This is a genomic window from Actinomadura miaoliensis (genome assembly GCF_039536785.1).
Lineage (GTDB): Bacteria > Actinomycetota > Actinomycetes > Streptosporangiales > Streptosporangiaceae > Spirillospora > Spirillospora miaoliensis.
Genome location: NZ_BAAAZG010000001.1, coordinates 1 through 229,143, shown reverse-complemented (window position 1 = coordinate 229,143; position 229,143 = coordinate 1). Strand labels below are relative to the sequence as shown.

At 69.2% G+C, this 229,143-nt stretch carries 211 protein-coding genes and 15 pseudogenes (1 of these 226 only partly in view); 123 read left to right on the top strand and 103 right to left on the bottom strand.

Annotated features, from left to right (window positions below; translation table 11 throughout):
- Window positions 1-119: the beginning of a hypothetical protein gene (locus ABD811_RS01080; protein WP_344941041.1), read on the bottom strand. Its footprint begins 223 nt before the window's first position; only the first 119 of its 342 coding nucleotides appear in the window; its start codon is at window positions 117-119; its stop codon lies beyond the left edge, outside the window.
- 215 nt (window positions 120-334) lie between these two features.
- Here ABD811_RS01080 and ABD811_RS01075 point away from each other — a divergent pair, with 215 nt between their 5' ends.
- From ABD811_RS01075 to ABD811_RS01065, 3 genes are all read left to right on the top strand, one after another.
- Window positions 335-1,561, top strand: coding sequence for an NAD(P)/FAD-dependent oxidoreductase (locus ABD811_RS01075; protein ID WP_344939426.1), 1,227 nt, complete (start codon window positions 335-337; stop codon window positions 1,559-1,561).
- Between the two features lie 11 nt (window positions 1,562-1,572).
- Entirely contained in the window at window positions 1,573-2,526 is a 954-nt protein-coding gene (locus tag ABD811_RS01070; RefSeq protein ID WP_344939424.1) for a sigma-70 family RNA polymerase sigma factor, read from the top strand.
- 165 nt (window positions 2,527-2,691) lie between these two features.
- Window positions 2,692-2,868 carry a zinc finger domain-containing protein gene (locus ABD811_RS01065; protein ID WP_425549345.1) on the top strand — a complete coding sequence of 59 codons (177 nt, stop codon included), beginning with the start codon at window positions 2,692-2,694 and terminating at the stop codon, window positions 2,866-2,868.
- Window positions 2,869-2,912: 44 nt separating this feature from the next.
- Here ABD811_RS01065 and ABD811_RS01060 read toward each other — a convergent pair whose 3' ends face one another.
- From ABD811_RS01060 to ABD811_RS01035, 6 genes are all read right to left on the bottom strand, one after another.
- Window positions 2,913-4,331 (bottom strand): xanthine dehydrogenase family protein molybdopterin-binding subunit, encoded by a 1,419-nt coding sequence (locus tag ABD811_RS01060; RefSeq protein WP_344939420.1) that lies wholly within the window; start codon window positions 4,329-4,331, stop codon window positions 2,913-2,915.
- Window positions 4,332-4,461: 130 nt separating this feature from the next.
- Window positions 4,462-5,229 (bottom strand): SDR family NAD(P)-dependent oxidoreductase, encoded by a 768-nt coding sequence (locus ABD811_RS01055; RefSeq protein ID WP_344939418.1) that lies wholly within the window; start codon window positions 5,227-5,229, stop codon window positions 4,462-4,464.
- A gap of 41 nt (window positions 5,230-5,270) precedes the next feature.
- Entirely contained in the window at window positions 5,271-6,038 is a 768-nt protein-coding gene (locus ABD811_RS01050; protein WP_344939417.1) for an SDR family oxidoreductase, read from the bottom strand.
- A gap of 127 nt (window positions 6,039-6,165) precedes the next feature.
- Window positions 6,166-6,519: a cyclophilin-like fold protein gene (locus ABD811_RS01045; RefSeq protein ID WP_344939415.1), complete on the bottom strand. Its 354-nt coding sequence runs from the start codon at window positions 6,517-6,519 to the stop codon at window positions 6,166-6,168.
- Between the two features lie 176 nt (window positions 6,520-6,695).
- A complete protein-coding gene (locus ABD811_RS01040) occupies window positions 6,696-7,361 on the bottom strand; it encodes an SDR family NAD(P)-dependent oxidoreductase (RefSeq protein ID WP_344939413.1) in 666 nt (221 codons plus the stop codon).
- Window positions 7,362-7,443: 82 nt separating this feature from the next.
- Complete coding sequence (locus tag ABD811_RS01035; protein ID WP_344939411.1) at window positions 7,444-8,460, bottom strand: zinc-dependent alcohol dehydrogenase family protein; 1,017 nt, start codon at window positions 8,458-8,460, stop codon at window positions 7,444-7,446.
- Window positions 8,461-8,684: 224 nt separating this feature from the next.
- Here ABD811_RS01035 and ABD811_RS01030 point away from each other — a divergent pair, with 224 nt between their 5' ends.
- From ABD811_RS01030 to ABD811_RS01020, 3 genes are all read left to right on the top strand, one after another.
- The gene (locus tag ABD811_RS01030) at window positions 8,685-9,566 is read left to right on the top strand and encodes a helix-turn-helix transcriptional regulator (RefSeq protein ID WP_344939409.1); all 882 of its coding nucleotides are present in this window, start codon (window positions 8,685-8,687) and stop codon (window positions 9,564-9,566) included.
- A 274-nt stretch (window positions 9,567-9,840) separates the two neighbouring features.
- The gene (locus tag ABD811_RS01025; RefSeq protein WP_344939407.1) at window positions 9,841-10,395 is read left to right on the top strand and encodes a dihydrofolate reductase family protein; all 555 of its coding nucleotides are present in this window, start codon (window positions 9,841-9,843) and stop codon (window positions 10,393-10,395) included.
- 707 nt (window positions 10,396-11,102) lie between these two features.
- The gene (locus ABD811_RS01020; RefSeq protein WP_344939405.1) at window positions 11,103-11,636 is read left to right on the top strand and encodes a GNAT family N-acetyltransferase; all 534 of its coding nucleotides are present in this window, start codon (window positions 11,103-11,105) and stop codon (window positions 11,634-11,636) included.
- A 230-nt stretch (window positions 11,637-11,866) separates the two neighbouring features.
- On the opposite strand, the pseudogene ABD811_RS01015 reads toward ABD811_RS01020, so the two are convergent.
- Window positions 11,867-12,575: pseudogene (locus ABD811_RS01015) on the bottom strand (IS5 family transposase); the annotation flags it as partial.
- Window positions 12,576-13,378: 803 nt separating this feature from the next.
- On the opposite strand from ABD811_RS01015, the gene ABD811_RS01010 reads away from it, so the two are divergent.
- Window positions 13,379-14,527 (top strand): UDP-N-acetylglucosamine--N-acetylmuramyl-(pentapeptide) pyrophosphoryl-undecaprenol N-acetylglucosamine transferase, encoded by a 1,149-nt coding sequence (locus tag ABD811_RS01010; RefSeq protein ID WP_344939404.1) that lies wholly within the window; start codon window positions 13,379-13,381, stop codon window positions 14,525-14,527.
- 330 nt (window positions 14,528-14,857) lie between these two features.
- Here ABD811_RS01010 and ABD811_RS01005 read toward each other — a convergent pair whose 3' ends face one another.
- Window positions 14,858-15,040 (bottom strand): hypothetical protein, encoded by a 183-nt coding sequence (locus tag ABD811_RS01005; protein WP_344939402.1) that lies wholly within the window; start codon window positions 15,038-15,040, stop codon window positions 14,858-14,860.
- 881 nt (window positions 15,041-15,921) lie between these two features.
- On the opposite strand from ABD811_RS01005, the gene abc-f reads away from it, so the two are divergent.
- The 11 genes and pseudogenes from abc-f to ABD811_RS00950 all read left to right on the top strand — a co-directional run bounded on the left by abc-f (window position 15,922) and on the right by ABD811_RS00950 (window position 28,430).
- Window positions 15,922-17,556, top strand: coding sequence for a ribosomal protection-like ABC-F family protein (abc-f, locus tag ABD811_RS01000; protein ID WP_344939400.1), 1,635 nt, complete (start codon window positions 15,922-15,924; stop codon window positions 17,554-17,556).
- A 78-nt stretch (window positions 17,557-17,634) separates the two neighbouring features.
- Window positions 17,635-17,829, top strand: a pseudogene (locus ABD811_RS00995) (ATP-binding cassette domain-containing protein); the annotation flags it as partial.
- A 298-nt stretch (window positions 17,830-18,127) separates the two neighbouring features.
- The gene (locus ABD811_RS00990; RefSeq protein WP_344939398.1) at window positions 18,128-19,288 is read left to right on the top strand and encodes an ATP-binding cassette domain-containing protein; all 1,161 of its coding nucleotides are present in this window, start codon (window positions 18,128-18,130) and stop codon (window positions 19,286-19,288) included.
- A gap of 506 nt (window positions 19,289-19,794) precedes the next feature.
- Window positions 19,795-21,507, top strand: a complete 1,713-nt coding sequence (locus tag ABD811_RS00985; protein WP_344939397.1) for a fatty acyl-AMP ligase — start codon at window positions 19,795-19,797, stop codon at window positions 21,505-21,507.
- 48 nt (window positions 21,508-21,555) lie between these two features.
- On the top strand, window positions 21,556-21,819 hold the full coding sequence (locus tag ABD811_RS00980) for a LysM peptidoglycan-binding domain-containing protein (RefSeq protein ID WP_344939395.1): 264 nt from the start codon (window positions 21,556-21,558) through the stop codon (window positions 21,817-21,819).
- Between the two features lie 45 nt (window positions 21,820-21,864).
- Entirely contained in the window at window positions 21,865-22,131 is a 267-nt protein-coding gene (locus ABD811_RS00975) for an acyl carrier protein (RefSeq protein WP_344939393.1), read from the top strand.
- A gap of 3 nt (window positions 22,132-22,134) precedes the next feature.
- Window positions 22,135-23,496: a B12-binding domain-containing radical SAM protein gene (locus tag ABD811_RS00970; protein ID WP_344939391.1), complete on the top strand. Its 1,362-nt coding sequence runs from the start codon at window positions 22,135-22,137 to the stop codon at window positions 23,494-23,496.
- Window positions 23,493-24,263 (top strand): SDR family NAD(P)-dependent oxidoreductase, encoded by a 771-nt coding sequence (locus ABD811_RS00965; protein WP_344939389.1) that lies wholly within the window; start codon window positions 23,493-23,495, stop codon window positions 24,261-24,263. The genes ABD811_RS00970 and ABD811_RS00965 overlap by 4 nt, the downstream gene beginning before the upstream one ends.
- Window positions 24,256-26,574, top strand: a complete 2,319-nt coding sequence (locus ABD811_RS00960) for a molybdopterin oxidoreductase family protein (protein WP_344939387.1) — start codon at window positions 24,256-24,258, stop codon at window positions 26,572-26,574. The genes ABD811_RS00965 and ABD811_RS00960 overlap by 8 nt, the downstream gene beginning before the upstream one ends.
- A 10-nt stretch (window positions 26,575-26,584) precedes the next feature.
- Complete coding sequence (locus tag ABD811_RS00955; protein WP_344939385.1) at window positions 26,585-27,511, top strand: alpha/beta hydrolase family protein; 927 nt, start codon at window positions 26,585-26,587, stop codon at window positions 27,509-27,511.
- The gene (locus ABD811_RS00950) at window positions 27,498-28,430 is read left to right on the top strand and encodes a hypothetical protein (RefSeq protein WP_344939383.1); all 933 of its coding nucleotides are present in this window, start codon (window positions 27,498-27,500) and stop codon (window positions 28,428-28,430) included. The genes ABD811_RS00955 and ABD811_RS00950 overlap by 14 nt, the downstream gene beginning before the upstream one ends.
- A 114-nt stretch (window positions 28,431-28,544) precedes the next feature.
- Here ABD811_RS00950 and ABD811_RS00945 read toward each other — a convergent pair whose 3' ends face one another.
- The 7 genes from ABD811_RS00945 to ABD811_RS00915 all read right to left on the bottom strand — a co-directional run bounded on the left by ABD811_RS00945 (window position 28,545) and on the right by ABD811_RS00915 (window position 37,340).
- A complete protein-coding gene (locus ABD811_RS00945; RefSeq protein ID WP_344939380.1) occupies window positions 28,545-29,609 on the bottom strand; it encodes a sensor histidine kinase in 1,065 nt (354 codons plus the stop codon).
- 82 nt (window positions 29,610-29,691) lie between these two features.
- Window positions 29,692-30,387, bottom strand: a complete 696-nt coding sequence (locus ABD811_RS00940; protein WP_344939378.1) for a response regulator transcription factor — start codon at window positions 30,385-30,387, stop codon at window positions 29,692-29,694.
- A 139-nt stretch (window positions 30,388-30,526) separates the two neighbouring features.
- On the bottom strand, window positions 30,527-31,501 hold the full coding sequence (locus tag ABD811_RS00935; RefSeq protein ID WP_344939376.1) for a D-alanine--D-alanine ligase family protein: 975 nt from the start codon (window positions 31,499-31,501) through the stop codon (window positions 30,527-30,529).
- Complete coding sequence (gene alr, locus ABD811_RS00930; RefSeq protein WP_344939374.1) at window positions 31,498-32,550, bottom strand: alanine racemase; 1,053 nt, start codon at window positions 32,548-32,550, stop codon at window positions 31,498-31,500. Before alr ends, ABD811_RS00935 begins: the two co-directional genes overlap by 4 nt.
- Window positions 32,551-32,624: 74 nt before the next feature.
- Complete coding sequence (locus ABD811_RS00925) at window positions 32,625-33,218, bottom strand: M15 family metallopeptidase (RefSeq protein ID WP_344939372.1); 594 nt, start codon at window positions 33,216-33,218, stop codon at window positions 32,625-32,627.
- Window positions 33,219-33,729: 511 nt separating this feature from the next.
- Window positions 33,730-34,803 carry a TY-Chap domain-containing protein gene (locus ABD811_RS00920; protein WP_344939370.1) on the bottom strand — a complete coding sequence of 358 codons (1,074 nt, stop codon included), beginning with the start codon at window positions 34,801-34,803 and terminating at the stop codon, window positions 33,730-33,732.
- Window positions 34,804-35,216: 413 nt separating this feature from the next.
- Window positions 35,217-37,340: a hypothetical protein gene (locus tag ABD811_RS00915; protein ID WP_344939368.1), complete on the bottom strand. Its 2,124-nt coding sequence runs from the start codon at window positions 37,338-37,340 to the stop codon at window positions 35,217-35,219.
- A gap of 110 nt (window positions 37,341-37,450) precedes the next feature.
- Here ABD811_RS00915 and ABD811_RS43815 point away from each other — a divergent pair, with 110 nt between their 5' ends.
- The 3 genes and pseudogenes from ABD811_RS43815 to dnaK all read left to right on the top strand — a co-directional run.
- Window positions 37,451-38,281: a TadE family protein gene (locus tag ABD811_RS43815; RefSeq protein ID WP_425549344.1), complete on the top strand. Its 831-nt coding sequence runs from the start codon at window positions 37,451-37,453 to the stop codon at window positions 38,279-38,281.
- 276 nt (window positions 38,282-38,557) lie between these two features.
- A pseudogene (locus ABD811_RS00910) lies at window positions 38,558-39,316 on the top strand (serine/threonine-protein kinase); the annotation flags it as partial.
- Between the two features lie 126 nt (window positions 39,317-39,442).
- Window positions 39,443-41,191: pseudogene (gene dnaK / locus ABD811_RS00905) on the top strand (molecular chaperone DnaK); the annotation flags it as partial.
- 1,115 nt (window positions 41,192-42,306) lie between these two features.
- Here dnaK and ABD811_RS00900 read toward each other — a convergent pair.
- The 8 genes from ABD811_RS00900 to ABD811_RS00860 all read right to left on the bottom strand — a co-directional run bounded on the left by ABD811_RS00900 (window position 42,307) and on the right by ABD811_RS00860 (window position 51,577).
- Window positions 42,307-43,926: a glycoside hydrolase family 27 protein gene (locus tag ABD811_RS00900; protein WP_344939366.1), complete on the bottom strand. Its 1,620-nt coding sequence runs from the start codon at window positions 43,924-43,926 to the stop codon at window positions 42,307-42,309.
- 214 nt (window positions 43,927-44,140) lie between these two features.
- Entirely contained in the window at window positions 44,141-45,586 is a 1,446-nt protein-coding gene (locus ABD811_RS00895; protein ID WP_344939364.1) for a non-reducing end alpha-L-arabinofuranosidase family hydrolase, read from the bottom strand.
- A gap of 513 nt (window positions 45,587-46,099) precedes the next feature.
- On the bottom strand, window positions 46,100-46,363 hold the full coding sequence (locus tag ABD811_RS00890; RefSeq protein WP_344939362.1) for a hypothetical protein: 264 nt from the start codon (window positions 46,361-46,363) through the stop codon (window positions 46,100-46,102).
- A gap of 493 nt (window positions 46,364-46,856) precedes the next feature.
- Window positions 46,857-47,165 carry a hypothetical protein gene (locus tag ABD811_RS00880; RefSeq protein WP_344939360.1) on the bottom strand — a complete coding sequence of 103 codons (309 nt, stop codon included), beginning with the start codon at window positions 47,163-47,165 and terminating at the stop codon, window positions 46,857-46,859.
- A 184-nt stretch (window positions 47,166-47,349) separates the two neighbouring features.
- Window positions 47,350-47,550, bottom strand: a complete 201-nt coding sequence (locus ABD811_RS00875; protein WP_344939358.1) for a hypothetical protein — start codon at window positions 47,548-47,550, stop codon at window positions 47,350-47,352.
- 517 nt (window positions 47,551-48,067) lie between these two features.
- Complete coding sequence (locus tag ABD811_RS00870; protein ID WP_344939356.1) at window positions 48,068-49,162, bottom strand: serine hydrolase domain-containing protein; 1,095 nt, start codon at window positions 49,160-49,162, stop codon at window positions 48,068-48,070.
- Between the two features lie 178 nt (window positions 49,163-49,340).
- Complete coding sequence (locus ABD811_RS00865; protein ID WP_344939355.1) at window positions 49,341-49,862, bottom strand: carboxymuconolactone decarboxylase family protein; 522 nt, start codon at window positions 49,860-49,862, stop codon at window positions 49,341-49,343.
- Between the two features lie 251 nt (window positions 49,863-50,113).
- The gene (locus ABD811_RS00860; protein WP_344939353.1) at window positions 50,114-51,577 is read right to left on the bottom strand and encodes an MFS transporter; all 1,464 of its coding nucleotides are present in this window, start codon (window positions 51,575-51,577) and stop codon (window positions 50,114-50,116) included.
- Window positions 51,578-52,484: 907 nt separating this feature from the next.
- On the opposite strand from ABD811_RS00860, the gene ABD811_RS00855 reads away from it, so the two are divergent.
- From ABD811_RS00855 to ABD811_RS00840, 4 genes are all read left to right on the top strand, one after another.
- Window positions 52,485-53,441: an NAD-dependent epimerase/dehydratase family protein gene (locus tag ABD811_RS00855; protein WP_344939351.1), complete on the top strand. Its 957-nt coding sequence runs from the start codon at window positions 52,485-52,487 to the stop codon at window positions 53,439-53,441.
- A gap of 71 nt (window positions 53,442-53,512) precedes the next feature.
- Window positions 53,513-54,397 (top strand): RNA polymerase sigma-70 factor, encoded by an 885-nt coding sequence (locus ABD811_RS00850; protein WP_344939349.1) that lies wholly within the window; start codon window positions 53,513-53,515, stop codon window positions 54,395-54,397.
- Between the two features lie 132 nt (window positions 54,398-54,529).
- The gene (locus ABD811_RS00845; RefSeq protein ID WP_344941039.1) at window positions 54,530-54,889 is read left to right on the top strand and encodes a hypothetical protein; all 360 of its coding nucleotides are present in this window, start codon (window positions 54,530-54,532) and stop codon (window positions 54,887-54,889) included.
- Window positions 54,820-55,026 (top strand): imine reductase family protein, encoded by a 207-nt coding sequence (locus ABD811_RS00840; protein WP_344941036.1) that lies wholly within the window; start codon window positions 54,820-54,822, stop codon window positions 55,024-55,026. The genes ABD811_RS00845 and ABD811_RS00840 overlap by 70 nt, the downstream gene beginning before the upstream one ends.
- Before the next feature lie 304 nt (window positions 55,027-55,330).
- On the opposite strand, the gene ABD811_RS00835 is transcribed toward ABD811_RS00840, so the two are convergent.
- Together ABD811_RS00835 and ABD811_RS43810 are read right to left on the bottom strand one after the other, a co-directional pair.
- Complete coding sequence (locus tag ABD811_RS00835; protein WP_344939348.1) at window positions 55,331-56,638, bottom strand: cation:proton antiporter; 1,308 nt, start codon at window positions 56,636-56,638, stop codon at window positions 55,331-55,333.
- Between the two features lie 122 nt (window positions 56,639-56,760).
- The gene (locus ABD811_RS43810; RefSeq protein ID WP_425549343.1) at window positions 56,761-57,036 is read right to left on the bottom strand and encodes a DUF3040 domain-containing protein; all 276 of its coding nucleotides are present in this window, start codon (window positions 57,034-57,036) and stop codon (window positions 56,761-56,763) included.
- A gap of 278 nt (window positions 57,037-57,314) precedes the next feature.
- Between ABD811_RS43810 and ABD811_RS00830 the strand changes: the two genes are divergently transcribed.
- From ABD811_RS00830 to ABD811_RS00805, 6 genes are all read left to right on the top strand, one after another.
- Window positions 57,315-58,265: a HAMP domain-containing sensor histidine kinase gene (locus tag ABD811_RS00830; protein WP_344941034.1), complete on the top strand. Its 951-nt coding sequence runs from the start codon at window positions 57,315-57,317 to the stop codon at window positions 58,263-58,265.
- Window positions 58,266-58,267: 2 nt separating this feature from the next.
- Entirely contained in the window at window positions 58,268-58,927 is a 660-nt protein-coding gene (locus ABD811_RS00825; protein ID WP_344939346.1) for a response regulator, read from the top strand.
- Window positions 58,928-60,018: 1,091 nt separating this feature from the next.
- On the top strand, window positions 60,019-60,555 hold the full coding sequence (locus ABD811_RS00820) for a hypothetical protein (protein WP_344939344.1): 537 nt from the start codon (window positions 60,019-60,021) through the stop codon (window positions 60,553-60,555).
- Window positions 60,556-60,640: 85 nt separating this feature from the next.
- Window positions 60,641-60,931 (top strand): MFS transporter, encoded by a 291-nt coding sequence (locus tag ABD811_RS00815; RefSeq protein ID WP_344939342.1) that lies wholly within the window; start codon window positions 60,641-60,643, stop codon window positions 60,929-60,931.
- Between the two features lie 77 nt (window positions 60,932-61,008).
- Window positions 61,009-61,218, top strand: coding sequence for a hypothetical protein (locus ABD811_RS00810; protein ID WP_344939340.1), 210 nt, complete (start codon window positions 61,009-61,011; stop codon window positions 61,216-61,218).
- A gap of 558 nt (window positions 61,219-61,776) precedes the next feature.
- The gene (locus ABD811_RS00805; protein WP_344939338.1) at window positions 61,777-62,667 is read left to right on the top strand and encodes a phosphotransferase enzyme family protein; all 891 of its coding nucleotides are present in this window, start codon (window positions 61,777-61,779) and stop codon (window positions 62,665-62,667) included.
- A 246-nt stretch (window positions 62,668-62,913) separates the two neighbouring features.
- On the opposite strand, the gene ABD811_RS00800 is transcribed toward ABD811_RS00805, so the two are convergent.
- Window positions 62,914-63,066, bottom strand: a complete 153-nt coding sequence (locus ABD811_RS00800) for a hypothetical protein (RefSeq protein ID WP_344939336.1) — start codon at window positions 63,064-63,066, stop codon at window positions 62,914-62,916.
- Between the two features lie 5 nt (window positions 63,067-63,071).
- Window positions 63,072-63,248 (bottom strand): hypothetical protein, encoded by a 177-nt coding sequence (locus ABD811_RS00795; protein WP_344939334.1) that lies wholly within the window; start codon window positions 63,246-63,248, stop codon window positions 63,072-63,074.
- Between the two features lie 423 nt (window positions 63,249-63,671).
- Between ABD811_RS00795 and ABD811_RS00790 the strand changes: the two genes are divergently transcribed.
- Both ABD811_RS00790 and ABD811_RS00785 read left to right on the top strand, forming a co-directional pair.
- Entirely contained in the window at window positions 63,672-64,241 is a 570-nt protein-coding gene (locus ABD811_RS00790) for a suppressor of fused domain protein (RefSeq protein ID WP_344939332.1), read from the top strand.
- Window positions 64,242-64,975: 734 nt separating this feature from the next.
- Window positions 64,976-65,611 (top strand): TetR/AcrR family transcriptional regulator, encoded by a 636-nt coding sequence (locus ABD811_RS00785; RefSeq protein WP_344941031.1) that lies wholly within the window; start codon window positions 64,976-64,978, stop codon window positions 65,609-65,611.
- 106 nt (window positions 65,612-65,717) lie between these two features.
- Here ABD811_RS00785 and ABD811_RS00780 read toward each other — a convergent pair whose 3' ends face one another.
- Genes ABD811_RS00780 through ABD811_RS00760 form a run of 5 tightly spaced genes read right to left on the bottom strand, consistent with a single transcriptional unit; the run spans window position 65,718 to window position 70,136 of the window.
- Window positions 65,718-66,644 carry an ABC transporter permease gene (locus tag ABD811_RS00780; protein WP_344939330.1) on the bottom strand — a complete coding sequence of 309 codons (927 nt, stop codon included), beginning with the start codon at window positions 66,642-66,644 and terminating at the stop codon, window positions 65,718-65,720.
- Complete coding sequence (locus tag ABD811_RS00775; RefSeq protein ID WP_344939328.1) at window positions 66,641-67,813, bottom strand: ABC transporter substrate-binding protein; 1,173 nt, start codon at window positions 67,811-67,813, stop codon at window positions 66,641-66,643. The genes ABD811_RS00780 and ABD811_RS00775 overlap by 4 nt, the downstream gene beginning before the upstream one ends.
- The gene (locus ABD811_RS00770; RefSeq protein ID WP_344939326.1) at window positions 67,810-68,550 is read right to left on the bottom strand and encodes an ABC transporter ATP-binding protein; all 741 of its coding nucleotides are present in this window, start codon (window positions 68,548-68,550) and stop codon (window positions 67,810-67,812) included. Before ABD811_RS00770 ends, ABD811_RS00775 begins: the two co-directional genes overlap by 4 nt.
- Window positions 68,532-69,593 carry an acyl-CoA dehydrogenase family protein gene (locus ABD811_RS00765; RefSeq protein ID WP_344939323.1) on the bottom strand — a complete coding sequence of 354 codons (1,062 nt, stop codon included), beginning with the start codon at window positions 69,591-69,593 and terminating at the stop codon, window positions 68,532-68,534. The genes ABD811_RS00770 and ABD811_RS00765 overlap by 19 nt, the downstream gene beginning before the upstream one ends.
- A 15-nt stretch (window positions 69,594-69,608) precedes the next feature.
- Entirely contained in the window at window positions 69,609-70,136 is a 528-nt protein-coding gene (locus tag ABD811_RS00760; protein WP_344939320.1) for a DUF4242 domain-containing protein, read from the bottom strand.
- 113 nt (window positions 70,137-70,249) lie between these two features.
- Between ABD811_RS00760 and ABD811_RS00755 the strand changes: the two genes are divergently transcribed.
- Both ABD811_RS00755 and ABD811_RS00750 read left to right on the top strand, forming a co-directional pair.
- Window positions 70,250-70,639 (top strand): ArsR/SmtB family transcription factor, encoded by a 390-nt coding sequence (locus ABD811_RS00755; protein WP_344939317.1) that lies wholly within the window; start codon window positions 70,250-70,252, stop codon window positions 70,637-70,639.
- A gap of 404 nt (window positions 70,640-71,043) precedes the next feature.
- The gene (locus ABD811_RS00750) at window positions 71,044-71,778 is read left to right on the top strand and encodes a dienelactone hydrolase family protein (RefSeq protein ID WP_344939314.1); all 735 of its coding nucleotides are present in this window, start codon (window positions 71,044-71,046) and stop codon (window positions 71,776-71,778) included.
- 1,392 nt (window positions 71,779-73,170) lie between these two features.
- On the opposite strand, the gene ABD811_RS00745 is transcribed toward ABD811_RS00750, so the two are convergent.
- Entirely contained in the window at window positions 73,171-73,887 is a 717-nt protein-coding gene (locus ABD811_RS00745) for a hypothetical protein (protein ID WP_344939311.1), read from the bottom strand.
- Between the two features lie 812 nt (window positions 73,888-74,699).
- Here ABD811_RS00745 and ABD811_RS00740 point away from each other — a divergent pair.
- Genes ABD811_RS00740 through ABD811_RS00725 form a run of 4 tightly spaced genes read left to right on the top strand, consistent with a single transcriptional unit; the run spans window position 74,700 to window position 79,121 of the window.
- Entirely contained in the window at window positions 74,700-75,929 is a 1,230-nt protein-coding gene (locus ABD811_RS00740; RefSeq protein WP_344939308.1) for a four-carbon acid sugar kinase family protein, read from the top strand.
- On the top strand, window positions 75,926-76,972 hold the full coding sequence (gene pdxA, locus ABD811_RS00735) for a 4-hydroxythreonine-4-phosphate dehydrogenase PdxA (protein WP_344939305.1): 1,047 nt from the start codon (window positions 75,926-75,928) through the stop codon (window positions 76,970-76,972). Before ABD811_RS00740 ends, pdxA begins: the two co-directional genes overlap by 4 nt.
- A 36-nt stretch (window positions 76,973-77,008) precedes the next feature.
- A complete protein-coding gene (locus tag ABD811_RS00730; RefSeq protein ID WP_344939302.1) occupies window positions 77,009-78,298 on the top strand; it encodes an MFS transporter in 1,290 nt (429 codons plus the stop codon).
- 10 nt (window positions 78,299-78,308) lie between these two features.
- Complete coding sequence (locus ABD811_RS00725) at window positions 78,309-79,121, top strand: DeoR/GlpR family DNA-binding transcription regulator (RefSeq protein ID WP_344939299.1); 813 nt, start codon at window positions 78,309-78,311, stop codon at window positions 79,119-79,121.
- A 551-nt stretch (window positions 79,122-79,672) separates the two neighbouring features.
- Here ABD811_RS00725 and ABD811_RS00720 read toward each other — a convergent pair.
- Entirely contained in the window at window positions 79,673-79,816 is a 144-nt protein-coding gene (locus ABD811_RS00720) for a hypothetical protein (protein ID WP_344939296.1), read from the bottom strand.
- 565 nt (window positions 79,817-80,381) lie between these two features.
- Between ABD811_RS00720 and ABD811_RS00715 the strand changes: the two genes are divergently transcribed.
- Both ABD811_RS00715 and ABD811_RS00710 read left to right on the top strand, forming a co-directional pair.
- On the top strand, window positions 80,382-81,230 hold the full coding sequence (locus ABD811_RS00715; RefSeq protein WP_344939293.1) for an alpha/beta fold hydrolase: 849 nt from the start codon (window positions 80,382-80,384) through the stop codon (window positions 81,228-81,230).
- A gap of 21 nt (window positions 81,231-81,251) precedes the next feature.
- Window positions 81,252-81,488: pseudogene (locus ABD811_RS00710) on the top strand (hypothetical protein); the annotation flags it as partial.
- 108 nt (window positions 81,489-81,596) lie between these two features.
- Here the strand turns inward: ABD811_RS00710 and ABD811_RS00705 are convergent.
- Window positions 81,597-84,389 (bottom strand): ATP-binding protein, encoded by a 2,793-nt coding sequence (locus tag ABD811_RS00705; RefSeq protein ID WP_344939290.1) that lies wholly within the window; start codon window positions 84,387-84,389, stop codon window positions 81,597-81,599.
- A 184-nt stretch (window positions 84,390-84,573) separates the two neighbouring features.
- On the opposite strand from ABD811_RS00705, the gene ABD811_RS00700 reads away from it, so the two are divergent.
- The 9 genes and pseudogenes from ABD811_RS00700 to ABD811_RS00670 all read left to right on the top strand — a co-directional run bounded on the left by ABD811_RS00700 (window position 84,574) and on the right by ABD811_RS00670 (window position 89,652).
- Entirely contained in the window at window positions 84,574-84,930 is a 357-nt protein-coding gene (locus ABD811_RS00700; RefSeq protein WP_344939288.1) for a VOC family protein, read from the top strand.
- A gap of 95 nt (window positions 84,931-85,025) precedes the next feature.
- A complete protein-coding gene (locus ABD811_RS00695) occupies window positions 85,026-85,637 on the top strand; it encodes a glyoxalase (RefSeq protein ID WP_344939285.1) in 612 nt (203 codons plus the stop codon).
- 374 nt (window positions 85,638-86,011) lie between these two features.
- Complete coding sequence (locus tag ABD811_RS00690) at window positions 86,012-87,184, top strand: NAD(P)/FAD-dependent oxidoreductase (protein ID WP_344939282.1); 1,173 nt, start codon at window positions 86,012-86,014, stop codon at window positions 87,182-87,184.
- A 77-nt stretch (window positions 87,185-87,261) separates the two neighbouring features.
- Window positions 87,262-88,071: a sigma factor-like helix-turn-helix DNA-binding protein gene (locus ABD811_RS00685; RefSeq protein WP_344939279.1), complete on the top strand. Its 810-nt coding sequence runs from the start codon at window positions 87,262-87,264 to the stop codon at window positions 88,069-88,071.
- Between the two features lie 14 nt (window positions 88,072-88,085).
- The gene (locus ABD811_RS00680) at window positions 88,086-88,334 is read left to right on the top strand and encodes an FAD-dependent monooxygenase (RefSeq protein ID WP_344939276.1); all 249 of its coding nucleotides are present in this window, start codon (window positions 88,086-88,088) and stop codon (window positions 88,332-88,334) included.
- Window positions 88,222-88,537 (top strand): annotated as a pseudogene (locus tag ABD811_RS43805) (FAD-dependent monooxygenase); the annotation flags it as partial. The gene ABD811_RS00680 and the pseudogene ABD811_RS43805, both read left to right, overlap by 113 nt.
- The gene (locus tag ABD811_RS43800; protein WP_425549358.1) at window positions 88,511-88,882 is read left to right on the top strand and encodes a transposase; all 372 of its coding nucleotides are present in this window, start codon (window positions 88,511-88,513) and stop codon (window positions 88,880-88,882) included. The pseudogene ABD811_RS43805 and the gene ABD811_RS43800, both read left to right, overlap by 27 nt.
- The gene (locus ABD811_RS00675) at window positions 88,819-89,514 is read left to right on the top strand and encodes a hypothetical protein (protein WP_344939273.1); all 696 of its coding nucleotides are present in this window, start codon (window positions 88,819-88,821) and stop codon (window positions 89,512-89,514) included. The genes ABD811_RS43800 and ABD811_RS00675 overlap by 64 nt, the downstream gene beginning before the upstream one ends.
- Window positions 89,515-89,517: 3 nt before the next feature.
- Complete coding sequence (locus ABD811_RS00670; protein WP_344939270.1) at window positions 89,518-89,652, top strand: hypothetical protein; 135 nt, start codon at window positions 89,518-89,520, stop codon at window positions 89,650-89,652.
- 288 nt (window positions 89,653-89,940) lie between these two features.
- Here the strand turns inward: ABD811_RS00670 and ABD811_RS00665 are convergent, their stop codons facing one another.
- The 4 genes from ABD811_RS00665 to ABD811_RS00650 form a co-directional block, all read right to left on the bottom strand.
- Entirely contained in the window at window positions 89,941-90,375 is a 435-nt protein-coding gene (locus tag ABD811_RS00665; RefSeq protein ID WP_344939267.1) for a DUF6196 family protein, read from the bottom strand.
- Window positions 90,376-90,545: 170 nt separating this feature from the next.
- Window positions 90,546-91,004, bottom strand: a complete 459-nt coding sequence (locus ABD811_RS00660) for a YybH family protein (protein ID WP_344939264.1) — start codon at window positions 91,002-91,004, stop codon at window positions 90,546-90,548.
- A gap of 203 nt (window positions 91,005-91,207) precedes the next feature.
- Window positions 91,208-92,089 carry a tyrosine-type recombinase/integrase gene (locus tag ABD811_RS00655; protein ID WP_344939261.1) on the bottom strand — a complete coding sequence of 294 codons (882 nt, stop codon included), beginning with the start codon at window positions 92,087-92,089 and terminating at the stop codon, window positions 91,208-91,210.
- Window positions 92,090-92,282: 193 nt separating this feature from the next.
- A complete protein-coding gene (locus ABD811_RS00650) occupies window positions 92,283-92,675 on the bottom strand; it encodes a cupin domain-containing protein (protein ID WP_344939258.1) in 393 nt (130 codons plus the stop codon).
- Window positions 92,676-92,751: 76 nt separating this feature from the next.
- Between ABD811_RS00650 and ABD811_RS00645 the strand changes: the two genes are divergently transcribed.
- The 9 genes and pseudogenes from ABD811_RS00645 to ABD811_RS00610 all read left to right on the top strand — a co-directional run bounded on the left by ABD811_RS00645 (window position 92,752) and on the right by ABD811_RS00610 (window position 100,505).
- On the top strand, window positions 92,752-93,708 hold the full coding sequence (locus ABD811_RS00645; protein ID WP_344941029.1) for a helix-turn-helix domain-containing protein: 957 nt from the start codon (window positions 92,752-92,754) through the stop codon (window positions 93,706-93,708).
- 294 nt (window positions 93,709-94,002) lie between these two features.
- The gene (locus tag ABD811_RS00640; protein ID WP_344939255.1) at window positions 94,003-94,992 is read left to right on the top strand and encodes a DMT family transporter; all 990 of its coding nucleotides are present in this window, start codon (window positions 94,003-94,005) and stop codon (window positions 94,990-94,992) included.
- A 71-nt stretch (window positions 94,993-95,063) separates the two neighbouring features.
- Window positions 95,064-96,008, top strand: a complete 945-nt coding sequence (locus tag ABD811_RS00635) for a LysR family transcriptional regulator (protein ID WP_344939252.1) — start codon at window positions 95,064-95,066, stop codon at window positions 96,006-96,008.
- 248 nt (window positions 96,009-96,256) lie between these two features.
- Complete coding sequence (locus tag ABD811_RS00630; protein ID WP_344939249.1) at window positions 96,257-96,733, top strand: MarR family winged helix-turn-helix transcriptional regulator; 477 nt, start codon at window positions 96,257-96,259, stop codon at window positions 96,731-96,733.
- 52 nt (window positions 96,734-96,785) lie between these two features.
- Window positions 96,786-97,763, top strand: coding sequence for a zinc-binding dehydrogenase (locus ABD811_RS00625; RefSeq protein ID WP_344941026.1), 978 nt, complete (start codon window positions 96,786-96,788; stop codon window positions 97,761-97,763).
- A 90-nt stretch (window positions 97,764-97,853) separates the two neighbouring features.
- The gene (locus ABD811_RS00620; RefSeq protein ID WP_344939246.1) at window positions 97,854-98,762 is read left to right on the top strand and encodes an NmrA family NAD(P)-binding protein; all 909 of its coding nucleotides are present in this window, start codon (window positions 97,854-97,856) and stop codon (window positions 98,760-98,762) included.
- 1,157 nt (window positions 98,763-99,919) lie between these two features.
- Window positions 99,920-100,048: a hypothetical protein gene (locus ABD811_RS00615; RefSeq protein ID WP_344939242.1), complete on the top strand. Its 129-nt coding sequence runs from the start codon at window positions 99,920-99,922 to the stop codon at window positions 100,046-100,048.
- A gap of 99 nt (window positions 100,049-100,147) precedes the next feature.
- Window positions 100,148-100,345 (top strand): annotated as a pseudogene (locus ABD811_RS43795) (phytanoyl-CoA dioxygenase family protein); the annotation flags it as partial.
- A 25-nt stretch (window positions 100,346-100,370) separates the two neighbouring features.
- Window positions 100,371-100,505 carry a hypothetical protein gene (locus ABD811_RS00610; protein ID WP_344939239.1) on the top strand — a complete coding sequence of 45 codons (135 nt, stop codon included), beginning with the start codon at window positions 100,371-100,373 and terminating at the stop codon, window positions 100,503-100,505.
- Window positions 100,506-100,554: 49 nt separating this feature from the next.
- Here ABD811_RS00610 and ABD811_RS00605 read toward each other — a convergent pair whose 3' ends face one another.
- Both ABD811_RS00605 and ABD811_RS00600 read right to left on the bottom strand, forming a co-directional pair.
- Window positions 100,555-102,102, bottom strand: coding sequence for a PucR family transcriptional regulator (locus ABD811_RS00605; protein WP_344939235.1), 1,548 nt, complete (start codon window positions 102,100-102,102; stop codon window positions 100,555-100,557).
- On the bottom strand, window positions 102,093-103,178 hold the full coding sequence (locus ABD811_RS00600) for an S-methyl thiohydantoin desulfurase family protein (protein ID WP_344939232.1): 1,086 nt from the start codon (window positions 103,176-103,178) through the stop codon (window positions 102,093-102,095). The genes ABD811_RS00605 and ABD811_RS00600 overlap by 10 nt, the downstream gene beginning before the upstream one ends.
- Before the next feature lie 132 nt (window positions 103,179-103,310).
- On the opposite strand from ABD811_RS00600, the gene ABD811_RS00595 reads away from it, so the two are divergent.
- From ABD811_RS00595 to ABD811_RS00575, 5 genes are all read left to right on the top strand, one after another.
- Window positions 103,311-104,645, top strand: coding sequence for a purine-cytosine permease family protein (locus tag ABD811_RS00595; protein ID WP_344939229.1), 1,335 nt, complete (start codon window positions 103,311-103,313; stop codon window positions 104,643-104,645).
- A 2-nt stretch (window positions 104,646-104,647) separates the two neighbouring features.
- Window positions 104,648-106,192 carry a hydantoinase/oxoprolinase N-terminal domain-containing protein gene (locus ABD811_RS00590; RefSeq protein WP_344939226.1) on the top strand — a complete coding sequence of 515 codons (1,545 nt, stop codon included), beginning with the start codon at window positions 104,648-104,650 and terminating at the stop codon, window positions 106,190-106,192.
- A gap of 43 nt (window positions 106,193-106,235) precedes the next feature.
- Window positions 106,236-107,330: an S-methyl thiohydantoin desulfurase family protein gene (locus ABD811_RS00585; RefSeq protein WP_344939223.1), complete on the top strand. Its 1,095-nt coding sequence runs from the start codon at window positions 106,236-106,238 to the stop codon at window positions 107,328-107,330.
- A 43-nt stretch (window positions 107,331-107,373) separates the two neighbouring features.
- Complete coding sequence (locus tag ABD811_RS00580; protein WP_344939219.1) at window positions 107,374-108,096, top strand: SDR family oxidoreductase; 723 nt, start codon at window positions 107,374-107,376, stop codon at window positions 108,094-108,096.
- 74 nt (window positions 108,097-108,170) lie between these two features.
- Window positions 108,171-108,329 (top strand): hypothetical protein, encoded by a 159-nt coding sequence (locus ABD811_RS00575; protein ID WP_344939216.1) that lies wholly within the window; start codon window positions 108,171-108,173, stop codon window positions 108,327-108,329.
- 63 nt (window positions 108,330-108,392) lie between these two features.
- On the opposite strand, the gene ABD811_RS43790 is transcribed toward ABD811_RS00575, so the two are convergent.
- Complete coding sequence (locus ABD811_RS43790) at window positions 108,393-108,800, bottom strand: LysR substrate-binding domain-containing protein (protein ID WP_425549357.1); 408 nt, start codon at window positions 108,798-108,800, stop codon at window positions 108,393-108,395.
- Between the two features lie 684 nt (window positions 108,801-109,484).
- Here ABD811_RS43790 and ABD811_RS00570 point away from each other — a divergent pair.
- On the top strand, window positions 109,485-111,932 hold the full coding sequence (locus tag ABD811_RS00570) for a hypothetical protein (protein ID WP_344939213.1): 2,448 nt from the start codon (window positions 109,485-109,487) through the stop codon (window positions 111,930-111,932).
- A 262-nt stretch (window positions 111,933-112,194) separates the two neighbouring features.
- Here ABD811_RS00570 and ABD811_RS00565 read toward each other — a convergent pair whose 3' ends face one another.
- Together ABD811_RS00565 and ABD811_RS00560 are read right to left on the bottom strand one after the other, a co-directional pair.
- On the bottom strand, window positions 112,195-112,974 hold the full coding sequence (locus tag ABD811_RS00565) for an SDR family NAD(P)-dependent oxidoreductase (RefSeq protein WP_344939210.1): 780 nt from the start codon (window positions 112,972-112,974) through the stop codon (window positions 112,195-112,197).
- Entirely contained in the window at window positions 112,974-113,855 is an 882-nt protein-coding gene (locus ABD811_RS00560) for an NAD(P)-dependent oxidoreductase (protein ID WP_344939207.1), read from the bottom strand. Before ABD811_RS00560 ends, ABD811_RS00565 begins: the two co-directional genes overlap by 1 nt.
- 99 nt (window positions 113,856-113,954) lie before the next feature.
- Between ABD811_RS00560 and ABD811_RS00555 the strand changes: the two genes are divergently transcribed.
- On the top strand, window positions 113,955-114,926 hold the full coding sequence (locus ABD811_RS00555) for a helix-turn-helix transcriptional regulator (RefSeq protein ID WP_344939204.1): 972 nt from the start codon (window positions 113,955-113,957) through the stop codon (window positions 114,924-114,926).
- Window positions 114,927-115,399: 473 nt separating this feature from the next.
- Here the strand turns inward: ABD811_RS00555 and ABD811_RS00550 are convergent, their stop codons facing one another.
- Complete coding sequence (locus tag ABD811_RS00550; protein WP_344939200.1) at window positions 115,400-115,783, bottom strand: winged helix-turn-helix transcriptional regulator; 384 nt, start codon at window positions 115,781-115,783, stop codon at window positions 115,400-115,402.
- A 101-nt stretch (window positions 115,784-115,884) separates the two neighbouring features.
- On the opposite strand from ABD811_RS00550, the gene ABD811_RS00545 reads away from it, so the two are divergent.
- Complete coding sequence (locus ABD811_RS00545; protein ID WP_344939198.1) at window positions 115,885-116,286, top strand: RidA family protein; 402 nt, start codon at window positions 115,885-115,887, stop codon at window positions 116,284-116,286.
- 839 nt (window positions 116,287-117,125) lie between these two features.
- Here ABD811_RS00545 and ABD811_RS00540 read toward each other — a convergent pair.
- Complete coding sequence (locus tag ABD811_RS00540) at window positions 117,126-117,452, bottom strand: rhodanese-like domain-containing protein (RefSeq protein ID WP_344939195.1); 327 nt, start codon at window positions 117,450-117,452, stop codon at window positions 117,126-117,128.
- 76 nt (window positions 117,453-117,528) lie between these two features.
- On the opposite strand from ABD811_RS00540, the gene ABD811_RS00535 reads away from it, so the two are divergent.
- Window positions 117,529-118,107: a TetR/AcrR family transcriptional regulator gene (locus ABD811_RS00535; RefSeq protein WP_344939192.1), complete on the top strand. Its 579-nt coding sequence runs from the start codon at window positions 117,529-117,531 to the stop codon at window positions 118,105-118,107.
- A gap of 301 nt (window positions 118,108-118,408) precedes the next feature.
- Here ABD811_RS00535 and ABD811_RS00530 read toward each other — a convergent pair whose 3' ends face one another.
- From ABD811_RS00530 to ABD811_RS00520, 3 genes are all read right to left on the bottom strand, one after another.
- A complete protein-coding gene (locus tag ABD811_RS00530) occupies window positions 118,409-119,323 on the bottom strand; it encodes an LLM class flavin-dependent oxidoreductase (protein ID WP_344939189.1) in 915 nt (304 codons plus the stop codon).
- A 300-nt stretch (window positions 119,324-119,623) separates the two neighbouring features.
- On the bottom strand, window positions 119,624-120,715 hold the full coding sequence (locus tag ABD811_RS00525) for an NAD(P)/FAD-dependent oxidoreductase (protein ID WP_344939186.1): 1,092 nt from the start codon (window positions 120,713-120,715) through the stop codon (window positions 119,624-119,626).
- A 97-nt stretch (window positions 120,716-120,812) separates the two neighbouring features.
- Window positions 120,813-121,298: a MarR family winged helix-turn-helix transcriptional regulator gene (locus ABD811_RS00520; RefSeq protein WP_344939184.1), complete on the bottom strand. Its 486-nt coding sequence runs from the start codon at window positions 121,296-121,298 to the stop codon at window positions 120,813-120,815.
- Window positions 121,299-122,022: 724 nt separating this feature from the next.
- Between ABD811_RS00520 and ABD811_RS00515 the strand changes: the two genes are divergently transcribed.
- Entirely contained in the window at window positions 122,023-122,859 is an 837-nt protein-coding gene (locus tag ABD811_RS00515) for a MerR family transcriptional regulator (protein WP_344939181.1), read from the top strand.
- Between the two features lie 263 nt (window positions 122,860-123,122).
- Window positions 123,123-123,353, top strand: a complete 231-nt coding sequence (locus ABD811_RS00510) for a hypothetical protein (protein ID WP_344939178.1) — start codon at window positions 123,123-123,125, stop codon at window positions 123,351-123,353.
- 166 nt (window positions 123,354-123,519) lie between these two features.
- Here ABD811_RS00510 and ABD811_RS00505 read toward each other — a convergent pair whose 3' ends face one another.
- The 4 genes from ABD811_RS00505 to ABD811_RS00490 all read right to left on the bottom strand — a co-directional run bounded on the left by ABD811_RS00505 (window position 123,520) and on the right by ABD811_RS00490 (window position 127,188).
- On the bottom strand, window positions 123,520-124,077 hold the full coding sequence (locus ABD811_RS00505; RefSeq protein ID WP_344939174.1) for an SCP2 sterol-binding domain-containing protein: 558 nt from the start codon (window positions 124,075-124,077) through the stop codon (window positions 123,520-123,522).
- 177 nt (window positions 124,078-124,254) lie between these two features.
- Window positions 124,255-125,055, bottom strand: a complete 801-nt coding sequence (locus ABD811_RS00500; protein WP_344939171.1) for a TetR/AcrR family transcriptional regulator — start codon at window positions 125,053-125,055, stop codon at window positions 124,255-124,257.
- Window positions 125,052-126,212, bottom strand: a complete 1,161-nt coding sequence (locus ABD811_RS00495; RefSeq protein ID WP_344939168.1) for a helix-turn-helix domain-containing protein — start codon at window positions 126,210-126,212, stop codon at window positions 125,052-125,054. The genes ABD811_RS00500 and ABD811_RS00495 overlap by 4 nt, the downstream gene beginning before the upstream one ends.
- A 301-nt stretch (window positions 126,213-126,513) precedes the next feature.
- Window positions 126,514-127,188, bottom strand: coding sequence for a hypothetical protein (locus ABD811_RS00490; RefSeq protein ID WP_344939165.1), 675 nt, complete (start codon window positions 127,186-127,188; stop codon window positions 126,514-126,516).
- A 10-nt stretch (window positions 127,189-127,198) separates the two neighbouring features.
- Here ABD811_RS00490 and ABD811_RS00485 point away from each other — a divergent pair, with 10 nt between their 5' ends.
- On the top strand, window positions 127,199-127,516 hold the full coding sequence (locus ABD811_RS00485) for a hypothetical protein (RefSeq protein WP_344939162.1): 318 nt from the start codon (window positions 127,199-127,201) through the stop codon (window positions 127,514-127,516).
- Window positions 127,517-127,767: 251 nt separating this feature from the next.
- On the opposite strand, the gene ABD811_RS00480 is transcribed toward ABD811_RS00485, so the two are convergent.
- Complete coding sequence (locus tag ABD811_RS00480) at window positions 127,768-128,964, bottom strand: PucR-like N-terminal domain-containing protein (protein ID WP_344939159.1); 1,197 nt, start codon at window positions 128,962-128,964, stop codon at window positions 127,768-127,770.
- A 524-nt stretch (window positions 128,965-129,488) separates the two neighbouring features.
- On the opposite strand from ABD811_RS00480, the gene ABD811_RS00475 reads away from it, so the two are divergent.
- The 20 genes from ABD811_RS00475 (at window position 129,489) to ABD811_RS00380 (ending at window position 151,121) form a co-directional block, all read left to right on the top strand.
- Window positions 129,489-130,448 carry an alpha/beta hydrolase gene (locus ABD811_RS00475; protein WP_344939156.1) on the top strand — a complete coding sequence of 320 codons (960 nt, stop codon included), beginning with the start codon at window positions 129,489-129,491 and terminating at the stop codon, window positions 130,446-130,448.
- Window positions 130,449-130,505: 57 nt separating this feature from the next.
- Window positions 130,506-132,341, top strand: a complete 1,836-nt coding sequence (locus tag ABD811_RS00470) for a DUF6801 domain-containing protein (RefSeq protein ID WP_344939153.1) — start codon at window positions 130,506-130,508, stop codon at window positions 132,339-132,341.
- Window positions 132,342-132,401: 60 nt separating this feature from the next.
- Window positions 132,402-132,845, top strand: coding sequence for a hypothetical protein (locus ABD811_RS00465; protein WP_344939149.1), 444 nt, complete (start codon window positions 132,402-132,404; stop codon window positions 132,843-132,845).
- A gap of 343 nt (window positions 132,846-133,188) precedes the next feature.
- Window positions 133,189-134,403, top strand: coding sequence for a DUF6801 domain-containing protein (locus ABD811_RS00460; RefSeq protein ID WP_344939146.1), 1,215 nt, complete (start codon window positions 133,189-133,191; stop codon window positions 134,401-134,403).
- A gap of 96 nt (window positions 134,404-134,499) precedes the next feature.
- The gene (locus ABD811_RS00455; RefSeq protein WP_344939143.1) at window positions 134,500-136,563 is read left to right on the top strand and encodes a DUF6801 domain-containing protein; all 2,064 of its coding nucleotides are present in this window, start codon (window positions 134,500-134,502) and stop codon (window positions 136,561-136,563) included.
- A gap of 119 nt (window positions 136,564-136,682) precedes the next feature.
- On the top strand, window positions 136,683-137,213 hold the full coding sequence (locus ABD811_RS00450) for a hypothetical protein (RefSeq protein WP_344939140.1): 531 nt from the start codon (window positions 136,683-136,685) through the stop codon (window positions 137,211-137,213).
- Window positions 137,214-137,416: 203 nt separating this feature from the next.
- Entirely contained in the window at window positions 137,417-138,208 is a 792-nt protein-coding gene (locus ABD811_RS00445) for an MlaE family ABC transporter permease (protein WP_425549342.1), read from the top strand.
- A gap of 3 nt (window positions 138,209-138,211) precedes the next feature.
- On the top strand, window positions 138,212-139,057 hold the full coding sequence (locus ABD811_RS00440) for an MlaE family ABC transporter permease (RefSeq protein ID WP_344939138.1): 846 nt from the start codon (window positions 138,212-138,214) through the stop codon (window positions 139,055-139,057).
- Window positions 139,054-140,310: an MCE family protein gene (locus ABD811_RS00435; RefSeq protein WP_344939135.1), complete on the top strand. Its 1,257-nt coding sequence runs from the start codon at window positions 139,054-139,056 to the stop codon at window positions 140,308-140,310. The genes ABD811_RS00440 and ABD811_RS00435 overlap by 4 nt, the downstream gene beginning before the upstream one ends.
- Window positions 140,307-141,350, top strand: coding sequence for an MCE family protein (locus tag ABD811_RS00430; RefSeq protein ID WP_344939132.1), 1,044 nt, complete (start codon window positions 140,307-140,309; stop codon window positions 141,348-141,350). Before ABD811_RS00435 ends, ABD811_RS00430 begins: the two co-directional genes overlap by 4 nt.
- The gene (locus tag ABD811_RS00425) at window positions 141,347-142,420 is read left to right on the top strand and encodes an MCE family protein (RefSeq protein WP_344939129.1); all 1,074 of its coding nucleotides are present in this window, start codon (window positions 141,347-141,349) and stop codon (window positions 142,418-142,420) included. Before ABD811_RS00430 ends, ABD811_RS00425 begins: the two co-directional genes overlap by 4 nt.
- Window positions 142,420-143,472, top strand: a complete 1,053-nt coding sequence (locus ABD811_RS00420; protein ID WP_344939125.1) for an MCE family protein — start codon at window positions 142,420-142,422, stop codon at window positions 143,470-143,472. The genes ABD811_RS00425 and ABD811_RS00420 overlap by 1 nt, the downstream gene beginning before the upstream one ends.
- Window positions 143,469-144,590 (top strand): MCE family protein, encoded by a 1,122-nt coding sequence (locus ABD811_RS00415; RefSeq protein WP_344939122.1) that lies wholly within the window; start codon window positions 143,469-143,471, stop codon window positions 144,588-144,590. Before ABD811_RS00420 ends, ABD811_RS00415 begins: the two co-directional genes overlap by 4 nt.
- Window positions 144,590-145,846: an MCE family protein gene (locus ABD811_RS00410; RefSeq protein WP_344939119.1), complete on the top strand. Its 1,257-nt coding sequence runs from the start codon at window positions 144,590-144,592 to the stop codon at window positions 145,844-145,846. Before ABD811_RS00415 ends, ABD811_RS00410 begins: the two co-directional genes overlap by 1 nt.
- Window positions 145,846-146,346 carry a hypothetical protein gene (locus tag ABD811_RS00405; RefSeq protein ID WP_344939116.1) on the top strand — a complete coding sequence of 167 codons (501 nt, stop codon included), beginning with the start codon at window positions 145,846-145,848 and terminating at the stop codon, window positions 146,344-146,346. Before ABD811_RS00410 ends, ABD811_RS00405 begins: the two co-directional genes overlap by 1 nt.
- Window positions 146,347-146,362: 16 nt before the next feature.
- The gene (locus tag ABD811_RS00400) at window positions 146,363-146,923 is read left to right on the top strand and encodes a hypothetical protein (RefSeq protein ID WP_344939114.1); all 561 of its coding nucleotides are present in this window, start codon (window positions 146,363-146,365) and stop codon (window positions 146,921-146,923) included.
- A 31-nt stretch (window positions 146,924-146,954) separates the two neighbouring features.
- Window positions 146,955-147,752, top strand: a complete 798-nt coding sequence (locus ABD811_RS00395) for a hypothetical protein (protein WP_344939110.1) — start codon at window positions 146,955-146,957, stop codon at window positions 147,750-147,752.
- A 14-nt stretch (window positions 147,753-147,766) separates the two neighbouring features.
- Window positions 147,767-148,276: a hypothetical protein gene (locus tag ABD811_RS00390; protein WP_344939107.1), complete on the top strand. Its 510-nt coding sequence runs from the start codon at window positions 147,767-147,769 to the stop codon at window positions 148,274-148,276.
- Between the two features lie 973 nt (window positions 148,277-149,249).
- A complete protein-coding gene (fxlM, locus tag ABD811_RS00385) occupies window positions 149,250-150,473 on the top strand; it encodes a methyltransferase, FxLD system (RefSeq protein ID WP_344939104.1) in 1,224 nt (407 codons plus the stop codon).
- Between the two features lie 453 nt (window positions 150,474-150,926).
- The gene (locus ABD811_RS00380; protein ID WP_344939101.1) at window positions 150,927-151,121 is read left to right on the top strand and encodes a hypothetical protein; all 195 of its coding nucleotides are present in this window, start codon (window positions 150,927-150,929) and stop codon (window positions 151,119-151,121) included.
- Window positions 151,122-151,311: 190 nt separating this feature from the next.
- On the opposite strand, the gene ABD811_RS00375 is transcribed toward ABD811_RS00380, so the two are convergent.
- Window positions 151,312-152,175 carry an NAD(P)H-binding protein gene (locus ABD811_RS00375; protein WP_344939098.1) on the bottom strand — a complete coding sequence of 288 codons (864 nt, stop codon included), beginning with the start codon at window positions 152,173-152,175 and terminating at the stop codon, window positions 151,312-151,314.
- 108 nt (window positions 152,176-152,283) lie between these two features.
- Between ABD811_RS00375 and ABD811_RS00370 the strand changes: the two genes are divergently transcribed.
- Entirely contained in the window at window positions 152,284-153,213 is a 930-nt protein-coding gene (locus tag ABD811_RS00370) for an Lrp/AsnC family transcriptional regulator (RefSeq protein ID WP_344939095.1), read from the top strand.
- A 1,036-nt stretch (window positions 153,214-154,249) separates the two neighbouring features.
- Here ABD811_RS00370 and ABD811_RS00365 read toward each other — a convergent pair.
- From ABD811_RS00365 to ABD811_RS00355, 3 genes are all read right to left on the bottom strand, one after another.
- On the bottom strand, window positions 154,250-154,474 hold the full coding sequence (locus tag ABD811_RS00365; protein ID WP_344939092.1) for an AAA family ATPase: 225 nt from the start codon (window positions 154,472-154,474) through the stop codon (window positions 154,250-154,252).
- A gap of 227 nt (window positions 154,475-154,701) precedes the next feature.
- Entirely contained in the window at window positions 154,702-155,070 is a 369-nt protein-coding gene (locus tag ABD811_RS00360) for an MmcQ/YjbR family DNA-binding protein (protein ID WP_344939089.1), read from the bottom strand.
- Complete coding sequence (locus ABD811_RS00355) at window positions 155,067-155,462, bottom strand: MmcQ/YjbR family DNA-binding protein (RefSeq protein WP_344939086.1); 396 nt, start codon at window positions 155,460-155,462, stop codon at window positions 155,067-155,069. Before ABD811_RS00355 ends, ABD811_RS00360 begins: the two co-directional genes overlap by 4 nt.
- Window positions 155,463-155,681: 219 nt before the next feature.
- On the opposite strand from ABD811_RS00355, the gene ABD811_RS00350 reads away from it, so the two are divergent.
- Window positions 155,682-156,554: a helix-turn-helix domain-containing protein gene (locus ABD811_RS00350; RefSeq protein WP_344939083.1), complete on the top strand. Its 873-nt coding sequence runs from the start codon at window positions 155,682-155,684 to the stop codon at window positions 156,552-156,554.
- Between the two features lie 288 nt (window positions 156,555-156,842).
- Here ABD811_RS00350 and ABD811_RS00345 read toward each other — a convergent pair whose 3' ends face one another.
- The 3 genes from ABD811_RS00345 to ABD811_RS00335 form a co-directional block, all read right to left on the bottom strand.
- On the bottom strand, window positions 156,843-157,862 hold the full coding sequence (locus tag ABD811_RS00345) for a zinc-binding dehydrogenase (RefSeq protein ID WP_344939080.1): 1,020 nt from the start codon (window positions 157,860-157,862) through the stop codon (window positions 156,843-156,845).
- Between the two features lie 105 nt (window positions 157,863-157,967).
- Window positions 157,968-159,404, bottom strand: coding sequence for a carboxylesterase family protein (locus tag ABD811_RS00340; RefSeq protein WP_344939078.1), 1,437 nt, complete (start codon window positions 159,402-159,404; stop codon window positions 157,968-157,970).
- Between the two features lie 955 nt (window positions 159,405-160,359).
- A complete protein-coding gene (locus tag ABD811_RS00335; RefSeq protein ID WP_344939076.1) occupies window positions 160,360-161,298 on the bottom strand; it encodes a DMT family transporter in 939 nt (312 codons plus the stop codon).
- Between the two features lie 157 nt (window positions 161,299-161,455).
- Here ABD811_RS00335 and ABD811_RS00330 point away from each other — a divergent pair, with 157 nt between their 5' ends.
- Window positions 161,456-161,908, top strand: coding sequence for an Lrp/AsnC family transcriptional regulator (locus ABD811_RS00330; protein WP_344939074.1), 453 nt, complete (start codon window positions 161,456-161,458; stop codon window positions 161,906-161,908).
- 22 nt (window positions 161,909-161,930) lie between these two features.
- Complete coding sequence (locus ABD811_RS00325; protein ID WP_344939070.1) at window positions 161,931-162,398, top strand: 4a-hydroxytetrahydrobiopterin dehydratase; 468 nt, start codon at window positions 161,931-161,933, stop codon at window positions 162,396-162,398.
- A 116-nt stretch (window positions 162,399-162,514) separates the two neighbouring features.
- Here the strand turns inward: ABD811_RS00325 and ABD811_RS00320 are convergent, their stop codons facing one another.
- The 4 genes and pseudogenes from ABD811_RS00320 to ABD811_RS00310 all read right to left on the bottom strand — a co-directional run bounded on the left by ABD811_RS00320 (window position 162,515) and on the right by ABD811_RS00310 (window position 163,614).
- Complete coding sequence (locus tag ABD811_RS00320; protein ID WP_344939067.1) at window positions 162,515-162,805, bottom strand: hypothetical protein; 291 nt, start codon at window positions 162,803-162,805, stop codon at window positions 162,515-162,517.
- 45 nt (window positions 162,806-162,850) lie between these two features.
- On the bottom strand, window positions 162,851-163,096 hold the full coding sequence (locus ABD811_RS00315; RefSeq protein WP_344939065.1) for a hypothetical protein: 246 nt from the start codon (window positions 163,094-163,096) through the stop codon (window positions 162,851-162,853).
- An 8-nt stretch (window positions 163,097-163,104) separates the two neighbouring features.
- Window positions 163,105-163,266 (bottom strand): annotated as a pseudogene (locus ABD811_RS43785) (methyltransferase domain-containing protein); the annotation flags it as partial.
- A 39-nt stretch (window positions 163,267-163,305) separates the two neighbouring features.
- Window positions 163,306-163,614: a methyltransferase domain-containing protein gene (locus ABD811_RS00310; protein WP_344939062.1), complete on the bottom strand. Its 309-nt coding sequence runs from the start codon at window positions 163,612-163,614 to the stop codon at window positions 163,306-163,308.
- A gap of 327 nt (window positions 163,615-163,941) precedes the next feature.
- Between ABD811_RS00310 and ABD811_RS43780 the strand changes: the two genes are divergently transcribed.
- On the top strand, window positions 163,942-164,664 hold the full coding sequence (locus tag ABD811_RS43780) for an nSTAND1 domain-containing NTPase (protein ID WP_425549341.1): 723 nt from the start codon (window positions 163,942-163,944) through the stop codon (window positions 164,662-164,664).
- 40 nt (window positions 164,665-164,704) lie between these two features.
- Here ABD811_RS43780 and ABD811_RS00295 read toward each other — a convergent pair whose 3' ends face one another.
- Genes ABD811_RS00295 through ABD811_RS00285 form a run of 3 tightly spaced genes read right to left on the bottom strand, consistent with a single transcriptional unit; the run spans window position 164,705 to window position 166,811 of the window.
- Window positions 164,705-166,027, bottom strand: a complete 1,323-nt coding sequence (locus ABD811_RS00295) for a cyclic nucleotide-binding domain-containing protein (protein WP_344939059.1) — start codon at window positions 166,025-166,027, stop codon at window positions 164,705-164,707.
- On the bottom strand, window positions 166,024-166,602 hold the full coding sequence (locus ABD811_RS00290; protein ID WP_344939056.1) for an RNA polymerase sigma factor: 579 nt from the start codon (window positions 166,600-166,602) through the stop codon (window positions 166,024-166,026). Before ABD811_RS00290 ends, ABD811_RS00295 begins: the two co-directional genes overlap by 4 nt.
- Entirely contained in the window at window positions 166,599-166,811 is a 213-nt protein-coding gene (locus ABD811_RS00285; protein ID WP_344939053.1) for a hypothetical protein, read from the bottom strand. The genes ABD811_RS00290 and ABD811_RS00285 overlap by 4 nt, the downstream gene beginning before the upstream one ends.
- Before the next feature lie 254 nt (window positions 166,812-167,065).
- Between ABD811_RS00285 and ABD811_RS00280 the strand changes: the two genes are divergently transcribed.
- The 3 genes from ABD811_RS00280 to ABD811_RS00270 all read left to right on the top strand — a co-directional run bounded on the left by ABD811_RS00280 (window position 167,066) and on the right by ABD811_RS00270 (window position 169,312).
- A complete protein-coding gene (locus tag ABD811_RS00280) occupies window positions 167,066-167,386 on the top strand; it encodes a hypothetical protein (RefSeq protein ID WP_344939051.1) in 321 nt (106 codons plus the stop codon).
- Window positions 167,373-168,143 (top strand): transposase, encoded by a 771-nt coding sequence (locus tag ABD811_RS00275; RefSeq protein WP_344939048.1) that lies wholly within the window; start codon window positions 167,373-167,375, stop codon window positions 168,141-168,143. Before ABD811_RS00280 ends, ABD811_RS00275 begins: the two co-directional genes overlap by 14 nt.
- A 191-nt stretch (window positions 168,144-168,334) precedes the next feature.
- Window positions 168,335-169,312, top strand: coding sequence for an L-threonylcarbamoyladenylate synthase (locus ABD811_RS00270; RefSeq protein WP_344939045.1), 978 nt, complete (start codon window positions 168,335-168,337; stop codon window positions 169,310-169,312).
- Window positions 169,313-169,629: 317 nt separating this feature from the next.
- On the opposite strand, the gene ABD811_RS00265 is transcribed toward ABD811_RS00270, so the two are convergent.
- From ABD811_RS00265 to ABD811_RS00250, 4 genes and pseudogenes are all read right to left on the bottom strand, one after another.
- A complete protein-coding gene (locus ABD811_RS00265) occupies window positions 169,630-170,271 on the bottom strand; it encodes a carbonic anhydrase (RefSeq protein ID WP_344939042.1) in 642 nt (213 codons plus the stop codon).
- 122 nt (window positions 170,272-170,393) lie between these two features.
- A pseudogene (locus tag ABD811_RS43775) lies at window positions 170,394-171,000 on the bottom strand (IS982 family transposase); the annotation flags it as partial.
- Between the two features lie 119 nt (window positions 171,001-171,119).
- A pseudogene (locus ABD811_RS00255) lies at window positions 171,120-171,800 on the bottom strand (serine/threonine-protein kinase); the annotation flags it as partial.
- A gap of 333 nt (window positions 171,801-172,133) precedes the next feature.
- The gene (locus tag ABD811_RS00250; RefSeq protein WP_344939034.1) at window positions 172,134-172,946 is read right to left on the bottom strand and encodes an NAD(P)-binding protein; all 813 of its coding nucleotides are present in this window, start codon (window positions 172,944-172,946) and stop codon (window positions 172,134-172,136) included.
- Window positions 172,947-173,027: 81 nt separating this feature from the next.
- On the opposite strand from ABD811_RS00250, the gene ABD811_RS00245 reads away from it, so the two are divergent.
- The 3 genes from ABD811_RS00245 to ABD811_RS00235 all read left to right on the top strand — a co-directional run bounded on the left by ABD811_RS00245 (window position 173,028) and on the right by ABD811_RS00235 (window position 174,667).
- Complete coding sequence (locus tag ABD811_RS00245; protein WP_344939031.1) at window positions 173,028-173,519, top strand: RNA polymerase sigma factor; 492 nt, start codon at window positions 173,028-173,030, stop codon at window positions 173,517-173,519.
- Window positions 173,516-173,995, top strand: a complete 480-nt coding sequence (locus ABD811_RS00240; RefSeq protein WP_344939028.1) for an SRPBCC family protein — start codon at window positions 173,516-173,518, stop codon at window positions 173,993-173,995. Before ABD811_RS00245 ends, ABD811_RS00240 begins: the two co-directional genes overlap by 4 nt.
- Window positions 173,996-174,244: 249 nt before the next feature.
- A complete protein-coding gene (locus ABD811_RS00235; protein WP_344939025.1) occupies window positions 174,245-174,667 on the top strand; it encodes a hypothetical protein in 423 nt (140 codons plus the stop codon).
- Between the two features lie 323 nt (window positions 174,668-174,990).
- On the opposite strand, the gene ABD811_RS00230 is transcribed toward ABD811_RS00235, so the two are convergent.
- From ABD811_RS00230 to ABD811_RS00200, 7 genes are all read right to left on the bottom strand, one after another.
- Window positions 174,991-175,428: a hypothetical protein gene (locus tag ABD811_RS00230; RefSeq protein ID WP_344939022.1), complete on the bottom strand. Its 438-nt coding sequence runs from the start codon at window positions 175,426-175,428 to the stop codon at window positions 174,991-174,993.
- 260 nt (window positions 175,429-175,688) lie between these two features.
- Window positions 175,689-176,285, bottom strand: coding sequence for a methyltransferase domain-containing protein (locus ABD811_RS00225; protein WP_344939019.1), 597 nt, complete (start codon window positions 176,283-176,285; stop codon window positions 175,689-175,691).
- 30 nt (window positions 176,286-176,315) lie between these two features.
- A complete protein-coding gene (locus ABD811_RS00220) occupies window positions 176,316-177,728 on the bottom strand; it encodes a pyridoxal phosphate-dependent decarboxylase family protein (protein ID WP_344939016.1) in 1,413 nt (470 codons plus the stop codon).
- 17 nt (window positions 177,729-177,745) lie between these two features.
- Window positions 177,746-178,609, bottom strand: a complete 864-nt coding sequence (locus ABD811_RS00215) for an AraC family transcriptional regulator (protein WP_344939013.1) — start codon at window positions 178,607-178,609, stop codon at window positions 177,746-177,748.
- Window positions 178,606-179,262, bottom strand: a complete 657-nt coding sequence (locus ABD811_RS00210; protein WP_344939009.1) for an amidase family protein — start codon at window positions 179,260-179,262, stop codon at window positions 178,606-178,608. Before ABD811_RS00210 ends, ABD811_RS00215 begins: the two co-directional genes overlap by 4 nt.
- A gap of 190 nt (window positions 179,263-179,452) precedes the next feature.
- On the bottom strand, window positions 179,453-180,154 hold the full coding sequence (locus ABD811_RS00205; RefSeq protein ID WP_344939006.1) for an IclR family transcriptional regulator: 702 nt from the start codon (window positions 180,152-180,154) through the stop codon (window positions 179,453-179,455).
- A gap of 155 nt (window positions 180,155-180,309) precedes the next feature.
- The gene (locus ABD811_RS00200) at window positions 180,310-180,459 is read right to left on the bottom strand and encodes a hypothetical protein (protein WP_344939003.1); all 150 of its coding nucleotides are present in this window, start codon (window positions 180,457-180,459) and stop codon (window positions 180,310-180,312) included.
- A 27-nt stretch (window positions 180,460-180,486) separates the two neighbouring features.
- Here ABD811_RS00200 and ABD811_RS43770 point away from each other — a divergent pair.
- From ABD811_RS43770 to ABD811_RS00190, 3 genes and pseudogenes are all read left to right on the top strand, one after another.
- Window positions 180,487-180,717, top strand: a pseudogene (locus tag ABD811_RS43770) (cyclase family protein); the annotation flags it as partial.
- A 50-nt stretch (window positions 180,718-180,767) separates the two neighbouring features.
- Entirely contained in the window at window positions 180,768-181,229 is a 462-nt protein-coding gene (locus tag ABD811_RS00195; protein WP_344939000.1) for a hypothetical protein, read from the top strand.
- 251 nt (window positions 181,230-181,480) lie between these two features.
- Window positions 181,481-182,101: a GrpB family protein gene (locus ABD811_RS00190; protein ID WP_344938997.1), complete on the top strand. Its 621-nt coding sequence runs from the start codon at window positions 181,481-181,483 to the stop codon at window positions 182,099-182,101.
- A 100-nt stretch (window positions 182,102-182,201) separates the two neighbouring features.
- On the opposite strand, the gene ABD811_RS00185 is transcribed toward ABD811_RS00190, so the two are convergent.
- A complete protein-coding gene (locus ABD811_RS00185; protein ID WP_344938994.1) occupies window positions 182,202-182,981 on the bottom strand; it encodes a prolyl oligopeptidase family serine peptidase in 780 nt (259 codons plus the stop codon).
- Between the two features lie 229 nt (window positions 182,982-183,210).
- Between ABD811_RS00185 and ABD811_RS00180 the strand changes: the two genes are divergently transcribed.
- On the top strand, window positions 183,211-184,332 hold the full coding sequence (locus ABD811_RS00180; RefSeq protein ID WP_344938992.1) for an epoxide hydrolase family protein: 1,122 nt from the start codon (window positions 183,211-183,213) through the stop codon (window positions 184,330-184,332).
- A gap of 173 nt (window positions 184,333-184,505) precedes the next feature.
- Here ABD811_RS00180 and ABD811_RS00175 read toward each other — a convergent pair whose 3' ends face one another.
- Both ABD811_RS00175 and ABD811_RS00170 read right to left on the bottom strand, forming a co-directional pair.
- Window positions 184,506-184,949 (bottom strand): recombinase family protein, encoded by a 444-nt coding sequence (locus ABD811_RS00175; protein WP_344938989.1) that lies wholly within the window; start codon window positions 184,947-184,949, stop codon window positions 184,506-184,508.
- Between the two features lie 26 nt (window positions 184,950-184,975).
- The gene (locus ABD811_RS00170) at window positions 184,976-185,584 is read right to left on the bottom strand and encodes a TetR family transcriptional regulator (RefSeq protein WP_344938986.1); all 609 of its coding nucleotides are present in this window, start codon (window positions 185,582-185,584) and stop codon (window positions 184,976-184,978) included.
- 91 nt (window positions 185,585-185,675) lie between these two features.
- On the opposite strand from ABD811_RS00170, the gene ABD811_RS00165 reads away from it, so the two are divergent.
- Window positions 185,676-186,482: an SDR family NAD(P)-dependent oxidoreductase gene (locus ABD811_RS00165; protein ID WP_344938984.1), complete on the top strand. Its 807-nt coding sequence runs from the start codon at window positions 185,676-185,678 to the stop codon at window positions 186,480-186,482.
- A gap of 351 nt (window positions 186,483-186,833) precedes the next feature.
- Here the strand turns inward: ABD811_RS00165 and ABD811_RS00160 are convergent, their stop codons facing one another.
- From ABD811_RS00160 to ABD811_RS00145, 5 genes are all read right to left on the bottom strand, one after another.
- Window positions 186,834-187,061: a hypothetical protein gene (locus ABD811_RS00160; RefSeq protein ID WP_344938981.1), complete on the bottom strand. Its 228-nt coding sequence runs from the start codon at window positions 187,059-187,061 to the stop codon at window positions 186,834-186,836.
- A 27-nt stretch (window positions 187,062-187,088) separates the two neighbouring features.
- Complete coding sequence (locus ABD811_RS00155; RefSeq protein WP_344938977.1) at window positions 187,089-187,574, bottom strand: hypothetical protein; 486 nt, start codon at window positions 187,572-187,574, stop codon at window positions 187,089-187,091.
- A gap of 67 nt (window positions 187,575-187,641) precedes the next feature.
- Window positions 187,642-187,731 (bottom strand): hypothetical protein, encoded by a 90-nt coding sequence (locus ABD811_RS43765; RefSeq protein ID WP_425549340.1) that lies wholly within the window; start codon window positions 187,729-187,731, stop codon window positions 187,642-187,644.
- A 652-nt stretch (window positions 187,732-188,383) separates the two neighbouring features.
- Window positions 188,384-188,518, bottom strand: a complete 135-nt coding sequence (locus tag ABD811_RS00150) for a hypothetical protein (protein WP_256863446.1) — start codon at window positions 188,516-188,518, stop codon at window positions 188,384-188,386.
- A 54-nt stretch (window positions 188,519-188,572) separates the two neighbouring features.
- Entirely contained in the window at window positions 188,573-189,280 is a 708-nt protein-coding gene (locus tag ABD811_RS00145) for an SDR family oxidoreductase (protein ID WP_344938969.1), read from the bottom strand.
- Window positions 189,281-189,342: 62 nt separating this feature from the next.
- Here ABD811_RS00145 and ABD811_RS00140 point away from each other — a divergent pair, with 62 nt between their 5' ends.
- Together ABD811_RS00140 and ABD811_RS00135 are read left to right on the top strand one after the other, a co-directional pair.
- Entirely contained in the window at window positions 189,343-189,753 is a 411-nt protein-coding gene (locus tag ABD811_RS00140) for a MerR family transcriptional regulator (RefSeq protein ID WP_344938966.1), read from the top strand.
- Window positions 189,754-190,644: 891 nt separating this feature from the next.
- Window positions 190,645-190,797 (top strand): hypothetical protein, encoded by a 153-nt coding sequence (locus ABD811_RS00135; protein WP_344938963.1) that lies wholly within the window; start codon window positions 190,645-190,647, stop codon window positions 190,795-190,797.
- A gap of 37 nt (window positions 190,798-190,834) precedes the next feature.
- On the opposite strand, the gene ABD811_RS00130 is transcribed toward ABD811_RS00135, so the two are convergent.
- The gene (locus ABD811_RS00130) at window positions 190,835-191,365 is read right to left on the bottom strand and encodes a helix-turn-helix domain-containing protein (RefSeq protein ID WP_344938960.1); all 531 of its coding nucleotides are present in this window, start codon (window positions 191,363-191,365) and stop codon (window positions 190,835-190,837) included.
- 37 nt (window positions 191,366-191,402) lie between these two features.
- Here ABD811_RS00130 and ABD811_RS00125 point away from each other — a divergent pair, with 37 nt between their 5' ends.
- Window positions 191,403-192,323 carry an alpha/beta hydrolase family protein gene (locus tag ABD811_RS00125; protein WP_344938957.1) on the top strand — a complete coding sequence of 307 codons (921 nt, stop codon included), beginning with the start codon at window positions 191,403-191,405 and terminating at the stop codon, window positions 192,321-192,323.
- Window positions 192,324-192,497: 174 nt separating this feature from the next.
- Entirely contained in the window at window positions 192,498-192,647 is a 150-nt protein-coding gene (locus ABD811_RS00120) for a hypothetical protein (protein ID WP_344938954.1), read from the top strand.
- Between the two features lie 24 nt (window positions 192,648-192,671).
- Here the strand turns inward: ABD811_RS00120 and ABD811_RS00115 are convergent, their stop codons facing one another.
- Window positions 192,672-193,247 carry a GNAT family N-acetyltransferase gene (locus ABD811_RS00115; protein ID WP_344938951.1) on the bottom strand — a complete coding sequence of 192 codons (576 nt, stop codon included), beginning with the start codon at window positions 193,245-193,247 and terminating at the stop codon, window positions 192,672-192,674.
- A gap of 29 nt (window positions 193,248-193,276) precedes the next feature.
- Here ABD811_RS00115 and ABD811_RS00110 point away from each other — a divergent pair.
- Window positions 193,277-193,786, top strand: a pseudogene (locus tag ABD811_RS00110) (SulP family inorganic anion transporter); the annotation flags it as partial.
- Window positions 193,787-193,870: 84 nt separating this feature from the next.
- On the opposite strand, the pseudogene ABD811_RS43760 reads toward ABD811_RS00110, so the two are convergent.
- Window positions 193,871-194,047, bottom strand: a pseudogene (locus tag ABD811_RS43760) (transposase); the annotation flags it as partial.
- A gap of 558 nt (window positions 194,048-194,605) precedes the next feature.
- On the opposite strand from ABD811_RS43760, the gene ABD811_RS00105 reads away from it, so the two are divergent.
- From ABD811_RS00105 to ABD811_RS43755, 4 genes and pseudogenes are all read left to right on the top strand, one after another.
- Window positions 194,606-195,421: a hypothetical protein gene (locus ABD811_RS00105; RefSeq protein WP_344938944.1), complete on the top strand. Its 816-nt coding sequence runs from the start codon at window positions 194,606-194,608 to the stop codon at window positions 195,419-195,421.
- 18 nt (window positions 195,422-195,439) lie between these two features.
- Window positions 195,440-195,619: a LuxR C-terminal-related transcriptional regulator gene (locus ABD811_RS00100; RefSeq protein WP_344941021.1), complete on the top strand. Its 180-nt coding sequence runs from the start codon at window positions 195,440-195,442 to the stop codon at window positions 195,617-195,619.
- A gap of 25 nt (window positions 195,620-195,644) precedes the next feature.
- Window positions 195,645-196,898: a S9 family peptidase gene (locus tag ABD811_RS00095; RefSeq protein ID WP_344938941.1), complete on the top strand. Its 1,254-nt coding sequence runs from the start codon at window positions 195,645-195,647 to the stop codon at window positions 196,896-196,898.
- Window positions 196,899-197,589: 691 nt separating this feature from the next.
- Window positions 197,590-198,123, top strand: a pseudogene (locus ABD811_RS43755) (hypothetical protein); the annotation flags it as partial.
- Between the two features lie 2 nt (window positions 198,124-198,125).
- On the opposite strand, the gene ABD811_RS00090 reads toward ABD811_RS43755, so the two are convergent.
- Window positions 198,126-199,430 (bottom strand): FkbM family methyltransferase, encoded by a 1,305-nt coding sequence (locus ABD811_RS00090; RefSeq protein ID WP_344938938.1) that lies wholly within the window; start codon window positions 199,428-199,430, stop codon window positions 198,126-198,128.
- A 49-nt stretch (window positions 199,431-199,479) separates the two neighbouring features.
- On the bottom strand, window positions 199,480-200,955 hold the full coding sequence (locus tag ABD811_RS00085; RefSeq protein WP_344938935.1) for a hypothetical protein: 1,476 nt from the start codon (window positions 200,953-200,955) through the stop codon (window positions 199,480-199,482).
- A gap of 558 nt (window positions 200,956-201,513) precedes the next feature.
- Here ABD811_RS00085 and ABD811_RS00080 point away from each other — a divergent pair.
- Both ABD811_RS00080 and ABD811_RS00075 read left to right on the top strand, forming a co-directional pair.
- Window positions 201,514-208,590 (top strand): RHS repeat-associated core domain-containing protein, encoded by a 7,077-nt coding sequence (locus ABD811_RS00080; RefSeq protein WP_344938932.1) that lies wholly within the window; start codon window positions 201,514-201,516, stop codon window positions 208,588-208,590.
- Between the two features lie 15 nt (window positions 208,591-208,605).
- A complete protein-coding gene (locus ABD811_RS00075; protein ID WP_344938928.1) occupies window positions 208,606-209,070 on the top strand; it encodes an SMI1/KNR4 family protein in 465 nt (154 codons plus the stop codon).
- Between the two features lie 385 nt (window positions 209,071-209,455).
- Here ABD811_RS00075 and ABD811_RS00070 read toward each other — a convergent pair whose 3' ends face one another.
- The gene (locus tag ABD811_RS00070; protein ID WP_344938925.1) at window positions 209,456-213,118 is read right to left on the bottom strand and encodes an AAA family ATPase; all 3,663 of its coding nucleotides are present in this window, start codon (window positions 213,116-213,118) and stop codon (window positions 209,456-209,458) included.
- A gap of 323 nt (window positions 213,119-213,441) precedes the next feature.
- On the opposite strand from ABD811_RS00070, the pseudogene ABD811_RS00065 reads away from it, so the two are divergent.
- The 3 genes and pseudogenes from ABD811_RS00065 (at window position 213,442) to ABD811_RS00055 (ending at window position 215,419) form a co-directional block, all read left to right on the top strand.
- Window positions 213,442-214,256 (top strand): annotated as a pseudogene (locus ABD811_RS00065) (IS5 family transposase).
- A gap of 54 nt (window positions 214,257-214,310) precedes the next feature.
- On the top strand, window positions 214,311-214,847 hold the full coding sequence (locus ABD811_RS00060; protein WP_344938922.1) for a winged helix-turn-helix domain-containing protein: 537 nt from the start codon (window positions 214,311-214,313) through the stop codon (window positions 214,845-214,847).
- Window positions 214,820-215,419 (top strand): transposase, encoded by a 600-nt coding sequence (locus ABD811_RS00055; RefSeq protein WP_344938919.1) that lies wholly within the window; start codon window positions 214,820-214,822, stop codon window positions 215,417-215,419. The genes ABD811_RS00060 and ABD811_RS00055 overlap by 28 nt, the downstream gene beginning before the upstream one ends.
- An 8-nt stretch (window positions 215,420-215,427) precedes the next feature.
- On the opposite strand, the gene ABD811_RS43750 is transcribed toward ABD811_RS00055, so the two are convergent.
- From ABD811_RS43750 to ABD811_RS44120, 9 genes are all read right to left on the bottom strand, one after another.
- A complete protein-coding gene (locus tag ABD811_RS43750; RefSeq protein ID WP_425549356.1) occupies window positions 215,428-215,925 on the bottom strand; it encodes an SbtR family transcriptional regulator in 498 nt (165 codons plus the stop codon).
- Between the two features lie 368 nt (window positions 215,926-216,293).
- Window positions 216,294-217,661, bottom strand: coding sequence for a Wadjet anti-phage system protein JetD domain-containing protein (locus ABD811_RS00045; protein WP_344938913.1), 1,368 nt, complete (start codon window positions 217,659-217,661; stop codon window positions 216,294-216,296).
- 25 nt (window positions 217,662-217,686) lie between these two features.
- Window positions 217,687-220,752 (bottom strand): coiled-coil domain-containing protein, encoded by a 3,066-nt coding sequence (locus ABD811_RS00040; protein WP_344938909.1) that lies wholly within the window; start codon window positions 220,750-220,752, stop codon window positions 217,687-217,689.
- On the bottom strand, window positions 220,743-221,279 hold the full coding sequence (locus tag ABD811_RS00035; protein ID WP_344938906.1) for a hypothetical protein: 537 nt from the start codon (window positions 221,277-221,279) through the stop codon (window positions 220,743-220,745). The genes ABD811_RS00040 and ABD811_RS00035 overlap by 10 nt, the downstream gene beginning before the upstream one ends.
- Window positions 221,280-221,380: 101 nt before the next feature.
- The gene (locus ABD811_RS00030) at window positions 221,381-221,944 is read right to left on the bottom strand and encodes a hypothetical protein (RefSeq protein ID WP_344938903.1); all 564 of its coding nucleotides are present in this window, start codon (window positions 221,942-221,944) and stop codon (window positions 221,381-221,383) included.
- Window positions 221,928-223,226 (bottom strand): hypothetical protein, encoded by a 1,299-nt coding sequence (locus ABD811_RS00025; RefSeq protein WP_344938899.1) that lies wholly within the window; start codon window positions 223,224-223,226, stop codon window positions 221,928-221,930. The genes ABD811_RS00030 and ABD811_RS00025 overlap by 17 nt, the downstream gene beginning before the upstream one ends.
- A gap of 131 nt (window positions 223,227-223,357) precedes the next feature.
- Entirely contained in the window at window positions 223,358-223,684 is a 327-nt protein-coding gene (locus ABD811_RS00020) for a hypothetical protein (protein WP_344938897.1), read from the bottom strand.
- A gap of 693 nt (window positions 223,685-224,377) precedes the next feature.
- Window positions 224,378-227,092 carry an ATP-dependent DNA helicase gene (locus tag ABD811_RS00015; RefSeq protein WP_344938894.1) on the bottom strand — a complete coding sequence of 905 codons (2,715 nt, stop codon included), beginning with the start codon at window positions 227,090-227,092 and terminating at the stop codon, window positions 224,378-224,380.
- 6 nt (window positions 227,093-227,098) lie between these two features.
- Window positions 227,099-227,227 (bottom strand): hypothetical protein, encoded by a 129-nt coding sequence (locus ABD811_RS44120; RefSeq protein ID WP_486303618.1) that lies wholly within the window; start codon window positions 227,225-227,227, stop codon window positions 227,099-227,101.
- Here ABD811_RS44120 and ABD811_RS00010 point away from each other — a divergent pair.
- On the top strand, window positions 227,222-227,464 hold the full coding sequence (locus ABD811_RS00010; protein WP_344938890.1) for a hypothetical protein: 243 nt from the start codon (window positions 227,222-227,224) through the stop codon (window positions 227,462-227,464). The two genes, ABD811_RS44120 and ABD811_RS00010, sit on opposite strands and share 6 nt — an antisense overlap.
- A gap of 561 nt (window positions 227,465-228,025) precedes the next feature.
- Window positions 228,026-229,081, top strand: a complete 1,056-nt coding sequence (locus tag ABD811_RS00005) for an IS630 family transposase (protein ID WP_344941019.1) — start codon at window positions 228,026-228,028, stop codon at window positions 229,079-229,081.
- Window positions 229,082-229,143: the final 62 nt, after the last annotated feature.

Genomic DNA, 229,143 nt, shown 5'->3' with positions numbered 1-229,143 from the left:
CCGTCGATTGAGCGCCCCGGCGTAGTGGTGGTGCGGCGGCTCTGGCGTGGCCATTCTTCGGCACGGGCCAGGTTGGCGGGTGTGATGCCGACGCGTTCGGCGAGTTCCTCCACGGACATCTTCCGCTTGGCGAGCATGACGTCGGTGTAGTCAGTGATCGGCATCAGCTCACCTCGTTCAGCTCGGCGTGCATCTGCGCTGCCTCGACGTCGCGAGCATCGTTGGACGACGTTCCAGCCGCTATGTGATTCAAGCCACATGCGGTTCCTGTCAGCAATCGGGGCGCTGTTCCGCTCAAGTCACCGAGGAGCAAGCGAACCGACAGGAGCATCACATGAAGCACCGCATCGTCGTCCTCGGCGCCGGGTATGCCGGGGCCTACGTGGCCGGGACCCTGGCCCGTCGGCTGGCCCCGGCGGACACCGAGATCACCGTGGTCAACGCCGTGCCGGACTTCGTCCAGCGGATGCGGCTGCACCAGCTCGCGTCCGGCCAGGACATCGAGGCTCCGAAGCTCGCCGACGTCTTCGCGGGCACGGGGATACGGCTGCGCCTGGCCCGCGTCACCGCCGTCGACCCCGAGCGCCAGGTCGTCGCCGTGGCCGATACCGACGGCGGCGGTGAACTCGGCTACGACACGCTTGTCTACGCGCTCGGCAGCCACGGCGCCGGCCGCGCCGTCCCCGGCGCGGCCGAGCACGCCTTCGACATCGCCGCCAGGCCCTCGGCGCTGCGCCTGCGCGAGCGCCTGGACAGCTTGGACAGGCGGGACGAAGGCGGGCGTGTGCTGGTCGTCGGCGACGGGTTGACCGGCATCGAGACCGCCACCGAGATCGCCGAATCCCGGCCCGGCCTGTCGGTGACGCTGGTCGCCTGCGGCGAGCTGGGTGCCCGCCTCTCCGCCGGAGCCCGGAGCCACCTGCGCCAGGCCTGCGACCGGCTGGGCGTCACCGTCCTGGAGCACACCAGAGTCGAAGCCGTCGAAGCGACGCGGGTGCTGTGCGCCGACGGAACCGCCCTGGAGTCCGACGCAACCGTGTGGACAGCCGGGTTCGCGGTCGACCCCATCGCCGCCGCTGGCGGGCTGGAGGTCACCGAGAACGGTCAGATCGTCGTCGATCGCACCATGCGGTCGGTCTCGCACCCGAACGTCTACGCCGCCGGCGACAGCGCCTACGCCATCGGCGACAACGGCCGGCCGCTGCCGATGTCTTGTGCTTCGGCCGGCTACACCGGCCGGCAGGCCACAGAGGCGATCGTGGGACTCCTGACCGGCCGCAAGATCGCACACACCAAGCTGGCCTACCCAGGCAACCACATCAGCCTCGGGCGGCGGGACGGGATCCTGCAGATGGTCGACGACGAAGCGCGAGCGAAGCCGAAGTATGTGGGCGGCTGGAAGGCCGCGCGGGTCAAGGCGGGCATCCTCAAGATGTCGCTGTGGGCCACCTCGCACCCGACCTTCGGCGTGCCCAAGCGCAAGCACCGCCTGGTCGCTGCGCCGGACGCGACCGCCGGGAAGGTGGTCGCCCGCCGAGAAGGCGGTCGCGTGGCCGCCTAGGGTGGGTTCGCGTGGACAGCACCGCCACGGATCGCTTCGACACCAGCCGGTTCGAGGCCAGCCGGAACCGGCTGGCCTCACTGGCCTACCGGCTGCTGGGCTCCGCCGCCGACGCCGAGGACGCCGTGCAGGATGCGTTCCTGCACTGGCAGGCCGCCGACCGGCAGCGGATCAAGGTGCCGGAAGCATGGCTGACCAAGGTCGTCACCAACCTGTGCCTGGACCGGCTCCGCTCGGCACAAGCCCGCCGCGAACGCACCGCCGGCGCCTGGCTGCCCGAACCGCTTCTCGACGGCGACCCGATGCTCGGCCCGGCCGATTCGTTCGAGCAGCGCGAATCGGTCTCCCTGGCCGTGCTGACGCTCATGGAGCGCCTGTCGCCTCTCGAGCGGGCCGTCTACGTCCTGCGCGAGGCGTTCTCCTACAGCCACGCCGAGATCGCCGAGATCCTCGACATCACCGAGTCCGCCAGCCAGCAGCACCTGCACCGGGCCCGGCGCCGCATCACCGCCGCGCGCCGCCGCGGCGGTGATGTCGACCCGGCGTCCGCCCGCAGGATCGTCGAGGAATTCCTCGCCGCTGCCTCCTCGGGCCGCACCGAACGGCTGGTGGCGCTGCTCACCGACGACGCGACCGCGATCTCCGACGGCGCCGGCCTGGCCGGGAAGCTGCTGCGGTACGACACTCCGCAGCGCATCGCCGCCGTCGTACGGGCCGGCCTCAAACCCACACCCGCGAAGCGGCGATTCGCGGGCGGCACGCCCGCCATCCACTACGCGCTCGTCAATGGCGACCCCGCCATCCTCTTTGTGCTCGGCGACCAGGTCATCGGCGCCGTGGCGTTCGACATCACGGGCGGCAGGATCGCAACCGTGCGGGGTATCGCGGCCCCCGCACGCCTCGTCCGCCTCACCGAAGCCTGGCGGCAGCACGAACCGGACACGCCGCTCATCAGCCAGTGGTGACCCGACGCCGACCGCGGCCAGACGCAGCGCCCGCGTTTCAGAGGTGGTCACCGATGAAACACGCCGTCCAGAACGTTCGCTGTTTTATAGGTCGGTGCAAGCGACTGGAGCTGCGAAACGCACTTATAAGACACTCGGCTGGGGAGTGACGACGACTTCCGGCGCGTGGAAGCCCACGACTGCCCCATGCCGAGCGGTGCCGCCCCGGCCGGCTCGCCATGCCGCACCGGCAAGGGCCGGGTGGCCGCCCAGCACCACACCGCCCGGTTCCGACTCGTCCACGCGCTGGCCAAGGCCCTCAACATCCCGACCCCACGGGCGTGCCAGCTTGGGTCCATCTAGGGCGAGTTGCCCCGCCCTCATTCCCGTCATCTGTGGTTCGGGTGTCATAGCAGGGCTTCGATGGTGATGGGGAGGGTGCGGACGCGGCGTCCGGTGGCGTGGAAGACGGCGTTGGTGATGGCGGGTGCCACGCCGACGATGACGACCTCGCCCAGGCCCTTGACGCCGATGGGGTCGGCGGTGTGATCGTCGCCGTTCAGATAGATCGCACTGACGTCGGGGACGTCGGCGTTGACGGGGACGAGGTAGTCGGCCATGTCCGCGTTGACGACGCGGCCGTCGCGGTGGTCGGTGACGGTGTGTTCCAGCAGGGCCATGCCGATCCCGCCGACCATGCCGCCGATCGCCTGGCTTTCGGCGAGCTTGGGGTTGATGATCCGTCCCGCGTCGTAGACGCCGTGCACCCGCCGCACTCGTACCAGGCCGAGGTGTTCGTCGACGGCGACCTGGGCGAACACCGCGCCGTAGGCGTGCGTGGAGAATCGCTCCACTTCGTCGCCAGGGCTGTAGCCGCCGCGTGCCTCCAGGTGGGAGCGGTTGTTGCGGGCCAGCAGTTGCCGGTACGTCTCGCCGCGGGCCGTCTCGTCGCGTAGGTGCAGGCGGCCATCGTGGACGACGACGTCGGCGGCGGAGGCGTCGTGAAGAGGCGATCGAGGGTCCGCGATGGCGAGGGCGATGGCCTGCGAGCGGAGTTTGTCGCAGGTGTCCTGGACGGCGGAGCCGACGCTGGCCATGGTCATGGATCCGCCGTGCGGCAGGGCCGGCGGCATGGTGGAGTCGCCGAGCCGGAACCGCACCCTGGGCACCCGGAGGCCGAGGGCGTCGGCGGCGACCTGGGTCATGGACGTGTAGGTGCCCGGCCCCATGTCGAAGGTCGCGCACTGGACGATCGCGGTGCCGTCGGCGTGCAGTCTGGCCACCGCCTGGGCCGGGGCACGCTGGGTGTGGTAGGCGGCGACGGCGACGCCCGTGCCGATCAGCCAGTTCCCGTCGCGGTTCGAGCGCGGCCGGGGGGCGCGTTCGTCCCAGGCGACGGCGCGGGAGCCGATGCGGAAGCACTCGCGCAACCGGCGGGTGGAGAACGGTACTCCGGTGCCGGGATCGCGGTCGGGCTCGTTGTGCAGGCGCAGTTCGATCGGGTCGACGCCGAGCTCGTAGGCGAGTTCGTCCATCGCGCATTCGATGGCGAACGCGGCGGTGGCCGAGCCGGGGCCGCGCATGTAGGTGGGGGTGTTGATGTCCAGCGGGATCGACCGGTAGGTCTGGCGGACGTGGGGCGTGGCGTACAGCATCTGCCCCAGCCCGGTGAGCGCCTCCCGGTAGTCCTCGTAGGTGGAGGTCTCGGCGCGGATGTCGTGCACGGCCGCGGTGACCCGTCCGCGGGGGTCGGCGCCGAGGGTGAGGTTGTATTCGGTGACGGGGCGAAAGCCCGTCCCGGTGTACATCTGCTTGCGGGTCAGCACCTGAGGGGAGATTTTTCTCCCCGGATGCCTTTCTCCCAGGGAACGAAATGTCCCTTCGACAAGCCGTTTCGGCGTGCGGCCATAACGGCTTTCACGAGGCCCGTGGTGCGTGACCTGCGGGGCGCCGGTGTCAGCGGGCGACGTATCCTCCGTCGACGGGCAGGGCGACTCCGACCACGAAGCTCGCTCCGGGGCTGCACAGCCACAGGACCGCGTGAGCGATTTCGTCGGCGGTTCCGAGCCGGTTGATGGGCTGGTTGGCCACGGCCTCCGCGCGGTCGAGCTCCCCCTTGGCGATCATGTCACTGACCATGGGGGTGTCGATGGTGCCGGGGCAGACGGCGTTGATGCGGATGTTCCGCGGGGCGTATTCGAGGGCGGCGCTGCTGGTCAGGCCGATCACCCCGTGCTTGGTGGCGTGGTAGGAGGCGCGGCCGGGGATCCCCACGAGGCCGCCGAGCGAGGAGCAGTTGACGATCGCCCCGCCGCCCTGGGCGCGCATGTGACGCAGTTCGTGCTTCATGGACGCCCAGACGCCGCGGAGGTTGATGGCGGTGACGCGGTCGAAGGCCTCGGAGGGTTCGTCGGCGGCGTCGCTGGGCGGAATCTGAACACCGGCGCCGTTGAAGGCCATGTCGAGGCGTCCGAAGGTCTCGACGGTCCGGTCGACCATGGCGGCGACCTGGTTCTCGTCGCTGACGTCGCAGGCCACGCCCAGGACACGGCGGCTGGCGTCGGCGAGTTCTCGCGTCGCGTTCCGCACGGCGCCTTCGTTGACGTCGGCCAGGGTGACGGCGGCACCGGACTCGGCGAACGCGCGGGCCGTCGCCAGTCCGATGCCCGAGCCGGCGCCGGTGACGAGGGCGACCTGGCCGGTGAAGTCGTAGACGGGGTTCATGCGCTGTTCTCCTTTCGAGAGGTCTGTTGAGTGAGACCGGTTCAGACCGTCTGACCGCCGTCGACGACCAGGGCGTGGCCGGTGACGAAGGAGGCCGCGTCCGAGCACAGCCACAACACCGCCGCAGCGATCTCTTCGGGCTCGCCGAGGCGTCCGATCGGCTCATCCGAGACCATCGCCGCGCGCCCTTCGGCCGTGCCGCCGGTAAAGCGGTGGATCATCTCGGTGTCGATGACACCAGGGCACACCGCGTTGATCCGGATATTCGACGAGGCATAGTCCAGTGCGACGGAACGGGTCAGGCCGACCACTGCGTGTTTGGCGGCCGCGTATGCCGCCTGGCCCTTGAAGCCCTTGACGCCCGCGCCCGACGAGGTGTTGACGATCGCGCCGCCTCCCTGCCGCAGCATCAACGGAATCTGGTGCTTCATGCAGAGGAACACGCCGGTGAGATTGACGCCGATGAGGCGCTCCCACTCGTCCTCGGAAATGTCGACCGCGGGCTTGACCGGCTGCTCGACACCGGCGTTGTTGAAGGCGGCGTCGAGGCGCCCGTAAGTCTGGACGGTGTCGTCCAGGGCGGATTTCACGTCGTCTTCGTTGGTGACGTCACACGTCAAAGCCAGAGCCTGCCCTCCTGTTTCCTTGATGAGCCGTGCGGTCTCCCGCAGGCCGTCGGCCGACAGGTCGGCGATCGCCAGATGAGCGCCCGCGCGCGCGAAGTCAATGGCGGCGGCGCGGCCGATGCCGGAGGCGGCTCCGGTGACGAACGCCACCCTGCCGGCGAAGCTCCCGTTGACGGCGTTCACGGTGGTTCCTTTCACTGCTGACTTTGCAGGTCAGAGCCTGTGGTGGGGACGTGCCCGGGCCGGGCCTCGGTGATGCGGTGGGGCCGGCGCGGTGTCTGCGAGCGTTGTCATGGAACGCTCGCCGAGGTCACGACGCGGATTCGATCGTCACCCTGACCTCGTCGGCGGTGGCAAGCCGCTCGGTGCCACCGCCGGCCATGCGGCCGAGGATGACCAGTCCAGTGGCGTAGGGGGCGTCACGGTAGAAGACGGCGAGGTTTCCCCAGGGCGCGTAGAAGGCGAGGTCGCCGGCGCGGGGGGCGGCTCCCTCAGGGGCGTCGGAGGTGGACAGGCGGCGAGGCAGATCGGCGATCTTCTCGGTCCGGTGGAAGTCGGTCAGCGTCAGGGTGAGCGGGAGTTGGGCGGCGAAGTCCCGCGCGGCGGCGCTGTCGTTCAAAGTGGCGTCGACAGGGGTCCCGTTGATGGTCAGCCGAAGGTTCACGGAAGCGGCCCTTTCAGACGTCGCGGGGTGCGTGGAAGGCGCCGTGCTCGGCTCCGATGAGGTGCGAGTGGACGGCGGGTTGTGCGCACAGGAGGTCACGGTCAGCAGCAGGGCGGCTGCCGGGACCGCACGGGCGAGGCCGGGAACATTCGAGATCACGGGCACCTCCGGGAACATCAGTCGGGAAGAGGCTCGGCGTAGTGGCGGAAGCCATCGCGCGACCGGTGGATGTCGAACAGGCGCCGGGCCAGGACGTCCGGGTCGCTGTGCTCGGCGCCGGGCCGGATGGCCCCGGGGATGATCAGCTGTGCCACGTGGACGTTCTCGGGGGCGAGCGCGTCGTGCAGCATGCGCGCGTAGGCGCCTTCGGCGGCGAAGGCGACCGAGGTGCCGGCACGTTCGGGATTGGGGAGTACGGCCGTGCCGCCGTTGACGAACAGGAGGGTGCCACGGCCGAGGTCGCGCATACCGGGCAGGACGGCGTTCACGCAGGCGACGGGGCCCTTCACGGAGAAGGCCAGAGGTGCGTCGAGGTCGTCGGCACTCGTGTCGAGGACCGGCTTCATGAAGTCGGCGTGGGGGACGGGGCTGTACTGGAGGATCTCGATGGGGCCCAGGGCGTCGGCGGCCCTGTGCAGTGCGGTGGTCAGCGACGCGGGGGAGAGGGCGTCGGCGGCGAAGCCGCGGGCCTGGATGTCGTCGCGGGCCAACTCGACGGTCAGGTGGTCCAGGTGCCGGGTGCTGCGGGAGATGAGGGCGACGGCGTGGCCTGCGGCTCCGAAGCGGCGAGCGGTGGCCAGGCCCAAGCCGGGGCCGGCGCCGACGAGGGCGAACGTGGTCATGATGTGTCCTTGTGCGAGATGGGTGGGGGCGGCTGGCGGATGCCAGGGGCCGCACACCGTCGGCGTCCTGGCCGGTTCCCGGTCAGGGCGTCAGGAGGGCCTTGATGGCGCGGCGCTCGTCCATCGCCCTGTAGCCCTCGGCGACCTGCTCCAGGGGCAGGGTCAGGTCGAAGACCCTGCCCGGATTGATCCTGCCGGTGAGGACGCGGTCGATCAGATTGGGCAGGAAGCGGCGCACGGGGGCCGGGCCGCCGCGCAGGCCGACGTGCGAGAAGAACAGTTCCTCGCCGTCGATCCGCACGTCGTGGGGGACGCCGACGAAGCCGACGTTGCCGCCCGGACGGGTCGAGCGCAGGGCCTGCCGCATCGCCTCCTGGGTGCCGACGCACTCCAACACCGAGTCGGCCCCGATGCCGCCGGTCAGCTCCTTGACGCGGGCGACGCCTTCCTCACCGCGCTCGGTGACGATGTCGGTGGCGCCGAACTCGAGGGCGAGCTTCTGGCGGGGTTCGTGGCGGCTCACGGCGATGATCCGCTCGGCGCCCAGTTCCCTGGCGGCGATGACGCCGCACAGGCCCACCGCGCCGTCACCGACGACCACTGCGGTGGATCCGGGCCTCACCTCGGCCGCGACGGCGGCGTACCAGCCGGTGCCCATCACGTCGGACACGGCCAGCAGGCTCGGGACGAACTCGCCGGCCGGCCGGTCGGGGGTGGCGACCAAGGTGCCCTGGGCCTGCGGAATGCGGACGTACTCGGCCTGGCAGGTGGTCATGAACTCCCGACGCAGGCAGGAGGACTGGTAACCGGCCCGGCAGTTGGGGCAGGTGTTGTCCGAGGTGGCGAACGAGCCGACGACGAACTGTCCCGGCGTGACCGAGGTGACCTCAGCGCCGACCTCCTCGACGATGCCCACGTACTCGTGACCCATCGGGTGGGGCTCGTCGACGGCCTCGATCCCGCGGTAGGGCCACAGGTCCGAGCCGCACACGCAGGTGGCGACGGTACGGATGACCGCGTCGGTGGGCTCGATGATCTTCGGGTCGTCGCGCTCTTCGAAACGGACGTCGCCGGGGGCGTGGATGACTGCTCCGCGCATGGTGATCGCTTCTTTCAGATCGGGATGTTCGTGTGGCACAGCCGGGGCACGGGCGAAGCTCGCCGACGGCGCCGACCCGACGGCGTGGCTGCCGCCGGCTGTCGCGGGTTGCTCGGGTTCGAGCCTCCTGCTCGTCCGAAGCCGTCACAAGCGGAGGATTCGATCCTGGGAGGCCACCATCCTGGGAGGAATTTCTCCCCCCGTGACCAGGCACGATCGGTGCCATGCTGGAGAGCATGACCGGCAACGCCGCCCTGAACGAGCTGGGCGAGTTCCTCAAGAAGCGCCGCTCGGAGCTGAGCCCCCGCACCGTCGGCCTACCCGAGACCGGTGGTCATCGACGGGTCAGCGGGCTGCGCCGTGAAGAGGTCGCCCAGCTCGCCGCGATCAGCACCGACTACTACACCCGTCTCGAACAGGGACGCATCCAGGCGTCGGCGCCCGTCCTGGACACCCTTGCCCGCGTTCTCCACCTGGACGACGATCAGCGGGCCTATCTCTTTCAGCTCGCGGGCAAGACCACCACCCGCGCCCGGCGCCGGGGCAGGCAGAAAGTGCAGCCGCAGCTGCAACGTCTTCTCGACGACCTCACCGCCACTCCGGCCCTGGTCCAGGGGCGGCGCGGCGACATCCTGGCCTGGAACTCGCTGGCCGCCGCCCTGGTCACCGACTTCTCCCGGCTTCCGGAAAAGCACCGCAACTATCCCTGGATCCAGTTCACCGACCCCGCGATGCGCACCCTGTACGCAGACTGGGAGACCTCCGCCCGCATCTCCGTCGCCCAGCTCCGCATGGAAGCCGCGAAATACCCTGACGACCCCCGCCTGATCGCGCTGGTCGGGGAACTGTCGATGCGCGACAAGCACTTCGCCCAGTGGTGGGGCGAGCACCAGGTCGCCTCCCGCACCGTCGGGACCAAGACGCTCAACCATCCGGTCGCGGGAGAACTCGTCCTGGACTGGGACACCCTCACCGCCAACACCGATCCCGACCAGCACCTGACCGTCTGGACCGCCAAGCCCGGCTCTCCCACCCACGACCGGCTGCGCATCCTCGCCTCCTGGGCCGCCGACCAGAACGTCCCCGCCTCCGACACCGTCACCTGACCTCACCCGGGCCGCCCCCGCCACAGCCGCCGATAACGAGCATGACCAGAGTCGTCCACCGATACGACGAGACGCCTCACCGTCCTCGCCCACGCGGGCTTCACCGGCCACGACTCCGACGTCCTGGAATCGGTACTGAGCGGCCTGGCCGTCCGGCACCCCAACGGCCCCGGCCCATCCGGAAAAGCACCGTTTGGCCAGCCTGCCTGCGATGAGTTCCGGCCCTCCATCAGGTCTCCACTCTGGACGACCGCTACGACCAAGGAGGAGTTTCATGGGCAAGGTCATCTACTGGATGAACACCTCGATCGACGGCTACATCGAGGGTCCCGGCGGCGGCATGAACTTCCTGGACCCGGCCGAGGACTACCACCAGGCGGCGAACGACCATGTTCGCCGGATCGCGGCGTTCCTGTTCGGGCGGCGGCTGTATGAGGCGATGGAAAAGCCCTGGACGCAGGACCTCGGCAAGGAAGGCGCCCCGGCCGTCGAGCGGGAGTTCGCCCGGCTCTACAAGGAGACGCCGCGGTACGTCTTCTCCGACACCCTCCAGACCGTCCCCGAAGGGGTCACGATCGTCCGTCGCAAGGACGCCGTGTCCGTGGTGACGCGCCTCAAACAGGAGATCGACGGCACCCTCCAGCTCGGCGGCCCCGAGCTGGCCGCCTCCCTGCTGGACCTGATCGACGAGTTCTGGGTGTACACGTTCCCCCTGATCGTCGGGGGCGGCAAGCCGTACCTGCCCGTGGGGAAGGAACTGCGGCTGCGCCTGGTCGAGCACCGTTCCTTCGCCTCAGGAATCATGTTCCAGCGCTACGTACGCCCCTGACCGAGCGGACCCCGGGCGTACCCACGAGGGGCCAGTGGCCGTACGCCCGTGCGCGATCCTGGACGAAGTGGCGCCCGGGTCACTGAACCATGACCTTTCGGCACTCACCTTGCACAGGTTCGCGCGAACATGTGCTTTCACCGAAGCACTCGTTGGAGGCGATCGCCAGGCTGTTCTTCCCCTCGCGTTCGGTCAGGACTGGAACAACAGTTCAGCGCCGCGCCGGTCCAGCTCCATGTATCCCAGTTCGTCGATGCAAAGCACGTCCACCCGCCCGTGGGCGGAAGATCGTCTTGGACAGCTGCTCATCGTCGGCAACCTCGACCAGCTCGTTGACCAGCTTGGCCGCGCGTACCGGCGGACGCCCGCAGCCTGAGGAGCGGGTTCTTGCCACCCCGCCCACGAAGTAGGGCCCGGCGTCGTACCACGACAAGACGCCGGGCCCAGCCATACCTCAGATAGATCAGAGGTACTGAACCCCACCCCGGAGATGGAGGGTCTCCGTGTTGCGGCCCGCCCGGTGTCCTTCTACCTCTACAGCCCTCCGATCCGCAGGCCCACCTGACGCAGGAGTGGTTCGCGTTCCCCGCCGGGGACCACGCGGTCCGCGCGGCGCCAAGGCCTGTTCCAGCAACGGAGGTCGGTAGTTGCAAGCACTCCAGAAAAGCCTTTGAGGCGCGTACGCGGCTGGTGCGACCATCTGGCCCGTGACCAAAGATGGCTCCAAGCAGATTTTCAGGCTGGTCGAGATACCCCCGCAGGCCATGTCTGCGCTCGCGGTCGATGACATCCCTGCGGCTTCTGCGGAGGTGGGAGTCTCTCTCACCGAGCACTTCGTGGGCGATGACTTGCGGGGCCTGTGGCGCTACCGGGCCGAACTCCGCCAGACTGCTCCCGACCAGCCCCAGGGCCGCGTGTGGGCGGTGGTGTCCGAACCCGATGGAAGAGTGGTCGGCCACGGCGGTTTTCATGCCCCGCCCAGCGACCAGGGGACCATCGAGATCAGCTATTCGGTGGACCCGGCCGCTCGCCGGCAAGGCTGGGGCAAGGCCATCGCGACCGAACTACTCCATCGAGCCACAGACGAGGGTGCCAGGACCATTCGAGCCTCGGTGTCCCCGGACAACGCCGCGTCCCTGGCGATCATCACCGCCATCGGCTTCCAGCAAACGGGCGAGCGATGGGATGAGGAGGACGGCCGCGAACTCGTCTTCGAACGGCCCGTCCCAGACAGACCGTAGTGGTCAGAGCCATCCGTTGATGCACGCGACGTGGGCGGGTTGCTTCGTAGCGGACGGCCTGGTCGCGATGGCCCGGTTGCGCTTGAGCCGGTTGGCGAACCCCACGGCATGCCGGTCGTGACAGCCAACCTCGCCGAGCTTGGGCGACCATCCACCTCACGATCCACGCTTGACCGGTGGGCAGCCTGGTCTCGCTTCTCCGAAATGCTGCACTTAGAGGTTCTAGAGAATCAGCGGACGAGGCGTCGCCAGCAGATGATCGCTGCGGCGAGGGTCATGAACGCCTTGTGGATGTCGTCGCGGATCTCCCAGCGGATGCGCAGGCGGCGGAACCAGTGCAGCAGGCCGATCGTGCGTTCCACGACGTAGCGCTGCACGCCCAGGCACCCGATCCGTGCGAGGTACCACGGCGGGCGATGACCGGTTTGATGCCCTTGGCCCATACCAGCCGCCGGTATTTGTCGTGGTCGTAGCCGCGGTTGGGCCTGGGCCGGCGGCGGGGCCGTCCGACCCGGCCTCGGACGGGCGGCACCGTCTCCAGCAGCGGCATCAGCCGGGTGACGTCGTTGCGGTTGCCGCCGGTCAACGCCAAGGCCAGGGGAATGCCGTGGCCGTCGGTCAGCACGTGGTGTTTCGAGCCCGGCCGGCCGCGGTCGACCGGGCTCGGCCCGGTTTTGGGCCGCCCTTGAGCGCCCGCACGTGCGAGCTGTCGATCATCGCCCTGGACCAGTCCAGACGCCCGGCGGCGTGCAGTTCTTCCAGCAGCAGCCGGTGCAGCCGGTCCCACACGCCGGCCTCATGCCATTCGGCCAGGCGACGTCAGCACGTCATCCCAGAGCCGAACCCCAGCTCCTGCGGCAGGTACTCCCGCCGGATCCCGGTATGCAGGACGAACAGGATCCCGCACAGCACCTTGCGATCGTCCAGCCGCTTGCGGCCGTCTTCCTCGGCTGCGCGGAGTAGGAAGTAGTCGGCTTCACCGATGAGGTCTTGCAGTTCTCCAGCCAGAAGTCGACGTCATCGGCGGCCTGGTCGGCGCGATTCGCCCACCGCAGCAGCGCGCGGCGTTCCTGCGTGGTTCGTGCCGGTGGCCCTTGGGGGGCAGGATGTCGGCAAGGATCTCTCGGCCTGCGCGACTGTCTGGTCGATGGTCAAGCTGTCCACGATGAGTCGTGGTGCGTCCGCCTCCTTCACCTCTGCGGCGATGTCCTGCCCGAGCGCCTTCATGCTTATCAGCACGTCGAGGTGACGGTCATCAACCCCGCAGGGCAAAGGTCACCAAAAACGCCCATGGCGAGGCGTGTCGATGGCTACCGGTGGCGTGCTGCTCGCCGCTGGACCAGCCCGTGCAACAGCATTGGGCTTTGATCGTCCGGGTTCTTCCCGACGGCGACGGGTGCGACAGAGTGGTACCCGTACGGCTGGTTCGACGTGCTCGGCCTCGGGAGACCGCAGATCGTCGTTCGGTTCTCGGGCATTTCGGACGACACCGAGGTGGCGCGGCACAGCATGTCGGTCGGCGGGAAGCCGTACATCGGGTGGGGCCTGGCGACGACCGGTCCCTGTGCTGACGGTTCACTCGTGGCGGCGTAGGTCCGAACGGCTTCGCGGCCGTGCCGGGGCCGGTTACTGTGGCTGCCTGATCACTGCATGCCGCTCCACTGTTACGCCGAGTGCCGGGAGCCTGCTTGAACGCCGCCACCAGTCCTGCCTCTCCTCAGGTTTCGCGCCGAGCACTCCGTATGGTCGTCACCGGTGGCGGCACAGGCGGCCACACTTATCCGGCGCTGACCACGGTGAGGACTCTGCAGGCTCGGCTGGCCGCCACCGGTGGGATGCTGGACGTCCTGTGGGTTGGCGCAGCCGACAGCCTGGAGTCGCGTGTGGCTGCGAGCGAGGGCATCGCGTTCGAGACTGTGGCGACGGGGAAGATCCGGCGGGCCGCGAACCCGCTGAAACTGGCGTCGCCGGCGAACGTGAGGGACATGGGGCGGGTGCCGCTGGGCGTCGCGCAGGCCCGCTCGATCATCGCCGGCTATGGCCCGGACGTGGTGCTGGCCACCGGCGGGTACGTCGCGGTCCCCGTGGGGCTTGCGGCCCGGATGTGTCGCCGTCCTCTGGTGGTCCACGAGCAGACCGTCCGGCTGGGATTGGCCAACAAGACCCTGGCCAGGGTCGCGGCCCGGGTCGCGGTGTCGTCGCAGTCCACGCTGGAGCTGTTGCCACCCGGCTTGCGGGCGGCCGCCGTGGTGACGGGCAACCCGGTGCGCCCGGAGGTTCTGACCGGCGACTCCCACAGGGCCGTCGAGATGCTGGACCTGCGCGGGTTCGACCCGCGTCGGCCGACGGTGTACGTCACCGGCGGCGCGCAGGGCTCCCAGCAGATCAACACCCTCGTCGCGGAGATCCTGCCGTGGCTGCTGCAACAGGCCAACGTGATCCACCAGTGCGGACCCGGCAACGTCGACACCCTGCGGCGTCGGACGGCGCAACTGTCGGCGGAGGCGGCGGGTCGGTACTTCCTGGCCGGGTTCATGGGACCGGAGTTGCCGGACGTCCTGGCGTTGGCGGACGTGGTGATCTCTCGTTCCGGGGCCGGAACGATCGCCGAGCTCACCGTGCTGGGCAAGGCCGCGGTGCTGATTCCGCTCGCGTCCTCGGCCGGGAACGAGCAGGCTCACAACGCCCAGCACCTGGCGGCTACGGGCGCCGCGGTGGCGTTGATGGGAGAGGTGTCGGCGGCGGACCTGCAGGCGGCTGTGGCGCCGCTGCTGACCGATCCCGGCCGCCGAGCGGCGATGGCCGCCCGGGCGCGTGACCACGGCCGTCCGGACGCGGCCGAGCGATTGGCGGACATCGTGCTCACGGCCGCCCGCACCGCCTTGGACTGACGGCCACGTTCGGCCGCCGCGTCCCGGTCTGTCGTGGGCGTGAATCAGGAGCGGGCTGGCTGGTGAGGGTCTGCGCCAGCAACTCGGCGACACGCAGCGCCGAGCCCGGCGAGCGAGGATCGTCTGGACGCGACCGGGCTGGTGCTCCGTCCGGCACGACGGGCGGACCAGGCGACGGGGCGCCGATGGCTGCAGTGGCTTGTGTCCGAACTGACCCCGGCCGGCCACCGACGCTGGGAGGAATTCGCTCACGAACTCGAGTCCAGTGCGACAGGTGGTTGTGCAGGTGACACGGGATCAGTCAGCCGGTCCTCACCGTGCCGGAAGGGTCTACCAGGTCCGGCTCGTGCACCACCGTCGAAGAACAGCCTTGCGCTGGGCGCGTTCGTCGTCGTGGGCGCGCTGCTCGGTGGCCTCGACCTCGGCCCGGGCCTGGACGACGATCTCGACGAGGTCGACGCACAGCTCCTCGATCACGGTGGTGAGCTGGTCGGCCAGCGGTCCGAGCACCACCTTTGCCTGCTCCAGGCGCGCCCGCCCGGACGCCCGCGCGACGGCCGCCTCCCGCTCCTCGCGGATGCGGTTGTACAGCTCACGGTGTTGGTCACTGCAGTACTTGGCAGTGGAACGGCGCCCACGCTGCAGCGCATCGCCGCAGTACTGGGCACGGGCGCCCCGGCCTCGATGGTCCGCCGCATGAGCTCGGCGGCGACCTCGGGAACAGCTGCCGGACGTTGACGCCGACCGCCGCCAGCCCTTCCGCAGGGGTGGTCTGGTCGAGGTCCGAGGGCCCGGTGAGCACGGTGACGATGCGTTCTTGGCGCTGGTTGCGTTCGCGGCTCACCGGCCGAGGCGGCGGATCTGGGTCCGCCGCGGCCGAGGCGGTGGCGGAGCATCATTCCTGGCGGTCTTGCGAACCTGGACGTCGACTGCTTCTCCTGCTCGGTCTCCGTCGTCGCGAAGAACGTGAACAGCAGCTTCCCTGATTCGGTCGGGTGGTGGCGGCCGGGCAGCGGCTCGTCGAGCATCTCCGGGACCAGGCCGCGCGGTGGGGTGGTCGACAAGATCGAACACATCCGAGCAGGTCCAGCGCGACCTGATCATTCCGACCGGCAATCTGCGCGGGTGGTCTGGCGAGGTCCTGACCGGGTGACCTCGTTGTGCCCGCGGTCCCGCGCGCCTGCTGTTACTCTGGTGGGGACGTTGATCGTTCGTAGGGGAGCCCAGACATGGTGGTGGACGACGACATCTCCGGGTGATACCCGGACCCGACAGGCCACCGGCCCGGTGCGTGGGAGCGCCGCCGACGTGGCCTTGCTGTCGTCCCCTCTTTCTCTTTGTCTGCTGCCGGGGCACGTGTGTCTTCCGTGCCCCCTTCCCACGAGGTCACCTCCATGTCCGACGCCTTCATCGTCTGCTCGAACCTGTCCTTCACCTGGCCCGACGACACTCCCGTCTTCCAGGACCTGTCCTTCACCGTCGGCTCCGGCCGCACCGGCCTCGTCGCGCCGAACGGCACCGGCAAGAGCACGCTGCTCAAGCTCATCGCCGGTGAACTGCGGCCCGGCACCGGGTCGGTCTCCGTGGCCGGCGCCCTCGGCTACCTCCCGCAGAACCTTCCCCTGGCCGGCGACCTCACGGTCGCCGAGGTGCTGGGCATCGCTGAGATCATCCAGGCCATCGACGCCGTGGAGTCCGGGGACGTCGACGAGGAGCACTTCACCACCATCGGCGATGACTGGGACATCGAGGAACGCACCCGCGCCCAGCTCGACCGCCTCGGCCTGGCCGACCTCACCCTGGATCGCAGCCTGAGCACCCTCAGTGGCGGCCAGGTCATCTCTCTCGGCCTTGCCGCCCAGTTGCTGAAGCGGCCCGACGTGCTGCTGCTCGACGAGCCCACCAACAACCTCGACCTCGACGCCCGGCGCAAGCTTTACGACGTGCTGGAGGACTTCAAAGGCTGCCTGCTCCTGGTCAGCCACGACCGCGCCCTGCTCGACCGCATGGAACGCATCGCCGAACTCGAGCGCGGCGAACTGCGCTTCTACGGCGGCAACTTCACCGAGTACGAGGAGGCGGTGCGGGCCGAGCAGGAAGTCGCCGAGAAGAACGTCCGCCACGCCGAGCAGGAGCTGAAGCGGGAGAAGCGGGAGATGCAGCAGGCCCGCGAGCGCGCCGAACGCCGGCAGAGCAACGCCGCCCGCAACCTGAAGAGTGCCGGACTGCCCCGTATCTTCGCCGGCAACATGAAGCGGGGCGCGCAGGAGTCCGCGGGCCGGGCGGGCCAGATGCACGCCAACCGGGTCAGCGAGGCGAAGGCCCGGCTGGACGAGGCCGGGCGTGCGCTGCGCGAGGAGCAACGCATCACGCTGGACCTGCCGGACACCAACGTGCCCGCCGGACGCAACCTGTTCCTCGGTCGGCACCTCAACGTCCGCCTCGGCGACAGGGAGGTGTTCGCCGGTGAGGGCGTCGACCTGACCGTCCGAGGCCCGGAACGCATCGCGCTGACCGGTCCCAACGGTGCCGGCAAGAGCACACTGCTGCGTCTGCTCAACGGCGACCTGACACCACAGAGCGGCGAGATCAAGCGGGCCGACGGCCGCATCGCCTACCTCTCGCAGCGCCTCGACCTGCTGGACGTCGACCGGACGGTCGCCGAGAACTTCGCCGACTACGCCCCGGAGCGGCCGGAGGCCGAGCGGATGAACCTGCTCGCCCGCTTCCTCTTCCGGGGGCCTCGCGCCCATCTGCCCGTCGGGGTGCTCTCCGGAGGCGAACGGCTGCGCGCCACCCTGGCCTGTGTCCTGTGCGCGGAACCGGCTCCGCACCTGCTGCTCCTGGACGAGCCGACGAACAACCTCGACCTGGTCAGCGCAGGCCAGCTGAAGAGCGCCCTCAACTCCTACCAGGGGGCCTTCGTGGTGGTCAGCCACGACGAGCCGTTCCTGCGCGAGATCGGCGTGAACCGGTGGCTGCGGCTGGCCGACGGCGAGCTGAAGGAGACGGGGGCGCCTGAGGTGTGAGCCGCCGGCGTGTCGACCTGGCCCGTGTCCGAGGCATGCCGCCCCACGGACCGAGCACCGATCACGTTGGACGGACCCATGCCTCAGCCCGCTCTGCTCGCCCACGACCTCGTCCACACCCTCGGCAACCGACGGCTGTTCGACGGTCTCTCCCTGACCGCCTCGCCCGGGCACCGCATCGGGCTGATCGGGGAGAACGGCGTCGGGAAGTCGACCCTGCTGCGCCTGCTGGCCGGGACGGACGAGCCCGACGCCGGCAGCGTCACGCGCCCGCCCGACCTGGGCTTTCTTCACCAGGAGATGCCGTATGACGCCGACGCGACGATCGCCGACGTGCTCGACGACGCCCTGCGCGAAGCCAGGGAGGACCTCGCCGAGCTGGAATGGCTCACCGAGCAGCTCGCGCGGACCGCGCAGGACGCGCCCGAGTACGCGGGCCTGCTCGAGACCTACGGCAGCCGGCTGGAACGGGCCGAGGAACGAGAGGCCTGGGACGCCGACCGACGTGCCGCGCTCGTGCTCGACGGCCTCGGCCTTGAGGCCCTCGGACACGACCGGACGCTCGGGTTCGTTGTCCGGCGGGCAGCGCGGTCGGCTCGCGCTGGCCGCGCTGCTGGTCCGGCGGCCCTCCGCGCTGCTGCTGGACGAGCCGACCAACCACCTCGACGACGGTGCCGCCGCCTTCGTCGAGGACCAGGTCCGCACCCTGCCCGGGGTCGTCGTGGTGGCCAGCCACGACCGGGCCTTCCTGGACGCCGTGTGCACGGACCTGATCGACCTCGACCCCGCGATGGACGGCCCCGTCCGCTACGGCGGCAACTACAGCGCCTACCTGGCCGAAAAACGCGCCGAGCGGGACCGCTGGGAGCGACGCTGGGCCGAAGAACAGGAGGAAATGGTCGCGCTGCGGGTCTCCGCCGGTGTCACCGCGCACCGCGTCGCACCGGACCGGGGACCGCGCGACAACGAGAAGATGGGCTACGGCCACCGCGCCGGCCGGGTGCAGAGCCAGATCTCCCGGCGAGTGCGCGACGCCACCCGCCGTCTGGAGGATCTGGAGCGCTCGCAGGTCGGCGAGCCCCCGAAGCCGCTGCGGTTCGCGAGCACACCGCTCGCCGCACCGGCGGCGGAGGGCGACGAGCCGCTGGTGTCCCTGGATGACGTACGGGTGCCGGGCCGGCTCGCACCGGTGAGCGTAAAGGTGTCGGCGACCGATCGTCTGCTGGTCACCGGTGGGAACGGGACCGGGAAGTCGACTCTGCTGGCCGTTCTCGCCGGACGGCTCGTACCCGAGGGCGAGGTGCGGCGGCGGCGCGGACTGACCGTGGGACTGCTCGCCCAGGACACCGTTTTCGACCGGCCGGACCGGTCCGTCCGGGACACCTATGAGCTGACGCTGGGCGCCGAGCGGGCCGAGGCGGTGCCGCTGGGCTCGCTCGGTCTGCTGCACGAGGCGGACCTGGACAAGCCGGTCGGCCGACTCTCGGTCGGACAGCGCCGGCGGCTCGCGCTGGCGCTCCTCGTGGCGCGCCCGCCGCAGTTGCTGCTGCTCGACGAACCCACCAACCACCTGTCGCCGCGCCTGTGCGACGAGTTGGAGGCGGCGCTGGGCACCGGCCCCGGCGCGATCGTGCTGGCCAGCCACGACCGCTGGCTTCGAGAACGCTGGCGGGGACGGGAGATCCGGCTCGGCCTCAACCGCGAGCACCCAGCCACGACCCTGGAGCCCTAGTACTACAGCCCGCCACCGTCGCCAGGGCGGAGGTATTCCAGGGCCGCTGAATAGGGGAGCGACCATAAGGAAGCGCCGGGCGGTATGTGCCACGAACCCGCAGATAACGGGCTCCGATGGTCTCGCGGTGGGTTGACCACAAAGCTGCACCTGGCCGCCGAACAAGGGTAGAGCCGCTGTGCTGGTGATCAATGCAAGGCACTGGAAGAAATGCCGTATTTCCGGCGGTCCTGGAGGTCCCTCCATTCGATTCGGGGGCATAGCCCGACCGTTCGGGGATCCGATCACACCGCAGCCCGATCACACACAGGCAGACAGCGCCAGCGTGCGCGCGGCCTGAATGCCTACCTCTTGTTCTGGTGGGCGCACGGAAAAGGTTTACTGGAGTTTACCCTGCACTACCCAAGCTCGACCATCGCAATAGTTACCGCGTCGCTGGTCAGCTGCTAACTTGATCCTCATCCGAGAGGTGGCAGTTGATGCCGCGGATGTAGCGTCGGGGCGTCATGGTTCCCGATCAAGTGGCTGTGCAACGCCGTAAAACGTGGGGTTGGAGGTCGCCAATCAACGGAGAAACGGTCGGCGAAGTCCTGACCTTGCTCGACAGAGATGACCGGGCAGTCACCTTCATCGGCGGCGGCAAAACACAGATCACTTTCAAGGAACTGTCCGCACTAACGGATGACCTGGCGGCTCGGTGGGGCGGCCTTGGCCTGCGCCAGGGCGATCGCGTTGTGCTCATCCTGACCGATGAACAGGAATTCGTACTGTCACTCCTGGCTGCAATGCGGGCGGGAATCATCGCGGTTCCGATCTATCCGCCGTTTGTGCTGAGCCAGCGGGACGCCTATCTCGAGGGGATCCGGCGGATCTGCCGTGTGTCCATGGCGGCCTGCTGCGTGGTCAGCGCGGCGGTGCACGAGGCATTGCGTCGGATGGAGCTACCGTGCCCGGTCGAGACCTACGAGGCTCTCACCGCCGCGTCGCCGGGCGGCATCGGCATACCCCGTCCAGCGGACCCAGCGCTAATCCAGTTCACCAGCGGAAGCACCGGCGACCCCAAGGGGGTCGTGGTGAGTAACCGATCGCTGGTGCGGCACACCGGGCGACTGGCGCGGACGTTGCGCGTCGACGGGGCCGCCGACCGCGCGCTCAGCTGGCTGCCGCTGTATCACGACATGGGACTCATCGGGAAGCTGCTGGTGGCAGTGGTCACGCAAACCAGTACCTGGTACATGTCGCCGTTGCGCTTTGCGCGCGACCCGATCGGATTCCTGCGAATGATGACAGAGATCGGTGGCACCATCTCATTCGCACCGAACTTCGCCTACGGCCTGCTTGCACGGTGCGCCACCGACGGGGCGCCGGCCGGGCTCGATCTGTCGGCGTGGCGGGTGGCGGGATGTGGCGCCGAGCCGATCGACGCCGACACTCTCCGCCGGTTCGCCGCCGCCTATGCCCCTGTAGGGTTCCGGCCGAAGGCTCTCCTCCCCTGTTATGGCCTGGCCGAGGCGACCTTAGCCGTGTGCGTCTCCCCGGCTGGGCGTGGCATGACGGATCTCACGGTCGATGGCGACCGGCTGGTGGCCGATCGGATGGCGGTGCCGGTGCCAACGGACGCGCCAGGCGCGAAACGGCTTGTCTCCAGCGGCCGACCAATGCCCGGCACCCAGGTACGCATCGTCGACTCGGACGGCCGCGACGTCCCGGACGGCACCGAGGGCGAGATCATCGTGAACAGCGATCATCTCGCGTCGGGCTACTTCGCCGACGAGGAGTCCACGGCGCAGACCTGGCGGAACGGTTGGCTCTGGACCGGTGACACGGGTTTTCTGCACGAGGGAGAGCTCTACGTCACCGGTCGCAGCAAAGACCTGATCATCGTCAACGGGCGGAACTACCAGCCGCACGACATCGAACGCGCTGCCGAGCAGGTCGACGGCGTGCGGCCGAGCAACGTCGTCGCGCTCGCCGGCCCGCACGGGGACACCGAGGCCGTGCGCCTGGTCTTCGAGGCGCAGACATATCCGCCAAAGCCCGAGTTGGCCGCCGATGTGGCCCAGGTGGTACGGCGGCAGTTCGCAGTCCCCATTCGGGATATTACCGTGGTGCGTAAGGGCGCACTACCCAAAACCAGTTCGGGAAAGATCCGGCGGCGGCACACGGCGTTGCTGCTCAATGAAGGGCGACTTTCCGTTGTCGCCGTAACTCGATCGTGATGACCCTATACCGAGCATCGATTCTGGATCACGATGACGGAGGTCTCCATGACGCGTCCCAGGCCGACCATCGGTCAGAAATACACAACTCAAGCCGGCGACACGATCACTGAGATATCGTTTGTGGCATATGGCGACGCACGCCGCTATGCCGAGTTGGCACTGCACAACGCGGATGTGCCGGGATTCAATGCCGCGCGCGTGATAGCGGGTCTCGAAATCGACATTCCCGAGCCGGACTATCTGCCGATGCCGCGCGGCGTCGGTGGTATGCGCGGCGGCATAGGCAAATCCTTCACCATGCGCCGATAGTCCGGCATCCGCCGAAAACACCCACGCTCGGCAAAGGGCGAATGAATGAGAAACGAAGACATGGTACTCGAAACCATCCAGCGGGTGGTGTCCGAAGTGGCCAAGATCCCAGCATCTGAGCTCCGCCTGGATGGTCCGGTGACCGGCTTGGTGAACGTGGACTCCATTGTCCTCATGGAAATCGTCGCCAGGGCCGAGCTCGCACTCGACATCGAGATCGATGAGGAGCTGCTGTTCAGCATCGACACGGTGGGGGACTTCGTCGCGGAATGTCAGCGACTCGTCGCCGATCGCGTTCCGGCGGAGAGGTGACCAATGACGCGGAACCGTAAGTTGCTTTTGATCTCGCCGCGGGCGACGTTCTTCGGACGCAATCCCGGCCATCAGCAGTTCAAGCGCGATTCCCGTGAATTTCAGTTCTTCGACTACACGTGGACTGGGTTCGCCACCGGCCTGATGATCGTCGGATCGCTGACCCCGCAGCACTACGACATACGGTACATCGACGAGAACATCGAGCCGGTCGACTTCGACGCGGACGCCGACCTGGTCGCGCTGACGGGAATGACGGCGCAGGCCGACCGAATGTATGAGATCGCCGCCGAGTTCCGCGCTCGCGGGGTGCCGGTCGTCGCCGGCGGCCTGCACGCCAACCTCATACCAGGTGAGGTCGCCCAGCACGTCGACGCGGTTTGTGTTGGAGAGGCGGAGGCATTGTGGCCGCAGGTGCTGCGCGACTTCGAACGCAATGAACTGAAGCCCGTCTACCGCCAGCGCGGGCGGGCCGACCTCACCGCGATGCCGCGCCCCCGGTACGAGCTTGCGCAACAGCGTTACTACCCGAGCATCTGGGTGGAGACTTCCCGGGGGTGCCCGCATACCTGCCGGTTCTGCGCGGCGACCATCCGGTATCGCGACAAACTGGGGCACAAATCTGTTGATCAGGTGATCGACGAGGTTCGCTTCGTGCGGGAGCGGTGGGACAACCCCTACATCCTGTTCTCTGACGACAATTTTGTGGTCGACCGTGCCCGCACCCGTGAACTGCTGCGCCGCCTGATCCCTCTCGGCATCAAATGGAGTGGGCAGTCGGACGTATCCTTCTACAAGGATCCCGACATCTTGGAGCTGATGCACGAAAGCGGCTGCATGATGATGCTCATCGGCTTCGAGAGCGTCTCGACAGAAACTCTGGACGGCATCGACGAGCGAAACTGGAAGCTGCGATCGATGGCGAAGTACATCGAAGCCGTTAAGGTCATCCAAGATCACGGCATCGGTGTGTACGGCGCCTTCACGCTGGGCCTCGACACCGACACGAAGGACTCCTTCGCCGCGACCTCAGAATTCGTCAAGGACAACTATCTCGCCGGTATCCAGGTTTCCTGCGTCACGCCCTTCCCCGGTACCCCGCTGCGGCAGGACATGGAGCGGGAGGGGCGAATCCTGCCGGACAGACCCTGGTCGTACTACACCGTCTTCGATGCGGTCTACCAACCCAAGAACATGACTCCGGAAGAACTCGAGGAAGGCACGCTGAGTGTCTACCGCAGCTTCTACAACCGCGAGTTCTCGCTACGGAAGACCCGGCACTTCAAGGCCATCTACAAGAACCTCGTCAAAAAGCAGGTGGAGCGCGAGGCCGCGCTGGCGACCTCAGGACGGAGCATGGTGTGACCGCGGTGGTCATCGGCTCCGGTGGCATCGGGGCCGAAGTGGTACGCGATCTGCGGCGGCGGGGTCAGAAGGTGGCCGTCGGCTGGCACCGCAGCGCTGCCGTGGCGACAGAACTCTCGGTGCCCGGATTCCAGGTCGACGTCACTGATCTGGCGTCCTGCCGACAGCTGCTCGCCGCGGTGGCGCGCCAGGTCGGGCCGGTGACCGCGGTCGTGAACTGCTTCGGCGCGGTCGAGGAGGCCCCACTGCTCCGCGTCGAGTCACCGGATGTCGACCGGCTGATCGACCTCAACCTCACCGGTGTCGTGAACGTCTGCCGGGCCGCCGCCTTCCGGATGATGAAGGCCGGGGGCGGAAGCATTGTGACCATCGGTTCTGCCGCGTCCATGGTCGGCGTGCCCGGGTTGGCGGTGTACTCCGCGACCAAGGCGGCCCTCGCTGGCTTCGGCCGCAGCCTCGCCGCTGAGCTCGCGCCGTTCCGGATCACCTGTAACACCGTGCTACCCGGTTTCATCGACTGCGGCGCGACGGCGGAATTCTCACCGGCCCGCAAGAAGGTGCTCGAACGACACATCCCGCTGAAGCGACTCGGTGCCCCGGCCGAGGTGGCGGCGCTGGTGGCCTACCTGATCTCGCCGGACAGCCGATATGTCACCGGTCAGCAGTTCGTCATCGACGGTGGCTGGACCCTCGGCACCGCAACGCTGACGCACGATCTCAATGAGGAGGTCCTCGACGAGGCCGGGGACGGAGCACGGCATGGATGAACCGACCAAGCAGACCCTCTGCACCTTCTGCGGTGTGGTCGACCAGGTCACGATCACGCCCGGTCGGCGCGTCAAAGCGACCGGAAGCCTCGGGGTCTGCGTCAAGGGCGCCCACTACTTTCAGAAACATCTGAGCTCTCGTCCCCGGGACGTGGCCCGGCTCACCAGCCCCATGCTGCGATCTCCGTACGGATGGGAACGCGTCTCGTGGGACTACGCCATCGATATGGCGGCCGACTCGATCCTGGCCGACCGGCAGGAGTTCGGCCGCGACTCCATCGGCTGCTACGGCGTCGGCCAGATGACGATGGAGTCACTGTGGGTGGCCAAGAAGTTCTTCCAGGGCCACCTCGGCACGAACAACATCTGCTCCAACGCCGAGCAGTGCCTGGCCAACAACGCGGGCGGCCATGAGCTGGTGTTCGGCAACGAGGGGCCGTTCTCCTGCTACGACGACTACCGCCACGCCGAGGCCATCTTCTTCTACGGACATAACCCGGCGATCAATCACCCGACGGTGTTCCAGCGGTACGTCCGTCAGAACAAGAGCGCGGTCAAGGTGGTCATCGACCCGCGCCGCACCGACACCGTCGACGTGCTACTGGCCGAGAGCCCGCACAATATCCACCTGCCCGTCCGCAGCGGCAGCGACGTGCTGCTCAACTGCGCCATCGCTCGCTATCTGCTGGATGAGGACGCCTGGGATCACGACTTTGTGGCGGCGCAAGTGGAGCCGGCCAGCGCCGCCGAATTTCTCCGGCTGCTGCGCGAGGGGCCATACTCCATCGACGACGTCGTGCCGCGTATCACCCCGGCGGGGATGTTGGCTGATGACATGCGTGACCGGCTGTTGCGGGCGTGCGAGCTGTGGAAACGCGAGCGGGTGGTGACGACCAGCTCCGTGGGGATCAATCAGACGGTGGGCAGCACCGGCGTTGCCTCGATACTCAACCTCCATTTGCTGACCGGCGACATCGGTGCCCCGGGACGCGGCCACGTCCGGTTGGCAGGGCAGTCGAACGCGTCGAGCGAGCTGGCCATGGGCTACTCCGGCCGCTTGCTGCCCTTTCGCATGCGCATCACCGAAGCGGGGCACCGGGCGGAAATGGCACGGATCTGGGGGGTGCCGGCCTGGCGGATCAACCCGACGCCCGGCTTGCCGGTGGCCTCGTTCGCGACCTCCGAGCGCCTGCGCACCCTGTTCATCTTCGGCACCAATCCCGCCCGGAATTTCCCCGACCTGGCGCGCTGGCGGGAGAAGATGATGGATCTCAACATCGTTTACGTCGACTCGTACTACAACCCGGAGATCCTCGAGTACGCCGACATCGTGTTGCCCTGCCGGACCAAGCACGAGACGGCGGGCATCTTCTTGAACGGTGAACGGCGGCTGCAGTTCATGGAGCCGGTCGAAGAGCCTCCGTTCGACGCCTGGAGCGACGTACGCATCATCTGCGAGATCGCCCGCCGGATCGCCCTCCACCTTGGCGAGGCCGACCCCACGCTCAGCCCGGAACGGGGCACCTCCGCGACAAGCCCGGGGGAGGCCGAGGTTGAGGAGTGGGTCGCCAAAGGGAACGTGGACCTGTCAGCCCGGACGCTCGACGCAGCGTTCAGCTATCCGGTGGACGGGCAGGGGGAGCCGCTGAGCGAGGCCGTGTGGCAGGAGATCCTGGCGGCCTCCCGCGGCTTCTACAACGAATTCGTCGACGGCGACGGCGTCCCCATCGACTTCGACCGGATCCGATCCGGAGAAGGCGTCCAGTGGCAGGGGCGCCGTCGATACGTCGCGGAAAGCGGTGACAACCGGCCACTGTTCTCGGGTGTTTTTCGCGCGGACCGCCGCCGGGCGACCTTTCATATACCGCCGCCTGAACGCCTCATCCCATTCACGGAACGTGGCGATGGCGGCTTCGTGCTGATCACAGGTCGTGGCGCGATGAGCAGCGGGAGCAGCGGCAAGGGGCAACGCCGGAACAACACCGCCATGTTCAACTCCTCGACCGCGACCGGCGTCGAGAATTGGCCGGAGCGCAACAGCGTGTACATCAATCCGCGCGACGCCCGGCGGCTGTCCGTCGCAACGGGCTCACGGGTGACGCTGCGCAACGACCGCGGTGAGATCACATGTCCGGTCGAGGTCAGCGACGACGTTCCGGCAGGCCACGCCTACCTCACATTCCATCCGGACCGCGCCGGGACCCATCCGAATTTCCTGACGAGTTCCGACAAGATAGATCCGCAGACCTGGCAGCCTCTGCTGAAAGACACCCGCGTCGACCTGATCCCGATAAGCGATGCCACCAAGTGAGGCGACCGGCTTGCTGGCGCCGCTGCGCTACCCGATTCGGCAGTTCCGCCGCTTCGCCTACCCCGAGCCGGGCGCCGACTTCGAGGATCCGGCCGACTACGGCCTCGAACCCGAATCCTTCGAAGTCGTGACGACCGACGGCGTCCGCTGCCGCGGCTGGCTGTTCACCCCGAAAGAGCCGTGGGGGGTCGTCATCATCTGCCACGCTCGTAGCGCGGGCAAGTCACGCACCCTTCGGCAGGCCAGGCTGCTGTGGGAGCGCGGATTGGCGGTCGCGACATTCGACTTTCGGGGCTGCGGGGACAGCGCCGCGCCGCCGCGCCGCGCCCGGCGAAGCCTGCGGGCACCATTGCGCGATCTGGAGGCCGTGGCGCGGCACGTCTGCCGGCGGTTCGCGGCTGATCCGCGTACTTCCGGCCGGGTCGCGCTGTTGGGGTGCTCCTTCGGCGGCAACATGGTCATCGCGCATGCCGGACACGCGGACCGTACCTACCCCGCGATCATGCTTGATTCCACGCCGCTGGTCCACTGGGCGGACATGCTCGGTGCACTGCTCGCCCGGGAGCGCCGGGACGCGCGCTTCCCGCGCGCCCGCGCCGTCGCCGACCGGCTGGTCATCTGCTCGGTGGTGGCCTGGACCAGGGCCGAAGCCCTCTATCGCCACGCGCGCAGGTCCGTGCGCCGGCTGGCCAGGACGAAGGCGCTGCTCGTCATCGGTACGCGCGACACGCTCTTCGACGTCGAAGAGAGCCACCGCTTCCTCTCCGCCTACTACGCAGGCGACACCGAGACCTGGCGCGTGCCGCGCGGGCGCCACCTGACCAACCATGTGGTCGATCCCGAGGCGTACGCCGCGCGGATCGTCACGTTCCTCGCTTCGGCCTTCGAGGAAGCCGAGCGTCGTCCGCAAAGCGGAGAGATCAATGCCGGTATCTGACCGCGAGTCGCGCTGGGATCTGGTCGACTCGATCGTCTCGGACCGGAGTACGAGCCTGCACATCCCAGATCTGGATGCGGGATTCGGCCTGCAGATCCGTACGATGGTCGGCCTGTCCGTCCCGTCCATGTACGAGGAGTTGGCTCGCCACGTCGACGTGGCGGCCCTACGCCGACGGGGCCTGAGCTCCGCCGTCACATTCGCCGAGTTCGAGCGGCTTGCTCGTCCGCTCGCGGTGGCGGCGCCACTCCACACGCGAGTGGAGACCAGGCAGTGCGAGCTGTCCGGACATGGGCTCGGGCATCCAGCGGCGCGCCTTGGTTTCGGCATCCAATACACCTTCAGCTCACCCGGCGGCCGCGGCGATCCACTTCGTTACCGCGAGATCACCGATCCGCAGCCGGCGCCTCGCGGACGCGGTCGCCTTCTGCTTACGCTGATCCGGCCATTCGTTCCTCGGCGCGAGCGCCTGGTGACAGAGACACCTAAGGAGACAGGTCACCTCCGGGTGCACCGTCTGGACGCGCCGCATCCGACCGTGAAATCACTCGGTGCGGTGTCGGCCGAACACCGTCAGATCGACTTTCCCGCCTCCGAACATCGTGGATTCTTCGGCCGCCACCACACCGATACGAACCAATCCGTTTTCACCGGTGACTACCTCTCGGTGATGGTAGATCACGCAACCACCCTGCTGGGTGTTGCCGGGCTGCCGGTAGGTCGGCACAGCGTCGAGCGAATCGCGGCCGTGTTCAAGGCGCCGTTCTCGGCAGGTGCCGAGTATGTGATACGAGCCCGCCTCTACGGCGATGGCGACAGTACCGTCGCACTGGTGGGCCTCCACGCAATCCTGAACGGTAGACCGACCCTGCGCCCCGCAGTGTTCGGCCGTATCGAAGGAACTATGGACGCCGGATAGGGGCAGGGCCTGACTGTGCTTTCCCTCGTAACGTGGAGACCGGAACCATAGAGATGGTTCTCTCACGGGAGAAAAGGGACGCCGGTTTGATTTAAACCGACCGCATCAAGGGATCTAGCAGGCCCGGCTCGGGGAGGATGCCTGTTGAGATACCTCCGCGTGTTCCCTCGGGAGTCGGATGGTGACGTGGAGGCCGCCGGTGGGGCGGGGTGTGAGGGTGAGGGTTCCGTTGTGTGCTTGGACGATGCTGTGGACGATGGCCAGTCCGAGGCCGACACCGGCGTGTTCGTTGGTGCGGGTGCGTTGGGTTCCGCGTTGGAAGGGTTCGGTAAGGGTTGGTACCAGGTCGGGTGAGACGGGTTGGCCGGTGTTGTCGACCCGCAGCACGCTCGCGTCGTGCTGCGATTCGGTGTGGATGGTGACGGTGCCGCCGGTGGGGAGGTTGTGGACGATGGCGTTCTGGACGAGGTTGGTCACCATTCGCAGGATGAGTTCGCTGGAGCCGAGGGTTTGTGTTTTGTCGCCGGTGACATTGAGGGTGATCTGGCGTTTTTCGGCGAGGGGGAGCAGTGTTTCGGTGGCTTGTTCGGCGATGAGGGACAGGTCGACGGGTTCGCGGGTGAAGTTTTTGCGGTCGGCGCGGCTGAGTAGCAGGAGGGCTTCGGTGAGCTTGATCGCTCGCGTGTTGACGGTGTGGAGGCGTTCGATGAGTTGGTCTTGGTCTCGGGTGGGGTCGTTGCGGGCGGCGTCGAGGATGCTTTGCGAGATGGCCAGTGGGGTGCGTAGTTCGTGGGAGGCGTTGGCGGCGAATCTCTGCTGCCTGGTGACGTGGGATTCGAGTTGTTCGAGCATGGCGTCGAACACGTCGGCGAGTTCGCGGAATTCGTCTTTGCGGCCTGGTAGCCGGATTCGATGGGACAGTGATCCGTTGGCGGCCATCCGTGCCGCGTCTGCGATCCGGGTGAGGGGGGCGAGCATCCGGCCGGCGAGGATCCATCCTCCCAGGAGACCGAACACCAGCAGGAAGGCCAGTGCTTGGGCCGCGCGGGGGGCGAAGGCGCGCAGGAGGTCGGAGCGGCCGGGTATGAACCGCGGAGGCAGCGCCCCGTGCCTGCCGCCCCACGGCCCGGTTACGAGTGCACTGTCGGGTACGTAGCGCAGCAGGAACACCCACACCACGGCCAGTAGGAGAGCGCCGGTGAGCAGGAGGAATCCGGCGTAGCTGAGGGTGAGTTTCAGTCGGGCGCTGAGTCCTGGGGGTCTATTCATGAGTGCTGCCAGGGTGGGTGGTGTCCGTGCTGGTGTTGATGCGGTAGCCGACGCCGGGCACTGTGGTGATGAGGCATGGTTCGCCGAGTCGTTTGCGTAGTGCGGAGACGGTGATGCGGACGGCGTTGGTGAAGGGGTCGGTGTTGGCGTCCCAGGCTCGTTCGAGGAGTTCTTCGGCGCTGACGACGCCGCCTTCGGCGGCGGCGAGGACTTCGAGGACGGCGAACTGTTTGCGGGTGAGGGCGATGTAGCGTCCGTCGCGGAAGACCTCTCGGCGGAAGGGGTCCACTTTCAGGTCTGCGATTTCGCGGACTGGGGGGCGGGCGTGTGCGCGTCGGCGGTCCAGCGCTCTCAGGCGTAGGACGAGTTCGCGAAGGTGGAATGGTTTGGTGAGGTAGTCGTCGGCGCCGAGTTCGAATCCTGAGGCCTTGTCGTCGATCCGGTCGGCGGCGGTGAGCATGAGGATCGGCATGCCGCTGCCGGAGGCGACGATGTGTTTGGCGATCTCGTCGCCGGAGGGGCCGGGGACGTCGCGGTCGAGGACGGCGATGTCGTAGGTGTTGATGCCGAGCAGTTCCAGAGCGGTGTCGCCGTCGCCTGCGATGTCGGCCGCGATCGCCTCCAGGCGTAGGCCATCGCGGATGGCTTCGGCCATGTAGGGCTCATCCTCCACGATCAGAACGCGCATGCCTGAAGGCTAAGCAGCACGGCATATCGTCGGCATATGCAAACCGGGCACGCCCCACCGGCCCGGTGACCGCGATCTCCTCTGCCTTCGCGGCGTCTGCCCAGCCTTGTCGGGCCGGTCGGGCCATGGCTTCACACGTTCACCCCGGGCTTGTGGGTGCGGGCACGGTGGCGCCGTCGACCAGGCGTGCGACCAGCTGCTCGTAGGGCAGTCCGGCGGCGGCGAACATTCTCGGTACCTGGGAGGCGGCCGTCATTCCCGGCATCGTGTTGACTTCGTTGAGGACGGGACCGTGGTCGGTGAGGAAGAAGTCGATGCGGGCGACACCGGCGCAGCCGAGGGCGTCGAACATCCGCAGCGCCGCCCCGGTCAGGGCCGCCCGGTCTGCGCCGTCGATGTCGGCGGGCACACTGAACCGGGCTGAACCGTCGTACTTCGACCGGGTGTCGAACAGGCCGCTGGTCTGGATCTCCAGCGGCGGCGACGCCCATCGACGGCCATCGGCTTCACGCAGGACGGCCACGTCGATCTCCCGGCCCTCGACGACGTCCTCGATCAGGATCCGGTCGTCGAATCGTGCCGCACAGCGCAGCGCTTCGCGTAGCTGGGAGGCGTCACGTGCCAGGGCGACACCGTAACTCGACCCGGCCGAGGCAGGCTTCACCACCACATCGGTCTTGAACTCGATGTCGGCGCTCTCTGCCGCCGCCACCAGTCGGCCGGGGGCGGTGTGGATTCCGACGGCCTCCGCCACGAGCTTGGTCGTCCACTTGTCCATGCCAACAGCTCCGGCGCGCAGGCCCGAGCCGACCATCGGCGTGTGGGTGAGGGCGCACAACGCCGCGAGGGTCCCATCCTCGCCGGACGGGCCGTGGACGGCGGGGAACACGACGTCGGCGCGTTCGATGACGCTCAGTGCCGCCGCCAGGGAACTGAGGGCCTGCGAGCCGAGCGCATCCGCTCCTTGGCGCCACGTCCCGTCGCGGTCGATGGTCAGCTCGTCAACGTCGAATCCGCTGGAACGCAGCGCCTGTGCGACCGCTGTGGCAGTGGCCAGGGAGACGTCGTGCTCGGCGTTCTGGCCGCCGCCGATCACCACGATTCGCCGTGTCATGCGATGCTCCTTCTCACACGCGGCCCGATGCCGGTGACGATGGTGTGCGGAATGGTCCGGGCCCAACGAGCCCAGTCCTGGATGGTGGGGGTCGCGCCCCCGTCCGGGCCGAACACGGTCGCGGACGTGCCGACCGGGAAGGACGCGGCACCGGTATCGATCACGATCTGGTCCATCGAGACCCGTCCGACGACCGGGAAACGGCGCCCGCGGATCTCAACGCCGGCCTGGGGCGACAGCTCTCGCGGGATCCCATCGGCGTACCCGACGGGGAGGACGCTCAGATGGGTGGCACGATCGGTGACATACGTGCCGGCGTAACCGACCGGCGTGCCGGCCGGCGCCGCCGTGGTGTGCACGATCGGCGCGGTCAGACGGGACGCGCCGTGCATCTCCACGGTCCCGGAGGGATCGATACCGACCAGTCCCGCCCCGACACGGACCATGCCGAAATGAGTCGCCGGGTCGGTCATCGTTCCCGACGTGGCCGCGAGATGGGCAATCGGCGAACCGAGACCCGCCGCCCGGACCGCCTTCAGCGCCTCGTGCATACGAGCAACCGCCGGTGCGTTCGCCGCGGGGTCGGCCCGGTCGGCCAGCGGAAGATGCCCCATGACGCCCACGACGCGGACCCTCCGAGCGTGTTGACCACGCCGGGCGAGACCGATCAGTTCGTCCCACTGCCCGTGGGGGCAGCCGCCACGGGACATTCCGGTGTCCACATGTAGATGAACCCGCACCGTCGACGCGGCCTGCGCAAGGAGTGCGCCGAGCTCGTCGACCGAACCGACCGCGACATCGACCCTGGTGGCTGCCGCCGCCTCAGCGTCGATCCCGGAGGGGTGCAGCCAGGTGAGGATCGGCACCGCCAACCCCGCGGCGCGCAACGCACAAGCCTCCGCGACACTCGTCGTCCCGAGCCACCCCGCACCGGCGGCAACAGCGGCTTTGGCGACCGTGACGGCGCCGTGGCCGTAACCGTCGGCTTTGACCACGGCCATGATCGTGCTTCGGGTCCGCGCACGAATCCGCGCCACGTTCGCGGTCACCGCCACAGGAAGCGTCTGCAAGGTCGGCGGTCGAAAGGTACCTGCCCGGCGGTGAAGCGCGACCGGGACACGATTCACGGCCGCCTCCTCGGGTCCTCAGTCGCACACATCGGCGGACGACTGTCGTCGACAGCATCGGGACGCGGTTCGTAACGCCAAGACTCATCGCCATAGCGCCCGTACGCGGCACCGTGCTCAGACAGCCAAGCCACGGCACCCGGATGCGGCAGCCGGACCGGGGCGACCGTGCGGTACTCGAAGTGCCACCACTCGTTGTCGTAGACCCGGTAGAGCCCGTACCGCCCACCGTGCCGTTCGAGCCACCGCGCGCCCTCGGTCGGCCGGACGTCGAGCGCGAGCCCCCGCACGTGGCTGGACTCCTCCGGCGGCAGCACCCGGCGCCGCGCCGCGGACACCGAGCCGGTGCGCCGCACCTCCGCGGTGAAGATCCGGTGCTGTTCCGCCGCGTCGCGATATCCCGAGGTGAGGCCGATCAGCTGCCCGTCGCGCCAGAACGCCTCGGCCCGCGCGTGCGTGAACGCCGCCAGCGTTTCCGGTGCCAGCCCGCGGAGATCCTCGGCGGGGAAGCGCAGGCCCAACGCCCACTGGCAGGCCAGGAAGCGGGCGCGGCCCGGTGCGCGGCAGAAGGCGACCGGCACCAGCAGCACCGCGACGAGCCGAGTCGCGGTCGCGAGGACGCGCGCCTTGATCGCCAAGAGTGAATCGGCCACGACTCACCGCCATAGGGCCGGGGCGTGGGCAGGGCCCGGGACGGCCAGAGCCGGGGTAGGCCTGCGATCGCGCCAGTGGCGATCGCCGAGCCGATACCGCCCGCCCGCACTTCGGCGGGAATGCCGACCGGCCGATCTGCGACGCTGGTGTACACCGAGGATCGCCGGGCGGACGAGCACGATCCTGCGCGTATGACTTGCTGGCGCTGACAGTGATGCGCTGTGGTTCATGCCTCTACTGAAGGCGGAAGTCTGTTGCGGTGCCGTATGCGATTTTCGATACGCCCGCGATACACCGAATCGGGGGCTCGGCCGGCCTCGGAAAAAGTCGCGTCAGATGGCCGCCCCGGCTGACGCTGGCCCAGTCCGTTGTTCCGGTGCCCTGTGTGAGGCTCCTCCCGCTCCACTCGGCGGACATCACCGGTTCCTGGCGTGTGGTAAGGCCGATCTACGTTTGGGCGTCGCCACGTGCGATGCCCAAACGGGGCAGGTCCAGGTGGAGTTGTCCCTCGCGGTGTGTCAGCGTCCCGTCGTAGGTCAGCTCGGCCGGACCCACCTGCAGCATCTGCAGGGCGCTGACGAGCATGTGCGCCGCGGTGGCTGCATCTTCTTCGGCACTGTCCATGGCGCCGGGGAAGCGCCGCTGCCACATCCCGCTGTTCGAGTGCCAGCCCAGTGCGGCCAGCCGATCCGTATCCGCCAGGGTGGGGTCGTTGAACAGGCCGGTGGCCTCGATCCGCAGGTCGGCCCCCTCGTTCCATGCCTGGACCAACCGGCGCGGATCCCGGCCGGACTGCAGATGCAGGATGAACCGCGCGGGGAAGCACGGGGCATCCTCGGTGAGTTTCTCCAGCGCGCGGGCCAACTCCTCCTGGAAGGTGTCCCACGTCACCGGCCCGGTGGGCTCGGCGGGTGGCAGATCTGCGGAGGCGGCGGCGCGCCACGGGTCCTGTGCGGTGGTGTGGTCGGCCCGGTCACCGCGCCACACCTCCAGACGGGTCTGGTCTCCGGCCAGGTGAACCACCAGGGTCGTGGTGGCGCGTCGCCACAGCGCCCAAGGACCCGGCCCACCCCACATCGTCACCGGCCCCAAAATCTCCTCGACAAGCGGGCAGATCTCACGCCAGGCCTGAACCTCCTCGAAGAGTTCACCGTCGCTGGCCACGGTGACCTCCAGCTCATGGAACTGGTCGGGGTCCACCTTGGCGGCGTACACGGTGACCAGCCCAAGCGGCTGGCCCGCATCGACAAACCGGTGGACGTACGGAAACTCCGACCAGGACGGGGGCTCGTAGTCCGGCTGATCGGAATACCACGCCCACCCGAGCTGCGCACAGACGCGGTCCAGGTCGTCACGCCGCCAGGCGCCCCAGTCCACCTCGATCAGTCGGCGCACCAGCGCGCGCAGCGCATCGTCGTCCAAGCGGTCGAAGGGGACGATCCACTCCCTGTCCTCGTCCTCCCAGTCGTCGCCGAGTTCCCCGTCCAGTTCGTGTGGATTGCTGTGGCTCACATCCGTCATGACACGGCACCGTAGTTGATCAGCTGTCCTTTTTCCTCGGCAATGTGGTTGCGGGACGCGGCAGGACGCTCAGGGCGCGGGTGAGAGCTGCCCGGGAGGTGCTGGCGATGTCGACGACCAAGGGAAACCCCTGGCTGTCGGTGAGGTCTCGGTGGCCTCGGCGAGTGCAGCGGTGACTGACTGTCCCAGTTCGTACAGCAATTGTGCAGAACCAGTCGGCATTCCTGGCGGTGGCGAACGGCTTGCTTCGGTGAGGCGGCCTCGGCGCAGCCGGGTTGGATATGGGCGGCCTTCTTCGGGGGAGCGCGGCGGCAGTCTCGGACTCCCTGCGAGTTTTCTGGGATGGGAGCCGGCGTTGGCGGTGGCGTTCGACCTGGCCGGGGCCGGCTCACTACTTCGCTTTCACATTCTGGCTATGGCCGGCATCCCGGCCGCAGGCAGCGGGTGAGATGCAAGGCGTTCGAGTACGGACTCATGTCGCTCCACAGCACCCACGGGCGTCCGTCGCCGTCGACGGTGACCTCGAGCCGTCCCGGATCGTGCCGCAGCGGGGCGATCGGCACCATGGTGCGACGGGCGCACGCCGCGTCGTGGCAGGTGATGAGCAGCACCCGGCCGCGGTCCAGATCGTAGGTGGCCACGACGGGCAGGCCGGCGGGGCTGAGAGCCAGCGCCGGCCAGGGGCGCAGGACGTCGGGGCCGGTGAGCGTCACCGCTTGGTTCCGTGCGCAGTCGGTGTCCTGGCAGCGCAGCAGCCGGGCGGCGCCGCTGCGGGCGTCCCGGTAGGTCAGCACTGGGCGATCGTCGGCGGTGACGGCCAGGTCGACGCCGTTCCTGTGCGGACGATCCAGGAGCGGGTGATCCTGTTGAGGCGCCACGACCTTCCTGCGCGAAGGGGCGCGGCAGTCGGCGTCCGGGCAGCTGACCAGTGTGACCGCGCCCGTCCAACGGTCCTGGTGCGCGATGATCGGCCGACCCGACCGGCCGACGGCCACCGCCAGCGACCGGCTGTCGACCATCGCATGGTCGTAGGCCAGCCGCGTCGACCACAGCTGCCGTGGCCGGGCGCACCGGACGTCCGCACAGTGGATCAGCCGCAGCAACTGCGGGGTGAAATCGCCGCGACCGTCGAAGGCGGCACCGGTCGCGGCGATCACCAGGCCGTTGCCCGACCGGGCGGCGGCTGCCGCGTGGGTGAAGGCCTCTGACCCGGCCCGGGCCACGATCGGGGCGTCGTCCACGTCCTGGCAACCGTCCACGGTGCAACGCACCAGCCGCAGCACCCGGGGCCGTGAAAGCGGTTCGGTGCGGGCTTTGCGATCGATCGCCCAGGCCGCCACGGCGACCGAACCGTCCGGCAAGGTCGCCGACCCCACCTGGGTGCTCTCGACCGCCTTGCCGATCGGTTCGAACGGTGTGCCGTTCGCGCAGGACCGGTCTTCGCACGCCTGCGCGACGAAACCTGCGTGAGTGGACTCCGCCACGAGCAGCGGGCGGTCTCGGTTGCCGAGATGGAGGGTGATCGGATACCCGGTCACCGAACTGGTGACCCTATGGTCGGCCACGCGGGTCAAACGCATGGGATTGACCGACAGGTAGCCGCCGTAGGCCAGGCCGGGCACCGCCACCGCCGCGGCCAGCGCTCCGGCCGTCACCACCGCCCGGGTCGGCGAGACCTGCGGCGGTGTCCTGGATGGCAGCCGGGTCGCCAGCGCATCCAGGTCCACAGGGCGGTAGCGCTCGTTGGCGTGCTGCACTGGCGGATACCAATGGTTCAGCGACGCCACCGCCAGGACCGTGCCCTGCACCACCGTCGCCAGCACTCCGACCGTGCCCATCAGGACGGCCTCGATCGTCGTGGCGGCCACGCCCTCCCAAGGCGACAACACCCACCGCGCGCCCACCACCAGGGCGCCTGGTGCCAGGACGCAGCCGACCATCACCACGAGGCACGCCCGGTAGCGGCGATGCCGCGTTGCGGTGAACGCGCGCCGTATCGCGGCCACCGGGCCCAGCCCCTCCAGTACTGCGAGTGGTACCGCCCACGCCAGCCAGCAACTCGCCAGCCCCGGCGCGGCCATGGCCGCCACCGCCGCCCACAACTCCCCGCCCGCGTAGATCACCGCGACACCCGCGGCCACCGTCACCAGCGAGATCACCGACCCGATCACGAACAGCACGACCAGGGCAGGAAGACGTCTTGCAGCCGCCCTCAGGGCGGACGCGGCCTCGACAGCACGTTCAAGCAGCACACCCGCGGCGACGACGCTCACCGCCGCCACCGCGACCAGTTGGACGATCACTCCCAGCAGCACCACGGCCGCCGCCGTCCACACCAGGCGCGGTGTCGTCGTCAACGGTGTGAGAGCACCATTGACGATCAGGGCGTCGTCTCCGACGACGGCGACGACCACCACCTCGCCCACGATCGCGGCTGGGACCACGAGCATCAGGACGGGCAGGCTCAACGCGGCCAGGTGCCGGGCCACCAGACGCCCGGCGAGCGCCAGCACACCCACGACGGCGTACTCACACACCGGTGCCGTCGCCCCCGCGGGCAGCCCGGTGAACGACCTCGCCCCGCCCAAAACGGTCCCCGGACGAGAAGACAGCACCCCATTGTTCAGCCGGTCTTCGCTATCCAAGAATGACCATCCCTCATGCCGTCGTCACATGCTGCAGCATGTCGCCCCGAGTCGTGTCGGGATCGATTTTTCAGGGAGTCGATGCCCCGCGGGCGTGGTGTCCACTGTCGGACACCTCATGGCCAGAGATCGGTCGTCCCCTTCCTTGGCCGACCGGCCTTCGACACGCATCTGCGTCGCGCCCCCCGCCGCAACAACCCGCCTCCACAGCTTTTGGTCACCAAAGGACATCACAGCCCACCTGGCCCCAGACGACGCCACGATGCCCGCCGCCGTGGCCGCCGCTTACCGGGCGGCCGGGCGGCCATAGGGGCGCGCTGTCAGTTCATGGCGCCCAGTACCGGTGCCGCCGTGGGGACAACGAGCGAACATGGCGGATCGTGATCAAGATGGGAGTTCATGTCGGTGGGATCACAACCATTGGCACATGCCCGCAATCCCCATCGGCGACGTCTACCGCGTCCCGGTGGGCTAGCCGCCCGCCCGCCCGTCGTAGCGACAACCTGGCCCGTACGCAGTTTGGTGCGGGCCAGGCGCGGGATGCGGGCAACGCGGTGGTGGAGACCGCGATCCTCGCACCGGTGTTCATAACGCTTCTCACTGGGCTGCTCATGGTGATGCGGGTGATGCACGGCAGTGCTGTCGTCGCGCAAGCCGCCGCCTATGCTGCGCAGCAAGCGTCCATCGCCCGCACCGCAAGTCAGGCGCGGGCCGAGGCGAACATCAGCGCGATGCACGCCTTGCGAGACCGGTCTGCACTGCACGCCGCCCGTCCGACTTGGTCTGTCCGGCTTCAGTCGTCGGCCGGATGGCCACGGTGTCCTTCCAGGTGATCTGCGTCATTCGGCTCGGTGACGTCGGACTACCCGGGATGCCTGGTGCCCGGACGGTCACCAGGACCCATCTGTTTCCGTAACGGCGCCTCACGGCAGGTCGAAGGTGCGCATTTCTTCAGCAAGCTCGGCGTCGCGGGTGAGGTCTGTCCCATCCGCACAGTTCGTTCTCGGCATCCCGAGTTAGTGAGCTCAGGGGCGGCGCCTGGTCACTTCTCGTAGATTGGGAATGGGTCTTGGTCATGCCGGAGGTGCTGGTTGCTGGTTGCGGGTGCGATGGTGGCGGGCCGGTACCGGGTGTTGGAACTGCTCGGTGAGGGCGGCATGGGCCAGGTCTGGCGCGGGGAGGACGTTCGGCTGGAACGGGTGGTGGCGGTCAAAGTGCTGCTGCCGCACTTGTTGCACGGCCAGGCCCGTGAACAGGCGTTGGCGCGGTTTGAGCGGGAGGGCAGGGCCGCGGCGCGGTTATCGCACCGCAACATCGCCGCGGTCCACGACGTCGGCGAATACAACGGCCAGCCCTACCTGGTTCTGGAATATCTGCACGGCCGTGACCTGAAGAGTCTGCTGCAGGAGTTCCCCCGCGGGCTGCCGGTCGAGGACGCGCTGAGCTATGGCGTCCAGACGGCCGACGGGCTGGCGGCCGCGCATGCGGTGGGGGTCGTGCACCGGGACGTCAAGCCGGCCAACCTCATGCTCGGCGACAACGGGACGGTGAAGATCTGCGATTTCGGGATCGCCCGGCTGCACGGCGCCACGGACGGCCTGACCGCCGGTGCCACGATCGGCACGCTGGCGTACATGGCGCCCGAGCAGTTGTCGGGCCAGGACATCGACCACCGCACCGACCTGTACGCACTTGGAGCGACCCTCTTCCACTTGCTGACCGGGCGTCACGTCTTCGTCGGCGATGACGCCCGTGCGGTGATCGCCCAGCACCTGACCGCGGCGCCGCCCGCCGCCCGCGCGTTGCGGCCGGATATTCCGATTCAGGTCGAGGAGTACCTGGGGGTTCTCCTGGCCAAGGAACCCGACCGACGGCCGGAGGACGCGACATCGGTGGCCGCGCGTCTGCGTGATCTGCGGCGCTTGTGCGGGGACGCCGAGCGAACTGCGGCGGGCGGCCGCGGCTGGTCCGCCCGTCCGAGCGGGGGACGTGCGATCGGCATCGACCTGGGGACGACCAACTCGGTGGTCGCGATTCTGGAAGGCGCCGAGCCCATTGTGATCGCGAATGCGGAGGGGGCGCGGACCACGCCGTCCGTCGTCGTCTTCGGCGAGAACGGCGAGGTCCTCGTGGGGGAGCCCGCAAAGCGCCGGGCCGTGACCGATGCCGGCCGCACCATCCGTTCGGTCAAGCGTGAGATGGGCACTGACCGGAAGACCGCCGTCGATGGCAAGGTCTTCGTTCCCCAGCAGATCAGTGCGCTGGTGCTGCAGAAGCTCAAGCTCGACGCCGAGTACCGTCTGGGCGAGAAGGTGACGGACGCGGTGATCACCTTGCCGGCCGGCTTCTCCGAACACCAGCGCCAGGCCGTCACGGAGGCCGGCCGGATCGCCGGCCTGAACGTGCTGCGCGTCATCGACGAGCCGACCTCGGCGGCGCTGGCCTACCACGCCCGGAATGAGACCGATGCCGTGATCCTAGTGTTCGATCTCGGTGGCGGTAGTTGCAGTGCCGCGGTGGTGGAGCTCGGCTGCGGCGTGGTCGAGGTGAAGGCCACCAGCGGTAACGGCCACCTGGGCGGGGACGACTGGGACAACGCGGTCGTCGACTGGGCGGTGGGCAAGTTCAAGACCGCCCACGGCATCGACCTGTCCAGGGACAAGGCGGCGCTGGAGCGGCTGCGCGAGGCCGGCGAGAAGGCCAAGATCGAGCTGTCCTCCGCCGGTGAGGCGCGGATCAACCTGCCCTACATCAGCAGTTCCGCCGAGGGCCTGCTGCACCTGGACGAGACGCTCACCCGTGCCGAGTTCCAGAAGATGACCGCCGACCTGCTGGACCGCTGCAAAGTTCTGTTGCACCAGGTGATCGACGACGCCGGGATCGGCGTGGACGAGATCGACCATGTGGTCCTCGTCGGCGGAGCCACACGGATGCCCGCGGTGTCCGGCCTGATCAGGGAGCTGACCGGCGGCAAGAACCCCAGCAGTGGCGTCGACCCCCACGAGGCCGTGGCGGCCGGTGCCGTCCTGCAGGCGGGAATCCTCCGGGGCGAGGTCATGGATTTCCTGCCGCTGCAGGTCGCCCCGCTGAGCCTGGGCATCGAGACCAACCGCGACGGGACGCTCGCCGCCGTGTCAGAAGGCGGGATTTTTCGCAAGATGATCGAACGTAACACCAGCATCCCGACCAAGCAGTCGGAGGTGTTCACCACCGCCGAGGACGACCAGCCGTCGGTGGAAGTCCACGTCTACCAGGGCGAGCGGGAGCTCGCCATGCACAACAAGAGGCTGGCCACCTTGCAGCTCACCGGACTGCCCCCGGTGCCGGGCGGCGTCCCGCAGATTCAGGTGACCCTAGACATCGACCCCAACGGCATCGTTGGCGTCTTGGCGGAAGATCTGGGCACCGGCGAGAAACGGTCGGCGGTCGTCACCGTAGGGTCGGCCTTGCCCGAGAACGACATCGAGCAGATGGCGCGCGAGGCTCGGTGGTACGCCGAGCAAAGCCGCCGGCGCAGGGAGGAGGCCGAGGTCCGTAACCAGGCCGACACCCTGGCCTACTCCACCGAGATGCTCCTGAGCGAGAACGGCGACATCGCCCCCGACGACCTCAAAAGGGAAGCCGAGGAGACGGTCGCCGAGGTCAAACGAAATCTAGAGCACGCCGACATCGGGACCATCCGCACCAGCGCCGAGAAGCTCGCCCGGGTCGGTCGGAAGCTGCGGGCCGTCGTACAGGCGCGACGTATCTAACGTTCATCGACGCACCAGAAGATCAGCCGCTACCGACCGCGTACGAACGCGTCGGTGTTGGCGGCCCGGAGCCTGCCGTACCAGCCGGGGCAGGCGGGCGCGCCGGTGCCCTGGGGCAGGCCGGCGTCGCGGTAGTCCGCACGAGCGGGTCGTCGGATGCGCTGGTCGCCGCCCGAGCAGAAAACATCCCCGGGTGACGGATCTCCAGGCAGCCGTAATGCCCATCGGAGCGCAGGAACTCGCCGCCGGTCAGGGGAGACGATCCAGGTCATGCGGGTCGCCCGGCTCATCGGTGGTGATGTGTGCCCGGTACTTGTGGTCCTTCAGGTTGAACCAGATGCGGAAACGCGTGCCGTGAGGTGCTTGGAAGAGTGGACCCGTGCTCCAGTACGGCGAGCAGGTGCGATGTGGCCTGCAGGATCCTGGCGCGGAAGTCCTCGAAGGCGCCTCCGTCGGCTTGCACCACGTAGACGAAGCCCAGCTTCTCCAGTGGCGGTATGTAGGGAGGCGGGGGAGGGGCGGCGATGAGCGCGGCCGGCGCCCGGTAGGCGGCGAGGTATGCGACAGGTCGCTCCAGATCCATGGGCCGTTCAGTTCTCGTTGCCCGCGTCATGGTGGCGATCTCGTCCGCCCGGCCCGGCCGGGGCCGCGGGGCGTTGGAGAGGGGTATGGGCCCGTGCAGTCGCCAAGCCGTGCGCGCTGGCGCGGCCGAGGACCCACTGCCAGGGCTTGGACCCGATCGGCGCGCAGGGCCGAGTACGCCATCCCGCTTGCCGCCGCTCCTCGACTGCGCACATGACGTCCTGCCCAGGGGCATCTCACCGTGAACGTACCGGTCTTCCTGGCTTCAGGGCTCGCACGGCGGCAGCGGCCGGAAAGCAAAGTGGGACAGATGGCAACTTTGTCGTGAAGTGTTCCAGGGGCGACACGAACCTCTGCACAAACCCCTGCCTATTCCGATCGGCGACGTCTACCGTGGGCGCGTTACCTGATTTGTCATTCGCTCGTGGTGATGGCCCGCGGTGGGACCAGTCGGCGGTGGACCTTGGGCACCACCTGGGTCTGGGCGGTCCCTTGAGGATCGCCCAGACCAGGCGAGAAGACGTTCAGATGCGGGTCCACCTTTGGTTGACGGCACCGTTGCACGTCCAGATCTGGACGTAGACACCGTTGGCCGTTGAGTTGCCGGGTACGTCCAGGCACTTGTTCGCGCCGACGGCGGTGATGCTTCCGTCGGAGTTGAGGCGCCACTTCTGGTTGTTCTGGCCGTTGCAGTCCCAGATGATCACGCTGGTTCCGTCGGCGGTGCCGTTGTTGTTCACGTCGAGGCACTTGCTTCCGTAGACCCGCAGTTCACCGGCCGCCGTGGAGGTCCACTGCTGGTTGCTCTGACCGTGGCAGTCCCAGATCTCCACCCGCGTTCCGTTGGCCTGGGAAGCTCCGGTGACGTCGAGGCATTTTCCCGACCCTGCGCCCTGGATCTGGGACACGGGGTTGGGTGTTCCGCCGCTGACCCGGTACACGACGGTGCCGTGAGAAGGCACGCTCGCCGAGATGGCCCCGGTGGTCGAGGTGACGGCGTTCGTCCATGCGTCACGGAGGCTGAAGGAGTTGCCGGACAGACCGATCGCCGAGGCGGTGGTGCTGATCGTCGTCGTGCTGCCGCCCTGGTTGAACAGCGCGACCGCGACGTCGCCGTTGCTCAGCCGTTTGGCCAGGACGCGGCGGGTGCCGTCGTTGCTGATCTGGGTCGCTTGAAGGCCGAGCGGGTCCTGGTTGATGGCGATCAGATTCGGGTTCTTCAGGATCGTGGCGGTCGCGGCGTCCATGTTCCTTATGTCGTTTCCCGCGATCAGCGGCGCGGCCATGATGGCCCACAGGGCGAAGTGGCTGCGCATCTCGGTGTCGGTCATGCCGCCCCGGCCGACCACCATCATGTCGGGGTCGTTGAACTGGCCCGGCTTGGCGTAGCCCGACAGGGGCACGTTGACGTTGACGATGTTCTGGATGCCCATCGGGTAGCCGTTGGTCTGACCGGAGTTCCAGACGTTGGTGATGTCCTCGGTCGTGCGCCAGATGTTGGCGACGTCACCCCAGTTCCGCTGCGGGCCGGTCTTCTCGTGGATGCTGTTGGGGTTGATGCTGTAGAGGATCGGCCGACCGGTGGCCGCCAGGGCGTCGCGCATCTTCGCGAAGGTGCGTACCTGGTCGTCGATGGTGCCGGTGGGAGAGCACCAGTCGTACTTGAGATAGTCGACGCCCCAGGCGGCGAACTGCCGGGCGTCCTGGACCTCGTGGTTGAGACTGCCGGTGGCACCCGGATAGGACCCGAAGTACTGGGCGCAGGTACGGTCCAGGGGCGCTTGGTAGAGACCGAACTTCAGATCCCTGGCGTGCAGGTAGTCGCCGAGCGCCTTCATGCCGCTCGGGAATCTCGACGGATTGGCCCGCAGGTTGCCGGCCGAGTCGCGGTTGGGATCGAACCAGCAGTCGTCGACCACGACGTACTGATATCCGAGGTCGCGCATGCCGGAGCTGACGAGCGCGTCGGCCGTCTGCTGGATCAGTGTCTCGTTGATGTTGCAGCCGAACGTGTTCCACGTGTTCCACCCCATCGGCGGGGTGCGGCCCACGCCGTTGTCCAGCGCTTGAGCCTGGGGGGCGGGGCTGAGCGCCACGGCCAGGGCCACCATGGTCAGCAGCGCGCGGATTCGTTTCCTGCTCATGGAGATCTCTCCGCAGTGATTCGAAGGCCGGGTTCCATGGGGTGGCCGGCCACCCCATGGAACCCGATGCCCAGGGCTCAGACGACCGTCGTGGCCGCGCTGCGGTCGGCGACAAGGCCGAGGGTCGTCCTGTCTACGGTGACCTGGGCGGGCTCCGCCTTCCGCCGAGCCCGCCACGCCGGGTCCGCACCGGAGCCGGACCCGTGTCACGCCGTCAGCGCTGCAGTGTCAGCAGACCCGGCCGGTAGGGCAGGAGGCCGTAGTCGCCGCCAGAGTTGGGGCTGCGCCCCTGGTAGAGCAGCTGCAGATTGCAGGGGTCGACGGTGAAGGTCTGATCGGCGCTGGTGCGGATCAACTCGCCATGGCTGATGTCGTTGGTCCAGGTGGCGCCGCTGTTGGCCTTGCCGGCGAAGGGGTTGCTCTCGGTGGCGGCCTGCGGTGTCCACGAACCGTTCAGACTGGTGGCCGTGAACGAGCGGAAGTACCGACCCTGCGAGCCGATCGCCTCGACGATCATGAGGTAGCGGTTCTGGCCCTGGAGCTTGTAGACCTGAACGGCTTCGAACAGGTTGTTCGTCGTGTCGCTCATGATGACTGTCGAGTTCGTGCCGAAACTGCCCGGGAAGTTGCCGATCGGCATACTGGCCCGGTAGATCTTGCCGTTGTCGCCGGCGAAGAACAGGTACATGTTCGTGCTGTCTGCGATGAGCGTCTGGTCGATGGGTCCTGTTCCGGAGCCGGTGATGCTTCCGGAGAAGAGCACCTGCTCTGATGACCAGCCGTTCGGGTTGGTGGGGTCGCTCGACGTCCGGTAGGAGAAGGCGGTCCTACCCCATTGGTAGGCGAGCACCCAGATATTCTTCGGCGCGAAGTAGAAGAGCGTGGGCGCGACGGTGGAATTCGACATCGTGTTCTGGCTGGCCGAGGCCATCTCCGACCAGTTGGTGAACAGGCCGAAGTTCATCGAACCCCATCTCGTCCCCGTGTCGTGCGTCGTCGCATAGACGAGATGCCTGCCGTTGTAGGGCGCGACGGTGAAGTCCTTGAGCGAGACCCACCCCGACTTGGGCTGCGCCAGCGGGCCCGTTGACGTCCAGCGGTATGTCGACGGGAGATCGCACGGGGCAGTAGGGCCGCCGCCCCCGACCGGGACGAGCTGCCACTGCTGGTTGTCGCCGCCCCAGTCGTCGTACTGGACGATGTTCGCGTTGTCGGCGGTGGAGCCGCCTTGTACTTCGAGGGCCTTGTTGCTGTGGCGCGCGACGAACCTCACGTAGCCACCTGGGCTGTCGACCAGCCGCCACTGCTGGTTGGTGCCGTTCAGGTCCGCCCACTGGACGATCGAGCCGCCGTTGGCGGTGGAGAAGTTGTGGACGTCCAGCACCTTGCCGGAGTGGCGGGACTTGATGCGGTAGTAACCGTCGCCGGAGTCGACGAACTGCCACTGTTGCTGGTTCTGATCGTTCCTTGTCCACTGGGTGATGCGGGCGCCGTCGTTGGTCGCCAGGTTGTAGACGTCCAGGGCCTTGCCGCTGTTGCGGTTGACCAGGACGTACCACTTGTTCACATCCACTGTCGCGGCCTGGGCGGTCTGTGTGTTCGTCACGGACAGGAGCACCGACAGCAGGAGCGATGCCAGCACCGCACCGATCCTCAACATGAACTTCCTCCTTTCGGTCGGCGTGAGTGTTAGCGCTAACATTTTTGGCCGAATGGGACCTTCTCTCTCCAAGGGTGATCGGGGGGCGGTGGTAGCCGGAGTAAATACGAGGCAGAGCGACATCGTCAAGGGCCCCGGACCGTCGAAAAGTTTCGAGCGCAGGCCGGCTGCTAGATCGCGTATGCAACCCGGTGGCTGGATATAGGCGTTGAAATATTCGTGACTATTGACGGGGGCTGGGAGGGGTCGCACACTGAGTCCGCGGCCGCCCTGGCGGTGTGCACGTTCCCGGCGATGGAGCGCGGCGTCTGTTGCACGGGCTGTGTTCCGTGCTTCCATCCTTCGTTCGTGGGGGCAGACGTGCGTACGAGCGCCATGTCGAGGTGCGGGCTCCGAAAGCGAGCCCTCGTCGCAGGCGTTCGGGGTGCTCGGCGCGACCGTCGCTCTGGTGGCATCGGCTCCGTCTGCTGCCGCGGCGAGCACGCTGGGCGCTGGGACGGCGCAGAGCGGCCATTACTTCGGCACCGCCGTCGCCTCGGGCAGGCTCAACGACTCGGCGTACACCACGACCGCGAACCGCGAGTCGCCGCCGGTGTAGAGGCTGCGGTCCTGCTTCCTCGCCGCCGTGATCGCCACGGCCGATGAACGATGACCGTCCTCGCGTACATAACCGCTCTGATCACGGTGTGGTGCGTCGGCCGATCCGAGGAGTGCGCCGAACTCGTCGCCTGCCTTGCCCGGCCGGATCGGCTTCTCCACCGGCGCGGTCTGCGACATCAGCGGCGCACCCGCGCCACCTACTGATCCGACGCAGCCCGGAAGGCCAGGACCCCCACACGGTCGGCACCGGACGGTGAAAGCGCGCCTCGCTTGTCACGTGACCAAGCCCCCTGATGGCCCAGGTGCGGGTGGCCGCCCGGGCGGCGGGCGTCCACGCACCCGCCCGGGCGCTCCTGGGGACAAGGGCTACTCCGCCCGCCGTATCCGCGCCTGGCTGCGTCGGCGCCGCATCAACACGATGATCCCCGAACGCCGCGACCAGCGCGCCAGCCGCGTCCGCAGGGGCAGTCACGCGGCGGCCGTCCACCGGCCTTCGACGCCGAGCTCTACAAACTCCGCAACGTGGTCGAACGCTGCTTCAACCGGCTCAAGCAGTTCCGCGCCATCGCCACCCGCTTTGACAAGCCGGCCAGCCGCTACCGCTGTGGCGTGCTACTGGCCAGCCTGATCATGTGGCTCCGCCACCACGAATTATCAGGCGCGGCCCAGGTCAGTCTTCGCCGCGATACGCCCGCAGTTCGCGGCGTGCCTGGCGGCGGCTGCGGCGGCGGTCTTCGCGCCGGGTGCCCTGGCAGTCCCGGTTGCAGCTCTTGGTGAGGCACCCGAACGCGAACGCATAAGAGGCGGAGGGGCCCCAGTAACAGCCGCTTGTGCGGCGGCTCAGCGATGCGCTCTCGGCGGTGATCTCGTCCGGCAGCGTGCACGGCCCGAACCGGTGGTCATGTACGGGCACGCAGGTCACCATCGGCGCGTCAGCCATCCGAACCCACCATGGCCGGGTCCTGTCGGTCTTGCTCATACGGTCACCTTTCGGCTCCGTGACGCCCCGGGATTGGGGCTGTCGTAAGACCGGGTGCACCGTGATCACCTCCTACTTACTGCGCGATAGACCGACATGAAAAGAGAAAACCTGTTTCCGAGGTTATCTCTAACCGCAGGAGCACGCGAGTTCCTGCGACTCCGCGCAGCCATATGAAGCCCCGTCATGGCGTCCTATATCGGCTCTGCGCCGCGCGCACGGCGAACCACAACGACGTGGGGCCGCAACGCACGATCACCTCCTTTCGCTCACGCAGTGCGGTCCAGGTCGAAGTGCGCGCGTCGTACAGGAAGGCCCAGTGCGGATACATCCGACGAAGCTGCCACAGAGTCACCGCGTCGTCGGCCGCGCGGTCGTCGCTCACCGTTCACACTGGTGCGTGCGGCCGGGACCCGGCACCTTCGGGGGCAAGCGGGAGCTGTGCGTGGCGGCGTTGCGCCGGTATGTCGAGCAGCGGTCCCGGCCGGTGCTGGACGCGCTGGCCGTCGACGACCGCGGGATAGTGGTGGTCGCCGAATTTCTTCGACCGGCTGATCCAGGCCCGTTGCGAGGGGCCGCACGCCCGCTGGGGCCGCATGGTGTCCAATGCCCCCGCCGGGGCCGGCCTCGGTTCCGGCGCCGAGGGCCCCGACGGCGAGGACGCGCAGGTACGCCTGGTGTTGGAGGAACATCACGCGTGGCTGCGGGCGGCCATGACCGCGGCGTTGGAGACCTCACGGTCCCGGTCGCAGCTGCGGCCCGGCGTGGAGGTGGAGGCCACTGCGGATGTGCTGGCCCACGGGGGTGAGTGTACGAACTCGCTTGGCTGGCCCCCCATCGGCCCAGTTCCCTCCGAGTAGGTGGGCTAATCGGTCAAGGTTGTTGCGGGGTGGCTGAGATGCTCAGTCTTCGCCCACGACGGCCAGGTCGTCACCCAGGGCTGCGGCGATCCGGGCGGCGCGGGAGTGATCGTCCAGTTGGCGGGTGAGGTAGGCGCAGGCGTGGTGGTGTCGGAGGGACCACCAGGCGGCGGAGCCTCCGATGCCGCCCTTGGCGATCTTTCCTTTGTCGCGTACGAAGCCCAGCGTCCAGGTGATCCGGGTGCCGAAGACCTCGTCGTAGTCGGTGACTTGGGAGGTGAGGAGTTCGGTGTGCAGTTGCGGTCCCAGCAGTTGGCGTACCGGTCCGTCCTCGCTGGTGAGGTGGGAGAAGAACGCCGCCATCGCGCTTGCCGTCGTGTGCATGTTCACCGCGCCGAACACCGCCTGACGCCAGGCCCGGGAGTTCGTCCGCCCCGTGTCCAGGGCACCGTCGGGTATGGCGAGCCAGGGGGCGGCATGGAGCTGCTGTGGCCAGTCGGGGTGCGCGTACTCGAGGTCGGCGACGCGGTCCAGCTCCTGGTCCGGTATCCCGAACCAGGCGTCGAGGTCCAGCGCGGGCCGTACGACGTCGTTGAACATCGCCCCCAGCGTCGTCCCGGCGGCGGCTCGCAGGATGCCGTCGACCAGGTGGCCGTAGGTCAGTGCGTGCTCCCCGAGTGACGTCCCGGGAACGTACTCCGGTGCCGCCTGCGCGAGGCTGACCCGCAGGCCGGCGTCGTCCAGCAGGTCCAGGTTCGCGGCTTCGGCTGGGAAACGCGGCTGGCCCGCCTGGTGGGTGAGCACCTGACGCAGGGTGGTCCGTTCCTTGCCGCGGACCCCGTACTCCTTCCAGTACTCGGCGATCGGGTCGTCCAGCGCCAGCGCACCCTCGCGGACCGCGACCAGAGCCGCGAGCGTGACGAACGACTTCGACAGGGAGTACGGCATGACGAGGGTGTCGTCGCGCCACGGACGGCTCCGTCCGGCATCGGCCCAGCCCGCGTTCAGGCGGACGACCTCGCGGCCCTCCCGCCAGACCGACAGACCCGCCCCGGTCTCCAGCCCGCTGTCCACCAGCTGCTGGAAGACTCGGTACACCTCTTCGTATCCGTCCGCAGCGAATCCTTCAACGTTCATCGTGCCCGCTTCCTCCGTCGCTGGTACCCGTGTGCCCGGTGCTCCGCCCCGCCGGAGCCGGTCAACCGCAACACCGGCCGCAGCGCAATCGCCCTCATGGACCTCGCCGCGACCCACAGGATTGTACCCCCCACGGGTATATTGCCGCATGGGATGGACATGCCCCTCAGTTCAGACGTCACTGACGGGCTGGTTCGAGGCCGGCGACGAGGTTGAAGGCGCCGGTGAGCAGGTTGAGGCTGACCAGGCCGGGGATTTCGGCGATGACGCGGTCGCTCCAGCCGTGAGCGCGGAGCAGGGTGATGTCGTCGCCGGTCAAGGAGGCGGGTTCGGTCAGCACGCGTACGGCGAAGGCTATGAGTGCCGCCTCGCGGGCGTCGGTCGCGGTGCCCTGCCGGGCCAGGGCGATGTCGGTATCGGTCAATCCTGCGGCTCGGCCGGCTTCGGTGTGGGCGGCAAGGCAGAGGCCGCAGCCGATCTGCTCCTGTACCGCGAGGGAGATCTTCTCGCTCAGGGCTCGGGGGATCTTGGTGCGCTTCATCGCGCGGGAGAGGTCGAGGTAGCCCTGCAGCAGGGCGGGCGAGTGCGCCATGGTGCTGACCATGGGGCCGACGGATCCGTGGCGGCCGATGATGTCGTTGAGGATGTCCCTGGACTTGGCGGGGGCTTCCTCCGGGGTCAGCGCTGGCAGGTTCGACACGGGGTCACTCCTTGGGGACGTGGTCGGCGTTGATCGACGAGGTCGGTGGAGTTGCCTTATCGGCGGGAATCGGTCCGAGGCTGTGGGAACGCTGAGGAGGTGTCGGTGAGCGCGGCGTCCAAGGCCCAGCGGACGGCGCGCCGTTCCGCCGGCGAACGTAGGACCCGCGTGGGGACGGATGTCGGTTTCGGCATGGATGTTCTCCCCATGAGACCGGGGGCCGCTGGGTGCGGCCCCCGGGCTGTCGGCGGTCAGCGGCCTGCCTTGCTGCCGCGTTCCGCCGGACGTCTGGCCGGGGACGACGGCTCGGGCTCGGGGCGGGGGGACCGCAGCGTGACGGCGGCCAGCACCGCTCCGGCCAAGGCGATGAGACCGGCGCCGAGGAAGGCGGCGGAGAAGCCGTCGGTGAGCGCGGGCAGGTTCCCCAGCTCGTCGGCGCCCTGGGAGGCGGCAATGGCGGTCATCGCTGCCAGGCCCAGTGCCGAGCCGACCTGGTAGCTGGTGTTGACGATGCCGGAGGCCAGGCCGCCCTCCTCGGGACGGGCCGAGGAGATGGCCGTGCCCAGGGAGGGGATGAAGGCCAGCGACATGCCCAGCGCCGCCACCAGCGAGGCCGGCAGGACGTCGACCCAGAAGTTTCCGTCGGGCCGGACGAGCGACAGCCAGCCCATGCCCACCGCCAGCACGGCCAGGCCGGCCACGGTCATGGCCTTGGGGCCGAACCGGCCGATGGCGCGCGGCGCCAGGGTGATCATCCCGATCATGATCAGCACGGTCATCGGCAGCAGCGCCGCGCCGGAGGGGAAGGCGCTGTAGCCGAGCACCTGCTGCAGGTACAGGTTCAGGAAGAACCACATCGGAATCCATGCGCCGCCCAGCAGGAGCTGGGCGAGGTTGGCCGCGCCCAGGTTGGGCGTACGGAAGATCGACAGCGGCATCAGCGGCTCGCGGCGGGCCGCCTGGATCCCCAGGAACACCGCCAGCAGCACCAGACCGGCGGCCATCACACCCCAGGTCTGCGCCGACGTCCAGCCGACCTCCGGGGCGCGGACGATCGCGTAGACCACGGCGCCCAGGCCGAGGGTGACGGTCAGCGCACCCAGCACGTCCACCGAGCCGCGCGCCCCGGCGCCGCCGGCGGGCATCAGCATCGGCGCGGCGACCAGCGCCAGCACGGCGATCGGAATGTTGATGTAGAAGACCCAGGGCCAGGACACGTATTCGGTGATGACGCCGCCCAGGAAGACGCCGGCGGTGCCTCCGGCGGGGGCCGCCGCCCCGTACAGGGCCAGGGCCTTGGTGAGCTCGCGCGGGTTGGCGCCGAACAGCATCATCAGCAGGGTCAGCGCCGAAGGCGCGATGAGCGCCGCGCCCACACCCTGCACGGCGCGGCCGGTCAGCTCGACCGCCACGCTTCCGGCGGCTCCGGCCACGGCCGAGCCCACCAGCAGGATGACCCAGCCGGCGCCGAACAACCGGCGGGCGCCGAACAGGTCCGAAAGGCGGCCGCCCAGCAGGAGCAGGCCACCGAAGGCGACGACATAGGCGTTGAAGACCCAGGACAGGTCCTCCTGGGAGAACCCGAGGTCCTCCTGGATCCGGGGCAGCGCCACCCCGATGATCGAGGTGTCCATGATCACCATGAACTGCGCCAGGGCTATCAGCGCCAGCGCCCACCAACGGCGGGCGGCGGGCGCCGCGGACGAGGTAGACATGACCACTCACTCCCTACCGCTAGGGGGTATCGACTGCCAGGGAACGTACCCCTTGGGGGTATAGCTTCGCAAGTCCTGGCGGCGACGTGATTTCCGTGGTGGGGATCACGTGAGGGCTGCTGCGGTGTGGGTCATCTGGAGCAGCTGTGCCCGTGGGAGGGGCCCGCTGCGACGTGCGCATGTATGGAATGAATCCGGATGGCGCCGGTGGCTGCTCGGGCCGATGGTCCAGGGGCCTACGCATTGAGGGGGCCGGCTCGGCGCGTATCGCTGGGGGAGAAGGTGTCTCGTTTTGAGCCTGCCTATACCCCGTACCGGTGTATCCGACCGGGGAGTGGCGCGCCCCAGTCGGCGCCTGGCAAGCAGGACACCGTGATGCTCGGGGATCCACCGACCCCTTCGTCATCTTCCGGCTTCGCCATGAGGGTTGCCCTTGTGTCCGTCTGTGGCCCAAGGGCGCCCTCGCCGCCGTAGTCGGCGCGTTGCTCCCGCTCCAGGCATGTTCGCCGCTGGATGTACTCGGTCAGGGCGTTGACGACAGACGGGTGCTCGGCAGTCGGCCACCGAGTGTGGTGTGTGGGCGTTGGGGGGTGGCAGAACTTCAGCCAGGTGCCAGATGGAGGCGTTCCGAAGGCGGAACCACTGTTATGCTCGCGAACTCGCCGAGAAGGTCATCGGTGTTCTGCTGGCAGTCATCGGCGCTGGCGGCGCGTGCCGGACGGTGCCCCGGCTTGGGTCCCGCAGGGATTACTGCTCCTCTTGCCACTGTTCGCCGGTCATTTCGCCGTGCGCTGAGATTGTGATGTAGATCACTGCCTCGGTTGTCACGCTGAGAGGGCTTGCCCCGTCTGGTTGCCGTACGCGAGGTACTCCCGGCGCGGCCGCCGGGACGGACCAAGGAGTGATCATGCGAGTTCTCGTCGCGGGAGCCACCGGAGTGATCGGCGGCCAGATGGTGCCGCTGCTGTCGGCCGTGGGGCACGAGGTGCTGGGGCTGGTTCGGCCGGGAGGCGATACCGCCGCGCTGGAGGCGGCGGGGGCGCGGGTGGTGGTCGCCGACGCGCTGGACCGGGACGGGCTGCGCACCGCGGTGCGGCAGGCCGCGCCCGACGCGGTGGTGAACATGCTCACCGCGATCCCGGCCGAGATCGATCCCAAGCATCTGGCACGCGACTTCGCGCTGACCAACCGGCTGCGCACCGAGGGCACGAAGAACCTGATCGAGGCGGCGCCCGGAGCGCGATTGATCAGCCAGGGCCTGGCCTACGCCTACCAGCCCGGTGATGGCCTGGCCGACGAGGACGCCCCACTGTGGCGCACGGGCACGCCCAAGCAGTTCGCGTCCGTGCTGGACGCCCTGGTCGAGTTGGAACGCCTGACCACCCGGGCGGGCGGGCTGGTACTGCGGCTGGGCCACCTGTACGGGCTCGGCTCGATCTACGCCGCGGACGGATCGTTCGTCCGGCGGGTGCGGGCCGGGAAGGTGCCGCTGGTCGGCGGCGGCAACGCGGTGTTCTCCTTCACCCACGCCGACGACGTGGCGACCGCCGTCGCCGCCGCCCTGGACAAGCCCGACGTCACCGGCGTGCTGAACATCGTCGACGACCGGCCCGCGCCGCTGCGGGAATGGCTACCGGAGCTGGCCGCGATCCTGGGCGCCCCGGCGCCGAGGAAGGCGCCCGCCGCGCTGGCCCGGCTGGCGGTCGGGAGCTGGGGCGTGGCGTTCATGAACCGGCTGCGCGGCGCCGACAACTCCCGGGCCCGGCTGCGGCTGGACTGGCGTCCCCGCTACGCGTCGGTGACCGACGGGTTCGCCGCCGAGCTGGGCGGCCGGACAACCGGCGGAATGGCCCAGGCCGCGTGAGCGTTGTGCCCGCGCAACCCGCAGGCCCCGTCGCCGCGGGGCCTGCGACGGCCGAGCCCAGGGAGCCGAACATGACCAGTGGCGCACGGGACGGTGCCGTCGAGGTTTTCGAAGAGCACCGCCGGATCCTCCTCGGCCTGGCGTACCGGCTGCTGGGCAGCATGTGGGACGCCGAGGACGTGGTTCAGGAGGCCTACCTGCGCTGGACGAACACCGACCGGGAGCAGGTCCGCGAGCCCCGCTCGTTCCTGGTGACGGTCGTCACGCGACTGGCGCTCGACCAGTTGCGCTCCGCGCGGGCGTCCCGCGAGTCCTACACCGGTCCGTGGCTGCCCGAACCGGTGGACGCCCGGGCGTTCGGCCCGCTGGACACCGCCGAGCTGCGCGACACGCTCTCGTACGCGACACTGCACATGATGGAGCGGCTGTCGCCACCCGAACGCGCGGTGTTCGTGCTGCGCGAGGCCTTCGACCTGCCCTACGACGAGATCGCCGAGATCCTCGGCAGCCCGTCCGCGACCTGCCGGCAGTGGCATCACCGTGCGGTGGGACGCCTGGCCGAGGGCCGCGGCCGGTTCACGCCGGCCACCGGCGACCACACCGAACTCCTCAAGCGTTTCCTGGGCGCCGCGCAGAACGGCGACGTGACGGCGCTGGCGGAACTGCTGGCCGAGGACGCCATCGCCTACAACGACGGCGGCGGCAAGGTGCGCGCCGCCCTGCGTCCGGTCGTCGGCCGCGCCAAGGTGCTGGCGTTCGTGGCCGGGCTGATGTCCCGGTATCCGCTGGAGGAGGCCCGCCTGACCGAGGCCAACGGCGAGCCCGCGATCTGGACCGTGATCGGCGGCCAGCGACAGTTGGTCACCTTCGGCATCCGCGACGGACGCATCCAGCAGATCTTCAGCATCCTCAACCCCGACAAGCTGTCGAGCATCGACCCGGCGAACAAAGCATGACCGCTGCTGGGCGCTCTTCCCGAGTCGAGCCGGCGGTCATTTCTCCGACGCAAAAGGCACCATGAGGACGACGGCCACGACCGGCAACCCCATCACCGGGCGAGCCGGGTCACCGTGCTGGATCTCGGTGCCATGGGCTCGCTGATCGCCAGGACGTTCGTCGAACGCGGATATCGCACGACGGTCTGCAACCGGACCGCGAGCAGGAGCGCGCCGCTGGGCGCCGCCGGTGCCACGGCGGCCGCGATGGCGGCCAGCCCGCGTCTGCCTACTCGACGGCACGGCGGTGGACGAGGTACTGGGGTCCGTCGATGCCGCGGTCGCGGGCAGGGTGCTGGTGAACCCCACCAGCGGCTCACCCGCCCGGGCCGCGCCGAGCGCGTCGCCGGCTCGCTGGCCGCTCATCCGCCGTTGCTACCGCGATCGCCAAAACGGTTGCGAGCGGGAAATACCCACCGGATCTCGGTCCGCTCCGCGTCCAGGTCTCGCTGATGAACGACAGGGAGTCCGTCGGCGTGGAAGCCGTGCGGATGTGCCAGGTCAAGGCACTGATGGATCGCCAGATCGCCGACGGCCACGGCGAACGAGAATTCTCGAGCCTGTTCGAGCTGCCGGCCAAGAAAGGCTGAACCGCGTCATGAGCCACCCAGACGAAACAACCCTCCTCTTCCGCAACACCATGCGAATCACCAACGGCACCTGGAGGATTTCCGCGACGCCATTGCCCGAGCCGTGGAGTTGGGACTGGTGTAGCAATGGAACGGAAAGTCACGCGAAGGAGCGTGCGGGCCGGGCTTAGCGTGCTCGGCGGTCAGGACGTCGGCAGAGGTCTTGACGCTCTGGGCGTCGATCACCCCGGCCGAGGGGGCGGGGTTGCGGCCTTCCAGGATGCGCACGAGGCGGTGCAGCAGTCCTGACAGTTCCGGGCTGGCGCTATCGCTCCGCTTCCGCGGACAGGGCGGATGAGGCCGAGGGCGTGATGTCGCCGGTGGCGGTGGTTTCGGGCGGGGAAGATGCCAGGTCGGCGTGGGTGCCGGCGGCCGTGGTGTGGCGGGCTCGGCCGCCGGGCAGCAGGGACTGTGCGGCCTTCAGGGCGCGGGCGAGCAGGTGTGCGCGCCCGGCGACGATGGGGCTGAGGACGGCGAGGACGAGGACGTAGCTGGCGATGAACGGGGCGAGGCGGCCGTCGAGTCCCGCGCTGGCGGCCATGGCGGCGAGGATCAGCGCGAACTCGCCACGTCCCAGGAGCGTGGTGGCGATGTTCGCGGCGGGCTGTGGGCCGTAGCGGTACAGGCGTGCTGCGAACAGTCCCGCGGCCACGTTCATGACGATGGTCAGTGTGACGGCGGCGGCGACCGGCGCGGCGACGGAGGCGATGTCCGCCGGGTTGATGGCCAGGCCGAAGGCGAAGAAGAAGATCGCGGCGAAGGCGTCGCGCAGCGGATGCACGAGTTCGCGGATCCGCGGCCCGGAGGGGGTACCGGCGAGGATCAGGCCGACCATGAAGGCGCCGATGGCGTCGACCACCCCGAGGACCTCGGAGACACCGGCGATGAGGATCGCGGCGCCGAGGAAGCTGATGACCAACAGTTCGTTGTCGCGCACCGCGACCAGACGTCCGATCAGGCGGGTGCCGTAGCGGGCGGCGATGGCCAGCACCATCAGGAATCCGAACGCCTTGGCCGCCTGGAGGATCGTTTCCGTGATGCCCTGGGCGCCGCTGATGACGGGCTGAAGCGCGGCGAGGTACAGGGCGAGGAAGATGTCCTCCACGACGGTGACGCCCAAGATCAAGCGGGTCTCGGGGCGACCGATGCGGCCGAGGTCGATGAGGACCTTGGTGACGATCGCGGAGGAGGAGATGCCCAGGACGCCGGCGAGCACCAGGGCTTCCCGTACCCCCCACCCCAGGGCGAACCCGAATCCCAGGCCCGCGCCGACGTTCAGCAGCAGGTAGATGCCGCCGGCGGTCAGCAGGCGCCTGCCGCCGCTCCTCAGATCGTCGAGCTGGAACTCCAGCCCCAGGTAGAACAGCAGGAGCACCAGTCCGAGTGCGGAGAGCATCTCGAAGTCGTGCGCGTCCTCCACCAGGACCAGGCCCGGAGTATGCGGGCCGAGCATGATGCCGGCGAGCATGAACAGCGGGATGGTCGGCAGGCCGATCCGCCTGCCGAGGCGGGCGAAGACGGCGGCGGCCAGGAAGGCGCCGCCCATGGCGAGCAAGGTGTCAGCATGTCCCACGGGTCACCACCTTCCGCAGTGTGGTGGGCACAGGCTGTCGCAACTGACGGGAGTGGAACATCCTCCTCTGTTCCGGGCGTGTCAGGCCCGAGTGATCATGGCCGGAGTGGGATGCACCGGGCTTATAAGTGAAGGCCGGAGCGATCCGGGGCGTGTGGTGCCGAGAGCAGATACGTCGCCACCCCTGCGGTGACCAGGCCCGATGCCAGGAGCATCCCGTGAGGCAGCACCATGCCCACGGCCAGCGTCGCCAACGAGAGAGCCAGCAGAGCCCAGGCCCAGCCGCGCCGTCGCGGCCGGCGCGGGTTTCCTGTGTCCCGACCGCGGGCGAAACGGGGGTCGCTTCGCTGCATCTGCGCTTCGCGATCGTGCAGTGGATTCCTACCGGGCTGCGCCATGACTCCTCCTTCCGAGGGCCCGGCAAAGCGGGTCCATCCACCGTCACACGCCGCCTTGCGGGATCACCATCGGGCCCAGCACCCATTTCCGCAGGTCTCCACCCCCACAACCGGCCGTCGCATGGACGTCTGCACCGATGGACATCAGCGCACCGCACCGCTCAGGCTGGTCATGAAGGCTGAACGGCCCTTTCGACGGCAGCGAGGACACATACGCCGGTGCGCGAGCAGGGCCGGTCGCAGCCACCGGCCGAGCGACGGGAGGAGAGTCGGTGACGATGCCCCTGTTCTGGCGGATCTTCCTCCTCAACGCGGTGGTCCTGCTGGCCGCCACCACCCTGCTGCTGCTCGGACCCGTCACCGTCTCCACCCCGGTGCTGCTGACCGAGGCGGTCATCCTGGTTTCGGGACTGGCCGTGATGTTGATCGCCAACGCGTTCCTGCTGCGCTTCGGGCTGGGCCCGCTGGGACGGCTGGCCCGCAGCATGGCCACCGTCGACCTGCTGCGCCCTGGTCCCAGGCCGGTCGCCCCCGGGCACGGCGAGATCGCGGAACTGGTCACGGCCTTCAACGCCATGATCGGCCGTCTGGAAGCCGAGCGAGCCGCCAGCAGCGGCCGCGCCCTGTCAGCGCAGGAAGCCGAGCGGCATCGCATCGCCCAAGAACTCCATGACGAGATCGGCCAGAGTCTCACCGCCGTCCTGCTCGACCTCAAACGCGTCGCCGACCAGGCCCCCGCACCCGTACGCGAGCAACTGCACGACGTCCAGGAAACAACCCGCGCCAGCCTGGACGAAATCCGCCGCATCGCCCGTCGCCTGCGCCCCGGCGTCCTGGAAGAACTCGGCCTGACCAGCTCCCTCAAAGCCCTCACCAGCGAGTTCACCGGCCCGTCGATGTCCGTACGCCACCACATCGACGCCCATCTGCCGCCCCTGGACCACGACACCGAACTCGTCGTCTACCGCGTCGCCCAGGAGAGCCTGACCAACGCCGCCCGCCACTCCGGCGCCCGCGCCGTTGACGTCACCCTCAAGCTCACTCCCGCCGGTGTGGAGCTGAGCGTCCGTGACGATGGCCACGGCATTCACGGCGCTCCTGAAGGCGCCGGCATCAGCGGTATGCGCGAACGCGCCTTGCTCATCGGCGCCGACCTCACCGTCGGCCCCGGGATCGGCAGCGGCACCGAGGTGCGTCTGGTCGTCCCCACCCACCACGGGAGCCACTGACCATGCCCGAGGCGAACGAAACCCGCATCCTGCTCGCCGACGACCACCAGCTGGTCCGCCGCGGAGTGCGCCTCATCCTCGATGCCGAGCCTGACCTGACCGTGGTCGCCGAAGCCGGCCACGGTGCCGAGGCCCTCGAAGCCGCCCGCACCCGCCACCCGGACCTGGCCATCCTCGACATCGCCATGCCCCGCATGACCGGCCTTCAGGCCGCCCGCGAGCTCTCCCGCACCCAGCCCGACGTCCGCCTCCTCATGCTGACGATGTACGACAACGAGCAGTACTTCTTCGAAGCCCTATCGGCCGGTGCCTCCGGCTACGTCCTGAAATCCGTCGCCGACCGCGACCTCGTCGAAGCCTGCCGCGTCACCATGCGAGGCGAACCCTTCCTCTACCCAGGCGCCGTCAACGCTCTGATCCGCAACTACACCGGCCGAGCCGGGCACGGTGAGCCCCTGCCCGAGCGGGCCATCACCGGCCGCGAGGAGGAGATCCTCAAACTCGTCGCTGAAGGCCACACCTCCCAGCAGATCGCCGACATGCTCGTCATCAGCGTCAAAACCGTCGAACGCCACCGCGCCAACCTGCTGCAAAAACTCGGCCTCAAAGACCGCCTCGAACTCACCCGCTACGCCATCCGCGCAGGGCTTATCGAGCCCTAGCCCGGCCCTTATCGCGGCCGTCCGCCTCACACGAGCAGGAAGCGGCCTCTCACAAATGGTCCTCTGCGCGAGCAAGATCAATCACCGGCCGCCAGGCCCCTGCCGATCCCGAATTCGTTCTCAGAACCCGTTCTCACTCGAAAGCAGATCCGACTCCCCTTCTGAGACTTGCGTCGCGCAAAAATCCGGGCCCATGACGGCCCCTCAGCAGCCTTCCGCAACCGGCCGGTCGGACGCTGACGACGTCGAACAGCACGCCTGTCCGAAGCGTGACGCGCAGCCCGGCTCGCCGTGCCGCTCGCGCGGCGGCGCGGTCGCCTCCGCGCACCACACCCGCCGCTTCACCCAGGTGCCCCGGCTGAAGAAGGCGCCGAGGGGGCCGGCCCGGGCTGCCGGCGTCGCTCGACCCAGACCTGCCGAGCGCGGACATCCGCTATTTCATGGGGATGCCTTGTATCCCAGGTGCAATGAGATTCCCATTGCTCTCCATAATGCCGTGCCAGCGTTTGAGAAAGCGTCGGAGGCCGTCGTGTCGAAGGTTGATGAGTTCTTTCATGCTCGAATCGTACGAGACTGAGCGATCACTCGCGAGCCACTGCTCGCGGAGGGTGCTAACAGAATCAGCGGACAAGGCGTCGCCAGCAGATGATGACGGCGGCCAGGGTCATGAATACTCCGTGGATGTCGTTGCGGATCTCCGACGGATGCGCAAGCGGCGAATCTCAATGGTCGTGTCAAGCCGTTGGCGTCGCCGGTGAGAGGAGGGTGAGTGGCCTGTTGTCACGCAACATCGCCCACAGCGCCCAGTCACGCCAAGGCCAGCCCGTACGCACTCCTTAGTGTGACTTTCCGTTCCGTTGCTACATCGTTCCTGGGCCCTGTGCGACTCGGAGTCATCGAGGGCGGCAGTCAGCACCGACCGTGCTCGCGGGCATTCGGGGGAACGGTGGTCGGCCCCGGCGGTGTCGCCCTCGCCCCGGTCTGGACGCGCCGTTCCCCCCTGTGTGATCAAATGAATCGCTCGGCCACGCTGAGTCTCGCCACCGCGGAGGATGCGTGTCCGTGCAACTGCTTCACAAGGAGGATAATTTTTGTTTTCCACGACCATCGATGTAGTCGCCATCGGTCACACTGGCGGCGAGCCCCATGCGCTGCGGGGCCTGTTGGCCGAGTACGGCGCCGACGTACGCCTGCTGCCCATCGGGGCTCCCCAGCATCTCGCTGATGTGCTCGGCGGGCGTCAGAGCCGTGCTGAGCACCTTGTCCTGTGCTGCCATGGTGATGAGCGCGGCATCCTCCTCGACGAGCTCGCCCCGGAGATCGCACGCTCGCAGCCTTTCAACGACGTGCTGACCCCGGAGAACGCGGCTGAGGTCACTCGCCTTTCCGGCACCTTGGTGGTGAGCACGGGATGCATGACCGGCACCGAGGCCTTCGCCGAGGCGTTCTTGAGGGGTGGCTGCTCGGCATACATCGCCCCCGAGGACTATCTGGAGGGGACAGCCGCGATCGCCTTCGTGAGCGCCTTCTACTACCACTTCCTGCAGTTGAAGACCCCGCTGCCTGACGCGGTCCGTCTGGCCGCGAATCTGGGAGGCGACACCACGTTGTTCCGGCTGTGGAACTGACCTCCTACGTCACTGCATTGGGAGGCGTCCTGTCACCGGGCCGGTCACCATTCCCTCGATCATCGCCCCGGGTGTCGTGCTGCTGATGGTGTTCGCCCTGTGGCAGCACCGGCGGCGCGACGAGCCGCTGATGCCGCTGGCCCTGTTCGGCGCGCGCAACTTCGCGGTCGGTAACGGGGTCGGGTTCGTCTGCCAGTTCAGCATGATCGGCATCATGTTGGTGCTGGTGCTGTTCCTGCAGATGGCCCACGGGTACTCGGCGCTGGAGACCGACCTGGTGGTGCTGCCGAACGCCGTGCTCACCGCGGCCGGCTCGGCCTACGCCGGACGGCTGTCGGACAAGTTCGGCGGCAAGTACATCCTGAGGCCGGGATGACCCTGCTGGCCGTAGGCCTCCTGGTGCTGGTCGCCGTGACCGGCCCCACCAGCAGCGCGTGAAACCTGCTGCCCGGTTTGACCATCATCGGGATCGCCGGCGGCGCCACGTTCGCACCACTGCAGCAGGCCACCATGGACGGCGTCGATCCGCGACTGGCGGGGACGGCCTCCGGCGTCTCCAGCACCATCCGGCTGGTCGGCGGCGTCCTCGGTACCGCCATGCTGGGCGCGCTGCTGCCGGCCCGTCGACGTTGCAACGCGCCAAGACCGCCGCGCTCGAGATGATCGAGCGCTCCGTCGTCGTTACGCCTCGATCGCGGGCCCGATCACGCAGGCGTCCTTGACATGACCCTCGGGCCTGGAGACGTAGTACTACAGCCGTACCGTGTTATCACGGTCGGCGGTTTCGGGGCGGTCAACGTCCGTCAGGCGGCTGGCCTGGCGTCTACTCGGCGGGGTTGTGTTCCGGGGCCGGCTGGGCGTCCCACTGCCCGGCCTGCCGGACCGGCTGATCGGGCAACGTGACATTCCAACGGTACTCACGCTGGTTGACAAGGCGCGGGATCTCGCGCCGGGCCCGTCCTCCTTCTGGTACGCCGATCTCGCAGGCACACGGGCCAAGACGCTCACCCTTCTCGGCCGCCGCCGAATGTGCCGGGGGCCGCCTGCAGCAGACTTTTCCAACGCGGTGGCCACCAGTTTCGCCGGGTAGGCGACCAGCGGGGCCTCCGCCCGGCCCGCTTCGGAGTCAGCAGCTACCAGCACCATCAGCTGATGAGCCGGCCGCTGCACCTGCAGCCAGGCGATCAACGTCCAGCCGGCGGACGTTCGTAGAGTGGGCACATGATCTACGCGGTGATCCCATTGACCGCATCCGTCCGGCGAGCTGTCAAGGAGAAGTGGGGTGTCGACGGCCATGGGGAGGCGCTGCGGCTGCATGGTGGTGAAGAGTCGGTCGCGTATCGACTCGGGGACCATGTCGTACGCATCGGTCCTGAGTGGCGCGGCACCGAGGAAGCGGAATGGTGTCACGCGGTCGGTCGGCACGCCGCCGCCCGGATACCCGAGGCCGTCGCACCGCTGACCACGTTCGACGGCGCTACCGTTACGCGGGTTGAAGGACGGCCGGTATCGCTGTGGCCCTATGTCCAAGGGCGCTGGCCGCGGGAGTCGGAGCATGCGCTCCAGGCGGCCCGTCTTCTGGCCCGCCTCCACAACGCCCTGTCCACGGCCCGCCCGGGACCTCGCCCCGTTCGGTCCTTCGCGGAGTACGGGCTTTTCGGAGCCGAGGACGGTCCCGGGGGGCACGGCGGCCTCGACGACCCCGATCTGGATCTCTGGCTCGCCGAGTTCCACCGTACGCATTCGAGCCGTCACCCCTTGCACGGCGATTACTACGCGGGCAACACCCTGGTCCATGGCGACGTGCTCACCGCCGTCCTGGACTGGGACGAGTCCTTCGTAGGCGCTCCGGAGTACGAACTGGCCGCGGCCGCGACCGAATGGGGAGAGGACCAGCTTCACCTTGCACGGCGGTTCGTCGATGCCTACTTGGACGAGGGCGGAACGGCCGGAGACCTCGACGACGAGGCGCTGGCCCAGTTGATCAGGCACAAGATGCGCAGAGAGGCCGCCTACTTCGAGCAGTCCGTCGCCCGCGGTGTCTTGCACGACCAGGAGGACCTCGACTACCACCACAGGCGGATCGAGATCTTCCACCGGCTCCGACCCTGATCCCCGGGCCGTTCAGCGACGACAGACGCAAGGCAGCAGGGCCGAAGAGTGCGTGAAATGACCCCTGAACGAGGGCGGCCGGTCGGGCCGCCCCGGGCGACGCAATACGACAACGCGATCCAGCCGGCGTAGGTCTTCTCGGTGTTGAACCCCCGGCCGCTGCGCGTAACCCCGCCAGATGCGCCGACGCGTCGACATGCGGCCCGAAGTCCTCATCGACCACTTCCCACAACACCGCGCTGATCGTCACAGCTCAGGGTCGTTGTCGGCGGCGGGGTCGCGCAGGTCCCGCAACCGGCTGGGCACTTCCGGGCGGTTGAACGGGTACGTCCCGTGGAAGTTGATGTGTTCCCACCGCGGTGGCGACAAGGCAGCCCCGAGCTCCGGGCCGATCTTCATGCTGATCAATAGGTGCAGGTCAGGAAGGTGCCACAGGTGCTATCCGCCATCGGTTGGCCGACCTGCAACGGCGCCACAGCGGAGGAGTGGAAGGCGACCGGCTGCGGCGGTTCAGGGCGATCACCGAGGCCGAGATCGAGGGCGGGACCGCTGCTGCGCTCCTCCATCCGCAGGTCATGCATAGGCGCGTTGTATTTCCGCGATCGCTACCGGAGTTCCCGGACCGTCCTTGCGCGGTCCAGCCTGGCAAAGCGGCTCTGGTGCGGCCTGTCGGCAGACCTGCGCTGAGGCACTGGCGAAGGGCTCATCACTCGCTGGCGGCCGCGCCGTTGCCGCGGCGCTCCGCCGCGCCGGCATCGGGCCCGACATCGCCGGTTGCGACCTCACGGCTGCGCGGGCTGCGGCACCCGGACGCGGACGTGCGCTCAGACCAGCCCGGCCGCGGCGACGGTCAGCGCGGGGAGCGCCCACCAAGGGGTCAGCAGGCACTCCACCGCCAGCGCGATCAACGACACCACGACGAGGCACTTCTCTGGTCCGGGCGCGGGCCCTGCGAACGCCACTACCATGATCGGCTTCGAATCGACGCCCCGAAGGGAACGGCAGTGACGGACACCGGCGCGCACGACCGCTACCTCGATCACCTCAAGCGGCACCTCGGCGAACTCGTGGAGACCTGGCCGGCCGGTTCCGATGGCGAGGATCGGGGCTTCGACCTGCACGAGTTCCACCTCGCCGACCCGGGCTTCACCACCGTGATCACGGACGGGCTGCGGACCGCGCCGATCAAGGCGCTCGCGCCGCTGGAACTGGCCTGCACACTGCGGGGGGACCAGCGCCACATCGCCCGGTACCTCGTCGGCTCCATGGCGCGGATGATGCTGCGCAACCCGGACACCTTCGTCCAGTACGGCTTCGTCTTCGAGAACTCCGAGCCCTTCGTCGAGGGAACCGGGATGCAGGCCGTGCTCGGCGCCCCGAGCATGTTCTTCCGCAACGGCTTCGACCTCATCGAGAAGGACTCCGGCGGCCTGGAACTGCAGATCATCACCCTGCTGCCGATCAGCGCCGGGGAGGCCGCCCATGTGGGGAACGCCGACGAGGACGCGCTGTTCGAGCTGTTCTGGGAGCACAAGGCCCCCGTATGGGACGTCACAAGGGCCTCGGTGATCTGAACCGGCCACAGCCGCTCGGGAGAGCGAACGAGCGGCGTGTCCGGGACGACGAAAGGCGAGGTGAGACGCGCGGTGGGCGGTGCTGGGGAGTCGGTGCGGGACGTGCTGGCGGCCAACCTCCGGCGCGCCCGGGTCGGGTGGGGGCTGTCGCTGTCGGAGTTGTCCCGCCGATCGAAGATCGGCAAGGCCGCGTTGTCGCAGTTGGAGGCGGGCGCGGGCGACCCGACCATAGCCTGTCGCGGGCGCTGGAGGTGCCCATCTCCGACCTGCTGGACCAGCAGCTGCCCTCCGGCTGGTGCGCGGCGCCGAGGTGGAGCTGCTGCGCGGGGCGGCCGTCGACCTGCGTCCGCTGCACGGCATCGAGGCCGCGAACTGGTTCGCGCCGGGCTGCCGGTGACCGTCCTGGAGTGCGGCGGCCCCGCCGCCGCCACCCTGGCACGGCGAGGGCAAGGTGCTCGTGCGGGCTGGGACTTCATGACACCGCCTTCGATCCGTCGATGCTGGCCTACTTCTGGCGACGCCTGGCCGCTCCGCAGGCCCGACCGCGTGTTCGGACGGTGCGTGAGGTCGTCAAGGCCACCGCAGCAGCGGTGCACACGCCTGCAACTCGACGATGACCTGGTTCAGCCACTGCGTCGTCCACCTGGCGGGACGTGATGCGGCGACACAGTGAGAGAGATAGGGCTGGTCGGAACTGGTGAAGCCTTGCTGCCTGCGGATTCGAACCGCAGAAGCTGGAGCCGTCACTGTCGACAACTGGCCTCAGTCGCCGCCGTCTGGCTGCTCAAGCGGCCGCCGCCAGGGTGATGGCCCGCGACGGGATCGCGGCTACCTCGACGAGGGCCATCGCCGCCGAGGCCGGCATGCCGCGCGGCTCATTCCACTACTGCTTCCGGTCCAAGGACGAACTCCTCGACGAGCTGGCCGCGACCATCGTCAGCGACATGGTCCAAGCCGCCCGCGCCGTGTGGTCCCCGGACGCGCCCCTCGACCGCAACCTCAGGTTGGGCCTCAGGGCCGTCTGGGAGGCCGGCAGCGAGCGCCCCGACGAGCACCTCGTGGCCTACGAGCTGACCACGTACGCGCTGCATGACCCCGCCAGAGCACAACTCGCGCGACGGCAGTACGAGAGCTACTACAAGCAGGGGGCCGACTATCTGGCCTTCGTCGCCGAACAGGCAGGGATCAAATGGTCACTGCCCATGCCGACACTGGCCCGCCTGCTGGTGACGGTGATCGACGGACTGTTCTTGAACTGGCTCCCAGACCGGAACACCGAGGAAACGATGGACGTCCTGGACGCGTTCGCCGACCAGCTCGCCGCCTTGGCCGTCCCCTCGGCGAAGCCCCCGCCAACGGAACGGCAATGAGTACGCCGGAGTCGGTGAGGCGCTGGCCGACTGCAGGCGGCACTGGACACCGGCCCGTCGCTCACCGCCGAGCAGCGCGCCGAAGCCGCGGTCGACGTCTACGAGGTCAAGTAGCTGACGACGAAGGTCGCCCTGTCGGCGGCGTCGCGTATCGCCCGGCGGTCTCGGGGCTGCGGGATTCCGATCGTCCGGCGGGTTCCGATCGTCCGGCGGGTTCCGATCGCCCGGCGCGGGCGGACTTCCGGGCGGCGGGGCGGTTCTCGGACGGTGACCGCGTGCCGCTCGACAGCAGGGTCCGGAAACAGGAGTCCATCAGGTAGCCGAGAAGGCCGATCCAGAGGATGACGGCCATGAGCCGGTCGAAGGCGAGCTGGTCGCGGGCGTTGAGGATCGCATAGCCCAGCCCGGAGTCGACGCCGAGCATCTCTGCCGGGACGATGACGATCCACGCGGTTCCCAGAGCCAGGCGCAGTCCCGTCAGCAGCGGCATCCGCACCCCGGGCAGGACGATCGTGCGGAGCCGTTCGGCCGGCGTGGCCCCCAGCGAGCGGGCCACCAGCAGGAAACCGGGGTCGATCGCCTGCACCCCGGCGGCGGTGTTCAGCATGATCGGCCACACGGCGGCGACGGCGACGAGGAAGTACACCGGGCGGTGGCCGATCCCGAACAGCGCGATCGCGACCGGCGCCCACGACAGGGGCGAGATCATCCGCAGGAAGTGGAACAGCGGCCGGGTGGCCCGCTCGACGGCGGGGACCAGCCCGATCAACAGCCCCAGCGGTACTCCGCACGCGGCCGCGATCGCCAGGCCGAGGAACAGCCGCCACAGGCTGGCGGCGGTGTCAGGGAACAGCTGACCGTGCACGGCCGCCTCGTACAGCGCGGGCACGGCCCGCTGCGGGGCGAACCCCGACAGGACGACGTGGCCGGAGGCCAGGACAGAGGTCAGCAGCCACCACAGCGCGACCAGCACCAGGATCGGAACCAGCACCGGGAGCGCCCGGCGCGGGGGCCGCTCGGTTCCGGTGGTCATGAGACGTTCACCTCTTCGACGCGGGTGAGTGACGCGGGCAGCCCGAACGCCGAGGGGGACCCGGACGTCTCGATGGCCCGCCGTACGAAGGAGTCGTCGACCAGGTCCCCGTGCACCCGGGCCGGGTCCAGCCCGTCGAGGAAGCGCGTGTCGACGTCGACCAGGGTCCCGCCCATCGCCTCGACCAGCGTCGAGGTGTAGCTGGGGAAGGGGAAGGGGGAGAAGCCGATGCGCTGCCCCTCCCAGTCGCGGCGGCGGATCGCGCCGGTGCGCTCGTAGTCCTCCCTCCGGTAGCCGAGGGCCTTGGCGATGGCCGGCCGGGGTTGCGGCAGGTAGCCGCCGGCGAGGGCGGCCGCCGCGGCGGGCCGGTTCGCGGAGATGTCGAGCTGGGCGGCGGCGAGCGCGTTGGTGAAGCGCTGGACCCGGTCGGGACCGGCGTCGATCGTCGCCTGGTTCACCACGACCACGCAGCACGCGTGGTCGCGCCACAGGTCGCCCAGGAAGCGGTGGATCCTGCCGACACCGCGCACCTCGGCCATGGCGTTGAACGGGTCGGCCACCACGTATCCGCTGATGACGCCGTTCGACATGGCGGGAAGCATGTCGCTGGGGCTCATCACCACCAGCCGTACCTCGCCCTTGCTCCGCGTCGGGCTCCGGCGCAGCACCGGCCGCAGCCCGCCGGCACGGAACAGCCGCTGCGCGAGGATGTTGTGGATCGACCACCAGTAGGGGATGGCGAACGTCCGCCCGGCGAGGCCGCCGAGGTCGGCGATGTCGTTCGCCAGGGTGATGGACGATCCGTTGGTGTGGTTCCAGGCGAGCATCCGGACCGGGGCGCCCAGGCCGTAACGCAGCTGCACCGCGAAGGGGGCGAGCAGGTGGACGACGTCCACCTTCCGCGCCACGAACGCCTGGGCGAGCTCCGCCCAGCTGCGGAAGCGCACCGGCTGCGCCACCCGGACCCCGAACCGGTCGTAGAGCCCGCGGCGATGGGCGACGAGCAAGGGGGAGGCGTCGGTGATCGGCAGATAGCCGATGCGCAGCGCCCCGCCCGCCGTGCCCGCGCCGGCCGGGCGCCCGGCGCCAACGGCGGCTCCCAGCCCGGCGGCCAGGCCCAGCCCCAGCCCGCCGCCGAGCAGCGCGCGGCGGTCCACGGCGCCGCTCATGTTCCGGCCCTGGCGGGCAGGACGCTCTCGTACCGGCCGAGGATCCGCGCGCGCAACTCCTCCGCCCGGACGGAGTCCCGGTCTCCGGGTGCGCCGTTCCACTCGTGGCCGACGGCGCCGGTGCCGTCCAGCAGCGCGATCCGGTCACCCAGGTAGATCGCCTCGGCGACGTCGTGCGTCACCAGGACGGACGTCAGCCCCATCTCGACGATCAGGGCGCGCAGCCGGTTCTGGAGCGCCTCGCGGGTCAGCGGGTCCAGTGCGCTGAACGGCTCGTCCAGCAGAAGCACGTCGGGACGGATCGCCAGCGCGCGGGCGATGGCGACGCGCTGCGCCTGGCCTCCCGACAGCCGGTCGGAGGGCGAGTCGGCGAACTCCGCCAGGCCCAGCCAGCCGAGGATCTCGGGGACCCGGCCGGGATCGGCGGCCCGGTTGGCCCGGTAACGCAGGCCCAGTTCGACGTTCTCCCGCACGGTCAGCCACGGCAGGAGCAGGGGGCGCTGGAACACCATGCCGATGGACGGGCCGGTGCCGCCGGAGCCCCCGCAGACCAGTTCGCCCTCGTCCAGTTCCTCCAGACCGGCCAGCAGGCGCAGCAGCGTGGACTTGCCGCTGCCGCTCGCGCCCAGGACCGCGAGGGTCTGCCCCTGCTCCACCCGCAGGTTCAGGTCGCTCAGGACGCGGCGTCCGGAGTACGCCTTGTGCCCGGCGCGGATCTCTAGCGTTCCAGATCCCACCGCAGGTGTCCTTCCGTGGGCGACTGGACGGGCAGGAAGACCGCCTCGCGGACCCGCCGCGCGGTGTGACCGGCCGCCAGGAACCCCGCGCCGCCCTTCACCGCGGATTCCAGCCGGGTCGCCGAGACCGCCGTGCCGGCCGCGTCCAGCCGCAGCCGGGTGACCTCGGCCGGTGCCGGCGGCGCCGCGGCATACCGGGCGAGCCGCTCGCGCACCGAGGCCAGGGCGGCTTGGAGGGCGCGCAGGTCGTCGGCGAACACGACGTCGGGTCCGTCGAGGGACTGCCCGGCCTGCGTCAGCGACTCGGCGGCCAGGCCCGAGCAGAAGGCCGTCTGAATGAGCAGGAAGGTGGTGCGCACGCTGGAGCAGAACGAGGGAAGGTCGGTCGACAGGACCGCCTCCTGCGGGACGAAGACGTCCCGCAGCTCGACCGAGGTCGAGGCCGTGCCGTTCAGCGCCAGGAGAGTGGGGAACGGGCGGACCCGCACTCCCTCGTCCCCGACGCGCAACGCCACGATCACGCGCCCGTCGTGCCCGGGGGAGTCCAGGCGTGCGGGCAGGACGATGATCGCGCCGGGGAAGAGGTTGGACGCCCACGGGATCGGCCCGTCGACCCGGTACCCGCCGGAGACCTTGCGCGCCACCGTCCGGATCCGGCCGAGACCGGACAGTTCCTTCATGGCCGGCGCCATCGCGCTCGCCCCGGTCACGCGGCCGGTACGCAGCGCGCCGAGGAACTCCTCGGTCAGCGCGGTGGGCCGCGCCCGGCTCAGGTACTCCACCGCCATCCGCTGGGCCCACAGGGTGAACGCCGAGCTCAGGCAGCCCCTGGCCACGCTCTCCACGGTGCCCAGCAACGGTAGCAGCCGCCCGTCCCCGTGATCGGGCGCGCCGACGTCCAGCAGGTTGCGCTCGCCGAGCCAGCGCAGGCCCGGGCGGACGTCGTCATCGCCCTGGTCGACGGCCGCGGCACGGGAGAGGAATCGCGCCGTGACCTCCTCGTCCTGCCGGGGGAGGAGGTCGGCGGTACTCGTGGTGCTCATCGCCGTCGCTCCCGCTCAGGAGCGCCGGTCGAGTTCGTGCAGCCGGTCGATGGGCGTGTCGACGGCCTTGCGTGCGCGTTCGACCGCCGCGGCGTCGGGCGCGTCGTAGATGCACAGGCACTTGCCCATGTCCTCACGCACGTAGGTGCGCAGGAACCTGGTCTCGGGGACCTCGGCGTACAGCGGCGCCTTCTCCGCCTTGCGAGCCAGGTAGCTGTCCATGCTGAGACCGGCCGGCAGGTCCCACTCCACGAGGTAGCCCGCCTGCCCGGCGTACGCCTTGACCTCCGCGAGGTCGGCGCCGACCAGGCGGACCTCGGCGATGTCGTCGAACACGATCCCCGCCCGCCGCAGCGCGTCGGCGACGGTGTCGGGGGCGGGCTCGTCGGCGATCAGGAACACGTGGTCGTGGCCGACGGGGACCTGGGCCTCGATCAGTTCCGCGCCGCCGGCGCGCAGGGCGTCGGCGGCGGCGAGGATGAGCCGGTCGGCGGCGGCGCGGGTGGCGTCCTCGACGGTGAACTCGACGAGCTGCAGAGCCATGAGATACCTACTAAATCTATCGGCATTGCTTAGTACGATGCTCACCGTACCTCATGCTCGCCCCGGAAAGTAAGGTGGGCGTCGTACCTCGACGAGGAGTGGACCCGCGCCCGATGACGACCGAGACGCCGCAGGACGCGCCGCCGCAGGCGCTCAGACATCCACGGCGGGAGGAACTCGACCTCACCGAGATCCTGTGCGCCCTGGCCGACCCCAACCGCCTGCGGGTGGTCGCCGCGCTGGTGGGGCAGCCGCCCGGAAGCGTCCGCCCGTACTCGTGGTTCGGCCTGCCCGTCGGCAAGGCCGGGCGCACCCACCACTTCCGGGTGCTCCGGGAGGCGGGACTGATCACGGTCGAGCAGTACGGGAATCGCACCGCCGTGAGCCTGCGCCGCGACGACATCGAGTCCCGCTTCCCCGGCCTGCTGTCCGCCATCCGCGCGGGCACGGCCCCGCGCGACACTCCCGGCGAGCCCGCAACGGCACAAGCCGAAGGCCTGTGAAACAACGCGCCCACGTCGGTGCCGGCACGGCGCACCCCCGCCGCGCCGACACCGCCGACGAAGCGGGGTCAGCCGGCGCGCGGCCTTGGCCGCGGTGTGGGAGGCGGTCAGGCCGCTATCGACGAGCAGCCCAAGCCAAGCGTGGCAGGCGTACCAGGACGACGGCCTGTACACCGACCGGCTGTACTCCGAGGTTGAGGAGGCTGCGGCCAGCGCTATGCTGTGCGGCGATGATTACCGGGACGGCATTGCGCCACACACGGATTGGTGACCCGGTGCTCTTCTGAGCGCCGTACGGGCCGGTGCGGCCCCGCTGTTCGATCGAGGATGTCGCGCTGTCGCGCGGGCTCCGCCTCCGTCGTGTTGATCATGAGCTCGACACATCAACCACGACAGGAGACGTCATGCCCACCAAGGCTCTGCAGATCCCCACCGCGGACGGTCAGGCCGATGCCTTCGCCGCCTTCCCCGACCGTGGCGATCGGCACCCCGGGGTGCTGATGTACGCGGACGGCTTCGGGATCCGGCCCGTACTGCGGGAGATGGCCTGCGAACTGGCCGGGCACGGGTACTACGTGCTCGTCCCCAACTTCTTCTACCGGCACGGCCCGGCGCCGGTGCTAGACCTTCCCGAGCACATCGGAGAAGAGCACCGGTCCACGGTCTTCGCCCAGTTGATGCCCATGATCGAGGAGCACACCGCCGAACGTGCGCTGAGCGACGCCGATGCCTACCTCAGGTTCCTCACCACCCAGCCCGAGGTCGCCGCCGGGCGGGTCGCGGTGACCGGCTACTGCATCGGCGGCCTCCTGGCGATGCGCACCGCCGCAGCCCACCCCGGCCAAGTGGCCGCCGTCGCCGCGTTCCATGCCCCCGCGGGCGCCGACGGGCCCGACAGCCTCTCCAAGATCACCGCTCAGGTCCACCTCGGCCATGCCGAAACCGACATCACACCCGAGGCCCTCGGCGAGCTCAACCAGGTCCTGGACGACGCGGGCGTCAGCTACACCTCCGAGATCTACCCCGGCACCGTCCACGGCTTCACCATGTCCGACACCGATGCCTTCGATCCCGCCGGCCTGCAGCGCCACTGGGACCGCCTGCTCCCTCTCCTGGGCCGCACTCTGGCCAGCAGTTAGGGGGCGCCTTCGATCCGTGGCCAGCCGGGTGCGGTCAATGATCGCCGAGCTGGGCGGTCATCGGCGGGTGGGGGGTGACGAGCTTCGGAACTGTGACTGTTGATCTGCGGCCCGGGAGGGTCTGCTGCCAGGCTCGGCGTCGGCATTTTCGGCATGACCCCAGTTGGAACTGGCGCCCGGCGGGCTGCCCTGTTTTCGAGATGCTCGGTTGCCCTGGTGTCGTCGGTGAAGTGCGTTCCCCAGAACGCGGCGGGCAACGCCAACGCAAGGACGATGACCGCCACACTGAACACGGTAACCCGGCCAGTCGTTGGCATTGGTCTGGAAGCGGGTCCGAGCATCCGGTACCGGATGGACGAACTGCCTGAGGTGATAGGCAGCGCGCCGGGCCCATCGGTCAGCCTCAGCTATATCCGCCCCTTTGTCGCCCAGCGCAGATACCTTGTGGCCGCCCCCTGAAGCTCTGCCACACGCTCTGAGAGGCCATCAACTCGCCAGAGCTGGGAAAGCTTCGCCGCGTTGCGCGGGCGGCGTGTCCGGAGTGAGCACGGCGTCGGCTGGTCACCAACTCGACGTCCAAAGTCCATGGCCTGTGCGGTCACGACGACGTGCGCCCGCCATCGTGACTCCTCGACACCATCGGCTTCGCCTTGATCGCGCACCTTGGCCGGGTGCCGCAAGCCTTTCCGTTCAGCCTGGCCTTGTGTGGGAGCTTTTCTCACTGCGTGCCGGTGTCGGGCTCCATAGGGGCGGGCTCGGCGTCGGCTTCACGCCCTTGCGAAGTGACTCGTCGGTGATGCGCCACTTCGCTCCCCCACATGGCTGTGGTGGCCCCAGCCTCGCAGTGCGTCCGTCAGGTGTCTGTGCGAGCAGGAAATCTCCGGATCTGGGTATGCGGTGCGGACGTTCGCAGTCGTCGCCGCCGCCAACTGGCCTGCTGCCGCCAGAGGGGATCTCCAGATGTTCTGTGTACAGTGGCCGGAATCCCTCATCAGCGTCGTAGTACACGACACGTACAGGGCTGCTGCTGTCATTGGTCACGGTGATGGCCGTCGAGGGGAAACCTTCGATCCGGCTCATCCCCAGCCACACGAAGAAGATGACGGTGGCGGGGACCGATAGAAGCAGCAGAACCCAAAGTATGGATCCAATGTCTTTCAGGGTCTGGTTCATGAGATTTTCTTGGTGATGGGGGCGGCCTCCGGAGGCTGTGCGCGCCTGCCGGGGGCCGTCGCTTGCCGGGCTTGGGGCAGATACTAGCGATTCGCTTTGAAGACGTCAGTCAGCTGACTTGCCGACGGAGTGCGGGTTGGCGTTGATGATCACCAGGGTGGCCATGGTGCATTCGCCCCCGAGTTGCACATCGAACAAACCGACCCGGTCGGGCTTCACTCAAGGCTGGTCCGGGCCGCGCCGTTTGTCGATCTTTTCCCAGGTGACGAGGGTGGCCACGATGTCCCCGGGCCGCTGATGGACGGTGAGGTCGACCTGGAGCACATGGGGATCCATATTCGAGGGCGCGATCAGGTCGATGTAGTAGGTGTCACCCCCGTTGACCGTGACTTCTCCACTTGCCAGGCCGCTGTCATCGAGGATGGTCGTGCTGCGGTAGGGGCGGTGGAGGTCAGTGGCACCGTCCGCCGTCCTCGGATCAACGGACAGGTGGACGCGGCACCATTGTAGAATGTCGGGGTTCTGGTAACGCCATCCGTGGCGGCGAAGATTTTCAGCTCCTTCTCCCAGTCGGTACCGCGGCTGCTGGCCGTTGCGTAGCAGCCACGCCCGCAGTGGGACGAAATCGAACTGTGCCGTGTGGAAGAGTTCCTGCCGCGGCAGGTAGTACGGTCCTGCTTTCTCCCCGAGGTAGATGCTCGGGACGCCGATGATCGCGGTTGGATTGGCGAGCCCGGCGGTGGCACTCACGAACGGGTGGCCGATGTACACATCGACGTCGTCGGGGATCTTGTAGCCCATCGTTCCGGTGTAGTAGGCCCAGGCGTGGTCCAGCGACGCCGAAATCTTCTCGACCTTGTCAGGGATGCGGTTGCCGTTGCACATGAGCGAGAGTGTCACCGGCTGAACGTCGTTCCGTTCGATGAGCGTCGTCAACGTGCTGCTCAGCCGGCTGGCTCCTGCGGTGCGTCCGTGATCCCGTTGCGTTCGGCGACCTTGATGCGGATCCACGCCTGGCGCCAATGTTCACGTTCTGCCTCGTCGACGCCGCAGCCCTCAAGGAGGCCAGCAAAGCCTCGACGTTGGGCGGGGGCTCCCGCTTGGTCAGCGTGTTGAAAGTTGAGGGTACGTACCGATGACGGGCCCGTTCGGCCATCAGGCGGTAGGGCGGCTCTCTCTTCCACACCCGGTAGGTGGCGGCCAGGTCCAGCAACGGCCGTGCGGTGGTGGCCGTCGCCGGATCGGGCTCGCGCACGTGTTCGCCGCGGTTCGCCGGTTCCGTGTCCGGATGCAAACCGTGCTCACCGGCACCGTCACCACCGCTGTTACAGCACCCTTCAAGGAGGCCGTCGCGGGCGCCGGGACAGGAGTCACGGCATGCGGTCGGGGCCGTGGCCTGCGAGGCGATGCGCTCGGCCCGGGCCTGCTCGATGGAGGGGGTGGGGGACGCCACCAGGGTGGCGCCTCCGGCATGGGGGATCTCCTTCTCTGAATCCGGCTCGACCTCACTTGCTTCCGGTCCTGCCGGGGCCCTGCGTTGTGGTGTCCCGCATGGCGCCATGCCCGGTGTTCCGTGTCGTGCGGCCCGGTCGGCCAGGCGTGATCCTGCCACCGGACGGAAGTTGCGCGGATTGAGCAACTATCCAGACTCTTGACAGCGTCTACCTGGTGATCGCATGCTGACGGGACGGAAAGTAGGTGTTTCGAGCACATTCAATGCGCTTGAAATGAGCAACTAGGCGGGAGTCGTGGCGGAGGTCCTGGTCGTCGCCGACGACCTCACCGGAAGCAACGCGACAGGTGCGCTGTTCGCCCGGCAGGGCATGCGTGCCGTCACGGTCAGCGACGTCTGCCACGGGCGGCGGCACGGAGCCGCGGCCGACGTGGTGGTGGTCAACACCGCGAGCAGGCACCACCCCGCCGGACGCGCCCGTGCCATGGTCGCCGAGGTCGCCCGGGCACTCGGCGGGGACGTGCGGCTCCTGGTCAAACGGGTCGACACCACCCTGCGCGGCAATGTCGGCGCCGAACTGACCGGAATGCTCGAGGTGCTGCGCGCCAGAGCGCCGCACGCGCGGGCGCTGTGCGTGCCCGCCTTCCCCAGCGCGGGCCGCACCACGGTCGGTGGCGTCCACCTGGTCGACGGGGTTCCGCTCACCGAGACCGACGCCGCGCGCGACCCGCTCAGCCCGATCGCCGCGTCCCGCGTCGCCACCCTGCTGCGCGCACAGACCGCGCTCGGCGTGGGGGAGATCGCCCTCGACATCGTGCAGGCCGGGCAGGAGGCACTGGTGCGCGCGATGCGGGCCGACCGGTCCGACGTGCTGGTGTGCGACGCGGTCACCCCTGGGCACGTGTCCGCGTTGGCGCGCGCGGCGGCGGCCACGGGCGAGACCTGGCTGTCGGTCGACTCCGGTCCGTTCGGCGCCGCGCTCGCCGCCGAGCTGGGCATCGGCGGCACGCCCAGGCCGATCCTCGTGGTCGCCGGCAGCGTCACCGCCCGCACCACCGAGCAACTGCGGGAGGCCGAGCAGATCCTGGGCGCCCGCCTGTGCGAAGTGACCGCGCTCGACGAGGACGCCCTGACCGTTCAGGTCATGAGGCTGCTGGACGACGGCGCCACCGTGGCCGGACTGCGCATGGTCCCCGCCGAGTTCGACCCGGCGCTGGCCGAGCGCATCCCGCGCGTTCTGGCCGCGGTCGCCCGCAACGTCGTGGACTCCGGACGCGTGGGCGGAGTGTACGCGACGGGCGGGGACGTGTCGGTCGCCGTGGTCGACGCCCTGGGCGCCGAGGGCCTGGCCGTCGACGCCGAGGTGCAGCCTCTGGCCGTCGCCGGACGGCTGGTCGGCGGTCCCTGCGCGGGGTTCCCGTTCGCCGCCAAGGGCGGTCTCATCGGCGACCGGCAGGCGGCCGTCGACTGCGTCGAGCACCTGCGGATGATCACTGTTCACGACGAAAGAGAGGTCCAGCGATGACCCCGGACGCCACGTCCGAGACCAGGCCGCTGCTCGCCGTCACCCTCGGCGACCCGGCCGGTATCGGTCCCGAGATCACCGCGCGTACCCTGGCCGACCCCGCGTCGGTGCGCGCCGCGCGCGGGCTGGCCGTCGGTGACGCGGCCGTGCTGGACCGCGCCGCCCGTGTCTGCGGCCTCGACGTGGAGATCAACGCGGTCTCCGACCCGGGGCAGGCGCGTTTCGCCGAGGGGGTGATCGACGTGCTCGACCTCGGCATCGCCGGCGCCGACCTGGAATGGGGCAAGGTCGACGCCACCGCGGGACGCGCGGCGATCGCCGCGATCGAGACCGCCACCCGGCTGGCCCTCGACGGCGCCGCCGACGCGATCGTCACCGCCCCCATCAACAAGGAGGCGATCTGGGCCGCCGGATCCAAGCACCTCGGCCACACCGAGATGCTCGGCGAGCTGACCGGCTCAACCCGGCACAACACCATGTTCGTCGTCCGCGGCCTGAAGATCTTCTTCACCACCCGGCACATGTCGCTGCGGGACGCGCTGGACAGGCTCAGCGCGCGGGTCGTCGAGGAGGCGATCGGCGAGGCCTACACCGCGCTGCGCGTGTTCGGCGACGACGGCCGGGCGCCGCGGCTGGCGGTCGCCGCCGTCAACCCGCACGGCGGCGAGAACGGCAACTTCGGCGATGAGGAGATCGTGTCGATCGCCCCCGCGGTGGAGGCCGCCCGCGCCGCGGGCCTGGACGTCACCGGCCCCGTCCCCGCCGACTCGGTGTTCCACCAGGGCCTCCAGGGCCGCTACGACGGCGTCCTGTCGCAGTTCCACGACCAGGGTCACATTCCCGCCAAGACCGTCGATTTCGACGGCACCGTCTCGGTGACCGTCGGCCTGCCGATCCTGCGCACCTCCGTGGACCACGGCACCGCCTTCGACATCGCCGGTACCGGCACGGCCTCGCCCGGCACCATGGCCGCCGCGTTCCGCACCGCCGTCGAGTTCGCCCCCTACGCCGACCGCATCCGCGCCGAATACGCCCCCCGCTGACCGTCCCGGCCCCCGCGAGCGGAAGGACCACCCCCGATGACCACCGCCGCCACTGTTCCCGCCCGCCGCTGGACGTACGTGATCCCCGTCGCCGCGATCATGTACATGCTGGCCTACCTGGACCGCAACAACGTCTCGATCATCCTGCCGTACATGGACGAGGACTTCCCGCTGTCCGGCAGCGCCAAGGGCATGGCCGGCGGGATCTTCTTCGTCGGCTACATGTTCCTGCAGATCCCCGCCGCGGTCCTGGCGGCGCGGTGGAGCGCCCGCAAGACGGTGTTCATCCTGATGATCGCGTGGGGCCTGGCCGCCATGGCGTGCGGCCTGGTGCGCAGCGAGACGCAGCTGTACGTGGCGCGGTTCGTCCTCGGCGTGTTCGAGGGCGGCGTGTGGCCCGCCGTGCTCATCCTGCTGGCGTCCTGGTTCCCGCTGCGCGAACGGGCGCGGGCCAACGCGCTGTGGATGGCGTGCCTGCCGATCTCCTCGATCCTCATGGCGCCCCTGTCCGGCTGGATGCTCGACCACTTGGACTGGCGCACGGTGTTCGTCGCCCAGGGGCTGCCGCCGCTGGTCTGGGCCGTGGTGTGGTGGTTCGCCATCGCCGACCGGCCGTCGCAGGCGCGCTGGGTGTCGCCCGAGGAACGCGCCCACGTGGAGGGGGCGCTGGCCGAGGACGAGGCCGCCAAGCCGTCGGCCGGGCAGGCCGGCTACGGGCAGACGCTGCGCGACCGCCGCGTCCAGTTGCTGGTGCTGGTGTACTTCTGCTGGATCACCGGGTTCTACGGCTTCAACCTGTGGCTGCCCAGCGTGATCAAGTCGATGACCGGGGACGCGTCGGCCACCGCCGTCGGGTGGCTGACCGCCGTGCCCTACACCGTCGCGCTGGCGGCCATGCTCTACAACGCCGCCCGCTCCGACCGCACCGGCAACCGCCGCGCCGCCGTCGCGGTCCCCCAGGTCGTGGCGATCGCCGGGCTGCTGGCCGGGCAGCTGGTGCACGGCGGCATCGCGCAGATGGCGCTGCTGTGCGTGGTCGCCGCGGGCGTCTACGCGCCGTACGGGCCGTTCTGGGCGATGCCCGCGCAGGTGCTGCGGTTCGAGGTCATCGCCGTGGCCATGGGGTTGATCAACGCGCTGGGCAACCTGGGCGGCTTCATGGGCCCCTACCTGGTCGGGTGGCTGACCGACCTGACCGGCTCGCAAGACGCCGGATTCGTCGCGCTGGCCGGGTTCCTGGCCGCCGGTGCGGCGGTGTCCTGGTTCTGCCTGCGCCCGGCGTCCCCCGTCGGGGATCATGCGGTTGCCGCACAACGGACCGCCTGATGGGGGAGTGGTGACCGCACGACGCAGGCCCAGGGCACAGACCGCCGAACGCCGGGACTCACTGGTACGGGAGGTCCGGGCGGGCAACGGCAACATCCACGAGCTGGCCCGCCGCTTCGGGGTGTCCACCTCCACCGTCCGCCGCGACCTGCGGGAACTGGAACTGTCCGGAGAGATCACCCGCACCTACGGCGGAGCGGTGGGCGGCCCGCAGGAGCTGCCGCTGCGGGACAAGGAGCACGGCCGCCGACGGGAGAAGGAGGCCATCGCCGCCGTCGCCGCCGACCTGGTCGACACCGGCGACGTGGTGCTGCTGGACGCCGGATCCACCACCGCGCGGCTGGCCCGGCGGCTGCGCGACCGCACCGGCATCACCGTGGTCGCCGCCGGGCTCAACGCCATCGCGCTGCTGGCCGAGGCGCCCGGCGTGGAACTGATCGTCCTCGGCGGGCGGGTCCGCCACCCCGGCGAGGGGGTGGTCGGCCCGTTCGCCGAGGAACAGCTGCGCTGGATCGGCCCCGACAAGGTGTTCCTGGGCGCCGACGGTGTGACCGCCCGCGGTTTGTGCTGCCCGTCCCCCGAACAGGCCCGCCTCAAGCACGCGATGCTGCACGCGGGGCGCGCCACCTACGTACTCGCCGACCACAGCAAGATCGGCGCGGAGCCGTTCGCCTACTGGACACCACTCGACCGCCCGCACACCCTGATCGTCGACGCGGCCGCCCGCCCCGCCGACCTGGAGCCCCTGCCCGGCACAGCCCTGCTCGCCCCGCCGGACGATCAGACCGACCAGCCAGGGCGGCACCCCAGATCAGAACCGTGACCTGGGCATCGCGGACGAAGAACGCACACCTTCACCTCGCCGCCTCGACGGCCGGGAACCTGCGTGAGCGGCCCGGACGGGCATCTGCCGGAACCGTCATCGGGACATCGCTCGGCACCGAGACGGCCATTCGCTCAGCGCGACGGTCTGCTCACGGTCGTCGGGGAGCCAGGCGGGCGGGGATCATGGTCAGAGCGAGACCGATGACCAGGCCGTACAGCGGGTGACCGGGCCCGGCGATCCCGCTGCTGATCAGCAGTGCGGTGGCCGCCGCCGGTGCGTGATGGGCGCGCAGGATCGGTCAGCGCGGTGCCGAGAGCCGAGGCCGCGACGTGGTCGAATCCGGCATGACCGCGGTTGGGCCACCGGTGGTTGGAGCCACAGCCCGAATGCCGCCAGGTATGCCAGGCCGAACCCGACCGCGACCCCGTGGCCGATGGCGGCGTTCCGGACCCGTGCGGTGACGTGATTCGGGTACCCCAGCATCAGGTAGGCGGTGGGGCCGATCGTGCCGGTCACCAGGATCAGTGTGCGCAGCCAGTCGGGGATGCCTACGGCTGCCGTTGCAGCCAGGCCAGGTAGCGGGCGATGCCGTCGGCGACGGTGATGGCGGGCCGCCAGTGCAGGGCGGCGGTCATGCGGGTGATGTCGGTGCGGGCGCCGAGCCGGTCGTGGGCGCTGGCGGCCCCGGTCACGATGCGGCCGTTGGGGATGTGGGATCCGATGATCTCGGCGACGTCTCGGACCGAGGTGACCTCGGTCGCGGTCGCCGGTGCCGGGCCCGTAGACGTGGGCCGAGGACAGCAACACCAGCCGCCGCAGCCGCCCACCGCCGTTGCCCGCGACATCGGCGGCGGCGCGCAGGGTGTGGACGCTGTGCACGATGGCGGTGAAGGCGACGTCGGATCCGTGTGGTCGCCGGAGGTGAGCGGTCGAACGCCGCACCTCCACGCTGACCGTCCAGGCTCGCGCCGGCGACGGAACCGCCGACCGCACGCTGCGAGACCGCGCCGCCGCCGTTGCGGCTACCGCCCGGGCCGAGGAGCAGATGCCCGCGCGTGCAGCTCGCCAGGGCCGCACCCGACGCCCAGGCCGCACGTGCCCGCCTCGCCGAGCTGGTGCCGCTGGCGGACACGTCTCGAACTGATCACCTGCGGCCGACGACCATGGCTTCAAGCCAGTCATAAACTTCCTGAGGGCGCGGTGAAGCTGGTTCGCAGCGTGTCCGAGGCCGCCCGCCGATGCCTGGGGAGCTCTGAGGTGACGTGGTCAGAACGGGTGGTCGTCCGGGACGGTGTTCGCCTCTTCTGCCGCGACTGGGGCGGAACCGGGCCGCCTCTGCTACTGCTGCACGGACTGGCCGGCCACGCGGGTGAGTGGGACCTGCTCGCGCAGCGATTGACTCCCCGATATCGGGTCGTCGCAGTCGATCAGCGTGGGCACGGTGCCGCCGAGCGCCGCCCTCAAGACGTCTCCCGCGCCGCCTACGTCGCCGATGCCATCGCGGTCGTCGACCAGTTGGCGCTGCACAAACCCGTGCTGGTGGGGCAGTCGTTGGGCGGGCACACGGCCATGCTGGTCGCCGCCGCCCGTCTCGAACTCCCTCGGGCGCTTGTGCTCATCGAGGCCGGTCCGGGCGATCCGACTCCCAACGCGCCCGCAGACATCGGCGCCTGGCTCGACTCGTGGCCGATTCCGTTTCCCTCCCGAGCGTCGGCCGCCGAGTTCTTCGGTGGCGGCCCGGTCGGTGAGGCATGGGCGGCCGGACTGGAGAAACGCGACACCGGATGGTGGCCCCGCTTCGACCGGGATGTGATGGTCGACTCGCTGGCGGAGACCGCCCGGCGTTCGTTCTGGCACGAGTGGAGCCAGATCAGCTGCCCCACCCTGCTCATCCTGGCCGAAGCGAGCTTCCTACCGGCTCAAGAAGCCGAACAGATGCTTCGCATCCGACCCGCCACCGTCGCCATGAGCATTCCGCACACAGGCCACGACCTGCACCTGCAACGGCCCGACACCCTGCACACCGTGCTCTTGGAGTTCCTCAACGGCCTCCCACCTCACCAACCTGCCGGCAGCACCTCGCCCACAGCCACGCGCCGTTACTGATTCTCCTCAACGTCACCGACTCACGCTGCGGCTCTGGCACCGAGGCTGTGGTACGGGATGCCCGCCTACGCGTTGGACGGCAAGGTCGTCTGCTTCTTCCAGAGCGCGGCGAAGTTCAAGGCGCGCTACGCGACGCTGGGGTTCAACCCGGCCCGCCTGGACGACGGCGCGATGTGGCCGACCGCGTTCGCCCTTACCGAGGTGACGCCCGGGGGCGAGGCGCGGATCGCCGCGCTGGTGAAGCAGGCGGTGAGCTGAGACCCGCACTGGTGAACGTTCGGGTGCGTCAGGTCGGCGGGGCGAGATCGGCTCCGCTGACGCCCCGGGGGCCGTGCTGCTCGCCCTGTCGGGTGCCTTGTGGTGCGGCTACCGGACGGCCTGAGGCGCGAGGCCGAGGTCGGCGAGCGCGGCCTGGCCGGCGGCGGCATGCTCGCCCCCGGCGAGCACCAGCGTGCGCGCCGACTGGTAGCGGCAGCCGGCGGCGTCGAAGGCGTCTGTCGTGGCGAGCAGCCGTTGCCGGTCACGGTCGAGCAGTGCTTCGGCACGTTCCACGATGGCACTGGCGACCGGGTTTCCGGACGTGATGGTCCGGGCATCGGCCAGGCGGCCGCGCGCGTCGGGGCTTCCGGCGAGCACGGTGGCCTCCGCGCGCAGTGCCACGTACCAGTGGAGCCAGATCCAGGTGACCCATTTCCACACCTCGCTGGGCTCGGGAGCCATCCGCTCCAGCGCCTGCGGTGCCTGCCCGTGGTGGAGCAGGAGCATCGCGTCGAAGACCGCCCCGTAGCCGTAGGTGTGGTCCGGTGGGGTGCCGAGCTGATCCAGGAACGTCCTCCATTCCCGCTGGGCGTCGTGGTCGTCGCGGAGGTTGTGGATCATCGCCACGGCGGCGGCCGCCGGGCCGAGGGCTGATGCGGCGGGGCTGCCGGCCCGCCGCCACGCGTCGAGGAACCGGACGCTGCCGGTGAGCACCTGGTCGACGTTGCCCGCCAGCGCGTCGGCGACCAGCAGCCAGCTCATGGCGCGGTGGCCGACCTCGGCCAGCAGCGGATGATCCGCGAGTTGTCGGGCCCACCGGCGGGCCCCCGGCAGGTCGCCGGTGCCGAGGCTGGCCTCGGCGGCCTCGCCGAGCGCCTCGATCAGTTCGTGGGTGGCGGCCGGGGTGTTCGGTGCGGACGACAGCAGCGTGATCCGGCGCCGGGCCGTGGCGGCAGCGGCGAAGGTGTCACCGGCCCAGCTCAGGGCGCCGGTCAGCACATCGAGCGCGGCGGATTCGGCGAGTGGATCTCCCGTGCGGTGGGTCAGTTCGACGGCCCGTTCGGCGCGCGCGATTGTCTCTGGTACGCAGTTGTCGGGTTGGCCCTGGGCGGCCCCGACCGCGTCGTCGAGCGCCCGTCCGGCCTCGGCCAACGCCACCGCCGCCTGTGCCGCCGTGTCCTGATCGGCCAGTTTCCGCGCCTGGGTGATGAGCGCGGCCGTCTCCTGCGGTGGCAGCTTCCGCGCGAACTTGCCCAGGAACCGGTACGCGTTGGTGGCGATGGTCGCCAGGTCGCGGGCGGCGTCGGCGGTGTCCCCGGCGCGGCGGGCGGCTTCGGCGGTGGCGCGCTGCAGGCGGTACATGTCATCCCCGCGCATCCGGCAGCCGGCCACGGCCGCGGCATGCCGGAGCATCGACGCGGTGGCGGCGGGGTCGTCGGCGAGCGCGGCGGCCTGCTCGTACCGTTGCTGGGACTCGCCGATCAGGTTGCGGGTGAAGGTCAGCTCCGCCAAGTGCTGGGCGAGGCGGCAGGCGTCCGTGCGCTGCTCCGGTTCCTGTGCCGCCCATGCCAGGGCGGCGCGGAGGTCGTCGGCCACCAGGTCGAACCGGGCCCGCCAGTCCTGGCGTACCGCTGCCGGATCGGCCACTGCCAGAGCGGCGGCCTGGGCCAGGCACCAGTGCAGGTGCCGGGATCGGACCTCGACCAACTCATCGGCCTCGGTGAGCCGCTCGATCCCATACTGGCGAATGGTCTCCAGCGCCCGGTACGTGGTCCCGCCCGGGGACGCCGTCACCACCAGCAGGCTCTGTTCGGCGAGTCGGGCCAGCCCGTCGGCGGCGACGCCTTCCTCGGCCCCGGCGATCTTCGCCGCCGCGCGGGCCGTGAACGGCGCCGCGAACACCGCCATCTGGCGAAGCAGCGCCCGGTCGGCCGGCTCCAGCAGGGCATAGCTCCAGTCCAGCGCCGCCCGCACCGAGCGGTGCCGGTCATCGGCGCGGGAACCGCCGGTGAGCATCCGGAGCGGATGGGACAGGGCGGCGGTGATGCCATCGAGCCCGAGCGTGGGATACCGGGCGGCGGCCAGCTCGATCGCCAGCGCCATCCCGTCCAGCCGTTCGCAGATCGCCGCGATCTGATCGAACAGCGGAGGATCCAGCGGCCAGCCGACCGCCGCCGCCCGTTCCCTGAACAGCGCGACCGCGTCGGACTCGCCATCGACGGCCAGCGACAGCGGCGGGACCGGATACACCCGTTCGAACGGCACCATCAGCCGGGCCCGGCTGGTCGCCAGCACCGTCAGCCGAGGGCAGTTCGCCAGCAGCCGCTCGAGCAACAGGGCCACCCCGTCCCGTACCTGCTCGCAGTTGTCCAGCACCAGCAGCGCGTGGCGGTCGGTCAGCGCGGCGACCACGGACTCGGTCATGTCGCGGCCGGGCTGCTCGCCGAGGCCGACCGCGTCGGCGACCGCACTCGCGATCATGTTCGGGTCGGTGACCGGAGCCAGGTCGACGAACCACACCCCGTCGGGGAACTCGTCGGCCATCTCCGCGGCCACCGCCAACGCCAGCCGGGTCTTGCCCACTCCGCCGGGACCGATCGCGGTCACCTGGCGATGCGCCTTGATCGTCTCGGTGAGCTGGGCCCGCTCTCGCGCCCGGCCGATGAACGAGGTCAGCGGGGCGGGCAGAACCGGTGCCGGCTGGGACGGGCCAGCGCCGGACGGCTCGGGCGCACGCTGGGCGAGCGCTCGCCGATCCGGCACCTCCAGCTTGCGCAGCAGCGAGGAGACATGGCTCTCCACGGTACGCACCGAGATGACCAGCCGTGCCGCGATCTCGGCGTTGCTGAGTCGGGCCCCGACCAGCTCCAGCACCTCGGCCTCACGAGGCGAAATCTCCACTGCTGTTACCACTGTCATAGTTTGCCGCATCTTTTCCATGCGCATTCACGGCGACTGCCGTGCGCGATCCGTGCCGTCGATCCGTGGGCGGCTCCGTGGTCACCACGGATGCGGATCGGCCGGGCCGGAAGAAAAGCTGTGCACATGCACTGGGTCGATGCGACCCACGACCAGAGGAGTGACCATGACCGGCTCGCCCACCCAGGGAATCAAGACCGTGCTGCATCCCGTGTCCGACCTGGCGAAGGCCAAGGCGGTGTACGCGGCCCTGCTCGGCATCTCGCCGCAGACTGACTCGTCCTACTACGTCGGATTCGAGGCCGAGGGCCAGCACATCGGGCTGGTCCCGGGCGGTGGCCCGCAGGGCATGACCTCGCCGGTGGCCTACTGGCACGTAGCAGACATCGAGGCGAAGCTGGCCGAGCTGACCGCCGCGGGGGCCGCCGTGAAGGAGGCCGCGCACGAGGTCGGCGGCGGCCGCCTGGTCGCCACCGTCACCGACCCTGACGGCAACGTCCTCGGACTTCTGCAAGACCGATAAGCGCCGGCCTGCCCTGCCACATCCGCTTGTCCTGCCATGCCCGCCGTGTGCTGGCCGCCGACACCACAACGACCCACCTCCCGAATGGACCTGCCATGACCTCCTTCGAATCCGTCACCCTGGAAGTTCCCGACCCCACGGCCGCCGACGCCTTCTACCAGGCCTTCGGCCTGGACCCTTACGTGAAGGTACGCGCCTCCGATGCGCCGACGACCGGCTTCCGCGGGTTCGCGCTGTCGCTCGTGGCATCCCAGCCGGGCAACGTCGACGCCCTCATCGGCGCCGCCCTCGACGCCGGCGCCACGACGCTGAAGCCGGTCACCAAGGGGTTCTGGGGCTACGGCGGCGTCGTCCGCGCCCCGGACGGGACGATCTGCAAGATCGCCACCTCGAAGAAGAAGGACACCGGCCCCGCCGCCCAACGAATCGACCAGGTCGCGCTTCTGCTGGGAGTGGCGGACGTCAAGGCGAGCAAGCGGTTCTACCTCGACCGCGGTCTGGCCGTGGCGAAGAGCTACGGCGGCAAGTACGTCGAGTTCGACACTCCGTCGTCGCCTGTCACGCTGGCGCTCTATCCGCGCCGTGCCCTCGCCAAGGACACCGGCATCTCCCCGGAGGGCACCGGATCGCACCGCATCGCGATCGGCAGCACTACCGGGCCCTTCACCGACCCCGACGGGTTCGTCTGGGAGGCCGCATCCGCCTGAGACGCGCGGCGGGGCGACCTCGACGGCATCACCACACCCATGTAGAGGCCTGTGGTGTTGCGTTGCCCGCGATTCCGCGGGCAACGCAACGAGCCGCCAGCCACCGGCTGCAACGCCCGGTATGTCACCGCCGTGTTCTCTGCCACCCGCTTGAGCGGCAGGCCGTCAGGGGGCACAGGTCCGCCCCTGGGTCACCCAGAAGGTGCGCGCTTCGGCACCTGCGGGTTTCCCGGCTGGAGGGTGGCACGGTCGGCGGGCGTTCGTGGTCGTATTTCGGTTGGTATGGGTGGTCTTGTCGCTCTGTGCTCTTGGGGTGGTGATGCAAGTCACTTCGCGTCCTGTCACTTCCGGTGATCGGCGGGTGTCCTGAGGGCATGATCGGACACAGCACACCCCACAAGGTCGTGGTCATCGGCGGCGGTTACGCCGGAACGCTCGCGGCCAACCGCCTGCGGACGCGCCCCGACGTCGAGGTAACCCTGGTCAACCCGCGCCCGGAGTTCGTCGAACGCATCCGGCTGCACCAGTTCGTGGCCCGCACCGGTGACGCCACGATCGACTACCGAGCACTGCTCGGCGAGGGCGTCCGGCTGGTCGTCGACAGCGCCACGCGCATCGACACGGCCGCCCGCACCGTGCGGCTGGCGTCGGGCGGCGCGCTGGACTACGACTACGTCGTCTACGCGGTCGGCAGCACCGCGGCGACACCGTCGTCGGTGCCCGGCGCGGCCGAGTTCGCGTTCGACATCGCCGAGCTCGAGTCCGCGCAGCGGTTGCGCGCCCGGCTGGACGAGTTGCCCCCCCAAGCCCCGGTCACTGTGGTCGGCGGTGGGCTGACCGGCGTCGAGACGGCCGCCGAACTGGCCGAACGAGGACGCCCCGTCACGCTGGTGTGCGGCCGGACCCTGGCCCCCTACCTGAGCGCGCGGGGCCGCCGGTACGTCGCCAGGTGGCTGACCCGGCACGGTGTCGCCGTGCTCGAAGCGGTCCAGGTGACCGAGGTCCGGCCCGACACGATCACCCTCTCCGACGGTTCCGCGCGCCCTAGCGAACTCACCGTCTGGACGGCCGGTTTCGGCGTGCCGGAGCTGGCGGCGGCGAGCGGGCTGCGCACCGACGTGCTCGGCCGGTTGCTCACCGACGAGACGCTGACCAGCGTCGACGACGACCGCATCGTCGCGGCGGGCGACGCCGCCGCGCCATCGGGACACCCGTTGCGGATGAGCGGCTATGCCGCCGGGCCGCTCGGGGCGCAGGCGGCCGATACCGTGCTGAGCCGCATCGCGGGGACCGAGCCGGCGCTCATCGACCTGGCCTTCACCGGGGCGTGCGTCAGCCTGGGACGCCGCGCGGGCGTCCGGCAGCTCGCCCGCCGGGACGACACCGCGGTGGACCTGTACATCGGCGGCCGCATGGGTGCGTTGATCAAGGAGGTGACCTGCCGGTTCGTGGTGGCGAAGAGGATCCGCGGCGAGGCCCGCAAGCCGGGTTCCATGAGCTGGCCCAAGGGCGGCCCGCGCCCGGCCGCACGGGCGGTCGCCTCATGAGCGCCGACGAGCACGCCGAGCGGTTCACCCTGCTGCGGCCGCTGCTGTTCACGATCGTCTACTAGATCCTCGGCTCGGTGACCGAGTCCGACGACGTGCTGCAGGACAGCTATCTGCGGTGGGCCGAGGTGGACCTCGCGACCGTGCGGGACACCAAGTCGTACCTGGCGAAGCTGGTGACCCGCCAGGCGCTCAACGCCCTGCGGGCCGGCGCGCGCCGTCGCGAGGACTACGTCGGCTCGTGGCTGCCCGAGCCGCTGCTGCTGGCGGAGGACGACGCCTCGTCCGACGTGGTCCTCGCCGAGTCGGTGTCGATGGCGATGCTGGTGCTGCTGGAGACGCTCACCCCCGACGAGCGCGCGGTGTTCGTGCTGCGCGAGGTGTTCGGCTTCGGCCACCACGACATCGCCGCGGCGGTGGGCAGGCCCGTGCCGACGGTGCGCCAGATGGCGCGCCGCGCCCGCGGGCACGTGCAGGCGCGGCGCAGGCGTTTCGCACCGGCCGACGCGGCGACGACCGCGCGGATCACCGAGCGGTTCATGACCGCGGCGACCACCGGCGACCTGGCGGGGCTGCTCTCGCTGCTCGCCCCGGACGTCGTCTGGACCGCCGACAGCGGCGGCAAGACCACCGCGGCACGCCGTCCGGTGGTCGGCGCGGAGAAGGTGGCCGCGGTCCTGCTCAGCATGTTCCGCCAGGGACGGTTGGGGGACCTGCGGATCCAGACGGCCAACTGCAACAACATGCCCGCGATGATCCTCAGCGGCGAACGCTTGGAGGGCGTTTTCCTGATCGAGATCGTCGAGGAGCGGATCACCGGCTTCTACGCCATCCGCAACCCCGACAAGCTGCTCGCGGTGACGACCCCACGCCAGATCAGCCGGTAGCGGAGGAACCGACCATGACCGATGTGCAGATAGTGATCGCCGGGCCGGGACCGACGGGGCTGATGCTCGCGTGCGAGCTGGGGCTCGCCGGGGGCGATGTGCTGGCACTCGAACGTCTTCCCAAGCCCCGGACGGTGGAGTCACGGGCCAGTGGCCGGCACGTCCGCACGATGGAGACGCTCGACCAGCGGGGTCCTGCTCGACCGGTTCCTGAAACGCGGACGGCGCAGGCAGGGCGACCACTTCTCCGGCCTTCCGCTTGACGTGTCCGAAATCGCGACCCGGCATCCGTACGTTCTCGTCATCGTGCAGTCCGAGGTGGAACGGCTGCTGACAGAGCACGTGGCGGAGGTCGGGGCGCGGTTGCGGCGCGGCGCCGAGGTAGCCGTGTTCACCCAGGACGAAACGGGTGTCACGGTGGAGCTCGGACGGGAAGCGCATCCGGGCAGACCATCTCGTCGGCTGCGACGGCGGCCGCAGCACCGTACGCGGGCTCGCAGGCATCGGGCACGCTGGGCAAGGTCGGCAACTGCCAGGTCGGGGTGAGCGTGCACGCGGTCACCGCGCCGCCCCGGCCGCGCTGAACGGGCGCCTGTTCATCCCGGCCGGGTGGGATGATGCGTGCGCGGACGAGCCCGCCGCGGCCGAGGAGACCCAGCGCAAGCGTGCTCGGTGCGGTGTCCCCGGCACCGAGCGCAGCCGCCCCACGTGGCAGATGGCGTTGGAGATGCTTGACGAGCCGGCACAGTGGGGGGCACCGCCACGTCCCCCTGGTCGCCGCCGCTCACCTTCCTCACCACATTTCGGCTGACCAGCCCACAAGCAGCCGTCTGCCTGGTCGCGTCGGCGGCCGCGGCGTGCGGCGGGGAGCGGCGGCTGCGGCTCGCGACCACGCCGCTGCCGATACAGCCGAGCGGGTTGGCCGTCGGAGGGGACGTCCAGGCGCGGGCCACGGATGTCGCCGTGGTGCGCATCACCAAGGGCCGGCTAGGGCAGATCGCCGACGCCTGCCGCGCGGCGACGGATCTTCCGCAGGTGGGCGGCGCCTGCGCGAACATCATCCAAACGACGTTGAAGGAGAACGCCGGCACCGAGTGCCACCCGCAGCAGGACACATGTGTCTGGGCCAGGGGCGCGCCTCCGGGAGCCACCTCGACCGGCGGCGCTCAGGTACGGAGGTATTTCGAGGTTACCGACCCCAGGTGCGGCCCTGACCGCGTGTGCATGTGCGTCGGCGTGACGAAGACCGATGTGTGGGACGAGATCATCGGGCCCGCGCGGCGAACCGCCGAGCCCGAGGGGCCGACCGGGCTCGCGGGGTCGCCCCGCACGTCATCGACGACGGCGACCTCAGCGCCACCGGAGGACACGACCGCCCCCGCGCCCAGTCCGGACGAGCCCGGCACGAACGGGCCCGGCACGACGGACGAAGAAAGCCCCTGATCGGTGGCCGCCGACGAGGCCGGGCTGGAGACTCGAGGGGGCGGCCCGCTGCTGGGATTCGCTTCGCGGGTGCTGGCGCCCGCCGGCGTGCTCACCGCGGAGCTGTACGGATTCGGGTATCCCTTCCGGTGGCGTTGACGCCGCTCAACACCAATCAGCGGCTTCATCACATGGCCGCGCACCGGTACGCCTGGGAGATCAAGGAGGCGGCCGCGATGATGGCCCGCGCGCAGAAGGTGCCCCGGCTGGAACGGTGCCGCATCGATGGCGAGTACCGGCCCGCGCGGCACGGCCGCCGTGGACGAGGTATCCGTCGTACAAGGCCGCGATCGACGGGCTGGTCTTGGCCGGCGGGGTCGACGATGACGGCCACACGCGGGTGGACATCGTTGATGTTGATGGACCAATGTCGGCCGGGGCCATAGGTCAGCCGGCGCGCAGTGCCTTAACGACGGCGATGGCTTCGTCGAGCAGGTCGATCGGACAACCCCAATGGTCATAGATGCCGCCGCGGGCACGGTTGCTCCCGCAGATGACGAATACCCCGGTCCCCAGCCTCACCTTGAGTTGGCCGGCCAGCCAGCCGACGAACCCGCTGTTGTCGAGCTCGGCTGGGAAGTGAAAGGAGAAGATCCCGAAGTGTTCGATATGTTCGTGCTCTTGGGTCAGTGGGACCAGACGGCTCCAGCTCTGGTCGTCGCGGACCACGGCCAGTGTGTCGCTGGTGAGCACCGGCGGCTGGTCGACGGGGAACTCTTCGAAGCACCAGACGCCGTCGTGCACGAGGACGTCGGCCTGGGCGATCACACGGCGCAGACGCTCTTCGGTCTGTTCCGGCGTCTCCATACTGACACTGACCATTGGTGATATCTCCTCTGTGGTCTGCTCCAGGCCCTACGGTTGATCACCGCATTGCATGCGCGCAGCACAACCCCGGCACGGCGCCGGCCCGGACAACACCGTCGCTCAATCGCTGATTCCTGGAAGTGCGCCGTCGGTGCCTACGGTGCTGAAGATCGTTTTATATGACGCTACCGTTGTTGATGTTCGTAGAAGGCGCGGACGCGGGCAGCCTGACCGTGCTGGTTGAGTTCGACGACGTCGAGCACGCGGTTGCCGTTCTCCCGCCGGTAAAGCAACGCATAGCCGCCAGGGCCGGGCAGCAGCGCTTCCTCGGTAAAGGACAGGTCCGGAGCCAGTTCCAACCCAAGCTCAAAGTGCCTGCGCAGTTCGGTCCTGCCGTGCAATCGGCCATCGTGCCGGCCCCAGCGACGCGCCACTGTGGAGGCGGCGAAGTCGACGTCGTCGGCGTAGCAAGCCATGATCGCGTCGAGGTCGCGCGCCTTCCACGCCGCCAGCCAGGCGTCGGCATGGGCTCGAAGATCCATCGCCTCCACTATCCCTTCTTGCTCAGGTGGCTCGACGTCGCCCGCAACCTCGGCGAACCCGAACATCGTCGCCGGACAACGAAGCCTGTGCTCGGACGGCATCCCGGACGGCCTGCCCGGCGGCGCCTGGACTGGCGGCCGAGTGCGCCGATGACGTCCAGGCCCTCGCCGGCGCCCTGGTGGCCGAGGCCGACGCCGACCACTACCGCGACGACGCCACCGCCGTCATCCTGTAACCCTTGACCGCCCTTCAGATGCCCGCGCCCTCGGCCTTCACCCGGCCGGGGGGCTCGCGTTTTTGACGGTTATCCACCTCCGGAGAGACCTCTGTCCGACGCGGCCTGGCAGCCGCGCCGCAAGCCTTTCTCGGGGTGCCGACATCTTCCGCCCGGCCGGGCGGCGACACCGGCGGCCAGGGCCTGGCCGAGGTCGTAGGCGGGCGAGCGGTCCAGGGATTCGCGGGCCTGGTCGTAGCGGCGGGTGGTGCGCGGGTCGGCGTGGCCGAGGAAGTCCTGCACCACGTGCAACGGGTGACCGCGGTCCAGCAGCAGCGTGGCCACGCTGTGGCGCAGCGAGTGCGGCGACAGCTGGTCGGCGACGTCGATCCCGGCGACCGCGGCGACGCGGCGCAGGAGGCGGAACACCGCGGGCTGGTCCAGGGGGCGACCGGTGCGGGTGGCGAACAGAGGCGCGTCCGGGTCCAGGGCCGCGGTCGGCGCACCGGGGGCGCATTCGGCCAGGTAGCGGTGCAGGGCGCCGCAGGCGAACGGGGGCAGCACGAAACGCCTGGTGCGGCCGCCCTTGACCGGCAGGTCCAGGGCGGCGTGCCCGCGGTCGCGGCCGTAGCCGCTCACGGTGGTGCCGGTCCGCCAGGCGCACCGGGGGCGGGTATGGATCGCGCTGGGGGACCGGTCGTGGGCCGAGTACGCCACCGCCGAGCTGGGCGTCTCGCGCGCCCAGGCGTACCGGCTGGTGGACATGGCCACGACCGCCGACCAGCTCACCGCGGTCGCTGCGGACCTGCAGCCGTCTCTCGCAGGAGACGCCGGGCTGTCGGGCCGGGCGCTGCGGGAGGTCCGCGGCCGCGTCGCCGCGCCGTCGGCGGCCTGCCGGTCGGCCTTGGCCTGTGCCTGGCAATCCTCGCTGAAGTGCTCCTTCTTGCGGCTGGGGCCGGGAGTGATGGCCACCCGGTGGGGGGCAGTCGGGGCGCTTGCACGGCCGGGTCCGGCGCGGTTCGGCGTCGTCGTTGGCGACGTCTGTGCCACGAGGCCTCCGGTGTTCAGTTCTTCTTGGTCGATGAACCCAACTACCGGCGGCCTCACTACTCATCGATCGCGACACGCCGACATCCCGGGCACCGGCCGGACTTCGAAACAGGCCCTACTGGTCAAGTGGCCGCCCGACGGTTGCGTCGACATGGTGCGGCACGTCCTCATGCCGGTCGCCGACGCTCAACGTCCCGGTCGGCTCGAACATGAGGATTGACGCCCCGCTCGGAGCGGACGGCTTGTGCTCGCCCCCGCGGGGGACGACGAACACCGCGCCCTTGGGAAGCGTCACGGCGCGTTCACCTTGGTCGTCGCGGAGCGCGATGGTCAGTTCGCCGTCGAGCACCAGAAAGAACTCGTCGGTGTCGTCGTGGGCGTGCCAGACATGGTCCCCGGCGACCTTGGCGACGCGGACGTCGTAGTCGTTCACCTGCGAGACGATGCGCGGGCTCCAAAGGTCGGTGAAGGAGGCCAGCGCGGAGCGCAGATCGATCGGTTCGTTCATCTGCCCACTCTCTCGGTTGGGCCCAGCCCAGCGTGAGTGCTAGGAATCGCATATGGCGCAAGGATCCTCGCACCACGTGGTCATGATCGTCGATGAGGGCTCGAACCCGTTCGAGTTGGGCGTCGCGACCGAGCTGTTCGGCCTGCGCCGACCCGAGCTGGGCATACCGTGGTACGACTTCACGCTCTGCGCCCCGGGCCCGGTGGTGATGCACGCGGGCATGTTCACGATGTCGGGGATCCCCGGGCTGGAGGCGGTCGAACGGGCCGACACCGTGATCGTTCCCAATCGTCCCGACCCCGAGAATGCCCCTGCCGAGCCGGTCCTCGCCGCGATCCGGGAGGCCGCCGCCCGGGGCGCACGGCTCGTGAGCTTCTGCACAGGCGCGTTCACCCTGGCAGCCGCCGGCGTGCTCGACGGCCGCCCGGCGACCACGCACTGGCGCTGGGCCGATCTCTTTCAGTCGCGCTTCCCGTCAGTGCGGCTCGAACCTGATGTGCTGTTCGTGGACGACGGTGATGTGCTGACGGCGGCGGGCAGTGCCGCCGCGCTCGACCTGGGCCTGCACATTGTGCGCCGCGATCACGGTGCGGAGATCGCCAACGCCGTCGGCCGCCGGCTGGTCTTCGCCGGGCACCGCGACGGCGGCCAGCGGCAGTTCGTCGAACGTCCCGTCCCCGCGATCCCGGACACCTCGCTGGCGCCCGTTCTGGCCTGGGCCCAGGAACGGCTCGATCTGCCGCTGACCGTCGCCGATCTGGCCGCCCGCGCCGCGACCAGCGCTGCCACGCTGCATCGCCGTTTCCAAGCCGAACTCGGCACCACCCCGCTGGCCTGGCTTACCGCCGAGCGGGTCGCGCTGGCGTGCAGGCTCATCGAGAAAGGCGAACTCCGGCTGGAGGCCGTCGCGCGCGCCAGCGGCCTGGGCACCCCCGCCAACCTGCGCACCCAGGTGCGCCGCCACACCGGCCTCACCCCGTCCGCCTACCGGGCCCGCTTCGCCCACGCTGAACGCGCAGCCACGCCGCCCTGAACGCCACTACGGAAGGCCGCTGGGGCCGGCGGCGTGGCAGGCGGTGTTCCGCCGGGCCGATGAGCGGTGCGCACGGTTGGGGTTGGAGATCGAGGCGTCACCGCATACATTGCGGCACACCTTCGCCGTGCACATGCTGGGGCTGCTGCTGCGGCAGACCGTGCGGGTCCTGCAACGAGACGACCGCGACAGCCTGTCGGGAGGGCATGTCTTGGAATCATGCGGTAGTGATCAGAGGTGGGTGCCAGCTCTCTGTTGATAAGCGTGACTGAAGTGTTTGGCAGCAAAGACTAAATGGATCTTTTCATTCCGGGCGAGGATGCTGGACGCATGTTCCCGCGCATCGTCTCCCCCCACATCCTTGCTCTGGCCGGCACTGTCGTGCTGTGGGCCTCGGCCTTCCCTGCCATCCGGGTCGGTATCGACGGCCTGGGGGTGGAGGCGCTGTCGTTCCTGCGGATCGCGATCGCGGCCGTGGCGCTGCTGCTGATGGCGCCGCCGGCGAAGGTCCGTCTGCCCCGGCGCCATGATCTGCCCATGATCGCCTTGTGCGGGGCCACCGGCATCACCGCCTACCAGATCCTGCTCAACTGGGGCGAAGTAGAGGTGGCGGCCGGGACGGCGAGCCTGCTGATCGCGACCGCCCCCGTCTTCAGCGTGCTGCTGGGAAGCCTCTTCCTCAAAGAGCGGCTGAGCCGAAACATCATCCTCGGCAGCATCGTGGCAATCGCCGGCGCGGCCATCGTCAGTCTGGCCGCGGGCACCGGAGGTTTCAGCGTCTCCGCTCTCATCGTCCTGGCCGCCGCCATAGTCCAGGGGGTGTACCACTTCGCCACCAAGCCCCTGCTGCGCCGCTACACCGGCCTGGAGGTCGCCACCTACGCGATGGTCGCAGGCACCGTCTTCGCTCTGCCGCTGATCCCCGCCACCTGGCACGCAACCCTGCAGGCACCGGCCGATGCGCTGGCCTCCGCCGTCTACCTGGGCCTGCTTCCCTCTGCGCTCGGCTTCGTCATCTGGGCCTATGCTGTTGCCCGCCTGCCGCTCGCGGCCTCCACGGCTGCCCTGTACCTGGTGCCGCCGGTGGCCCTGGTCATCTCCCTCGTCTGGCTGGGCGAGGTACCCCACCCCATCGAGCTGGTGGGCGGAGCGGTCAGCGTCGCGGGAGTGATCCTGATCAACCGGCGCAAGCAGGCGCAGCGCCCCTCCGCTCCCGAGGGCGGGGACGCGTCCAAGGCCGCCTCTGGCCGCCGAGCGGCCGACCACCCCGTATCGACACGGTGAAAACGCCGGTCGCACGGCACCCGCTGCGTCGTTGAACCCTCGCCAGCCCCGAACCGAGCAAGGAGCCGTCCGTGCTTGACGTACGCCGTCTGCGCATCCTCCAGCACCTCGCCGCATACGGGACCGTCGCGGCCACCGCGGAGGCCCTGCACCTGACGCCACCGGCCGTCTCCCAGCACCTCGCCGCCTTGCAGAAGGAGGCCGGCATGCCTGTGGTGGAGAAGCGGGGACGCACACTGCGACTGACCGCGGCCGGGGAACTGCTGGTGGCCCACGCCGAGATCATCCTGGCGGAACTCGCGGCAGCCGAGTCCGGCCTGGCCGCCCTGCAAAGCGGCCGGCACGGCATCGTGCGGATCACCGCCTTCGCCTCCGCAGCCCGCACCCTCATCCCACCCCTGTGGCAACGCCTCGCCGACACCGATGCCGCCCCGGCCCTGTCGCTGCGACTGTCCGTCCAGGAACCCGACGAAGCCCTCGACGAACTGCGCAAGCGCTCAACCGACCTCGCCCTGGTCCACAGCTACACCGTGCTGCCGCGCAGCTTCCCCGCCGCCTGCGAGCAAGCCGTCCTCATGGAGGAACCGGTGCTGCTCGCCCTGCACCCCCACCAGGCCGACGCGCTGGGACTGGCGGCCGGACAGCCGGCGGACCTGTCCCGGACGGCGCATCTGCCGTGGCTGACCCCGGGGCCGGAGACCTCCTGCTACGAGATGATCCAACGTGCCTGCGGCGCGGCCGGTTTCGTCCCGGACATCAGGGTCCGCAGCAGCGATTTCTCTGTGCTGGCGGCCCTGGTGGCCGCAGGAGCGGGTGCCGCCCTCATTCCCCGTATGGCACTGCCGGGCACCGCCGCGTCACTCAGCCTCCACCCGCTGGTCCATCCCGTCTCCCGGACCATCTTCACCGTCAGCCGTGCGGGAACCGGCAAACACCCCGACCTGCGGCGCGTGCTGGAACTGCTCCATGACCCGGCCACGGCCCCCGGCACCATCGACAGCGCACCACGCGACTGATCGGCGATGATCGCCAGAGATCACGCCTCCCGCTGGAGGAGGAGCTGACCGGGGTCCACGTAGGCGACATCGCCTCCGACGTGGAGTGACTGCATAAACGGTCCACGCCGCCGTTCCGCCATAGCCGCGGCCGACGAGTCCCCAGGCGACGCCGCTTTGGCGTGTATCCGGGCCACGCCCCCTGCACCGGTCGCGCCTTCATATATAGTTGGTTTGGGTCAACCAACTAATTGGGCGAGGGTGCCGGGATGGAAGGTACGGCGGGGAACGGGGACGACCGGCTGCCGGAGGCCACCGAACGGGTGGCGGCGGCGCTGGCCACGGTGGGCAACTGGATGTTCGCACCGGCGACGCGGCGACGCATCATGGCGGCCTCCGGGCTGGAGCTGTCACTGGGGGACTATACGCTGCTCGCGCAGATCTCCCTGCACGCGCCGGTGCGGTTGTCGGTGCTGGCCGAGCTGATGGAGGTGGACAAGTCCACGCTCTCGCCCCCCGCCAAGCGCCTGGAGGCGCGCGGATTCATCGAGCGGCAGCTCGACCCGGCCGACGCCCGGGCGCAGTTGGTGAGTGTCACGCGGGAGGGCAAGCGCGCCATCCGCGAGCTCTGGAAGGCCCGGACGACTGCCGTCGCCGCCCTCCTGGAGGGCTGGGAACCGTCCGACATCGAGCATCTGGCCGACGGTCTCACCGCCTTCGCCGAGGCGATCAAGAAAGGCGCATGACTTCACCGCCGGTCCGCAGGGCCGTGCGTCGACACTGAACGGAGTGAGCACCATGCGTGCTGTTGTGCTGCGTGAATTCGGGCCACCGGCCCGTTTGACCATCGGGGAGGTGCCCGAACCTCGGCCTGGGGCGGGGCAGGTCACCGTACGGGTGGCCGCCGTTGGCGTCCAGTTTATGGAGACCCAGGTGCGCTCGGGAACGTTGCGCGGCGCGCTGGGCGGCGCCAGCATGCCGGTCGTTCTCGGCAAGGAGATCGCCGGAGAGGTCGCGGAGGTCGGCCCCGGAGGCGATCCCGCCCTCGTCACTCGGGTCCTTGCCAGCACCTCGGGGACGGGCGGGTACGCCGAAATGGCCGCCGTACCCGCCGATTCGCTCATCCCGATTCCGGCGGGGCTCGGCCTGCACGACGCCGTCGCGCTCTACCGGTACGGGGCCACAGCCCAGGGCCTGATTCGTGCGGCGCGGGTGGCCCCTGGTGATCGTGTGCTGGTTCAGGCCGCCGCCGGTGCCGTCGGCACGGTTTTGGTGCAGTTGCTCACGCGGGCGGGCGCAAGGGTCGTCGGCGCGGCGCGTGGTGAACGCAAGCTCGACCTCGTCTCCGGGCTTGGTGTCGGCCATGCCGTCGACTACTCGCTGCCCGGCTGGACCGATCGGGTCCGTGAAGCGGTGGGCGGTTCGGTGGAGGTGGTGTTCGACCACATCGGCGGGACGCTCGGAAAGGAGGCGTTCGGGCTGCTCACCCCGGGCTCCGGCCGGCAGGTCGTGTTCGGCTTCTCCAGCGGCGCGCCGCTGGAGGTCGCGCCCATGGAGCTGATGGGCCGGGGACTGACCGTCAGCGGATTCAGCGCGGGCCGCATCTGGAGCCGGCCCGCTTTCGCCCGCGAGTTGGTGACCGAGGTGCTCGACCTGGCCGCCGCCGGGAGGCTCACGCCGGTGATCGGTCAGCGGTTCCCCCTGGAAAAAGCAGCCGACGCGCACGCCGCCGTCGAGGCGCGCGACACGCTCGGCAAGACCCTGCTCATTCCCTGAGTCCTGCGCGGACTCCCCAAAGACGCCCAAGAGCCGTTACCCGGCCTGGGTGAAGTACCGATCTGTTCTGAACAAAAGGAGTCAGTAAACGTGTCCACTTCCCCCAAGGTCTTCGTGGCCGGTGCCACGGGACTGCTCGGAAGCCAGATCATCAGCGCCCTTCTCGACCGGGGCGCGCCCGTCCGAGCCCTGGTACGGCCCGGTGCCGACGCGGACAAGAAGACCGCGCTCGCAGCGCTGCGGTCGCGCGGCCTGGAGGTGGTCGAAGGCGACGTCACCGACTCGGCCGAGGCGCTGGCCGAGGCCGTCGGCGACGCCGCCACCGTCATCTCGGCCGTGCAAGGTGGCCCCGAGGTGATCGTGGACGGCCAGGCCAATCTGGCGCGCGCCGCCGCGAAGGCCGGTGCCCGCCGGTTCATCCCCTCCGACTTCGCCATCGACGTGACCAAGCTGGAGGACGGCGACAACTTCATGATCGACTGGCGTCGCCGGGCCGCCGCCGAGTACGCCCACGCCGGTCTTGAGGTGATCTCCGTGCTCAACGGCGCTTTCTACGAAGTGATGGTCGGTTTCATGGGGCTGGTCGACTGGGATCGGGGCACCCTGTCGCACTGGGGCGACCCCGATCAGCCGCTCGACCTGACTTCGGTGTCCGATACCGCGGCCTACACCGCCGCCGTCGCCCTCGACCCGAAGGCCACCGGCACGCTGCGTTTCGCCGGTCAAGTGCTGTCGATGCGGCAGTTCCACGAGGCCGTCCAGCGCGGCTCGGGCCGCACCCTGGAACTGCGGCACCTCGGTACCGCCGACGAGTTGCGCGCGGAGATCGAACGCCAAGCCTCCCGAACCCAGAACCCGTTCGACTACGTCGCTCTCCAGTACCAGTGGTGCATGGTGACCGGAAAGGCCAAGTTCGACGCCCTCGACAACGACAGGTACCCACAGATCACGCCGACTTCGGTGACCGACTTCGTTCGCGCGGCCGCACCCACGGCCTGATTCGCGGCGATTCCAGGCCGGGCAGGACCCGCTGTCAGACATGACAGGACGCTGGGCCGGAACCGCTCCGTTCCGGCCCAGCGTGCCGACGTGGGCGTTTCACGTGCGGACGGTCGTCGGGCTCGTCCACTCCCTTCTGGATCTGGCACGACGATCCATCTGGCTTGGGCGGCGGAGGTGAGCGCTACCGGCCCTGATCTTCTTGGCCGCCGGGCCGGGTCGGTGGTGCGCTGAGGTCCAGGCGCTGGTCAGTACGCAGCCCCGCGGTGTCTTTCTGCCGTTCCGGCCGGTCCCCACCAGCACGCAACACCGGCCACGCCCTCGCGCTCGCCCCAAAGCAGCGCCGTCAGCCGGAACGGTGCGACGACGGCTGCACATGACCCCGTCCATCGCGCCACCCGACCGCTCCAGATGACACCGATCTGAGTGACACCGATCTACTGACGCCTGACAGCCCCGCCACAGCAAAGCCACCGCCGCCAGAAGTGTCACGCGAACAACAGAGCGGCGTGTTCTCCATTTCCGGACTTCCCAGACCAGTCGGCAGCAGGCCGCCGAGCTGCGTGCGCAGGAGGCCCACCAGCAGTCCATCGCCGCCGCGGAGCAGGACCGCACCCACGCCAAGTGGTTCCCTGCCCGCATGTACGGGCCGATGTGTCCTCGGCCGCCGACAGTTCCGGGCGGCTGTGGGTTACCAGTGCTCGGCCTGGATCACCCCCGACGACACCCAGGACGCTCAGGAAGGCGCGGCCCGATGACCACGCGCCTCGTCCCCGACCTGGACCAAGAGATCACCGGTGTCCTGGCCGCCACCGAAGAGGTGCTGATCGCCCTCAGCCCGGACGGCGCCGACGACGGTGACGACGTGGCGCTACCCGCGCTGCTGGCCGACGATGTCGCCTTGGACGCCGTGCGGCGGCTGTGGGACGTGCTGGCGCCACCCAGGGCGCCAGCAGCGCTGGGTACACGGGGCGGCTGCTGGCCCCCGACGGCCGCTACGAGTACCTGCCGCTGCGCACGGTCGAGGTCGACGCCGGAGACGTCCTGGCGAAGGGCTGGGCCGACATGTCCCCGGAGTCATCTCCCGGGCGAACGCCGCCAGGTTCGCCCGAGCCGCGCCGGCGGTCCGGCACACCGTCCGCGACAACCATGACGGCATGATCTTCACGCAGCTACTCCAGCTGTGGCGGCAGGACGCAACGCTGCGCGAACTCACCCTGCACTTGGGCCTTGCGGCCATCGCCACCCGACTGGCGGGGATCCCGCTGCGCACGACCAAGTGCTGATCAAGGAGCCGCACAACGGGGCCGCCGCCGAGGTCCACAGGATCAGCCGTACTGGCCCTACACCGGCTCGCGGCACGCGCTGTCCGCCTGGGGGCGCTGGTGGACGTCCCGGTCGACAGGGGCTGCATGACCTTCATCCCGGGCTCCCAGCACCTGGACGGGCCGCAGGACCGACCACGCCGACATGTTCACCTGGCGCCCGAACTGGAAGGGGAGCACCGCGTCACCGTTACCCTGCGGGCGGGCGACTGCACGTTCCACAACTCCCGGCTCGTGCACAGCGCCACACCGAACCTCACCGGAGGACCCTCGCATCGCCCACGTGATCATCTACGTGGACGCCGACCTTACTTTCGCGCCCGAACCCTCCCACCCCGTCACCGGCCCGCTCGGCCTGACCGCGGGCGACCCGCTGCCCGACGAGCACTTCCCCCGCTTCACCGGCGACCACGAGTGACCGCCCCGCGAGCACCGTAGGGGTCAGCCTTTGGGATCGTAGGTCGCGCTCAGTCCTTGGCGAGCCGGTACAACCGGCAGGCGAGTTGGAGGGAGAGTCGATCGTCCGGGTCGCTCAGCGGAGTACCCAAGAGCGCTTCCGCCCGCTGGATCCGCCGGGTGACGGTGTTGCGGTGCAGGCCGAGCCGCTGTGCGGCCGCCGACGCCGAGCAGCCGGTGTCCAGGTAGCACTCCACCGTCTCCAGGAGCGTCTCGCGTCCGTGGCGCAGCAGCGGGGCGAGCATCTGCTCGGCCTCCTGCCGGGCGGTCGAGGAGCCGTACCAGTCGAGCAGCATGCGTTTCGTGCCCAGGTGTTCGCTGTGCTGGACCGTGCCGGGCTTCTTGGTGGCCGCGGCCACCAGCGAGGCGTTCCGGGCGTCGGTGAGGGTGAGCGCCAGTCCGGTGGGGCCGGCGGAGGCGCGGCCGATGCCCGCGACGATCGGCGGGGCGTTCGCGGCGCCGTGGTAGTCGGCGAGCGCACGCTCCACCGCCTCGGTGATCGTCGCACTGTCGGCGGCCGGTGCCTCGTCGGTGTGCCAGCCCGACCAGCCGCCCGCCTGTTCCACCAGCCGTCCCTCCAGCCCGTGCGCCCTGAGGCAGTTGGTGAGGACCGCGGTGACGGTGACAGGCGCCGGGATGGACGTGCCGATCAGCGTGAAGTGGATTCCGGAGTGCCACCCATGGAGCCGCCAGCCGAGCCGCGCGGCCTGGCCGGCCAGATGCCGCGGCAGCGGACCCTCGTGGCCGAGGATCTGGGTGAGGAGCTCGCCGCGCACGCGGGCGTCCCGCTCGGCGGTGAGGCGTTCGGCGGCGAACCATGCCGCCGCGTACGGCACGGCGATGTCGAGCAGTCCCAGCGCCGCGTCACGCCAGAGGGGGCCCGTCCGCTCGCACTGGGAGATCATCCACAGGCGGGAGTCGTCGGTGCCGGGGACCGGGCACAGGGCGGTGGACACCTGGCCGTCGCGCTCGGCGATCGGTACCGCGGGCTCGGTCGGCGTCGGGACGGCGTGCCGGGGCGCCCGGCCCGCCAGCACGGTTCCGTCGGCCGTCGACAAGGACGTGCGCGCGTCCAGCAGAGAGTCCAGTACGGCCAGGACCTCGTCCAGTGATCCGGTGGTGCGGAGTCTGGCGGCACCGGTGGCGAGCCGTCGGCCGACGGCGACCTGCGGCGCGTGGACGAGGGCCAGCAGCTCGGCCGTCAGAACGGGCGGCGCGACGTCCGGCGCGGCCACGACCGGCAGGCCGAGCCGGTCCGTGAGCCGCACGGTCGACAGGGCGGGATCGAAGGGGCCGCCGGCGACGACCAGCAGCCGTCCGTTGCGCGCGTGCAGGCGCCGGCAGACGATCTCCACCAGGTGATCGCGGCGGTAGGCGCTGGTCGCACCGCCGAGATCGAACACCGCCGCGGTGCCGTACGGCGCGTCGCCGAGCTCGGGACCGGTCACCACGAGCATGACGTCATGGACGGCGGCGTCGAGACCCGTCCGGCCGCCGATGACCGTGCCGTCGCGGAGCCTGTCGTGGGCCAGCAGGTCACCGACCGTGATCACGCGCATGGCCGGGCGCCCCCTCCGCCGCCGGCGGTCACCAGATCGTCGGGCAGGTCCAGGCCGAACGCCTCCGGGCCCATGAGACGGCGCGTCGCGGGATCGCCGAGCGCCGCCGGCGCGGGCACCGCCAGGACGTCGACGTGCTGGCCGACCGCCACCTCCTCGGTGAAGATCGGGCGCCAGGTGCGCGCGTGCAGCAGCGCGATGATCTCCGGAACGTGGGCCGTGACGACGCCGTCGTCGATGGCCAGCAGGTACTCGTCGGCCATGTCGAGCCGCAGCGTCCGGCGTCCGGCGGTGTTCTCGATGGTGACCGTGCCGGTGTGCGCCGCGCCGCCGCGCTGGCGCACCTCGATCACCACGCCCGTGCCGAGCCGCCGGCCGTTCATGTGTGCGAGTGCCCGGTCGCGTTCGTCGGCATGGCGCCGCGCGTGGCGCAGGGCCCGGCCGAGGCGGAGCGCGCGGCTGACGGTGCCGTGCAGGGCGTGCCGCCGCGAGGTCGAGGCGCGCATGGGCCACTGGGCGGTGGCGGCCCAGCCGCCGAGTGCCGGCAGGACCGCGCGGGCGAGCCGTTCCAGGCTCGCGCCCTCGGGAGCAGTGATGATCATCTGGGTGCCGGACGGTTCGGCCAGCGCCAGCGGCGCCGGCGGCAGCCCGGCCAGGTCGAAGACCGTCTGGTCGAGGCGTGGGAAAGCGCGGCCCATCCCGTCGGCGTCGACGAGCGGCAGGCCCAGCCACGCGGCCGCGGCGACGGGCAGCAGGGCGTTGATTCCGGCGGCCTCCAGTCCGTGGAGGGCGGCCGCCCGGACGCCCAGATGCCGCTCCATCGCGCGTACCGCGGCGACGAACTCGGTGTCGCCGGGCAGCCGCTCGACCATGACGCTGACCGCTCCGATCGCCGCGACGGGGATCACCCAGGCGTCGGGGGCGAGTTCGTCCGCGCGTACCAGCCGGACCGGGCCGTGACGGTCGAGGGCGTGACGCATCAGGGCCGCGCCGTGCGTGGTGTCGCCTCCGCCGCCGGCGCCGAGCAACGCCGCGCCCTCCGCCAGATCCGCCGCATCCGCAGCGCTGATTCGCACCCGTGAAAGATAACAGCGCCGGTGCAACCTGCACCTTCCGGCGTGAACACCGGTGCACATCGCTCATTCCATGGCCGCCACCCGCGGCCTTAGCGTGCATCCACGTCACCCCACCCCATGCCGGAGGCCCCCATGCCCCCTACGGATCGCGCGGAACTCACCGCGAGCCAGGCGGCGATCGGCAACGACGACTTCGCCCTGCGGCGCGTACCCCGGCACGCCCGCCATCATTGGTTCGCCATCGCCGCCCAGCGTTTCGGGCAGGTGTCGGCGCTCTCTCAGTTCATGCTCGGGGCCACGCTCGGCATGGGCATGACGTTCTGGCACGCGGTCGGCGCGATCACGCTCGGCGCGGTGATCCTGGAGATCGTCGCGATCCTGGTCGGCGTGATCGGCGTCCGCGAGGGCCTGTCCACGTCGGTGCTGGCCCGGTGGACCGGGTTCGGCGGGTACGGCGCCGCGCTGATCGGGCTCACCATAGCGATCAGCCTCGTCGGCTGGTTCGGCGTGCAGAACGCGGTCTTCGCCGAAGGGCTGCACGAACTGCTCGGCGGCCTGCCGCTGTGGGCGTGGACGGTCGTCGCCGGCGCGTTCGTCACGGCCATCGTCGTGTACGGGATCGGCGGGATGCGCTGGATCGCGTTCGTGACGGTGCCCCTGTTCCTGGCGCTCGCCGGGTGGTCGATCGTCTCGGAGCTGTCCCGGCACTCGCTGGGCGCGCTGATCTCCTCGCCCGCCCCCGGGCCGCCCCTGAGCCTGACGGCCGCCGCCACCCTGGTGGCGGGCAGCTTCATCGCCGGGGCGGTGATCACCCCGGACATGACCCGCTACAACCGCGGGGTCGCCGACGTGGTCAAGCAGACCGTCATCGGCATCACGCTCGGCGAGTACGTGATCGGCCTCATCGGCGTGCTGCTCGCGCACGCGACGGGGACCGGGAACGTGGTCTCGATCGTGACCTCGACCAGCGGCCCGGTCGGCACGGTCGTCCTCATCGCCGCGACCCTGAAGATCAACGACTGGAACCTGTACTCGTCGTCGCTGGGCCTGGTCAACGTCATCCACACGCTGACAGGCCGCCGGACCAGCCGCGTCCTGGTGACGATCGGGCTCGGCGCCGCCGGGACGCTGCTGGCCGCGATCGGCATCCTCGACCGCTTCACCGACTTCCTGACCCTGCTCGGCGTCGCCATACCGCCCATCGCCGGGATCATGGTCGCCGAATACTTCGTCATCCGGCGCTGGCGGCCCGACCTGGACGCGGCCGGGGACACGGTGCCCTCCCGGGCGCCCGGCTGGGTGCCCGCCACCATGGTGGTCTGGTCGGGCGCCTTCCTCGTCGGCGAGTACGTCGCCTGGGGCGTCCCCGCGTTGAATTCCCTGATCGTCGCGTTCGTCGGCTACGTGGTCGCGGGCAGGCTCGGCCTCACCCGCGGCACCGGCGTCGCACTGGAAAGGAGCAACTGAGCGTGCGTATCGGAATCGATGTCGGCGGCACCAACACGGACGCCGTCCTGATGGCCGGATCGTCGGTGTTGGCCGAGGTCAAGACGTCGACGACCGAGGACGTGACCGCCGGAGTCGTCACGGCGCTGCGGGGCCTGGCCGACGCGGGCCGGTTCACGCCGGCCGAGGTCGAGGCCGTCATGATCGGTACGACGCATTTCACCAATGCGATCATCGAGGGGCGCCGGCTGGCACCGACGGCCGCGATCCGGCTCGGCCTGCCCGCCACCCGGGCGCTGCCGCCGATGGTCGACTGGCCCGACCGGCTCCGGTCGGCGCTCGGCGGACACGTGTACCTGTGCCACGGCGGTCACGAGTTCGACGGCCGGACGATCTCGCAGCTGCGGCCCGACGAGATCGCACGAGCCGCCGAGGAGATCGGCCGCGCGGGCGTCCGCTCGGTGGCCATCTCGTCGGTCTTCTCTCCGGCCGGCGCCGACTTCGAGCTGCGGGCGGCCGACATCGTCGCGTCCGTGCTGCCGGACGCCCACATCAGCCTCTCCCATCAGATCGGCCGCATCGGCCTTCTGGAACGGGAGAACGCGACGATCGTCAACGCCTGCCTGCGCGATCTGGCCGACACGATCGTGAACGCCTTCACCGACGCGCTCGCCACCGCGGGCCTGCGCGCGCCGCTCTACCTCTCCCAGAACGACGGCACGCTCATGGACGTCGAGTTCACACGCAAGTACCCGGTCGCGACCTTCGCCTCGGGCCCCACCAACTCGATGCGCGGCGCGGCGCTGCTGTCCGGGCTGTCCGACTGCGCCGTGGTCGACATCGGCGGGACGACCTCGGACGTCGGCATGCTCGCCAACGGGTTCCCGCGCGAGGCCGCGACGGAAGTGGACATCGGCGGCGTGCGCAGCAACTTCCGCATGCCCGACGTGCTGTCCATCGGCATCGGCGGCGGAAGCCGGGTGCGCGAGTCGGGCGTGGGCCCCGACAGCGTCGGCCACGAACTCACCAAGCGCGCCCTCGTCTTCGGCGGGGACACGTTGACCGCCACCGACATCGTCGTCGCCGCCGGTCACGCCGACATCGGTGACAGGTCCCTGGTCCGCCATCTCGACCGCGGCTTCGTGACCGCGGTGCTCGACCGGATCGCGCACGACGTCGCCGACACCGTCGACCGGATGCGCACCTCGCCGGAGCCGATCCCCGTGGTGATCGTGGGCGGAGGCTCCCTCCTCGTACCCGGCGCGCTTCCCGGCTTCGACCAGGTGTGCCGGCCGGATCACTTCGCGGTCGCCAACGCCATCGGCGCCGCGATCGCCCAGATCGGCGGAGAGGTGGACCGCATCTTCGCGATCGGGTCGCGCAGCCGAGAGCAGGTGCTCGACGCGGCCCGGCAGGAGGCCGTCGAGGCGGCGGTCGCGGCCGGCGCCCGGCCGGAGACCGTGCGGATCGTCGAGGTGGAGGACGTCCCGATCGCCTACCTGCCGGGCAACGCCGTGCGCGTCCGGGTCAAGGCCGTCGGCGATCTGCACATGGCGGAGCGAGCATGAACCGGTACACGACGGCCCGGCGGCGGACGAGAGGGGAAGCGCGATGACCGTTCGGCAGATCACGGCGGACCGGATGGCCGACATCGCCCGCGGTGCGGCGATCCTGGGCACCGGCGGCGGCGGCGACCCCTATGTCGGGCGGCTGCTCGCCGAACAGGCCATCCGCCGGCATGGCCCGGTGACGCTGGTGGACATCGAGGACGTCCCGGCCGACGCGGTCGTGGTGCCGGTGGCCATGATGGGCGCGCCCACGGTGATGGTGGAGAAGACGCCCAGCGGCGAGGAGATCCACACGGCGCTCCGCACGCTGCGCGACGCGCTGGGACAGGAGATCACTCACCTGGCGTGCATCGAGGTCGGCGGCATCAACTCGACGATCCCCTTCGTCGCCGCGGCCGAGACCGGGCTGCCGCTGGTGGACGCGGACGCGATGGGCCGGGCCTTCCCGGAACTGCAGATGGTGCTGCCCACCCTCGCCGGAGTCTCCACCTGCCCGCTGGTGCTCACCGACGAGAAGGGCAACAGCACCCTGCTGCGGACGATCGACAACCTGTGGGCCGAGCGGCTCGCCCGGAGCGTCACCGTCGAGATGGGATGCAGCTCGATGACCGTCCAGTGCGTGATGCGCGGCGCGCAACTGCGCGACGCCCTGGTGCCCGGCACGCTGAGCCTGGTCGAGCGGCTGGGCAGGGCCGTACGGGAGGCGCGCGGGCGGCGCGACCCGGTGACCGCGGCCATCGAGATCATGGACGGCCACCTGCTGTTCACCGGCAAGGTGACCGACGTGAGCCGCCGCACGTCCGGCGGATTCGCGCGTGGCACCGCCCGTCTGGCCGGCACCGGGACGCACGACGGCCGGAGCCTGGAGCTGCAGTTCCAGAACGAGCACCTGCTGGCCCAGGTCGACGGGCGCGTCGTCGCCGGAGTCCCCGACCTGATCTGCGTGCTGGAGACCGACAGCGGCGAGCCGGTCACGACGGAGGCCCTGCGCTACGGGTTCCGGGTGAGCGTCATCGGCGCCCCGTGCGACCCGAGGTGGCGTACGGCCGCCGGTCTCGACCTCGTGGGGCCGCGCTACTTCGGCTACGACCACGACTACGTTCCCGTCGAACGGCTGAACGCCCCGTCCCCGCGCTGACCGTCGTCGATGCCCCGCCGGGGCCCAGAGCAAGGAGAAGACAATGACCCAGGACATGACCGGCCGCACAGTTGTGATCATCGGGGGAGGTTCGGGCATCGGCCTGGAGGTCGCCCGCCGCGCGGTCGACCGCGGCGCCGACGTCGTGCTCGGCGGCCGCACCGAAGGGAAGCTGGCCGCCGCGGCGTCCGAGCTCGGCGACGCGGCGAGCTGGCACACGGTCGACACGACCGACACCAGCTCGATCGCCTCCTTCTTCGCCGCCCTCGACCGGGTGGACCACCTGTTCACGCCCGCCGCCTCCTACCAGGTCGGCCCCATGCTGGAGCTGACCGACGAGGCAGCGGCGAGCCCGTTCACCTCGAAGTTCTGGGGCCAGTACCACGCGGTCAGGCACGCGGCGCCGAAACTCTCCGGCGACGGCTCGGTGGTACTGATGGCCGGAGCGGCGAGCGTACGGCCTCCGGCCCCGGCCCCCGCCTACGTCGCGTGCAACGCGGCGATCGAGGGACTCGGCCGCGGGCTCGCGCTCGAACTCGCCCCCGTGCGCGTCAACGTGGTGTCTCCCGGGACGATCGACGGCAACCTGTGGTCCCAACGCCCCGAACAGGTACGGGAGGCGGCGTTCGCCCAGTACCGGCGAGACACCCTGCTGCACCGCCTCGGCACCGAGGGCGAGGTGGCGGACGCGGTCATGTTCCTCTTCACCAATGGCTTCATGACCGGATCGACCCTTTACCCGGACGGAGGATACGCACTGCGCTAGTACTCGCCGGCCCAGGGCCGTTCCCGCCGCTACTACCGGCTCAGTTCGGGGAGCTGCAACGCGCCACCTGCCACATGACCGCCGGGAAACCCGGCCTCGCGGTGGCCGTTCCGCAGGCCCGCCTGACCGGCTTGCCCGGTACCCACCACCGTGACCGCGCCGTCCACCTGGCCCGCCTCGACGCCGCCCACGCCGCCGACCGGCCGCAGCGATCGCCGGGCTCGGCGCGCTGACCGAAGCGCGCCGAGCCGGATCGGTGACCACGCTGGGGGAGCTGCGACGCCTGGGCGACGCTCTCACCACGGCCTGGCCGCGCCAGCCCAAGCCGTAGGTCTGACTGGTCGCTGGCCGCTGGTAGAGCACGGAGTAGCCGAGTTTCCGGGCCACCAGGGAGCGCACGGTCTCGTAGCTCCGGGTGCGGTAGCGGGATCGGGCGCTGTGCCGATGGCAGCCACCAGCGAGCGGAAGTAGTCGCCGCTGTGGGGGAGGTCCAGCAGGACGAGCAGTTCCGTGGACAGTTCGGTCAGCTCCACACTGCCCTCACCGACCAACGGGTGGTCGGCCGAAACGATGACCCGGGCCGGGGCGTGGGCGATCGTCTCGCTTCGCAGATCCGGCTCGGCCGACAGCCCGAGGGTGAGGGCAAAGTCGATGCGTCCCGCCGCCAGAGCCTGGACGAGCTCAACGCACGTTGCAGGCTTCACGACCAGCGTCGACACGGGGGTTGACGGTGCCGATGGGGCATCTTACGCTCCTGGGAAGCGCTATCTGTAAGCGCTTTCCCAGGAGGGTCGATGAAGGGCTCCATCAGTCGTCGGCGCATGCTCACCGCTCTCGGGACGACTGCTGGGGCGACGGGGCTCGGCATTGACCTCTCCGGTCACGCACAAGATGGCGCCCCCAGCCGCCGGCGGTCTTCGACGACGACTACAGCCTGCGGGCCCAGGGGCCTTGGCACGTGCACACCTCAGCCCTCGACGCCTTTGCCGGCGACGAGGTCCCAGCTCCCCTGTCCGGCAAGGCGATGGCTCTGCCGCTCGGCGGCGACAACCCGGACGTCCCGCACCGCGGCAACGCCCGCACCACCCTTGACGAGCTCTCCATCGCCGCGGATGCCACCGCGAGCACGATGTTCTGGAAGGTGCTCGCCGGAGGCGGGCTCGCTCCGCAGGAGCAGGTTCTCGGTGCTGATCGACGGCGGCGAGGCCAGGGCCGGCCTGGCCCGAGCCGACGGCGGTGTCAAGGTCTGTCGGACGTCGACGCGACCGGCGCGGTGGCGGTCGAGGTAGTCGGCTCGTCGCCGTACCGGCTCGGCACCTACCGGATGAGGATCCGGGCCAGATGCCCTGCACCACAGACCGCCGATCGGGCAGCAAAGGAGCAAGGACATGAAGACAGGACGGCGCGTGTTTCTCGCGGGAACGCTGGGAACGGCGCTGGCAGGCGCGGTGTCCGGATGGGCGGCGCCCGGATGGGCGGCGCAAGGTCAGACGGTCGGTACGCTCCGTCTGGACTTCGGCGGCGCGACGCCGGCACCGGCACCGGGCTACGTGCGGATGGGGACTGAGACCTACACCGAGGCACGGGGATACGGCTGGGTCTCGGCGGCCGGACTCGGCATCCGTGACCGGGGCGGTGATGCTCCGCAGCGCGACCTGGTGTTCGGCACCGCTGCCCGCGTGTTCCGGATCGGAAGTCTGGTGCCGGGCCGCTATCGCCTGCGCGTCCTCTCCGGCGACCTGGCGTTCGCCGACCACTTCACCCGGCTGCAGGTACCAGGGGTCGACGGAGGCGAGCCGTTGCCCGTGTTGCATCCGAGCTACGCGCAGTTCGCCGAGCTCACCGCGACGCTCGTCGTACCGGAGGGCGGTACGAGGATCGACATCACCATGGACTCGCCGGCGAACAACTGGGTCGTCAATTCGCTGGTCCTCGAGCCGACGGCGGATCCGGAGCCGGTCCGGGTCACCTTCACTGATGCCCCGATCCCGAGCACCTGGGGGCCGATCCTGGTCTCACCGGACCCGACGGCGCCGCTGCTCGACGGCCACCGATCGCGGTCCGCGGACGACCGAGTCCGCCCCACCGGTCTGCGGCGGGGCGACTACCTGCGGCTGATCGCGAGCGAGGTGGATTTCTGGGAGGCCGAGCAGGACGCCGACGGCGCGATCATCGATCCCTACCTGAACCGTGAGTTCCAGTACAGCACGCCGGCCTTCGCCCACGCTGCCGCGACTCTGGTCGCCTACGCGGGACGGAGGGACCTTCTCAAAGCAGCCGCGCTCGCGCTGGACTGGTCGGCTCGTGAACTCGCGGAGCGCACCGCCGCGGATTCCCACGAGGATTTCTACGCGCCGATGCTCGCCCATGCGATCCGGCTGCTGGAGCCGCATGTACCCCGGGCGCGCGCGGCGGCCTGGAAGAGCGACATCGGCCGGTTCGAGCCGTTCCTCACCTACCGTTCGGCCCTCGGGAGCAGTAACTGGAACATCGTCGCCGCGAGTGGCGAAGCGCTGTTCCAGATGATGGGTCTCCGGACGGCATCCGATCGCTTCCCCGAGGCGAGCTTCGCCGCGCAGGGCGTGCACTTCGACGCTTCCCACGGGCTCTATCTGGAAGGCCCGATGGCTTACGACCACTTCCCCCGCCTCTGGCTCGGAGACCTCATCGGGCGGGGCTACACGGGGCCGTACCGGGCCGAGCTGACCGAGGCCCTGCGTCGTGCGGCTATCACCAGCCTGTTCATGCAGTCGCCGACCGGCGAGCTGCCCGCTGGTGGCAGGTCGGCACACCACCAGTGGAATGAAGCGGAGCAGTGCGTGACCTACGAGGTCTTCGCGGCACGCGCGCTGGCTGCCGGCGACAGCGAGCTGGCGGCGTACTTCAAGCGTGGTGCGCACCTCGCCCTGCGCTCCATGCTCCGTTGGGTGCGCCCGAGCGGGGAGATGCAGATTGTCAAGAACTGGATGGATCCGGCGCAGGGTTTCGGATACGAGTCCTACTCCAGCCACTCGCAGTACAACCTGCTGGCGATGTCGATGCTCGCCATCGCGTACGAACACGCCGCCACGACCGAAGACGTCAAGGAACGGCCCATCCCCGCGGAGACCGGTGGCTACTTGCTGCACATCAAGCCGCTGCACAAGGTCTTCGCGAGCGCCGGTGGCAGCTACGTGGAGGTCGACACCGCTGGCGACCACCACTACGACGCGACCGGATTCATTCGGGCGCACTTCTCGGGTCACTCACCTCAGCTCGGGTCGAGCGACTCGTTGTTGGCCGCGCCGAGGTATCGGGTGCCGAGCGGTCCCACACCGCCGACGACCGGGATGGGGGTGGCGTGGGAGGTCAGCCCCGGCCAGTGGCGCCACTTCGGTGAACTCGATCCGAGTCTGACCCAGGACGTTGTCGTACGTCCGACACGGGTGCGCGGCGACGACGTCAGGTTCACGGTCCGCTACAACGGCGACTTCGGCGGCGGCGTCACGACGGTCGAGGAGCGCTTCGCTGTCACGCCGCGGGAAGCTCGGGTCACCACGATCCTCCACGGCTACGACGGGCCGGTGCGGCGCGTGGTGCCGGTGCTCTCCCACGACGGACGCACTCCCAGCACGATCCAGGTCCAAGGGGACAAGGTGCGTGTCTGGCAGCAGGGCGAACACGGCACCTCCAGGCTCACCTACGACATGCCCGGCGCCACGTCGGTGTGGGTCGGCAGCGAGGAATACGGCAACCACAACGGTCTGATGCGACTCGCCGTCGGCGAGTACGCCGCAGGCGTGGGCGCCGCAGGCATCACTCTCGTCGTCGCCCCGCAAGGCAATAGGCAGATCTAATACGTGAATGGTCCTCAGCTGGGCGGACGACGCATGCGGCCGATGCGGCGACCCGGCAGGCGATCGGCTTCCTGGCCGAGGCGCTCGGAACCCGCTGACAGGCCGAACGGAACGCGGTGGCCCGGCGGTCGGGACCGGGCCACCGCGTCACGTCGCGGGCCGGACGGCGTTCGATCGCTGCGAGCCGATCTTCCGATCGTTCTCGCGGCGCGTCGTCAGGCCCGCGGCAGAGCCATGATTCAGGCGGCCACGTCGGTTCGGTTCAGACGGAGCGGTAGCGCGTGGCGAGTTCCGGACTCTGTGCGCCGAAGGCGGCGAGGTCGGCCTGGAAGACCGCGTCGAGCAGGCCGGCGTCCTCGACGCCCGGGGCGCAGACGGTCTCGCCCAGCTCCAGGCCGCGCAGGCTGGCGGTCACGACGTCGTCGGCCGCCATGCGGGGCAGCGCGCTCATGTCGATGCCCTGGCGCTCGTGGAACTCGGTGGCCACCACACCAGGGCACACGACCTGGACCCGGACTCCCGTGCCCTCGAGTTCCGCGCTCAGGATCTGGGACAGCGCGACGAGGTAGGCCAGGCTTCCGCCGTAGACGGCACGACGGGGCATCTGCGAGTGCGGCGCGGGACCACTGAAGGCGATCATGCCGGAGACGTTGATGATCGTGCCCTCGCCGCGCTCCTGCATACCCGCGACGGCGGCGCGGGTGAGCATCGTGGGCGCGAGAACCTTGACGCCGACGAGTTCGGCGGCCTTGTCGGCGGGGAGCTCGGCGAGCGGCATGTAGTGGGCGACGCCAGCGTTGTTCACCAGCATGGTCAGCGGCTCGGTCGCGCAGATCCGGGCCACCTCGTCGATTCCGTCGCTCGTGGACAGATCGGCGGTGACGGTCCGTACGTCGACCTCCGGGTGCGCGCCGGCGAACTCGTCCAGTCGCTCCTTCCGCCGGCCCACCAGCACCAGGTCGTAGCCGTCCGCGGCCAGGCGTTCGGCGAAAGCCCTGCCGATGCCGGAGGTGGCACCGGTGACGAGTGCGAGTCTGCTCATCATCGTTCCTTTCCGTCGCCGGCCGTCGCGGCCGGGTCCTGTGGGTTCAGCGAGTGCAGCAGCCGGGACAGCCCGCGTGCGCCCGCCATGCCGCGCTCGGTCACCGCGCCGGGGTCCACATCGGCCTCGCGCATCGCGGTGTCGAACAGTTCCATGTCCAGCGCCTCGACGCGGGACAGGTGCTCGACGTTGTCGAGGGTGACCATCGTGTTCAGCAGGGTCAGGGCGGCGCTGGAGGCGCTGCCCAGCTTCAGCACGCCGACCAGCCGCGCCGGGTCCATGCCCAGCTCGGTGGCCAGATCGACGATCTCGGCGATGTTGGCCTGGTTCATCATCAGCAGCGCGTTGTTGAACAGCTTCGCGGTCTGCCCGGCACCCGCGCCGCCGAGATGGACGACGTGGCGGGAGAACGAGGCGAACACGGGCTCGCAGCGCTCCACGGCCGTCCGAGGTCCGCCGACCAGGGTGGTCAGCCGTCGTTCCGCTGCGGCCGGCCGTCCTCCGCTGACCGGTGCGTCCAGGACCTCGACCCCGGCCGGTGCGCAGATCTCGGTCAGCCGCACCGCGTTGGCGGGAAGGCCGGTGCCGTGGTTCACCACGACCGCACCCGGACGCAGGGCCTCCAGCAGTCCGCCCGCGACCAGCTGCAGAACGTCTTCGTCGGTGCTGACGCACAACCCGACGATGTCGCACGACGCGGCCAGATCCCGGATGCCGTCGTGGCGGACGTGCGGCACGCCGCGCAGGCCGTCCAGGGAGGTGGACCGCCTCGCCCAGGCGTGCAGGGGAAAACCCGCCTCGGCGATGGCCGTCGCCATGGGCAGGCCCTGGTCGCCCAGGCCGATGAAACCGACGGGCGGCCGTTCGCGATCGGTGTTCATGGCACAAGGTTGCGACGGCTCGGGACGACCAGCCAGACGCCTGGGCTTCCTAGGAATGCCGGTACTAGGCGGTGCGACCGGGCGGACATACTGGAGGACATGGGGACGACGGAATTCGGGCGGGCCCTGCACCGGTGGCGCGATCGGGTCTCGCCGGAGGCCGCGGGACTGCCCCCCGGCGGCCAACGACGCGTCCCGGGGCTGCGCCGCGAGGAGCTCGCCCAACTGGCGGGCATTTCGGCCGACTACATCACCCGCCTTGAACAGGGCCGCGCGACCAACCCGTCGGCGCAGGTCATTGAAGCGCTGGCCAGGGCCCTTCGCCTGTCGGCCGCCGAGCGCGCACACCTGTTCCGGCTGGGCGGACTCCAGCCGCCCCGGGCAGAGTGCGTGCCCTGCGAACTCACTCCCAGTGTGCGGCGCATGCTGGACCGGCTGACCGGCACTCCTGTCGCGGTGTTCGACGCGGCTTGGACACTGCTCGTGGCCAACCCGCCCTACGCCGCCCTCATGGGTGATCCGGCGGGCTGGAACGGGCACGAGCGCAACGGGGTGTGGCGCAACTTCCTCGGCCTGAGCGACCGGGTGCGGCTCACCCCGGAGTCACGGCACGCCCTGCAGGCCGCGCTGGTCGCCGACCTTCGTGCGGTCACCGCGCGCTACCCGGGCGACCAGCGGCTCAAGCGGCTGGTCGCGGATCTGCGCGCGCACAGCGACAAATTCGCGGAACTGTGGGAGACCGGTGTCGCCGGTCACCACGATGCGGCCCGCAAGACGATCGTCCATCCCGATGTCGGCACGGTGACGCTCGACTGTGACGTGCTCAACGTGGCGGGCAGCGACCTCCGCATCATGGTCTACACCGCGGAGCCCGGCACCGAGGACGCCGAGCGCCTTGAACTGCTCACCGCCCTCCACCCAAGTGACAGGGGCGATCAGGACTCCGCGACGTCGGCGCGTCTGAAGCGCAGGACAAGCTCAGGCAAATCCGTGAGTTCGTCTGTGAGTGACCCCAGCCCCTTTACATTCACAACGCCTTCGATCACGGTTAGTAACCAGATTCGTGGCTGACAGAGCCCGCACACCGCTGGGGGCAGCGCGCGTTCACACCGCCCGCGACAAGATCCGCAAGTCCGCGGAGTTCCTGACCTGGCTCGAACACCAAGACCGCCACCAACCCCGACAGTTCGCTGGCTGTTCCCCGGACGCCGCGCAGACCAGCCGCTCCACCCCGACACCATCCGGCAGTGACTGCGTGATCTCCGCTTCCCACCGGCCAGTGCCCGCACCTCCGCGATCCGCTAGCTCCCCCTGCAAGCCCGGCCCCGGTCGTCGCTCGCATGCTCGGTACCACGACGAGAGCCTCGCCATCATCGCCGCCGAGGCGGCCGGCCCTTGGAGCCGCTACGCCCCCGGCGACCACACACGGTGACCAACCACGCCCTCCATCCAGCAAATACGCGCCAGACGGTTACGAGACTTCACCGGTTCCGCCCCCCATCAAGGAATCGCGCAACGCGCGAGGGTGTCGCTGCGTGCCCCCGTCAGGCGTTGAAACGGCCGCGTGCACTCTCGATGTGACCGAGGTGCTGGTGGGTCCAGCCGCATATGGCGTCGACCACGTTGCGCAGGGCCCGGCCCGGCTCGGTGAGGGTGTACTCGACTCGCGGCGGCACGGTGGGGTGCACCTTCCGGTCGACCAGGCCGTTGCGCTCCAGCATGCGCAGGTTCTGGGTGAGCATCTTGTGGCTGACGCCCTCGACCTCGTTCCGCAGCTCGCTGAAGCGCAGGGTGCGCTCGCCGAGCGCCTCGATGATCAGGAGCGCCCACTTGTTGGCGATGTCCGAGAAGATCTCCCGCGCCAGGGAGTCCGCGCGCCGCAGGTCGGCGTTCTCGGGCAGGTCCTTGAGTAGTTGCTTGGTCACCATCAGGTTCCTCAGTCACCGAAAAGTGCGTTCTTCCATGTCAACCTTCACTCTCCTACAGTTTCCGAGTAACTACAAGAGAGCAAACCGGAAGGGCATGCACTGTGGCCACCATTGATGTCTTCAACTACGACGTGCCGGCCGAGAGCGACTTCGGCTACTCGCAGGCGATCAAGTCCGGCGAGCTGATCCACGTCTCTGGACAGCTCTCGTTCGATGAGGCAGGCGAGTTCCTCTACGCGGGCGACTTCGCCGCCCAGCTCAAGCAGACCTACGCCAACATGGACAAGGTCCTGGACCACTACGGCGCCACCCGGAACCAGGTCGTCTCGCAGACCTTGTACGTGGTGAACCTGCGGCAGAACGCCGCGGCGGTGGCGGAGGGCAACTTGGGGTACTTCGGCGACCACCGCCCGGCCAGCACGGTCGTGGGCATCACTGAACTGACCTTGCCCGGCCAGGTCATCGAAATCAGCTTCGTCATCGACACGAAACTGCCCGCTTGAGGTCTCCTCCTCGCACGTCCCGGGGTGTCGGTAGGACTCGTGCAACCCGGTACATGCGATGGAGTTCGCCCAGCTCAGCTGCGGTGTGGGTGGGCAGATGAGGGTCTTTCGCCGATCGTCAGGCGCCGTTGCTCGTGTGCGGCCAGTATTGATGCGGATTCGCGGGCTTTGCGGTGGCGTGGCAGACCGCTTCGTGTGGTCCTCTGCGCGTGCCTGGCACATCGGGCGCGCAGGGGATCCCTTCTCTGCGCGTCGGTCGGCGGTGGCCGCTCGTCAGCGCTGGCCGGTCATGGCCTGCGTCTCGGGGATTGAGGAACATCCGCTCCAGATCGTGCGCCTGTGCCGTCCGTGACGACCTGCTGCAGATATCAGCCTGATATCTGCAGCACCGCTCACGCTGAGCTGCGGCGCTGCCGATCGGAGAGCAAGTGACCCCGTTATCTGCGGCACAGCGCTTGCCGCACGTCCTCGCGCGGTTGTTCCTCACGCCCCGATCTCCTGAGCCGTCATAGAAGGGACGGTGTCGTGCCGGTGGGGCGTGTTCGGCGGTGTTGTGGCGGGAGGTTCTCGGTCGTCGGGGTGAACCGCGTCTCCAGACGGGCGGCCGGGATGGCGCGGTCGCCCGGCTGGCGCTTCGGCGGGAGCGGCCTGCACGGATTGGTCGCCTCGCCCTCGCGGTGGCAGAGGCTCCCGCGTTCGGGGCGAGACCGGCCCCTGGTGTGCTGGTCGGCCGCCGCCCCCCGTGGGTTCGCCTGGACCGCTCGCCGAAGGCGGCGAGCTGTGGCGCCAAGAGCGGGGCGGCTGGCGTCGTCGCTCAGCCGCCCCCTTTGTGGTACCGGTCAGGCCGACTCGGTGGGCAGGCCCGCCGCCACCCAGTCCTCGATGCCCTCCCGGTACTTGCGGACGTTGGTGTAGCCCAGGGCGGTGAGCCGGTCGGCGACCTGCCCGCTGTTGGGGCACGCGGGGTTGGAGCAGTAGGTGACGATCGCGGCGTCGCGGTCGGGCAGCAGGCCGGGGGCCTGCGCGTCGACGTCGGCCGCGACCAGGGCGACGGCGCCGGGCAGATGCTGCTTGGCGTAGTACTCGCCGCCCAGCGCGTCCACCACCGTCACGGCGCCCGCGTCGATCGCGGCCTTCAGCTCCTCGCGGGTGATGAGTGCGGTCATGTGGCCACCTTCCAGGTAATCGGACTATAGTCCGGATGTGCCTCACGACCATAACGGACCGCAGTCCGGTTCCGCAATGCCGTTGGAACTGCTCCGCACGCCACCGCCCAGGGAACGCGCAGACGCCGCCCGCAACCGGGCCGCCATCCTCGACGCGGCCGCCAGGCTCTTCAGCGAACACGGCGCCGACGCGGTGTCCATGGACCAGGTGGCGGCGGCCGCGGGCGTCGGCAAGGGCACCCTGTTCCGCCGCTTCGGCGACAAGGCAGGGCTGGCCGCCGCGTTGCTGGACGCCCGCGAACGGGAGCTCCAGGAAGCGATCCTGCAGGGGCCGCCGCCGCTGGGCCCTGGGGCGCCGGCCGCCGAGCGCCTCGCCGCGTTCGCCGACGCCTACCTCGACTACCTGCTGGAGCACCTGCCCCTGGTGCGGATGTCGGAGACCGCGGCGCCCGGCGCCAGGTACCGGATCGGCGCGTACCGGTTCTGGCACCGGCACCTGGCGATCCTGCTCGCCGGAACCCCCGACCCCGACCACACCGCCCACGCCCTGCTCGCCTCCGTGGCCGCGGAACACATCACCGCGCTCCTGCCGGAACTCGGCGAACAACGCATCCGCAGCGGCGTCACCCGCCTCTGGCGGCAGACCATCGCCTGACGTCGAAGCCCGCCGCCTCCCCTTGCGCTGGTGACGCCGAGCCGAGCGGAACGCCAGATGCCGGCATCTCGCCGCCAGGCCGGGACGCCCGGCCGGTCTTCCATGGGTCAGCAACGCCTCGCAGCCGCCAAGAGCCCTCATCACGGTGAGCCGCAGTGGAACCGGACGCGCCCCGCCCGGGCGACCGAGGTCCCGGGGGGCGTGGCACCCGCGGCGTGCCACGCCCCCCGGGGCGATAGCACGCCACCCGGCGTCGCTGCTGTGGTCCCGGTGGCACGCCGCTCGGTGTCCCGGAGTGCGGTCAGCCGTTCTCCTTCGCGATCGCTTCGCGTACGGCCGGGACGATCTCCCCGGCCCAGCGGCCGAGAGACACCGGGTCCGGCGTCGAGTGGTCGGCCGCGAAGAGGATGAAGCCCGACGCGCCGTGCTCCAGCACCGCCCCGGTCAGTTCCTCGACCCACTGCTCGACGGAACCGCCGACCCAGCGGCCGTCGCCGTCCCGCGTGGCGGCAAGCGGCCGGTCGGTGATGCGTCCGGGGAAGTTGAACACCGTGCGGATCTCCCGCGGATCGCGGCCCACGGACGCCGCCGCCTCGTCGATGATCGGACGCGACTCGCGGTACCGCTCGCTGCGCCAGTCCGCCGCGTGGCCGGGGATCCAGCCGTCGGCCACCCGACCGGTGGCGGCCAGGGACTTGGCGCCGACCGAGCCGGTCCACACGGGCGGCGCCGCCACGGGAGCCGGCTCGATCTGCTCCACCTGGTAGTGGCGGCCCCGGTGGGTGACCGGAGGACCGCCACCCGACAGCTTCTTCACCAGGACGATCGCCTCCTCGAAGGCGTCCACCGCCTCGCCCGGCGTGAGCCGCGGCACCCCCATGTCGCTGATGCGGTCCCACAACCCGCCCGCGCCCATGCCGAGCACGACGCGGCCCCCCGACAGCGCCGACAGCGACGTCACCGTCCGCGCCAGCATAGGAGCCGGCCGGGTCGGCAGGTTGGTGACGTTGGCGAACCCCGCGATGCGCTCGGTGCGTCCGAGGACGAACCCGATGGACGCATAGGCGTCCAGGCGCTCGCCCAGGTAGGGATGGTCCGACAGCGAGAAGATGTCGAGCCCCTCACGGTCGGCCTGCTGGGCCATGCGCAGCAGCTCCGGCGCCTGGTCGATGCCGCTGTGCGCGCCGAAGCCGAAGACGACGTGTTGTGCGGACAATGCTGTGCCCTTCATCCGAGGTGAACTTCATTGGTGGGTCGTGCAAACGGTCTTGACCTGTTCGTCGGCGGCCGGTGGTCAGCGGGTCCGCCGGTGCGCCCCGGCGGCTGAACGCCGGCCGGTGATCTGGCCGGTGCCGCATTCGCTTCTCGCCGTGCGCCTCGGCCGTGCCGCGGACGGCGATGCCGTGCCGTGCAGCCCGCCCCCGTTCGAGTGGGTGTCCTGGTCGGCGACGTTCACCGGCAGGGGCACCCCGAGGCCGTCGCGGCCACGGCGGGTGCACGGCACGTGGAAGTGCGATCAGGCGGTGCCGAACAGTTCGGTGAAGCGGCCCGTGAAAAGGTCGGCGCCCTTGTACTCGGAGACCGTCGCGGCCGGGACGACCGCCGGGCCGTCAGGGGTCGGCAGCTGGCCGACGCCGCGGCCCGGTCCGAGCGGGAGCAGGATCATCGGGTCCGGCGAGGGCCGGTAGACGGCCGTGGGCTGCTCGCCGCGCAGCTGGGCGGTGATGTTGCGCGCCACGACCTCGGCGTGCTGCATCGCGTACCCGGCCCTCTTGTCCTCGGGGACGTCGGTGATGTCGCCGACCGCGTAGACGTGGTCGTACCCGCGGACGTTGAGGGTCTCGGTGACGGGGACCCGGCCCAGCGGCGTGCGGGTCGTGAGCCGCTCGTCGGCCAGGTAGTCGCTGTTGACGTGCACGCCGTGGGCGCGGAACCAGATGTCGGCGGTGATCTGCTCACCGCCGGTCGTGGTGACGGTGAAGGTCGCGGCCCGGCCCGGTTCGGTCGCCGGCGGCGCGGCCAGTCCGGTGCCCAGCCGCAGCCGGATGTCCAGCTCGTCGAGCTGGCGGTGCAGGTCCTGGAGCATCTCCGGCTGGAAGGCGGGCAGCAGCCGCTCGGCCGGATCCACGATGGTCACCCGCTTGTGCGGCCACACCTCCTTGATCTCCCCGGCCAGCTCCAAGCCGACCGGCCCGGCGCCGAGGATCAGCACCCTGTCGGCGCCGGCCAGTTCCTTGTGCGTGCGGCGCAGGTCGTCCAACGCCTCCTCGGCGGAGTCGGCCTTGGGCTTGGCCGGGTAGGCGTAGCTGGAGCCGGATGCCAGAACCAGGTAGGACGCCTCCACGCGGCGGCCCGAGGCCAGCGTGACGCCGCCGGGGTCCACCGAGACCGCGCGGTCGCGCACCACCGTCCCCCGCGTCAGCAGCGTGTCCAACGGGAAGAACATGTTCGGCGCCCAGTCCGGCTGCGCCAGCGCCCGCAACGCCCCCGCCGCGTTGACGAACGCGTCCCGAGGATCGATCAAAACGACGTCGGCCTCGGCGTCCAGCGCCTTGGCGACCGCCGAACCACCGTAGCCTCCGCCGATGACGGCCACCGTACGACTCATGATTACCGCTCCCTACGACGAAACTGTTCGTGCCACGAACATATTAGTTCGTGGCACGAACAGTCAACTCCGTCGCGTGGGACGCGGTGTCACCGCCCTACTGCTCGCGGGCCGCGGCGGCTCCATCGTCCGGTGCCTGAAACACCACCGGAACCTCGTTGTCCAGCACCACCCGGCCGAGCAGGCGGACGAGCGTGTCACGTTCGGCGGGGCTGAGCCCGTCCGGCAGCTTCTCGATCCGCCGGCACGTCTCGGCGTAGAACTCCTCGGCGAGCCTGCTTCCCCGCGCGGTCAGCGACACCCGCACCGCACGCGTGTCCCGCGGGTCCGGTTCACGCCGCACCAGGCCGTTGCGCTCGGTACGGTCCACCAGCCCGGTCAGGCTCGACTTGGCCAGCCCCAGCATCGCGCCCAGTTCGCTCATGCCGTACGGCTGTGCCATCAGCACGCACAACAGCTGTCCCTGCTGCGGGGTCAGGCCATGCTCACGACCCGACTCGGCATACACCGCATTCACCAGGAACGCGGACCGCACCAACGCGGCCGCAATACCCATCCGGCCATCATCATCCTGCTTGCCCACTCGGCCAGCGTAACACCCGGCCACCTCGGAAAATTCGTGTGACGAACTGCCTGCCGGCGTGCGCGGACGGCCGTGCAGGACGGCCGAGCCGAGGACGATTCCAGGGACGGCGTGCCGCTCCGCGAACCCGCGTGAGCGGCCTTCGGTGAACCGCGCCGCCCGGCGCCCCCCGCGCGAACGGGCCGCCACGGTAAGGGCGACAGAGCCCTGGCCGCAGCTCAGATCCGGCAGGGGCGGCGACGCAGCCCGGGGCGCGGTTTGGCCCGCGCATTGTCCCGAGTCGTCGGCGACGGTCGGCGACGGTCGGCGGCCCGGTGCGGGCGGCGATCACGCATGCCTCGGGCAGGGCGTTGCGGCGCAGGCGGCCTCGGTCTCGAGCGCCTCCGGCAGGTCATGCGCGTCGGAGACGGCGTGGCAGATGCCGTGCAGGGCTGCGTTGGCGGCCGACAGCAGCCGGTTGAGGTCGTCGCCGGCGGCGTGGGCGTCTCCGGATTTGTAGTGGCGGCGGTTCCATGGGACGCCGGTCGGCCAAGCGGTCTGACGGTGGGCGCGGGCGGGTGCTGCCGGTCGGCGAAGGCTCCTCGTGCCGAGCAGGACGCCGGGTGCGGATGCGGAGTGACGATCTCACCGTGGAGCCATGGGGCATAGGATCGTGTCGCGTAGCGGCCCGCGCCCGGCGATCCAGAGGGCCGGGCCAGGATGTCGATGGGGGCCATCAGGGGTGATGTCGGCGAGGGACAACGCGGGCGAGGCCGTTTACCGCATCGACGACTTGGCGCGCATCACCGGAACCACGGTCCGCCATGTGCGCAGCTTCCAGGAACGGGGCCTGCTCCCGCCGCCGCGGGTGCGCGGCCGCGTCGGCTACTACGACGACACGCACCTGGCACGGATCCGGCTGATCATCCAGATGAAGGAGCGCGGCTACACGCTGGCCAGCATCGCCGAGATGATCACGGCGTACGAGCGCGGGCACAACCTGGCCGACCTGCTCGGCCTGGAGAAGGTGATCACGGGCCGGTGGTCGGACGAGATTCCCGAGCGGCTCACCCTGGCCGAGGTCGTGGCCATGTGCAACCCGGGCTCCTCGCCGGAGGACTTCGCGGGCCGCTCCCGGGAGGAGTTCCCGGAGCTGGCGCGCGCCGAGGAGCTGGACCTGCTCCGCTGGACGGGCACGGACTACGAGGTCCCCGACCCGCGGCTGCTGCGGGTGGGCGCCGAGATGGTCGCCGTCGGCATCCGGCTGGGCGCGGTGTTCGACATCGCCGCCGAACTGCGCGCCGACTGCGACGCCATCGCCCGCCGCTTCGTCCGGCTCACCGTCGAGCACGCCGGACTGGACGACGTGCTGCGTAACAGCACCCGCAAGGACATCCCGGAGATCGCCGACCTGATCCAGAAGCTGCGGCCGCTCGGGATGGTCTCCGTCCAGGGACTGCTGGCGCGGTCGCTGCACACCGAGATCCAGGCCGAGTTCAACCGGCAGATCGAGAAGCTCACCCACCGGCCCTCAGGCCCGTCCCCCGCCTCCGACCCCGACCCCGAATCGCGATCCCGGTAGCCCGTTTCCTCGCCGAGCCTGCGTGGTGTCGAAGTGGTAGCGGACGGCATTCGGTACCTCCGCTCCGATGAATGGAGCGGACGGGGATGACATTCATATAAGACTGCCAGTTCGGTACCCGACATCTTGGCCCTGATGCGTATCCACATGCGCGACGTGTGAGGCAGAGTGGCTGGTCGAGCTGTAGGAATTCTGCCGACCGGTCTTAACCCGTCCCCAGCACATCAGTACAGCCGGCGGCTCTACCGGTTTTGGAGAAAGCCATGACGCCGACGACGCAGCCGGGTGGGGAGACCGCCCCTGAGGAACCCGCTGATCTGCACAGCCGCTATCCCGACCTCGTGTGCTGGTGGGGGGAGCACACGCAACGCTGGTGGGCGCTGGCGCCTGTCGGGCGCGCAGGTCGCCTGATGGAAGGCGACAGCAAGGACGAGGTGATCCGGGCCGTTCGTGACGTGCTCAACGAAGCGGCTGCCCGGTCGCGCATCGCCTGATATCCGCCCGAGGTCAGACACCCCGCGACCGCTCCTTTTCGCCATCCCGGAAACATGGCCCGCTGCCCGATTTTGCGTGTCCATGGGCACCGGTGCGTCTACCGGGACGAGTGAAGTCCCCGTCACCGCTGTCGGTGCCGGGGACTTCGGCGGTAGGGGCGGGGGCTCAGCTGCTGGTGTCGAAGAGGGACGGCAGCCTCGCGCCGAACATCATGTCGCCGGAGAGCTTGATCTTGCCGTTCATGAAGGCGGCCACCGCCTCCAGCGTGCCGGCGCACAGGCGCAGCAGGTCGGGCGCGGACATCGTGAGGGTGACGCGGGCCCTGTCGGCCGGGCCGTTGCCGCCCTCGGCCCGGCCGTCGCCGATGGTCAGGTGGTGGACCTTCTCGCCTTCGGGGGTGGTGATGTGCCACTCGACCGTGCCGCTGTCGGAGCCGAGCCGGTCGGTGATGAACCGTGTCTGCATGAGCGTGAACACCCGGTCGAGCATGGCGTCGGCGCCCGCCTTGGCGAGGAACCGCTGGATGAGTTCGTCGTCGCCGCCCGACGCCTCCAACAGCAGACGCAGTTCGTTCGGCGTGTTGATGTCCTGGGCGAGGCGCTGCAGGTCGGTGCCGTCGATCTGGTCGAGGGCGGCCGTCAGGTCGGCTCCCCTGAGCTGGTCGAGGAGGGAGGCGAGGTCGGAGGCGGCGGTCGGAGAGACGTTTGAATTGTCCACGGTCATGGCATTCCTCCTTGGTTGGCGCAACCATACCATGAATCTGTGGAACATAGAACCATGGGAACATGGGGCCGGTCGAGGCGTGCTCAGCGGCAGGCGGACGCGGTCGGCGGGTTCGGAGGCGCGCGTGGAGTGGAGACGGAGCTCAGCGGCGCCGCGGCTCGACGAGGTGACGCTCGTTCAAGGCGCGGTGCGCCGAGCGGGCGGAGGCGGGGCGGCGTGTGGGGGGCGGTCGACCAGGAGTCGGGCGTAGTGTGCGACGAGGTTGCGGTTGAGACCGTCCCCCAGGCGCCGCGCGAAATGGCCCCAGACGCCGTCGTGCGGTTCGACGGACATCCACCATTCGAGCCGTTCGGCGACCACCGGGTCCCAGGCCGCGGCGCCGATCAGCATCATGCCCAGCTGGGAGCTGAGCAGGGTCTCCAGCTCGGTCCGGTCCGGCCGGCCCGTGCGCAGCCAATCGATGACGACCGACTCCACTCCCGCGACCCAGGAGCGGACCGTCACGTCGAACGCCGTGGTCACCTCGGTGACGTGCAGCGCTTCGTACACCATCGCGCCGATGCGGCGGCGCACGTCCTCGGCCACCACGCGGATCTCCTCCGACATCAGCGTCGAACCGGCCTGCAGAAACCCCAGGAAGGCCGGGCCGACCCGTTCGACGTGGTCGACGAAGCCGTGCAGCCGCGTCATGAGGATCTGCGAGGGCGGCCCCTCGACCGCCTCGCCCACGTGCGCGACCAGCTCGTCCCCGGCCCGCCGGAACGCGGCGTGCAGCAGCTCCTGGCGGTCGGCGAAATAGCGGTACAGCGACGTCCGCGAGACCCCGGCCGCCTCCGCCACGTCGGCGATCGAGGCCTCCGGGTTCGTGCTGAACGTCGCGACCGCCGCGGTGAGGATCTCGTCGCGGCGCTGGCCGAGGGGCAACCGCCGGTACGCGACGCGGGTGTGCGTGCCCTCGGCGGCGGATACGACGCTCACGCGCCGATCCCAGGGGACGGCGCGCCGGGCGTGACCGCCGCCGGCGAGACCTCGCACCGGACCGGGGTCAACTGCGCGTGCAGCAGAAGCTGCAGTTCCAGGCGGACGCACGGATCGCACAGATCCTCTCCGAGGAGCCGTTCGATGTGCCGCAGCCGGTAGCGGACCGTCTGCGGGTGGACGTGCAGCGCCGACCCCGCCTCGGTGGCGTTGAAGTTGTGCTCCAGCAGGGCCAGCAGCGTCTCGGCCAGCCGTTCGCGCTGCGCCGGGGGCAGCCCGTTGAACGCCGCGAGCCGGGAGTTGCCCGCGAAGTCCAGGATCGACCGCGACCGGTGGATGACCAGTGCCGGAACGTGGTCGATGCTGCGCACGATCCCCGCGTCGGGGATCACGCCCTGCCGTGTCAGTGCCAGGGTGGTGGACGCCCAGGACATCGACTCGGCCGCCTCCAGCACCGGCACCGTCGGGCCGACCGCGACGATCCAGTCCCGCCGCAGCGGCTCCAGCAGCCGTATCCGGCCCGGACCGTCCGGATCGGGCAGGAGCATGCGCGGCCGTGAACCGCCCAGGTCGAACAGCATCTCGTCGGGTAGCAGCAGCGGCGGTGTCACCTGCCGGCCCTTCGGGTGCAGCGCCACCGCCGCGACCGTGTGCGGCAGCGTCCAGCCGACCTGCCGGGCCGCCGCGGCGACCGTGTCGGGGTCCGGCGGCCGTTCGGCGAGCAGCAGGTCGAGCAGGTGCCGGTGCCGGTGGATCCGCTCGGCGGTGCCGTGCGGCGACTCCGACCGGTAGCCCTGGAGGAGCGCCGCCGAGACCGCCTCCAGGAAGCCGAACTGAGCGTCGGTCAGCGCCCCCACGATCTCCTGGTCGAGCTCCGCCTCGGCCGCCTTGATCGCGTGCGAGATGACCCGGCTCAACCGCAGCAGCAGCCGGTTCACCTCTTCCAGGCCCAGGCCGGCGATGGCCATCTGGCGGCCGGTCTCCACGTATCCGCCGCCCACCCGCTCCCAGGCGCCGTGGCCCCTGTCGTCCAGCAGCTCACAGAAGTGGGCGAGCCCACCGCCCACCGCGTCCTGAGTCGGCCCGGTGTCCCTCAGCCGACGGACCACGCGATCCGGGACGGCCTGGAACGCCCTGGTGTCCAACCTCGGCAGCACCTGTCTCCACCACCCTTGAAGCGACCCCTTGTGTTACGAGCTGTCCTACAGCGTTGCGCAGGGTCCCCGCATGGCGCTTGTACGTAACGGAGCAATAGTGTTCTTACTCTGCTCACTTCGTCACCAGAATCCCGTTACCAGGGATGTTGTGACTGCTGCGCCCACGCCGTGTATTTGCGGCGCAGGACACCATGTCTCATTCGGGCGCCATACTCCGTTAGTGATCAGCTCTCTTGCGACGCGTAGTCACAAGCCCGCAGGTCACGCGGTGTCTGTTCGGTGGGGCGGACCGTCGCGGATTTCAGGTGCCGGAAGCGGTCGCGGCGGAGGGGGGCGCTGGGATGGGCTGCCGCCTCTTTTCAGGGGCACCGGTGCGGTGAGGCGAGCGGGCGTCGGGACGGGGCCGCTCGACGGTGGTCCGGGGCGCGGTGATGGTCCGGGAGGCGGGGGTGCCCTGGAGGCGGCCGGCCTGGCGCTTCGCCGTGTCGTCGCGCCGGGCCAGCCGCAGTCGGAGGAGCACCAGCCCGCCCGTGGTCGCCAGCGCGGCCAGCCAGGCCGCGTGCACGGCGACCAGGTCGTCCTTGGTCCACTGGGGCGTCGTGGCGCCGCGCAGTGCCGCGCCGGTCAGCGGTTCGCCCACGGACCCGGGGGCGACCTGCGGGGACGCGATGGGGGGCAGCGCGACCTCCGGGCTGTTCGCGGCAGGCGCGGGCCAGGTCGTGCCGCCGGGCGGCGGCGGACCGAACGTGCCGGGCGCGGCCGAGTGCGGCGGCGGTGACGCGGCCTCGGCCGTGATCGTGACGGTGCGGCTCGTGCTGACGCCGGATGCTCGACGGGCGGTCGCCGCCGCCGTGATCGTGATCTTCCCGGGCCGAGCGTCCGAGGGGATCAGCACCTGGGCGGTGGCGGTCCGCGTCCCCTCCAGCGTGCCCAGGCTCTGGGAGCGGGGGGACACGGTCGCGCCCGAGGCGGTCACCCGTACCACGGTGCGCGACGCGGCCGCCCGCGCCGACGAGATCCGGACCGTCGCGGTCAGCGACCCACCCGGAGCGGCCGACACGGCCGACAACGACAGGTTGATGGAGAGCCGTGGCGTCCCCGACGGGGGCTTCTCCGGTGCCGGAGACCTCGTCGGCGGTGCGGGGGGCGTGGCCGTCGGTGTCTCCGTGGGCGGTGTCTGTGTGGGTGTGGCGGTGGGCGTCGGTTCGGTGGTCGGAGACTCCGAGGGCGTCGGTGTGGTACTGGGGCCCGGGTCCGGGACGGGGTCGTCGACGCCGGCCGCTGAGACGAACGTGGCGTCGTGACCTGTCAGCCCGGGAACCGACACGGCGAACACCGAGGCGGCGCCCAGGCCGACGTACAGAAAGGCTCCGCCCACTTTTATCGAACGTCTCAGGCGCACTTTTCGCCACCGAATCCTGTCATCGACGAGTCGTGTGGAGCCGATCGCATCATGGCGTGCGAATCGACGGCAAGACGGGTACGGCCGATCTGTCGTCCAGCGGGTAGTGCTTGTTTCGGCGTGCGCCCGAAACTGTCACCGGGTGCGTGTTTTTCAGGTGTCGGCCGGCCACAGCCGCATCGCCCGCAGAACCACCTCGATGCCGAACCGGCACTCGGGGTCCCGGAGCCGGTCGCCGAAGAGCTGGTCGAGTTGCCGGAGCCGGTAGCGCACCGTCTGCGGGTGGATGTGCAGCCGGTCGCCGAGCTCGCTCGCGGTGCCCCGGTTGACCAGCCAGACCAGGAGGGTCTCGGTGAGCCGGTCGCGCTGGGCCGACGTCAGGCCCGCCATCGGCGCGAGCTCCCGCCGGGCGAGCTGGTGCAGCAGCGGCACGTCCACCAGCAGCCACAGCGTGACCAGGTGGTTCTCGCAGAGGATGGCCGGGCCGTCGTCGATGACGCCGCGGGCGGACAGCGCCAGCGCCTGCCGTGCCCAGCGCAGGGAGTCCGCGGCCCGGGGCGGGGCGACCGGCAGGCCGACCGCGATCCGCTGGTCGGGGAGCGCCGCCCTGAGCATGGCGAGCCGGTCCTCGGAGAACGGCCCCGGCACCAGCAGATGCGGCGCCGGGCCGTCGACGTCGGCCAGCACATCGCCGTCCAGGGCGGCCCGCACGCACCGCGCCCGCGGCCGCACGGCGACCAGGACGACCTCCTCGGGCACCGTCCAGCCCGCGGCCTGCGCCTTCTCGCGTATCACCGAGGCGGGCACCGAGGGACCTTCGAGCACCAGGCGCAGCAGCTCGCGGCGCCGCTTGTCCGCCATGGCCGCCGGGCTTTCGGTGGCCTGCACGTAGCCCTCCATGGCGAGTGCGGCCAGACGGTCGATGTAGCCGAACATCACGTCCGCCAGCCGCGCCATGACGGGGGCGGGCAGGTCGTACCGAGGGACCTCGCGCATGATCCTGCGCCAGGCGACCTGCCCGCCGATGCGGAAGGCCGCCTGCAGGCAGTCCATGCTCCGCCCCTCGTGCGCCTCCAATCGCCCCAGTCGCCGCGCGGCCTCGTCGTGCGCCTCGGGCACGGTGGACGGGTCGGCGATCAGGTCGACGAACGCCGCCACATGCGTCTCCACGTGGGCCCGCAGGACTTGGGCGTGGGCCCCGTCGAGCGTGCGCGCGTACTCGGGGATGTTCCGGCGGAGCCCTGTGATGATCTCCTCTGTGAGGCCGGGCAGCTCCGGCCGCATGAGAGAGACGAGCCGGGCCGGGAGCGCCGCATCGTCCAGCGCGCCATGGTCGAGCGTCTGCGTCATCGGACACACCTCCGTCACCGTCGGCGTCCGGCCGCACTGGTCACGTCCCGGGGGGTCGTCCGGGAGCGGGACGGGGCCGATGCGCCGCCGGTATCACGAGGCCCCGACGTGGAGGTGGGACGCGACGAGCGGGGGACCCCTTCGCGTCCTCCCGCCGTGGCCCGGACACTCCGAAGTTAGGTCACGCCGGGCCGGTTCCATACTCCTGGACGGCCAAAACCGCACCCCCGAAAACTCACCGCTGCACACGACGGCCGATGGCCCGGCGCATGCGTTTCCCGCCGATGCTCACCGGCCGACAAATCCGCGCGGTGCCGACCGCCCGGATTGTCACCGCTGTCAACGTCGGCCGCCTGTATCCGTCTGGCCGGCACGGCGCAATCTTGCGTCGGCGTGTACTCATGGTTTGATCAACAAGGCGGTTTCTTGCGCCGAATGTGCGCCATTTTCCGGTGAAGGGTGCCGCACCGGGGGCGCATCGTGCTCTCATCACGAAGCGGTCGCGTCCAGCTTGGAGGTCACGGATGGAGCCAGTCATCGATTTCCGGCCCGGCGTCAGCCGGGAGGCGCGCCGGTTCGCCGCGTTCATGAGGACCGCCGTCCGGCCGATGTTCGCCTACGGCCCGATGCGGCCCTCGATGCTGCGGCTGGCCATGCTCCTGGACCTCGGCGCGCCGATGGTCATGCGGCCGCCGCGCGGGACGGAGATCGGACGGGTCCGGCTCGGTGACTTCCACGGCGAGTGGGTCCGCCCCGCCGGGGGCTCCGGCGCCCGCGTGATCCTATATCTGCACGGCGGCGGATTCTTCTGCTGCGGACTGCGCACCCACCGCGGCCTGGTCGCGCGCATCGCCGAACGGTCGGACGCCGTCGCGTTCTCGGTCGCCTACCGGCAGCTCCCCACAGCGCCGCTGGCCATGTCGATGGCGGACGCCCTGGCCGCCTACCGCTGGATCCTCGACCAGGGATGCGACCCGGAGCGGCTCGTCATCGCGGGCGATTCGGCGGGCGCGTATCTGGCGTTCACCACGGTGATCGCGGCGCGGGACGCGGGTCTGCCGGTCCCGGCGGGCATCGTCGGCCTGTCTCCGCTGACCGACCTCGACCACGAGGTGCGGGCGTCGTACGAGTACACGCGGCGCGACGCCTACATCCCGGCGCATCGGCTCGGCGCGTTGAAGCGCCTGCTGCTCGCCGGCATGGAGCCGGACGCCGTCGTGTCCCCCTGCGACCGCGACCTGCGCGGTCTCCCGCCCGTGTTCATGCTGGCCGGGTCGCGTGAGGCGCTGCGCTGGGACGCCGAGCTGATGGCCGGACGGCTCGCCGAGGCGGGCGTCCCGCATCTCCTCCAGATCTGGGAGGAGCAGGTCCACGTCTTCCCCGCGTTCGCCGGGGCCGTCCCCGAAGGTCGCCAGGCCATCGAGGAGATCGGTTCCTTCGTGCGCGCGCGGACCTCGTCCCACCCGTTGGGCGTGGTCGCCTGACCGGACATGACGTCGAACGTCCGCCTGACAACGCGGCGCAGCGGTAGGGAGTCGGGGATGAACCTCCAGCCCACAGTCGGTAGGGCGGTGCTCGCCCTGGTCGCGACGGTGGCGGTCGTCGTCGGCCTCATCGTCGTGACCGGATCGCGGTTCGCCGTCGCCGAACCGTCGACGCTGGCGTTGAAGTACGACTGCAGATACCCGCAGATCGGGACGAAGGAACTGGACGTGCTCGTCACCGTCGACTATCCCGCGCGGGTTTCGACGAAAATGGAGCGGCAGGGCGTCCCCCCGGTCGAGGCCAGGACCGTCGCGACGGTGAACGCGGAGACCACCGACGGCCTGCTCGCCGTGCGCGCCGCGACGATCCAGGGGGTCGGCAGCGTCCAGGCGGTGCTGGGACGACCCGACGGCGATCTCGACGCCAAACCGAGATTCGGCGTGCCGCTGACCAGGATTCCGCCGGTGGGCGCCTTCGACCTGCGAACCTCGGTGCGGGTGCCGTCGCTGGAGACCAAGCGGGCCGGCCAGGGACGCATCGAGATCCACGACCTCGACCTGACGATCCAGCCGAAGAAGGCCGACGGCACCCCGACGACGCTCGGACCGACCGTCGTCGTGCCGTGCACGCAGCGGCCCGGCCAGGACAACGTGCTCGCCCGGACCCGGATCACCGACGAGGCGGACACGCGGGCGCCGTCCCGGCCCCGCGAGGTGAAGGCCACCGCCAAGTCGCCGACGAGCGTCTCGCTGTCGTGGGGCCGGTCGTCCGACGACTTCTGGGTCTCCGGCTACGACGTCTACGCCGATGGCCGGATCGTGTGGCAGAGCACCGGCCCCGACCCCACCGCCACGCTGACCGGACTGTCCCCGGCCACGCCCTACACGTTCACCGTCAAGGCCCGCGACCTCACCGGCAACGTGTCCGACGGCGCCGACCCGATCCAGGTGACGACGGACCCGGATGCCCCCGACACCACGCCGCCCACCGTGCCGGGCAAGCCGGCCGTGACCGGGCTGGCCAAGGACACCGTGGTGATGTCCTGGCCCGAGTCGACCGACAACGTCGCGGTCACCGGCTACCGAATCTACGCCGACGGCCGGTCCGCCGCCGAGACGGACACCCCGTTCGGCTGGGTGAGCCGGCTGACGCCCGAACGCACCTACACGTTCACGGTCAGGGCCCGGGACGCGGCCGGCAACCTGTCGCCGCCGAGCCCGCCGCTCAGCGTGACGATGCCCAAAGGCCCGCCGTCCGAGTGCGGCACGCTCAAGGGAGACGAGGACTGGATCGAGGCCTGCGCCTACATGGCCGGATATGCCAACGTCGCCAAGCTGAACAGCGCGGTGGTGCTCAACCCCGCCACGCCGAGCCCCGTCCTCACCAACGTCGCCTACTACGCGACCGCCACCAGGGCCAAGGCCAGGTTCCTGTTCGTCGGGCCGTTGCGTACGCGCACGACGATGCTGACGTTCGGGTTCATGCCGACCACGGCGACCATGGAACTGAACCAGCTGGAGCCGGGCACGCTGGAGGGCGAGGACACGGGCAGCGGGTTCAAGGCGCGTGCGACCGTGCGGATGGCGGTGCGGCTGCTGGATGCGACGGTGAACGGCGCCCCGCTCGACCTCGGGCGCAGGTGCGTCTCCGCCCGGCCCATGACGATCACCCTCGACAGCACCCGGTGGTACAAGAGCGTCAAGGACGGCGGGCCGCTCAGCGGGACGATGACCATCCCGCCCTTCTCCGGCTGCGGGGCGAAGGAGAACCTCGACCGGTTGCTGAACGCCTCGATCTCCGGCGGAGGCAACGCCGTGAAGGTCGTCCAGGGGCCCGTCTGCCAGGTGTCGCAGGCCACGTGCCCACCGGTCGATCCCGTCACCGCGCGCTGAACCCCCCGTCCCAGGAATCACACCCACCCCTGTTTCCCGAGTGCCGGGAGAGGTCATCAAATGAAAGCTCAGATGAGAACGGCCGGTGTCATCGCGATCGCCGGTCTCCTGTTCGGTTCCGCCGCCTGTTCCGGTGGGGGAGACGAGGCCGCCACCGCGGCGTCCCCCGGCGTGGCCGGCGGCTCCTCGAATTCTGTATCGCCGCCCGCCGGGTCACCGGCCGAATCCAAGGTCCGGGGCGAACTCGAATCCTGCCTGAAGAAGGCGGGGCTCCAGGGGATACCGACCGCGACCGAGAAGCTGAGCGAGGCTCGGCAACGCGCCGTCCAGAAGTGCGGCCTGGCTGTGATCGGGCAGGCGAACCCCGCCGTCCAGAAGACGCTGGACGAACTGAGAGCCTGCGTGAAGAGGCACGGCGTAGCGGTGCCTCCCGCGGGTCAGGTGTTCGTCCCCGATGTCAAGGACCCCGCGATGGGCGCCGCGGTGCGGTCCTGCACGAAGTGACGTCCGGTCGCCTCGTCGGCCGCTGACAAAGGACAGCGTGAAACTGTCACGACCCAAGCGTCAGTGAGCATTCTCGATGGGGGTCACTGGAACGCGGACTGGCGCGTTCCAGTGACCCCCATCATGTTTTGCCGGCAGTGAGTGAAAGCGCGTGACATTTGTCACTGACGGCCGATGACGACGATCCGGCGACACGAGTACGTTACGCCCAGGTAACCCCGCTGGAAGGGCGGCAGATCCCAAGAACAAACGTCCGGCCCGGTCGATTCCGGCGGAGGAAACCGGCATCGGGGGTCCAGTTATCGCTGAGGATTCCTCGGCGCTGTCATCGGAGAGGTAACGAGTGAAGAACAAGAAGTCCCCAGGACTGCGGAAAGGGCTGGCGACGGGACTGGCGGCGGCCCTCGGCGTCGGCCTCGGCGGCGTCGCCGGCGCCGGCACCGCCTCGGCGGACCCCGTCACGCTCGACCTGAAATACGAGTGCACCTACCCGCTCATCGGCAAGCGGTCCCTCGACCTGCACGTCAGGACCGACATCCCCAAGAAGATCCAGGCCGGCACCGCCATCCCGAAGATCCAGATCTTCTGGGACGCCGGCCTCGGCGCCGACACCACCGAGGGACTCCAGGCGGTCGACGGCGTGAAGATCGGCGGCCTGGCCACCGCCAAGGCCCGCGTGGAGGCCCCCGACTTCCCCAACGGGCTCGACGTCAACGTCCGCAACCAGCTCAAGAACACCGAAATCCCCGGCGAGGGCGGCTTCACCATCCCCGGCTACGGCGAGGCCACCGGCCCCCAGTTCACCGCCCCCGGACACGGCAAGGTCACCCTCGGGGACCTCGCGCTGAAGGTCACCGTCCTGAAGTCCGACGGCGGCTCCAGCGCGCTCGGCACCTTCGACGCCCCCTGCACGCTGACGCCCGGCCAGAACAACACCGTCACCGAGTTCGACGTGACCAACGACCCGGTCACCTACCCGCCCGCGCAGAACCCGCCCGCCTGGTACCCGGAGAAGACCCCGGCCACCGCGGACCCCGGCACCCTGAACTACGCCTTCGGTCTCAAGGGCTCGTCGTTCATCAAGAACGCCAACGGCACCGTCCCGCTCGACGGCGACATCAAGGTCCGGGTGGACGGCAGGACCGGGGCGATCACCGGTGACCTCCTGCTGAAGAAGACCTCCGGCCAGATGAACATCCTCGGCTTCCTGCCCGTCACCGCCACGGTCGACTTCGAGCAGGTCGGCCAGACGGTCGGGACGTACACGGGCGGCGAGATCGCCACCAGGTCCACCATGAACATCAAGATGCCGAACTTCCAGGCGTTCGGCGTCATCCCGATCGGCGGCGGCGACAACTGCAAGACCACCCAGCCCTCGACCGTCGCGCTCGGCTCCAAGACCGGCGCCTTCTTCAACCCGAAGAAGGGCGGCGCCCTGTCCACCAAGGACTACAGCATCGCCTCGATCAAGGACTGCGGACCGCTCGAAGGCATCATCAGCCTCTTCGCGGCGGGCAGCGGCAACACGATCGACCTGAACCTGACGCCGCGGTCCTGACCCCGACCTGGAGGCATGGTGAGCGGACCAGGCCCAGCCGCACAACCGGCGAGGCCCGGCCCCGTCACCGCACCCCCCCACTCGAAAGGCAGACAGGTGAGACGAACAAGAAAGGCCGGGCTGCCCCTGGCCTTGGCCGGCGCCCTCGTGGCCGGGTCGACGCTGTACGGCGTCCCGGTCGCGCACGCGGCGTCGGGGACGCTTTCCCTCGACTACCGGTGCGACTACCCACTCCTCGGTCTCCAGGACGTCCGCGTCCAGATGACCGTGGACAACATCCCCGACAACCCCAAGGTCAACGAGGAGATCAAGGGCCTGCCGATCACGGCCAAGGCCACCATTCCCGCGGCGACCGTCGAGGGCCTGCGGACCATCAACGCGGCCAAGCTGACGGGCTTCGCCACCGCCGAGGCCGTCGTCACCCAGCCGGGATTCCCCGCCCCCAACATCGCCCCGCGGGTCGGCTTCGACCCGCCCACGGTGGACATCCCCACGTCCGGCGACTTCACCATCAACACCAAGGGCACCTCGCCCTCGCTGTCGTTCACCAAAGCGGGCTGGGGCGAGATCAACGTCGGAAACCTCACGCTGCGGGTGACCCCGCTGGACGCCTCCGGCCAGCAGACCTCACTCGGCCAGCTGAACGTCAAGTGCTACCAGAAACCGGGGCAGAAGAACTCGCTCGTCCAGTTCTACGTGGACGACGGCACCACCCCGCAACCGCCCAAACCCGCCCCCACCACCCTCCAGGCGGCGCAGCCGCCGGTCGAGTACGGCCGGCCGACCTACCAGCCGAACGTCCACAAGTACGACCTCACCTACACCTGTGACTTCCCGATCCTCGGCCCCTCCGACGAGAAGGGGATCCTCAAGGTCCGGGCCGAGGTCGACTTCCCGGACAAGGTGAAGGTCAACGACTACGCACCGCGCATCAAGATCGTCTCCACCAACGTGCTGGGGGCCAACGCGGTCGACGCGCTCACCCAGGTCTCGGCCGTCAAGCTGACCAAGACCACCGCATACGCGCGCGCCGACATGACCGTCCCGCAGTACGCCAGTCCGGTGAAGGCCACCGTCGCGCTGCCCGTGCCGGACACCGACATCCCCCAGGACTACCCGTCCCCGCCGATGACGATCAACGCCACCGGTCAGGCGCCCGCCCTGGTGTTCACCAAGGCCGGATCCGCCTCCATGAGCATCGGCAACATCGACCTGGAGACGACCCCGGTCCAGGCCGACGGCACCCCGACCCAGCTCGGCAACGTCAAGGCACCCTGCGTCAAGGACCCTGCCGACCAGATCAGCAAGATCGACTTCGAGATCACCGACGGTGGCGGCCCCGCCCCCGACACCCAGGCGCCCACGGTCCCTGCCAATGTGAAGGTGGAGGCGGGTGCGCCTGCGTCGTCGTCGTTGAAGGTGTCGTGGGACGCTTCGACTGACAAGCCTGATGCCGGCGCGTCTGGTGTGGGGGGCTATCTGGTGTTCCGTGATGGGCAGCAGGTGGCCGACGTGAAGGACGGAACCTCCTACACCGATTCCGGTCTCCAGGCGGAAACCGAGTACAAGTACGGCGTGGTGGCCTATGACAAGGCCGGTAACAAGTCGGAGCAGTCGTCTCCGGTGTCGGGCAAGACAGGGCCGGGGAGTACGACGCCGCCGACGAGTGGGGCGTTCGAGTTGTCGGGGAGCTCCAGCCTCAAGGCCGCCAACGGCAAGGTGGCGTTGGCGGGGTCGGTCAGCGGGACGGTCGACGCGGGCGGCAACGTCAGTGCGGACCTGAAGCTCAAGCCGGCCACGGGGACGTTCTCGATTCTCGGGTTCCTGCCGGTGACCGCCGACATCGCGTTCGCGCCCCAGGGGCGGACGACCGGCACGCTGTCGGGCGGCACGCTGTCCACCACGACCAAGACGGTCGTCAAGGTGTCGTCGGTCAAGCTGTTCGGCATCCAGATCGGCGGCGGCAGCACGTGCCAGACGGGTTCGGCGGCCACCATCCCGTTGAGGTCCACCGACTTCACCGTGGCGGGCGGCGGCACGCTCACCGGCACCTATACCCTGCCCGCTCTCCAGGGCTGCGGCGTCCTCACGCCGCTGCTGAGTGCCTTCGTGGCCGGGCCGGGCAACACCGTCACGCTCAGGGCGACGCCGGCGAAGTGACACCGCACGGCATGGCGTAACCGGGGAGGCAAGCCCCCGCCGCCGCGGACTCCCCGGCGGCGGGGGCACCTCCGTTGCTCGGCAATGACAAAAGCCCGGGAATATATGAGGAGAATGACATGGTGCCACGCGTGCTCGGCGCGGTCGCCTTGGGGTGTGCGTTGGTCGTGTCGCCTGCCGGATGTGGTGGGGACGAGAAAAATGACGCCAAGACCGTCTGGGCTGCGCGCGTCTGCGACGGGGTCAAGAGGAACGCGAAACGAATTTCGCTGCCGACCGTCGACCAGCGGGACGCCCGGAAGTCCAGGGCGGCGATTCTGACGTTCCTCGGGGACATGGGCGGGCAGCTTCAGGCCCAGGCGGCCGATCTCGACGCCGCGGGAGCGCCGCCGGTCGCCGGCGGGAAGGCGACCTACCAGGCCACGGTGACCAACCTCGCCAAGGTCCGGCTGGAGCTGGGGCACGTCTCCGCCGATCTGCGCAGGGCCCAGGTGACCGACATGAACTCGCTGGCCAAGGCGCTGCGTTCCTACCAGGCGCGGATGGGCGCCTTCGCCTCGTACCAGGGGCCCGTCAAGGACCTGCGCGCCAACACGGAACTGGACGAGGCCTTTCGGAAGGCCCCGCAGTGCCAGGGCGTGGGGACGTGAGGTTGTCACCCGGCTGACAGTCGCGTCGTGTTTCCACCGTGTTTTTGTGCGACGGGAACTAGTCCGGTGGCGGGCGCCATGACTATCGTGAAGTAACTCATTTCGATCCGCTTTCCAAAGTCGTGTTCCGATGAATTCCCAGCGGGCGAGGAGACGGTGAAGAGCGTCCCGGTTCGGCTTTCACATGATGCGAGGAAACGGCCGTGATCGGCGTGGTGTTCGCGTTCTCGGTGAACGCGATGCGGACGGTCGGGCAGGTGTTCCAGCTCGCCGCGACGGTGCTGGGGCTGCTGGTCCGGCGGCCGCATCGCTTCGAGTTCCGCGAGTTCGTCGAGCAGTTCTGGTTCATCGCCGGCGTGACGATCCTGCCCGCGTCGCTGGTGTCGATCCCGTTCGGGGCGGTGACCTCGCTGCAGGTCGGCTCGCTGATCCAGCAGATGGGCGCGGAGTCGTTCACCGGGGCCGCCAGCGTGCTGGTGATCATCCAGCAGGCCAGCCCGATGGTGGTGGCGCTGCTGGTGTCGGGCGTGGCCGGGTCGGCGATGTGCGCCGACATGGGCTCGCGGACGATCCGGGAGGAGATCGACGCGATGATGGTGCTCGGCGTCTCGCCGATCGAACGGCTCGTCGTGCCGCGCGTGGTGGCCTGCATGGGCGTGGCGTTCATGCTGAACGGGCTGGTGTCGGTCGTCGGTGTCAGCGCGGGCTACTTCTTCAACGTCTTCATGCAGGACGGCACGCCGGGCGCCTACCTGGCGAGCTTCTCGGGCCTGGCGCAGCTCCCCGACCTCTACATCGGGCAGGTCAAGGCGCTCGTCTTCGGGTTCATCGCGGGGATCGTCGCGTCCTACCTCGGCCTGAACCCCGGCAAGGGACCCAAGGGCGTGGGGGACGCGGTGAACCAGTCGGTTGTGTTCGCCTTCCTGGTGCTGTTCGTCGTCAACATGATCCTCACCGCGATCTACCTCCAGGCCGTCCCGCCGAAGGGAGGATGACCGATGGCTCTCCCCTTTCCCGGTCTCCGGCTCCTGCGCCGCCCGGGGCGCTGGCTGGCGTTCCTCGACCAGCCCGGCGACCAGCTCATCTTCTACCTGCGGGCGCTGCTGTGGACGCCGCGTGCGATCCGCCGCTATCTCAGGGAGGTGCAGCGGCTGCTGGCCGAGGTGGCGTTCGGCAGCGGCGGCCTCGGCGTGGTCGGCGGCACCCTCGGCGTGATGGTCGCGATGACGCTCGCGACCGGCGTCGTCGTCGGCATGCAGGGCTACTCGGCGTTGCAGCAGATCGGGTCGGCGGCGTTCACCGGATTCGCGTCCGCCTACGCCAACACCCGCGAGATCGCGCCGCTGGTGTCGGGGCTGGCGCTCAGCGCGACCGTCGGCGCCGGTTTCACCGCCCAGCTCGGCGCGATGCGCATTAACGACGAGGTGGACGCGCTGGAGGTCATGGGCATCCCGAGCCTGCCGTACCTGGTGACGACGCGGATCGTGGCGGGCACGGTCGCGATCATCCCGCTGTACGGGATCGGGCTGGTCAGCTCCTACTTCTCGGCCCGGCTCGTGACGACGGTGTTCAACGGGCAGTCGGCCGGGACCTACGACCACTACTTCGGCCTGTTCCTGTCGCCGGTGGACGTCCTGCTGTCGTTCCTCAAGGTTTTCCTGTTCAGCGTCATGGTGATCGTGTCGCACTGCTACTACGGCTTCCGGGCCAGGGGCGGGCCGGCCGGGGTGGGCAAGGCCGTCGGCAAGGCGGTCCGCACCTCGATCCTGCTGATTGGCATCACCGACTTCTTCGTGAGCCTGGCGCTGTGGGGCACCACGACCACTGTGAAGGTGGCCGGATGAGCGGGCGGAGGCGCGGCGATCTCGCCGCGACGGTGCAGCGGCGGCTCGCGGGCGTGGCCTTCCTCATGGTGCCGGTGCTGCTGGTCGCGCTGTCGGTCGCGGTGTACGACAAGCGCTTCACCAAGGTCAGCTGGGTGATCCTGCGCACCCCGAGCACGGGCGACTCACTGCACCCGTACGCGGACGTGAAGCTGCGCGGGGTGACGGTCGGCGAGGTCCGCGAGATCGACACCAGCGGCTCCGGCGCGACGCTCAGGCTGGCGATGCAGCCGGACGCGCTGCGGCTGATCCCCGCCGACGTGACGGCGCAGATGCTGCCCACCACGCTGTTCGGGCAGCGGTACGTGGCGCTGATCCCGCCCGCGCGGCCGAGCCCGCGGCGGCTGGAACCGGGCAGTGTCATCAGCCAGGACCGCTCGTCCAACGCGACCGAGCTGCAGGAGGTCCTCGACGAGCTGATGCCGCTGCTCACGGCGGTGGAACCGGCCAAGCTGTCGGTGACGCTCAGCGCGGTCGCCCAGGCGCTCGACGGCCGGGGCACGCGGCTCGGGCGGACGATGGTCGAGCTCGACGCGTACCTGAAGAAGATGAACCCGTCCCTGCCCACCCTCAACCGGGACATCACCGAGCTGGTCCGGCTGGCCCGCGACTACGACGAGGCCGTCCCCGAGATCCTTCAGGCACTGGACGACGCCACGTACACCGGCCGCACGCTGGTGGACCAGCGCGCGGAGCTGAGCACCGTATACTCGTCCGTCACCGCGGCGTCCCGGGACCTGACGGGCTTCCTGCGGGAGAACTCCGCGAACATCATCCGGCTGTCCGCCGACAGCCGGCCCACCCTGGAGCTGCTGGCGAAGTACTCGCCCGAGCTGCCCTGCACGCTGCGGATGCTGAACGACTTCATCCCCAAGATGGACCGGGTCCTGGGCAAGGGCGGCAAGCGACCGGGGCTGCACGTCGACGTCACGACGATGCGTTCGCGCGGCGCGTACCGCCCGGGGAAGGACGACCCGGTCTACAACGACAAGGGCGGCCCGGCCTGCTACCCCGTCCCGTATGACGGCGGCGGCCCGTCGACCCCGGTGAAGGTCGGCCGTGGCGGGCTCGGCCTGCCCAACTCGCCGGAGGAGAACCGCCTGATCAACGAGCTGCTCGCGTCCGGCCCGGACGAAGTGCCGGGGGCGCTGCCGGACTGGAGCAGCGTGCTGCTCGGCCCCGTCTACCGAGGCACGGAGGTGACGCTGCGATGAGCCGCACGGGCGGCACGCTGTCCCCGCTGATCAAGTCGCTGCTGTTCGTCGCGTGCACCGGCCTGGCCACCCTCGTGCTGGCGGTCAGCATCGCCCAGACCGACGTCGGGGCGACCGTCTCCTACCAGGCCAGGTTCACCGACGCCTCCGGGCTGCGCGTGGGCGACAGCGTGCGGATCGCGGGCGTGCAGGTCGGACGGGTGGATCGGGTCGGCGTCACCCAACGGCGGATCGCGCTGGTGCGGTTCTCGATCGAACGCGATCGGCGGCTCCCGGCGTCGGCCACGGCGACCATCAAGTACGTCAACCTGGTCGGCCAGCGGTACGTCGAGCTGGGGCGCGGCGCCGGGACGTCCGGCGACCTGCCGCCGGGCGGCACCATCCCGCTCGAACGCACCACCCCCGCGCTCGACCTGACGCAGCTGTTCAACGGGTTCCGCCCGCTGATGCAGGCGCTGTCGCCGGGCGACGTCAACAAGCTCGCCGGGTCGATCGTCCAGGTGTTCCAGGGCGAGGGCGCCACCATGGAGGAACTGCTGGGCACCATCGGTTCGCTCACCGCGATGCTGGCGGGCAAGGACCAGGTGATCGGCCAGGTCATCGGCAACCTCAACGCGGTCATCGGCAACCTCAACGCGCACAGCGGCCGGCTCGTCGACCTGGTGACCACGCTGCGCCGCCTGGTGTCCGGGCTGGCCGCCGACCGGGAGCCGATCGGCGCGGCGGTGAGCGCGCTGGACGAGCTCACCGCGAGCACCGCCGGGTTGCTGGGGGAGAGCCGCGCCCCCCTGAAGGAGGACGTGGCCCGGCTCGGCCGGCTCTCCCAGAACCTGGCCGACGAGTCCGCCACGGTCGAAAGATTCCTCGACATGCTCCCGGTGAAGATGCAGGCCATCGGCCGGCTCGGCTCCTACGGCTCCTGGATCAACCTCTACCTGTGCGAGGCCAGGCTCAGCGGCGCCTCGTACCAGCAGTTCCCGGACGCGCAACCGCCGCCACCGACCGGCATTCCGCTCACCGACGCCAGGTGCCGGTCATGAGCCGCCGGCCGCGCATCCGAAGGCGAGGCAGGCGGGCCGAGCGATCCGGGCGGCCCCTGGTGCGGCCGGTCCGCGAATGGAACCCGATCACCGTGTTCATCGTCGGCATGGTCGCCTTCATCGTCGCGGGGACGGTGGCGTTCCGCGCCGCCGACCTGCCGGTCATCGGCGGCGGCACCGGCTACGCCGCCGACTTCACCGAGGCGGCCGGGCTGCGTCCCGGCAACGAGGTGCGGGTGGCGGGCGTCAAGGTCGGCAAGGTGACCGGCGTGCGGCTGAACGGCGGCAAGGTTCGGGTGACGTTCCGCGTCAAGAGCACCTGGGTCGGCAACGCCAGCACCGCCGCGATCGCCATCAAGACGGTGCTGGGCGACAAGTACCTGGCCGTCGACCCGCTCGGCACCGGCGCGCAGGACCCGCGCACCCCGATCCCGGTGGCCCGTACCACCTCGCCGTACGACGTGACCACCGCGTTCGACGACCTCAGCGGCTCCCTGGCCGAGCTCGACTCACCCAAGCTCGCGCAGAGCCTGCGGACGCTTTCGCAGACCTTCGCGGGCACGCCGCCCGCCATGCGCAAGGCCCTGGACGGCGTCACCGCCCTGTCGAAGACGATCGCCTCCCGCGACGCCGAACTGCGCAGGCTGCTCGCCGGAGCGAACCGGATCTCCGGCACCGTGGCCGGCCAGAACGCCCAGCTCGAGACGCTGCTCAAGGACGGCAACCTGCTGCTCGCCGAGCTGCGGCGCCGCCGTGACGCGGTCCACGGCCTGCTGGTCGGGACACAGCGGCTGTCCGCCGAGCTGTCGGGGCTGGTGGACGACAACCGGCGGCAGCTCGGCGCGACCCTGCGCTCCCTCCAGGAGGTCACCGCCCTGCTCGAACGCAACAGGGCCGACCTGAACCGGGCGCTGTCACTGGCCGGGACCTACACCCGCCTGCTGGGCAACTCGCTCGGCAACGGCCGGTGGATGGACGGCTACCTGTGCGGCGTCGTCCCCAAGAACTACCTGCCTCCCGGCACGCCCCCCGCGAAGGGGTGCATGCCGCCCAAGCAAGGGGGCCGCTGATGCCGTCGCCATCTCGGAAGAAGGTCATCGCGGGGCTGCGGAGGCTACGTCGTGCGGCCTTCGTCGTGACCGCCGGTGTGGCGGCCGTCGTGCTCGCGGGCACGGCGCTCGCCGCGTTCGATGACGACCCCGGCTACACCGTGACCGCCTACTTCAGGAAGGCCGTGGGTGTTCACGAAGGCTCGGACGTGCGGGTGCTGGGCCTGAAGGTCGGCGCCATCCGGTCCGTCCGGCCGGAGCCCAGCCGGGTCCGGGTGGACATGCGCCTGGACCGGACGGTCCTGGTTCCGGCGAACGCGGGCGCGCTGGTGATCGCGCCCAGCGTCGTCGCCGACCGGTACGTCCAGCTGACCCCCGTCTACACCGGCGGCCCGCGGCTGGCCGACGGGGCGGTCATCCCGGTAGAGCGCACCGGCACCCCCATGGAGATCGACCAGTTGTACGCGACGGTCAGCAAGCTCGCCACCGACCTCGGCCCGGACGGGCTCAACCGCGACGGGGCGCTGTCGGACGCGATCCGCACCGGCGCGGCCAACCTCGACGGCAACGGCCGCGCGGCGGGCCGGACGATCGAGCAGCTCGGCCGAGCCGCCAAGACTCTGAACGGTTCACAGCGGGACCTCTTCGCCACGGTCGACAACCTGCGCAGGTTCACCGGCATGCTGCGCGACAACGACGCCCAGGTCCGGCAGGCAGAACGGCAGCTCGCCGACGTCACCGGGTTCCTGGCCGCCGACCGCGCAGACCTCGCCGCCGCGCTGCGGCTGCTGGCCGAGGCGCTCGGCAAGGTGAAGACCTTCGTCGAGGACAACCGCGCGCTGCTGAAATCGAATGTCGGCAAGCTCGCCTCGATCACGCAGGTGCTCGTCGAGCAGCGCCGGTCCCTCGCCGAGGCTCTCGACGTGCAGCCGCTCAACGTGCAGAACGTCCTCAACGCCTACGACCCGCAGACCGGGTCGCTCATGGGACGCGCCAACCTCAACGAGCTGAGCGCAGGCGGCGGGGCCGGTCCGCCGCTTCCCCTTCCGACGGTGGATGGAGGTGGCCGATGATGCGTGTCCGCCGGCTGGCAGGAGCACTGGGGTTGGTGGCCACCGCGCTCTCCGGCTGCGGGTTCGGGGGAGTCCGGGGCGTCCAGGACATCCCGCTCCCCGGCGGCCCGGACCTCGGCGACCACCCGTACACGGTGAAGGCCCGGTTCGCGAACGTGCTGAACCTGGTGCCGCAGTCGGCGGTGAAGGTCAACGACGTGGCGGTGGGCCGCGTCGCCGATGTGTCGCTGCCGCCCGGCGGGTGGACGGCGGAGGTCACGCTGCTGGTCAACGGCGAGGTGCGGCTGCCCGCCAACGCCTACGCGCAGGTGCGGCAGTCGAGCCTGCTCGGCGAGAAGTACATCGAGCTGGCCCCACCACCCGGCGGCGCGACGGGACGCCTGACCGCCGGCAGCGTGATCCCGGTGTCGCGGACCAACCGCAACGTCGAGGTCGAGGAGGTGTTCGGCGCGCTGTCGCTGCTGCTCAACGGCGGCGGTCTCAACCAGATCCAGACCATCACCAAAGAGCTCAACCACGCCCTGGGCGGCAACGAACCCCAGGTCCGGTCGATGTTCCGGCGGGTCGCGGAGCTGACCGGCACGCTGGACGGCAACCGCAAGGGCATCACCGACGCGCTGGACGGCGTCAACCGGCTGTCGGCCACGCTGAACGGCCGCCAAGCACAGATCAACACGGTGCTGAGCGACCTCGGCCCCGGGCTGAAGGTGCTCGAACAGCAGCACGGCGCGCTGGTCGAGATGCTCCGGGCGCTCGACCGGCTGGCCGCCGTCGCGGTCGACACCGTGAACAGGAGCAAAGAGGACCTGGTCGCCGACCTCAAGGCACTGGAGCCGACCCTGCGGAGGCTGGGCGAGGCGGGCCGCGACCTGCCGCGGTCGCTGCAGGTCCTGCTCACCTACCCGTTCACCGACGCCGTCCTGCCCGCCATCAAGGGCGACTACCTGAACGTGTACCTGTCGGTGTCCGCCGCCCCCGGCACCCAGATCGTTCCGCCGGTCAAGCCGAGCGGACAGGACGCCCAGTCCCGCAAAGGCACGGGCCCGCCGCTGCCGCTCCCCGGCGCCGAGACCGTCGCGCCCCCGATCGCCCCCGCGTCCGGAGGAGGGCAGGACTGATGCTCACGATCGCCACCCGGCTCAAGGTATTCGCCTTCCTGGTGATCGCCGTCTGCACGCTGGCGTTCGTCGGCGTCCGGTACGCGGCGCTCGGCGCCTACGTCGGCTACCGCGACTACTACGTGGTCAACGTCGAACTCGCTCAGGCGGGCGGGCTGCTGCGGTACGCGGACGTGACGTACCGGGGCGTGTCCGTCGGACGGGTCGGCCCGGTACGGCTGACCGACGACGGCGTCGTCGCCGAGCTGCACATCAAGAAGTCCGCGCCGAGAATCCCGGCGCGAACGACGGCGGTCGTGGCGAACCGCTCCGCCGTCGGTGAGCAGTACATCGACCTGAGCCCGCAGACCGCGGGCGGCCCCTACCTCGCGGCCGGCTCGCGGATCGAACGCGCCGCGACCACGACCCCCGCGCCGGTCACAGATCTGCTCAAGAGCGTCGACGGCCTGGCGGCCTCGGTGCCGCTGGGCGACCTGCGCACGATGGTCGACGAGCTCGGCGAAGCGTTCGACGGGCAGAGCCAGAACCTCCAGATGCTCCTGGACAACGCCGGTGCGTTCACACAGGCGGCCAACGAGCACGCCGAACCGACCAGGCGGCTCATCGAGGACGCCGAGACGGTGCTGCGGACCCAGAACGACGAGGCCGAGGCGCTCAAGTCGTTCGCCCGCGACGCACGGCTGCTGGCCCGGCAGCTGCGGACGTCCGACGGCGACCTTCGCCGTCTGATCGCCGCCGCCCCCGGGGCGTCGGAGCAGTTCGCCGGGCTGGTCCGCGACCTGGACCCCGACCTCGGCGTCCTGGTCGCCAATCTGCTCACCACCTCCGAGCTGCTCCTCACGCGGGTGGATGGCACGGAGGAACTGCTGGTCAAGCTGCCCCGCGCGGTCGCCGCCGGCTCGTCGATGATCGAGGGCGGCACGCTCGACTTCGGCATGGTGACCACGTTCTTCCAGCCGCTGCCCTGCACCAGGGGATACGGCGCCACCACCTACCGCAACGGCCTCGACACCTCTCCCGGACCGCCGCTGAACACGGCGGCGCGCTGCGCCATGCCCGCCTCCAGCGGGGTGAACGTGCGCGGCGCCGCCAACGCCCCACGCGGCGCGGTGCCCACCCCGGCCGTGCCCGGCTCCGTCCTCGGCGACACGAGCACGTCGTCCCTGCCGGGCGCCCTCGGCCTGCCCGCCCTGCCCCCCTCATCACCCCCCTCGGACATGTCCGCCCTGCTCGGAATGGCGAAAGGGGGAAGCTGATGACCCGCATCGCCGCATGGGTGGCGCTCGCGCTGGCCGTGACGTTCCTCTCCTGGTCCGGACGGGCCCTGTGGCAGACCTGGCACGACTCCGACGCGACGGCCTTCGCCCGCGAACGCGACCTGGTGCTTCGCACCGGCACCCGAGAGGTGGCCATGCTCAACAGCATCGACTGGACCCGCCCCGACGAGGGGCTGCGGCGGTGGCGGGACGCCTCCACCGGGCCGCTGCGCGACCGCCTCCAGCGCGAGTCGGCGACCAGCCGCCAGAAGATCCTGCGGGCCCGCACATCGGCCGTGGCGAACGTGGACGACGCCGCGGTGACGTCCCTGGACGTGCGGACGGGCACCGCCCAGCTCATCGCCGCGGTGCGGATCAGGCTGACACCGCAGGGTGGGCGGACCACCGTCCAGCGCAAGCGCTACGAGGCCGGTCTTACCCGCACGTCCAGCGGGTGGCGGCTCAAGTCGCTCACCGTGCTCCCGGTCAGTGCCCGCTGAGAAAGGAACGCGATCGGTGCCCGAAACGCAGGAGGACCGCCCCCGAACGGCCACGAACGCCCCAGCCGGCCACCGACCACGCCGGCCTCACCGGCTGTTCGTCGTCGCGGCGTTCGTCGCACTCGCCGGATGCGGCCTGTCGGCCCTGCGCGGACCCGCCGGCGCGGAGGAGGCCGCCTCGGCGAACCGGGCGCTCGTCGACACCGCCGCCACAACGGAGGTCATCGGCGACGTGGGGAACGCCCTGACCCGGATCTTCTCCTACGACCCGGACGACACCCCCGCCACCGAGCGCGCCGCCGCCGACGCCCTGTCCGGCCGGGCCGCCCACGACTACCGGCGCCTCTTCCCCCAGGTGAGACGGCAGGCACCGGCACAGCGGCTCGCGCTGCGCACCAGGGTCGTGCGCGCCGGCCTGGTCAGCCTCACCGGCGACACGGCCCGCCTGCTGGTCTTCCTCGACCAGGTCGCCACCCGCGCCGGAAGGCCCGCCGCCTCACCGGCGGCCGCGCAACTCTCGGTGACGGCCCACCGGCACAACGGCCAGTGGCGCATCACGGAGATCAGCTCTCGTTGACCCGAACGACCTGCCGGAGGAACCGACTTCCATGCCGAACACCACCGAGGCGGACACCACGACCACCTCCCGCGCCGACAGCCCCGCCGACGAGCCCGGCGCCACGTCCCATGACATGCGTGGCGACGAGCCCGGCGAGAAGTCCACGGACACGTCCGGCGAAAACCCCGCCGCCGAACCTGGCGACGACCCTGGCGGTGGGCGGGCCGATAAGCCCGCCCAGAAGCCTGCCCGGAACGACGCCGACATGTCCGGCCAGAAGCGCGCCGAGGACTCTGAGGACGAGGTCGTACCGGGTGGGAGGCGGCGCTGGATTCCGTGGGGAGCGGATCCGGTCCAGGTAATCGCGATCGTGCTGACGGTGGTGGCGGCGGTTGCCGCCGGGTGGTTCGGGTGGTCCCGCTACGCAGCCAGGCATGACGACTCGTTGCGTTACGCGGCGACGCGCGATCAGGTGCTGCGGAGTGCAGAGCAGGGGGTTCAGAACCTCAGCACCCTGGACTACCGGTCCCTCGACCGGAGCCTCAGGGCCTGGCAGGAGTCCGCCACCGGCGACCTGTACCGGGATATCGTTCAGGGCCGGGCGCAGTTCGAGCAGCGCGTGCGCGAGGCCCGGACGGTCACCGCCGCCAAGGTCCTGGAGGCCGCGGTCACCGAGTTGGACGAGCACGCCGGGAAGGCTCGCGTCCTCGTCGCCGTCCAGATCACCGTCACCCCGCCTGAGGGGGAGCCCGCGGTCAAGAAGAGCCGCCTCGTCGGCGAGCTCACCAGGACCGCCGACGGATGGAAGATCAGCGGGCTCGGCCAGGCACCCATCGCGAACCCCTAGGAAGGGTCACCGCCATGCGAGCCATCAACCTGCCCGTCGCGCTCGGCACGGCGACCGTTCTGCTGGTCGCGTTCGCCGTCTGGTCGCACCGGGAAGCGGCAGCCCTGCGCGACACCCCCTCCGCGCGCAACGCCGCTCTCGCCGACAACGCCCGCACCAGCGAAGTCAAAGGCCAGGTCACCGACGTGGTGAACACGGTGTTCTCCTACAACTACGCCGACGTCGGCAAGACCGAGCGCGCCGCCCATAACCTGCTCGTCGGCCGGGCCGTCCGGCAGTACGACGCCATGTTCGCCACGGTGCGCAGGCAGGCGCCGATGCAGAAGCTGGTGCTCACCACGACCGTCACCGACGGGGCGGTGAGGATGCTGCAGGGCGACCGGGCGCGGCTGCTGCTGTTCGCCGACCAGCGCAGCACGCGCGGCACGGACGGCACGAGTTCCTACGCGGGCGCGATGCTGGCCGTGGACGCGATCCGCCGGGACGGCCGCTGGCGCATCGCGGCGATCGACACCTTCTCCTGAGGATGCGGCGCGAGCCGTGCCGGTGACGCATCATCGTCCTTAGGTGACCTTGACGGCTACGGGCCCGGGCCGGGTCGCCGTCGCGCGAACGCGCGGTAGCCGGGCCGAACCGCTTCTCCGCGCCGATGTGCCCGGCCACGGCGGGCCCGGCCGACACGCCGACGGCAACCGTGACTTGCGGCACCTCGGCAGCCAGGCGGGACGCCAGCTCGCGCGCGGCGGCCAGGGTGCGTCCGGTCGCGTCCGGCAGGTCCAGCGACGACCTTGACGAGTCTCGGATCGTCGTCCACCACAAGTAACCGTGCCCCCACCGCTGGGGCAACGCCCATAAGCCACCGTACGCCTCTTGTGACGGCGTGCCCGGCGTGAAGCCCGATCACGCGGTGACATCGTCGAGGCCGGAGCCAACTGTCGAAGATCGCGGGTATCGCGCTGGCCTTGGCCGAGTGCACGCCCTTGTTCAGCGCTTTCTACGTGGCTGCCGGGGACGCGCTGGCGAGGCTTGGACCTGACCGATGCGGACCTGCGCCGTCGCCAGGGGCCCTCCCGGCCGCACCCCAGCGAGTTGACCAGCGCCCTGCTGCTCATCTCCACGGCACCAGCAACGTCCTTAAGAGGGCGGCGTCGCCGCCGGACGAGCCTCTCCACCCTTGCCAAACTTCGGAACCCCAAGCTCGCACCGAATCCCCGGGAGGTTCCGAAGCAAGAATCGGACATCACGACAGCAAAGGTTCGCCCTCCGAGGGGCGACCGCTACCAAGCCGACTATTTCCCTGGTCAATTGCCGCGTCCACGGCTCTCCTGGGCCGTCACCGTTGAAGGGAGCTGGAGGCCCGCTACCGCAAGGGCCGCCACGGTGGCGTTCGCGGCTCTCCTGGGCCGTCGCCCAGCCGCAAGCCGTGCCTGGTGCGAATTCGAGGCGAGACTCACTGAGATGCCGTATGAGCGGGCGGCGTGGTCGTAGGCTTCCGGGGTGAGCATCGACGCGACCCAGACGTCCGCGGCAGAACTGCGGAACACGATGGTCGATCAGCTGGTCATGTGGCGGTCGGTCCGGACATCGCGGGTCGAGGCGGCGATGCGCGCTGTGCCCCGGCATCTCTTCGTGCCCGATGCCTCGATCGAGAAGGCCTACGCTCAGGAGGGGGTCATCACCCACCCGGGACCGGACGGTCGACCTCGCAGCATGGCCTCCGCGCCGGCCATCGTCGCGCAGATGCTGGAGCAACTCGACGTGCGGCCGGGCCACCGTGTCCTGGAGGTCGGCGCGGGGACGGGATACAACGCCGCGTTGCTGGCGCACCTGGCGGGCCCGGATGGGCAGGTGACGACCATCGACATCGACGACGATGTCGTTGAGGCAGCTCGCAATGGGCTCGCAGCCGCCGGCTACGACAACGTGCAGGTGGTCTGCGGCGACGGCGAGCACGGCCACCCCGACCATGCTCCCTATGACCGGATCATGGTCACTGCGGGTGCCTGGGATGTGCCGCCCGCGTGGACGGATCAGCTCACTACCGGCGGCAGGATCGTGGTGCCGCTGCGGGTGCGGGGGCTGACGCGTTCGGTCGCTCTCGAACGCCAGAACGGCATCCTGCGGAGCTGCTCCATGCGGACCTGCGGGTTCATCCCGATGCGTGGGGCTGGGCACTGCCCGGAACCCACCCTCAAACTCCGCGACGACATGGAGGTCTCCCTGCGGCTCGACGACCGGCAATCCGCAGACGCCCAAGCCCTCGGCCGCGCCCTTGACCACCCCGCCTGTCAAATCTGGCTGGGTGTGACCGCCGGTGAGGAGGAACTCGGTCACGTTGAGTTCTGGCTGGCCACGATGGAAGGATTTTGCCGCCTGCTCGCACAAAGGGACGCGGTCGACCAAGGTCTCGTCGAGCCCATGTACCGCTGGGGCAGCATGGCGGTGTTCGACCAGGACACGTTCGCATACCTCACCATGCGCCAGGCGCCCCGCGCCGAGGACAGGCAGAGAGTCTTCGAACTGGGCGTCTGCGCGTACGGTCCGCACGGCGGGGAACTCGCCGACCGTCTCTCCGATCAGATCCGCAGGTGGGACCGTGAGGGCCGATCACACGCCCTGTGGATCGAGGTCCACCCGGCAGGAACCGCCCCCGATATCGAAGGCCTGATGGTCGCGGACAAACAGCACACGCGCGTGATCGTCCGGACCGCCCGTCAGTGAGTTGAGTCCCTGGCACCCCTACGTGATCGCTGGCGCTAGCCACACCGGAGGTGGAGTTCCCAGCGATGTTCCCACGCCGGTTGAGCCTGTAGTCCCTGACATTGTCCCCACAGCGTGGGCACGGCGGGTGAACATCAAGGCTCTGCGAGGTGCCGACCTTCGGGGTCTGCGCCTGGCGCACCGCAGCATCGACGGGGATGCCCTGGGCTGGATTCGTCTCAGCGTTTCCTGGGGCCTCCTGCGAGCCGGGTGCGGGCGAGCCGGAGTACAGAGGTCGCGGAAGAGTCGCCGTGACGTACGTTTCGGCCCTACCGGGGTGCTGGCGAAATAGTGGTGGCCGGGGTGGTCGAGCCATAGGTGTTCGCCGTGTGCGGTGACGGCGAGGCCGTACCTTTCCGGGGCCAGGTTCTCCTTGGTCCGACCCACCAGGCGAACACGCTGACCAGCCCCGGCATGGCGATCGTGGTCATCCGCGAAGGCATGGACTGGTGGTACGGCAACGGACAGCACCGAGTACGGGCCATGCTCGACCAAGGAGTCACTCGCACCGTGGTCGCCCGGCTGGTCTATCCCGAACGCGTCATGGACCCCGTTTGGCCCCACAACGCGCCCACCGCCGTCGAACTGGGCATCGACCCCCATGGCTGAAGAGTCCTAATCAGCGCGCGAGCCGATCGAGGACCGTATGCACCACGGCCCGGCTCGGCGCGCGCCGGTGCGGTCGAGCCCGTGGCGGGTTTCGGTGATCTGTTTGGGTGGGCCTGCTGCCCGCGCCGACCCTGCACAGCCCGTTGGCCAGGGCCAGACCGTCGAGGGTCGGCGCCGATGACAAGCACTCTCACCGCGGCTCGCCGCCGAAGTCCGCAGCGTGCTCGGCGGCCCACCCCGACAGCGGCCGGGCGCTCGCCCCGGTGATGTCGCGCACCGTGGAGGTGACGGCTGGGGGCGGGCCCGCCGCCATCCTGGCGTAGCCGGAGAGCAATTCCTCCACGAACCCGTCGGGGAAGCCGGAATCGGCCAGCAGCCGGGCGCGCTCCTGCACCGGCGACAGCTCCTGCCAGCGCAGCGGGCGGCCGATCGCCTCGCCGATCACCCGGACCTGCTCGGCCTGGGTCAGCACCTCGGGGCCGGTGAGGGTGTAACGGCGTCGGTCGTGCCCGCCTTGGGTCAGCACGTGTACGGCCACCGCCGCGATGTCGTCCTCGTGAATCGGTGCCATCGCCAGCGAGCCGAAAGCCCCGCGCACGGTGTCACCCGCCCTGATCTGCTCCCTCCACCACAGTGTGTTGGCCATGAACGTGCTGGGGCTCAGCACCGTCCATTCCATGCCCGACTGCTCGATCAGGCGCTCCACGGTTGCGTGCCAGCGGGCGACCGGGTTGGGCTGCTTCTCGGGAGTGAGCCCGGGACGAACGCCGCCACCGGTCATGAAGACGACACGGCGGACGCCGCGCTTGAGCGCGTCCACGATGGGGCGGGCCGGTTCGGCCGAGTGGAACGGCCACATCAGGAACGCCGCCTCGACATCATCGAGAGCGCCGGGCGCCTCCAGGTCCGGCGTGATCACTTCGACGTCGTGCGGCAGCTTCGCGGTCTCAGGGGTGCGGCTCGTGGCTCGCACGGCGGCGCCGCCCCGGGCCAGCCGCTCGGCCACCCTTCTGCCGACGGTTCCGGTGGCGCCGAAGACAAGGTATGTGCTCATGCCCCAACGATCACGCCGACTCAGTGGACCGCGTAGGTCACGGGGCAAAGAACGGCGATAAGTCGCATGTCATAATGATCTATGGTGAAAACTAGCACTCTGGATGCGATGGATCACGCTCTCGTACATGCGCTCCAGATCGACGGTCGAGCCTCTTTCCGTACGATCGCCGAGGTGCTTGGCACCTCCGAGCACACCATCGCCCGCCGTTACCGGAAGCTGCGCTCACACGGCATTCTGCGGGTGGTCGGCCTGCTCAACGGCCCGCGCTTCGGACATACCTCGTGGTCGGTACGCCTGGTGTGCACGCCGGATGCGGCCGGCTCGGTGGCCGGGGCGCTCGCCCGCCGCGACGACACCGTCTGGGTCCGTCTGCTGTCGGGCGGCACCGAGATCGCCTGCGGCGTCCAGACCCGTGGCGACGGGGAAGGCGACGCCCTGTTGCTGAAGAAGCTGCCACGTACCCCGCGCATTGTCGCCATGTCCGCACATGCGACCCTGCACATGTTCGCCGGATGGCGCAGCCGGGGCACTGTGCTCTCCGAGGAGCAGGCCGAGCGGCTCCGGCCGGCTCCGCCGCAGGAGATGGAGATCTCTCTGCGCAAGGAGGATCATGCCCTGCTGCGCGTGCTGGCCCAGGACGGGCGGGCCGGGTACGGCGAGCTGGCAGCGGCCAGCGGATGGTCGCAAACCACCGTGCGGCGCCGCCTCGACCAGTTGCGATCCGGTGGCGCGCTCAGGTTCGACGTCGAGATCCCTCCACAGGCCCTGGGTTACCACGCCGAGGCCTGGCTGTGGATGAAGGCGGAGCCGTCGGCCCTAGCCGCGGTCGGTGCCGCGCTGGCCGCTCACCCCGAAGCCGACGTGGTGGCGGCCACCACAGGCCCGACCAACCTCATGGCGGGCGTGACCTGCCGTGACACCCAGGACCTCTACCGCTACCTCACCGAGCGGGTGGCGCCGCTGGACGGCGTGCGCGAGTTGGAGACCGCGCCCGTGATCCGCACGGTCAAGCGGGTGGGCACCGTCCTGTCCTGATGCCTCAGATCGCCGCCAGGCGAGGCCATTCGTCACTCCGAAAACCCCGGGGGCCGATGCGGGGGTGATGTAGCAACGGAACGAGTCACGCTAAGGACCGCGGGCGAGCCGCGAGTGTTGTGCGCAGCGTTGTTGTCAGTGAGTGTGTAGGCGTCTTGACGGTCGTAGATGTCGCGGGGCAGCGCCTCGCCGCGCTCACGCGCGGGAAGGTCGTCGCGGTGACACGCCATCCTCGTTGACGTGCGTGGGATCTCAGAACTTGGTGGTCTGGAGGCGCTGGCGACTGCCGCGTGCGCACCCAAACACGCGACCTACATCTGATTACGCTCCTCGCCCTCCCGGTCAGCGGGCGTTGTCTGGTCCCTCAACGGGCATTGGGTGCGGATAGGCAATCAGGTTGTGGGCCAGTCGGGGTCAACGGAGTTATGCGCCGTTGGGTTCGGCACTGGCCCGCGCCGCAGGCACAAGGGGTGGAAGTGTTGCGACTCGCTCGCGCAGGTCACGTATGGCGGGGGAGTCGAATCCGGCGAGGTCGTCGACGAGCGCGCCGAGGCGTTCCCGGCTGTTGGACCTCAGGTTGGCCGCGGGAATGGTGTCGAGGGACCTCGACGGCGAGCGCGGCCGCGTCGTCGCCTTGGTTGCGTGCGGCCTCTCCGCGGGCGAGGACGAGTTGCGCGGCTGCCCAGCCGGGGCGGCCGTGGGGATAAGGATCACGACGCTGACCCGGCTGATCAGCGAGGTTCGCCGAACGGAGCACGCCGGTTGTATCGCATGCTGGCCGAGCGCACCAGCCCGGAGCTGCGGGCGCGGCTGGCCGGTCTGCTGCAGGTGCCTGCCGATCGGCGAGTGTCGGAGCTGGAACGGCTGCGTACCGCGCCGACGCGGGCCTGGGGCCGGGTGATGGTGGCGGAGTTGCATCGGGTGGCCGAGATCGTCGGCTCGGGCGCGGGGCCCAGGTGGAGGCGGTGCCGGGGGCATCACTTCTTGGTGAGGCGAATGAGGACCCGAACGCCGGATTCTTCACGGCGTCGGCGGGTCAGCCGCTTTGTCTGTGAGCACGCAGAGCGGCCCAGTGGCGCAGGCAGTCGGCGATCTGGGTTTCGTAGCCGTTGCGGGTGGGCCAGTAGTAGCCGGAGAAGGTGGCAGACACCGGTTCAAAGGCCAGGTTGCCGGCGTGCGCGAGGAGCCGGGCGATGGTCGTCTTCCCGACGCCGGGCGGCCCCCACAGGATGGCGGAGCTGAGGCGCTGCTGGGCGACCATGCGGCCAGCGGGGCGTCCGGGGCCAGGAGATGGTCCTGTCCGACGACCTCTTCCAGATGGGTGGGGCGCAGGCGGTCGGCGAGTGGTCGGGCGGGCTTCTCGTCGAAGAGCGGCAGGGGCGCTTCCATCGGTCTCTCGGGTCGGTGGCGGATGTGTGCGGGCGTGGCGAACCCTGCACGGGGCGCTGGCGAGCGAGGGCTCAACGCTCGCGGGGAAGCTCGCGGCGCTCATCGGGCACCGGTGCGGTCGCGTCGTGGCAGCCGTTTGACGACCAGGTCGTAGGAATCCTCGACCGCGTCGGTGACGAGGTGCTCGGTGATGCCGGGGCCCGGCCCGATCGATATCCAGTGACGTTTGTCGAGGTAGCGGCCCGGTGTGATCGAGGCGTAGCCGTACACGTACGCGCGGGCCAGTTCGGGGTCGCATTTGACCGTGATGATCTGCTCGCCGGGGTCGTCGGTGACGATGAGGAACACTTTGCCCGCGACCTTGTACACGTCGAGCTGGGGGGTGAAGGGGCATCCATGGCTGACGCCGGGCAGGGCGAGGGCTGCCTTGCGGGCGGTGTCCTGGAGCCGGTCGCCGGCCGCGCTCACCGGGACGCCCGCGTGCCGTAGGCGTAGGTGTGCGGGTCGACGGGCTGCTGGGCCTTGGGCAGGTGAGCGACGACGAGCCGGTAGGACTCGGTGACGAGTTCCCTGACGAGTTCCTTGTCGATGCCGTCCCCGCCCTCCAACGTGATCCAGTGCTTCTTGTTCATGTGGTAGCCGGGGGTGATGTGGCTGTACTGCTCTTGCAGGGCGCGCGCCTCGCCGGGGTCTGCCTTGAGGATCACGACGGGACGCCCCGGGACCTCGGTCATCAGCATGAACACCTTGCCTCGTACCTTGAAGACCTCCCAGTCGGGGCCGAAGGGATGCTCGAGCTCCGATCCGGGAAGTTCCTCCGCGCAGGCGGCCGCGGTCTTGTGCAGGGTCGTTCCGTTCATAGGGGCTGCCCTCCTCGGGTGACGACGGGCCACGGCATCGAAGGCCGCGCGGTCGCGGTGGCACGTCCCATCCTGTCCCCGAAACCGGCAAAACGGGCGGTATGCTGCGGACACGTGATAGTCGACAAGCGACACTCCGGGCAGTCCAGTCCATCCGGGCCGACCACGGTTCCGCTGTACGGCTTCCAGCCCCCGGCTGGCACTCCTTACGGGCTTGAGGTGAGCACCGTGGAGGACTTCTTCGCCCAGCATGACGACTGGCCCTGGAACCCACCCCGGCCCGGCCGCGCGACCTTCCACTACCTCATCGCGGTCACCGAGGGTGAGTTGCGGCACGATGTCGACCACGTCACTCGAACCGTCCTCCCCGGCCAGTGGCTGTGGGTGCGTCCCGGGCACGCGCAGTGCTGGCATCCGCCAGGCGACGCCCGGGGCCCGTTCATCCTGTTCGAGCCGGACGTGCTGACCTCTGACATCGCTCGCCTGCTCGCCCCGCTCACGGCGCACGAGGCCCCCGCCGTGCTGACCCCGCATCCCGATGACGGCGCCTGGCTCCAACAGACGGCGCTCCAGCTCTTGGACGAACACCGGGCGCTGGGGCGCCGTCGGCTCGATGTCCACCACGCCCTGCGGCGCAGCCTGCTCGCATCGCTGCTGCTGCGCCTCGCCAACTCCCCGGACGTCGCCTCCGCGGACACGACGGCCGGTGCGGGCCATGGTGGCACCTACGGACGGTTCGTGGACGCCCTGGAGCTGCACTTCCGCGAACTGCACAGGGCCGCGGACTACGCCGAGCTGCTGGGTTGTTCGGTCCGCACCCTCAGCCGCGCCGCCCGGGCTGCCACCGGCAAGGGCGCGCGGGAGCTGATCGACGAGCGGCGGCTGCTCGAAGCCCGGCGGCTGCTGGGCGGCGCCGGGTGGGATGCCCGGTCCGTGGCCGCCCATCTCGGTTTCACTGATCCCGCCAACTTCGGCCGCTTTTTCCGTGACCGCACCGGTCTCACGCCATCGGCGTTCGCGGCCAGCGAGGCCACGGTCGCTCCGTATGCGGAGCGTGGCAGTGGTCCGCGGGGCCGTTCGGGGTCGCGGTGATGGGCCGCCGTCCACGCCGCCGTCCACGCCGCCGGGCCGAGGTCGACCACGCGATCGGCGACGGCGATCGTGTCGAGGCCTCGCTCGACGAACACGACGGTGGCGCCGCTGTCGACTGGACGTTGCGGCACGCCGAACAGGACGCGGACGTCGTGCTGATCGCGGTCGAGTTCGGCGGCGAGTTCGAGGCGCTTCGATGGCTTGCCCATGAGGCTGTCCTCTCGCACGCGCCGAGGTGGGCAGGGCGAGTCCGGCCCGTTTCAGACTGGGGTGTCTCAGCCGTCGAGCTCAGTCGAGCAGGACCACGTGCTTGCCCAGCGTCGCGCCGGACTCGACGTCGGCCTGGGCGTCGCGCACCTGCTCCAGACCTCGGTAGGTCCTTGCGACCAAGGCCTTGAGCCGGCCGTCGGCAATCGCTTGGAGCTGCTGGTGGAACACCTGGGGCGGCAGGTCGGTGGCCGTGCCCGCGTAGCTGGTCAGCCGCACCCCATTGCGGATCATGAACGGGGTGAAGTCGGGGATGGACCACCCGCCCGCCAAGGCGCCGGTGAAGCAGACGGTGCCGTGCACCCGTACACAACGGAAGGTGTCCGGCAGGACCGTGCAGCCCACCAGCTCCAGCGCCGCGTCGACGCCCTCCGGCACGAGGGCCCGGATCTTCTCGGCGAGGCGCCCATCGTCCGCGACCGGTTGATCAACGCCCATCGCCCGCAGCTCGTCGGCACGGTCGGCCTGCCGCGTGGTGGAGATGACAGTGGCGCCGATCTCCTTGGCCATCGTCGCCGCGCTCAGACCCACCGTGGAGGTGCCGCCGCGGATCAGTAGCGTCTGCCCAGCCCGCAGGTCGAGGCCCGTGGCGAGGGAGCCGTAGGCGGTCTGGAACATCTCCGGCAGGGCGCCGACCACGTCCCATGGCAGATCGGTCTCGAACGGGATGACCTGCCCGGCGGGGACGGTCACGTACTGGGCGTACGAGCCGTCGAAGGACCGGCCCATGCCGCCCATCATGGTCGCGACCTGCTGTCCCGGGCGCAGCCCGCTGTCCTCGTCGGCCTCCTCGACCACGCCGACGCACTCGATGCCGGGGACACGCGGGTAGGTGACATCCGCGTCCGACTCTCCCTTGCGGGTGGTGATCTCGGACTCGTTGACACCGAACGCCTTCACCTTGATGCGCAGCCAGCCGGACTTGCGTGCGGGCACCGGCACGTCCTTGATCTCAAGTGCGTCCAGGCCGCCCGGACGGGTGACGACGACGGCCCGCATCGTCGCGGGTGAGGCGCCGTCGGCTGCTGCGGGGTGGCTCATGCCAGGCTCCTTGTCGTGTTCGTTTCTCCGGGGGGGGAAGGTCGAGCCGCGTGAGGCTCTGGGCGCGGGTGCCCGGCCGATCACATCGGTCTTACCCGTTGACTGTCAGGGGCGGTCGATACCCTCGAACAGCTCGAGGGCCGCCTGGTAGTGCGCGGTGGCCTCGAAGGGCGGTTCGCCGACGCTTTCCGAGGTGGGCCGATCAACGACGGCGGGCCACAGGCGGTTGCGCTCGCCGGTGGCGAAGTCGAGCACGATGTCGCGGATACGCGTGTCGCGCTCGGCCTGTTCGGCGCTGCGGCCCGGCTGCTCCTGGCCGACCAGGGCGTACATCTCGGTGCCGTGCACGGCAGGCGCGCCCTCGGCGGGCCCGATCACCAGGAGATGGGCGTTGCCGCCCGCGGCGGCGTGGGCCAGGGCGCCGCGCGCGGCGGGGAGCCCGTAGACGTAGTCCGCCAGGAGCGCGGCGCGGACCTCGGCCGGAGTGCGACCGCCCTCGGCGTAGGCGTCGACGATCTGCCGGGCGCGGGAGCGGGGAATGCGCCACCCGGCGACTTCATCGACGACGCCCTCGATGGTGTGCGGGTCGAACCGGTCGAGGTCGTTCGCCACCCACCAGCCCATGTCGTCACTGGCCATGCTCAGCAGGATGTCGATGTCCCGGTGCGCGCCCGAGGCCAGGACGTCCATGGGGTGGGCGCGCAGCACCGCACCGGGTTGTCCACTGTCCAGGACGACACCGATGGCCTTGGCATCCACCCCGGCGCGGACGCCGAGGTCCGTCGGAGTGACCTTGTGCAGGGCGGCCACCAGGGCGGCGGTGTCCAGGTCGAGCAGCTTTTCCGGGTTGTCAGCGACGTCGAGTTCGGTGACGAACCGGTGGGCGAGCTCTTCGGCCCACCAGGCCGGATGGACACGCGCGGGACCGCCGGAGAACCCGGCCAGACGCCGGTACAGGCCGTTGGCGGAGGGTGCGCCGAGCAGCCCGAAGGCGGAGAAGCCGCCGGCACTGTGGCCGTAGACGGTGACGTTGTCGGGGTCGCCGCCGAAGTAGGCGATGTTCTGCTTGATCCAGGTCAGCGCGGCGATGACGTCCTGCAGGCAGAGGTTGCTGGCCTCGGCGAGAGCGCCGCCGTACTGCGACAGCGAGACCGCGCCCAGGGCGCCGAGCCGGTAGTTGATCGACACGCTCACCACGCGCCCCGTCGCGGCGAGCCCGGAGGCGTTCGAGGTGATCTGCGTGTTGGCACCGTACTCGAATCCACCGCCGTGGATGTACACGGCCACCGGGAGCGCTGCCCCGGCAGGCTCCTCGGGAGCCCACACGTTCAGGTTCAGGCAGTCCTCGCCCGTCCCGCTGTCCGCCTCCAGCCAGTCGCCGCTGTCGGGCTGGACCGGGGCGACGCCCTTGCGGTCGTAGGGCCGGTCCGGATCGAAGTCCACGAGTTGGGGGCGGCGGTACCGCTCGGCGGTGGCGTACGGGATCCCCCACCAGGACCGCACCCCTGGTGCAGTCGGGGCTGTAGGTGCGGTGGCGGTCATGACATCTCCTTCGAGGCACACGGAGGGTGTTGCGTCAGGGCTGCCGCGTCGCCGTAACGCACGGTGAGAATCGCGGCGCTCATCCATGATGAATTCGCTTCCGGCATATCGGTTCGTCGGGGGCGGACAGGTCATAGTCGCCAGAAGACACCCGCAGCTCTCGGATGGCTCTCCTCGACGAGGCTGCGGTGCGCTGTCCATACCGCGGGGGCTGACAGGCGACGCCGCACTATCGCCTGCGCTGGGCTGTGTACGCGGGAGCCGGAACGCGCGAACTCAGCCGTGGATGCATGGCCGCCCGAGATCGAGGGCCCCATCCGGATCTTTGTCAGGCAGAGACAGCCGAGCAGGCACGGGTTTCCTCGGTGCCGAATGCAAGCCCCCTCCGGCGTAGCGCCAAAATCCGATCCTCCTCGGGTGCCGTTTGGGGAGACCACTGGGCGGCCGGACCAGGGACTCGCCCGACGGTCTTCGTTTACCGCAACGGCCGAACTCGCGACCGTTCCGGCGCCGGTAGCTCCAATGTGCGGCCGGCGTCCGGTCGGCAGGACCCGCAGGACGACAAAGTCGCCGGCCAGTGTGCCTTTGGAGCCCTGCCGCCAGTTCAGGCGGACGTTGGTCTGACGGCCTTGTCCATCACCAGTTCGTGCAGGCTGACCGGCTTGGTCCGGTAACGCGGCAGAGTGCCGTCCCCGCCCGGTGTAGGCGGGAGCGTGCGGCACCGCGTCCGCCGCGTGGGCGGTGCAGGCCCCCTTGACCTGAACCATGAGTGCCCGTCGGGCACGTGGGGTCCGAGTGGGACGGTGATGGGCCCGTGGTCACCGGGGGCGAGGGTGGTGCCGCGGGTGATGGTAAGGGGCCGGCGTTGAGGTTGACCGGTGCCGGATATGAGCAGAACGAAGTCGAGGAGGTGTGACAACGTCTCCGGGCTGGGGCGCCCTCAGGACGGACGCCTTCAGGCGCGCTCGCCGACCGGGGTCGGCTCGGGAACTGGGCATTTCTCGACGGCCGTTCGGCGCTCGACCAACCCGAGTGCCACACCGGCGATGATGATCATGCCGCCGATGACCTGCGCGAGCTGGACTGTCTCTCCGTTGATCACCACGGCACCGAGCACACCGAACACCGGTACCAGGTTGAGGATGTTGACCGCGACGCTCGAGGTCATCCGGCGCAGGCCGTAGTTGTAGAGGAGGAAGCCGCCGACGGAACACGCCACGGCCAGATAGGCGAGCAGCGCCGAGGTCTGGGTGTCCGGCACCCGCCAGTCCCCGATCTCCAGGAGGGAGGCGAGAAGGAAGCCCCCGGCGCCCGCCACGGTCTGGCGGTAGGTGAGGTTCAAAGCGTCCTGCCCGCGGCCCGCGGACTTGCCCAGCACGTTGTACCCGGCCCACACCAGCCCGCCGAGCAGCAGCAGGACATCGCCGAACCAGCGCGCGCTGCCTCCGACTTCCGCCCCGTTGCGCACGACCAGGAAGGCTCCCCCCGTGGCGAGCAGCACGCCGCCGACCCGGAGCAGCGGCATCCTGGTCCGGAAGACCACCAGTTCCAGGAGCATGGTCATCAGCGGATAGGAGGCGACGATCAGAGAGGCGTCGGAGGCGGTCGACAGTTCGACGCCGATGTTCTCCAGCACGAAGTAGACCGTGATGCCGAGCAGGCCGCTCAGGTAGATCATCCGCCGCTGGCGGGCATCCGGCCGGGCGGCCGGGGTGCGGCGCATGCGCACCATGATCCCGAGCAACACGGCGGCGATCGTGAAGCGGATTGCCCCGATGGTCAGCGGCCCGGTGTCCGCCAGCACCTTCTTGGTCACCGCGTACGAGCTGCTCCAGAACAGCGCGGCCGCCACGACGGAACAGATCGCCAAGACCCTGGCCTTCCGCTCGTCCACCCCTGATGCCCCTTCCCGTCCGAACTCCTCGACTCCGCTCGGACCGCATAGAAGACAAGCGAATCATGAACGGAATAATGCGCATATGTTAGCAATCAGTCCGTCAGTATGGCATACTGGCCGAATATAATTCGGCCTCCTGGGAGCGTGACGAAACATGGACGAACTAGATTCGGCGTTGCTGCAGCTTCTGCAGCAAGACGGTCGGCGCACCAACCGGGACCTGGCCCAGGAGTTGGGCATCGCCCCCTCCACCTGCCTGGAGCGGGTGCGCTCCCTCCGTCAGCGCGGTGTGCTGCTCGGATTCCACGCCGAGGTGGACCTCCCCTCGCTCGGCCGGGGGCTGCAGGCGATCATCGCCGTACGGGTACGGCCGCCGACGCGTGCGGTCATCGAGCAGTTCCAGGCCTTCGTGGCGCGAATGCCCGAGGTGATCGAGGTCTTCGTGCTCACGGGGACCGACGACTTCCTCCTCCATGTGGCGGTTCGCGACACCGACCATCTGAATTCGGTGGTCCTGGACAAGCTGACCGAGCGACAGGAGCTTGCGGACGTACGCACCTCGGTGGTCTACGGGCACCTGCGGAAGTACGCCATCGAGCCGATGTGAGGCAAGGCCGCCGAACGCGCCGATGCCGCCTACGAACCGTCCCAGTTCATCGAAGGCGACGAGCACATCGTCGTCATCGGCGACGCCCGCAGCGCCCCCCGCAGCACCAGCGCGGCGACCACCGTCCGGGAACTGCACGTACAGATCAGGGACGGTCGGCTGCTCGGCCCGGAGGTCTTCCTCAACGCCCCCGCACCGCTCCTGGCGGGGGGCGACCAGCATCCGACTTGCTGGCCTGCCGGAGTGTACGCGGGAAGGCGACGAGATCCGCCGCGAGGTCGAGGCGCCCAGCTTCCTCACCAGCGCGGTGCAGATCGTTGCGGAAGTCGCTCAGGCCGCCGAGGATGCCAACCACCACCCTGACATCGACATCCGCTGGCGCACGCTGAACTTCGCGCTCACCACGCACGATGCGAATGGCTTGACCATGCGGGGCTTCGACCTGGCTGCGCGCATCGACGAGATCGTCGCCAAGCACGGCGGGCGGTAAGCCGTGCGTTATGGATCACGACGCATTGGCGGGCCGGGTGCGTACGTCTTCCAGCCGGTCGACGGGCGGCGGGGCCGAGTCGAGGTGCAGGTATCCGAACGAGATCACCGTGAGCGTCATCGTCTGATCACGTTCTCGGGGCTGTCCAGCCAGATGTTCTGGCCTGTGAGGGTGACCGTCATACCGAACCGCTCGCGTCCGGGCCGGCCGACCCTCAGCCACCACAGGTAGGCGGCTTCGGTCTCATCCCACAGACGGCGGTCCCCGGCTTGCTCCACCGTGTATTCGTCGGCGCCGGGTTCGTACTCCACCGACGCCCACGATCCGGTACCGGGGCCACGGTTGTCCAGCAGCCAGACGGTGACCTCGCCGGACCCGGCCAGGTCTGAGAACGCGCGGCATTGCACGCCGGGGACGTTCGCGGAGATCGCCAGGTCGGCCGCGGGCGGGGCCTACGCCACCGCGCGCGGGTCCACCCGCGTGCGGGAGACCTCAACCGGGCCGCCGCGTTCCACCCACTCGTCGGCCGGAAGGCGGGGGTGGCGGTGCGTGCGGGCCATCATGTATCCGGCGCTGCCGGGGAACTGGCCGGTTGCGGTGCCGTCGCCCAGCACGTCCAGGACGAGCTTGTGGCCCCAGCCGAAGCCGAGCTGATAGGTGCGACGATCCGGCCGCCGGGCCGGGTCTGCTCCACCCACGCATACGGGACGGCGGCGATCGCGCAGGTGCAGTGCACCCGATCGTAGGGGGCGGTTTCGGCGTAGCCCGCCAGACCGTCTCCGATGACCAGGCGGGGCGAGAATCCGGCGGCCTTGAGGTTGCGCGCGGCCTGCGCCGACAGGTCGGGGTCGATCTCGACGGTGGTCACCTGGTCGGCGCCCACCCGCCACGACAGCAGGCCGGCGGTTCAGCCGGTGCCGGTGCCGACGTCCAGGACGCGGTGCCCGGCGTGCACATCGAGCAGCTCCAGGAACGCGGTCACGACGCCTGGCGCCGACGGCGACGAGGTCGGGATCCCCCGGCCGTCCGCGACGCGTCCGGCGCCGTCGTCGTACTGGGTGACGATCGAGACGTCGTCGTACACCGCGGCCCACCAGGTGCCGGGGTCGGTGTCCCGGTCGATCGGGTACCGTTCGGCGCCGGTCCGGTCCGGGTCGGCCTGCCCATCGCGGGTGCGAACAGATGCCGGGGGACTGCGGCGAGCGCGGTCCGCCACCGCGAGCTGGGGGCCAGGTCGCCCTGCGCGGGGTCGGCGCGTACGGGTCAGTCCGGCGGCGGCATCCCTGACTCGCCGCCGCGGGGCAATGCTTTCGGGGCGTCGAGCAGCAGGTCGACCAGCCATCCGGACAGTGCGTAGCCGTCGGCCTGGACCATTGAATGCCAGCGGCGGTCTTGGCGAGCTCCGATAGGCGTTGCTCGGCCTCGGCGTAGTGGCGCCGTTCCTCCACCAGCCATCTCCAGGGCACGCGAGGTGGCCCGCCACCGGACGTGGTCGGCCTGCTGATCGGGCAGTCCGCCGTCGGTCATGGTGGCCAGATGCGCCTTGGCGACGCGGCCTGGAAGCGGTCTTGGTGTCGGCGGCGCGGCAGGGGAGGGGGCGGCGGAGACGGCCGCGTTCATCACCGCGTTGCACGCGGCCGCGACCGTCCCGTGCGGGCCCGCCGACGCTCCGGCGGCACTGGTGGTGATCGCCGTGCGGGGTGACTTCGTCGACCGTTGCGCCGACCATCAGGTCCTGGCCGCCGCGCTGCAGGACGACCAGTTCGTCCTCGGCCCGATGAGCGAGCCCGACCTGCGGCTGACGATCACCGGGCCCGCCACGGCCGGCGGGCTGGAGATCGAGGACGGCCTGACCGACACCATCGTACCGAGCTGCGCTCTTCCGCAGGCGGACTCGCGCCGAGCTACGCAAGCGCGAGATCGGCTTCACCAGCCTGCACGAGCGGCTCGACACCACCACCCCCGGCGGGCGCCTGGTGTTCCACGTGTTCGCCGCGCTGGCCGAGTTCATCCGCGAACTCATCGACGAAGGCACCCGCGAGGCCTGGCCGCCGCCAAAGCGCGCGGCCGCGTCGGCGGCCGCCCCACCGTCGTCAACGAGGACTTGATCCGGGCCGCCCGCGACATGCTCCCCCAACCCCGAGCATTCGGTCACCTCGATCGCCAAGCTGCTGGGCGTCTCCCCGGGGCCCTCTACAACCACATTCCCGACCTGCGCGAGCTGCGCGCGGCAGGGCGCGCGCCGCCGCGGGAGGCGACCGCGTGAACGACGCCAGGCTATGTACCGGTGAAAAGGCCGGGCAGCCTTATGAGAAGGGATCGTCGGCGGGCTTGGCCGCGGTGAACGATCCGGTGGATGAGTTGGTGGTGGAGGAGGTGGCAGCGCCCGACAGGTACATCCAGCCGGTGAGCTGCTGGTCCTTCACCTTGCTGTGCACGCGCTGGTAGGCGGACGGGTTGATGAGTCCCGGACCGTGCGCGATGACGGACTCGTACACAGGTGGGGAAGAGATGAACGCCAGGTCGGCCTGGGTCTCGTCCTGCCACTGCTTAAACGCGGGGACGTCCAGCAGCCGGGCGGTGTGGACGACGGCCGATCCCGTGACCCCGTGCTGGTCGAGTGTCAGGGGTCCGATGTGCAGCGCGAGTCGCAACCGGAGGGTGCGGGCGGCGACGCTGGAGCGGTTGTGGCGGCGCAGGCCGGCGGCCAGGCGGGCGAGCATGGGATCGACGACCGCGGCAGTCGGGATCTCTGGCGGGACAACGATGAGCGCACCGTCGCCGCGGTCTTCCCGGTGGCAGGCGTCCCAGGGGACGTTCGACTGCTCCAGCGCCTCGCGTAGCAGGTCCCACATGACGCGACGTATGACCAGTCGGTCGTCGTCGGTGCGGTCTGCGTCGGCGAAACCGGCGATGTCGGCGAAAAGGATCGTGCAGTTCTGGCTCGCCCACGCGGGAGTGGGCCGGGCGGCGATCGCCGACGGCCGGCGCGCGCTTGGCGTCGGCGTCTCCCGCGCCGGGCTCGTGGGGACGAAGGGCTGCTGCTGGACCTGGTCCTCCTCGGCCATGCGTTCGTACGCCTGGTTCTCCAGGACGGCGAGGACATGGGGATGGTCGGACAGGAAGGCGGCGAACTGCTGGATGGTCATCCGCAACGCGTGGACGGTGTGGAGGGCGACGACGTCGGACGGGCGCTTGCGCAGCAGCAGGGCGGCGCGTTCGCCGATGAGGTCGCCGGGGCCGCGGATGGCGATGGGACGCTGCTGGCCGGACCTTTCGACCGAGACTTTGACCCAGCCTTCCTGGATCAGCAGGACGTGGTCGGAGACCTGGCCCTCGGTCCAGATGACCTCCCCGGGGCCGAAGGTGGCGGGCTGGGCGGCCGCCGCGAACGCGGCCTGCTCGTTCGGGGGCAGCGACGGCCAGAAGCCGCGGGAAGGCTGCTGTCGCGAGGCCGGCTGAGCGGTCGGCCGAGGACGCTGCGTGCTGTCGATCCAGTCGGTCAGCCGGCCGAGTTCGGCTTCGACGTCGTAGGCGGGGGGATCTTGCTGCACCTGCTCGACAGCCCGCTGGTAGACCTCCTCAGCGCTCACCGAAGCCGGAATCTCGGGGCGTCGGTCGTCGCTCATGATGCCGTCCCCCTTCCCCAGTCCTCTTGTTCAGGATCCTCGATGAACGGGACCTGCGGTCCCACCCTCAGCAGCAGTTCGGTGCGCGCCTTCCACAGGTGACCGCGCACCGTGCTCGAACTGATGCCCAGCAGGTCGGCGATCTCGCGGGTGCTCCAGTCCTCTGCCCAGTGCAGGAACGCCACGCGGGCGCGGTCCGGCGGCATTTTGGCGATCACGTTCCAGCACTCCTGTAACGCCGCCGCGCTCAGCACCTGGCGGCCGACGTCGAGGCTTTCCTCGCCGTGGGGATCCTCGACCGCGACTTCGTCCACGAGGTGAATCCGCCGACGCTTGCGCCACTCGTCGATCGCCTTGTTCTTGAGCACCCGGTACAGCCACCTGCGTTGGCCTTCGGGGCTGCGGATCCTCAGCTCTGCCCACGCCTGGACCGCCGCTTGGAACGTCTGCTGCACCAGGTCCCTGGCGGTTTCGGTGTCACCTTGCGTCAGCGCCGCCCAGGCGAAGCCGAACAGGTTCTCTGCCTCGGCACGGAACAGCGCAGCGATTTCGGGCTGCCATTCGGGGTCGATCACGATGATTCCCGCGATGGCGGTGACGGCGGGGAGGGCGTGTCTGGCTGATCACTCGACCAGATCCGCACGCTGTGACCGTCCGGGCCGTCCTCGTACACCACCACGGTCCCGGCCGAGGCGCGAGACAGCACCTCCCGCAGCGTCGCCTGCCGCTGCCGCTGGCCCAGCAGCCGCCACGCGCCGCAGGTGACGAGGGCGCCCAGCACCATCAGCCCCACCTGCCAGGAAACAACGAAGGTTGCATTCGACACTACCGCCGTGAGCGCCTCAGGCCAGGCCTCACGCAAGCTTTTCCATGCCCTCACACACCAACCTCGTGTCACCCCGCCGAAGCGTTTGCGAGGTGCGGCACGGCGTCGACCGGAGCCTTGCGTCCGCCATCCTCCTGGTCTTCGTCGCGCGTTGCGGATGGCGTTTTCGGCACGGCTGCGAGCGCCGTGAGTGTGATGAAAGGTGGCGGATAGTGGCAGCGTGCGCGGTGTGCGGCGGCCCCGTGCCGGTCAAGCGGCGCGGCCGCCCGTCGGTGTACTGCTCACGGGCCTGCCAGGCCAAGGCCTACCGGGCCCGCAAGGCCGAGGGCGCGCCGATGAGCGAGTGGGAGGCGGCGCGGCTGGCGGCCTGGCATACGGTCGTGGCGATCGATGCCGCGCTGGCCGACGGCCGGGTGGTGCTGGGCCGCTACGGCTCCGACCGGCCCGCGTCGAGAAGGCCCTGGGCGACCTGCGTGCCGAACTGGAGCGCCGGGCGGGAGCAGGCACTATCACCGTTGTATGACGCGCGGTGACGTGACCGATACCGAATGGGAACTGATCGAGCCGCACCTGCCGCTGGGGGCGTCCGGGCCGATCCCTGACCTGCGCGCCCAGTCCAACGCGGTGATGTGGAGGTTCCGGACCGGCAGCCCGTGGCGGGACGTGCCCGCCGAATACGGCAACTGGTCGACGATGGCCGTGCCTGGTGTACGCGTGTGGACGGGCCGCGCAGTTCGTGGGGCCGCGGTGGCGGCCTTGACCGCCGGCCTGGCGGGTGGTCTGGTGGGCGTGGCCGGGGCTCGGCACGCCGCGGCTGCCGCTGCGCCGGCCGCCTCGCCCGTTGTCGCGTCTGCGGCTGCCGGTCCTACGGTTGTCGGTCCTACGCCGCGCGGTGCCCGCCAGCAGGTGGGGCTGTGGGAGGCGATCGCGCAGCTGCCCGTGGCCGCTGAGCGCCGGGACGGATACACCCGGGACAAGCTCCGGCACTGGGGCGGCGAAGACGGCGACGGCTGCAACACCCGAAACGAGGTCTTGCTGGACGAGGCCACGCGGACGCCGCAGATCGGGCCGGGCTGCCGCCTGTCGGGCGGACAAGCTGGCCCTCCTACTACGACGATGTCGACGTCGACGAGGCCGCCCGGCTCGACATCGACCACATGGTCCCGCGAAGCCGGGGACTCCGGCGCCTACACCTGGGACGCGGGCCGCCGCCAGCGCTACGCCAACGACCTGGGCGACCCGAGGGCGCTGGGCGTGACACCTCATCTGGGGCTGCAGCCGATGGGTTGATCGGCCAGTCCCAGCAGCCGCAGCACCTGGTCCATCACGCCAACGGTGCTTCCTGCCCTCACGTGCCGCGCCCCTATCCGGTTCAGGACGACCACCCGGTTCTGCTGGGCCGCTGTACGGACAGGGCGGGGAACGTTCAAGGCTACCGTGATTGGCGTCGAGGCCTTTGAAGTGCCCCTAGGATTGCGACGGTGACGGCCAGTACCAGTGATATCGAGAAGGCGGCCGGTGTGTTGCGCGCCGGCGGCCTGGTGGCCCTCCCGACCGAAACCGTCTACGGGCTGGGCGCCAACGCCGAGGATCCCGCTGCCGTCGCGCGCATCTTCCAGGTCAAGGGACGCCCGTCCTCACACCCGCTGATCGTCCACATCGGCGGCGCGGAGCATCTGGACGGCTGGGTCGAGGACGTGCCGTTGACGGCGCGTCTGTTGGCCGAACACTTCTGGCCAGGACCACTCACGCTGGTCCTGCGACGCGGTTCCCGCGTGCCCCTCGAAGCGACCGGTGGCCTGGAGACGGTGGCCGTGCGCGTGCCCGACCACCCCGTCGCACTGGCGCTGCTGTCAGCCTTCGGCGGCGGTGTCACGGCTCCGTCCGCCAACCGCTTCGGCTCGGTCAGCCCCACAACGGCGGACCATGTCCGTGCAGAACTCGGCGATGCCGTCGACCTTGTGCTGGACGGCGGTCCCTGCGAGGTCGGCGTCGAGTCGACCATTGTCGACGCCACGGGCGACGCCCCGAGCATCCTGCGACCCGGCGGGGTGTCGCGCGAGGAGCTCGAAGCGGTGCTGAGGCGCCCGCTTGCGGTCCCCTCGACCAGCAGTGTTCGGGTGCCGGGCCAGCATCCGTCGCACTACGCGCCGCGGGCGCGGGTCGTCCTCGTCGAGCCGGAGAAGGTCGTCGACGAAGCGGAGCTGGCGCAGGAGCTCGGGCATCAGGTGGGTGTCTTTTTGCCTGCCTCCTTCGCTGACGCTCCAGTGAAGGCGCATGCCGTGGTGGCGGTCCCCGATTCGATGGCCGCCTACGCGCGCGGGCTGTACGGGTTCTTGCGCGAGCTCGACCAGCAGGGATGCGACCTCATCGTCGCGTCCTTGCCCGTGGAGGAAGGGCTGGGACTGGCGATCGCCAACCGGCTCCGCCGCGCCGCAGGCCCCCGGCCCATCGAATGACTTGCACCGACGCCGTGCCCTTACTGCTCCAGGAGACTGGTAGCCGGGCGAATTCGTGAGGGATTCGGTCGAGCGCCCTGCGGTCTGGCAGACCAGGCGCAGCTCGTGCCACCAGTCGCCGGTGACGACTTTTCCCATTCCCGGCACACCTCGCGGCCCGTGCTAGGTCGGCGTAGGGCGCCGGGCGATCAGCCGAATGAGTAAGTCATCGGGCAGTGCCCTTCCATGGATGATCACGTGCCTAACCCTGATGAAGGGTTCTATACGGGTGTCGTCCGAATTCGGCAAATCATGCTGAGCAGCCACGGCCAGGGTAGTCAGGACGCGGCGGGAACCGCCGCATCAAGGCCGCGGGAGGCGACCAGTTGGGCACTGCCGTCGGCCAAGCGATAGCACAGGCCCACCACCGCGGCGTGGCCGGCGGCGACCTTTTCTGCCAGCACCCGGGAGCGGTCCAGCAGCAGGTCGACGGTGTGCCGTATGTGTTCGGCGAGAATCTCCTCCGGCTCGACCAGTCCGGCTGCCCGCGCTGCCAGCACGCTGGGGGTTACCCGCTCGACGACGTCCCGGACATATCCGGCCGGTGCCATGCCGTGCTCGAGTGCGGCGCAAGCTGCGCCGACCGCGCCGCACGAGTCGTGACCAAGGACCACGACCAGCGGACAGCCCAGCACGTCCACCCCGTACTCAATGCTGCCCAGCACCTCCGCCCCCATGACGTGGCCGGCGGTGCGCACCACGAACAGGTCGCCCAGGCCGCGGTCGAAGATGATCTCGGCGGCAAGCCGGGAATCGGAGCACCCGAACAGCACGGCGAAGGGCTGCTGGGATGGTGCGATCTCGGCGCGGCGTGTGGCGTCCTGATTGGGGTGCTCCGGCGTCCCGGCGACGAAGCGCTGGTTACCGGCCAGCAGCAGTTCGAAGACATCGCGGGGCGTCGCGGTCTGGTTATCGGCCATGCCCGCAGCCTAGAACCTGGCACCAGCCGTCGCACGGCCTGGTCCTGCCGTGTTCGCCGGATCGAGTCACGCTGACGGCGTGGGCAGCAGAGCAGCATCTCTTCCCGCTAGACGAGTGATTCCTAATGGTCGTAGGCGATCAGTGATCGGGTGACCGGTTGGCCGGTGCGGTGTTGTGCCAGATCGCCGCCGCCATGGCCAGGATCCGCTGGGCGACGCGGACGGCCACGCCCTCGAAGGTGCGGCCGCCGTGTCGCTTCAGGTCGAGCTGGCCTTTGAGGGTGTCGTTGACCGACTCGATGAGCGGGCGGACGGGTTTGGGCAGGTGTTCGCCGGGCCGGGGCTGCTCGCCGCGCATCGCCGGGCGCAGCAGCTGGATCCCATGCTGGGTGAGTTCGTCGTCGAACCAGCGGGCCCGGAACCCCTTGTCGGCGATCAGCAGTAGACCCGGCCGGCGGCCGGCTCCGGCTCGGTCTCGAGCATCGCGGCCACCACCTCCCGCTCGTCCAGCTTGGGGTTGGCCAGCGCCCAGGTGACCGGCATCCCCGAAGGGGTGCAGATCAGATACAGCCGCAGCCCCCAGAACCACCGCGAGTGCGAGCGGCAGTACCCGTAGTCGGCCCAGCCGGCCATCTGTGAACGCTGGACGGTCGGGCGGGACCGGCCGCACTCCACCGGGGTGGAGTCGGCGATCCACACGGTGTCGTGCCAGAAGCCGGTGTCGGCCGCTGCTCACCGGGCGCGGGAAGCTGCGTCACCCTTGCCAATGGTGCGGACGGCCACGCGGCGGCGGGGTTGCCGACGGTGCTCAATCGCCGCGCGACGGTCGCGGCATCGGCTGGACGGGCGGCCACGTCCTTGGCGAGCAGTTCGGCGACCAACGCGCGCAGTCCAACGGGAAACGCGTCCGGCAAAGATGCGGGTGTCGTGTTCAGATGCAGGTACATCAGCTGCCCCATGCCGCCCTGGGCGTTGAACGGCGGCGTACCGGTCAGCAGTTCATACAGGACGCAGCCCAGCGAGTACAGGTCGCTGTACGGGCCGACCTGGCCGCCGAACTGTTCGGGCGCCATGTAGCGGGGCGTTCCGACCGCACTGCCGTCGCTGGTCAGCCGGGTGGTGTCGGCCAGCCACGCGATGCCGAAGTCGCAGATCTTCACTCGGCCGTCGGGCAGGACGAACAGGTTGGCCGGCTTGACGTCGCGGTGCACCACCCCGCGCTTGTGCGCGGCGGCGAGACCTTCGGCGACCTGCGCGGCCAGCGATACCACCTGCGGGACCGGCAGGCCGCCGGGCGCGACGCCGAGGACGGTGCGCAGGTCCCGGCCTTCCAGTAGTTCCATCACCAGGTAGACCAGGCGACCGCCAGGTACCTCCGGGAGCGGCTCCTCGCCGACGTCGAACACGACCGTGATGGCCGGATGCTGCAACGTTCCCGCGGTCTCGGCCTCGCGCCGCGGCCGTGCAACCGCGGTGTCACCTGTCGCCGCGTCCAGCGAGAGGATCTTCACGGCCACCGGACGACCCAAGCGCCGGTCGGTGCCCCGCTAGACCTTGCCCATGCCGCCACGGCCGATGATCGTCTCCAGGCGGTACCGGCCGCCCAACTCCATCCCGCTCAACACAACCGGATCTCTCATCAGAAAGATCCGCATAATGCCGTAGAAGAAGAGCAAAGTACCGTGGACGGGCCCGGACGCCGACACGACCCGCTTGGACAGCGCCGCCGTCCGAACCTCGCGCCGCCCATGATCGTGCTCCTTGCGGGGACCATGGTGGCAATCCTCTGCGGCATGTCGGACGCACGGTGCTCCGCGCGGGAGCAGAGCACCGTGGACGGATGCGCCTTTCGGTGGGGAGGTTCAGCGGGGCAGGGCTGGACGTTGGCGAGCGGCAGGCTCGCTTGTGGCCTTGCCGGCCTTGCCGGTTTCGGCGAGGCGTTGGACGGCGAGTTGTGCGGCGGCGATTCCGACCTCGGCGAGTAGTCCGGGCGCGGCGGACTGGTCGGTCGCGACGCTGAGGGTGCCGTTGCGGTTGACGGCCGGGCGGTCGTGCCATGTCGTGCCAGGCGGATCTATGGCTCCAGTGCAGTGCGCGCGCAGGGCGCTCTGCTGCCACTGCACCGCGGCGCGCTCGGCCAGAAGATCGACCAGGGTGGACCATCCGCCGGTCACATACCGGGCGCCGCCGGCCAGGGCCCGGTGAAGCCCCTGGCGGGTGAACGCGGCCGACAGCCGTCCGGGGTCGTGGTCGAAGGTGAAGATGAACGCCACTCCGATGATCGCCTCGGCTGTCTTGGCGTCGGTGTGCCGGAGCAGCCAGGCCCGGAACGTTTCCTCTGTCGGCGCTCTGGCGGGCAGCGCGGCGATGGCCTTGCCGAGTTCGGCCGGCCAGGGTCCGAGCCGGCCGCCGGCCCGGACGATGCCGGAGTGGGGCGGCGCCTCCACGATGGGCGGGGTGAGTCCGCGGCTCTCCAACCATGTCCACCACGGCCCGTCCACGTAGATCGCGTGAGGTCCGGCATTGGCTCGGTAGGGGCCCGCCAGCGAGCGTGCTCGCCCGCCGGGCCGGGAATGTGCTTCGGTGACGACCACCCCCCAGCCGCGTTCGGCCGCCTCGATGGCGGCGGTGAGCCCGGTCAGGCCCGCGCCGACGATCGTCAGGTCCGGATCCACGAGAGCGTCCCTTTCTGTGCGGCGTTCTCCGGTTTGAAAGTGGCGGGGAACCTTTGGAAGGTTCCGGTAAACCTTCCTGGCGTGGACCCGGAGATCGTCGCGGCCGCTCAGCAAGGGGACGCGCTCGCCTTGGACCGGCTTCTGGACGAGTTGGCCCCCTACGTCCGCCGGTTGTGCGCGCGGATCGTCCCGGCGGCGGCCGACGACGCGATGCAGGAGGCCCTGCTGGCCGTCTTCCGGGACCTGCCTTCGCTGCACGCCCCCGAGGCGATCATTCCGTGGGTCCGGTCGGTCAGCGTCCGGACCGCGGTCCGGCTCGCCCGCCGGCATGACGCGGAGTTCGCCGCTGACGAGGTGCTCGTTGACCGCGGCGTGTCCTCTCTCGAAGGGCTGGTCGACATCGACGACGTACTGGCGCGGCTGCCGGTCCACCAGCGGGTCGTCCTGGTCCTGCGCACCCGGGAAGGGCTCAGCGAACAGCAGATCGCTACTGCCTTGGGGATCCCGATGGGAACCGTGAAATCCCGATTGCATCGGGCCAGGGCCGCGTTCCGGGAGGAGTGGGAATCGTGAACGACCCCATGGCGGTCCCCGACATCGATCCGATCGACCGGCTCTCCATTCTCGCGGGCGCCCTGCCCGGTGCTGCCGTCGGGCAGCGGCGCATCGCCGCGCCCTTCGACGCCGTGTGGCAGGTCATCGCGGACCTGGAACACGCCCTTCCCCGCTATGAACCAGGTGTCACCCGGGTGCGGGTCACCGAGCGGCACGGCGAGTTCCTGCGCGTCCTGGTGCAGGACGTCGCGGGCCGTGAGGACGTGATGGACGCCCGGCTCCGGCCGGGCTGGTGTTTGATGCAATCCTCCGCGATCGTTGTCGCCTTCGCCGCCCGCCGCCTGAGCGACCGCAAGACGCTGCTGGCTCACCTCGAACACCGGCGCGCACAGACGCTGGAGCCCGGCGAGAGCGAATCGCCTCACGACGCCCTCGCGAAGATCGCCAGGGAACTGCGTGCGATCGAAAAGCTCGCCGTTTACCCAGGAGGCTGAATCCCATAGCACCGCCTTCCTCGGTTGACTGGTCAGGCTTGCTGGTGAATGGGGTCTGCTACCGTTTCGGTATGGTGGTCGGCAAGGAATCGATTAACGGTGGATTGTTCGGCTGCTGCATCGTTGTTGCGGCATGGGGGAGCGCTTCCGGGCATGGTGTGGCTCGCCTTCGCGGGGCGATCGGATCGGCTCGCTCAGACTGAGGTGTTCGGCGATCCCGGTCCTGCGGAGGGCGGAGATGCCTGGGCTGTGGCGATGCTGGTGATGGTGGTCGTCGCCGCAGTGATGCTGGCTGCGGTCGTGGCGGATGCCGTCCATGTTGTGCGTTCTGGTGGTCTACAGTCCGAGCCGCGGATCGCTGTGGCACTGGGTTGTCTGCCGAGCATGTTCGCATGGGGAGTAGGCGGATTTCTCGCCGTCATTTACCTGGTCCTCCTCAACGGTTGTGGCGCGTCCGCCGCCTCGCCTTGCCTCGACCATCCGGGTGCCGCTCTTTCCGCGCTCTCGCTGGTCTTCCTGGCACTGCCGACACCTATGCTGATAATGGTGGCATGGCTTGGGGAGAGGTCGCTGGTGTTCGCGTTTTTGGCGCCGCCGTTCATTGCGATCCTGTATCTGCTGTCGATCCATCTGATGCTGCCGCATGCGGGTTATGGAAGTGTCGTTGGTTGATGCCGCGGTTACCCGGCGTTGGCCGGGGCGTTCAGAGCGCCATTCGTCGTCGCGGAGGATCACGACGCGGCGCCCGTCCCGGTCGATGCCCGTCACCGTGCCGAGCACCTGCCCGAACGCCGGCAGGGCCGTTCCGGCGGCGAGGCCCGTCCCGGTCGGTACGGCCACCAGACCGGCCAGCCCTGCGGCCGTGAACAGCAGGGACGCGGCGGCGGCGCCCCGCGCGGGCACCGCGCCGAGCAAGCGGGTGCCCAGGATCCGGACGCCCAGCACGACGGCTCCGTAGATCAGGTACGCGGTCCGCGCACCCGGCGCGCCCACTGTCAGGGCAGGTGCCTGGCGGTCGATGCGCCCGCGCGTGACGTGCTGGACGTCAGCCGCAGGAAGAGTGCTGGTAGGCGGGGCCGAGGCAGGCGCGCATCGCGGCGGGTGCAGACCTCGGCGTCCGCGCCCAGGCGGTGGCCTGAGGAGGCATCGTGTGCGTCGACGCCGCGGCTTTGAATGACGGCGGCGATCGGGCGCCCGGACCGGTCGGCGAGCCCGACCACCGCCTGGTCCGCCGCCGCGTCCCCGTGCCGCGCGCGGTCCTGCGCGCGGTCGGGCAGGCTCGCGTGCCGTCGCCGGCCGGTGGCGGCATCGATGATGGTCAGGCGCCGGTCGGTCCAGACGGTGGCGGCCCGTGCGCCGTCGACCGCGCCGACCGTGCTCGCCCGTACGCGTCCCGGTCTGCGCAGCGTCCACCAGGTCCGGCCGGTGCGCACCTCGACCGTTCGCCGCCCCCGTGCCGCTCCACCAGCATGCCCGCGACGAGGACCGGGTCCGCCGCGGCGCGGAACCGGTCGTTGCCCTTGACAGGCACGCCGCTCAGGGGCCGGACGCCACGCCTTGTGCTCCCCGGAAGGACTTCCATGGGCTGAACCACCAGAACGCGAACACCGCCGACGCGGACGCGGTCGCCAGAGCGGGCAGTGCCCGCGTGAGCCGCCGGCCGCGCCGACGCACGACCGGCTCGTCCCTTCCGTCAGTTCCGCCGGCGCAGCCGGTACCACTGCGGGGAGGTTCTGTTCATCGGCCACCCCAGCCCCGCGGTCTCGGCGGGCTGGACGTCGAGCATCTCCCAGTCCGGGAACGCGGCTTCCACCTCTGCCTGGGACACTCCGCCGATGCGGGAGCGGAGCCGGGTGGGGCCGAAGGCGAGCATCAGCAGCGTCGCGGCGGGGTTGGCGAGTGCGGTGACACCACGGCCGACGGCGTGCCGCTGCTCGGCTTGGAAACCCTGGAAGCAGCCGATGTCGAGGAAGAAGTCGAACGTCCCGAGGTCGGCCGCCGCCAGGTCCGTCACGTCGCCGACCACGTAGGTGGTCCCTTCCGCCGGTTTGCGCCGGGCGGCTTCGATCGCGGCCGGGACGTAGTCGATCCCGACGGCCTGCCAGCCGCGGCGCCCCAGCTCGGGCGTGAACTGGCCGCGGCCGCAGCCGAGGTCGAGGGCGCGGCCGAGCGGCCGCGAGCGGTCCGCCTCCTCCCGGTCCAGGAGCGCGGCGATGCCGGTCCCTGCGGCCTTGCCGTAGCGCTCCCAGGGGGTGATGCCGAAGCGGTACATGCGGGCGTAGTTCGTCATCTGTTCAGATCACCTGGTCGTCGAGGGTCGTCAAGCGCTCTTCCGAGCCTGGTCGTGGATGAGAGCCAGTGCCCGCCGGAGGTGTTCCGCGCGGGTGCGGTGGCTCGTGGGGTTGATCCTCAGCAGGAGCCGGTCCTGGACGCGCGTGCTGGACACGAAGATCCGGCCGGTCGCGTTGATCCGCTCGAGGAGGCGGAGGGTGCGTTCCTCGCCGCCGCGCATCCGGAAGGTCACGACGGTCAGGTCGGGTTCCCACGGCACCTCGAGCAGCGGGTCGGCGGCGAGGTCGGCGTGGGCGTGGCGGGCCAGGTCGAGCTTCTCGTCCAGCGCGTCCCGGAACGCCGCGACGCCGTGCAGGTGCAGCGGGAGCCACAGCCGCAGGCCGCGGAAGTCGCGGGTCAGCTCGGCGCCGAGGTAGCCGTAGTCGGGCAGGTCCCCGACGGTCCGCAGGTCCTGGACGTAGTGGCCGCCGCCGCGGTGCGCGCGGGCCAGTGCCTCGGCGTCGCGCACCAGCAGCACGCCGGTCCCGTACTGCAGGAACAGGCTCTTGTGCGGGTCGAGGACGATGGAGTCGGCGTGCTCGATCCCGGCCAGCCGCGCACGGCCGCGTTCGGTGAGCCGGAAACCGCCGCCGTACGCCGCGTCGACGTGGAACCAGAGGTTCTCCGCGCGGGCCAGCGCCGCCAGTTCGGGGAGCGGGTCGATCGTCCCCGTACTTGTGCTCCCAGCGGTACCTACCAGCAGGAACGGCCGTAGGCCGCGGGCCCGGTCCGCCCTGATCATGTCCCGAGCCGCGGCCGGGTCCATGCGCAGCCCCTTGGTGGGAACGATGCGCACGTGGCTCTCGGGCAGCCCTGCGATGCGTGCGGCGCGCTCCACGCAGAAGTGCGTGTGCTCGGTGGCGTAGAGCGTGCCCGAGGCGATGGCATCGCCGAGCCGGGCGTGGCGGGCCGCGACCAGCGCGGACAGGGTCGCCATGGAGCCGCCCGTGGTGGTGACGCCGACCGAGCCGGCCGGTAGCGCGAACTCCTCGCACAGCCAGCGCAATACACCGTGCTCCATGGCGACCAGGGCCGGAGCCAGCTCGGCGACCCCGGTGAACCGGTTGTAGACCTGCGCGAGCAGCTCGGCCAGCGCGGAGCTCACCAGCCCGCCGGCGGGGAAGTAGGCCAGGTAGCCGGGGGACGCGGTGTCCACTCCCTGCCGGGCGGCGCTCTCGAACACATCGAGCAGCGCGTCCAGGTCGGCGGGGGCCTCAGGCGGAGGGCGCAGCAGGTCCTCCAAGGCGGGGCCCGTCTCCGCGCGGTGGCTCGCCGGCGCGTGCGCGGCCGACTCGGCGTAGGCGGCGACGCGTCCCAGCACGGCCTGCCCCATCGCCTCGACGGCCGGGCGATCCGGCTCCAGCGGCAGATCCCAGGTGATCGCCTCGCTGTCCTCTCGCATGGGGCCAACCTAGGGAGTCACCGGGCGGCCGGGCTTGTACGATCTTGCACTCCGCAGGCGGCCCGCTGGTAGGCGCCCGGCGGGACGCCGACGGCCCGGCGGAAATGGCGGGTCAGATGTGCCTGGTCGAAGAAGCCGACCGCGGCCGCGACCTCGCTCGGAGGCAGCCGCCGCTCCAGCAGCCGCCGCGCCGCGCGGACGCGAAGCTGGATCAGCAGCGTGTGCGGCGGCAGGCCGTAGGCGTCGCGGAACGACCGCAGCAGCGTGAACGGGCCGACGCCGACCTCCGCCGCGAGCTCCTCCAGGCTCGGCGGATCGACCATCCGAGTCTGGAGGATCTCGCGTGCCATGGCGGTGTGCCGTCCCCGGAGAGGACGCACCGGCTCCTCCGCCTGCCCGGTGCCGTGCCTGCGCAGCAGGGCGGTGAGGGCGAGGCGCATCGACGTCTCGGCCGTCAGCGCGTCCTCGGTCTCCGTCGCCGCGTGCGCACGGACGAAAATGTCGGCCATGTCGGCGGCGTAGGCCACGCGCTCGCGGAACCGCGGAGTGCCGCGGGTCCCGCCGAGCCCGGCCATGACCTCGCCCGCCGGGTACAGCACCCGGTAGCGCCAGTCGGCGCGGTCCGGCGCGGTCCCGGTGTGGACCTCCTCGGGGTGGATGAACACCAGCCCACCGGGGCCGACCCGCTCGACACCGTCCCGGAACCAGATCTCCTCTGTGCCTGCCTGCACCGTGCCGATCGCGAACGTCTCGTGGCCGTGCCGGGAGAACTCGTGCCGGACGAAGTGGGCCCGCATCAGCTCCAAGCCCCCGAGGCCCCTGAGCCGCCACCAGGTCGCCGCCGTGCCCGCCCTCGGGACGTCACCGGGTGCGTCGCTCATGGCGCCGCCGGGTGCGCTTCGGCTTCGGAGCGGGCCGCGCACGCGATGAGGGTGGCATCGTCGCGCCCGACGAACTGAACGCCGATGGGCAGCCCGTCCGGCGAGACCTCGCAGGGAACGCTCACGGCGGCAAGGCGGCACCAGTTGGCCGGGGCGCACAGGCGCAGCAGCGCGCCGGGGTTGTACGGGCGCTCCTGCCGGTCGAGCCCTCGGCGCTCCGGCGCGGTGCGCTCGGTCGTGGGCAGGAGCAGGAGGTCGTTGCCGATCAGGCAGTCCATGAAGCGCTCCACCAGCGGGGCCGTCGTGCGCAGCGTGGCGATGAGGTCCGCGGGCGTGATGGCCGCCGCCCTGTCGAGAGCCGCGCGCATGTCCGCTCCGTAAGGGGCGGGCGGATGGGGGTACCAGCCCTGGCCACGGTGGACGTCGAGCATGTCGGCGAACAGGGGGACGAGGCGGGCCGGGGCCCAGTCGTTGAAACGGGGAGGGGAGGCCGAGGCCAGTTCGATGTCGGTCCGGGCGCCGAGGACGGCGACCGCCTTCGCCGTCGCCTCGGTGACGTCCGGGGAGACGGCACCGAGGACCTCGCGGCTACGACGCCGACCCGCAGCGTGCCGGACGCGGGCGGCGGTGCGGCGGGGGAGAGCGCGTGCCACAGCAGGCCGGCATCCCGGACGTCGCACGCGCGTTCGCCGTCGACCACGGCGAACGCCGACACGTCCGGCTCGCGCGTCTCGATGACGCGCAGGCAGGCCTCGGTCGGCTCGACCGGTGACAGCGCCCGGGAGTCCACCAGTTCGGCGGCGGCGCCGATCGACGTGGTCGGGAACGGTGCCGGGCCGCTGTTCATCGTCGCTCCGCGGGCTTGGTGCGGGCGGCTGCGTCCTGCCCCAGTTGCCGGGAGATCGCCGCGGCCGCCTCCCGTACGAGGCGGACGTCCTCCTCGAAGCAGGACTCCAGGACGGCGGGGCGGGGGCCGCTGAGGGAGATCGAGGCGCGGATCCGGTTCTCGTGGTCGAAGACGGGGGCGCCGATCGACGCGATGCCCGGGATCACGTCCTGGTCGGAGAGGCTGTAGCCGCCGTCCCGCGTCTCACGCAGCTGCCGGTAGAGCCCGTCTGGGGACGTCTCGGTCTCGGGGGTGAACGCCGTCAGCGGCGCGTGCTCGGCGTACCGCCGCCAGAACTCCTCGGGCTCGAAGGCGAGGAGGGCGCGGGCGTTCGCGCCGCCGTGCAGCGGGATGGTCCCGCCGTTCAGCCGCTCCATCACCGGCAGCGCCGCGGCGCGCTCATCGCCGAAGCGGCGGGCGACGGCGTTGCCGAGCGTGAACAGGTGCAGGCCGAGCTGGTAGCCGCCGCGCCGCGCGCCGGCCTGGACGAGGTCGTGCTCCTCCAGTGCGGCGAGCACCCGGTACAGGGTGCCGCGTGGTTCGCCGAGACGCTCGCTGAGCTGTGCGGGCGTCATCTCGCCTCCTTCGGCGAGGGCGTCGAGCACCGCGACCGCCTTCGTGAGCACCTTCACCGAGCTCTGCGCCTGCTCTCTTGACATGCTCTCCGCCCTCGGCCTGCGTTGCCCGCCATGCAGACTAATTGCACGTAATGTGGACGCGCTCTGGGAGCCCCGCTCAAGGCCGGCGGGGACGCGGAACGACCGCCATCGGCGCCGGCGGCGTGCTCCACCAGCGCGCCATCCCCGGGGTGGACTTACGTGCCTGAGGAGCTGGGACGCGGCTGCCGCCGGCGTTCGGAGAAGGTGCTCGCCGCGCTGGCGATGCCCCGCACCGGGCGGATCGACGCCCCGGCGGGCCGGCCGGACGCGCTGGGCGCGCCCATCCGCGTGATGACCGAGCTCATGGCCGCCTCCACCACACCGGCACGCACATCGACGCCCTCTGCCACACCACCGAGGGCGAGGCGTGGTACGGCGGCGGCGTCGAGCCCGAGCACCTCGGCGACCACGGCCCGGTGCGCGCGGAGGCGTCCTCGATCCCTCGGTTCGTGTTCCGCGGCGTGCTGCTCGACATCGCCGCCCTCCACGGCGTCGGCGCGCTGCCCGCGGGCGAGCGCGTCACGGCCGGCGATGTGCGGGCCGCGGCGGAGCGGCAGGGCGTCGAGCTGCGCCCCGGCGACGCGGTCCTGATCCGCACCGGCTACACGTCGGTGTGGGCGCAGACGACGAGCGGCGCAGGGCGCCCTTCGGCGCCGGGATCGACGTCGGTGCCGCGGAGGCGCTCGCGGACGCGGGCGCGGTGCTCGTCGGCGCCGACACCGAGAACGTCGAGTGCTTCCCCGCCCAGGACGAGGGGCCGTTCCTTCCCGTCCACGTGCGGCTCCTGTCCCGCGGCGGAATGCACATCGCGGAACTGCTCTACCTCGAGCAGCTCGCCGCCGCGGAGGCGAGCGAGTTCCTGTTCCTGCCTGTCACTGCGGGTCCGGGGGGCCACCGGCTCCATGGTGCGTCCGGTGGCGATCCTATGAGCGGGCGCTTCGAGGGCCGGACCGCGCTAGTGACCGGTGCAAGCTCGGGGATCGGGCCCGCGCCGCCCGGCATCTGGCGGACGAAGGCGCGCGTGTGCTCCTCGTGGCGCGCGACGCGCACCGGACGGCGGCCGGTGCGGATCTGATCGGCGGCGACTCCGGCCCTGGCCGCGGCCATCTCATCTCCGGATGGTCGGCGCCAGGGCCGGAGCAGACCTCGCCTGTACCGTTCGCGCCGAGCAGGATCAGCTCGTCGAGCGCTTCACGGCGCCATAGCGGGAGGCGACCCGTGCTCGCTGCGAATTCCATGGCCCGATGTATGCTCCGGGTGGAGGCGCGCTTTCTGCTGGTTATTCGGGCCGCGCGAATTGGCGCCGACTGGTGTATAGTCGGTTGAATGGCAAAAATCACTCTTGCGCCGTACGACTCGCAATGGGAGGCGGATTTCCTGGAGGTCGGGTCGGCTCTGCGCGCGGCATTGGAGCCCGTGCTGGGCGACCGCTTGACCGGTGTTCATCACATCGGTTCCACGTCGGTCCCCGGAATCGCGGCCAAGCCGATCATCGATGTTCAGGTGTCGGTACGCGACTTCCGCCCCTGGACGCGGACTGACCTGGTCGCTCCTGACGAGCCCGCCGAGCGGCCCTCGCGTGAGCATATCGGGGAATCCGAGGCACTCATCGACGCGGTGGAGTCCACCGGCCTGCGGTGGCTCGGCGACTGGTGCATCGACTACCGCAAATGGCTGTTCAACCGGCGCGACGATCTCGCCGTCAACTGCCACGTCCGCCGAGAAGGCTGCGTCAGCCAGCAACAGGCCCTGCTTTTCCGTGACTACTTGCGAGTCAACAAAGCGGCCCGGCAGCGCTACGAGGACGTCAAACGGGAACTGGCCGCCCGCGACTGGGATCTCGTCGACGACTACGCGGACGCCAAGGGCGATTGCGTATGGGGGATCCTGCGCGAGGCCGACAAGTGGAGCCAAGCGGGTTGGTTCCCGTCCTCCACCGACATCTGATCGCTTAATCGCATTGTCCAGCCGCCCCCCGACTTCTTTCTCGAGGTCTCCAGGGGCGGTCCGCGGGCAACGGCCCATCGGGGCGCCCACGCTCGGCCCTCTATGCCGAACGTGGGCGCTCCCGGGCCCGAATCTCTGTACGCGCAGCCCCGTCCGCATCAGCCAGTGGACACGGCAAATACGGTGAGCCGGCCGTTGCCGGCTGGAGCCGTTCAACCTGGCACGCACATCGACTTGCTGCCCGCTTGGTCGCCGATTCGAGAACGGGCCACGCGGCGATGCGTTCGACCCGTTCCCGGCGCAGCCGTTCGTAGGTCTCCAACGCCTTCACGCGACCGAGGTCCAGGTCCGGATGGTGCTCCTTGGCCTCGTACAGGGCCGAGATCTGATCCTCCAAGGGAAGGTGGCCCTTGTCCCCATAGATCGTGCGCTCCCACGCGGGTCCGCGCCCGGGCGTCCCGCGTCCGTCGGCCACCACGACGGCAAAGCCCTGATCGGCGAACCGCTGCGACACCAGATAGCGTCCGCGCGCGGCCAGGACGCGCTGCTTGCCCGGCCCTCCGTAGGGGTCCATCAACACCGGCAACTGGCACATCCCCGGCTCGTGCCATGTGGGCAGCAGGACCGCAGTGCGCAGCTCCCTCTTTCCTGCATGCAGCAATTCGACGCGAGGGGTGAGCACTGGTGGCTCGGCGTGCGATGCGATGTTCGCGATGGGTTGCCCATGGCGGTACACCGACACCCGAGGCAGGTCGCTGTGCAGTGATTCGGAGACGACGACTGTGGTGCCGTCGGCTCGCCGGCCCTGATGGACGCCGGGTGGCAGGGGGACCGCTTGCAGGCCGACCGCCACACCGCACAGGGCCCTGCTCAACTTCATGAACGTCCTGGGCGGCGGGATCGGTCCGGCCGCTGTCGCGGGACTGTCCGGCATCGTGCCGGCGCCGGTGGCCCTCGCCGTGCTCGCGGCACTCCCCCTGGCCGGACTCGTCCTCAGCCTGACCCGGCGCCCTACCGCCGCCCCGAACCCGGTGCCACGCGTGAGAGCCCGCGCTGACAGTCCACCCGCATCTGATCCGACAACGCCTGGACCAGCAAGGAGCCTTGCCATGTCCGCCGAGCCATTCGAGGTCGGCATCACCGAAGCCGAGATCGCGGACCTGCGTGAACGATTGCGACGGACACGGTGGCCCGAGCGCGAGCCGGTGGACGACTGGTCACAGGGGCTGCCGCTGGCGTATGCGCAGGAGCTGTGCCGCAGCTGGGCCGAGGACTACGACTTCGGGTTCGCCGAGCGGCTGAACGTCTTCCCGCAGTACCGCGACACCATCGACGGGCTGGGCATCCACTTCCTGCACGTCCGCTCGCCGGAGCCGGACGCGTTCCCGCTCGTGCTCACGCACGGGTGGCCGGGTTCGGTGCTCGAGTTCCTGGAGGTCCTCGGCCCGCTGACCGACCCCCGAGCGCACGGCGGTGACCCGGCGGACGCGTTCCACGTGGTCGCGCCGTCGTTGCCCGGGTACGGCTGGAGCGACAAGCCGTCGACGACCGGGTGGGGCATCACTCGCACCGCGCGCGCCTGGGACACATTGATGGTCTCGCTGAGTTACGAACGGTACGGCGCGCAGGGCGGTGACTGGGGTTCGGCGGTGTCCGGGGCGCTGGGCGAAGTGGCGCCCGAGCGGGTCGCCGGCGTCCACCTGAACCTGGGATCCGTGGCGGCGGGCACGTTCAACGACCCGACGCCCGCGGAGCTGGCGAATCTCGAGGCCGAGAAGGAGATGCAGCGCACCGGCCGGGGATACTCGGCGATCCAGGCGACCCGGCCGCAGACGCTCGGCTACGGCCTCACCGACTCCCCGGCCGGGCAGGCCGCCTGGATCGCCGAGAAGTTCTGGGCGTGGACGGACAATGACGGCCATCCCGAGTACGCGTTGTCGCGGCAGACGATCCTCGACGAGGTCTCGGTCTATTGGTTCACCGCGTCGGCCACGTCGTCGGCGCGCCTGTACTGGGAGAGCTTCGCCAACTTCCGGGACAAGGTGACCGCGCCGTCCGGGCTGTCGGTCTACCCGCGCGACATAACCCGCCCGTCGAGGCGGGAGACCGAGCTGCGGTTCACCGACCTGCGCTGGTTCGAGGAGCTGCCGCACGGCGGCCACTTCGCCGCGCTGGAGCAGCCGGAGTCGCTGGTCAAGCAGGTGCGCGGATTCTTCCGCCTGTTCCGCTGATCACCTCGTTCTCCAGGCCCCAGCCCCGGTCATCGCCCGCATGCTCGGCTATACCGGCCAACAGATCGGCCGCACCGCCGCCGACGCCGGAGCCCCTGGAGCCGCTACGCACCCGGCGACCACCACAGACAGTGACAACCGTCAGAGAACACAGACCACCCAATCACCGGGCATTACCAGGGCTGGAGGCCTCTTTGGCGGCCGCCGGGCCGCCCGGCGTCTGGGCCCAGGACTCCCGAAGCTCCGGCGAGGGGCAAGGTAGGGATCGTCGCGGTCAGCCGGTGGGCAGCTCGACGCGAGCGGTCGGGGCGCCAGGCTCGAGTTGGGGGGCGCTGGCCGGTCTTGAGCTCGGGGACGTACTCGTAGCTGGTCGCCCGGCTCACGTCCAGCAGCCGGGCGATCGAGGCGATCGCCGCGTCCGGCTGGGCGAGCAGGGCGCGGGCGTGTCGGATCTGCTCGGGCGTCATCGCCGGGGGCCGACCCAGACGCCGGCCGCGGGCGCGGGCGGCGGCCAGGCCCTCGTGGGTGCCCTCGACGATGAGCTCGCGGATGAACTCCGCCAGGGCGGCGAAGACGTGGAAGACCAGCCGGCCGCCGGCGCAAGGCGCGGTCCTCATCCTCGACAGTCGAGAGTGCGGGGCGTTCAGGTGCCTGGCGTGCTCTGGCGTACTGCCGTGATAGCCGCCATGACCAGTTCTTCCAGGGGCCTGGCGCCTTCGCTTTGGGTCCATGCCTGGCCGGCGATGTCCAGGCAGGTGAGCGCGCAGGCGACGATCGCGTTGGCGCGCAGGTCGTGGTCGTCGCCGGGCGCGGTGCCGAGACGGCGGCGGATCTCGGAAGTGAGCAGTGTCTGCCAGTGCAAGTGCTTCTCGATGCTGCGGGCGCGCAGTGACGGGGTCCCATAAAGCATCTTGGAGATCTTCAGCATGGTCGCCTCGTCTTGGCCGAGGCGAGGGGTGTCGCGCAGCGCGTTGAGCAGGGCGGTCCAGGCGTCCTCGTCATCGGGCCGGGCCTGCAGCCGTTCACGGATCTGTTCGCCCTGGGCGGCCAGGTCGCCCAGCACGATGTCCTCCTTGGTGCCGAAGTAGCGGAAGAAGGAGCGGCGGGAGATGCCGGCCGCGGCGGCGATGTCGTCGATGGTCGTCGCCTCGAAGCCGCGCTCCAGGAACAACTCCATCGCGATGCGGGCGACTTCGGCGCGGACGGCCTGGCGGGTGCGCGCCCACAGCCCGTGCTCGATGGGATCCGGCATCCCCACATCCTAACCCAAGTGACTGTTTGACACTCAGTGCCAACGAGACCTACGGTGCCAATACTTCTGCACCTCACCTTTCGGAGGAGCCATGACACCGGTCGATTACCGCGGCCAGACCACCCTCATCACTGGCGCCAGCTCGGGCATCGGAGCCGAGTTCGCCCGGAGGCTCGCCGCCCGTGGCTCTGACGTCGTGCTCGCAGCCCGGCGCCTGGACCGGCTGGAAAACCTTGCCAGGGAACTCGCGACGGCGTACGGCGTCACCGCCACCCCGATCGCCGTGGACCTGGCCGTGCCCGGCGCCGCAGCCGAACTCGACGCCAGCCTGACCGCACAGGGCCTCACGGTGACCAGCCTGGTGAACAACGCCGGGTTCGCCACCAACACCGCGTTCCACCAGACCGACCCGCAGCGGCTGGCCGCCGAGATCGCCGTCAACGTCACCAGCCTGACCGAGCTCAGCCGCGTGTTCATCGAACGGCTGCGGGCCCGCCCCGGCGGCGTGCTCGTCAACGTCGCCAGCATGGCCGCCTACCAGGCCACCCCGACCATGGCCGTCTACGGCGCGACCAAGGCGTTCGTGCTGAGCCTCACCGAGGCGCTGTGGTACGAGTCGCGCGGCAGCGGACTGCGCGTAATGGCGCTGTCGCCCGGCGCGACCGAAACCGAGTTCTTCGACGTCGCCGGGGACGGGGCCGACGGCGGCACCGGGCGGATGCACCCGGAGCAGGTCGTTGAGATCGCCCTGCGGGCTCTGGACCGGCGCAATCCGCCCCCCAGCGTGATCACCGGCAGGCGGAACCGGCTGATGGCGCACGCGGGACGGCTGGCCGGCCGCCGACGGATGACCATGACCATCGGCTCCATGATGGACCGCACCGCAGCGGGACACTGAGACGCCGCCCCGCACCCGCCAAAGGAGACCCGACGCTACCCTGCCTCCGCTATGGCTTCGGAAGTTCCGGGCCGGCAGCGGGACCGCGGCGCTACCTCACATAAAGGTCCCGAGCCCCTAGAGGGCGTCCGAAAAGGGTCAGGTCGGACATGCTGGGTGGTACCGCGCCCCGAGTCTGGAGGGCGTGATGTCCGCCCGTTCCCTTTATCCGACCCTGATAGCCGCGTCCGCGATATCGCCGGACAGGTCGGAGTCACCGAGGCGGGCGGTGCAGCGCATCGTGACCGAGCTGGAGAGCGCCGGCTACCTGGCCCGCACTCGCACCGGCCGCCGGACCGCTATGCCGTCGACCTAGACCAGCCGCTCGACGATCTGCCCGTCGCTGTCGGCGCGCTGGTAGAGCTGTTCACCGTTCCGCCCGGACCCCCGCACCGCGCACACCCTGCCGACCTGGTCCAGCAACGCCGGAGCGGTCGCCACGTCCAGTTCTCCGCTCACCTCGGCCAGCCCCCACGGTCCCGCCGCGCTGAACACCCCGCTCACCTGCGAGACCGCCCGTGACATCGCAGCCACAGCCATCTCGCCCCCTCTCACTTGGCGGACCATTCAGTCCTGGTCGGCGGCCTCGGCGCTGCGGGCCAGCTGCTCGGCCCGGCAGTCGGCGCACCGCCCGTGCCAGCGGTGGGCTCGGGAGGCGGCGGCCTCGACCGGGGTCAGGGGCTGGCCGCACTCGACGCAGTGCCGCCCGCGCTCCCCGCGGGCCGGCGGGGCCGGGGTCTGCCCGGCCGGGGGCCGGACCGCCGGCAACTCCTCGTCGTAGGGGTGCGGCTCGATGCGGTAGCCGGCCTCGGTGAGCACCTGGGCGGCGCGGGCGCGCGCGGCCACCGGCCGGGCGGGGTCGGTGAAGTCGTCGCAGATCCCGACGGTCAGCGGGTCGTGGCTTTCCACCGAGAACCCGGCACGGGCGGGGAACTCCGCGCAGCCCGCGGCGCACAGCACGACGCGGACCTGCTCGACCTCCCAGTCCCGCGCCGACCACAGCGCGTCCACCGCGTACCCGAACTCCGGTCCTTCCTCCTGCTGATCGAACACGGTGCTCTCCTTCGGTCTGGGGGATGGGCGGGAGCCGGCCGCACGCCGGTCGACGGCTCGTCCCGCGTCAGGGCGGCGGGGTTGGCGGCCCGTGGATGATGCGGTGGATGGTGGAGCGGCCAACGCTGTACTCGGTCGCCAGATCCGCCAGCGACACCTCGCCTTCGGCGTAGCGGCGGCGGATGGAACGCCGCGCGGACTCGGGCAGTTTGGCTGCTTGCCTTTGAGCTTGCCGTTCCTCTCTTGGCCAGCGCCATGCCCTCGCGGGTGCGCAGGTGCCCCAGGTTGGCCTCGAACTCCGCCACCATCACCAGGGTCTGCAGGAACAGCCGGCCGAACGGTGTTCCGGTGGGGGATCCCCTTACGGAACAAGCCGCGACGCCGCTACGGGATCGCTACAGGCTGCTGCCCCGGTCTCAACGGACCAAGCGGATCAGGCTCGGAACACCGGCGCTCCGGACAGCCGGAGGTCGCCGTGCCCGGCGAGGTGGGCACGGCGGCTCGTGGAGTGGGGCTTACCTCGGTGGAGTGTTGGTCCACTCCGCCACGGCGAACACCTGATACGAGGAAACCTTGCCTGTCTTCAGGAAGCGGTCCGGCATGTCCGCAGCCTCCAGGCGGCGGGGCTTGCCGTCGGTCGTCTCCCGGCGGGCGGGCCCGGCTGCCGTGCGGCGGCGTGGCCACCAGGTCGCGGATGGCCAGAAGGCGCCCGCCGACCGGATCGATGATCCACTGACGCTGGTAGGTGCCCAGTTGCTTGGGCGCGGTGTACAGGCCGAGCGGGACGGTCGTCGCCAGCGCTAGGGAGATCACCCTTCCGGTACGGCCCATCGGGTCGGCCGCCGTCCCTCGGCCTTGACGCCGGGCAGGGTGGCGAGCATCCGGAACGCCGCCGCCCGCACCCGCGGCGGGGCGGGTGCCTGCGACAGCAGGGTTCCGGCCACATCGCTCAGCGCCCGGGTGCGTTCCGCACCTTGTAGGGAGGGGATGGGGTGCGGTCAGGCGTTCAGGAACTGGTGGAACTGCTTGTCGAACTCCCGCGGGTCCTTGCTCAGCGATGCCTTGACCATTTCGGTGAACTCGTCGACGACCACCTCGAGCGCCTCGGCCTCGACACCGTCGAGGGTGATACGGGCGACATCGGCGGGGTCCATCTTGGGCATGTCGTAGCCCTTCGTCATGTCGGTGTCGGCCATCGCAAGATGCACTGAGGTGACGAGCGTGCCCTGACCGGCCAGTTCCTGGCGCAGCGCTTTACTCATGCTCCAGACGGCCGCCTTCGACACCGCGTAGGCGCTGCTGCCGGGGAAGACGAACCAGGACGCCGAAGAGGCCATGTTCACGATCGCGCCCCCGCCGTTCGCTGCGAGGACCGGCGCGAAGGCACGGGCCATCGACAGCGTGCCCCAGAAGTTCACGTCCAGCGCAGCACGGACCGCCTGCAGGTCACCGAGCAGGGCGCCGCCTCCGATGCCGGCATTGTTGACCAGCAGGTTCACATCGCCCGCTACGCGGGCTGCGGCCGCGACGGAGTCCGGGTCGGAGATGTCCAGGGCGAGGACCTCGACGCCGTCGAGATCGATGGACTCGGGACGACGGGCAGTCGCGTAGACCTTCGCGCCTCGCTCGACGAGCTGGGCGGCGAGGTGGCGGCCGATGCCGCGGTTGGCTCCGGTGACGAGCGCAGTCGCTCCGTGAATGTTCATAAGACGTACGCTAGATCCTCACGTCAACGTGAGGATCAAGGCCGGACTGCACGGGAGGTGCCATGCGCATCGGAAAGGTGGCCGAACGTGCTGGAGTCAGCGTCCGTGCGCTGAGGTACTACGAAGAGCAGGGGCTCGTCATCGCCGACCGCAGCCCCAGCGGCCACCGCCAGTACCCCGAGTCTGCCGTTGAGCGGGTGAAGTTCATCCAGCTCCTCTACGCGGCCGGTCTGACCAGTAAGGCGATCCTGCAGATCCTCCCGTTCCTGGACACCCTCGTCGCGACCCCGCAGATGACACGCCGACTCACGGACGAGCGTGCCCGTATCCGGGGCAAGATCGACGCCCTGACCAGGGCGCACGATCGACTCGAAGAGCTGATCCGCCTCGCCGCCGAGTACGAGAACTCTCCAGCGACGTGCTCGGCGAGCGCGGACGTCGCCGCATCGCACACGTCACCTCCGCGGCACTGACTGCAATGCGAGAGGCTGTTCCGGCAGCGCTGGCAGGTAGACACCACAAGAACCGCTTCCCGGCCGAATTCATCCCGCCGGGACCTGGCGCCTCAACGGCGGCCGGGCTGGTGTTCAGCGGCGGCTGTCGCCCGGAACGACCATCCGCGCTACGCCGACTCCACCAGGCCCACTAACGCGGCGCGCGTCGACGGGGGCTTTCAGCGTCGCAGATGGGGCCGGAGCCCCAGGCGGCGAGGCGGCGAGGCGGCGACAACACCATGATTCTCACCGCCGGACCCTCACCACCTGAACCTCACCGGCATGGTCAAGCACCGTCTCAAGGTGATCCAGCACTACCCCGACGTGATCGACGGCTGCCCATCCGCCACCGGCCTGGCCTTGACGACACCCCACCCGCCATGACCAATTAACCCTAGTAGTGCTCCTCGCGCGCGGGGATGGTCCCCGGGACGCGAAGGTGATCGTCCTTCTCCGGGGGATTCTCCCCGCGTACGCGCGGTCATGGTGCACCGGCACGGTCGCCCGGGCCTTGGCTGACCTGCAGGCGCGGCAGCATGACATCGTCGAGTATCACCAGGCGTGCTGGCCGACCTGGACGTCGTAACTGGGTTTCTCGCTGTCCGCCTTCGGTGCCCCCGCGAGATTGTGCATCTGGTCGTGGCCAATCGGGAGTCCGCTCGACGGGCTTGCCCCACTCGCTTTTAATGACGAGGTCTCGATCAAGGAGCTGATCGAGGCGGTCGGCGAGCTGGCCGAGGAAGTGCTCTGGCAGTGGCCCTGCAGCTCACCCGCTATGTGGTGTGGGCGCGGGAGCATCTCGCTCCCCGGGCGGCGTGGCCGGACCGGTCGACCGCCGGAGCGCCTCCTGCGACGGGCATGGCTCACGTCATGAAGATCGTCGTGGAGAGCGCCATGCATCTGGTGATGAATGCGGCGGCGACTCACCCGGCTTGTGTGATCGGGACGGGACGCATGGGCACCGTCATGGTCGAGTGGCTGGCAGGTGCCGACGTTTCCCTGCAGCGCGTCTGGAGGTCCTGATCGCTCCCGACGGGCCCGTCCTGCGCGCCATTCTGGACTAGCCCGTCTCGGTCGGGAACAGGATCGGGCTGAGCAGGTACTGCGCGCGGCCGGTGGCGGGCTCGTTGGCCAGTCTGGGCTCTATCGCGGCGCGGAGCTCGCCGATCAGTTCGCGGAGCTCATCTTGGCTGAGCCACAGCGCATGCTGGCGGTACCCGACGAGATCGGCGGCCGGGTCGGCCTCGTCCCGGTCGAGGTAGGCGCCGAACCCGGCGAGCAGGGTCGCCATCGCGGCCGCGAACGCCCGCCGGTGGTCGTCGGCCGACAGTGTCCCGGCCGTGTCGGGATTGATCACCGCGCCGTCCTGCCGGAGCCGGTAGTGGCGCTCCACCGCGCCGCGCACCCGCCGCGCCTCGGCCACCTCCAGCACGCCCCCGGCCACGAGCAGGTCGATGTGTCGGTAGACCGTGGCCTTGGAGACGTCGGGGATCCGCGCGCACAGCTCTGCTGTGGTGAGCGTCCGCCCGCCCTTCATCGCGTGCACCACCCGCAACCGCACCGGGTGCGCCATCAGCTCCAACACGTCCACCCTGCCTATATTCTCACATGTGCTACCTTTCCAGAAAATGAGAAAGGTGGAGGATGGGGTGGAGACATTCCACGAGCACGACGTCACGGTCGGGGACGGCCCCCTCGCCGTACCGGGGACGCTGACCCTGCCCGACGGGGCAGGGCCCTGGCCCGGGGTCGTGCTGCTCAGCGGCGGAGGGCCGTTCGACCGCGACGAGACCAGCGGGCCGAACAAACCGTTCAAGGACATCGCGTGGGGGCTGGCACGCCGGGGCGTGGCGGTGCTGCGGTTCGACAAGGTGACCTTCGCCCATCCGCAGAACCCCGTCGCCACCATGACCGAGGAGTACGTCCCGCACGCCGTCGCGGCTGTCACCCTCCTCCAGGATCAGCCGGGCGTGGATCCCGCGCGGGTGTTCGTCCTTGGCCACAGCATGGGCGGCAAGGTCGCGCCACGGGTCGCGGCCGCCGAGCCGTCGGTGGCCGGCCTAGTGATCATGGCCGGTGACACGCAGCCGATGCAGCACGCGGCCATACGCGTCATCGGCCATCTCGCCTCGCTGGATCCCAGCCCGGCCGCGCAGGCGGCGGTGGAGCAGATCACGCGGCAGGCCGCGGTCGTCGACGGCCCTGGCCTGACCCCCGAGACGCCCGCCGAGGACCTGCTGTTCGGACTGCCCGCCTCGTACTGGCTCGACCTGCGCGCCTACGACCCGGTCGCGGAGGCGTCAGCGCTGGACGTACCGATGCTCATCCTGCAGGGCGGCCGCGACTACCAGGTGACGATCGCCGATGACCTGGCGGGCTGGGAAGCGGGCCTCGGGCATCGTGCAAATGTGACGATCCGGGTGTACGAGGCCGCCGACCATCTGTTCTTCGCCGGAGATGGCCCGTCCACGCCCGCGGACTACCTCAAAGCCCAGCACGTCGACCCGGCGGTGATCTCCGACATCGCCGACTGGCTGATCACCCGATAGGGGCGAGCTGCCGGTCAGGCGGGCAGCTGGCAGGCGGGGCACCAGAACAGTTGCGGCCCACCAGTTGCTGCGTGCGGATCTCTTGCCGAGGATCGGCGCCGTGGTCATCGTCCGCAAGACCAAGGACGGCCTGGAGGCGGCTCGCCGCCGCGGCCGGTCGGCGGCCGCCGACCGGTGGTCGATGACGACAAGCGCGCCGCGATCCTGGCCCGCCGCGAGCGCGGGGAATCCATCCGCACCATCGCCGCCGGCGTCAAGGTCTGCGTCGGCGTCGTCCACAAGGCCCTGACCGAGGCCCGGCCGGAGGCACAGGGCGAGCGGTAGCCCACGCTGGGCCCAGCTGTTCAATCACTCGTGAGCGGGCCATTCCTCGGCCAGGAGCGCGTATGAGAGACCGTCGAGCCATCCCCTGGTGCGGTGGAGTGAGTCTCTCACCGTGTGCTGTTCGCGGCGCATCCCGACCCGCTCCATCAGCCGCCACGAGGATTCGTTGTCATAGAAGCAGTCCGCGTGCAGGCGGCGCAGGCCAAGACTCTTGAAGGAGATGTCGATGAGGGCGCGTACCGCTTCGGTGGCGTAGCCCTTGCCGCCGTAGGCGGGATCGAGCGTCCACCCGAGCTCTCCTTGGACGCTTTTCGCCTGGTCAGCGACCTCTTTCTGGGCCCAAGCGTCCTGCACCTGCAGCGTCAGATCGCCGATCACCGTGCCGTCCAGTTCGATGATGAGCAGGTCTGCGAGCCGCTCCTCATCGAGAAAACGCTCACGGTAGTCGTCGTAGGTCTCTGTGGCGGCCGTGACCCATTCGTAAGTCTCCGGCAGTCGCCGGTAGGCCCAGGTCGCGTCCAGGTCGTCGGAGGCAGCCCGGCGCAACAGCAGTCGTTCGGTGAAAATCGGCCAGTCCAGCGTGTCAAGAGGGTGAGGCATGAGCCTCATACTGACAGCGGGCTGTGGTGATGCACAAAAGGGATTACTGCGGGCGACGTCTCCGACAACGACGCGGCGATCGCCCTACAGGAACCGACAGGACACCGAAGCGACCAGGGCTCCCGGAAACCCGTGTACTGAAAATCAAGTGGGCCCGGGGGCCGGGGCGGGATTGGTCGGGTGTTGGGGCGTCGGCTCCCTCTGGTGGGCGTCGCGGAGGGCGTCGGCGACACGGCTACCCGCTGGACGCCGACCGGGAACTGCGCGCGTTCGGGTTCGCCAACATCGGGGCCGGGCTCCCCCAGTCGATCACGGTCGGGGCGAGCGCGTCCCGCACCGCCGCGATGGACGCCACCGGGTCGCGCAGCCAGATCCCCAGCCTCGTGTGCGCGGCCGTGGTCGCGATCCTGCTGGCGGCGCTGTCCGGGGTCCTGAAGTACCTGCTGGCCGCCGCGCTCGCCGCAATCGTCGTGGTCGCCGTCGCCCGGCTCATCGACGTGCGGGCGCTGCGCCGGCTGTGGACGCTGCGCCGCTCGGAGTTCGCGATCGCGCAGGCCGGTGACGATCCGCGCCCACACTCCCGCCCGCTGCCGGCGGCGGAACAATCCGTACACCGCCTGCCAGGAGCCGTAGCACTCCGGTACGTCCCGCCACGGCGCACCGGCCCGCACCCGCCACCGGATCCCATCGATGAGCTGCCGTTTCGTCCACTTCGACGGCCGACCCGGCTTTCTGGCGACTGGCAGCAGCGGCTCCAGCCACGCCCACTGCTCATCGGTCAGGTCGAACCGCCTCGTCACCGCTAGGGTGGTCACGAGGTCTCCGGTGTTCAGGTTCTTCTTGGTCGAGAAACCCTCTACCGGAGACCTCACTACTTAGCGGTCACGACACACCGTCACACAGCGGACTTCGAAACACACCCTAGTTCAGGAGCGGTTGTCGTGAGGCTGAGATGCCCCCGGGTACGTTCGCGGTGCGGTGCTGGAGAGCAGGGAGCGGGAGGGAGATCCGCCAGGCTGGTGGCGGAGTCGCAGACCGGACGTCCGGGGCGTCTGCGGTTGGTCGTCTGGCTGCTGCGGTGACAGGCGCGGGCAAGGGCCTTCATGGGCACCTCCAAGTGTGGCTTCGTGGTGACGAGCCACGATGAAACCCGGACGACGCAGGTCAGCGGCATGATCAAAACGCGCTATGAAGACAAGTGATCAACTCAACGAGGTGCGACTTCGAGGTTGAAAGCGCTGCAACCGCGACGACTCACGGCCAGCGGCTTCGGCAGATGCGACTGACGACTTCTGCTCATTGACGCAAACACTCACTGCCAGGTTCTGTAACACGCCGGACGGCTATGGCTACCCCCTGTGCTCGAGGTGGCTCGTGGTTGCAGTGAGGCAGAGCAGAGGGCGACCAGGCTTCTGAAGGACATCGTCCCGGACGAACTGCTGAACCTCTACACGCGACTGCTCGCACATGACGGGTGCCTGCATGAGGAGGCAGCGGACCTGCTCGGTGGCTCCGAGCAGGTCGAGGCGCTGAAGAGCGCCGGAATGGCTCACGTCCAGTCCTCCGGGCCGGGGTTGCCACCGCGTCTCGTGCCCGTGCCGCCGGACATGGCGCTCCAAGGCACGCTGGCCGACCTGTCTCGTCGGCTGGTGACGGAGCAGGAGCGCCTTCTGACCGGGCAGTGCCGGATGGCGGAGACCCATCCCTCGCCAGGACCCGTGGTGGACGGATCGGTCGACCGGCTGGTACAGATCATCACTGACCGGGATGAGATCGGCCGGGTGTCCCGTGCACTGATCAGCGCCGCCCGCACCGACTGGATGACGCTGGACAACCAGTCGGTGGAGCGGCCCATGGACGAACTCACCGCAGTACCGCCCCCGCCCTCATTCGAAGGCGCCGTGCGTTGCCGAGCCATCTACGAGTCCGCCTGTGCCGAGCACCCTGTCGGCGTGAAGACGATCGAGGTTGCCGTGGAGGGCGGAGAAGAGGCGCGGCTTCTGCCCAGGATCGGCATGAAGATGAAACTCGCCGACGAGGCGATCGCGCTGCTCCCGCTCACCCCCACCGGGATGACAGGCGCCTTGCTGATCCGCTCGTCCGTCATCGTCGGGGCGCTCCGCGAGTACTTCGAGCCTCTGGGAACGCGCGGTGCCCTTCGACGCCGTCAGTGAAGAGAGCCCCTCACCCCCATCCAGCGCCAGATTCTGAACATGCTGGTGGAGGGGCTGCCGGACGCCAAGATTGCGCGTCGAGCCGGCGTTAGCCTCTCCACGGTTCGGCGGCACTCGATGGCCATCCGCGAAAAGCTCGGCTTCGAGCACCACTTCGCCGCCGGCGTCGCAGCCGTACGCCGCGGCTGGATCAAATGACCCCCGCACCCCTCGAAAGGCTGTCATGCCCGCCTATCGCGACTTCGTCCCTCGGCGAAGCTTCCAGCCCACGCTCGCGCTGTCCCCGGACGCCGCCCTTGTGGCCTATTCCAGCAACGTGGACGGGCACTTTGACCTCTGGGCTCGTCCCGTCGCCGGGGGAGCAGCACGTCGCCTGACACGGTTGCACGGCCAAGCGGTCAGGCGCATCGCGTGGGCGCCGGACGGCAAGAGCCTGCTGTTCACCGCCGACCGCGAAGGCGACGAGCAATACCGCCTCTACCGCGTCGGCCTGGACGACGAAATCCTGGAAGACATCAGTACGGGACCGGAATGCCAACGAGTGCTTGCTGCATCACCTTTCTCGTCGGACGGCCGCTACCTGACCTACGCCGCCAATGACCGCGACTCGACCGTCCAGGACATCATCGTCCGAGACACGGCAGACGACAGCGAGCGCCGCTTCATCCCACCACCCGAAGTCGTCTTCGAACCGGTGGGGATCTCACCGGACGGACGATGGCTGCTGACCGCCGGCTTTCGGTCCAACAGCGACATCGCCGCCTATCTGATCGACCTGCAAGAGAGCTCAGAGCCGGTGTGCGTCACCGTAGCCTTCGGTGACGGGCTGTACGAGCCCGGCCCCTGGATGACCGACTCCTCAGGCTTCTACCTGATCACTGATGCATGGGGCGAGTTCAAGGTCGCCGCCCGCTATCGCATTGACGATGGGACGCTGGAGCCGATCGCCCAGCATGAGTGGGACGTCGAGCACATCGATGCAATCGACGAGACGGTTTTGTGGGTGGTCAACCGGGACGGCCGCTCCATCCTGCACGCCACCCACCAGGGGGAACCTCTTCCTCTGCCCGACCTGCCGCTGGGAGTGGTCACCGCCTTGGCGCTGGCCCCGGCCGCCGCCCCAGTAGTTGTCCTCATCGACTCCGCGACGCGGCCGAGCGAGATCGCCGTCCTGGAACCAGGGACTGGAGTTCGGTATCTGACCGACACGCGTCCCCCGGCGCTGCACGTCATTGACGGCATTGACCCGGAACCCGTCACCTACACGGCGTTCAGCGGCCGACGCATCCACGCCCTGCTTTACCGGCCCAACGAGCCGGGCCCGCATCCGGTCGTTCTGTCGATCCATGGCGGGCCTGAGGCCCAAGAACGCCCCCGGCACCCGGACATGCGATCGATCACCGAGGCGGGGGAGGCGCTGAGCCTGCATCTGAGTGACCGAAGGTCCCCATCTGGTCCCCACCTCCGGGCGGTCTGATCTTCCCGCCCGTTACTGGAGCCGGACGCACAAAGACCCGCTGACCTGGGCTGATGCCCTAGTCGGCGGGTCTTCCGCATCTGTCGGGACGGCGGGATTTGAACCCACGACCCCTTGACCCCCAGGCACAGAAGACAGGTCGATCAAGGTCGGTCGGAGTCGATCGGGGAGTTTCTCACCTCTGAAAACACCTCGGGGGAGTCGCGGAGGGTCTGGGTGAGTCCAACCACGGTGGCTCCCCGATTGGCTCCCCATGCTCCCCTCAGTCTGGCAGGTATTCTACGGCGAACAAGATCATAGTTGCCAGCGCAGGCAGCTGGAGCGCCAGTCGCCATTGGTCCGTGTCGATGGGGTGGAGTACCGGACAGGACCGCCTGTGACCTCCATGGACCTGGATGCCGAGGAGCGGCCTCAACAGCTCAACACCCGGCGGTTAATATCCCGTGCCGCCGGACACCACAAAGTGCCGCCGCGTCCACGTCTACCCTGATTTGCGTACCACCCCCAGTGCCATCTTGTATCGCCCCCTACCGTGGCCGCCGAGCGACCGTCTGCGTCATGAACGCATCTATGTGGGGCACGTTGAGGTGTCGACGCAGCCATTCGCGCATTCCCTTGCCGTCCCGACTGGTGAACCGCTGTACCGAGTATTGGGGGGCGTAGAGCATGGAAAGATATTGGGGCGTAGAACATGGAAAGCGGAGAATGTGCCTTACTTGTAATCGGTATTGTTTGCGGACTATGGGGCAGTGCAGAGATGCCTAGAGGGAACCAGTGTCAGACGGTCGTGATGCTCTTCGAGGTGATCTTCATGTTCTGGCCTTGGAGTTGTAGGATCGGTAGGGCAACTTTGTTCTGTCTGAAGATTGGGGCGATGATGGGCGGTCGGCCTGTTCGCCTTCAGTGGTGCTTGGGGATTGGGGGGCTCGGAACCCTGCTGCTGGCGGCTGGGGTAGCTGCACCGGCGGCTGCGTATAGCGCGCAGACAGGATCGGTCGCGGCCAAGCCTCTGAGGTTGGTGACGAGCGATCCGGGTCGGGATGAGAAATGGCATCCTGGTGAGCAGGTGAAGCTGGTTTTCAATGCTGCGCTGGAGCCTGCTCGGGTGCGCGTTCAGGTGCGGGATGACGTGGGTGGACAGTTGGAGATGGGGAAGCCGACGGTCAGTGGAAAAACAGTCCGGCAGCGAATGTTTCCCGGTATCTCGACTGGCCGTTATTTTGTCAGCTACAGCGTCGCATCACGAGATGGGGATACGTTGACTGGAGAGGTGCCCTTCCAAGTTGTCGGAACCACTCTTCCTTCGGAGTCGGTGAGCAAACCTGCCGAGCGCAGAAGTGGGAAGGCTGGAAATGGGGCCTCTGCTTCGCCGCCTTCATCGGTTTCTCCATCGCCCTCGTTGAGTTCGCAGCCCCAGGAGGCGTCTCGGGAGGCGGCGGACAGCACTCGCGGAGGCGGTTCGCTGGTTTCGTTCGGTGGTGTGGTGATTGCCGTTGTGGCTGTCCTTGGGGGCGTCGGGGTGCTGGTGTGGAGGCGGCGGTCGTCAGGCGGAGCCCGTAGGCGCGGAGCCGGGTTCGATGGTGTGGAGTTTTTCGGTGGGGATGAGGATGACGTCGCGTGAGCCGTAGGGGGGAGCGGCGCGTCGGCGTTGAGTTCGTCGTCGGTGATGACGTGCAGGTCGCGTTCGCCGATGGCGCGGACTTCGTAACCGTCGGCTCGGAGTTCGCGGATGATGGCGCGCAGGCGCGGGGCTTCTTTGAGGACTTCGACGACGATGGTGGGGCGCTGTGACTGCAGCCAGGGCTGGACGGATTCCAGGACGTTGGCCTCGTAGCCCTCGATGTCGAGTTTGAGCAGGTCCACGCCGCCGACGAGTTGGCTCATGGGAACGGTGGGCACGGTGACCGAGGTTCCGGCCGGGCGGTTGTGGATGCCTTCGGTGCCGGTGGCCAGGTAGGCGCCGGTGGGGGCGGCGTACTGCTCCTGGTCGGGCAGGGCGAGTTCCATGGTGGCGGGTGCGTCGTCGCCGACGACCGCGGCCTGGATCACTTTGACGTTGTTGAGCTGGTTGAGCTCGACGTTGCGGGAGACGATCCCGGCGGCTTCGGGGTTCGCCTCCACCGTGGTGTAGGCGGCGTTCGGTGCGGAGTGCGCGCCTTGGACGGTGTAGTAGCCGATGTTCGCGCCGACTTCCAGGATGTTGACGGCTTGCCCGCACAGCGTCCGCCACCAGCGTGTTTCGGCGCCCTCGTAGCCGTTCTCGCCGTACCAGAACAGCAGTTGGGCCAGCCGGGACCGTACGGCGGTGAGCCGGATGTCGCGGTTGTCGGGCAGTTGGAAGTCGGTGAGCGGTGAGAGCGGGCGGTGACGCAGGATCTTGGCGGCCGTGCCCCAGACCGGGCGGGTCCTGCCGGAGGCGGCCGCGTGGCGGTCCCGGACGGTGATGATGAGCCTGATGGGCAGGACGGTCAGGGCGTGTGACAGCGCGATCCGCGCTTGGACGCGCGAACGGGTGCCCAGGGACAGCGACATGAGGGCCTCGGCAAACGAATTGGGATTGGAAGAGGACGGGTGCGGGTGGTCAGCCGGCTTGGACGGGGGCGCTTTCCGATGACCGGATCCGGTTGTTGAACGGGTCGATGGCCCGGACGGAGTAGGTGTGGGTGCTGCCGGGGGCCAGCCCGGTGTCGGTGAAGGTCATCGTCTGCAGGTCCCAGAAGCGGGAGTCGGCTTCGGTGGTGTGGACCACGGTGGTGCCGTCGCGGATGACCTCGTACTTGAGGTGCTTGTTGTCGCGGTCCCAGGTCTGCTTCCAGTCGACTTTGAGGGTGCCGGTGGTGCCGTTGGGCTTGCTGACCTGGGGCTTGGCGATCAGCTCGGGTGGGTTGACGTCCGCGCCGGCGGCCAGTGACGCGAAGCGCGTCAGGCCCTGCTGGTCCTTGCCGTTGACCTTGGTGAAGTCACCGCCGACCCACAGGTGGGTGCCGTTGTTGTCCATGGCGCGGGGGCCCTGGTTGTAGGTGGTGGCGCCGCCGTTGGTGTTGGGGAACCAGTGCAGGATCGGGGGAGTGTCCCCAGAGGGGTTGGCGGGTTCGGCAAGGAGCCTTTGGTAGGGGAACTGGCTGGCGAGGTCGGGGAAGCCGTCGGGCTGGCTGCTGCAGTCGTGGGCGTGGGAGCCGCTGTAGAGGATGCCGTCGAGCAGGGTGATGGCCTGGGTGGCGCCGAGGCAGTTGTCGATCCAGCGCTGGGTTCCGTCGGTGGGGTCGAGGGCGAGGCGTCCGTCGAAGGTGCCTTCGCCGTTGGCGCTGGCGTAGATGGTGGTGCCGTCCTTGACCAGGTCGGTGACCCAAGACCGCCGAGTGTCGGAGACGTAGTCCACTCCGGTCGCCCAGGGTGCGCTGGCCCCGGTATCGGTGTAGACGGCGCCCATGCCGTGCGGGGGGTTGCCGTTGATGCGGTTGAAGTCTCCGCCCAGAACGACACGGGTCTGGTCCGGTGTGGTGATTATGGCGTGGACGCTGCGGTCGGCGGTGGGCGCCCAGGAGGTCAGGGAACCGTCGGTGGTGCTGAAGGCTGCCAGGCGTTGCCGTGCGATGCCGTCGACGGCGGTGAAGTAGCCGCCCGCGTACACGGTGCTCGGAGTTACGGTCAGTGCTTTGACGCGGCTGTTGACGGCCCGTTTGAACGTGGTGAGTGAACCGCTGGGCAGGTCGAAGGACGCGATTTTGCTGCGCCATTCGCCGTTGATCTTGGCGAAGTCGCCGCCGACGTAGAGCTTGCTGCCGTCGGGGGAGGGCTTGATCTCCCAGACAGCGTCACAGATCCACTGGTCGTTGCCCAGGGAGTCGCAGTCGGTCTGCGGTGTCGTCGCGGTGAACACCGTGCCCTCCACCACCGGGTTCCAAGGCAGCGGCTGCCCGGTGGTGGCGTTGAAGGCGGCCAGGTTCTTGCGGGGCTGCTGCTGCGGGTCGCCGGGCGCGGTGCCGGGCGGGCGGATGTAGTCGAAATTGCCGCCGACGTAGACGGTGTCACCGACCATCGCGATCGACCACACCACCCCATCGGTCTGCCAGGTCGGAAGGTCATCGGCTGTGATCGTGAGCGGCTCTCCCGTGCCCGGCGCGGTGTCGGCCGAGGATGGGGACGCGGGCGCAAGGGGCGCCAAGGTCAAGGCGGCGCCGCCGAGCAGGGCTAGTGGCCGCAGAAAGCGCCGGCGTCGAGGCGACGGGCGGGACGAGAGTGATGCTGCCACGCGGATTCTCCCTGATCTTGATCCTCTCGCCGCGTGATCCTCACACTTTTCCGGCGAAAGAACAAGCAGGTAAGGAACCTGTTTCAATCCGTGCAAACAGTGACAAAAGTGGTCAGCGTATGCGCGCGGACGCGTAAGAACCGCGTTTGGTTGGCACGGTGTCAAGCTTGGACACCTGTTCGAAGGTGACCTGCGACTACTGATCTCGTGACGCTGTGTGATCAGAACAGGGGCTTGATCAACTGTGCCGGGAGATCGGATTCTGCACGTGATCAATCGGTGAGTGGCGTGTGTCATGCGCAGCCCTGTGTGCCGCACGCTCCTCCGTACTGAGGAGATGCGCGTGCCCCCCTCCCCAGCGCTGTGCCTGTCATCCGCGATCCCGGCGACGCCGTACTGGCCGCCGCTGCCGTCGGCGCGCAGCCGCTTGTTGCTGGGCTCATGGCCGCCACACGAGACGTGGCGCAGGGGCCGGATGCCGGTGCAGGTGGTGGCTCGATGAGCCGGGGCGGACGTCCGATGCTGCGCATCGGCAGGACGCTGCGGGCGATTGCGCTTGGGCTGTCGGTCACGCTCGCCGTGGGGCTGGCTTCGGTGCCGCCCGCGCAGGCCGATCCGCCGAACTCCGAGCGCCCGAAGGTGGGCGACAGCGAACGCGTCGTTGAGGGCAAGGGGCTCAAGGTTCGCCCGCGCACGAGCGATCCGGCTGCCAAACCTGGGCCCGCAGCCAAGGCTGCCTGGCCGAAGGCCGGCGCGGCCGAGGTGATCCTCGACGGCGGTACCCGCTCCACACAGCGCGTGACCGCGGCGGACGGGCTGGCTCGGGCCGGTGATCTGCCGGTGTGGATCGGAGCGCCAGGCCCCGCGCCGAAGGGTACGCGGTCGCGACCGGCGATGACCGGAAAGGCCAGGGTCGAGGTCCTTGACCGTCAGGCCGCGCGCCGCGCCGGTGTGGAGGGACTCGTCTTTACGGTCGCTCCCGCTGGGGAGGCTGCCGCTGGCCGGGTCGGGGTACGGCTGGACTACTCCGGGTTCGCCCAGGCATTCGGCGGAGCGTACGGCACTCGACTGCGGCTTGTTCAGCTGCCCGCGTGCGCGGTGACCACACCGCAGAAGACCGAATGCCGCCGTTCCGCACCGCTGACCACCACCAACGATGGTGAGGCCAAGACGCTGACCGCCGACGTCGACACCGGCGCGGCGGCACCGGTGGTGTTGGCGGCGGCACCGGGCCCGGCCGGTTCGCAAGGGGACTACACCGCCACCCAGCTGGAACCCTCGGCGACCTGGGACGCCTCGGGCAACACCGGAGACTTCACCTGGAACTACCCGATGCGCGCCGTCCCGGTGCCGGGGGACCTGTCTCCGTCGATCGGGCTGGGCTACTCGGCGCAAAGCGTGGACGGCCGGACCGGCAACACCAACAGTCAACCCTCCTGGGTCGGCGAGGGCTTCGACCTGTGGCCGGGGTTCATCGAACGCCGCTACAAGTCCTGCGAGGACGACGGCGCGCCCAAGAACGCCGAAGGCAAGCCACCGGGCGATCTGTGCTGGGGCTATGACAACGCCACCGTCACCTGGAACGGCAAGGGCGGCGAACTGGTCAAGGCCGCCGACAACACCTGGCGGTTGAAGAAGGACGACGGTACCCGCTTCGAACGCCTGCTCTCCACCGACACCGGCAACGGCGACCACGGCGGCGACGGATCGGCCGAGGGCGAGTACTGGAAGGTCACCACCACCGACGGCACCCGCTACTACTTCGGCCTCAACCGCCTGCCCGGCTGGGGGTCGGGCGGCGAGGAGACCAACTCCACCTGGACCGTCCCGGTCTTCGGCGACGACGCTGACGAGCCTTGCCACAACGCGTCAGGCTTCGCCGACTCCTGGTGCCAGCAGGCATGGCGGTGGAACCTCGACCTGGTCGTCGACCCCAACGACAACGCCATCGCCTACTACTACGGCAAAGAGACCAACCACTACGGCCGCAATCTCAACCCTGCCGACGCCACCCCCTACACCCGCGGCGGCTACCTCAAAAGCATCGAGTACGGACTGCGCGCCAACAACGTCTTCGCCACCACCCCACCCGCCCGAGTGGTGTTCGACAAGGCCGAACGTTGCATCCCTGATGCCACCTTCGACTGCGCGCCCGAGAAGATCGACGCCAATCCCGATCGGTGGTGGGACGTCCCCTGGGACATGAACTGCGAGGCCGGCACCGAATGTAAGGACGGCCACGGCTCCACCTCCCCGACATTCTGGTCCCGCTACCGGCTCAAGAAGGTCACCACCCAGTACAACCGTGGCGCCGGCTGGGGCTACCGCGACGTCGACTCCTGGACCCTGGACCACCAGTGGGGCGCCGTCAACGACGAACGGGACCTGCTCCTCAAGGAGATCGAGCACGCCGGGCACGCCGGACCCACCGGCGAAGAGGAGAAAATCGTCCTGCCGAAGGTCACCTTCAACCACGTGCCCCGCGCCAACCGGGTCGACCAGGCCAACGACGGCATCGTCCCCTACACCCGCTACCGGGTCAGCAGGATCTACGACGAGTCAGGTGGCCAGCTCGACATCAACTACTCCACCCAGGAGTGCTCCCGTGCGGCGCCGCCCACACCGCACACCAACACCAAGCGCTGCTTCCCCTCCATCTGGCACCTGCCGGGCCAGACGACGCCGTACACCGACTGGTTCAACAAGTACGTCGTCACCTCCGTGGTGCAGAAGGACCGCACCGGCGGTGCCCCGGACATGGCCACCCAGTACGAGTACATCGGCGGTGCGGCCTGGCACTTCGACGACGACGACGGCCTGACCAGGGAGAAGTTCAAGACCTGGTCGCAGTGGCGGGGCTACGGCCAGGTCCGGGTGAAGACCGGCAGCCTCGATGCCCCCTCCAGCCAGACCGACACCTTCTACCTGCGCGGTATGCACGGCGACCGTGCCGGTCCCGACGGCGGCAGCAAGACCGTCACCGTCCCCGACGGTGAGGGCGGCACCCACACCGACGCCGAGGCGCTCGAAGGCTTCGTCCTGAAGACCGTCAACTACACCGAGCCCGGCGGAGCGGTGCATGCCAAGTCCGTCGACGTCCCCTGGCGGCACCAGACCGCGTCCCGGACTCGCTCCTGGGGCACCGTCACCGCCAACGCCGTCCGCGTCGGCAGTTCCCGCACCTGGACCGCGATGGACGGCGGCACCTGGCGGCAGACCAAGACCACCAGCGAGTACGAAACCGACTTCTCCCGTGTCGGCCGTGTGAAGCAGGTCGAGGACCTCGGCGACGTCGCCACCAGCGCCGACGACAGATGCACCCGCACCAGCTACGCCGACAACGTCGACAAATGGATGGTCGCCTACCAGTCGCGGGTCGAGACGGTCTCGGTCGCCTGCGCCACCGAACCTGACCGTTCCAAGCACGTCATCGCCGACGCGCGAGCGTTCTATGACAACGGCGGCTTCGGCGACGCCCCGACCAAGGGCAACGTCACCCAGTCCGAACGCATCGCCGAGCACGACGGCACCAAGGCCACCTACGTCATTGCCGACAAGACCACCTACGACACCTTCGGACGCCGTCTGACGGTCACCAACGCCGCCAACGAGACCACCACCACCCGCTACACCAACACAAACGGACTCGCCACGCGCGTCGCCGTCACCTCGCCACCTCCGAATCCCGGGGCCGCCGGGCTCACCACGACCGAAGACCTCGACCCGGCCTGGGGCCTGCCCATCGCCAAGGTCGACAACAACAACGTCGACGCCAACAACAGGCCGCTGCGCGCCGACCTCCTATACGACGCGCTCGGCCGACTCCAGAAGGTCTGGCTGCCCAACCGGTCCAAGACCGCCAACGACAAACCGAACCTGGAGTACACCTACCGCATCACCGACGGCCAGATCGTCGCGGTCACCAAAAAGACCCTCACCAACAGCAACGGCCAGCGCGCGACCATCGCGCTCTACGACGGACTGCTGCGCCCCCGCCAGACCCAGGCGCCCGGCTCCGAAGGCCGTCTGATCGCCGACACCTTCTACGACCCCCGAGGCAAGGTCGCCAAAACCTACGCCACCTACTCCGCCAGCGGCGCCCCCGAAGCCACGCTGTTCGGCGTCACCGCCCCAGGCAACGTCGAAACCCAGAACCACTACTCCTACGACGGGCTGGGCCGCCCGACCGTCGAACGTCTCCTCATCGGCAACGGCACCATCCAAGAAAAATGGCGCACCACCATCAGCTACGGCGGGAACTGGACCGCCGTAGACCCGCCTCAGGGCGGCACCCCCACCGCCCAGATCATTGACGCCCGCGGCCAAGTCACCGAACGCCGCCAGTACCACGGCGACGGTCCGTCCGGCACCTACGACGCCACCACCTACGGCTACGACCCGGCCGGCCGCCTGACCCGGGTGCAGGCCCCGTCCGGCAAGACGTGGACCAACACCTATGACCTGAGAGGCCGCAACACCGAGACCACCGATCCCGATACCGACACCACCACGTTCACCTACGACGACCTCGACCGAGTCAGATCCAGGACCGACGCCCGCGACAAGACGATCTTCCAGCTCTACGACGGGCTCGGCCGCCGCACCGAGACCCGGGAGGGAGCGGCGAACGGGAAGCTACTGACGTCGTGGACCTACGACACCGCTCCCCGCGGCAAGGGCAAGCTCGCAGCCGCCACCCGGCACACAGACAACGGCAACTACGTCAACAGCGTCGGCGGCTATGACGTCCTGGGCCGGCCAGAATCCACCGCAGTCACCATCCCCGCTTCCGAAGGCGCCCTGGCCGGTACCTACACCTACGCCCAGACCTACAACCTGGACGGCACTCTCAAGGAGGACGTGCTCCCAGCGGTGGGCGGGCTGGCCCAGGAGACCCTGACCCACAGCTACGACGACTACCTGCGCCCCACTCGGCTGACCAGCGGCCTGGCCACCTACGTCGGCCTCACCGACTACACCCCCACCGGCAAACCCAAACTGGTCGAACTCGGCGCTGCGAACAAACGGACCTGGAACACCCTCACTTACGAGTACGGCACTCAGCGCCTGGCCACGTCCCGCACCTACAGGGAGAACGTCGCGGGCAGCGATCGCAACGCCACCTACAGGTACGACGACGCCGGCAACGTACTGGGCATCTCCGACGTCTCCAACGCCGGCACCGACAACCAGTGCTTCAAGTACGACTACCTGGGACGGCTGACCGACGCGTGGAGCGTCGCGGCCACCGACTGCCCGCAGACTCCCACCACGTCCTCCGGCCCGGCGCCCTACCGGATGCACTACACCTACAAGCCGGACGGCAGCCGCGCCAAGGAGGAGTTCTACAACCCCACAGGCGCCCTGACCTCCACGCGCGAGTACCGCTACCAGGGCGACCCGGGCGTGGATGCCAGCGTCAAGGGCCACATGCTCGGCAAGGTCGACCAGACCGGCGCCAACCCCATCACCGGGCCCGACACCAACGACGAGAACTACGTCTACGACGCCGTCGGCAACCCCACCACCCGCACCGTAGGCGACACCACCCAGACCCTGGTGTGGAACAGCGAAGGCAACCTTGACCAGGTCACCGAAGGCGACACCACCGTCCGCTTCGTCTACGACGCCGACGGCAACCGCCTGATCCGCAAGGACCTCACTGGCGCCACCCTCTACCTGCCCGGCACCGAGGTCCGCGCGACCACCGGTTCCCCCAACGCGGCGGCCACCCGCTACTACGTCCACAACGGCAAAACCGTCGCCATGCGCGACGCCACCGGCGTACGTCACCTCGCCGACGACGACCAGGGCACCGCCCACGTCGCGGTCAACACCGCCGACCAGAAGGCCATCACCCGCCGCTTCACCCCTTTCGGCCAGCAACGCGGCGCCATCGAAGAGGACACCTGGCCGGACCAGAAGGGCTTCCTGGGCGGCACGAAGGACCCCACCGGGCTCACCCACCTGGGCGCCCGTGAATACGACCCGAACAACGGCCGCTTCATCTCCGTCGACCCGCTCATCGACACGGCCGACCCGCAGCAGATGAACGGCTACGCCTACGGCAACAACAACCCCGCCACCCTCAGCGACCCGGACGGTCTCATCCCGCTTCCGCCGTGCATCCGCAGCCCTATCACCTGTGGTGCCAAGGCACCGACGACCAAAGATCTGATCACTAACCTCCCCGAACAGATCGTCGGCCTCGCCGAAGGAATGCTGCAGGCGGCCGTCAACGCCGCGTATGCGGCCGCCAACGCGATTCAGAACGAGGTTTACGAGCTGAAGCAGAGCGCGGGCGCCTTCGTCGGCCAAGGGCTGAACCCCTCCGGCACGGCGAGGCCCAACGTGGGACAGCCACCCAAGCCGCTCAAGCCGCCCAAGGTCGAGATACCCGGCGTCAACGTCGACCGTGACAGTCCCTACTACAAGGCCGGTCACACCATCGGCGCCATCGTCGGCCCGCCCATCCCAGGCGCAGCGGCGGCGAAACTTCCCCGGGGCGCCAGATGGCTCTCCAAACTGCTGAAGGCATGCCGACGCAGCAGCTTCGTACCCGGAACCGCCGTGGTGATGGCCGACGGCACCAAGAAGCCCATCAACAAGGTCAAGGTGGGCGACAAAGTCCTCGCCAGCGACCCCAAGACAGGAAAAACGGAACCCCGAACCGTCACGGACACCATCACGAGCCGCGGGAAGAAGAACCTCGTAACAATCAGCGTCGACCAGCACGGCCAAAAATTCTGGGCAACCCGCACCAGCACAGCCGAAGAAATGGCCTCGCCCGCGAAGTCTCCGCAAGCCAAAACCTCCCCGGGCACATTGATCGCCACCGACGAACATCCCTTCTGGGTGGCCGGTGACATCAACCGCTGGACCAAGGCCGTCGATCTCAAGCCCGGGATGTGGCTGCGTACCAGCGCCGGCACCTACGTCCAGATCACCGCGATCGAGTCCTGGAGCAAGCCAGACCAGCGCGTCCACAACCTGACGGTCGATACAGATCACACGTACTATGTAGAAGCCGGCGACGCTTCGGTTCTGGTCCACAACTGCGGTAATACGCCGCCCGGCGTAACGTGTAACTGTTCCCCTGGAACCGGAGCAGGGCCAGCTGATGCTCCTATTCGAGCTATTGGTCCTTGGACTCGCGCAGATATCGGCAGAGCGACTCGCGGATTGCGTCCGCAGCGGCTTGGAGACAGGCTCGAGATTCATCACGCTGACCAGATGCCTGGTTCTGCGATTCACGAGCTCGACCAAGTCGTGCACCGGGGTGCTGGAACTGACCTGCATCGGAACATATGGAACCAGGGTGTGACGAACGAGATGCGCTCGGAAGATACTCAACTGCATTGGTGGTATCGTTCGCAGGAGCAAGGCTGGGGGTTGTGGGGACCTGAGGCGTGGTATGACAACTGGCCTGATAACCACTGAACATGGAGGCGCGTCATGGAGTTCGGAGAGTTCGAGGAGATATTGCAGGCCGCAAGTACTCAACGACTTGGGAGGAACTATCCCGAGGAGATTCAGATCTTCGACTCCTGGCGTGCGACCGATTCGGAGCTCCAGCGGGTCGAGTCCGAGCTTGGAGTCCAACTCCCCGCGAAGTACAAGGAGTTCATGCGGCGGCATGGGGGTGGTGTCTTCATGTTCGTGGATCTGCTTCCTGTTGTCTCGCCAGACGGTCGCGTGGATGATCTGATCACGGTGAACAAGGGGAAGATTCGTGCAGTAGGCTTCGTGGCCATCGCTCCAGTCGGCACTGGTGACTGGTGGGGGTTCTCGGTTGCTGGCCATATCTGCTCAGCTGAAGTCCACTTTCTGGATCACGAGAACGAAAGTGTTACCCCATCCTTTGCTGATTTTTTCGATTTTCTTATCCGAAAAGGACTTCGTGTAGACGCTGAGCGGTAAGAAGTGGCGTACCTGTTTCGCTTATCGCTCGTACGTGAGTCTTCATCTTTTGTGGCTATTTTAAAAGGCGCAGCTGCGTGACTGAACCCGAAAGGCGGCGGGCCGCGACTTGCTCGACTTCTTCGCGAGGTTTGCGGTACTTGCGCTCGTCGAACTACCTTAGATCTCCGCCTCCAGGCGGCCACTCCGCCGCTCGCGCGCAGTCGGCCCGTGATTGATTTGGTTGTAGAACCAGGACTGCGAGAACCCAGGCCCGCAGGGCGATCGCATTCGGGCCGCCCGATTCTGCAGGACTCGATGAACTCACCGCGATCATCTCTGATTCATGTCCCCACGCTACGAGGGAACGGCCAGGTCATCCCTACCCCCTCATGAGCTCACCTGGTCAGTCCGGCTTCTTTCGCCTCACGACCTTCTTCTTCGTGGGGATGGGCACCGGAGGTGCGATCGGGCCGATCGCCGCGCGGGCCTGCTCCGTCCAGCCATCGACATCCACACCGTTCAGATCGTTGGTGCAGATAAGGGTGCCTTGAGGCCCGCCGCCTTCCTCGTGCGGCAGGACTCCCCCAGAGCGGTACCAGTCTTCCTTGCGCTGCCAGGACTCCCGGTAGCTCTCCTTCTGGAGCATGCCGAGATGCTCCCAATACAGGGTCCTGCCGTCCGGGGCGACGATGGTGAAGTCTGGGCGAAGAGTCTTACCGTTCAGCGTCAGCGGGTGCTCGTACTGCCACCTTCCCGGCACCAGCTTTTCGAGGATGTTCGCGACGATGACCTCATTCTTGCTGCGAACGAGGACACCGTTGGCCGCAGCGTGTATCAGTCGCCGGTCCAGACGTCCCGTGGGCGTGCCGTCTGGGAACTGGACCGGCAACGGGTCCGGAGGGAAGAACAGGTCCGTCAGCCGGCGTGCGGTCTCTGAACCTGTGGAGATGCTCAAGTCGAGCAAGTCGTCCAGTGGTCCCTCGTGCATCAGGACGACGCGGTCCTTCTGCCGAGTCAGGGCGGTGTAGAGCATCTCGCGGGAGAGGCTGCGCGTCGCCCGGGGAAGCAGCACGAACACCTTCCCGAACTCCGACCCCTGCGATTTGTGGATCGTGATGGCCCAGGCGAGTTCAAGGGTCGGATTGTCATCGCCCTCCCCTCGATATCCGTACGTCGCGCCGAGCTGCGACGAGAACTCGACGTTTGTCCAGCGCGGCTGTGTGCCCTGCTTTCCGACCTGGCCCACGACCACGCCGATCTCGCCGTTGGCAACGTAGCCGAGGCCCGACTCCGGCGGGTATGGCTTGCACCGGCCGTTGACGTTGTTGAGCACCTTGTCGCCGAGGACGATCTGCTCTGGCCCGATGGGCTTCGGCGTGGTGCGCTTCCAGTTCGGCAGCAGGGCCTCTTGGAGGGCACGCGACCGGTGCTTCCGCTTCAGGTGGCGATTCACTTCGGTCGTGCCCCAGGCATGACCCCGGACGGGCGAGAGGATCTGCCAATTCTCCGACGACTCGGCGGCGCCGCCCTTCCCCTTCGGGAAGGTGACCCACTTGCCGTTCAGGCGGCCCCCATAGGATCTCTCGAATGCCGATGGGGCGCCCGGCGACACGCCAAGTTCGGAGGCGAGGGTCCTGTCGACGACCTCTGTCGGTCGTAGGGAATCCCACGGTACGGCAGCCAGGGTCTCCATCTCCGTGCCGGCGCGCAGGCGGTGCCACACCTCCTCATATCCCTGGGGCAGTTCGTCGCCGGAGAACCAGGCGGCGAGTTTTAGGTCGTCCCGGACCTCTCCGCCCTTCTGTCGACGCAGTTCCGTGAGTTCTGCGTAGCCTTCGCCCACCTTGGGGAACCGTGGGACGTCCGCGTCTTCGGTGAGCTTTGTGATCAAGTCCACGAACGGGCGTCCGGCGCCGATCGGCGGTAGCTGCCGGGGGTCGCCTACGAGGATGAGCCGGTCCGGCGATCCGAGCGCGCTGAGCAGGGAGGCGAACTGCTCTTCGGTGAGCATGGAGGATTCGTCGACGACGACCGTGCCGTAACGCGGCGCTATGGGCCTGTCTTTGACGAGGTATGTTCCCGTCTTCGCGTCATATCTCCCGTGCTTGCTGAGGAACTGGGCGATAGTCTGAGCGGGGTGCTCTACCTTCGTCTGGAGTTGCACCCTGGCCTTCCCCGTAGGCGCAAGGAGCAGCACGCCTCGGTCCCTGACCTCCTTCTGCGCCACTAGCGCCTTGATCAGGGTCGTCTTCCCGGTTCCGGCCCGGCCGTTGAGAACGCTCAGCGGCGCGGCGTACATCTCCGCGAGAGCCGCCTTCTTCTCTCGGCGGGCACGTGCCTCGGCGTCTTCGTCGTCGGCACTGTCGGGGCTGTGGTCGGGTAGGACGTCGTCCAATACGTTCTCAAGACCGTCTGGTACCACCATGCGGGGCTGAGCCAATCGGCTCTTCACTGTGTCCCTGATCAGTCGCGCAACGCTCTCGAGACGGGAGAGCTTGAACGCCGGGGTACCATCCTGAAGCTTGGTTCCGACGATCGGCGGCCAGAAGGGGTTGTCGGGGTCATAGGGCAGCTGGTCCGGGTGCAGCCCGTGAGCACTGAGGATCGGCTCTGTGACCGGGCATTCCTCGGTGAGCGGCATCTCCTTCACAGAGTCCAGCGCGTCGGGCAGCGGAAGCAGCGTGTCACCTTTGGCGGCACGGCGTTCCAACAGGTCAACGAGCAACGCCTGAATCCGCCGTTCGTCAGATCTATCCGTCATGGCCGAGGACTCACTGACAGGGAACCGGGCGCGGATGGCAGCGCTGGGAAAGCAGCCGCGGTCCACGACGTCGAACGGCACCGGTGTCCGCCCATTCGCGGTGCAGATGTGTGCAAGGTACGGGTCTTCCAGCAGATCCCTGAACTCGAACTCCAGCTCGGTGTCTCGTGTGAACAGGGCGGCTGCCTGCTCGCTGGTCAACTGGAATCTCGAGAGCAACTTGAGTGCGCTTATCCGCTCGTCGTCCAGCTGTCGCCATACCAGCGTGAGGGTCTGCGGAATCCACTCTCTGACCTCGGGAATGGCGCTGGGGTTCTCAACGGCCGCCTGGAACACGTCCCACGGATCGGTGTCCTCGGGTGTATGCCGGGCGATTACGCGGGCGACGACCTGTCCGTAGGGGACGGTTAGCGCGCTGAGGACGGCACCGAGGCCGGGCGCTGGGCCCCGCATCGTCCACATCTCACCGATGCGCTCGCTCACCCAGTCGAGAGATCGTTGCGGAACCTCGATGCCGAGTTCCCGGCATCGCATGGCAGCAGTGAACAGACGTTCCAGCGCGGAGATAGCGCGGTCGTGGGACACATGCTCGGTCACGTAGGCGAACTCCCGCCCACCGGTCGCCGGTGCCCATGCGAGGGCGTCGGCGACGTCCTCCCCCTCGGCGTCACGGCGGGCGAGCTCCGCCACGGGCAAGAGGATGCCGCCATGGCCTTCCGGGCGGAGCGAGTGCCGTACCGTCGTTTCCCACATGTAGTTGGGAAAGGCGGTTGCTCCGTCCGTGGGCCAATAGCCCGGTAGTTCGAGGTCGGTGATGCTCGCGGCCCCCACGAGCAGTGGTCCGTCGGTGCGGGAGCCGTCCAAGGGCGAATGCTTGGCATAGAAGAAGATCAGGGAACCGCCGGTGGCGCTCACGTCGGCGAAGAACCGCTCGATCAGCGCCTGCTGGTTGTCACCATGGATGACCCACTCCGGAGAGAAGCCCAGTGCTTCGTCGACCGCTTCTTCGCGCTCGGCCTCATAGGCGACATCGAAGTCCCTCAGTACCGCGGTGAGGTTGTCGCGGTTGAGCCAAAAGTAGGGTGTTGCATGGACCCCGTAGGCAGGGACGACTTGGTCTACCGCCTTGAGTCGCCCACGTAGCGCGGCATTGAACTCATAAGGGTGTTTTCGCTGCACAACATACGGATCTGGGCTGAGGAACGTGCCCCGCTCGGCGATGCAGCCGATGCGATGAGCCTCGACATCCGTTAGGGACTTGCCGGCATGAGAAACTTCGTAGTCGTCCTCACGGCGCTCGCTCACGGTTTGAAGGAGGATGCAGGAGGCGTTGCTCAGGGGGTCTCGGCACACGGAACCGTCCCACCCAGAGTCATGCCATGGCACGCGAACGGACAGATGCACCTCGCTACTCGGTCCACGCGTCACTCAACGTTACGCCAGCCTTCCGCCAGCGCGAGCGGTTTCGCCGAGAACACTGCCCTCGACGATCTCAGATGGCGGCAACAGTGGCAGTCGAACACTCTCCGAGTAAATCTACCCCTTCACTAATCGGCATTTCGGTCGGCCAGTAGGCAGTGTCGTCAAAGTGGCGGCGTGCTGGTGGTTGTGTGTGGATCATGTAGCACGTGGTGCGTCGTCATGAGCTGTCCGATGCCGAGTGGGCGGTGCTGGAGCCGTTGCTGCCCAGGCAGCGGATGGGGCGTCCGCGGGCTGATGACCGGCGGGTTGTGAACGGGATCGTGTTCAAGTTCCGCTCCGGGGTGGCCTGGCGGGATGTGCCCGAGCGGTACGGGTCGTGGCGGTCGCTGCACACCCGCTTCCGCCGGTGGGCCGCCGACGGGACGTTCACGCGGATGCTGCAGGCCGCCCAGGCCCACGCCGACGCCGCCGGGGACATCGACTGGCTGGTGTCGGTGGACTCCACCATCGTGCGCACCCACCAGCACGCCGCCGGCGCCCGAAAAGGAGGCGCCAGGCGCTCGGCCGGTCCCGGGGCGGGCTAACCACCAAGATCCATCTGGCCTGCGACGGCGAAGGGCGCCCACTGGGTTCGTGGTGACCGGCGGCAACGTCAACGACTGCACGCAGTTCACGGCCGTGATGGCGGCGATCCGGGTCCCGCGGCTTGGGCCGGGCCGCCCTCGCGTGCGGCCCGATCACCTCATCGCGGACAAGGGATACAGCGCCAAGGCCATCCGTGCCCGGCTGCGCGAACGCGGGATCGACGCCACCATTCCCCAACACGCCGACCCGGATCCGCAACCGGGCCCGCTGCGGCCGCGCACCCGCCTTCGACAAGGGCGTCTACCGGCTGCGCAACGTCGTCGAACGCTGCTCCAACCGGCTCAAGCAGTGGCGCGGCATCGCCACCCGCTACTGCAAGACCGCCCGCTCCTACCAGGCCGCCGTCACCCTGGCCGCCCTACTCATGTGGCTATGACACTTTGACGACACTTCCTACTGAGCTTTTCGTGAGTTCTGTGGGTGTGGAGAGGTGGAGTTTGTCAGTATCGCGATGCCCCCCAAGGCCGAGTCTGACAACCAGGAAGAGGGCGTCCCGCCGTTGCCCCGCCCTCAGCTGGCCGAGGCGCGGCGGATGCGTGCGGCCGAACTGCTCGAGCAGGGCCGCTCCCAGGCTGAGGTGGCCCGGATGCTGGGCGTGTCGGCTGAGAGTGTGCGGCGCTGGAAGCGGCGCATGGAGGCGGGCGGGGTGGCGGCGCTGCGGCGCCGCCCGGCCACCGGCCGTTCCGCCAAGCTCGATGACGCGCAGGTCGAGCAGGTGCGTGCCGCGTTGGAGCAGGGCGCCCAGGCCCACGGCTTCGAAGCCGACCTGTGGACGCTGGAGCGGGTCGGGCAGGTGGTCGAGCGCGTGTGCGGGGTGCGGCTGTCGCGGGCCTCGGTGTGGCGGCTGCCGGCCGCCCGTCTGGGCTGGAGCCTGCAGCGCCCGCAGCGCAGAGCCGTCGAGCGTGACGACGCCGAGATCGCCCGGTGGGTGACGCACGAGTGGCCGCGCATCAAAAGGGGGCCGTAGAAAAACGGGCATGGATCGTGTTCGTTGACGAATCGGGTGTTTCGCTGCTGCCGCAGGTGCGGCGCACCTATGCTCCCTGCGGCCGCACTCCCGCCTTGCGCCACCGCCTGAACTGGAAACGCGCTTCCATGGCCGCCGCGCTGGGCTACCACGCCGCCGACACCGGTCGAGGTGCGCGGTTGTGCTTTCAGTTGCGGCCCGGCACCTATGACACCGCTGCGCTGATCGAGGTGCTCACCCAGCTCAAGGCGTTTTACCAGGGTGAACGCGTGGTGCTGATCTGGGACGGGTTGTCGGCGCACTGGAGCCGGGAAATGCGGGCATGGGCAGCCGGGCAGGACTGGCTCACCCTGGAGCGGCTGCCCGCCTACGCCCCCGAACTCAACCCGGTCGAGATGCTGTGGTCGAGCATCAAGGCATGCGAACTGGCCAACCTGGCCGGCGACCACCTCGCCGACGTCGCCGACGCTGCCGAGGCCGGGATCCATCGCATCTGCCAGGACGAACAACTCGCATGGTCCTTCCTGGCCCACACCGGCCTGAAAATCCATCCTCCAACTCCACACAACTAACGAAAAGCTCAGTAGTGACTGTCTTTGAATTCGTGATCCCCCGGAGCAGCGTTGTTGGCGGAAGCCAGCGGAGCCTGCCGACCACCCGCGGACCTTGCTATCGGGGCTGGGGGCGTAGCCCGTCGAGGATAATCTGGGCGATGTGGGCCGAGCGCTCGCGGCTGGTCTCCGCGTCGGCGTGGCGGATTGCGGCGAAGGCTGGCAACGAGTGCCATCACCTCATCGACAGTGAGGTCATGGCGTATGATTCCGCCGGAATGGACGCGATCGAGCAGGCTCGCGACCTGGCGCGTGAGGTCTGCCGCGACGTTCGGGGCGGCGGTGCGCAAGTCGAAATCGGCGGCTGTGAGCGCGCTCTTCACCGCTGTGTTCTCCGCGCCGAAGCCATCATTCGGGACAGCAGCGTGAAGAGGGCGGCCGGATCGCCGGTGCCGGCGAGCGCCTCCCCCTTCGCCACCAGCTGCCTGAGCTGATCGATCGCGGCGGCGTACTTCACCACCGTGCATTTCGACGGCCACCTGTCTGTGCTGCTGCGGGCCAGCCGTATCGGTGAGCTCACCCGGAACGACCTGGCAGAGATCGTTCCGGGCGCGTGGTTGTCACGCGCCTCGGCCCGCCGGGCTGCAGCCTGGCTCAACGCTCATCCCCCGACTTGATCATCGTCTCGCCGCTTGCTCCAGGGCGCGGGAGGCGCGGGACACCTCGCACTGTGCGCGGCATGAGAGTACGTTCGCGACGATCACGATGACGCATAGGAAATCGCCGATTACGAACGTTCTCTCAATAAGGAAGGCAACCCCTAACTGCCCGTGTGATGCATCTACTGCCGTCTCTTGGCACCTCATCAAGAGCCCCATGGTGGTTTAGAAAATTTCTAGCTATGAGTTTCGAGAAGAAGTGTGCGGAGATGGGGGATGACGTGCGGGTAGAGGGATTCTTGTTCGCAGCCCGCGCCCTTGGCCTGGACGATCGCCGCTGCCAAGGGACGTAGAGGGACGGGGGCGGTGCTAGTCAGACGTTCGGCTAGTTGTAGATTGGCATTTTGCTTCTCGGGCTTCTGTATGTATTTGACACCTCTTTCGAAGAGGCTTGGTTCCATGGCCACGGGGCGGATGGGGCGACCTACCCGGTCTGTTAAGTCGGTCAGGATCTGGATGCCATGGGCGTCAAGATCGCACCAGGCGGCGAGGGGTAGATCCTGGAAGGAGCGCAGTAGGGAGGCCAGTGCCGTGCTCGCGTAGCCCTGGCCCCAGATTAATAGCCAATCCCTGCTCAAGTCGGTCTTCGTGCAGATCCGTTCGAAGGTGTCTTCGTTTTCAATAAGAAAGATGCCTATGGCGTCGCACTCGACCACTCCGAGCAACTGGACGCCATTGGCGGGCAGACTGATCCAGGGGCGTCCGCGTGTTGCGTCTGCTGCAACGCCGCCGACGCTCCACACCAGTGGCCCTCGCAGGCGTACTTCGGTGTCGCTCTGATCGACGGCTAGGTCGAAGGGGGTGCCGATGAGGTTAGCGAAGGCTTGCATGCGGGCTGTGCTCCAGTTCTTGGAGCCCCGCAATGCCACGGCCGCGAGTTCCTTGGCTGTCATACGTTCACCCGAGGCGGTACGCGGCCACCAAACGGATGCCGCGCGCACTGCGGCATCGTAGACGGTCCATCGATCGGTTCCAGTGCAGGAAGCGGCTGGCACGGCGAGTCTCGATCCTTCGGGGAAGGCGAGCAACAATCCGCATTCGTGCGCGAGCTCCGGTACCGCTTCCATGAGTCGAGCCAACTCTGCGCGGACAATGTCCGGGTCGGCTCTGCCGAGGAGTTCGTCCAGCTGGTCTTCGGCGAGATCGGCCCAGGGCTGGGTCAGCCGCCAAGACTTCGGCACGTAGTCGAGTCCATTGACAACGTCGCAGCGGAGGGCGATGCCGCCAGCCCGGACGAGCGCTGTCATGATGTCCCATGCACGTTCACCGAAGTCCTTCTGAGTCGAACTCCACTGACGGAACGCTTTTGTTCGGAGAACCTTGATCAGCTCGGTTCGTGTCAGCTCGGGTGGTGGGGCGAAAGCCGGGACTGGCGCCTTGGCGACTAGGTCCACCTCGGCCGGGTTGATACGCCGTTTCCTGTCCAGAGGTACACGCGGACCGTCGACTCCGCTTCGCGGGACGGTCACTGCTTTCGTGCCTTCGGGGATATCGCGGAGGTAGATCTCGGCGCGACCCTGGTCCGTGCTAACCAGCAGTGGCACGCCTCGACGAAGTGGCGCTGAGGACTCAGAACGGCGGTCGTCCATGCCTGATCCAATCTGCGGTGAGTGCGGCGCGGGCGCCGTTGTGGTCGGACCCCCAAGCGCGAGTTGGTTGGTTATAGGTCTCCGAAGTGGTGGTGTGCTCGAACCAGAGAAGTTCGCCGCAATAGTCGGCGGCGTCGGTCAGGACACTGTCCTGGCAGGTGCCGAGTATCGTTACCTGCTGCTCTTCGGCAACCTTACTGAGAGCCGCCAAGGTATCGCGTCGATTGACCTCGCCTAGGCTGTTGCCGAGTTCATCGAGGACCAGCACGCGGCCGTGGGGGTCGCTGTCGGCGAGCATCGCGGCGAGGACGAGCTGGATTGCCTGCACCTTCACCTGCGCGCTATTGGCTGTCTCACGGTAGGAGATCGGCGGGCCGGTACGGGAGCGACGCCAGCGCGGGGTCACCTGCCATCGCCATTCACCAGCACCTTCTGGGCGGACACTAGTGAAGTCCAAAAGCGCGCCAGAACCGCCGCGCTGGTGGTCGAGGCGGTTGTAGGCCTTGCTGATCAGCGTGAGGACCCTTTCGATGTGGCGCTCCAGCATCTCCTGGAGGCGTTTGAGTACTTCCGCGCTCGTCTCGGCTTCGACTTCCAGTTCGTCGATGAGTTCCTGGCGGATTCTGCGCTGCTCACTGACGCGCGTGGTGATCACTTGGTCGTTGTCGGCTGCTCCGGCGATTCTGGCAAGGAGCGGCGCGCTCACGTCATCGAAGATCACGGATGGTCCTCGGGCGTCAGTCTCGTCGGAGAACCGTTCTCTGAGTGCTGCGGCCTCGCCCAGGTCAGGGGCCAGGTCGTCACGATCGGACTCGACACCGAAGATTCTCAGCGCCTCTTTGAGGAGTTCTGAGGCGCGGCGCTTCAGGCTCTCGGGACGGTCCACGGTCGTGGTCGGCTCGGCTGCCGCGACTTCCGTTGCGGCTTCGATGCCTTGGCCCCAGAGCCGAAGCCAGACGTTGACCGCCAGAACCTCACGTTGTCTCTCAACTCCTTCTAGGGCTCTGCGCTGACGAGTGACTTCCTCCTTCGCGGAGTCGAGGAGTACCTGAGTGGTCTTGAAGTCGGCCTCGATCGACTTAACGGCTAAGCGCGCTTCTTCCCAGGCCGCTTCCGCTGGTTCCTCACGTTCGGAGAGGGCGCCCAACCGGTCGTCGATCTCGACCAACTTCGTGTCCAGCTCCCTTTCCTCAGCGGAGATTTTCGCCAGACGTGCCGCCGCTAGTGCCGCCTCGAGATCGGTTTCAGCGAGCTTGAGGCGGTTTTCTTCAACGGCGACGGCCCGTTGGGCCTCCGTCAGAGATTCTCGAGCGGCAGACAGCCGGCCTTCTGCCGCTTTGACGCGGGTGTCCCGCCCCGCGATGGGTGGGTCGAAGCCACTGACGACAACGGCGTTCAGGCTGGGAAAGCCGATGCCGCTCGGGGACGGGTCCGTCTGCTGATCGAGGTTGGTGAGGAAGTCCTCGACGGCCTCCTGGCCGCGGGCTGAAAGGGCCCGGCCCTGCGGATCTGATGGCACGCCGACGAGCTGGGTTCCTGGCAGCCGGGATGTGAGATAGCCGGCGGCATCGGCGAGACGTTCCCCAGGTACGGCGACGGCGTCGCGCCACGGCCACAGCCGGGCCTCCCATGCGTCACGGGACTCGGGGGCGGGTTCGACGACGTCAAGGACAGCGATGCCCTCGATGCCGATCTCAGTGAGGATCTGGATCGCCTTTCCAGGATTGCCGGACAGTCCGGCCCCGGCCAAGTGCAGGCCACGCTCGGCTTCCTCGACCTCGCTCATCGCCCGCTCAGCGTTCACACTGGCCCGGGCAAGGTCATGCTGCCGGCCTGTGACAGTCTGCCGGGCGGTGTCGGCATCGGTGCCGGACCAGCCCGCGGCAATCGAGCGGAGCGGTGGCCGTTCCTCCGCCAGTTGGGTCTGGCGACTTGTGACCGTCGCACGCTCGGCGCGGACGCCTTCGAGTGATGCCTTCAGGTGGTCCCGTTCCCGCCGCTTCTGCTCTTCGTCTTCGATGAGACGTTTCGGGACGCGCAGCTCAGCGAGCCTGTCGCTCAGTTGGTCGCGCTGGTTCTCCGCCTCACCGCGGAGTTCCTTGATCGCTTTGGTGCTCTCCTCAAGCCGTTGATCTTCGTCATGGGCCCGGTGGAGTCTGCACGCGAGGTATCGTCGCCAGAATCCCCGTGCCTGCTTGATGGTCTCTCTTGCGGTCTGGCGCGCGGCGACTCCAGCGAGATCGGCCTCCTCCTCGGCCCGGGCAGCGGTGTCGTTCTTAACCGCGGTGGCGAGTTCGCTTTCATGCTGGAGGAACTTCCCACGTTGAGCGGTCTCGCTCGCGAGGTCGGCGTCCAAGCCCGCGAGCGCGATTAGGGAGTCGCCGATGGTCTCGGGTTCCATCTCGGTCATCTGCTGGCTGAGGAGCGACGGGACACGCGGTCGCATCTGGGTGTCCAGGTAGGTCAGGCAGCGTGGCGCGTCGCCGTAGAGAACTTCGGCCATCCTTCGGGCGGAGATCGGCTTCTTTGGTTCACTCTGCTGCCAGAGGGCGTCGGCCTGAAGGATGCGCTCCGCTTCGTTATCGGCATCTGCGACGTGCAGTCCCGGCGCCCAGCGAGCCTCGACAAAGGGGGCACTTGCGGAGACGCGGACCCAGACCGTTACTGAGTCCGGGCCGGGCTCCGCAGACCGAGCGAACACTCCGACGATGTAGCCATAGGGCGCGGGGGGAAATCTCTGAGCAGGATCGAGGCCAGCGGCATCGGGCTTGAACAGCAGGTTTGCGGCGTACCGTCCTCCATTCACCGACAGCCGCCACTGCGGATCGGCGAGCAGGACGGAAACGGCGGCCAGGAAACTGGTCTTTCCTGATCCGTTCGAGTCGCCCTGGGGGCCTGTTCCTGAGACCGCTACGAAGGTACCGGGGACTATGGGGACAGCGTGATTGGTGAGCCGGGCGATGTCGAAGGTCTGGAGGCCGACAAGGTGGCGGACGCCGACTACGCCGCGGCCTGCGGTCTCTTGCGAGTTCGTGACTACGCCCATCGCGAGGCCTCCGAGGTCGTTGCACGATACGGGTGGGCGCGCCGACGTCTGATCGAGTCGGCCAGCGAGCCGTGGGGCTCGGCGAGCAAGATGAGTTGCTCGAATAGGAAAGTGGTCGCTTGCTTGGTGAGCCGATAAAACTGAGCACCCGGAACTAGGCCCTTACCTGGCACTCGGCGTACGAGACCAGCGTCAGTGAGGCGCTGAACCGATTGTTCCACCTGAATGGCCTTTACGGCGCACCCTCGGAACTGCTCGTCGGGGACCGGCCGACCGTTCGTCCACGGTGCTTCGGAGGGAAGTTCGCCCTCGGCCCGAGGTATGGCCACGCTGAAAATGAGGATCAATGCAAGAACAGCACGGTCGGTGTCGGGAAGGATGCCGAGGCCGTCGTCGGCGAGTCGCAAGGCGATGGCGTCGTCGTAGCCGGAGATCAGGCCGTTCGGCCAGGTGATCAGGACGCGGCCTGAGGCGGCCAAGACATCTTCGACGACGCGACGCAGCGCAGGTTCCGCCAGTGCGGGCAAGAGGTGGGGCGGCACTGGGCTCCGGGCGTGGTCGAGTGCCGCCACGGCCGCATGGACTTGGGCTTGGCGTTGCTCTGAGAGCGCGGCTAGTGACGGTAGCATCAGCAGGCCTCCGGGCCGCCCGGCAGCCGATGATGCTCAGCGCGCAGGGCAGCAACGTCGTCTTCAGGCCACAGGGCGATGACTGGACCTAGTCTGATCACGCCGCTGTCCTTAGATCGCGAGAGAAGACCGCAAGCGGTCAGACGGCGTAGCGCAGCGCGGTGAGCGCCTCTTGTCCGTTGGCTGGAGCCCTCGGCAGCGGACGAGAATGCCTGCAGCGAGTCGAGGATTTCCGCCTCCGCGGCGGGAACGCCCGGGTAGAGAGACTGGTTGGGGTCGGGCCAGCACCATCGGATACACGCGGCGAGGACGAACAACTGGCTGGACGTCGGCAATCGAAAATGGGGTTCGTGAGCTTCCTGTCCAAGTAGATCCGACGTGGCCGGCCAGGAGACCGTCAGTGCGCGGGCCCCGTACTCGTCGCGGACTTCCGCCAGCGTTTGGCCAACGCGCAGGGCCGCGAACTTGATATCGGCCAGCTCTCGCGTGCTTCGGGGAAACGGACTGGTCCTCGTCACGCGCATCTTCGCGAGCAGGTAGGCAGGGTCATCTTCTAGAGTCATCGGTGGTTGTCAGCTCCATCGGGGAAGACTGGGGAAGAACACGGCTTATCTCGATCGGCGTGACATAGGTGACCTCAGCGACGGGATCGGTCAAGATCGCGGTGGAGAGCGTCGCGGTCAGGGGGCTGCCCGGCGCCGCGGACGCCAGAAGAACATCGACGACGATCTTTACGGCAGCGGGCCAGCCCGCCGCCCTGATGATGCTGGTCAGATCAGCTTCGTCACCCCCCTGGAGCGCGATCTCCATGGTGGCGATCCGCCGCGCGCGAGCTCGCTCCGAGCGCTGCTGGGCTTCCTCGATCGGGTCGCGGTCGGATGTGGTGGCCGTAGAGGGTGGAGGCCGACGCCGTGCAGGCCTGGGGCGGTACTGGTCGACGGCGTCGATCAAGTTCCCGACGCTAGTGGTCAGGGTTGGTGGGTCGAACACCGTCCGGGAGAAAACCTCGGACAACTGGCCCGCGCTCGATCTCTGAGCCGCCGTTCGGTATTGCTCTGGCGAGAGCATCGAGAAGTCTCTGCGGGTGCTGGCAAGACTGACCAATCGGTCCCAAAGCTCGCTGATCGCCTCGCAGTAGTGGGAGGCGGCCCTGATTAGCCGCTGTCCCGCTCCCATCAACTGGTGAAATCGGTCCGCGACGACCGTGACAAGCGCCTTGGCCTCGTTCAGCAGATCGGCGGCGGCTCGTTGACTCCTGCGTTTATCGAGGAGTTCCTCAATGGTTCTACTGCGTACCAGGCGCAGCAGATTGGCGGTGGTGATCGTTAGAGCATGCCGCGCCTGAGTGATTCGCTCGCTGACCTCGGCCTCGTCCAGGAGCCCATCCTCGATCTCGCGGGTAGTGCGGCTGAGCAGCAGAGCGATCTCCTGAATTCCGCCCTCGCGGTCGAGGCGGCCGAAGACGAGCAGAGCGACCGCGCTCATGTCGTTAATACGGTAGCGAACCTGATGCTGACGATCGGGGCCGTCGTTGGAGAGAAGCATGCCCGTTGAGATGAACACATTGATCCGGCTACCGACCTCGTCAGCAGAAAACTGCGGCACACATGCCGAGATCAACTCTCCACGCGTCAGTCCAGTGCCACTATCGAGGTCTCCGAAAGCTGCGTACACCGCTCGAGCGATCTCAAGCGCCCGAGAATTTTTCGTGACCGCACCAGCGTCGACGGCGATCGGTGCGACGAATGGATTGAAGCGCTCCTGAAGTGTGGTGCTGTCGTGGCCAGTGGAGAAATCGATGCCGATCTGGCCAGAAGAGTAGTCATGGGGGCTGTGTGCTGCCATCGACAGTAAGAGTACTTCAGACTCTCGCATGCCTGCTGAGGTTGCAGGTATTACTGCCCACGACGCAGTCGATCACACTACAAAGCCCAATCGAAACCCTAATTCCGGCCGGGCCGTAATGAATCGTGAACCTAACGACCGCCTCCGCTTATCGGGTCCGCTTCGCCCGCGAGAAAGATCAGGCCGGTCGGGCAGACACGATTGAGTACACCGCCCAGCAGCGTCTCCTCGGCGACCAGGACGGTGCCTGGAGCATGGTCTCGTTTGTCCCCGACCTCCGACATGGTGGTCACTTGGGACACCTTCACCGTCTTCTCCCTCGCACACGAACGCACCGATCCTGTGCTGCTCTCCAACGGCAGCAACGCCTGGAAGGGCATCATGCCTGGCCCGCGGTGCCTGCTGCCGTCCATTCCGAGCTCGGCGAGATGGCCGAAGGCGTCGCCGTGGAGCTCCACACAGACGGTGCCGGAGTTTTTACTTTGTGGGTGCCGGATCTCAACCGGGAGCTCCGCGAGGAGACCCGGCAGAGATTTGCCCTGCCGCTTCGTCGAACTCTGGCTGATGGGTGACTGTTCTATCCGGCCTGCGCTTCCTCGCTCACTACGCCCGGGACTACGCCTACGCCGGCGACGATGCGCTGATCCGCGCCGCTACCTGCAACTCTTCCCAGGGACGCCGCGTTGAGCTCAGCACGGACGGAGCGATGGGCCCCTCTCGGCTCGTCACTTTGACGCGCGCCGTCCCGATTCCCATCACGGAACGCGCTGCCCCCTTGGACGGCCTCGCTAGCGATGGCCCGCAGCTCGTCTCTGCGGCCGCGTACCTGGTTGGTGACCTGATGTGCACCCTCGGTCATCCTGACGTCCTGCACATCACCACTGAAGGCAGGTTGCTCCAACTCGGTGGTGGGGTCACACGGACGCGAACAACAAATGGGCGTTTGGGTCTGGTGCGAAGACCCTTTAAGTGGCGCGGTAGTGGTGCGGCACGGCGTCGGCACGCCAGGACAAGGGTCCTGAACCCAGCTGTACAACGTCCGCGGCAGTAGCGGAAGTTTCTTTTGGTGCACAACGCGCGGCCGTCCCGTCCTAGGCTCGCTTCCTCGTCCATCCAGTGTCCATGTGTGCCCTGCCTGGGCGCTCGTCGGCTCATGAAGAACGCCGGGACCTGGCAACGGGTGTAAGTGCACGGCGGCTCGAGAGAAGCGATACGTCCTTCGTGCTCCTATCCCGCTGAAGATTTTTCAGTACAGACTGCTGGGTCTCTGGTGTCCAGAAAATCTTGAGGCTCTCGCGCGCCCGAGTGACGGCCGTGTAGAAGATGCTGTGTGTGATGTCGTCCTCGTTGGCATCGGTGATGACGATCTTCACTGAGTCGTACTCGAGGCCTTGCGCCTTGTGGATTGAGACAGCGTAGGCGACCTGGAACGGCACGGAGGTGTTGAGCGAATCGTCGTCCTCATCGCTGATGTCGTGGTCGTATACGGAGAAGCGCACGGTCGAGCCCTCCACCCACTCGAGCTCTCCGCCGCCGACGTCGATCTCGGTGAGCAGTCGATCCAGTTCGATGTCGAACTGGATCTGACCTGGGGCGTCGTCGATGTGGACGATCCGGCCCTTCAGGTTGTTGTAGATCACCGGCCGAAACCGCTCGGTCTCATGGAACAGGACAGGGTCGCCGACCTTGTAGGTGGAGACACGCCAGGTCGTCGCCGGGTTCGGGTTGCTGCTCTGGAGGAAGCGGTTGACGTTGTTGATGCCGTACAACCCGTCGTAGTTCAGGCACAGGATGATCTCATCCTGTGCCTCAGGCTCGAACAGAGACTTGTCGAGCACGGTCGAGTAGTGGTTGCGGGCGATGGCCTCGGCGATGTCGTCCTCGAGGTTGCGCACCTTGCCCCAGAAGCTCAGGAGCGACTCGCTGGTGGTTCGGAACGGCGTCGTCAGCTCGAACACCGAGGTGCTTGGGATGAACGAACGGATGATGCTGAACCAGTTGCCGAACCGGATCGACTCGATCTGGTAGACGTCGCCGACTAGGACAAGCAACTTGAAGGACGTCTTCTCCAGCACCTTGAGCAGGTCAGCGTTGCTGACGATGCTGCACTCGTCGATGACCAGAAGGTCGTACTCCAGATCCGAGGCGGTCTGGTAGATCTGGCTGCTGATCGTCCGGAAGGTCGAGCACTGAGCAGTGACCCTGCGCTTGAGGTTGTCGATCGCCGGGTTGGTGTGAGCCAAGAAGAGCTTGGTCTTGTCGTTGAAGTAGTTCGCGATGTGATCGACCATCGTTGACTTGCCCGTGCCGGCCGCGCCGTAGACCAGGGCCACCCTCGACTGGCTGAACAGGCGCTTGAGCGCGTCTCTCTTGGCCTCGTCGTCGATGCCGCGAGGCGCCTCATCCAGCCAGCGCTCGACGGCTACCGTGTAGCCGTCGAGCCCGGACGAGGCATACTCCTGGAGCTTCTCGACGATGGCGACAGTGCCGTCTTCGTACCCGCGGATGAAGACGTGGCCCTTGTCCTGCACCAGCTGGCGCTCGGTGTGCTTGTAGTAGAGCAAGCCGTTGTAGGTGGCGATCAACTTGGCGACGTCTCCGAACTCCTCGAGATCGGAGACGGGCGTGTAGAGCATTCCGTGGCGGTCGACGTTGTTTCGCACTCGCCGAGCGAGCAACTCGTGATTTCGGCCGGTCGTGTCGAGGCTCTCAACGAGGTCCCAGTAGCGCGGGTTGTGTCCCGGCAGCGAGGTGCAGAAGGGCATCTGGTCGAACGGGATGCAGCCGTAGAGCAGGTTCAGCCCGGACAGACGGCCGCAACTCTCCCAGTTGTACTGCGTCCTGAGAACCTGGTTGTGCATCCGAAGCATGAGGTAGCGGATGACGTTGTGTCCCGGAGCGGCCGACCGCACGATGCGGCGTGCCTCGTCCAGTACTGGGAAGATTTGCGCCTTGGTGACACCGACCGTGCCCTCGGCCTTGGTCGCCGCGTACTTGTCGTCGGGCATGTTGATGAGATCGAGCAGGCTGCCCGAGCCCACAGTCAGGCCCCGCATCAGGTAGCTGTACTCGGTGGAACTGCTCCGGACTTTAATGGTGATGCCCAGGAGGCGCGCGAAGTTGTCGAACTCGCAAGGTCGGATCGACACCTCCCATTCACCGATGATCGTGATCGGCATCGTCTGGTGGAGGACGTCGATCGAGTCACGCTGGAGCGTCAAGATGGCCGAGTACTTATCGGTCATGTCGATGTCGGTGAACGCGATCATGCGGTCGAACTTGCTGACCTGGTTGACGGCTCGGTAGAAGGTGACCTCGTAGTAGATGCGTCCGCCGACGAGGAACGGGCGCGTCTTATGGATGTAGTAGCGATGCCGCGCTCCGCTGCCCGACCCCGTCGAACGCAGTGCCTCGATCCGGGCGGCGATCTTCTCGTGGTACTCGCGCAGCGACGGGTCGAGATCGACCGGGAACGACTCCAGGTTTGCCAGCACGGCGATCCCGCAGCTGTCCCATAGCAGGGTGCGGATGCGCAGGAGGTACTCGTAGTATTTGAGCATCAGGCGCTCGGAGGCGTCCCCGTCCAGCGTGTAGTGCGACGCACTGATCTGGATGAGCTTGTGGAACTTCCCGAGAAAGTTCAGCTTGGCCTTGGCCTTGACGAAATCGAGTCCTGGATCGATTGCCGCGTAGTTGTACTCAGCGTCATCCGTGCCCGTGTGCAGACGGACGGCGACGCCTTCGACCAGGTTCCGAAGCTGAGCAAGGACGTTCTGGGACAGTAGGGCGCGCTGATCCGTCAGCGAGTCGATGTTCCGACAGATCGCCTCATCCGTGCTCTGGATGTGCTCGACGACCGTGGTCATGAACCTTCACCCTCCCCGCTCCGCTGGCCGTCCCGTCGAGTGCCTGCTGCTTTGCTCCAACTCACGCCTGTTCGGCATGAGGGCGGTCATCATCGCCTTGAACTGCGTGCCATAGTTACGGTACTTGAGGTGCAGCAGCTCATGGACGTGACGGTCGAGAGTGCGACCCAGAGCAGAGCAACCCGGGGCTCACCTTCACGCCGTATCGACGTGGGTCATACGCTAGATGCTGGTGCGGGTGACGGCCATCCCGATTACGATCTGCGGCAGATCGTCATGATGATCATTGGACTTGCCGAACGACCGAAACCCCGCCGCTGGTGGTCATCGGTGGCCTGCTCGGCGGGCACGACCTGGCTGAACTCGTCGTGAGAGACGGCTTGGTCGGCGTCCTCGGTCTCGAAATAGGTACTCGTCGTGGCGAAGAACAACAGGTCCACCTGAAGGTTCAGCAGGAGAGCGACCTGGTGGAACGCCTCTTCTTCGAGCTTGGCGGAGATCTACGGCGGCCAGTCCATCGCCCGATACAGGCATTGTCGCGGGTTGATGGCAGTCCGTCGGTCACCACATCCTCGTTCACCCAGCCGCGAGCTTGGGGGACGGTGCCAGAGCCCGGTCGGTGACCAGCGCGAACAACACCCGCTCCGCCGACGGGTCGAGTCGTCGGTCCGTGAGCAGCCGTTTCATCGTCGTGCCGATCTGAAGCCGCTGTCATAGCGCGTCCAGCACCCAGATGCCGCCCAGTGGCCGGGATTCGATGAACGCTAGGCTCTCGGCCGATGAGGCCCGGGTCGCGTCGGGGCTAGTGCCTCGTCCAGGAACGTTCTTCGGGAAATTGATCTTTAGGGGGGTGTGGCCCAGGCTGCTTCCGAGTCGAGTCTCGGAGGTGCTGTGGTGGGGCGTTCCCCGGAGGTGTTCGTCCGGCCGGTGACGATGGCCGAGGGGCAGCGGTTGCAGCGGATCGGGCGGACGGCCAGGGAGCCGGTGAAGCTGCGGGGGGCGATCGTGGTGCTGATGTCGGCGCAGGGGCAGCCGGTGCCCGATATCGCGCATCTGCTGGCTTGTTCGCCGGAATACGTGCGCGGTGTGATCCACGACTTCAACGAGGTCGGGTTCAAGGCGCTGGACCCAAAATGGAGCGGGGGCAGGCCCAGGACGATCAGTGATGCGGTTCGTCGCCGGATCTGCCTGATCGCCCGGTGCTGCCCCCGTGACCTGGATCTGCCGTTTGCGACCTGGTCGCTGTCCAAGCTCGCCGAGCACCTGGTGGCCGTGGGCGTGGTCGCCTCGATCAGCCGCGAGAGTGTCCGGCAGATCCTGCGCGAGGGCGGGATCAGCTGGCAGGCCACCAAGACCTGGAAGGCCTCCAATGATCCCGACTTCCAGGCCAAGATGGCCGCTGTGCTGGACCTTTACGACAACCCGCCGGCCGATGGGCGGGTGGTCTGCGTCGATGAGTTCGGCCCGTTGAACCTGCAGCCGCGCTCCGGCCGCACGTGGCGGCCCGAAGACGAGCCGGCCCGGCAGCGGGCGACCTTCCACCGCTACGGCGGGGTGCGGCACATGCTCGCCGCCCTGGACCTTGTCACCGGGAAGATGGTCTACCGGATCCGTCACCGTAAACGCCGGCGCGAGTTCCTGTCGTTTCTGAAGGTGCTGCGGGAGCGCTGGCCCTCCCAGAAGTTGTATGTGATCCTGGACAACTTCTCTCCGCACAAGCATCCCCAGGTCCGCCGGTGGGCGGCCGGCAACGACGTCGAGCTGGTGTTCCTGCCGACCTATGCCTCCTGGCTGAACTGGATCGAGTGCGAGTTCACCGCGTTGCGCTACTTCGCGCTCAACGGCACCGACCACCACACCCACGCCGAGTGGGGCACCGCGATCGGTGACTACGTGCGCTGGCGCAACGCCCGAGCTCTGCCCAAACGCCACTTCGCCCCTGACTCGGTCATCCGGACGTGGACGGATTACAAGATCAACGTTGCCTGACGAGGCACTAGGGCCTGTTCTTAGTTCAGATCATGGGAGGGCTGGCAGGCTGCGGAGCCAGA

Excerpts from the sequence above, each read along its gene's own strand:
- ABD811_RS01075 (WP_344939426.1), top strand. The coding sequence starts at position 335 with ATGAAGCACCGCATCGTCGTCCTCGGCGCCGGGTATGCCGGGGCCTAC.
- ABD811_RS01055 (WP_344939418.1), bottom strand. The coding sequence starts at position 5,229 with ATGAACCCCGTCTACGACTTCACCGGCCAGGTCGCCCTCGTCACCGGC.
- ABD811_RS01040 (WP_344939413.1), bottom strand. The coding sequence starts at position 7,361 with ATGACCACGTTCGCCCTCGTCGGCGCCGGCCCCGGCTTGGGCCTGGCC.
- ABD811_RS01035 (WP_344939411.1), bottom strand. The coding sequence starts at position 8,460 with ATGCGCGGAGCAGTCATCCACGCCCCCGGCGACGTCCGTTTCGAAGAG.
- ABD811_RS01030 (WP_344939409.1), top strand. The coding sequence starts at position 8,685 with ATGCTGGAGAGCATGACCGGCAACGCCGCCCTGAACGAGCTGGGCGAG.
- ABD811_RS01025 (WP_344939407.1), top strand. The coding sequence starts at position 9,841 with ATGGGCAAGGTCATCTACTGGATGAACACCTCGATCGACGGCTACATC.
- ABD811_RS01010 (WP_344939404.1), top strand. The coding sequence starts at position 13,379 with ATGGTCGTCACCGGTGGCGGCACAGGCGGCCACACTTATCCGGCGCTG.
- abc-f (WP_344939400.1), top strand. The coding sequence starts at position 15,922 with ATGTCCGACGCCTTCATCGTCTGCTCGAACCTGTCCTTCACCTGGCCC.
- ABD811_RS00985 (WP_344939397.1), top strand. The coding sequence starts at position 19,795 with ATGGTTCCCGATCAAGTGGCTGTGCAACGCCGTAAAACGTGGGGTTGG.
- ABD811_RS00980 (WP_344939395.1), top strand. The coding sequence starts at position 21,556 with ATGACGCGTCCCAGGCCGACCATCGGTCAGAAATACACAACTCAAGCC.
- ABD811_RS00975 (WP_344939393.1), top strand. The coding sequence starts at position 21,865 with ATGAGAAACGAAGACATGGTACTCGAAACCATCCAGCGGGTGGTGTCC.
- ABD811_RS00970 (WP_344939391.1), top strand. The coding sequence starts at position 22,135 with ATGACGCGGAACCGTAAGTTGCTTTTGATCTCGCCGCGGGCGACGTTC.
- ABD811_RS00960 (WP_344939387.1), top strand. The coding sequence starts at position 24,256 with ATGGATGAACCGACCAAGCAGACCCTCTGCACCTTCTGCGGTGTGGTC.
- ABD811_RS00950 (WP_344939383.1), top strand. The coding sequence starts at position 27,498 with ATGCCGGTATCTGACCGCGAGTCGCGCTGGGATCTGGTCGACTCGATC.
- ABD811_RS00940 (WP_344939378.1), bottom strand. The coding sequence starts at position 30,387 with ATGCGCGTTCTGATCGTGGAGGATGAGCCCTACATGGCCGAAGCCATC.
- ABD811_RS00935 (WP_344939376.1), bottom strand. The coding sequence starts at position 31,501 with ATGACACGGCGAATCGTGGTGATCGGCGGCGGCCAGAACGCCGAGCAC.
- ABD811_RS00920 (WP_344939370.1), bottom strand. The coding sequence starts at position 34,803 with ATGACGGATGTGAGCCACAGCAATCCACACGAACTGGACGGGGAACTC.
- ABD811_RS43815 (WP_425549344.1), top strand. The coding sequence starts at position 37,451 with ATGACCATCCCTCATGCCGTCGTCACATGCTGCAGCATGTCGCCCCGA.
- ABD811_RS00900 (WP_344939366.1), bottom strand. The coding sequence starts at position 43,926 with ATGAGCAGGAAACGAATCCGCGCGCTGCTGACCATGGTGGCCCTGGCC.
- ABD811_RS00895 (WP_344939364.1), bottom strand. The coding sequence starts at position 45,586 with ATGTTGAGGATCGGTGCGGTGCTGGCATCGCTCCTGCTGTCGGTGCTC.
- ABD811_RS00890 (WP_344939362.1), bottom strand. The coding sequence starts at position 46,363 with ATGTCGCAGACCGCGCCGGTGGAGAAGCCGATCCGGCCGGGCAAGGCA.
- ABD811_RS00880 (WP_344939360.1), bottom strand. The coding sequence starts at position 47,165 with ATGAGCAAGACCGACAGGACCCGGCCATGGTGGGTTCGGATGGCTGAC.
- ABD811_RS00870 (WP_344939356.1), bottom strand. The coding sequence starts at position 49,162 with ATGAACGTTGAAGGATTCGCTGCGGACGGATACGAAGAGGTGTACCGA.
- ABD811_RS00860 (WP_344939353.1), bottom strand. The coding sequence starts at position 51,577 with ATGTCTACCTCGTCCGCGGCGCCCGCCGCCCGCCGTTGGTGGGCGCTG.
- ABD811_RS00855 (WP_344939351.1), top strand. The coding sequence starts at position 52,485 with ATGCGAGTTCTCGTCGCGGGAGCCACCGGAGTGATCGGCGGCCAGATG.
- ABD811_RS00850 (WP_344939349.1), top strand. The coding sequence starts at position 53,513 with ATGACCAGTGGCGCACGGGACGGTGCCGTCGAGGTTTTCGAAGAGCAC.
- ABD811_RS00845 (WP_344941039.1), top strand. The coding sequence starts at position 54,530 with ATGGGCTCGCTGATCGCCAGGACGTTCGTCGAACGCGGATATCGCACG.
- ABD811_RS43810 (WP_425549343.1), bottom strand. The coding sequence starts at position 57,036 with ATGGCGCAGCCCGGTAGGAATCCACTGCACGATCGCGAAGCGCAGATG.
- ABD811_RS00830 (WP_344941034.1), top strand. The coding sequence starts at position 57,315 with ATGCCCCTGTTCTGGCGGATCTTCCTCCTCAACGCGGTGGTCCTGCTG.
- ABD811_RS00825 (WP_344939346.1), top strand. The coding sequence starts at position 58,268 with ATGCCCGAGGCGAACGAAACCCGCATCCTGCTCGCCGACGACCACCAG.
- ABD811_RS00815 (WP_344939342.1), top strand. The coding sequence starts at position 60,641 with ATGGTGTTCGCCCTGTGGCAGCACCGGCGGCGCGACGAGCCGCTGATG.
- ABD811_RS00805 (WP_344939338.1), top strand. The coding sequence starts at position 61,777 with ATGATCTACGCGGTGATCCCATTGACCGCATCCGTCCGGCGAGCTGTC.
- ABD811_RS00800 (WP_344939336.1), bottom strand. The coding sequence starts at position 63,066 with ATGAAGATCGGCCCGGAGCTCGGGGCTGCCTTGTCGCCACCGCGGTGG.
- ABD811_RS00795 (WP_344939334.1), bottom strand. The coding sequence starts at position 63,248 with ATGCATGACCTGCGGATGGAGGAGCGCAGCAGCGGTCCCGCCCTCGAT.
- ABD811_RS00780 (WP_344939330.1), bottom strand. The coding sequence starts at position 66,644 with ATGACCACCGGAACCGAGCGGCCCCCGCGCCGGGCGCTCCCGGTGCTG.
- ABD811_RS00775 (WP_344939328.1), bottom strand. The coding sequence starts at position 67,813 with ATGAGCGGCGCCGTGGACCGCCGCGCGCTGCTCGGCGGCGGGCTGGGG.
- ABD811_RS00765 (WP_344939323.1), bottom strand. The coding sequence starts at position 69,593 with ATGAGCACCACGAGTACCGCCGACCTCCTCCCCCGGCAGGACGAGGAG.
- ABD811_RS00760 (WP_344939320.1), bottom strand. The coding sequence starts at position 70,136 with ATGGCTCTGCAGCTCGTCGAGTTCACCGTCGAGGACGCCACCCGCGCC.
- ABD811_RS00755 (WP_344939317.1), top strand. The coding sequence starts at position 70,250 with ATGACGACCGAGACGCCGCAGGACGCGCCGCCGCAGGCGCTCAGACAT.
- ABD811_RS00750 (WP_344939314.1), top strand. The coding sequence starts at position 71,044 with ATGCCCACCAAGGCTCTGCAGATCCCCACCGCGGACGGTCAGGCCGAT.
- pdxA (WP_344939305.1), top strand. The coding sequence starts at position 75,926 with ATGACCCCGGACGCCACGTCCGAGACCAGGCCGCTGCTCGCCGTCACC.
- ABD811_RS00730 (WP_344939302.1), top strand. The coding sequence starts at position 77,009 with ATGACCACCGCCGCCACTGTTCCCGCCCGCCGCTGGACGTACGTGATC.
- ABD811_RS00700 (WP_344939288.1), top strand. The coding sequence starts at position 84,574 with ATGACCGGCTCGCCCACCCAGGGAATCAAGACCGTGCTGCATCCCGTG.
- ABD811_RS00695 (WP_344939285.1), top strand. The coding sequence starts at position 85,026 with ATGACCTCCTTCGAATCCGTCACCCTGGAAGTTCCCGACCCCACGGCC.
- ABD811_RS00690 (WP_344939282.1), top strand. The coding sequence starts at position 86,012 with ATGATCGGACACAGCACACCCCACAAGGTCGTGGTCATCGGCGGCGGT.
- ABD811_RS00680 (WP_344939276.1), top strand. The coding sequence starts at position 88,086 with ATGACCGATGTGCAGATAGTGATCGCCGGGCCGGGACCGACGGGGCTG.
- ABD811_RS00665 (WP_344939267.1), bottom strand. The coding sequence starts at position 90,375 with ATGGTCAGTGTCAGTATGGAGACGCCGGAACAGACCGAAGAGCGTCTG.
- ABD811_RS00660 (WP_344939264.1), bottom strand. The coding sequence starts at position 91,004 with ATGCCGTCCGAGCACAGGCTTCGTTGTCCGGCGACGATGTTCGGGTTC.
- ABD811_RS00650 (WP_344939258.1), bottom strand. The coding sequence starts at position 92,675 with ATGAACGAACCGATCGATCTGCGCTCCGCGCTGGCCTCCTTCACCGAC.
- ABD811_RS00640 (WP_344939255.1), top strand. The coding sequence starts at position 94,003 with ATGGATCTTTTCATTCCGGGCGAGGATGCTGGACGCATGTTCCCGCGC.
- ABD811_RS00630 (WP_344939249.1), top strand. The coding sequence starts at position 96,257 with ATGGAAGGTACGGCGGGGAACGGGGACGACCGGCTGCCGGAGGCCACC.
- ABD811_RS00625 (WP_344941026.1), top strand. The coding sequence starts at position 96,786 with ATGCGTGCTGTTGTGCTGCGTGAATTCGGGCCACCGGCCCGTTTGACC.
- ABD811_RS00615 (WP_344939242.1), top strand. The coding sequence starts at position 99,920 with ATGATCTTCACGCAGCTACTCCAGCTGTGGCGGCAGGACGCAACGCTG.
- ABD811_RS00605 (WP_344939235.1), bottom strand. The coding sequence starts at position 102,102 with ATGCGCGTGATCACGGTCGGTGACCTGCTGGCCCACGACAGGCTCCGC.
- ABD811_RS00595 (WP_344939229.1), top strand. The coding sequence starts at position 103,311 with ATGCCCCCTACGGATCGCGCGGAACTCACCGCGAGCCAGGCGGCGATC.
- ABD811_RS00585 (WP_344939223.1), top strand. The coding sequence starts at position 106,236 with ATGACCGTTCGGCAGATCACGGCGGACCGGATGGCCGACATCGCCCGC.
- ABD811_RS00580 (WP_344939219.1), top strand. The coding sequence starts at position 107,374 with ATGACCCAGGACATGACCGGCCGCACAGTTGTGATCATCGGGGGAGGT.
- ABD811_RS00575 (WP_344939216.1), top strand. The coding sequence starts at position 108,171 with ATGACCGCCGGGAAACCCGGCCTCGCGGTGGCCGTTCCGCAGGCCCGC.
- ABD811_RS00570 (WP_344939213.1), top strand. The coding sequence starts at position 109,485 with ATGAAGACAGGACGGCGCGTGTTTCTCGCGGGAACGCTGGGAACGGCG.
- ABD811_RS00565 (WP_344939210.1), bottom strand. The coding sequence starts at position 112,974 with ATGAGCAGACTCGCACTCGTCACCGGTGCCACCTCCGGCATCGGCAGG.
- ABD811_RS00560 (WP_344939207.1), bottom strand. The coding sequence starts at position 113,855 with ATGAACACCGATCGCGAACGGCCGCCCGTCGGTTTCATCGGCCTGGGC.
- ABD811_RS00555 (WP_344939204.1), top strand. The coding sequence starts at position 113,955 with ATGGGGACGACGGAATTCGGGCGGGCCCTGCACCGGTGGCGCGATCGG.
- ABD811_RS00550 (WP_344939200.1), bottom strand. The coding sequence starts at position 115,783 with ATGGTGACCAAGCAACTACTCAAGGACCTGCCCGAGAACGCCGACCTG.
- ABD811_RS00540 (WP_344939195.1), bottom strand. The coding sequence starts at position 117,452 with ATGACCGCACTCATCACCCGCGAGGAGCTGAAGGCCGCGATCGACGCG.
- ABD811_RS00535 (WP_344939192.1), top strand. The coding sequence starts at position 117,529 with ATGCCGTTGGAACTGCTCCGCACGCCACCGCCCAGGGAACGCGCAGAC.
- ABD811_RS00525 (WP_344939186.1), bottom strand. The coding sequence starts at position 120,715 with ATGAGTCGTACGGTGGCCGTCATCGGCGGAGGCTACGGTGGTTCGGCG.
- ABD811_RS00515 (WP_344939181.1), top strand. The coding sequence starts at position 122,023 with ATGTCGGCGAGGGACAACGCGGGCGAGGCCGTTTACCGCATCGACGAC.
- ABD811_RS00510 (WP_344939178.1), top strand. The coding sequence starts at position 123,123 with ATGACGCCGACGACGCAGCCGGGTGGGGAGACCGCCCCTGAGGAACCC.
- ABD811_RS00505 (WP_344939174.1), bottom strand. The coding sequence starts at position 124,077 with ATGACCGTGGACAATTCAAACGTCTCTCCGACCGCCGCCTCCGACCTC.
- ABD811_RS00480 (WP_344939159.1), bottom strand. The coding sequence starts at position 128,964 with ATGACGCAGACGCTCGACCATGGCGCGCTGGACGATGCGGCGCTCCCG.
- ABD811_RS00475 (WP_344939156.1), top strand. The coding sequence starts at position 129,489 with ATGGAGCCAGTCATCGATTTCCGGCCCGGCGTCAGCCGGGAGGCGCGC.
- ABD811_RS00470 (WP_344939153.1), top strand. The coding sequence starts at position 130,506 with ATGAACCTCCAGCCCACAGTCGGTAGGGCGGTGCTCGCCCTGGTCGCG.
- ABD811_RS00465 (WP_344939149.1), top strand. The coding sequence starts at position 132,402 with ATGAAAGCTCAGATGAGAACGGCCGGTGTCATCGCGATCGCCGGTCTC.
- ABD811_RS00450 (WP_344939140.1), top strand. The coding sequence starts at position 136,683 with ATGGTGCCACGCGTGCTCGGCGCGGTCGCCTTGGGGTGTGCGTTGGTC.
- ABD811_RS00440 (WP_344939138.1), top strand. The coding sequence starts at position 138,212 with ATGGCTCTCCCCTTTCCCGGTCTCCGGCTCCTGCGCCGCCCGGGGCGC.
- ABD811_RS00435 (WP_344939135.1), top strand. The coding sequence starts at position 139,054 with ATGAGCGGGCGGAGGCGCGGCGATCTCGCCGCGACGGTGCAGCGGCGG.
- ABD811_RS00430 (WP_344939132.1), top strand. The coding sequence starts at position 140,307 with ATGAGCCGCACGGGCGGCACGCTGTCCCCGCTGATCAAGTCGCTGCTG.
- ABD811_RS00425 (WP_344939129.1), top strand. The coding sequence starts at position 141,347 with ATGAGCCGCCGGCCGCGCATCCGAAGGCGAGGCAGGCGGGCCGAGCGA.
- ABD811_RS00420 (WP_344939125.1), top strand. The coding sequence starts at position 142,420 with ATGCCGTCGCCATCTCGGAAGAAGGTCATCGCGGGGCTGCGGAGGCTA.
- ABD811_RS00415 (WP_344939122.1), top strand. The coding sequence starts at position 143,469 with ATGATGCGTGTCCGCCGGCTGGCAGGAGCACTGGGGTTGGTGGCCACC.
- ABD811_RS00410 (WP_344939119.1), top strand. The coding sequence starts at position 144,590 with ATGCTCACGATCGCCACCCGGCTCAAGGTATTCGCCTTCCTGGTGATC.
- ABD811_RS00405 (WP_344939116.1), top strand. The coding sequence starts at position 145,846 with ATGACCCGCATCGCCGCATGGGTGGCGCTCGCGCTGGCCGTGACGTTC.
- ABD811_RS00395 (WP_344939110.1), top strand. The coding sequence starts at position 146,955 with ATGCCGAACACCACCGAGGCGGACACCACGACCACCTCCCGCGCCGAC.
- ABD811_RS00390 (WP_344939107.1), top strand. The coding sequence starts at position 147,767 with ATGCGAGCCATCAACCTGCCCGTCGCGCTCGGCACGGCGACCGTTCTG.
- ABD811_RS00380 (WP_344939101.1), top strand. The coding sequence starts at position 150,927 with ATGGCGATCGTGGTCATCCGCGAAGGCATGGACTGGTGGTACGGCAAC.
- ABD811_RS00375 (WP_344939098.1), bottom strand. The coding sequence starts at position 152,175 with ATGAGCACATACCTTGTCTTCGGCGCCACCGGAACCGTCGGCAGAAGG.
- ABD811_RS00370 (WP_344939095.1), top strand. The coding sequence starts at position 152,284 with ATGGATCACGCTCTCGTACATGCGCTCCAGATCGACGGTCGAGCCTCT.
- ABD811_RS00365 (WP_344939092.1), bottom strand. The coding sequence starts at position 154,474 with ATGGTCGCCCAGCAGCGCCTCAGCTCCGCCATCCTGTGGGGGCCGCCC.
- ABD811_RS00355 (WP_344939086.1), bottom strand. The coding sequence starts at position 155,462 with ATGAACGGAACGACCCTGCACAAGACCGCGGCCGCCTGCGCGGAGGAA.
- ABD811_RS00345 (WP_344939080.1), bottom strand. The coding sequence starts at position 157,862 with ATGAGCCACCCCGCAGCAGCCGACGGCGCCTCACCCGCGACGATGCGG.
- ABD811_RS00340 (WP_344939078.1), bottom strand. The coding sequence starts at position 159,404 with ATGACCGCCACCGCACCTACAGCCCCGACTGCACCAGGGGTGCGGTCC.
- ABD811_RS00330 (WP_344939074.1), top strand. The coding sequence starts at position 161,456 with ATGGACGAACTAGATTCGGCGTTGCTGCAGCTTCTGCAGCAAGACGGT.
- ABD811_RS00325 (WP_344939070.1), top strand. The coding sequence starts at position 161,931 with ATGCCGCCTACGAACCGTCCCAGTTCATCGAAGGCGACGAGCACATCG.
- ABD811_RS00295 (WP_344939059.1), bottom strand. The coding sequence starts at position 166,027 with ATGAGCGACGACCGACGCCCCGAGATTCCGGCTTCGGTGAGCGCTGAG.
- ABD811_RS00285 (WP_344939053.1), bottom strand. The coding sequence starts at position 166,811 with ATGGTGCTGGGCGCCCTCGTCACCTGCGGCGCGTGGCGGCTGCTGGGC.
- ABD811_RS00275 (WP_344939048.1), top strand. The coding sequence starts at position 167,373 with ATGACGCGCGGTGACGTGACCGATACCGAATGGGAACTGATCGAGCCG.
- ABD811_RS00265 (WP_344939042.1), bottom strand. The coding sequence starts at position 170,271 with ATGGCCGATAACCAGACCGCGACGCCCCGCGATGTCTTCGAACTGCTG.
- ABD811_RS00225 (WP_344939019.1), bottom strand. The coding sequence starts at position 176,285 with ATGACGAACTACGCCCGCATGTACCGCTTCGGCATCACCCCCTGGGAG.
- ABD811_RS00220 (WP_344939016.1), bottom strand. The coding sequence starts at position 177,728 with ATGCGAGAGGACAGCGAGGCGATCACCTGGGATCTGCCGCTGGAGCCG.
- ABD811_RS00215 (WP_344939013.1), bottom strand. The coding sequence starts at position 178,609 with ATGAGCGACGCACCCGGTGACGTCCCGAGGGCGGGCACGGCGGCGACC.
- ABD811_RS00205 (WP_344939006.1), bottom strand. The coding sequence starts at position 180,154 with ATGTCAAGAGAGCAGGCGCAGAGCTCGGTGAAGGTGCTCACGAAGGCG.
- ABD811_RS00200 (WP_344939003.1), bottom strand. The coding sequence starts at position 180,459 with ATGAGCTCGGTCATCACGCGGATGGGCGCGCCCAGCGCGTCCGGCCGG.
- ABD811_RS00190 (WP_344938997.1), top strand. The coding sequence starts at position 181,481 with ATGGCAAAAATCACTCTTGCGCCGTACGACTCGCAATGGGAGGCGGAT.
- ABD811_RS00185 (WP_344938994.1), bottom strand. The coding sequence starts at position 182,981 with ATGAAGTTGAGCAGGGCCCTGTGCGGTGTGGCGGTCGGCCTGCAAGCG.
- ABD811_RS00180 (WP_344938992.1), top strand. The coding sequence starts at position 183,211 with ATGTCCGCCGAGCCATTCGAGGTCGGCATCACCGAAGCCGAGATCGCG.
- ABD811_RS00175 (WP_344938989.1), bottom strand. The coding sequence starts at position 184,949 with ATGAGGACCGCGCCTTGCGCCGGCGGCCGGCTGGTCTTCCACGTCTTC.
- ABD811_RS00170 (WP_344938986.1), bottom strand. The coding sequence starts at position 185,584 with ATGCCGGATCCCATCGAGCACGGGCTGTGGGCGCGCACCCGCCAGGCC.
- ABD811_RS00165 (WP_344938984.1), top strand. The coding sequence starts at position 185,676 with ATGACACCGGTCGATTACCGCGGCCAGACCACCCTCATCACTGGCGCC.
- ABD811_RS00160 (WP_344938981.1), bottom strand. The coding sequence starts at position 187,061 with ATGGCTGTGGCTGCGATGTCACGGGCGGTCTCGCAGGTGAGCGGGGTG.
- ABD811_RS00145 (WP_344938969.1), bottom strand. The coding sequence starts at position 189,280 with ATGAACATTCACGGAGCGACTGCGCTCGTCACCGGAGCCAACCGCGGC.
- ABD811_RS00140 (WP_344938966.1), top strand. The coding sequence starts at position 189,343 with ATGCGCATCGGAAAGGTGGCCGAACGTGCTGGAGTCAGCGTCCGTGCG.
- ABD811_RS00135 (WP_344938963.1), top strand. The coding sequence starts at position 190,645 with ATGAAGATCGTCGTGGAGAGCGCCATGCATCTGGTGATGAATGCGGCG.
- ABD811_RS00125 (WP_344938957.1), top strand. The coding sequence starts at position 191,403 with ATGAGAAAGGTGGAGGATGGGGTGGAGACATTCCACGAGCACGACGTC.
- ABD811_RS00115 (WP_344938951.1), bottom strand. The coding sequence starts at position 193,247 with ATGCCTCACCCTCTTGACACGCTGGACTGGCCGATTTTCACCGAACGA.
- ABD811_RS00095 (WP_344938941.1), top strand. The coding sequence starts at position 195,645 with ATGCCCGCCTATCGCGACTTCGTCCCTCGGCGAAGCTTCCAGCCCACG.
- ABD811_RS00090 (WP_344938938.1), bottom strand. The coding sequence starts at position 199,430 with ATGTCGCTGTCCCTGGGCACCCGTTCGCGCGTCCAAGCGCGGATCGCG.
- ABD811_RS00075 (WP_344938928.1), top strand. The coding sequence starts at position 208,606 with ATGGAGTTCGGAGAGTTCGAGGAGATATTGCAGGCCGCAAGTACTCAA.
- ABD811_RS43750 (WP_425549356.1), bottom strand. The coding sequence starts at position 215,925 with ATGCACGGTGGTGAAGTACGCCGCCGCGATCGATCAGCTCAGGCAGCT.
- ABD811_RS00040 (WP_344938909.1), bottom strand. The coding sequence starts at position 220,752 with ATGGGCGTAGTCACGAACTCGCAAGAGACCGCAGGCCGCGGCGTAGTC.
- ABD811_RS00030 (WP_344938903.1), bottom strand. The coding sequence starts at position 221,944 with ATGACTCTAGAAGATGACCCTGCCTACCTGCTCGCGAAGATGCGCGTG.
- ABD811_RS00025 (WP_344938899.1), bottom strand. The coding sequence starts at position 223,226 with ATGGCAGCACACAGCCCCCATGACTACTCTTCTGGCCAGATCGGCATC.
- ABD811_RS00015 (WP_344938894.1), bottom strand. The coding sequence starts at position 227,092 with ATGACCACGGTCGTCGAGCACATCCAGAGCACGGATGAGGCGATCTGT.
- ABD811_RS00005 (WP_344941019.1), top strand. The coding sequence starts at position 228,026 with ATGGCCGAGGGGCAGCGGTTGCAGCGGATCGGGCGGACGGCCAGGGAG.